The organism is Pseudotamlana agarivorans (assembly GCF_001642835.1).
Taxonomy (GTDB): Bacteria; Bacteroidota; Bacteroidia; order Flavobacteriales; family Flavobacteriaceae; genus Pseudotamlana; species Pseudotamlana agarivorans.
Genome location: NZ_LXEI01000001.1, coordinates 634,387 through 817,947, shown reverse-complemented (window position 1 = coordinate 817,947; position 183,561 = coordinate 634,387). Strand labels below are relative to the sequence as shown.

Sequence of the window (183,561 nt, the reverse complement as noted above, 5' to 3'; positions counted from 1 at the left end):
TTTTTAGGGAAGGCTACAGAACAAGCAAAATTTAAAGCTAGTAAAACTAGTACCAGCTTAATTTTAAGTATTTTAAAAATCATTAATCTTAGTATTTACCGCTTTTAGACTTTCATTTTAATGCGGAATCGGTTGATTCTGTCTCATTTTTTAAATATTTATCTAAAAACTTCAGAATTCGACTATTAGCTTCAATTTGATTTTCCTTTTTTCGAAAACCATGGCCTTCATCAGCAAATAAAACATAATCTACAGGCACATTATTATTACGCACCGCCTTAACAATTTCATCCGATTCAACTTGTAACACTCTAGGATCTTGTGAGCCTTGTAAAACAATTAAAGGTTTAGTTACTTTATCGGCGTGAAACAATGGTGAAATACGTTTTAAACGTACCGAATCGGCCGTAAATGGATCGCCTAATTCTGAGTATAACGACGTCCTATAAGCTTCCCAATAGGGCGGAATGCTTTTTAAAGTCCGTATCCAATTGGTAACCCCAAATAAATTAACACCAACTTTAAATTCTTCGGGCGTATAGGTTAGTGCTGCCATGGTCATGTAACCCCCATACGAACCACCTATAATTCCTATTTTACTACCATCTATTTCAGATTGATTTGCTAACCAATTTTTACCTTCAATACAATCTTGTAAATCTTTTTCACCATGGTTTTTATCATCCATTTTATAAAAGGTCTTTCCATAGCCACTACTTCCGCGATTATTAACCGCTAGAATGGCATAACCATGATTAACTAAATACTGAATTAAAGGTAAAAATTGCTGGCGACTTTGCCCTCCAGGACCACCATGAACCCAAACCATAGCTGGGACTTGATTATTTTTAGAAGCTTGATGCGGTAAATAATATATGGCTGGAATTTCGGTACCATCAAAAGACTTGTACCTAATAACTTTTGCTGTAACTAAATCGTCAATATTTATAGAGTCGTTTAATACGTTTGTTAATTTATGCTGTTCTTTAGTCTCCAAATTATAAGTATATAAATCGGAAGGTGTGTTAGAGCCACCCACGTACATACGCATCCATTTTTCATCCTTGCTAAAACGTATTTCTGTAATACTACTGTCTTTAAAATCTGGTAAATCTATTGGTTTCATGGTTTTAGAATCCAAAACTTCAACCGCATTTTTACCATCTTCATTAACATAAACAACCATATAAGTACCTTTGGAAGTAAAACTAATTCCTGAGATATCCCAAGGTTTCTCGATGACCTTCTTCTTTTCTTTTGACTCTAAATCATAAGCCATAAGATATGAAAACTCGCTACCATCATCGGTTGTATAATAAAACGTTGAATTATCTTCTGAAAAATCTTGAGCCGTATTAGCACTTAAATTGTCGTTGATTTTTATAATTTCCTTTGTTTTAACATTGTAAATAGATAAGTCGCTATCGTTTGTATTTATGGATTTTGATAAGGCTATAAAATTTTCATCGTTAGACATGCCACTAAACGATAAACCATCGTTATTTTGGTAAATCAATGTCGTAGAGTAATCATCAATCGATAATTTGTAAACATCAAAATAGCTTGGATCTCTTTTATTAGATCCGTAATAGAAATATTTTTCGTCTTCAGACCAGCCATAAAAACTAGATTTAGCGTTTTCACCTGGTGTTAAATCCTGAACAGATCCGTCCAATTCCTTCACATAAAGATGAGTAATTTCATTGCCATTTCCATCAGTAGCAAATAATATCCTGTTATCGTTTGGAAAATATGACGCATTGAAAATGGATGTACTGTCAGAACTTGTAACAGGCGTCATTTCACCACCAGTTACTGGAATAGCATACACATTAAAAATACCCGAACGGTTACTTGAAACAATTATATTGCTGTTATCTGAAGAAAAACTGCCTCCGTAAACAGATTCATTATCCATAAACTCCTCAATAGAATAGTGTTTAATCTCTTTTTGAACGACCTTAGTTTCCTTTTTACAAGAAAAAAACAGCGTTAAAATGGCTAGCCCTAAAATTTTAGTTTTCATAATAACAGATTTTTATAATTTCAAATGTGTTTAAATTTAAAACAAATTTCACAGGAACAATATATAAACTACTGTTTTTTAGTTTTTTACATAAAAAATAGGGAAGAAGACAAAAATGACTTTTACTAATTCAGGCTAAAAAAGTATGCTACAATAAAGAAAATAGCATTTTTAGAACCTATGAAACATGGCAATATGCGGAATGCCATCTTCCAAATAAGTTTCACCAACAGCTTTAAAACCTAAATTGGTATAAAAGGTTTTTAAATAATATTGCGCCGAAATTTTTATAACGCTTTCGCGGAAATGTGTTTTAATCGTTTCTATAGAAAACACCATAATCTGATTACCATACTGGTGTTTACGCTCGTTTTTTTTAACAACAACCCGGCCAATACTAGATTCTTCAAAATAAATACCAGGTTTAAAAATACGTGTATAAGCCACCAACTTGTCTCCCTTAAAACCTAAAACATGCCATGCCTTTTGATCTTTTCCATCAATATCTTGATATACACAGTCTTGTTCTACCACAAAAACTTCACTACGTAATTGAAGTATATCATAGAGTTCCTGTGTAGTTAATGCTTCAAAAGATTTTAGTTTGATATCTAAGGTCATGGGGTTGAAAAATATGGAAGTGTTTCTTAATTATCTGTGGTAAATAAACAATATTGTATTAATGGCTCTAAAAATTATGATTTAGATTGGAACTTACTGCCCCTTTATGAGGAGATTCCTGCCTACGCAGGAATTAATCTTGAACGATCACGTCTTTAGCATCATCTTTACTGTATTCAGGCTGAATGTTTACATGATTAATATCGTACTTTTTAAAGACCAAATCTTCAATATCATGTAAAATAGCATCAAATTCTGATAGTGTTATATCCTCACTAAAATCGATATGAGCTTCAAGATGCACTTCATCTTCATTTAATTGCCAAACATGAACGTGATGCACGTTTTTAATACTATCAAAAGCATTAATTTCAGCTACAATTTTTTCAATAGGCACCGAGGCTGGTGTGAAAAGCATTAAAACTTTGGTAGAATTGATAAGCAAATCAAAACCCATCCATATTAAGTATACAGCAATAGCAAAAGTAAGCACACTATCCACCCAAAAAAGCTGATAATATTTCATGAGCAATCCACCTATCAATACAGCAACACTAGCCATCATATCGGTTAAAAGATGGATGTAGGCACTTTTCATGTTCATATTGCTTTTAGAATCCTTTTTAAGTAAAAGCACACTAAAGCCATTGCCCAAAATAGCGACTAGGGATAACCAAATAACAAGATCAGACTCTATAGCTTGCGGATTTTGAAAGCGTTCTATAGCCTCAATAATCAATAAAACAGCCACAACAATTAAAGTGGCAGCGTTGATAAAAGCAGCTAAAATTTCAGCCCTTTTATAACCAAAAGTCCTTTGAAACGATGCCCTTTTCTTTGCTAATTTATTAGCGATATAACTAATAATTAAAGAAATAACATCGCTAAAATTATGTAAAGCATCACTTAAAAGTGATAAACTACCAGAAATAAGACCGCCAATAACTTGGGCAACCGTTATTACAATGTTTAAAAGTATGGATATAACAAGATTCCGACCTTTAAGATCGGGATGATCATGAGTATGATGATGCCCATGATGTGCCCCCATTTAGCAAGAAACAGGAATTTTATCTATTCTTTTTTGGTGACGACCGCCTTCAAATTCGGTATTTAAAAACACATCCACCATTTCTAAAGCTTGTGGAATGGCTGTAAATCTAGCTGGAATACATAAAATATTAGCGTTATTATGACTTCTTATTAAATGTACAATTTCTTTATTCCAACATAAGCCAGCACGAATTTTTTGATGTTTGTTTGCTGCCATAGCCACACCATTAGCGCTACCACAAATAAGAATACCAAAAGTAGAGGTCTCGTTAACAACATCGGTAGCTACCGGATGTACAAAATCGGCGTAATCAACGCTGTCATGTGCATCAGTTCCATGGTTATTTACAGTATAACCTTTAGCTTCAAGAAGTTCCTTGATAGCAAATTTATATTCTGTTCCTGCGTGATCGTTACCTATAGAAATTGTCATGATTTATATTCTAATTATTTTAAGTAGCAAAGTTACTAAATATATCATTGTTTTCTTATTAAGATTGGAGACTGCTTTGATAAAGGAATCAAGATTCTTGACTTTCTTATAAAGGACTTAAAATTGTCTATTAAAAAATATAGTTAAATAAGATAATTCAGAATAAATGATAGTATCAAATGATAGTATCATAAAATGAAACCATCTTTCAAATTATCTATTCGTTTTTTATTTGATAAATTTTGGTACCGAATCACACTTCAAATCATACAAGCGACTGTTATTTTTTATACTAAAAATAATCTTCAAAAAGACTTTTTACAAAGACTTTTCATCCTAAAAAACACAAGTAGTTCATAATCAAATTAATGGAATAAAATTATTTCAAAATCACCGCTATCCCTTATAAATGTTGATTACTTTAAACATCGCTTTTAACAACTTGTTAATAACTGTTAATAGTTTTTTAAAAGAAAAATATTGAATATCCATTTATTTTTCCAATCATGAACCGGAACTAAAAAACCAAATATTTAACTCACTTTTTTTTTCAATGTTATGAGCCTAAAAATTGATCGCTATAAACATAAAATGAAAAAAACTTATGAGTAAAAAGTGGTTAAATGGAGTTGTTAACAACTGTGTATATAAAATCGAAAATCATTCAAAATAAAGCTTTTAAAAAAATTTCTATTGTTAAGAACCTATTAACAAACTGTAAATTTAAAGCCATCAAAATAAAACTTAAAAAAGTTATACCACTTATTAACACCCTATAATAACCATCATTGTTTTTTTAAATTTTTAAAAGAAAAATAATAATATATAGATATATGTGGATAACTATAAAATGGAGTGATTTCTCAAAGAACTTATATAGTATACTCATTCTTTCCTAATTAAGTTAAGCTTATAATATAGATAAATTGAGCTTCAAATTGCTTTATATATTGTGAATTAATGTTTACAAAACATCGCTTTAAAATATAAACCGTAGCTTTGTAGAAAATAAATAGCGTATCTTCTCCCAAAACCATGCTATTTAATAACACAATTTCTAGTATCTTAGAAATTGTAAACGATCACAGAATTTAATGACTAGAAAAAGAAAAGGAAAATCCAAAAATAAAGGCATTTCCAACCTATCAAATACCATATTAAGTATTTTAAAAAAAGAACGTAACCAAACGTTTAACTACAAACAAATAGCAGCCAAACTTGGTGTAAATGATGCGAGTAGTCGTAATCAAATCATAAAAAAATTACGGGATTTACAGGGCAAACAAGAGATTGAAGAAGTAGATCGCGGTAAATTTAAGGCCATTGTTAATACCGAATACCATACCGGGATTCTTGATTTGGCTTCAAAAGGTAACGGCTATGTGATTTGCGACGATTTCGAAGATGATGTATTTATCGCTTCTAATAATATTAATAAAGCCTTACATAACGACGAAGTTGAATTTTATGTCTATAAACGTAGAAAGCGCGGTAAGCTTGAAGGCGAAATTACCAATATTATAAAACGTGCTAAATCGGAGTATGTTGGTGTGATCCAATTGCATGATAATTATGCCTTTGTTGTAGCCGATAGCAATAAAATGTACAAAGATATATTTGTACCTATCAATAAAACCTTTAAAGCTGAAGATGGCGATAAAGTATTAGTAAAACTCGAAGATTGGCCAGAAAAGGCCGATTCTCCTAACGGAAAAGTGGTTCAAGTTTTAGGAAAGCCAGGAGATCATAACACCGAAATTCATGCGATTTTAGCAGAATACGGTTTACCTCACGAATTTCCTTATGAAGTTGAACAGTTTGCTAATCAGTTAGATACTTCTATTACTGCTGAAGAAATTGCCAAACGTCGCGACATGCGTAAAGATTTAACCTTTACCATAGATCCGAAAGATGCTAAAGATTTTGATGATGCTCTATCTTTTGAAGTGTTAGATAATGGTTTATACGAAATAGGGATTCATATTGCAGATGTGTCGCATTATTTAGAAGAAGGCACTGTTTTAGATGATGAAGCTTACGAGCGTGCTACCTCGGTTTATTTAGTAGATCGTGTGGTGCCTATGCTTCCTGAAGTCCTTTCAAATAAAGCTTGTTCTTTACGTCCTCATGAAGAAAAATACACTTTTTCTGCAGTGTTTCAAATGAATGATAAAGCTGAGATTAAAAACCAATGGTTTGGAAGAACGGTAACCTATAGTGATGCCCGTTTTGCTTATGAAGAGGCACAAGCGATTTTAGAATCTAAAACAAATACCATTCCAGCTGAAGTGTCTTTAACAGGAAAAACGTATCAAACCGATCAAAAAATAGCCGATGCCGTGTTAAAAATGGATGAGTTAGCTAAAATTATGCGCGGTATTCGGATGCGTTCTGGAGCGCTTTCTTTTGATAAGGTTGAAGTTAAATTCAATTTAGATGAAGAGGCGAATCCTATTGGTGTATTTTTTAAAACCAGTCAAGATGCTAATAAACTCATTGAAGAGTTTATGCTTCTAGCGAATCGAAAAGTATCAGAATTTATAGGAAAACAAGACCCTAAAAAAACCTTTGTATATCGTGTTCATGACGAACCAGACGATAGTAAATTAGCTAATTTACAAGGTATTGTGTCTAAATTTGGTTACAAACTTAATTTTAAAGACCGTAAAACTACAGCAGCTTCATTAAATCATTTATTAAAAGAAGTACATGGTAAAAAGGAGCAAAATTTAGTAGATACACTTACGATAAGAAGTATGAGTAAAGCCGAATATACAACGCATAATATTGGGCATTACGGATTAGCTTTCGATTATTACAGCCATTTTACTTCACCTATACGTCGTTACCCCGATGTGATGGCGCATCGTTTATTACAACATTATTTAGATGGTGGAAAATCGGCTAATGAAGATGTTTACGAAGAAAAATGTCAGCATTCCAGTAATATGGAAAACCTAGCTACTAAAGCCGAACGTGATTCTATAAAATACATGCAAATTAAATTCATGCAAGATCATAAAGATGAGGCTTTTGTAGGTGTAATTTCTGGAGTTACCGATTGGGGTATATATGTCGAAATTATCTCAAATAAATGTGAAGGTATGGTGAGTGTTCGCGATATGACCGACGATCATTATGCATTCGACCAAGATCAATATGCTATGGTTGGTAGAAATTCGGGTGTTACTTATCAACTTGGTGATGAAGTGGTTGTTAAAGTTAAGAACACCGATTTAGTTAAAAAACATTTAGATTTTAACTTATTAGGTAAACCTGAAACAGCGATTTAAAATTATCACAAAGTGAATTCATCATGGAATAATTATTGATAATTTTGTCCGAAACAACTAAAACATACAAACTATGAAACGCATATTTTTCATTTTTACTTTAATTTCTTCAACGCTATTCGCTCAAGAAAAGGTCGAAAAATCGGTTGGTGAATTCACTGAACTTAAGATTTACGATTTAATTCAAATGGAATTGGTACAGGCTTCCGAAAATAAAATTGTTATCACAGGAGAAAACTCTAATAATGTGGTTATCAACAATAAAAATGGAAAGCTTAAAATAAAGATGAATATCGAAAAAATATTCAATGGTAACAGTACTAAAGTGACTTTGTATTATAAGCATATTGATATTATCGATGTTAATGAAGGTGCCCAAGTAACTTCTAACGATGTTATAAAACAATTTGAAATTGATTTAAGAGCTCAAGAGGGTGGAACTATATCTGTACCGGTAGAAGTGAAGCATACTTTAGTAAAAGCGGTTACAGGCGGTGTTATTACGGTTAAAGGAAACTCTAAAGACCAAAAAATAGATATTAATACTGGTGGAATTTTTAAAGGTGAAGAACTCATCACTGAAGATACCGATGTGTCGATTAAAGCGGCTGGTGAAGCTCATGTGAACGCTACTGAAGAAGTGAATGCAAAAATTCGCGCTGGTGGTAATGTTTACATTTATGGGAAACCTGAAGTTATTAACGAAAATACAGCTTTAGGCGGTACGGTAAAACGAATGAATTAAAACCGTATTTATTTTATTAAAAGGCTGAATGAAAATCAATTAAACTTGATTTTTATTCAGCCTTTTTCTTTTTATATACTTAAACTTAAACCCTTCAAAATAATTCAAGGTTTTTACAAACACTTATTTTTAGTACATTGGCGATACAACTAACTACCTTTTATTTTGAGACTATTATTCTTTGTTTTATTGTTATGCTTTCATGCTTCAACTACATTGTTAGCACAAGAGCGTTCTCCTATTCAAATTTTTTCTCCTAAAGATTACGGTGCCGAAAGTCAGAATTGGGCCATTTCACAATCCAGCGAAAAGTATATTTATGTAGCTAATAATAAAGGTTTATTAGAATATAATGGTGCAGAATGGGCATTATATTTATCGCCTAATAAAACTATTTTAAGGTCTGTAAATGTTATAGACTCACTAATATACACAGGAAGTTATCGCGATTTTGGTTATTGGAAACGCAATAATTTAGGGAAGTTAGAATATGCCTCTTTATCAGATGAATTAAATATTCCTTTTTTAGAAGATGAAGAAATATGGAACATTATTAATGTTAACGATTTTATATTATTTCAGTCTCTAAAACGAATTTACATCTACAACAAAAAGCTAGGTAATAATACGATTATCAATTCCGATTCGACCATTTACAAAACGTTTAAGGTGAATGAAAGTATTTATTTTCAAAGTGTAAAGGATGGTGTATATGAAATTGTTAATGGCAGTTCTAAATTGGTTTCAAAAGATGCTGTAGTTCAAGAAAATCTATTGGTAAACATCTTCAGCCATCAAGGAAAATTATTATTTCAAACTGAAGATTATGGTTTTTTCATCCTGAATGAAAACAAACTCGAAGGTTGGGATATTTCTGCTAATGATAAAATTTATAACAATAGAATTTATAGTAGTATCCAGCTAAAAGACAATAGTTTTATATTAGGAAGCATTTCCAATGGTATATTTCATATAGATGCCAACGGAAATTTATTATTGCAAATCGACCAAAGTCATGGTTTAGGTAATAATACCGTGCTTTCTGTTTTTGAAGATGTAGAAAACAATATTTGGCTTGGTTTAGAAAATGGTGTGAATTGTATTAATATTAAATCACCATATAAAATTTTTAATGATGATAACGGAAATATTGGCGCCGTTAATGCCTCTATTCTGTATGATGATTTTTTGTATTTAGGTACCAATCAAGGTTTATTTTATAAAAAGTATGGGACTAACAACGACTTTAAAAAAGTTGGAGGTACACAAGGCGCCACTTGGTGTTTAACTGAAATAAATAACACATTATTTTGCGGACATAATTCTGGAACCTTTGTTATTAAAAATAATAAAGCCCATAAAGTAGCTGATGTTTTAGGAACCTGGACTATAAAACCTATTGAAGGGGCTAATAATTTATTATTGCAAGGAAACTATACCGGTTTATATGTTTTAGAACATGTAAATGGGGTTTGGCAACTTAGAAATAAAATTGAAGGGTTTGATGCTTCCACAAGGTATTTTGAGTTTTTTAACGATCATGAAATTTTTGTAAGTCATGAATATAAAGGTGTTTTTAAAATTGAAGTGGATAAAGCTTTAACTAAAACCCTTCGTATCACAGAAGAAACAACTATTAATAAGGGTTTAAAAACCAGCCTTATTAAATACAAAGACAAAATACTTTATACCGAAAAGAAAGGTGTTTTTGCCTATCAACCTTCAATACAAAAGTTTGTTAAGGATACGATTTTAAGTGCTTTATTTAAGGAACAAGAATTTACTTCAGGGAAATTGGTTAATGATACAAAGACGAATAAATTATGGGCTTTTTCGGAGTATGGGCTAAGTTATTTAACTCCAGGAAAGCTAAGTAATACACCTACCTTAAATAAAATTCCTTTACCTGCTTTTGTTAGAAACGATGTTTCTGGCTATGAAAACATTTCCTATTTAAAGGATAATAAATATTTATATGGCACTTCGCATGGATATATTGTTATAGATACCCATATGTTTCAAGACAAGCCTTATCAAATCAATATTAACACCATTTCTAATAGTACTTATGATGAAGGTTATACTACCCATCTTCATAATAAACATGAGTTTGGTAAATTTAAAAACAACGAAAACAATATTAAGTTTAGCTATAATATCCCTGAATATGAACGGTATTTGGTATCAGAATATCAATATAAATTAGATGGCATTTACGACAAATGGAGTACATGGTCTACCAATTCTAGCGTTTTATTCGAGAATTTACCTTACGGCGATTATAAATTTAGTGTTAGAGCCAGACTAGGTAATCATTTAAGTGTAAATACGGCGTCTTACAGTTTTAATATAGAAAGACCATGGTATTTATCTAACATAGCAATAATAAGTTACCTTTTATTAGTCCTTATTTTTTCATTGTTTATGCATATGCTTTATACGCGTTATTATAAAAAACAGCGTTTAAAAATATTACTTGCTAAAGAACGCGAACTCGAATTAAAAGAGTTAGAAAATAAGCAACAACTTATGCGTTTTAATAATGACAATTTAAGACAGGACATTGAAAATAAAAACAGAGAATTAAGCATTTCTACTATGAGCTTAATTAAAAAGAATGAGTTTCTTAACAGTCTAAAAAATGATCTTCAGAAGATTACAGATGTAAAAAACATCAAACAAGTTATTAAGGTTATCGATAGAAATTTAAATAATGCAGACGATTGGAATGTGTTTCAAGAAGCCTTCAATAATGCGGATAAAGACTTCCTAAAAAAGATAAAAGCATTGCATCCGCAGCTTACTTCAAACGATTTACGTTTATGTGCTTATTTGCGTTTAAATTTATCCTCAAAAGAGATCGCGCCACTTTTAAATATTTCACCAAGAAGTGTAGAAGTTAAACGCTATCGATTAAGAAAAAAAATGGATTTACCGCATGAATCTAGCTTAACAGATTACATTTTGGAAATTTAAGTCCACAACATTCGGCATTTTCACCTATACAACACCACAACATTTCTACTTTTTAAGGTTTATTCATCATTTTCCCATTTATGAGAATTTGATATTAAACCTTTCTATTTGTTAACGTTTTCATAAAAACACGGGGTCTTTTTTATCATGTATATTTTTTGTTTGGGCATAAAATACCATGTCTGAGCTTTATACTACTATTTTTATATCAGACTAAAACTAAATATTTATGAAACACATGCTATTAAAAATTCTAGCTCTATGCTTTGTGGTTTATTCAGGCGCACAAAATATAAACGTGAGCGGAATTGTACAGGATCAAACAGGGTTACCCATTCCAGGAGCAAACATTATTGTAAAAAACACCACCCAGGGAGAAATCACAAATTTCGATGGAGGTTTTACATTAACCGATGTTAAACCTGGTGCCACCATTGTGGTGAGTTTTGTTGGATACATTACTAAGGAAGTAGTTATTAAAGATAACTCTAATTTAATTATTCAATTAATAGAAGATATTGCACAACTCAATGAAGTTGTTGTTATTGGTTATGGTGCCCAAAAGAAGCAAGATCTTACGGGTGCCGTATCAATAGTTAATGCAAAAACTATTGAAGATTTAAACCCTATTGATGCCGCACAAGCCTTACAGGGAACCTCTGCAGGGGTTTCGGTATCGACACCTTCAGGTTCTCCAGGAGGCGGATTTAACATATTAATTCGTGGTGTAAGTTCTAATATCGATAATGGTCCATTAGTGATTATTGATGGTTATAAAGGGGATTTAAACACCATTAATCCTAACGATATTGAAACGTTTTCGGTATTAAAAGATGCACAAGCGGCTATTTATGGTATTGAAGGTGCTAATGGTGTAGTATTAGTGACTACAAAAGGAGGTAAGCGTAATACTGCTGCAAAATTTAACTATAACGGTTATACCGGGATGCAGCAAACCACACGCCAATTACCTTTTATGAATGCTACAGAATATGCCATAACTCTAAATGAAAGTTATGCGGCTGACGGTAAAGCTTTACCATTTCCAGATATTAGTGGATTAGGTAAAGGTATAGACTGGCAAGACGAACTTTTTGAAACAGCTCCAATTACCAATCATAACGTATCTATTTCTGGTGGTGGTGAAAAAAGCACCTACTATTTTGGAGGTTCTATTTTAGAACAAGATGGTATTATTGCTAGCGATAAATCTAATTTTCAACGGGCTAACGTTAAAACTAAATTAAGTTTTGATATTACCGAGAAATTAAAATTTACAACCTCTGCCAATTATTTTAATTCTAACCGAAATAGAATAGGCGAGAATGCTTTAGGGGTACCTTTATTTAATGCCTTAAACTATTCGCCAACTTATAGTCTAGATCAAGAAGATGTTTCTGGATTTTTAGGGAACGAAGTGGTTAATCCTTTGTCGCAATTAGCGAATACTTACGATGAATTAAACGGGAATTCTATTGAAGGAACTTTTCAAATCGATTATAGTATTCTTGATAATTTAACCATCACTTCTCGTATTGGTATCAAGTCTTATAATGAAAAGGGAAAAAGCTTTTCGCCCATTGTTAATTATGGGGCTGGTAAAGTATTTAATACCGATAGAAGTAGTGTTTACCAATATCGAACTACCGATAACTCGTATACTTGGGAAACCTTTGCAACTTACAATCCTGTATTTGGTAAAAACCACAATACCACTTTTACTTTAGGAACCAGTGCATTAAGAAATTGGGGCGATCATTTAAATGCTACAGGCTTTGATGTTCCTAACAATTCTTGGGAGTTTGCCGATATTTCTTTAGCGAATGGTTTAAGTGAAGCAAAATCTACAGGCTCTTATATTTACGATAGTCGTTTGGCATCTTTCTTCGGAAGATTGCAGTATGACTATAAAGGGAAGTATTTACTTTCTGCCATGATTCGTCGCGATGGTTCTTCCGATTTTTCTCCTGATAATAGAATTGATTATTTCTCATCGGTTACTGCAGGTTGGAAAATTTCAGATGAAGCTTTCTTAAAAGATTCCAATGTGATAAACTTTCTAAAATTAAGAGGAAGTTACGGAACTTTAGGAAATAATGTTGGAAGCGATTTATACCGTGCCGGACTGAGTGGTGAGGCAACTTATGTTTTTAATAATGCCTTAGTTACAGGTACTGCGAATGGTAGAATTCCTAACCCAGATGCTAAATGGGAAGTTGCTGAAAAATTCGATGTGGGTTTAGATCTTAATTTATTTAATAATAAAATTGAAATCACCACTGATTATTTTATTGAAGATAGAAACGATTTATTAATTGAAGGTTTCCCGGTTTCAGGTATTTTGGGTGCTGGGGCACCAGGTGCCGGATTACCTACGGTAAATGCTGGAACAACAAGAAACAAAGGGGTTGAATTGTTTATTAATTACAAAGAAACACTTTCAGAAAACACCTCCTTTTCAATAGCCTATAATGTTACTAAAATTAATGGTGAAGTAACGGCTATTAATGGCGGAGTGATTCCAGAAGCTGGTAATTTTAGTGTGGGACAACCTGCTATTGCTAGGATGGAAGTCGGTCAGCCTTTAGGTTATTTCTACGGACTTAAAACAGACGGGATTTTTCAAAATCAAGCCGAAATTGATGCGGCACCATCACAATCAAGTTTAGGTGCAGTATCGGCTCCCGGCGATTTTAAATATGTAGATGTTAATGGTGATAACGAAATTACAATTGATGATAGAACCTATTTAGGCAAACCACAACCAGATTATATCATGGGCTTAAATTTAAGTTTTAACTATAGAAACTTAGATTTTGGTGCCTATATGTATGCCGAATTAGGTAAAGAAACCGTGCGTAACTACGAGCGTGATGAGCCTAATGTAAATAGGTTGAATATGTATTTAAACCGATGGACAGGAGAAGGCTCTACAAACAGTATGCCTAGAAATACTATTGGTGCGACTACCAACAAAGTGTTTTCAGATTTTTATGTTGAAGATTCTTCATTCTTAAGAATTCAAAATATCCAATTGGGGTATTCTTTATCTCAACCTGTGGTAGATAAGTTGGGTATTAGCAAATTCAGACTTTACTTTTCAGTAAACAATGCCTTCACTTTTACAAAGTATATGGGTTACGATCCGGCTGCTACAAATAACGCTGCAATTGGTGGTGGTATAGACTATGGTTTTTACCCTATTTCAAGACAGTTTATTGTTGGCTTAAACCTATCCATTTAAATTATTAGCACTATGAAAAAATATATAAATAAAACAATACAAAGCCTATTAACATTAAGCATCCTTTTAGGAGCAACCGCTTGTGGTGATGCGTATTTAGAAGATGTGGATAGGTATAATATAGATTCTGAAAGTTATTTTAATTCAGAAGAGGATTATTACAACGCCTTAGTGGGCGCTTACGATTTATTGCAGTCCTCTTACGTGAATGTGATGCTAGGTGAAATTGCTTCCGATAATACCCTTGCTGGTGGCGGTAGCGCTGTAGATGTACCTGGTTTTCAGCAAATAGACGATATGATTCACACCCCTGTAAACAGTAATTTAAGAGATATCTGGACTTGGATGTATGCTGGTGTTAATCGTGTAAATTTTATTTTAGAATTTCAAGATAATACCGATTTCCCTGGACGTGATATTATAATTGGTGAAGCCTATTTTTTACGCGCTTACTATTATTTCGAGTTGGTAAAATGGTTTGGCCCTGTGCCACTTAAACAAACACGTTTTGAACTTGGTGATGAAACAACCATTCCTAGATCGCCAGTTGCCGATGTGTATAAGTTAATTCAAGACGATTTAAAATACGCAGTTGAGCATTTAGAATATACAGCGCCCGAAGTTGGACGTGTTACCAAAGGTGCGGCTTTAGCTTTATTAGGGAAAGCGTATTTATACCAAAAACAATATGCCGAAGCAGCTTTAGTACTTGACAGAGTTATAAATGAAGGCCCTTATGATTTGGTTGCTGATTACGATTCTATTTTTGAGAATGATGGTGAAAACGGTATCGAATCTGTTTTTGAAGTACAATATACCGATGCTGAAGGTGCTGGTTTTGAATGTTTGCAATGTAGTGAAGGTAATGTTGCCGTTGGTTTTAATAGTATTAGAACGTATGATGGGCCTTTATTCGATTCTGGTTTTAGTTTCAATGTGCCTACACAAGAAGCTGTTGATGCTTTTGAAGATGGCGATTTACGAAAAGATGTAGCCATTTTAGATATTGAAAATTGGGCAGCTACAACTGGTGCTACTTATGGTACAGGATACGAGCATACAGGGTATTTTAATAGAAAATACTTAGCGCGTAAAGGCGATTTAAACACGGGCGATCAAAACTTAACAAACCCTAATAACTACAGATCAATTCGTTTTGCAGATGTGTTGTTAATGGCTGCTGAAGCTTATAATAGTGGCGGTATAGACGATACTAAAGCACAAACTTATTTAAACCGTGTGCGCGAAAGAGCTTTTGGCGATACGGCCCATAATGTAACTTCTACAGGTGCAGCACTTACTGATGCTATTGCACATGAAAGACGTGTGGAACTTGTTGGTGAAGGACATCGTTTTTTCGATTTGGTTAGAACAGGAAAAGCAGCCCAAGAAATTGATGGTTTTACTGCTGGTAAGAATGAGGTTTTCCCTATTCCTATTGAAGAAATTCAATTTTCAAACGGAAACTGGGAACAAAACCCTAACTATTAATTCTAAATAAATATACTATGAAAATCACTAAATATATATTACAAATTTTTCTGCTTACATGCCTGGTTATGGGATGTACCGAAGATGAAAATTTAGATTACGTAAACGACATTAAAGCGCCAACTAATGTTGCTGCTGCTGTAAGTGTAACTCAAGATAATACGGGGCTTGTTACTATTGCGCCTTTAGGTGAAGGTGTGGTTAGCTTTTTAGTTGATTATGGCGATGGATCGGAAGTTTCAGATCCTATAACTCCAGGGAAAACTACGCAACATACTTATTCCGAAGGGAGTTACGATGCTGTTGTTACAGCCATAGGTTTAAATGGTTTGGAAACAAAAGCGACTCAAAATATCATGGTTTCCTTTAAAGCACCAGAAAACTTAATGGTGACTATTGAAAATGATCCTGCTATTTCAAAGCAAGTTAATGTAACGGCTATGGCAGATTATGCACTTTCTTATGAAGTATATTTTGGCGAGGATGGAAACGATACCCCAGTTGCTGGAAATATTGGCGAAACGGTTTCTTACCAATATCAAAATGCAGGACTTTATACCATTAGAATTGTGGCCATGAGTGCCGCTATTGAAACCTTGGAATATATTGAAGAATTTGAGGTTACAGCTATTTTACAACCACTAGATCCAGCTCCTAAACCAACAAAGGCTGCTACCGATGTGATTTCTGTTTTTAGCGATAAATATGCGAATCCAGATCCGATTGATTATTATCCAAATTGGGGACAAACTACAACTTATGCACAAATTCAAGTTGCCGGAGATAATATCATTCAATATGGTGAATTAACGTATCAAGGTATCGATTTTAATACCGTACCAATTGATGCTTCCACTATGGAATTTATCCATGTTGATGTATGGTCTGCTGAAGATTATACCATTAATATTTCACCTATTAGCGGTGGTCCTAATGAAGCGGCTTACCCCATGGTACTTACTGCAAATCAATGGAACTCGGTAGATATTCCGGTATCACATTTTACAGATTTAAATCCTGCGGTAGATTTTAGTAACATCATCCAATTTAAATTCGATGGCGTGCCTTCTGGAGAAGGAACCATTTTTGTAGATAACCTTTATTTTTATAAAGAGTCTTCACCAGTTCAAACAGGAATTGTGGGTAACTGGAAATTAGCTTCTGTGGCTGGCGCTTTAGGTGTTGGTCCTAGCGTTGGCGATATTAGCTATTGGAATTGCGATGCAGATTGTGTTGTCCTTAGAGATTGTTATTATGATGATATTTACACTTTTGGTTCCGATGGGTCTTTTACTAACGATTTAGGTGCGCAAACTTGGACAGAAGCTTGGCAAGGTGGAGGCGATTCTTGCGGTACGCCAATTGCCCCACATGATGGATCTAACCCAGCAACTTATGTCTATAATGAAACGGATAATACCGTAGTTATTAATGGTGTAGGTGCTTATATAGGCTTATCTAAAGCGTACAACGGTGGCGAGCTTACAAACCCTGCCGATGCACCAACTTCTATTATTTACAATGTCACTTTTCAAGATCCTAATACCATGGCTGTTAATATTGATGTTGGTGGCGGTGTATTCTGGCAATTTATTTTGGTTAGAGAAGGTCAAGTAAATTCTCCGCTTACAGGAACTTGGCAAATGGCTCAAGAAGCTGGCGCTTTAGGCGTAGGTCCTAGTGTTGGTGATATTAGTTATTGGAACTGCGATGCCGACTGCGTAACCCTTAGAGATTGTTACTATGATGACACCTATATTTTTGGTTCCGATGGATCTTTTACTAACGATTTAGGTACTCAAACCTGGACCGAAGCTTGGCAAGGTGGAAGTGATTCTTGTGGCACGCCTGTTGCCCCTCATGACGGATCGAACGCAGCAACCTATACTTACGATGGTAGCGCAGGAACCGTCACCCTTAACGGTATTGGTGCTTTTATCGGATTAGCCAAACCTTACAATGGTGGCGAACTTGCAAGTCCTAGCGAGGCTCCAGAAGCCATAACTTACAATGTTTCATTTATCGATAATAACACGATTTCTGTAAGTATTGATATTGGTGGAGGTGTTTTTTGGCAATATAAATTAGTAAGAATATAAAAAGATATAAAATGAAAAACTTAAAATATTATATAGGAATTTTTGTTTCGCTGATGACTTTTGCTACCAGTTGTCAGGACGATGATGCTTCATTAGGAGCTATTATAGCACCAACCAACCTAAGTGTTTCCGCTGAAGTTGTTGGTCAAGATGCCGATAACCCCGATGGTGATGGTACCGGATTTGTGGATATTTCCGCGAAAGCGAGCAACTTTATTAGCTATAAATTTGATTTTGGCGATGGCACAAGCGAAGTGGTACCTTCAGGAACAACCAGACACCGTTTTACAAAAGTAGGGGTAAACACTTATACGGTTATTGTTAATGCCATAGGTACAGGTGGGGTTTCTTCTAGTACGTCTATTGAGGTGACCGTGCGTAGTGATTTTGACGATCCAGAAGCCAAACAATTTTTAACAGGCGGTAGTAGTAGAACGTGGTATTTAGCGGCTTCAGAACCTGCACATTTAGGCTTAGGGCCTGCAAATGCTGCTATTGATGGCGAAGGTTATTGGTACCCAAAATGGTATGCCGCGCAACCTTTTGAGAAGTGTGCTGAAGAGATTAGTGCTTGTTTTTGTGATGATGAATTAACCTTTACTTTAGAAGCTAATGGGCAATTAACTTATCAATTAAATAATAATGGTTCTACATTTTTTAATGGTGGTAACCAAGCTATTGTTGGTGGCGATGGTAGTGAAGATTCTTGTTTTGATTTTGATACTTCTGGAACGAGTTTAGTGTCTTTAGCGCCTTCATCAAACGATTGGAGTACGGTACCAGATACAGATTTTACGGCTAGAGGAACGGCTATGAGTTTTTCCGATGATGCATTTATGAGCTATTATTTAGGTACATCCGATTATGAAATTATTTCAGTATCAGATACAGAATTATATGTGAGAACTCTAGATATTAATGACTCGGCTATAGCATGGTATTTAAAATTTCAAACCAGTCCTGCTGAAGATGCTTTCGAATCGGTTTTTAACACCCTGGTTTGGTCTGATGAATTTGATACCGATGGTGCTCCCGATGCTACTAAATGGACCTACGATTTAGGTGCTGGTGGTTGGGGAAATCAAGAGTTGCAAACCTATACAGATACTCGTGAGAATTCATATATCTCTGATGGAACCCTTAAAATTGTAGCAAAAGCGAACGGTAATGGGTATACTTCAGCACGATTAAAATCGGAAAACTTAGAAGAGTTTACCTATGGTCGCGTTGAGGTTAGAGCTAAATTACCAGGATCGGAAGGTACATGGCCTGCCATTTGGATGTTAGGTGCTAATTTCGATACCGCCGGTTGGCCAGCCTGTGGCGAAATTGATATTATGGAACAAACAGGCTGGGATAAAGCTAAAACTTCAGGGGCTTTACATCTTCCTGGAAACTCTGCAGGTGAAGCAATAACAAATAGTACGGCTAATTTAACCGCTACTACAGAGTTTCATAACTATACAGTGGAATGGACTGCCAATGTTATTAAAATACTTGTTGATGATACCGTATTTCTGTCTTTTCCTAATACAGCAGATACCCCATTTAATAAAGACTTTTTTATGATTTTAAACGTGGCTATGGGCGGGACTTTAGGCGGCTCGATAGATCCAAATTTTGTTGAAGATATCATGGAAGTTGAATATGTAAGAGTCTATCAATAATATTATGAGAAACTATTTTTATACTACTATTTTCAGTGTCGCACTTGTATTAATTTCATGCGGTAAAGCAAATGAAAAAGATGCGATGGCGACCACTGAAAGTGGTTCAAATACGATAAACAAAAAAGTTGACAGTCTGCTTGCTATCATGACGATAGAAGAAAAAGTAGGCCAAATGAACCAATATAACGGGTTCTGGAATGTTACGGGCCCTACACCTTCTGAAGGTGGTGCGGCTAAAAAATACGAACATTTAAAAAAGGGCTATGTGGGTTCTATGCTTAATGTAAGAGGGGTTGAAGAGGTTCGTGCCGTACAGAAAATAGCGGTTGAAGAAACCCGTCTGGGCATTCCTTTAATCATTGGTTTTGATGTGATTCATGGTTATGAAACTTTAAGTCCGATTCCTTTGGCTGAAGCTGCGAGTTGGGATTTAGAAGCTATAAAAAAATCGGCAGCTATAGCTGCTAAAGAATCTGCTGCTGCAGGAATAAACTGGACTTTCGCTCCTATGGTTGATATCTCTAGAGATGCCCGTTGGGGACGTGTTATGGAAGGTGCTGGTGAAGATCCTTATTTAGGTTCTAAAATTGCTGTAGCACGCGTACAAGGGTTTCAGGGCGACGACTTAGCTTCTCCTAATACCATTGCAGCCTGTGCGAAGCATTTTGCTGGTTATGGGTTTGCTGAATCTGGCAGAGATTACAATACGGTCGATGTTGGTACATCAACTTTAAATAACATAATTTTTCCACCCTTTAAAGCTGCTGCCCAAGCTGGCGTTAAAACTTTTATGAATGCTTTTAACGAACTTAATGGCGTACCAGCAACAGGAAATGCTTATTTGCAACGTGATATTTTAAAAAGCAAATGGAACTATGATGGTTTTGTAGTATCAGATTGGGGCTCATTAAACGAAATGATTGCTCACGGTTTTGCAGCTAACAAAAAAGAAGTTGCAGAATTAGCCGTAAAAGCTGGATCTGATATGGATATGGAATCTTATGCTTATGTGGAAGAATTGGCCAATTTAGTTAAAGAAGACAAAGTAGATGAAGGCCTTATTAATGATGCGGTAAAGCGTATTTTAAGGGTAAAGTACGAGCTTGGTCTTTTTGATGATCCTTATAAATATTGTGATGAAAGTCGTGAAAAAGAAGTTATTGGTTCTCAGGAAATTAATGATGCAGTTTTAGATATTGCTAAAAAATCTATCGTGCTTCTTAAAAATGAAGGGAACTTATTACCATTAAAAAAAGAGGGTCAGAATATTGCTTTAATTGGAGCTTTGGCAAACGATAAAACCAGTCCATTAGGTAGTTGGCGTATTGCAGCCAAAGACAGTACAGCTATTTCTGTTTTGGAAGGACTTCAAAATTATAAAGGCAATACCATTTCGTATGCTAAAGGTGCCGATGTAACTATTGGAAAAGGCGAATTTGCTATTGAATTAAATATAAATACCACCGATAAAAGTGGTTTTTCAAAAGCCATTTCAACGGCAAAACGAGCAGATGTTGTGGTTATGGTTTTAGGTGAACATGGTTTTCAATCAGGGGAGGGTAGAAGCCGTTCGGAATTGGGTTTACCAGGAGTTCAGCAAGAATTATTAGAAGCCGTTTATAAGGTGAATAAAAACATTGTTTTAGTATTAAATAACGGCAGACCTTTAACCATAAACTGGGCCGATGCACATGTGCCAGCCATTCTTGAAGCTTGGCAATTAGGTACACAAAGTGGGCATGCTATTGCACAAGTTTTGTATGGCGATTATAACCCAAGCGGAAAATTGCCAATGACATTCCCTAAAAGTGTTGGACAAGTGCCTATTTATTACAATTACAAGAATACAGGACGTCCAAAACTGCCAGCTCCAAATGAGGTATTTTGGTCGCATTATACCGATCAAAGCAATGCGCCTTTGTATCCTTTTGGTTACGGTTTAAGCTATACCACTTTTGCTTACTCTAATTTAAATGTTCAAGTTGTTTCTAAAAATGAAGTGCAAGTTTCGGTCGATCTAAAAAACACAGGTAAAGTAACAGGAAAAGAAGTGGTGCAATTATACATTAGAGATTTGTTTGCAAGCGTAACACGCCCTGTAAAAGAGCTTAAAGGATTTGAACTGGTGGAATTGGATGCAGGAATATCCAAAACCATTCATTTTGTTTTAACCGAAAAAGAACTCGGGTTTTACGATAATGAAGGTCATTTTATTATCGAACCAGGCAAGTTTAATGTGTTTGTTGGCGGCAGTTCCAATACCAATCTAGAAGCCAATTTCGATTTAGAATAACTTTAAATGATTTAGTTAATAGTTTTTTTTAGAATTTTGTTTGTTTTAAAAGTGTGGCCTAAGTGTCACACTTTTTTTTTGTCATCTCAAACGGCATGCATTCAATAATTATGTAAACCCGTTGTTTTAAAAATATTTCTTTACTTTGTGTAAAGCTTTCCATATAGATGTTTGATGATATTTTAACAGCCGTTCCATTTGGAATCATATTAGCCTTTACCATTGGTCCTGTTTTTTTTGTGTTACTTGAAACCAGTGCTACTAAAGGGTTTAGAGCTGCCATAATTTTCGATTTAGGCGTTATCCTTGCTGATATTATCTTTATCCTAATTGCTTTTTATAGTACCAATAATTTAAGAGGTAAAATTGGAAACGATCCCAGTTTCTTGATTTTTGGAGGCGTTTTACTCATTGTTTATGGTATTATTTCCTTTATAAAAACCTCAAAATCCTTTAGAACCATTGTTAAAGAGTACTATAAAGTTGAAATTAATAAAGCTTATGGTAAACTTTTTATAAAAGGATTTTTACTTAATTTCATCAATATTGGGGTGCTATTAGGCTGGCTTGGTTTTATAGTTTTAGGCGATTCTTTAACGTCTTCAGAACATGGTGGGGCTATCTTTATAACTTCGATGTTGGCTTCTTACTTTCTTGCAGATTTAATAAAAATTCTTATAGCAAAACGCTTAAAAGCTAAGCTTACACCACGACTTATTTTTAAAACTAAAAAAGTGATTGCTATCGTTATTCTTGCTTTTGGTATTTTATTGTTAGTTCAAGGTGTATTTCCAAATGCTTATGAGAAAAATAAAGAAAAGTTAGAGCATCAGATATATCACGATTAACTATTGATTACAAAGAAAATAGTGATACACTGTAAAAATAGCTTTATATTTATTTCAGTTTAATAAAAATTTAAAAAGTATGAAAAATAAAGCTTTGGTTATTTGTGCCTCGGTATTATTTAGTGTGTTTGGTTGTGGTTCTAGTTCTAGTAGTTCAACCACTTCTACAAATAACGATACACTTGGGCCTCCAACAGATACTCAGTTGTTTAATACAACTCCAACGGCCCAATTAGTTAAGGACGATCCTGATATTAGTGATAATTTAGATTTAGAGGCCGTATCATCTGTATTTGGTGAATCTAAAGATTTAGAAGATTTTGAAAAAAGGCTTAATGATCCTAAAACACAAATTTCTAATCTTGATTTAAATAAAGATGGTGATGTCGATTATTTAAGAGTGGTTTGTAAAGATAACCAGGATGAAAAAGTTGTTATCATACAAGATATTATTGGTAAAGATAAATACCAGGACGTTGCCACTATAAACGTTAAAAAAGAAGATAAGTCTGTTCAAGTTGTTGGTAATGTGAATATTTATGGCCCTGATTATTATATTTACCCAGATTTTGCCATGACGCCACTTATTATGGATTGGTTTTGGGGACCTATGTTTAGACCATGGATATCACCGTTTTATTGGGGTTATTTTCCTCCTTTTTTCCGTCCTTGGCGACCATTCCCACCATACATTTACCATAATAACATAAATGTTCGTATTAATACACATAATGTTTATCATCATGGTAATTATAATCACTTCCATCCAAACCATAATAACCATCCTAATAACCCAAATCATAATTTAAAATCAAACACAAACCATCATGAGTTATCGAGAAATGACCATTTCGATAATCATCCAAAACAAACTTTTCAAGATCGTCGACCAAATTCGTATAATGCACATAATTTATACATGAATCGAGGTGGAACTTTTAACCGTTCTAGTTTTGGCGGTGGATTTGGCGGCGGATTCCGTGGTGGTGGTTTTAGAAGATAAAAATCTAATTTAATAAGTTTAAAAAAGGAGAAATTTCATAGGATTTCTCCTTTTTTATTGGATAAACTTTTCAATTAATTTAGGAAATTAAAGGTAAGTATTATGATAAAAAAAAGCTTCCAGAAAACTGAAAGCTTTTTTGAGGCGTCGAGCGGATTCGAACCGCTGTACAAGGTTTTGCAGACCTCTGCCTAGCCACTCGGCCACGACGCCATTTATATGTAAAATTTCAGGGTTTCTGAAATCTGCTGCAAATGTATAAAAAAATGTGACTTTTTTTTATATAAAATTACTTTTTACGCTTTTTGCGCATTTTTATAGTCACTTTCTCAACATCACCACCAATGGGAGGGTTTAATTTACTTACCCAAACAGTCGCTTTTTTAACCAAATCATCTTCTTTAAAAATACGATTCAATATGCGTTTTGCAACCGTTTCTAAAAGTTGAGAAGGTTTGTTCATTTCCTCTTTAATAACCCTATTTAAGAATACATAATCTACAGTATCACTTAGTTTATCAGACTTTGCCGATTTTTGTAAATCAGCTTCAACTTTTAAATTCACCGAATAATCACTACCAATTTTAGTTTCTTCTTTTAAACAACCATGGTGGGCAAAAATTCTAATGTTTTCAACGGTTATAATTCCCATATTTATGTAAATAGATCGAATACGTTACTTAACGCACTCGTTTTAGTTTTATAAAATTCTGTATAAGTGCAACGTTTACAGGTTACCGATGTAAATTTTTGATTCTGTACATCAAATATTTTAGATAATGTACCACCCGTTGCGCGCATTTGTCCGATGCTATAGGTTTTGTTTTCGCATTTCGGACAGGTATAATCTAAATTTTTCATAAAAATATTTCTTTTAGTATAACGTCGTTAGATGCTTTAATATACTGAAATAATTTTTATTACGCTTGATTAGATATAATGGACAAAAATAACTTGATTTTCCGTAATTTTGACCCTTATTTAGTTGAAAAAAATCAGAAAATGTCTGAAGAAAGAAAATCTCTCAATTTTATTGAGCAAATTATAGAAGAAGATCTAGCTAACGGGATGTCTAAAGATGACTTACGTTTTAGATTTCCTCCAGAACCAAATGGTTATTTACATATTGGTCATACCAAAGCCATCGGTATTAGTTTTGGTTTAGGTGAAAAATATAAGGCCCCTGTTAATTTAAGATTCGATGATACCAATCCGGCTAAAGAAGAGCAGGAGTATGTGGATGCGATTAAAAAAGATGTCGCTTGGTTGGGGTATACTTGGGATAAGGAGTTGTTTTCTTCCGATTATTTTCAACAACTTTACGATTGGGCCGTACAGTTAATTAAAGAGGATAAAGCTTATGTAGATTCCCAGTCTAGTGAGGCTATGGCCGAGCAAAAAGGGACGCCTACACAACCTGGTGTTGATGGGCCGTTTAGAAATAGAACTGTAGAAGAAAATCTCGACCTTTTTGAACGCATGAAAAATGGTGAATTCGACGAAGGTGAACATATTTTACGTGCTAAAATTGACATGCAGCATCCTAATATGCTTATGCGTGATCCTATCATTTACCGTGTTTTAAAGAAACATCATCACAGAACAGCTAACGATTGGTGTATCTATCCGATGTATGACTGGACGCATGGTGAGAGTGATTATTTAGAGCAAATTTCACATTCTTTATGTTCTTTGGAATTTAAACCACATAGAGAACTTTACGATTGGTTTTTAGACCAAGTTGTAGAAGACGATAAGCTTAGACCAAAACAACGCGAATTTGCACGTTTAAATTTAAGTTATACGATTATGAGTAAGCGAAAGCTGCTTAAATTGGTTGAAGATGGTATTGTTAATGGATGGGACGATCCAAGAATGCCTACCATTTCTGGTTTACGTCGTCGTGGATATACGCCTGCGGCCATTAGAAAATTTGTAGAAACGGTTGGTGTGGCTAAACGTGAAAACGTGATTGACGTATCGCTTTTAGAATTTTGTATTCGTGAAGATTTAAATAAAACAGCTCCACGTGTTATGGCTGTTTTAGATCCTGTAAAACTGGTTATTACTAATTACCCAGAAGATAAAGTAGAGTGGTTAGAGGCTGAAAATAATCAGGAAGATGAAAGTGCCGGATTTAGAAAGGTGCCTTTTTCTCGTGAATTATATATTGAAAAAGAAGATTTTAAAGAAGAAGCTGGTAACAAGTTTTTCCGTTTAAAATTAGGAGGTGAAGTCCGTTTAAAAAATGCTTATATCATTAAGGCGGAATCGGTTGTTAAAGATGACAAAGGTGAAGTAATTGAAATTCATTGTACCTATTCTGAAGATACCACCAAGCGTGTTAAAGGCACATTGCATTGGGTGTCTATTGGGCATGCGATTAAAGCTGAAGTTCGTGAGTACGATCGCTTGTTTAATGATGAAGCTCCAGATAGCCATCAAGACAAAGACTTTATGGAATTTATTAATCCGAATTCTTTAAAAATTATCAATGCTTTTGTAGAACCTAGTTTACAAGAAGCTAAAATTGGCGACCGTTTTCAATTTCAACGTTTAGGTTATTTTAATGTTGATGACGATAGCACTTCAGAAAAGTTAGTCTTTAATAAAACAGTTGGTTTACGCGATTCATGGGCTAAAGCGCAACCAAAACCACAAAATAAACCAGCTCAAAATAATACGCAAAACAGACCAGAACGTAAGGCTATAGATGTGATTCAGCAATTGGGTAAAAAATACACCAATTTACCTGAAGCTAAGCAAGAAAAGGTTAAAGCTGAAATATTAGAATTAGCTGAAAAAGTAAGTTATGAAGAGTTACAGCCTTTGTTTAATACTGCTGCTAAAAAGGTAGGAACGCGTATTGCTGTTGCTTTAACTTTAGGCGTATTATTAAAAAATGGTCAAACTAAAAATGATGATATTAATGCTTTTATAGATAAAGCTACCGAAGATAAAAATGACATATTAGTGGCTGTAGCCAACGCGATTTAGTAGATAAAAATTGGTGTTTTTAATAAACACCAATTTAATAAATAGGCTGCTTAAAAAGTTATAACAAGCGTCATGCTGTGCTCGACACAGTATCACCTCACATTATGAATCAATAATTGTGAGAATCTGAAATAAATTCAGATTGACGTAAAACCAACTTTTTAAGCAGCTTCTTTATTTTATGGACTGATAATCAGGTATTTTAATTATATTTAGAATTCTAACCACTAAACATTAAATAATGGAATCTTATTTTAATCTTCTAGCGATGCTTGTAGCTGCTATTTCGGCACTGGTTATCGGATTTATTTGGTATCACCCTAAAGTATTTGGAAATGCTTGGATGCGTGCTACTGGCCTAACTGAAGCCGATTTGAAAGACGGTAATATGGCTAAGATCTTTATTTTAGCACTCTTTTTTGCCTTTTTATTATCATCTGCACTTCCTGGTATTGTTATTCATCAAGTTGGCGCTTTAAGCTTGGTTGGTGGTGATCCTACTAACGCTTTGCCTTCCTATACCGCATTTCTCTCAGATTATGGAAATGCCTTTAGAACCTTTAAACATGGTGCCTTACATGGTACATTAACAGGAATATTTATTGCCTTACCCATTTTAGGTACTAATGCACTTTTTGAAAGAAAGGGCGCAAAATATATCTTTATAAACAGTGGTTATTGGATTGTCACTTTAGCTATTATGGGTGGCATTATTTGTGCTTGGTAATCCTATTATTTTTGTAAAGTTTTAACTAAAATAAAGACTGAGAATTGTAATTTTCAGTCTTTTTCATTTCTATTGAAAACCTATAAAATTTACGATGCTTCTGAAGTGCTTCCACAATCATGGGATGATTTAGTGGGACATGACATTTTTCTACAAAAAAAGTATTTACAAGCTTTAGAAACGGGTATTCCCACCAACATTCAGTTGTATTATGTTGTTGTTTTTATAGACGATCAATTGGTTGGGATAAGTATCGTTCAGCATGTGAAATTATATCTTAAAGATATGTTTCGGGAAACTGAGGTGTCCTGCGTTAAAGAGTTTTTTCAACGACATATTTCAAAAGTTTTAAAAGGCAATGTGTTAGTTGTTGGAAATCTTACACACACAGGTCAACATGGCATGTTTTACGATAAAAACACCATTTCTTTTAGTGAATACACGAGTTTAGTTTTTAATGCGTTAAAAACGCTTAAAATGCGTATTAAAGAGAGCCATGGTAAAACGGTGCGCTTAGTCATTTTTAAGGATTTTTTTAAAGATGATTTACTATATAACCAATCTCAGGTATATAAAAGCGAAGGCTTACATCAAGTGGCCGTGCAGCCTAATATGATTATGAACCTGCAGCCTAATTGGGTAAATTTTGGAGACTATACATCAGAACTAACTAAGAAATATAGAGACCGTTATAAACGCGCTAAAAAAAAGTTTGGAAAAATTATTAGCAAAGAACTGGATTTAGAGCTTGTTAAAATCCATCATGAGACGCTTCATAAATTATATTTGAACGTCTCCAATAACGCCAAGTTTAATTCTTTTGTATTACCCGGAAACCATTTTTTAAGCTTAAAACAACAACTAGGAACCAATTTTAAAGTATATGGTTACTTTTTAGATGGTACTTTAGTCGGCTTTTACACCCTTATTTTAAACGGTCAGCAATTAGAAACTTACTTTTTGGGTTATGACAAAGCCCATCAATTTACCAATCAGCTTTATTTAAATATGCTTTATGATATGCTGCAGTTTGGTATAGAAAATAACTTTAAAAATGTGGTTTACGCGAGAACAGCTATGGCGATTAAGAGTTCTGTAGGGGCTAAAGCAATACCTATGGAAATGTATATGAAGCACACCAATAAGTTCTGGAATTGGGTTTTAAAGCCGGTTTTTAAACTGATGAATCCCAAGCAAGAGTGGGAGGAAAGACACCCTTTTAAGTAGGGTTGTTTATTTGTTTAAGCGTTTAATGGTGTAGATGTTTTTTGAATAACCGCTGTTGATAGAAAAGTTACACGTCACCCTGAATTTATTTCAGGGTCACATTATAACATAAAGATTTGATATGTAATGAGATGCCGAAACACGTTCGGCATGACGAAAAACAAACAATTGTAACTTGTTTAAACTAAAATTCATAAAGAACAAATTAGTGTCTAATTAAATACAATTAGAATCTTCAATAAAAAAGCCTTACGTCGTTAAAACATAAGGCTTTTTTAGAATTTAGCAATCAGTTGCGTTTTGTTAACTAAACAAATCAATAAAGAACAAATTAATCATTATTCTCTTGAGCTTTCTTTTTATTCTCCTTCATCATTTCTCCAATTTGGTTACTTGCTGTAAAACTTGCTACCATATCGTTTAGCATATTACTTCCAGCCTGTGGTGCATTAGGTAATAAAATGAGGTTACTATTAGTTTCTTCTCCTAAAGATTGCAGTGTATCGTAGTGCTGTGTTACGACAATTAATGCCGAAGCTTCTTGACTGTTTATACCCACTCGATTTAATACTTCAACAGATTCTTCTAAACCACGTGCAATTTCACGACGTTGATCGGCAATACCTTGTCCTTGTAAACGTTTACTTTCGGCTTCTGCTTTTGCTTTTTCAACAATTAAAATACGTTGTGCATCACCTTCATATTGGGCTGCTGTTTTTTCCCTGTCGGCAGCATTAATACGGTTCATGGCTGCTTTTACTTGTGGATCTGGATCAATATCGGTGACTAAGGTTTTAATGATATCAAAACCATAATCAAGCATGGCATCATTTAATTCAGCTTTTACAGCTAATGCAATATCATCTTTTTTAACAAAGACATCGTCTAATTTCATTTTTGGAACTTCAGCACGAACGACATCAAAGACGTATGACGTAATTTGCTCATGCGGATAATCTAGTTTATAAAAGGCATCGTATACTTTTTCTTTTATCACTTTGTATTGTACAGATACTTTAAGTCTTACAAATACATCATCCAAAGTTTTAGTCTCAATGATAACGTCTAATTGTTGAATTTTTAAACTTAAACGCCCAGAAACACGATCAACCAACGGTATTTTTAGTTGTAATCCAGATTGGCGAATGCTTTGAAATTTACCAAAGCGTTCAATAATAGCTGCCGTTTGTTGTTTAACTGTAAATAAGCCTGTAATAATGATAATGAGGCCTAAAAAAATAATGGGAAATAAAATGAAAGACATAATTTTTTAGATTAAAAATTTATAGAAATTAATATACAAACTTTAATCTATATTGAAAGGTTAAAGTTTGATGTATGAAATATAAGTCATTTTTACTATTAGTCTTCTATACACTCATTTTTGTTACAAAATGATTTTTTTAAACGAATTAATTTCAAACACATTATGGATTTAAAAAGCTAAAATTTATGGAGTACTGTAACTGAAAGTAAAAAGGGAAGCATTTCTAATAAAATGCTTCCCTTTTTTATGATGTATATTTTTACTTTATTAAAGTAAGGTTATTACGTTTTCAATACGCTTTATGCTTTCATTTTTGCCAATCATGTACATGATATCAAAAACATCTGGACCTTGTAAAGCGCCAACCAAAGCCAAACGTAAAGGCATCATCACTTTTCCGAAACCAATTTCGTTGCTTGTAATCCATCCTTTTATCGCTGTTTGAATGTTATCAACAGTAAAATCTTCAATACCATTCACGATAGAAATAACTTCAGATAAAATAGCTTTTGTATCTTCTTTAAATGCTTTTTTCGAGGCTTTTTCATCGTATGATGTTGGTGCCGTGAAAAAATAATGGGTTAAATCCCAAAAATCTGATACAAATATGGCACGCTCTTTAACCAAACCAATGGCCATACCGATGTACTGACTATCGATGTCGGCATTTAATTTAGCGTCAACAATAGGTTTAAAAGTTTCCGCTAATACCTCGTCGTGTTGCTCTTGCATGTAATGGTGGTTAAACCATTTTGTTTTATCCGGATCGAAACGAGCTCCTGCTTTGTTCACACGTTTTAAATCGAAATCATTAATAAGCTGATCAAGACTAAAAATCTCTTGTTCTGTTCCAGGATTCCACCCTAAAAAGGCTAGGAAGTTTACCATGGCTTCTGGGAAATAACCATCTTCTTTATAACCTCTAGAAATTTCGTTTGTTTTTGGATCCTTCCATTCTAAAGGAAATACAGGAAAACCTAATTTATCGCCATCACGTTTGCTTAATTTTCCTTTACCAGTAGGTTTTAAAATTAAAGGTAAATGGGCAAATTCTGGAGCTTCCCATTCGAAGGCTTTATATAATTGATAGTGTAGGGCTAAAGAAGGTAACCATTCTTCACCACGAATCACATGGGTAATTTCCATCAAATGGTCGTCTACAATATTCGCTAAATGATAGGTTGGCATCCCATCACTTTTAAACAATACTTTATCATCTAAAATATTGGTGTCGATTTTAATATCACCACGGATAATATCTTTAAGATGTAAAGTTTCATCTTGTGGCGATTTAAAACGAATCACGTAATCTTCACCAGCATCAATTTTAGCCTGTGTTTCTTCCGCGCTAAGCGATAAAGAATTACTCAATTTTAAGCGGTTGTGCCAATTATAAATAAAAGTTTTTCCTTTAGCTTCATGATCTTTTCTGTGGAAATCTAAATTTTCAGCTGTATCAAAAGCATAATAGGCATTACCCGAAGCAATTAACTCATCGGCGTATTGTTTATATAAATCTTTACGCTCACTTTGTCGGTAAGGACCAAAGGCGCCTTCTTTACCAACACCTTCATCAATAGGCATTCCGCACCATTTTAGGGCATCAATAATGTATTGTTCAGCACCTTCAACATAGCGATTTTGATCGGTATCTTCAATACGTAGAATAAAATCGCCACCATGTTTCTTGGCAAATAAATAGTTGAATAAGGCGGTTCTTACGCCTCCAATATGTAAAGGTCCTGTCGGGCTAGGTGCAAAACGCACACGAACTTTTTTGGTCATGATATAATGTTTCTGTTGAAAATAGCCTCTTAAACAAGGTGTCAAGAAGCGCTGCAAAGATACAATTAACAGCTAATTTAGAACCTCGTAAAAAATAAAATTGTAGTTTAGTAAGTTAAAAGATTATCAACGAATAGGTTTAGAGGCGTGCATGAATCATTTTAAAATCATACAAGAAAAGTTAGAGGTATTTATCAGGCGATTTTATATTAATGAATTGCTTAGAGGTGCCCTATTATTTTTTACAATAGGCTTGCTGTATTTTCTTCTAACTCTTTTTATAGAATCTGTTTTATGGTTAAACCCTACATCTAGAACGGTACTGTTTTGGTTGTTCGTTATTGTGGAATTAGGCTTACTTATTAAATTTTTAGTCCTCCCATTAGCCAAACTATTTAAACTTCAAAAGGGTATTGATTACGAATTTGCTTCAAAAATTATTGGTAAACATTTTCCCGAAGTCAACGATAAATTGCTTAACGTTTTACAATTACATCAGAATAAAGAGCAATCGGAATTACTCTTGGCGAGTATTGAGCAAAAATCATTAGAGCTCCAACCAGTGCCTTTTAAATTAGCTGTTAATTTTAAATCGACGACAAAGTATTTAAAGTACGCAGCCATTCCTGTGCTTATTGTTTTATTGGTGTTTTTGTCTGGTCATATTAATGGATTTAGCGCGAGTTATAAACGGGTGGTCGATTATAAAACGGCTTACGAACCGCCTGCACCTTTCAAATTTTTTGTAATCAATAATGATTTAAACGCAGTAGAGAATAAGGATTTTACTTTGCGTGTAGAAACTGTTGGTGAAGTGGTTCCTGAATCTGTTCAAATTCTCTATAATGACGAGGTTTACTTTTTAGAAGAAAAGGGGGTAGGTACTTTTGAATATGTGTTTTCTCAACCTAAAGAAGCCATAGATTTCCGTTTGTCGGCAAACGATGTGTATTCTAAAAACTATCAAATAAATGTTATTCCTACGCCTTCTTTAGTGAGTTTTAATATGATTTTGGATTATCCAAATTATACTAAAAAAGTTAATGAAACTTTGAAAAGTACTGGTAATGCTTTGGTTCCTGAAGGCACGAAAATTACTTGGCAAGTTCAAACCAAGTCTACCAACGAAGTACAGTTTGTATCTAAAGACACCAGTCTTTTTATTTCTGATGGTGCTAATGCCTTTAAATATTCTAAGCAGGCGTTTAATCATTTTAATTACGGATTAAGTACCAGTAATACGAAACTTAAAAATTACGAAAATTTAGATTTTTCGATTGCTGTTGTTAAAGATGAGCATCCTGAAATGAACATCAAGGTTGAAAAGGATACGGTAGATTTACAATCGCTTTATTTTTATGGTCAGGTGAGTGACGATTATGGCTTTTCTAAATTACAAATGGTTTATTACCCTTCTAATGATGAATCAGCCAAACAGTTTGTTGCCTTGCCATTTTCTAATTCCAATGTTTCAGAATTTGTTACTGCTTTCCCTAATAATTTATATATTGAAGCAGGGATATCTTATGATTTATATTTTCAAGTTACTGATAATGATCTAGTTAACGGTTTAAAGTCGGTTAAAAGTCAGGTTTTTAACTATAGAAAGCGTACGAATGAAGAAGCTATTGAGAAAAACCTAAATGAACAGCAAGATGCGATTCAGGATTTGAATAAATCTCTAAATAAATTTGATACGCAACAAAAGTCCTTGGAGCAATTAACCAAAACGCAACGCGAAAAAAAGGTTTTAAATTTTAATGATAAAAAGAAGTTAGAATCTTTTCTGAAATATCAAAAGCAGCAGGATGCTATGATGAAACAGTTCAACAAAAAGCTTAATGATAATTTAGAAGAGTTTCAAAAAGAAAATGAGGATAAGGACGAATTTAAAGAAGATTTGAAAAAGCGTTTAAAGGACAACGAAGAACAGTTAAAAAAGGATGAAAAATTGCTGGAAGCGCTAGAACGTCTTCAAGAAAAAATTAATAAAGAAGAACTGATTAATAAACTTGAGGAGCTCTCAAAACAAAATAAAAACAAGAAACGTAGCTTGGAGCAGATGTTAGAATTAACCAAGCGTTTTTATGTTGAAAAGAAATTGGAGAAACTTCAGGAGGATTTGTTAAAACTTGCTGCGGAACAAGAAGCACTTTCCAACAAACCTAAATCTGAAAATCAATCTGAAAAACAAGATGCTTTAAATAAAAGTTTTGAAGCCTATAAAAAGGAGGTTGAAAAATTAGAAGAGGAAAGTAAATCTTTAAAAAAGCCTATTGAAATTCCGCGTGATAAACTTCACGAAAATGAAGTGCAGTCCGAACAAAAAAATGCGCTTGATGAACTTCAAAAATTAGAAGAAGATAAAGAAGGTAAACCTGAGGAACAAAATGAAAATTTAAAAAATGCTCAAAAGAGTCAGAAGAAAGCTGCTGAAAAAATGAAGCAGATGAGTGCTCAGATGAAATCTGCTATGCAAATGGGTGGTGCCGAATCGATGCAGGAAGACACCGAAATGTTGCGTCAGGTACTTGACAATTTAGTGCTGTTCTCTTTCGAACAAGAAGAACTTATGGACCGGTTTAGAAATATCCAAGGTGATCATAATAAGTTTGCCAACTACCTTAAAAAGCAAAATGATTTAAGGGTTTATTTCGAGCATGTAGATGATAGTCTTTTTGCTTTGTCTTTACGTCAGCCAAAATTATCGGAACAAGTTAATAAAGAAATCTCCGAGGTATATTACAACATTGATAAAGCGCTTGAGTTATTTGCAGAGAATCATGTGTTTCAAGGCATCTCTAATCAGCAATTCACCATTACAGCTACTAATAATCTTTCCGATTTTTTAAGTGATGTTTTAGACAACATGGAGGAGAGTTTGAGTATGTCTGCTGGAAAAGGTGGAGAAGGAGAGATGCAGCTTCCTGATATTATTATGGGGCAGGAGGAATTAAACAAGATGATGGAGGAAGGCATGTCTGAAGGTGAAAAGGGAAAGCCTAAAGAAGGAAAAGGGCAGCAGGAAGGTGAAGGCCAAGAAGGTTCTAAGGAAGGCGATAAAAATGGCGAAAAAGGTAAATCAGGTAAACCTGGTCAAGATGGTGAATCATCAGGACAAGAAGGCGACGGTAAATCGGGTTCTGGAAATGGTGATGGCGATTCGCAAGAAGCTTTATTATTTGAAATTTACAAACAGCAGCAAGCACTTCGTGAAGCTTTAGAAGAGAAACTAGCTAAGGAAGGTAAATCTGGAACAGGAGGTGCTTTGACGCGTCAAATGGAGCGTATTGAAATGGATTTGTTGAATGAAGGATTTACCAAACGAACCCTTCAGCGTATGATGAATTTGAAACATCAGTTAATGCGTTTAGAAAACGCGACTCTAGAACAAGGTGAAGAAGATAAACGGGAATCACAAACGCCTAATAATGATTTCAAAGGCACTTCTAGTGATCAAATTCCGAAGGCAAAACAATATTTTAAAACTACCGAAATATTAAACCGACAAGCTTTACCTTTGCAGCAAAATTACAAGGAACGTGTAAAGGAATATTTTAAGGAAGATCATGATTAACTTTAATTACGAAACGGAATTTGAACTCGCTTCTGAAGCGGGTATTTCTAAATGGATTGCTGACTCTATTAAGCATGAAGAATATAAGCTTGAAGAGATCAATTATATTTTTTGTGATGATGATTATTTATATAATTTGAATGTCGAGTTTCTTAAACATGATACCTTAACCGATATTATCAGCTTCGATTATTCTATAGGAAAATTAATTCAAGGAGATATTTATATTTCTGTTGATCGCGTTCGTGATAATGCTTTAGAATATGATGTTGACTTCGATGAAGAAATGTGTCGGGTCATCATTCATGGTGTTTTACATTACTGTGGTTATAAAGACAAAACAGATGATGAAGCTAAACAGATGCGTAGCAAGGAAAATTTCTATCTATCTCGACTTAAGTAGATTTCCTTATTTCAGTGTATATTTGCAAACTAAAAATTTTTAGTGTTCCACGTGGAACACTGTATTGAAACCAGATATTATGTTTAACGAAGTTTATGATGTTATCGTTGTTGGTGCTGGGCATGCAGGAAGTGAAGCTGCGGCCGCTGCGGCTAATATGGGAAGTAAAACCTTATTAGTTACCATGAACCTTCAAAACATCGCTCAGATGTCTTGTAATCCAGCGATGGGAGGTATTGCTAAAGGACAAATTGTTCGTGAGATTGATGCTTTAGGTGGTTACAGTGGTATTGTGTCTGATACATCGGCTATACAATTTAAAATGCTTAATAAATCTAAAGGACCTGCTATGTGGAGTCCGAGGGTTCAAAGTGACCGTATGCGATTTGCTGAAGATTGGCGTATGCTTTTAGAGGGTACTCCTAATTTAGATTTTTATCAGGAAATGGTTGCTGGTTTGTTAATTGAAAACGGACGTGTAGCCGGAGTAAAAACTTCGCTTGGTATTTCTATTAAAGCAAAATCTGTTGTGCTTACCAATGGAACTTTTTTAAATGGTTTAATCCATATTGGAGATAAAAATTTTGGTGGTGGTAGAGCAGGGGAAAAAGCTGCTACAGGTATTACCGAACAATTAGTAGATTTAGGTTTCGAATCTGGTAGAATGAAAACAGGTACGCCTCCAAGAGTTGATGGTCGTAGCTTAGATTATTCTAAAATGACCGAGCAGCCAGGAGATGATAATCCAGAAAAATTTTCATTTCTAGATATTACAAAACCGCTTGTTGAACAACGTTCTTGTTATATGACTTATACTAGCGAACAAGTTCATGATTTGTTGCGTGAGGGGTTTGATCGTTCGCCTATGTTCAACGGACGTATTAAAAGTTTAGGTCCGCGTTATTGTCCGTCTATAGAAGATAAAATAAATCGTTTTGCGGATAAAGACCGCCATCAATTATTTATCGAACCTGAAGGCTGGCATACCTGTGAAGTTTATGTGAATGGTTTTTCTACATCGCTTCCAGAAGATGTTCAATTTAAAGCGTTACGTTCTGTAGTAGGTTTTGAGAATGTGAAATTCTTCAGACCTGGATACGCTATTGAATATGATTATTTCCCACCTACACAATTGAAGCATACTTTAGAAACTAAGTTGGTTGAAGGGTTGTATTTCGCAGGGCAAATTAACGGAACAACAGGTTATGAAGAAGCCGCTTCTCAAGGTTTGATGGCTGGTATTAATGCGAGTTTAAAAGTTCAAGAACGAGATGCGTTTACCTTAAAAAGAGATGAGGCTTATATAGGAGTTTTAATAGATGATTTAATTACTAAGGGTACGGAAGAGCCTTATCGTATGTTTACGTCAAGAGCCGAATATCGTACTTTGTTGCGTCAAGATAATGCTGATTTACGATTAACACCAAAAGGTTTTGAGCTTGGTTTGGCTTCTGAAAAGCGTTTAAAACGTATGGAAGAAAAGCATGAAGCTGCCGAAAAGTTTGTTGACTTCTTTGAGAAAACAAGCGTTAAACCGGAGGTGATTAATCCTATTTTAGAGCGTAAATCTTCATCGCCTGTAAATCAATCAGGGAAGTTGTTTAAGGTTTTTGCACGTCCAAATATTGAAATGGATGATCTTAGAAAAGTGGATAGTGTAGAGGCTTATATTCAAGAAAACAACTTAGATCGTGAGATTATTGAGCAGGCAGAAATACAAGTAAAATATGCTGGGTATATTGCAAAGGAAAAGAATAACGCCGATAAATTAAGCCGTTTAGAGTACGTTAAAATACCAACTAATTTTGATTATTCTCAAATTAAATCTATGAGTTTTGAAGCTCGTGAAAAGCTTAAAAAAATACAACCTACTACCGTTTCTCAAGCTTCAAGAATTAGTGGTGTTTCTCCAAATGACATCTCTGTATTGCTTGTTTACATGGGTAGATAATGACGAAAAAAGCATTTTTTTTAAAACGTTCCACGTGGAACATGTGTTTTTTTAGAGTGTTTTTAAGATGATTTTGGGTCATTCTAAGCTTGTCGAAGCATCTGTTATAGTCAAATTTTGATAAAGAAATAGGTCTTTCATAAGCTTAAAATGACTCTTATTTATTTAAAATTGTCTTCAATTTTAATAAAAACTTCATTTCAAGTACTTGCGTTTTTATCCCTTTGAGAAGATTTTGGGTGTGTTTTAAACTAGTTTTTAGCCTAAATTCCGAGTCTAAGAATAATTAATATTCTACATTTTTACAATAAACTCCTCTTGTTTTAATCTTAATATTTATGTCACACTGAGTTTGTCAAAGTGTTTTTTAGTTAAATTTTGAAACAGAAATTGGTCTTCAACATGCTTAAATTGATGTCATATTTAGTTAAAATCGTATCAATTTGAATTAAACGCTATTAAAAATATCTGCGTTATTATCCCCTTAAGGGGATTACAGGGGTGTTTTAAAAGTGGTTTTTACCCTGAATTCCGAGTCTAAGAACAATTAATATTCTACATTTTTACTATAAATCCTTCTTGCTTTAACCTTAATTTTTATGTCACACTGAGCGTGTCGAAGTGTTTTTTGTTTAAATTTTGAAATAGAAATTGGTCTTCAACAGGCTTAAATTGACGTCGTATTTATGAGAAATCATCTCCAATTTTAGTTAAATCTCCATAATAAATACTTGCGTTATTATCTCTTTGAGATGATTACAGGGGTGTTTTTAAACTAGGTTTTAGCCTAGATTCCGAGGTCAAAAACAATCTATATACTTTTATTTTACGATAAATCCTCTTGTTTTAACCTTAATATTTATGTCACACTGAGTTTATCGAAGTGTCTTTTGTTTAAATTTTGATGCATAAAAGTGTCTTCGACAAGCTCAGACTGACACCAGATTTAGTTAAGAACGGATCAGTTTTTATTAAAAACGTATTTAAAAATCACTCCAGAATTATCCGATAGAGGAGCGTGAAGGAGTGTTTTAAATAGAATTTTTGTCTTAATTCAGAATGAAAACACAATCAAAAATGGTTTTTTATCAATAAATATCTCTTGGTTTAACCCTAATTTTTATGTCACACTGAGCTTGTCGAAGTGTTGTTTTATCTAAATTTTGTTACAAAACTTGGTCTTCGACAAGCTCAGACTGACACCGTATTTAGTTAAAAGCGTATCATTTTTTTTATTAAACGTCATTAAAAATATTTGCGTTATTATCCCCTTGAGGACTACCGAAATAGAAACATCGTTTTTATTGAAGGTACCTGGCGTAGCAAATAGGGGTGTTTTTAAAATAGTTTTTAGCTTAATTTCCGAGTTCAAAAACAATTAATATTCTTTCATTTTATCATAAATTCCTCTTGGAATAACACTTGTTTTCATGTCACACTGAGCGTGTAGAAGTGTTTTTTTGAATCAAATTTTGATATATAAATTGGTTTGAGCTAAGGGCATCTAGACACCGTATTAAGTAAAAACGGTACATTTTTCAGCTTAATTAATTTAAAAATACAATGTAGTGCCATTATTAAATGGGCTGAACTTATCCATATTGAATACTATTTCAAATCGTAGTTCTGTTTTTTTCGAACTTTTCTTTTAAACTGTTCTGTTTAAATATTACATTTAGTCCGTTTATTAGCTAAATAAAACTGTTATTTACACTTAATTATTTTAAACTGTGACAGACGAAAACGACTTAAAAGTTATAGATCATTCCGTTTCGGGAGAAGAATTTACACTGATTAAAAATTCAGAATTTGGATTTTTAGAAACCACTCCTAAGCCAGATATCGATAAATTACCTCATTATTATGAGAGTAAAGATTATATTTCTCATACCGATTCTAGAAGGAATTTAGTGGAGATTATATATCATATTGTACGAGGGGTATCCCTTAAAAAGAAGGTTCAGCTTATTGATGAGCATGCTACAGATGGTAAAATTTTGCTAGATATTGGCTGCGGAACAGGTGATTTTTTAAAGGTAGCTAAAGAAAATGGATGGTATGGTTATGGTATCGAACCCAATGCTCATGCTCGTGAGATTGCAAATAAGAAAACAAATCAAGGTGTTTTTGATACCGATGAGCTTCTTAAATTTAAAGAACATCGTTTTGATGTTATCACCCTTTGGCACGTTTTAGAGCATTTACCAGATTTAGAAGATCAAATCGAAATTTATAAAAAACTCCTAAAACCAAGTGGAACTTTAATTATTGCAGTCCCTAACCATAAGAGTTACGATGCGGCTTATTATCAAGAATTTTGGGCAGCTTATGATGTGCCAAGACACCTTTGGCATTTTTGTCAAGATTCTATGGCGGCATTATTATCAAAACATTTTTTAAAAGTTGCTGATGTGATTCCTATGAAGTACGATGCTTATTATGTGAGTCTGCTTTCAGAAAAATATAAAAAAGCAAGCTTCAAATTAATTCGAGCTTTTATCACTGGTTTTAAATCAAATTCGAAAGCAAAACGTTCAAAAGAGGCTTCTTCTTTGATTTTTGTGGTTAAAAATGAGTAAAAACTTATTTATTATTTATTTAAGAGGTTTAAAACACTCTAATCAGCCAATCACAAAGGCGTTTTTTAAAAGTGGCTTAAAAGGCTTTATTTGAAGTTGTTTTTGATAGTAATTTGTTATTATGGTTTTAATATCTATAATTTTTATTTATATGTTAAAATCATTTCAAATCATGATTTGATTCTACTTTACTTTCCTACATTTGTTTACATATAAAAATCAAATAATAATAAAAGAATGAAAAACATATTTTACCTCGTTTTAGTTGCTCTGGTTATAACATCTTGTAACCAACAAAAAATCGGTTACATTGATAATGGAATCGTTATAAACGATTTTCAAGAAAAGATCGATATCGAAACTAAGTTTCAAATTAAAGACGAGGCTTTTAAAAAACGTGCCGATAGTATCGGTCAAGCATTTCAAGCCGAAGTAAAAGAAGCACAAACTGTCGCTAGAAAAACACCTCAAAAAGCTCAAGAAATTATGGGTGGTTTACAACAAAAGCAACAAAGACTACAACAACAAATGCAAATTGAACAGCAAGCGCTTACTCAAGAGTTTCAAACACAAATTGATACTGTAATTGTGAAGGTTAAAGACTTCGTTAAAGATTACGGTAAGAAAAATGGTTATACTTTTATTTTAGGGACTAGTGATGCTGCAGCTTCAGTACTTTATGGTGCAGAAGAAAACGATTTAACGCAAACAGTATTAGATGCTTTAAATGCTGAATACAAAAAATAATAATTATTTTATAACATGATTTATAAAGCCAAATGTTTTCATTTGGCTTTTTTTGTACAATAGATTTATCTAACTTTAGTTTTATAGGTGTGATATACCATAAGTTAATCAAAAATGTTTCAAATTTATCAAGAGCATTCGGCTATTTATTTGGATTCCAAAGCCTTTAAATGGCTTTACCTATGGTGTACAATTGGTTTTACCGTCCTTTTCCTTGTGGTGTTTCAGCCCTTCGGTATATCGGAAGAACTGCATTATAATGCGAAGTCATATTTTGATTTTTTAGGGCTGCTTTTTGGAGTTTCAATTGCTGTATTTTTTGGATTATACCTGTCGCAATTTATCTTAAGACCACTTTTTAAAATGCACAATAAGCCATTAAAAACCTATTTACTTTGGTTTGTAACAGAACCTGTTATTTTGGTAGCGGTTTATTTTGTAGTGAGTCTTTTTATACCCGATTTAGGCGGCGCTTCACAAAGTGAGGAATGGACTTTTCAATTTCAGTTAAAAAACATTTTACAAACGTTAGCTATTCTAATTTTTCCGTTTATAATAACTTTATTAGTAACGATTTATAAATACCAAAATTTAAAACTTCATAAACTAGAGTCTGCGGTTCATGAACCTTCTGTTGATCAAGAAAAACTCTCAGAAATCATTCATATAAAAAATGAAAACGATCAGGTGGAATTAACGGTTGATATTCGAGATGTTGTGTTTTTAAAATCTGATAATCAATATGTTGAAGTTAATTATCTTAAAGATGAACAGTTGGAAACGCAATTAGTTCGTACCCGATTAAAATCCATTCTTGATGCCTATCCAAGCAAAGGTTTATTACGTACCCACCGGTCGTATATTGTCAACCAACATTTTGCAGAAAGATTAGAAAGAAGAGGTTCCAAACAATTTTTGACCTTACAGTTAAATCAATTGCGTGTACCTGTTTCTAACTCTTATTTGTCAGATATTAAAGCTGCTATTCTTTAGCATTTAAATAAATTCACTCCGTATTTCATTCGATTCACTCCAAAGTGCCTTATTTTAGTGTGTTTCTTATAAATATTTGCTTCTTTTACAACTCCATTTAAAACGAACCTATTTTTATGAAATTTAAATTAAGTGCCTGTTTTATATTATTTAGCCTCTTGGTCTTTTCTCAAGAAAACTTTACGATTAGTGGTACGGTGAAGGATTTTTCTAATGGCGAACTCGTGTTTGGGGCTTCGGTATTTTTAGAAAATACTTCTAACGGGAGTATTACAAATGCCTATGGTTTTTACTCTATTACAGCCCCTGAAGGGACCTATAACATTGTGGTGTCCTATTTAGGATATGTTACTGAAAAGCAAGAGGTGATTTTGGATAAAAACCAAAGTATAGCTTTTGAGCTTAAAGAAGATACCACATCTTTAGATGAAGTGGTAATTACAGCGGAAGAGTCTGAAAAAGCCAATATTAGAGACCCACAAATGAGTGTAGCCGTTATAAAAAGTACGACTATTAAACAAATTCCTGCGGTTTTGGGTGAAGTCGATTTGGTGAAATCCATTCAACTATTACCTGGTGTTACTAACAACGGTGAAGGTTCTAACGGGTTTAATGTTAGAGGTGGTGCGGTCGATCAAAATCTAGTGCTTCTTGATGAAGCCATTATTTTCAATGAATCCCACTTATTTGGTTTCTTCTCGGTTTTTAATGCCGATGTCGTTAAGGATATCAAATTATACAAAGGAAATATTCCTTCAAATTTTGGTGGTAGAGTGTCGTCTGTGCTCGATATCAGACAAAAAGATGGGAATAGTAAGGATTTTGAATTAAATGGAGGTATTGGTTTAATTTCGAGTAGATTGGCTGCCGAAGGGCCCATGTTTAATAACAAAGGGTCTTTTATTGTAGCTGGGCGCTCCTCTTATGCCCACTTATTTTTAAAATTAGCCAATGAAGATAATTCAGCTTATTTCTACGATTTTAATGCTAAAGCGAACTATGAGATTAATCAAAATAACCGCCTGTATTTATCGGGTTATTTTGGTAGAGATGTTTTAAATTTCGATGATTCTTTCACAAACTTATATGGAAATAGCACGTTTAACTTGCGTTGGAATCATATTTTTAATGATAAGCTTTTTTCTAATTTATCCTTCATTTATGGGAATTATAATTACCAATTGAAACTTGGGTTTATTGGATTGGACTGGACTTCTAGCATTAAAAACTTTAACGCGAAATACGATTTAAAATATTACCTCAATAATAAAACAACTATTGATTTCGGATTAAGTACCATTCATTATAATTTCAATCCTGGAGATGTGATACCTCTAGATGATGATTCCGCAATTAATGAAAATATTTTAGATAAAAAACGTGCCTTAGAATCTGGACTTTACGGACAAATAGAGCATAAGCTTACAGACAAATTGAATGTACAAGTTGGTCTACGATTGAGTATGTTTAATCGCTTAGGCGGGCAGCCCATTTCAACGTACTTAAATGATCAGCCTGTGATTTATAATGATGAATTGGGTATTTATGAAGAAGGGGAACGCATTGGAGAAATAGATTATGATAAAAATGAAAGCATTGCCGATTTTTATAATTTCGAACCCCGTTTAGGTTTAGCTTATCAGCTAAATGAAACCTCGTCGGTGAAATTAGGATTCTCAAGAATAGCTCAATATTTACATTTATTATCTAATACTGCCAATGCCACACCTTTAGATGTTTGGACACCAAGTGGTTCTTTTATCGATCCGCAAATGGCTAATCAATATTCTGCAGGGTATTTTAAAGACTTGCAAGGTGGTCGATTTTCCATAGAAACCGAAGTGTATTATAAAACGGTTGACAACCGAATCGATTATATCGATGGATCCAATTTAATTGCGAATAATAATATTGAAACTCAAATTTTACAAGGACAATCTCGAGCTTATGGTTTGGAGTTTTTATTCCGAAAAAATAAAGGAAAATTTACGGGCTGGTTAGCGTATACCTTATCGAAGTCTGAACAACAAACCCCTGGTGGTTCTGCTGGCGGACCAGGGATAAATAAAGGTGATTGGTACAATACTCCATTTGATAGAACACATGATATCTCGCTTACAGGAAGTTACTTATTGACCAAGAAATGGAGTTTAAGTGGTAATTTTATCTTTCAAACAGGGCGTCCCGTAACCTATCCGGTAGGGCAATATGAGTATGAAGGTTTGTCTATAGCAAATTACGATAGTAGAAATGCTAATCGTTTACCAGCCTATAACCGTTTGGATTTAGCGGCGACGTTTAAACCAAACCGTAAACCGGAAGGAAAATGGAAAGGGGAGTGGGTGTTTAGTCTTTATAACGTTTATAATCGAAAAAATGCAGCCTCTATTTCATTCGGTCAAAATCTTGAAACTGGCGTTAATGAAGCTACAAGAACAGCCATTTTTGGTATCGTACCATCGGTAACCTACAACTTTAAATTTTAAAACATCATGAAAAAGTATATATACACGAGTTTAATAGCGATTTTAGGGCTTTTCCTGTCCTGTACAGATGTTATTGAGGTGGAAGTCCCAACAGCCGATCCACGATTGGTTATAGAGGCTTCATTAGACTGGGAAAAAGGAACACCGGGAAATTCTCAAACGGTTAAATTGAGTACTACAACACCTTATTTTGATACCGATCAACCCAATGCGGTTAGCAATGCCGTGGTTTCTGTCACACGATTAAGCACGAATGATGTTTATAATTTTGTAAACCAAAATGATGGGACCTATACTACTAACGAATTTGTGCCAGTTTTTAATGAGGATTATACACTTACGGTGCAGTATGAAAATGAAACCTATACCTCTACAGAAACTTTGTTGCCTACAACGCCAATAACCTATATTACGCAGTCGCGAAGTGGAGGCCTTTTACCCGATGCTCTAGAGGTTAATGTGCATTTTGATGATCCTGAGGATGAAACTAATTTTTATATTTTGAGATTCCTACGTCAAGGTGATTTGTATCCAGAGTTAAGAGATGTTTCAGATGAATTTTTAAACGGCAATGAAATTAATATTTTTTATGAAAAACGTGGCGATGACGATGAAGACGAATTTCAGCCAGGTGATACCGTTGATATTAATTTGTATAATGTATCCGAGCGTTATTATAGATTTATTCAACTGTTAAATAGTCAATCAGGATCAGGAAACCCATTTGCACCTACCCCAGTTGAATTACGTGGAAACTGTATTAACCTTACAAACCCTGAGAACTACCCTTATGGCTATTTTCGTGTGACGGAAACCGATAAACAAGATTATACTTTTATAGAATAACTTGTAAACTGAATTTTTAAAACATAGCATGTCGTGCTGGATGACAACATATACAAGGGAAGCGCAAAAGCGAGATGTTTAGAATTGAATAAGTATGAATTTTGTTTTCACTGAAGCAAATACACTCCAAAAACAGCAACTATAAAATAAATCGTGATGTTCCTTGCGCCGTCGAAGTCTTTTGCGATGCGCTGGCCCAGTAAAAAGATTAAAAGTAGGATACACGACAGTATGCATGTTATATGTGCATATAGTTTGACTTGAAAGGCTATAAGTTGGTAAATACCCAAAACAGAAAACAGAGCGATTAAAGCTTCTAAAAGCACAACAAAAACTAAAATAGGAGGTATGAGATTGACTAAAAAGGTTTTTGAAAAATATTGTTTTAAGAATAAAATCTGACCTTTCCAATCGCTTACCTTATCGTAAAAACTCATGATAAAAGTGATGCTTAGAAAGCTTAAAATGAGGAGTTCAGCGCTATAGTTTAAAATGGTTTGCATCCTTAAAATTTAGGCCTTTTTAGTATGTAGTAACCGGGTGAGTTTTATAGATAAATCGGTTAGAATAATTTTAGAATTACCATTGCGCTCTATGTGGTAAATGGCATCTTGTAGTTCGTTACTAATGTCCATAATGTTGTTTCCGTGAACAAAAGGCGCGAAATTTTCAAGTTTAAATTTATCGGTTTTTGGTTCGAAAAACACCAAATCGGTGGCATTGTAATTTAATAGCAAGGCCTGACGGAAAAAATCGAGACAAAAGTTTAAAAATTGCTTTTGTGTTTCACGTCCCGTTTTAGCAATATCCTCACTCCAAGATATTAAATCGTGAATAGCAGCTTTGTTGCCCTTGGCTTTAAAGGCACTACGAATCCAGAAAATAAACCAAGTTTCAAACTGAATGTCCTCCGAATCGCGATAAATAAGGTCACAAGCCTTGTTGTAGTTTCCGTTAGATTGGTGGGCGATTTTGGTGGCCTGAGCAGGTTCTACCTCATAGTGTTTGATCAGGGCGTCTTTAATAACCTCTTCAGCTAGCGGTGGAAAATGTAAAATTTGACATCGCGAGCGAATGGTGTTTATAATCTGCTCTTCATCTTCGGCAATGAGAATAAAAACCGTGTCCTTTGGCGGTTCTTCAATCAGTTTTAAAAGTTTATTGGCACAGGCGGTATTCATTTTTTCGGCCATCCAAATAAGCATGACTTTATGACCACCTTCGTAAGATTTTAGGGTAAGTGATTTTACGATTTCAACAGCTTCATCAACACCTATTTGTCCTTGTTTGTTATCCACACCAAGGAGTTTATACCAATCGAAAAGGTTACCGTAAGGCTGTTCGTCTAAAAGTTGGCGCCATTCTTCCAAATAAAAGCTTGAAACGGGTTTGCTTTTTACCTTATCGCTAGTGGTTACAGGAAAGGCAAAATGCAAATCGGGATGCGAAAAGTTTTTAAACTTTAAGTTACACGACTCGTTACCTGTATTGTTTTCGCCGCCAGAGTTTGAACACAAAATATATTGGGCATAAGCCAAAGCCATGGGCAAGGTGCCACAGCCTTCTTTACCAACAAACAATTGCGCATGCGGAATGCGGTTGTTATCAACACTTTGTGTAAGGTGTTTTTTAATGTGTTCTTGGCCTAAAATATCGGAGAATAACATGAGACAAACTTACATAAAAAATTAATCTTTGATGTGGTTTATTTGGAGGACTGTAGTTTCACAGAGATACACTGAGCAAGCACGAAGATTCACAGAGAAAATTGTTTGAGACTGTTGGTTGAGATACGTTCAGTTGTTGATTTGAAGCTGATCTATTCCTATGAAAACGAAGGTTCCGCAAGAAGGATTGAGCAAGTTGTTTGAGCTCCTCGCAGAGAGCGAGCTGTGAAAGCCTGGTTGCCATTTTTCTTGGCAACTTGCCCAGAAGCTATTTATTTACCAAGGATTCTGTGATGCGTACCGAGGCGATTTTTGAGGCGATAACACCTAAAATGGAAATGGTAAAAAACACAATAAAAAAGTTTTCAACCTCTATGGCAATTGGGTAGGCCAGGGTTGGGGTAATCATGACCAAGCTGAATTTTTGCTGTAAAAGGGTCACGCCAAAAGCGATGAGGATACCAATAATTCCTCCAATAATACTCATTAAACTGCCTTGGAGGAAAAATATTTGTCGGATATCTTTTATGGTCACACCGATATTGAAAAGAGTAGAAAGGCTTTGTTTTTTATCTAACATCATCATGATTAAAGAGCCAATCACATTAAAAAAGGCAATAATTAAAACCAATGTAAATATTAAATACACCACTAAATTTTCGGTGTTGAGCATTTTATACAGCGAGTCGTTTAACTGGGCGCGGTTTTTTAAAATGACCTTATCGCCTAAACTGTTTTGAATTTGTAAGCGGGTTTGTTCCACATCGGCACCAGCTTTAAGTTTAAACTCTATGGTTGAGATTTGATGGGGTTTGTAATTTAAAAGTTTTCTGGCCAAAGCGAGCGATGAAAAGACATAGGTTTCATTGAGGCTTTCGTTGATAAAAAACACCCCAACATTAATAACTTTTACGGTATTAAAAGCTGTTTTAGCAGAAGTTATAGCGCCTTTTCCTGGTTTAGGAACGTATAGGTTGATGTTTTTTGTGAAGTTTAAAACGCCTAATGATAAATCGTTTGAAATGCCCCAACCTACAACAATTTGATTACTGTTTTGTTCCAGCCAATTACCATGGTCGATAACCGAATCGATACTAACAACGCTTTGAAAATTTTCGTCGACACCTTTAACAACGGCTAAAGCATTTTTGTCTTGAGATTCAATAATGATGCGCTCCTCAATGGTTTTTGAATAGGATGCGATGGCATCAATTTTATTAAGACTCTCAACATTTTCTGGGGTAAGAATGAACGATTTCCCGGTGGCAGCTTCGGCTTTAAGATCGGGATCGACCACGCTCGTAAACTGAAGGGTGAAATCTTTTAACCCCGAGAAACCAGAAAGCACAATAAATAGGGAGCCAGCACCTAAAATAACCCCTGCAATGGCGATATAGGTAATGAAATTGATGGCATTATTGGTGCTTTTGGAGCGTAAATAGCGCTTTGCGATGTATAATGAAACATTCATGAGGTTAATATTATGAAAAAATAATGACTAAACGAATGTTCAAAACCAGACTAAAAGAATTATGATTTTTTTCTTGAGTCTAACATCGAAGGATCTTTGATAGGATTTTCGTCACCTTTTAGTGATTTTTCAATTTTATCGATGTACTCTAGAGAATCGTCTATGAAAAATTCTAAATGAGGCATACGACGCAGTTGATTTCGTGTGCGTTGTGCCAATTCATGACGAATTAATGGGGTGTTGGATTTTATACCTTCAAGTAGGGTTTTAGCTTTGTCGTTAGGAAAAATGCTTAAATATACTTTGGCTACCGATAAATCTACGGTGACTTTAACTTTAGAAACAGAGATTAATACACCACGCATGCCGCCTTGAGTGGCTGCTTTTTGTAGTACATCGGCTAAATCGGTTTGTAAAACCGTTCCAATCTTTTTTTGTCTTTGACTTTCTTCTTCCACAGTATAAAAAATTATAACCCTTAGAGGTTTAGACTGCAAAAATACGGATATTTAGAGATTTTAAAGGCTTTAGTTGGTTATTTTCGTATTTTGATTGTTGTTTGGGTTCGTTTCATGATGTTTTTCTGGTTGTGTTTTAAATAAGTTCATGTCGTGTTTATTTAGATGGTGATTAATCAAATTGGAGAAGGAAAGTAAGTAACTCTATAAATAAAATAAAGGTTGATTGGTTTTATGAAGAAAATTGAACATATCGGTATTGCTGTTAAAAGTCTTGAAGATTCCAACGACTTATTCTCAAAGTTGTTGGGAAAACCGCATTATAAAACGGAAAAGGTAACGAGTGAAGGTGTAAACACGTCTTTTTTTCAAGTTGGTGAAAATAAAATTGAACTGCTCGAAGCGACCCGAAACGATAGTCCCATTGCAAAGTTTATTGATAAAAAAGGGGAGGGTGTGCATCATATTGCTTTTGATGTAGATGATATTTATGTTGAGGTTGAGCGCCTTAAAAAAGAAGGTTTCAGTATTATTAATGAATCGCCTAAAAGAGGTGCCGATAATAAGCTGGTGGTCTTTATACATCCAAAATCTTCTAACGGCGTATTAATTGAATTATGCCAAGAGATAAAGGAATAATTTTCTTGTGAAGTATTAAAATAAGTAGTAATATTGCACTCCAATTTCGGTCCTATAACTCAGTTGGTTAGAGTATCTGACTCATAATCAGAAAGTCCCTGGTTCGAGCCCAGGTGGGACCACCTTAAAGCCTAAATTACAAATGTAGTTTGGGCTTTTTTTGTGCTTATTCTATAGTAATCCTGCATTTTACACACTTATACCATTTTTCTTTTAAAGCCAAGTTGCCAAGTTTTTTTTCTAAAAAAGGCATCATAAAAGACACCCATTCCATTTTAAAAAGACACCCATTAATTTTAATCTAATTATTATGAAAATCAATATATTATTTGTTATAAATAGACAGAAACAAAATGCTCAAGGAGTTTGTGCTCTTATGTGTAGAATGACGTATAATAAAGCTAGAAAGACATTTTCTACGGGACTATTTGTTAACCCTAAAAACTGGAACTCAAAACAGCAAGTGGTTAAACCACCTGAACCTGATGGAAAAAGTATTAACACTCAATTAAGCCTGATTAAGACAAAACTTAGTCAGGCTTTTTTAATGCTTCAAGTTAAGGAGCAAAGCTTTACTGTTGAGGATATTTATCTTCAATATAAGGGTGAAAAAACGCAAAAGGATAAAGGTGTATTAGATGCTTTTAAACGTTATTTAGAATCTCTAAAAAAGCTTATAGGAATAGATATTCAAAGAGCTACTTGGGTAAAGTTCGATTATTCCTATAAACATGTTAAAGATTTCATTAAATATAAATATAAGCGAACAGATTATCCCCTAAATAAATTAAACCTTCAATTTTTAGCGGATTTAGAGTATTATTTAAAAACAGAAAAGAGTTTAGGTCAAGCTACAATAAATAAGATGATACAACGCTTTAGGAAACCTATTAGAATAGCTGTTGCCGAGGGTGATTTAGATAAAGATCCTTTTATGTTGTATAAAGCCAAAAGAACAAAAAATAGCATAGTCTTTTTGTCTCCTGAAGAACTTATTAAGTTAGAAAATCATGTGTTTTCACAACCTAGGCTAAAGCTAGTAAAGGACTTGTTTGTTTTCTGTTGTTACACAGGATTGGCTTATACTGAATTAATGGATTTAGAACCTAAAAATATCGTTGTTGGTTTTGATAAAAACAGATGGATTAAAATGAATAGAAAGAAAACATCTAAAGCATTATCAATTCCTTTACTTCCTAAGGCTGAAACTATTTTAGATAATTATGTTAGCAATGAAATGAAGGTTTTTCCAAGAATTAGTAATCAAAAATATAATTCTTATTTAAAGGAAATTGCTGCCATTTCTGGAATAGAAAAGAACCTTACAACCCATATGGCTAGACGTACATTTGCATCGACAGTTTTGCTTTATAATAATGTGTCTATGGAAATTGTTAGTGAATTATTAGGTCATTCCAGTATGAAAATAACCCAAGAAAGTTATGGTAAGGTGGTGCAGAAGAAAATTAGTATTGAGATAGAAAAGTTAAAGGGAAGCGGTTAGCTTCCCTTTATGTTTAACTTTCTATTGTAAATGCTGTAATTGTCGTCACTAAAACAAACAAATGTAATGGATTCAATTTTGGAAGAACTGTATTCGGTTATAGTTTTAATTGCTATTTCGGCAGCTTCTTCTAAAGGGTATCCATAAATGCCAGTACTAATGTTGGGGAAAGCAATAGTCTTAATTTTGTTTTCTTGAGCTAATTTTAATGAGTTGATATAGCAGTTTTTTAGTTTTTCAGCTTCATTGGAGTTGCCATTATTCCAGTTGGGACCAACGGTGTGAATCACAAATTTAGCTTTTAAGTTTCCGCTAGAAGTAATTACAGCTTCGCCTACGTTACAACCACCTTGTTTAGCTCTAATTTGTTTACACTCTTCTAATATTTGAATACCTCCTGCTCTATGAATTGCACCATCTACGCCACCACCTCCTAAGAGAGATGTGTTTGCTGCATTTACTATGGCATCAACATCAAGTTGCGTAATATCTCCTTTCAATAATTTTATCTCCATGTCTCCCTAAAGGTATGTCAATTTTGTTCTTTACTAAGGTAAGATTAAAAACCGAAGTGAAATTAAAAGTTGATAATAAGATTGAGAATGAAATTAACTACGAAGTAGCTGTTGATAACATTTAAGCTTTAAAAATAAAAAAGTCGGCTACTTTTACCTCAATGGCATCTGCTATTTTTTTTAAAGTTAAAGCAGTTACATTTTGCCTGCCATTTTCGATGGCGGAAAGGTTGGGCTTTTCCATTTCTATTATAGCACAGACATCAAGTTGACTAAGATTTTTTTGTCTTCTGATGGTAGAAATGTTTCTGCCAATTGATTGTAGATATGCCTTTTCTGTATCTGTCATAATTAGATACGGCAAGGTGATTATAAATCTTTTTTAGAGGGTTATGATACATCATAACTGTTTTATTTATATTTGAAAAGAAGATTTTTTATATTAATTCTATCTAATTGTTTTTGTTACAAAATGAAAACAATAAAACTATTTAATTGAACTTATTCATGTTTAATATACTATTGATAATAAACGGAATAATCTTAACCTAAATTCTTAAAATGAAAAAACAATTTTTAAAATTAAGCCTTGTATTGTTGGGCTTAGTATTAGTTTCTTGTAGTAGTGAAGAAACTTCAGATGAAAAAGAAAATAACACAGATGAAACCCAGAAATACATTACATCTATCACAAACCAAAACCCAAATGATTGGGATAAGCCGACACAGTTTATTTATGAAAATGATAAATTAAAATATACCTTTTTAAATGACTGTAGTGGAGAGTTAAATTATTACGAATACAATAGTAAAGGTAAAATATCAAAAAGTTATCGCGGCACTATCCAACTAACAGAGGAAACTTTTAACCCTGATGTATTTGACTTAGAAGCCTTTATTAATCATGATTATACACAGGTATTAAATTATTATTATGAGGATAATACACTTATTAGAATCCAGAAAGATGAGTCTTTTATAGATTATCAATTTACTTATAACGACGATGGAATGCTGCAAACTGCGGAATGGTTAGTCGATGGTGTAGGTTTATGGGAGAAAGTGACTTTCGAATACTCGGAAGGAAAGATTAGTAAAATGAATAAGAAAGAGTTTAATACCTCAGGAGGTACAGTTACTTCTAATTATGATTATACATTTGAGTTTGATGATAAACCAAATCCATTTTATAATCTGGTTGAAAGCTATAACTTATTGTTTCAATATACTTGTACTGGTATTGATTACATTTCATCGGAGGATATGGGGTTAAAACTTTTTAAGAATAATGTAAAGAAAGTACTTAGAGATGGAGAAGAGATATATTCAGCAACTTATCAATATGATGAAAATAATTACCCAAATAGAGTAAGTTTTACTAATACTCGAACCTCTGGTGTTTTATTGCTCACATACTTAAGATAAAAACAAGTGGGGGTTAAAGGGTTTATTTCTGTCTTTATTTTTTCATTATGTAGTGTTCTACAATCACAAGTAAATAGCAAAGCCCAGAAAGAATTAGAAAACAATATTGAGCTTAAAAATGAATTTAATGATTTCTTCAATCTTCATATTAAACAACCTGAAATTAATGAATTTGGAGAAATTGTTTATTACCAAATAGACCAGATTAACGCTGTAAATTATTTTGACTATAATTTTGATGGTAAAACTGATGCCTTAGTAGAGTTTTCGAGCTCTGCTTCAGATGGCGGTACGAGTTATTTTTTAACTGCGGCATTATTTGAGAGTGATTCAGTGAGTTATAACTATGTAGCTCATTTGTATCCAAAATTTACGATGTTTAATAAATTTAACCGAGGAGTGTTTTATTTTGATAACGCTATTTCTAAAATTAACGAAGAAGTACTTTCAAAAATGAAGTATACCTTAAGCATAGATTCAAGTGAGTTTCTGATTATTGATTAACAGTTAACAAAAAATAAAATGAAAACAAGTATAATATTAATGGTTCTCGTTACTATGCTGTCTTTTGCAGAAAAAAGGAGCTCAGAACAGATAAACTTCGAGGTTAAAGATTCAATTAAGGATAAAAAGGGTGAAGGAGTATTTCTGCAAGTTTCAAGTTGTAGTGCGTTAAAATATCGGATTAGTGATAATCATTGGTATACCAATGAAAGTGAGGATTTTGCCTTGCCTTTTAATGAATTCTGGGATGTTAAAAATGAAAACCTAGGATCTGTGCTTGTTCAGATTCAACAAAAAAGTAATGAGGCTACTTTTGGAGTAGCTTCTCAATCTAATGAGTATGGGGTAAAACATGTTTCAGACTTAACAGATTATAAAATAAAAAACATTCTATATAACTCAGGAATCGAGTTTTCTAATTTTAAAATATCTGATACTAAAATTAAAAATATACCAGCTAAACAAGTTGTTTATTATGCGAAAATCCAAAGTCTAGATCAAACTATAAGTGTTGCTGGTATTTGGCTTATTCTAATCAAGGAAAACAAAACTTATTTAATAATGTTGCAATCACTAAAAGAACTAAAGGATTGCTATATGACTTTTTTTTATAATTCCTTACAAAATAGTCATTTTGGACCTTGTTGGTATGGAAGAAATCCATAAATAATTCAACGAAAATTTTAAATAACTTAAAATTATGGAAATATCAACCATTCTCTTTATTGTAATGTTCTTATTTATCTTCTTTTATATGTTAGGGAAGGGAAACTCTAAAAAAAGTACAATTTTGGATGGAGCAAGTCGGGTAGCTGGATTTGCAGAAAAAACGACGGCAGGAGCAAGTGAGATATTAAAAATTAATGCTGTTGAAAGTGAAATCAAAAAAGTAAAGGTAGAAGGGGATTTTAATATAAGATATCAACCTTATAATCACTTACTTTTATTTTGGAATAATTTTTCACACCAAAGTTTTAGAATAGAGCAATTAGATGAGAGGTTAGAAGCTAAATTAATGGAAGAAGCGAAAGGTCTGGACTTAAAATTAATTCAGGCAGTAGAAAACAATAAAAGGTTACATGAAATTGCAATTAACCGTGGTATATCAAATGTTATCATTTTTGGATGTACTATAATCCCTTTTAATAGCACCAAATGGATAAAAGACAGTTCAACTATCGCAAAGTTTAAGGTAACACCATTTGGACTGCAAAGGGAAAACTAAGAAAATAATTGTCTTGCTATGTTGTTTAGGGTAAGAATGGTATGGGAGAAATTAATAATTTAAAAAATGAGAGATTATTTAAAACTATTATTCTTTGTAGTTCTAATGGTAGGGTTTATAACATATAATCTCGGTAAATTATGGATGACTAAAGATACCCATAATATTGTTAATAATATTGTTATTTTATCTCTTTTGGTAATTGTTGTTATATTGTTCTATACTCTTGAAAATAATAGTAAAAAGTAAAATCTTTTAGTATAAGAATGAATAGTAACTTGTCAAAATTTCTTATAAAAATTCAACTACAAATCCAAAAACAACAATGAAAACTGAAACCCTAAAAAACATAACCCTTCAAACGTTTAATAATATACCTCTTGAACAAATTATTTATACCGAAATAGCTGATTCTGGTGCCATGGGTAATGCAGGTGGTATTTTGCTTTACACACTTGAAAGTGAAAAACTCTGCTGTTACCAGACCAATATGTTTGAGGATGAAAAGTTATACTTAAAAATTAGAGAAGTTTTAACAAGACATCAAACAGCAATTAAAATTGAAGGTATTGAGATAGTTAAAGATATGTTTAATTATTACTATGCTGGATTTGGAAATCATGTTTTTATAAACAAATCATTCTCAGTGCGTAAAAAGGAAGACTATTTGATGGTTAATGGTATGTATAAAGTAACCAGCTCTGTAAAAGGTGTATTTGAAAGTATTTCAACTGAAATGGAACAATTCAAATCTTAATTATGAATTGTTATATTACTTTAATAATCCTATTTATTTCTCAATAAAAAAGTTGGCAAGTTGTCACGCCAACTTAATAAGTTTTTTCAAAAAAAATTTTTTTAAATTTTTAGAAAAATAATATGCTTCCATAAATGACTTATAAATAGCAAAACACCCCTCCCTAATCTTGAGGTGGGGGATAGTCTCCCGCCATGATTTTAATATAAACGTGTATCATGGTAACAATTAAAGATTACAAAAAGAGAGAATCAGAAAAAGGCGAGTTTTTCGTATTAGTACTTCAAGGTGAAATTGCTCCAGTAAAAAGTAAGTCAAATGACAGAATGTATTTTACTGCTAAGACCTGTACAGTGTCTTGTACTTTTGACGAAGAAAGTTGTAAGCAACTTATAGGTATGCAGTTTCCTGGGGAAATTGTTAAGGTAACAACTGAACCTTACGAATTTGCACTTCCAGAAACAGGAGAAATCATCACTTTAGAACATCGTTGGGAATATCGAGAAAATTCAGATAAAGCTGTAGCGGAGAATGTTGTTGAAGAATCTGATGTATTCTAATAAGTGTTGATTATAAAGAATAATCAAAGAGCCATTATTGGCTCTTTTGTTTTTTATATACATGTCTAATTAAGTGTTTGTTAAAATTTTAATGAAAATATATTATGGAATTACAAGTAGCAAAACGTCAAGAAGTAAAACTTAGAATTAGAATTTCGGGTGCTTCTGGTTTTGGAAAAACATATTCAGCCTTGCTTCTGGGCTTAGGTATAACAGGAGATTACAGTAAAATTGCTGTTATAGATACGGAAAATGGTTCTGCAAGCTTATATGCTAATATGGGGAATTTTAATGTGTTAAATCTAAATCCACCTTATTCGCCAGAAAACTATATTAAAGCAATTAAACTATGTGAAAATTCAGGGATGGAAGTTGTTATAATTGACAGTATTACTCATGAATGGAATGGAGCTGGAGGTTGTTTAGATATTCATGAGCAATTAGGGGGTAGATTTCAGGATTGGGCAAAAATTACTCCACGTCATCAAGCATTTATTGATGCTATATTACAATCTAAGGTTCATGTAATTACTACAGTTAGAAGAAAAATTGATTATTCAATGGATGTGAATTCTAACGGTAGAACTAGTGTTGTTAAGCATGGAACTAAAGAAATTACGCGTGAAGGCTTTGAATACGAGTTAACAGCTAATTTTGAAATTGTAAACGATAATCATTTGGCAAAAGCCTCTAAAGACAGAACAGGACTATTTATGAATAAACCTGAGTTTGTGATCAATTCTTCAACTGGAAAAAGATTGATGAATTGGTGTAATGAAAGTACAGACTTAAAAACGGCACAAAAAGAAATTCTTAATTGTGAAACGGTGGAAGGGCTTAAGCATATCTATAAAAAGTATCCAAGTCTTCAATCAACAATTTTGGAAGACGTGTTAAAACGGAAATCAGAAATAGAAAACTTAAAAGAAGAGATAGTTGCTGTCGACGACATTACAGAACCACAAAATAACCTTGAAGATGATACAGAATCAGATTAACAATAGTGAACAATTAATAGTTCCAGAAATAGAAGTAGTAAGTACTACTAAAAAACCATTTATTGAGGCTAATACCAAAGCTGTTAAACTTGTACATCTTAAAAAGGATTGTACTATTCCAGTATTCTCTAAGGATAATGAGTGTACTATTGCACACCAAGAGTTTATAGATATAGCCCAAGAATGTGCTTCAAATATTTTTAGTGGTCATAGTATATCAATTCCAGAAGTACGAGTAAGCCATGTTGTTAAAGGTAGAATTCCGAGTGCAATTGGTAAACCTGTAAAGGAGTTACTAGAACACGAAAAAACCATTTATTACGAGCGTATGATGTTTGCTATTGAAATACCAACAATTTCCGAAAATGTGTATGGACAGTCCTTAAAACTGACAATAGGAGGCGTTAGAGCTTACAATCAGGAAAATCTTTACAGTAAGAAGTCCATTGAAAAATTTAAATTTTTCATAGGTTTTAAAAATATGGTGTGCTGTAATTTATGTGTGTCAAGTGATGGGTATGTCGAAGAATTAAAGGTGTCTAGTGTTTTAGATCTTAAAAATAAAATCATGGAACTCATCGGTAATTACAGTATGCAAACCCATTTAAACGCTATGAGAGAGTTGCCAAATCATTCACTTACAGAGAAGCAATTCGCTCAGTTTTTAGGTAGGTGTAGGTTGTATAATTATTTGTCAAAAGAGGAAAAAGCAGCAATACCATTGTTGAGCTTAACAGATGGGCAGTTAAATATGGTAGCACGGGATTATTACCAAGATGAAAGTTTTTGTAAAGACCAGGAAGGCAATATAAATATGTGGAAGCTTTTTAATTTGTTAACAGGAGCTAATAAGAGTAGTTATATTGATTCCTTTTTAGGAAGAAATGTCAACGCTTTCGAGATAGTCCAATCGCTGGGGAATTCCATTAAAAATAAAGAGAGACATTGGTTTCTTAATTAATTTACCATAGCTAAAAGGCTCAGACATTAGTTTGAGCTTTTTTAATTTAAATGTTATATGAAAGAAAATTATGCGGCAGGATTATTTAAGTATTGTTCGCCTAAAAGTATATTGGTATTAACCTGGTATAATAAACTTGTAGAGATTCATTGTCCTTTTAAGGTTAATGTTAAAGGAGATATTGGTGGTTTGAGAAAAGGGCAAAAAGTAGATGTTAGTGCTGTTAAGGTATCTTCTAATGGTAGAACAGTATTTGAAATTGCGGGAAAACCATATTACTATTTCCATTTCGATATTATTGTAAATCCTGTTTAATATCATAGCTAAAATTTATAAACGCAAATCTATAGATTGGACTTTATGTTGTATTTTGTTCCTAATTCTTTTGAGACGTTTTAGTCCAAATAAATAAAAACACTGAAAACGAATTAGAATTTATTATATGATTGGATATACTTTTTTAGATTTTATTGATTCTCAAAGATATAAGGAGCTTAAATCATCATTTTATAATATTTATTCTAAACCGCAGCCAGATGTTCTTTTGAAATATGAAGAATCTGAAAGAGAGTTTGTTAGGTTGGCGTTTATTACTGTGCCAGATGAAAATGGAGAGGCAGGTGTTGATATGGTTCGTGAAATTACATTAAATGATTATTTCAAAGATATTATTGCAGACATAAAAAGAGATTATTTATATCAGGTACAGAAAGATGTTGAGGGTAAGTATAAATTCTCAAGAGAACATTTGTTCATGTATGTTAATTCGGAAATTGACTTATTAGAGGAGTATGACGACCGAATAAATAAGTCAGAAATATCTTATAGTGTTAAATCTTGTTTGATTGAAACAATTGCACAAATAATAGATGTTATAAAAGATGAATACTTGCCGAATGAATTTTTAAGTTTTGAAGAGGACAAGATAAAGTTTAAGTTGACTAAAAAAGAGGTTGCTTTATTGTTTAAAAAAATGTCCGAACAAGGTTTTATAAATTCAGAACAAGCTTCAGATATAGAATTAGGTAAGATGTTGGATATGCACTTTTGTTACTACGATAATAAATCAAAACAATTTGTTGAAATGAGTAACTCTTATAAAACGATTCAGAAACTTAAAAATGACATAAATCATCAAACTCCATCCGTAAAGCTCAGTAATTTTTTAAAATAAAAAAGCAAAATTTAAGCCCCATTTTATGGGGTTTTTTTATACCCCATCCAAATTGTTCAAATGCTTTAATACATGTGATTCATTTTAGAATTTTGTATCAATAATTAAGACAAATTGGCGCCGATTTGTCTATTAAAACAAATAAGATGCAAAAATTAAAAGATGACACCTTAGAAGAAGAAAGCAAAAACAAAGGTGTTAAATTAAAAAATGAAGAAACTCCAAAACACATAAAGTTTTGGGAAACATCTACCTCCAAGGACGGGAAAGAGGGTGCGCCAAGTATTGTCGAATCCAAATTAATTCAATTTTTAAATCAGTCAGGTTTTGGTAAAACCGAAATTTCTGAAACAGATTACGTATTAGTAGAGGATAGAGATAATATTGTTCGTGAAATCTCAGATTATGTAATTGTAGACTACGTAAAGAAGTACCTAGAAAAGCTTGAAGAACATGAAGTGTTGGAGGAATTTGTTCGCAAAGTTTCAACCTACGTTAGTAAACCTAAACTAAGGTTATTACAAACCTTTAAACTCATTAACGACCGTGATACAGAAGAAAGCAGTTGGTTCTTTTTTAAGAATATTTGTTGTCAAGTTGACAAGAATACAATTAAGGAGGTTGATTATAAGGATTTCCAAGGTAAAATTTGGAGTGCCCGAGTAATTAACAATAGTTTTAGTCTTAAGAAAGGCATTGATATTTCAATGTTTGAGAAGTTCTGTAAACGTTTAGCTAATCAAGATGAAGACCGTTTTTTAGCATTGCAAACCAATTTGGGATATGTGTTGCACAGATATCATGACCCAGCTAATCCCAAAGCGTGGATTCTCGTTGATGAAAAAATCAATTTTGATGGAACGGCAAACGGTGGGACTGGAAAAAGTTTGTTATTAAAAGCGGTTTCTAAGGTTCGTGAGGTAGTCGTAATAGATGGCAAAAACATTAAAGGTAAGAGTTGGTATAAAAATCAGCGTATTAACAGAACTACGGACGTTGTATTATATGATGATGTGACTAGAGATTTTAATATGGAAACTATTTACTCTATGTTAACCTCTGGAATTCCTATTGAGAAAAAGTACAAAGCGGAAGAATATTTATCTCCTGAAAATTCACCAAAAATTACAATTTCTAGTAATTATATGGTGCAGGGAACAGGTGGAAATACAGATGTACGTCGACGTGCGGAATTTGAGGTTCATAATTACTATAATTTGAAAATAACGCCTGAGAGTGAATTTAAATGTTTGTTTTTTACAGGTTGGGAAAACGATGAATGGAGTCGCTTTTATCATTTTATGATGACTTGTGTTCAAAAGTATTTAGAGTATGGTCTTATTATAGCAGAGCCGATAAATTTAAAAAGCAATCGTTTAATAGCAGCTACCTCGCCAGAATTTATTGCTTTTATGAGTGTTATGGAAGAGACTGATGCATGGATAGATAAACGTACGTTTTTAGACTTATTCATTAAAGAATATGTGATATACAAAACATTGTCTTCACATCAATTTACCAAATGGTTAAAGGAATATGCTAAACAAAAAGGCTTTAAATATTCTGATAGGTCCACTGGCGGTAAGTACGAATTCATGCTTGAAACACTAAAAGTAGGAAAGGAGGCTACCAATGAAGAAGAATAATGGGAGTTCGTTAGGTGTAATTTACACGGTTAAATGTGAAATTACAGGAGAAATGTATGTTGGTGCTACTACAGATTCAGTTCAACAGAGAAAGTTAAATCATAATAATCTGGCAATGAGGGGTGAGAACCACCCCTTTGCTCAAGCCATTGCTACTTACGGAGCTAACGCCTTTACTTGGAATCAGACAGATACAGCATCCAGTATAGATGAACTCGCTAAAAAGGAGGTTGAAACTATTAAAAAACTTAAGGAAAATCATAAATTATATAATGCAGATAGAGGCGGAGGTTTTAAGAAAACTATATATCAGTATTCTAAAAATGATGGTAGTTTAATAGCTTCATATGATAGTTTAGAAGAAGCTGCTAAATCTGTTAATGCATCAAATACCTCTATAAGTAATGCGTGTTTAGGGTATAACAAATCTTGTTTAGGTTATTTCTGGAGTTATAATCTTTATGATACCTATAAGGGTGAAGATAGACGTTTAAAAAAAGTGCAGCAATTTGCTATTCCTTCTGGACTTCTGCTAAATACATTTAATTCTGTAGCAGAAGCATCTAGGCAAACAGGAGTATCTAAAACCTGTATTAGCCGTGTATGTCGCGGCGAGCGTGAAAAAAGCGGCGGATTTCTTTGGAAATACAAATCCTAAATTAAAAACAATAAAGGGCAGTTTAACAGCTGCCTTTTTTTATTTTTATAACCTTATTAGAAAAGTGATATGTTCGAACAAATATTTAAAAATATAGATGATCTTTTATATAAAGATTCTGGTGCAGATAGTGAGTTAGATTACATAGGGCAAACCTCTTGGGTGATGTTCTTAAGATATTTAGACGAATTAGAGCAAGATAAAGCAGACGAGGCAGAATTAAAAGGGCAAGATTATCAATTTATTCTAGCGGAAGAATACCGTTGGAACACTTGGGCAATGCCTAAAGATACAGCAGGTAATCTAGATAACCATGCAGCCCTAACTGGGCCAGACTTAGTGCAATTTGTAGATGGCAAATTATTCCCTTATTTGGCAGGCTTTAAACAAACTGCTGATAGTCCTCAAACCATAGAATATAAAATTGGTGAAATCTTTTCAGAGCTTAAAAATAAAATTCAGAGTGGTTATAACTTACGAGAAATTTTAGGCTATGCAGATGAGTTGCCATTTCGTAGCACAAAAGACAAGCACGAGCTTAGTCATTTATACGAAAGTAAAATTAAAAACATGGGCAATGCTGGTCGTAATGGAGGGCAATACTATACCCCTAGACCGCTAATTAGAGCCATGATTCAAGTAGTAAACCCACAAATGGGAGAAACTATTTATGACGGTGCAGCAGGCTCTTGTGGCTTCTTATGTGAAGCCTACGAGTACATGTTCGAGCGTATGGATAAAACCACAGGTAACCTTAAAACCTTACAAGAAAACACCTTTTATGGTAAGGAGAAAAAGAACCTTGCCTACGTTATTGGTATTATGAACATGATACTTCACGGTATAGAAGCTCCTAATATTATACACACAAATACATTAGGAGAAAATATACGAGACATTCAAGAAAAGGATCGTTATCATGTTATTCTTGCTAATCCACCATTTGGAGGTAAAGAACGTAAAGAAGTACAGCAAAACTTCGATATAAAAACAGGAGAAACCGCATTCTTGTTTATGCAGCACTTTTTAAAGAGCTTAAAAACAGGAGGTCGTGCTGCTATAGTTATTAAAAATACGGTATTAAGTAATACAGATAATGCTTCGGTTGCTTTACGTAAGCTTATTTTAGAAGGCTGTAACCTACACACTATTCTAGATATGCCAGGAGGTACATTTTTAGGGGCTGGTGTAAAAACTGTGGTGTTGTTTTTAACTAAAGGAGAGCCAACTAAAAACATTTGGTATTACCAGCTAGACCCTGGGCGTAATATGGGAAAAACAAACCCTCTAAACGATAAAGATTTAGAGGAATTTGTAAGCCTACAACAAGCCAAGCCAGAGACAGAGCGGTCTTGGAACTTGCGTATGGTAGATGTAGACGATACTACCTTTGATTTGAGTGTGAAAAACCCCAACACGCCAGAAGAAGCACCCTTACGAACACCAGATGTTATTTTAGCAGAGATGGAGCGATTGGATGTTGAGACGAATAATATTTTGAAAACTATTAAGGAGTTGCTATGAGAGAGGGATGGAAATTAAAGGCGCTTTCAGAAGTCTATGACGTAAGAGATGGAACTCACGATTCACCTAAATATATAGAAAAGGGATATGCATTAATTACCTCCAAAAACTTGAAAGATGGAGTTGTTACTTTTGATAAAGTTAAGTTTATTTCAGAAGAGGATTATAATAACATTAATAAAAGAAGTAAGGTAAATGTAGGAGATATTTTGTTTGCTATGATTGGAACTATAGGTAATCCTACGGTAATCATGGATGAACCAAACTTTGCGATTAAAAATGTTGCTTTATTCAAACTAAATAACACACAAAACAGCTATTTTTTAAAGTATTACTTAGAGTCAGAGTATGTGATTAATAAAATGCTTAGTGAAGCAAAAGGAACTACTCAAAGATTTGTTGGTTTAGGTTATCTAAGGAAATTCCCAATATATATCCCACCACTCCAAGAACAACAACAAATCGTTGCCATACTAGATAAAGCCTTTAAAGTCATAGACCAAGCCAAAGCCAATGTTGAGAAAAATATAGAGAATGCTAAGGAATTGTTTCAGTCTAAATTGAATGCTATTTTTAGTCAGAAAGGTGATGGTTGGGAGGAGAAGACTTTGGGGGAATTGTGTGAAATTAAGCCACCGAAAAGACTTGTGAAGAAAAAAATAAAAGAATCAGATTTGGTTTCATTTGTTCCAATGAAATATTTGGAAGTTAACCGAATGTATTTTAATTCTGAAGAGACCAAAACATTAAAGCAGGCTTATTCTGGATATGTTTATTTTGAAGAAGGTGATGTAGTTCTTGCTAAAATCACACCTTGTTTTGAAAATGGGAAATTAGGTATAGCAAAAGACTTAAAAAATGGAATAGGGTTTGGTTCAAGTGAATATGTAGTTTATAGAACTAATAGTGAATTACTTCCTGAATTTTTATATTTCTTTTTAAATAGAGAATCGTTCAGAATTAAAGGGAAATCTTTAATGGCAGGAGCAGTTGGACATAAAAGAATTCAGGCAGATTTTTATGAGAATGAGGTTATTAGTTATCCAAGTTTGCAAGTGCAAGAAGTGATTTGTGCTGAAATTACTGATTTACAAGATAATTTGAACATTTTGGTTGAAAATTATAATCAAAGACTAACCAACCTAGAAGAGCTCAAAAAATCAATATTACAAAAAGCTTTTGCAGGAGAGTTAACCAATAAGGAGTATGCGGTATGAAGATAAAACACAAAGACCCTATTATACCTCCTGAAGAAGGAACAGATCCATTTGAAAATTGTAAACTAGGAAGAAAACCTTATGCAGAAGTTTTAACTAGTATAGTAGAAAGTTATGCAGATGGTTTTGTGTTAGCTATTAATAATCCTTGGGGAGAAGGGAAGTCTACATTTGTAAAAATGTGGAGACAGCATTTAATAAACGATAAATTTCAAACATTATATTTTAATGCTTGGGAGAACGATTTTCAGGAGAATGTGTTAATAACTTTATTAGCTGAATTAGAAGTTTTAAAAGATTCGGTAGACGAGAAGAATTTTAAAAAGGTTCTAGAGAAGGCAACACCTTTAATTAAAAATGTTGGATTAGGTTTGTTAAAGGGTTTGTCTAAAAAAGCAGGATTAGAAGAGGTTGTACAGGCTATGATTGATGGAACCATAGATGCAACTTTAGATGGTCTTGAAAATGAAATAGAATCTTATACTAAGCGTAAAAAAGGTATTGAAGAATTTAAAAAATCATTAAAGGCCTATGTTGAGACTGTAGATAAAGATAAACCTGTAGTGTTTTTTATAGATGAACTGGATAGATGCCGACCTAATTATGCTGTAAAAGTTTTAGAACAGATTAAGCATTTGTTTGCAGTGCCAGGAATTGTATTTGTGTTATCTATAGATAAGGTTCAATTAGGGCATGCAGTAAGAGGTGTATATGGGAGTGATTTAATTGATGCGAATGAGTATTTGAGACGATTTATAGATATTGAATTTGCGTTGCCCAAATCAAGTACAAGCGATGTTGTTAAACATTTTTATGAGTATTTTGATTTTGAAAGTTATTTTAGTAATTCAGATCGCAGGAGAAATGATTTCGCATCTGAAAGGGATGATTTTATCAAATTTTCTGAGTTATTATTTAAAACAGAAGGTATTGCTTTAAGGGAGATTGAAAAGATTTTTGTTCACGCTAGATTAAGCTTAAGAACTCATCCTCATCAAAGTTATGTGTTTCCTGGGATGCTTTTATTTCTTATTTATATAAAATCAAATAACTCTAATTTTTTCAATGCTATATTGGCAAAAAAACATACTACTCAGGATCTAATTATTGAACTAGAAAAGATGTTTCCCTCTAGTATTATTTCCGATGTAGAAAGGAATGTCGTTATTTTAATGTTAATACAAATGGCGTTATCTTATAATGATTATTACTTTCAAGAAAATAGATTCAACAATAAAATTTATGTGGAGCCTCAAAGAGGGGATTATCAATTAACAATTACTATAAATCTTGATAATTCAGATAATAAAGAGCAATCTAATAGAATGCTAAAACATTTTGATTCAATGTTTGGTTTTCAAACTGCTGATTTTAATTATATAATTAAAAAAATTCAGTTGTTAGATAATTTAATTACTTAGAATGAATGAAGCACAAACCAGAATAGACTTAATAGATCCAGCTTTAAGAGCTGCGGGTTGGAATGTTGTACCAGAAAGCAAAATTAAGGTTGAAGTTATTACCATTGGTAGAATAATTGGTAAAACGGCTAAAGGAGAAAACCGTAGAAAACAACCCTTGGCTTGCGATTATGTATTAGAATATAAAGGGAGACGTCTAGCGGTTATAGAAGCTAAAGCAAGAGATAAGTATTATACCTCTGGTTTGGGGCAAGCAAAAGATTATGCAGATAAATTAAATACACGTTTTGCTTATTGTACTAATGGTTTGTTCATTTATGGTGTAGATACTCACGAAGGTACAGAGGGAGATGTTGCAAAGTTTCCTACACCAGACGAGCTTTGGGAGATGACCTATCCTAAGCCAAAAGAAGCATATAAGATAGAAATAGCGAATTGGAAGGAGCGTTTTGCAAACGTGCCCTATGCCTTATTTAAAGGGCAGTATTTACCAAGATATTATCAGCGTAACGCTGTAGAGAAGTCTTTAGCAGCCATAGCCGAGAAAAAAGATAGAATTTTGCTTACTATGGCAACAGGTACAGGTAAAACTGCTACAGCTTTTCAGTTATGTTGGAAGCTGTTTCATGCCAAGTGGAACCTAAAAAGAGATGGGTCTAGGAGTCCCAGAATTCTATTTTTAGCAGATAGGAATATATTGGCAGACCAGGCTTTTAATGCGTTTAACGATTTTGATGTTATAGACGAAAATATAAAGAAACGTATTAGTCCAGGTGAGATACGTAAAACAGGGAGAATGCCTAAAAACGGTAGTATCTTTTTTACGATATTTCAAACGTTTATGACAACGTCTTTAGATGAGGAAACTATTGAAGATACAGAAGAAGCGCTTTCTATGGCAGCCGAGCCACCACAAGTTTATGAAAGTCCTTCTTTTAATTTTGGTCAATATCCAAAAGACTTTTTTGACTTTATTATTATAGATGAATGTCATAGAGGTGGAGCAAACGACGAGAGTTCGTGGCGTGCTATTTTAGAGTACTTTAGCCCTGCGGTACAGTTAGGGTTAACGGCTACACCAAAACGTGATGTAAACGGAGATACATACGATTATTTTGGAGAACCTATTTATACCTACGCTCTTAAAGAGGGTATAAACGATGGATTTTTAACACCATTTAGAGTAAAGCAAGTACGTACCAATTACGATGAGTACACGGTTACCTCAGACGACACTATTATTAGTGGAGAGGCTGAAGTTGGTGATACTTTTACTTATAAAGATTATGGACGAAAAATTATAATTGATGAGATTGAGCGTTTTCGTGTAAAGAAGTTTTTAAGTGAAATTAATCAAAACCATAAAACCTTAGTTTTTTGTGCCACACAAATACACGCTGCTGCAATACGTGATATTATTAACCAAGAAAGTGATAGCAGAAATATAGATTATTGCCAACGTGTTACTGCCGAGGATGGTTCGATGGGAGAACAAGCATTAAAATATTTTCAAGATAACGAACGCATTATACCAACCATACTTACAACTTCACAAAAGTTGAGTACCGGTGTAGATGCACCAGAAATAAGAAATATTGTCTTGTTGCGCCCTGTGAATTCTATGGTAGAATTTAAACAAATTGTTGGTAGAGGAACACGCTTATTTGATGGTAAAGATTATTTTACTGTTTACGATTTTGTAGAAGCTCATCAACATTTCCAAGATCCCGCTTGGGATGGTGAAGCAGAGCCACCAGAACCACCAACAGGAGGTGGGGGGTCAAGAATTTGTAAGGCTTGTGGTGCAAAACCATGTCAATGTGCAGTAGACCCGCCAGAACCTTGTGCTGAATGTGATAACATACCTTGTATTTGTGAGCAACCACCGCAGCAAATAATAAAAATTAAACTATCAGATGGTAAGGCAAGAGAAATTGATGCTACGATACGTACAACCTTTTGGGGATCTGATGGTAAGCAAATAGGGATGGAGGAATTTATGAATCAGTTGTTTGGCGATTTACCATCACTATTTAAAAACGAAGATGAATTAAGGGAAATATGGAGTTTACCAAGTACAAGAAAGAAGTTATTAGAAGAGTTGTCTGAAAAAGGATATACATCTTCTCAATTAGATGAATTAAGAAAGTTGGTTCATGGAGAAGATAGCGATTTATACGATGTATTATCTTTTGTTGCTTATAGTAAAGATTTAATGCCTAGACTGGATAGAGCAGAACGTGCTAAAATTCATTTCCAAGACTATAATCCTGCACAGCAGGAGTTCTTAAACTTTGTATTAGACCAATACGTAAAAGTTGGTGTAGAAGAATTAGACGACGATAAGCTAGGAGATTTGTTAATATTAAAATACAAAGGAATAGCAGATGCAAAAACACATTTAGGAGACATATCAACCATCAGAAATACGTTTATAGGCTTTCAGGAGCATTTATATCAACGTGGGGCTGTATAATAAATAACTATGACCAATTCAGAATTACAAAGCTTTATTATTAATAAAATTAAAACTGATGTTATCAATCTATCTGACAAAGATTTTGAAGGATTATATAATAGGTGGTTTAATAATAATCCCTCTATTAAATATGATTTCAAGAAAGATTTAATTAGTAAAAAGCAGGGAGTGCCTAATGGGGCTTACTTGCTTGGTGTAGATTTACCATATTGGTTTGGTGATTTAAATGCATCCAATAAAAAAATAATGGTTATAGGTATTGATCCTTTGAGAGCTGAAAGTGCATTTAACAAGATTAATGCAAATAAGAAGGACGATGTGTTGATAAGTACTCCCTATGCTCTGCATTCAGAGGGCAATCGTAATGAAGAAAAGAATGCATATTGGGCTTTTATTAATGAATTGAAGTCAAAACACTTTGTTTACCTTACTGATATATATAAAACATTCTTTTATATAAATGAACCGAAGAGAAAAAGAAGCTATGTGTACAACTCTAACAAAGACAATGTCAAAGATGTTTTAAGGCAAACACTTTATAGTGAAATAGAGTTTATTAAACCTGATGTAATTATTACATTTGGAGGAATAGCGTATTCACAGTTAATGGGAAAAAGGTGTCCTAAATTATCTCAGAAGTTAGAAAAAACAAAAACACATTTGAAAGTAACTGATGACTATTCAGTTGCGGTATTACCATTTATGCATCTGTCAGGAAGTACAAGGAGTAAAAATTTAGATAATTTTTTAGAGGAAAATAATGTTACTAAAGAAGGTACGGGAAGAGTAGGTTATGGAAAGGCGTATGCAAAGCTGTTAAAACTATTTTTATGAAAATTAAAGTAAAAAGGCATACAAAAAGGTTGCTACTAAAGTTGGTAAGTTGTCAAACGTTTAAAAATAAGTAGATTACTGTCCCTGGTTCGAGCCCAGGTGGGACCACATCTAGAAATTGTAAAGCCTTACAGAAATGTGAGGCTTTTTTTTGTTTATTCCGGTATATCTGCGTTATATGCATTTGTTGTATTTTTTTACATGTCAACCAAATAAGCTCATTTTAAGAAAAAAGGAGTCTTTTAAGGTGTCCCAATTAAATGTAGAATTATATTAAATAAAATGCACAAGGAGTGAAACCACCTGAGCCTGATGGAAAAGTATTAACACACATTTAAGCCTATGATACCACTCTTCTTTTGGTTGAAATTGATTTTTATGTAGTCTTTAACTGAAAAATAAAGAAAATAAAAAAGAGACTACAAATAGCTGTAGCCTCTTTATAAAATTATAAATATTAGTATATTATGTTAGAATCCTAAGGATTGAAACGTTCGTTAAAATCTGTAAGTTCAATGGTAAAACTATCTAAAGCGTGGAATTCGCTATCTGTAACTTCTGGATTTTCTCCTGCTTTGTACCAGCTTGCATATTCTGAAACATCATCAGAATAATTATTGTAATGACTAGAATAAGTTTTAACTTCTATTTGAGGTGTTTCGTTCTCGAAGTTGAAATTCATTAAACGAAACCAACCATCTCCAATGCCATATTTTCTTCCATGAGCCGTTCTGAAAGTAGGATCCGCATCTAACACAGTTTGTCCACGATCTTGGTAATCTGCCAAAATTTGAACCACTTGATTTCCGCTATTATTGTTGTCTACTCTCATTGCTTTTCCATGATGGTGACCACATAGAATTAAGAATATTTGGTCGTTAGGTTTAACAAAATCCTGAAATACTTCTTCTGAAGAATTATGGTTATCCGGATCTATTCTGGTAGGATCTATAATTGGATTCGCTTCTCTTAGTCCGTTTTCTTTTAAGAAATCGTGGGTAGTGATCATGGTTGGAATACCAGGATTTGCATCAATCACAGATTGCGCCCATTCCAATACGTCGTCGCTTGGGTGCATTTCAAAACTAATGTTCATGAAAGTATAGCCAGCCGCTTCAAATGTTTGAGCAGAGTTAGCGCCACCATTAAAACTAGAGATATACCAAGATTTATTGCTAAAGAAAGAAGAATTTTCTCCAAACACAGAGTTGAAATTATCGTGTCCGCCAATGTGAAGCATACCAACAATTTCTGGAATTAATCCTACCGTATAAATTTCATCTAATCTCGAAGGATCAGACGCAAAAGAAGCTTCAGACCACATGGCATCTGCATCGTGGTTTCCTGGAGCCACACCAAAAGGGATGCCTGTTTGTGCAATTAATTGATAACCTTCTCTAGCTAAAGGCATCTCAAAGTTAACGGTTTCTTCTGAAGGGAAAACTTCTCCAGAATTGGCAATAATGGAATAAGGATCATGAGAAAAACCGCGTGCAGCATGTTCATCATCTAAAATCTCTGTTTGGTGTTGCCAAATGTCTCCAACAGAAGTAACAAATGCAATCTCACCACCTCTGGTAATGGTGTTGTCTGCAATGTAAGACATCATATCATAGAACTGCGTAGAAGCATCTATTGGGAAGTTTACACCTTCGCTCACTTGATAAGAAGTTTGATGTGTAAAATCTGTCATGTTTTGCGTGTCTGGAATCACGGCAATTGTGAAAGTTTTGTCTACAGTTTCTCTTTGTAAACCAGAATCATTGTCGTCACTATCACATGAAATAATGATTGTTGAGGCTAAAACAAGGCCTAAAATAAGTTTAAAATTTCTTTTCATTGTTATTGCATTTTTATGGAATGCAAAAGTAGAGCAGCAATTAAGAGAGGAGTTAAGTCAAGATTAAGTTGAAATTAAGGTTAAGTAAAAACCTTTTGAATCTGATAAATTGGAGCTTCAGACATCTAACACATTGTTTGTGTGGAAAATAGTTATGCTATTATGAGAACAATTACCTAATATGTTAATGGTTCATATTAAATAAAGGTAAATACCATAATGGTTACACCTATTTCTATTGAAGAAGCTCCCAAGCAACGACAAAAACGTGCCTAAGGAACATAGAGCTTCATAAGCTATATGATATTGATTTAATCGGTTATTTTCTAAACAATATTTGACAGTTAAGTTTTATTTTTATGATTTACTTCTCGTAGTATTATCTCTGGATTTAAAAATATTCATTGAGAATACTTTTGATATTATTTGGATACCAAGTTTTATTTTATGCTTTTAATTGGTTGTTGTTTAGTTTGTTTTTGCGTATACCAAGCGGGACCACATCTAGAAATTGTAAAGCCTCACAGAAATGTGAGGCTTTTTTTTATAAATTTATTTTTTATAAACCAGTACTTTTTTAAAATCAAAGGATTAAGTTTGCTCCGGATAAAAGTTTAGAGTATTAATTTATAGGTTCATAAGATGATGAAAACTATAAATGTACCCTAATTCAAAAATAATTTTATGTTAATATTGTTTAATAACTTTTTTTTATAAATTTGTTCTTGTATGAAAAACAACCAAACTACAAGAACCATTATTTTAGCTTTACTTTTATTAGTAAGTTTTACTAGTATGGCTTTGGTTCAAGGTTTACCTGATCCGGGACCACCGCCACCGCCACCGCCACCAGGACTTCCTATAGATGGTGGTGTTTTTATGGGTATAGTTGTCGCTATAGCCTATGGGGCTAAAAAGACACTTTTTAATAAAGAGAAGTAGTTTTTATTCCTTACTTAGAGCGTTTAAGCGCGCCACATACTTCCCTAATACATCAAATTCTAAATTTACAACACTACCTTTTTTAAAGGTTTTAAAATTAGTGTGCTCGTAGGTATAGGGTATTATAGCTACACTAAATTGGTCTTTTTGTGAGTTTACAACGGTTAAACTCGTGCCGTTTACAGTTATTGAGCCTTTTTCAATAGTGATGTTGTTTAAAGCTGCATCATATTTAAAAGTAAATATCCAACTACCATTTTCTTCTTTCACTTCAGTACACACAGCGGTTTGGTCTACGTGACCCTGTACGATATGACCATCGAGTCGGTCGCCAAGTTTCATAGCGCGCTCTAAATTGACGGCATCATCAATTTTTAAAGTAGCTAGGTTTGTTTTGTTTAAAGTTTCTTTAATGGCTGTTACAGTATATGCGTCTTCATCAATCTTCACCACAGTTAAACAAACGCCATTATGTGCTACACTTTGATCGATTTTTAATTCGGAAGTGATGCTGCTTTTTATAGTGATATGTAGGTTGTCAAGTTCATTTTCTAAATGAGAAACCGTACCAATCGTTTCAATAATTCCAGTAAACATAATATTGTGGGTTTATTTAATTAAATTTGCAGCATCAAAATTACAAACAAAAGTTATCATTATTTAATGACGGAGACAGAAAATATAGTAGTAGGAATATCCATAGGTGATTTAAACGGTATTGGAGGGGAAATTGTTTTAAAAACATTTGAAGATGCAAGAATTTTAGATTTTTGTACTCCCGTAATTTTTGCTTCGTTTAAAGTTATGACTTTTTATAAAACGCATTTTAAATCGGATATAAATTTTAATAGTATAAAAGATTTAGATCAGATTGCTGCTGGAAAGGTTAATGTTTTTAATTGTTGGAATGATCCTGTTAAAATTGAATTTGGTAAAGAAGATGTTACTATAGGTACCTTTGCTATAAAATCGCTAGAGGCAGCTACAAAAGCTCTAAAGGAAGGATTTATTAATGTGTTAGTGACAGCACCTATAAATAAACATAATATTCAATCGGAAGCTTTTAAATTCCCTGGGCATACCGATTATTTGGCTCAAGAATTAGAAGGAGAAAGTTTAATGTTTATGATTAATGACGGATTACGAGTTGGTTTACTTACCGATCATGTTCCTGTTAAAGATGTAGCCAACCACATAACACCAAAACGAATCGAGCAAAAAATAAATACGGTTTACGAATCCCTTAAAAAGGATTTTAAAATACAAAAACCAAAAATTGCTGTTTTAGGGATTAATCCACATACAGGCGACAATGGTGTTATTGGTCATGAAGATGATGATGTTTTAAGACCAACTTTGCAAAAAATAAAAGAAAGTGGTAAATTGGTGTATGGGCCATATGCGGCCGATAGTTTTTTTGGTTCTAATAATTATAAAAACTTTGATGCTATTATCGCTTCATACCACGACCAAGGGTTAATTCCTTTTAAAACTTTATCTTTTGGTCAAGGTGTAAACTTTACGGCGGGCTTAAATAAAGTGAGAACGTCTCCCGACCACGGGACCGCCTATGAAATCGCTGGAAAAGGTATAGCCGATGAAAATTCTTTTAAAGAAGCGGTCTACAGTGCGATGCAAATATTTAAAAATAGAACCGATTATGAAGAACTCACTGCAAATCCCCTAAAAAAGGCATCGCGTAGTGAGCGTCGTTAACCCCTTGATTGCTAGTTTTTTTGGGTAAAACCAAAATAAATTGAGATATAAACAAAAAAATGTTAATAAGTAATGCTCCGTAAATAAAAATTTATATATTTGCGGGCTCAAAATAGATGTGATTATGAAGTCGTTAAAAGAGTTTACAATTCCATTTGTAGGGTTAAAAATTGGCAAGCATCATTTTGAGTATGAAATTGAGCAATCGTTCTTTGAACATTTTGAGTATGAAGATTTTAATGATGTTAAGGTTCATGTTGATTTAGTTTTAGAAAAAAAATCAACATTACTAGAATTACATTTTAAAATTTCTGGGTGGGTTAATGTCCATTGTGATCTCACTAACGAGCCTTATAATCAAGATATCGAAAACGATTTTGATTTGGTAGTCAAGTTTGGTGATGAATTTAACGATGAAAACATTGACTTATTAATTCTTCCTCATGGAAGTTATGAAGTAAATATTCAGCAGTATATTTACGAGTTAATTATTCTTGCTGTCCCTATTAAACGTATACATCCAGGTGTTGAAGATGGCACCTTAGATTCGGAAATACTCAAAAAATTAGAAGAATTAAGCCCTAAGCTTAAGGAAGACGAAACGAAAGTGGAGTTAGAGGATATTGATCCTCGCTGGAATACATTAAAGAAATTATTAACGGATAAATAGAAACTTAAAATGGCACATCCTAAGAGAAAAATCTCGAAAACAAGAAGAGATAAAAGAAGAACACATTATAAAGCAACTGCGCCACAGATTGCTACATGCCCTACAACAGGTGAGGCACACCTATATCATAGAGCTCACTGGCATGAAGGAAAATTATACTACAGAGGTCAAGTATTGATTGATAATTCTGCAGAAATAGAAAATGTGGCATAATTAGTTATGCACGCATATTAAAAAACGCTCATTTATGAGCGTTTTTTTTATGAATTAATTTTTATGATTAACAAAAACGCGTAATTTGCGGAATATTATTTCAGAATTTAGTAGTTTTCGCCAAATTTTGAACGTTTTTGTCCATTTTTAATAAATTTTTGGTCAAATTAACTATAAAGTTATGAGTAAAGTCTCAGCGGCAATCACAGCTGTAGGTGCATATGTGCCAGAATACGTATTAACCAATCAAATTCTTGAAACGATGGTTGATACCAATGACGAATGGATTACATCCAGAACCGGTATTAAAGAACGCCGTATTCTTAAAGATGACGGTAAAGGTACATCTTACCTAGCTATAAAAGCCGCCCAAAATCTCATTGAGAAGAACAATTTAGATCCCAAATCTATCGAGTTGGTTATTGTTGCAACAGCAACACCAGACATGAAAGCAGCCTCAACGGCTTCTTATACAGCAACTGAAATTGGTGCAACCAATGCATTTTCATTTGATATGGATGCCGCTTGCTCTAGTTTCTTATTTGGAATGTCGGTTGCAGCCAGTTATATTGAATCTGGAAGGTATAAAAATGTATTACTTATTGGGGCCGATAAAATGTCGTCAATAATTAATTATAAAGATAGAGCCACGTGTATCATTTTTGGTGATGGCGCCGGAGCCGTTTTATTTGAAGCTAACGATGAAGGTTACGGTCTTAAAGATGAATACTTAAGAAGTGATGGTACTGGTCGTGAGTTTTTACAAGCCACTTATGGTGGTTCATCCCATGCTTTAACAGCTGAAGTTCTTGAAAAAGGAGGACACTATGCTTTCCAAGAAGGGCGTACCGTATTTAAGAATGCCGTTTTTAACATGGCTGATGCAGCAGTAAAAATATTAGAACGAAATAATTTAACTAAAGATACCGTTGATTGGTTAGCAGCTCATCAAGCGAATAAACGTATTATCGATGCTACAGCCCAACGTATTGAGTTAGACGAAGAAAAGGTGATGATTAATATTCACAAATATGGGAATACTACATCAGCAACTTTACCTTTATTAATAAATGATTATGAATCGCAATTAAAAAAGGGAGATAATGTTATATTTGCCGCTTTTGGAGGCGGATTCAATTGGGGGTCTATTTATTTAAAATGGGCGTACGACTCTAAAAACTAACCACTAAATAATTAGCAATATTATGGATATAAAAGAAATTCAGAACTTAATTAAGTTTGTTGCCAAGTCTGGTGCAAGCGAAGTTAAACTAGAAATGGATGATATTAAAATCACCATTAGAACTGGGTCTGAGTCAGACACAACTATTGTTCACCAAGTACCTGCGCCACAAATAGCGCAACCAGTTGCTGCTGCTGCTCCAGTTGTAGAAGCAACCGTTCCAGCTGCTGCCCCTGCCGCCGCTGCTCCTGCCGATGAGGATTCAAAATATATAACTATCAAATCTCCAATTATTGGAACTTTCTATAGAAAACCATCTCCAGATAAACCATTATTTGTTGAGGTTGGACAAACTATAGCCGAAGGTGATGTACTTTGTATTATTGAAGCGATGAAACTCTTCAATGAAATTGAGTCTGAAGTTTCAGGAAAAATCGTTAAAATATTAGTTGATGATTCTTCACCAGTTGAATTTGATCAACCATTATTTTTAGTAGACCCATCTTAATTTTAGATTATTAGGGCGCCAATTTTTAAAGGGATAACCTTTTAAATTTTCGAAGGACCCAATGATCTGTATAATCTAATTCTAACAAGATGTTTAAAAAAATATTAATAGCCAATAGAGGGGAAATAGCACTACGTGTTATTAGAACCTGTAAAGAAATGGGCATTAAAACCGTGGCTGTATATTCTACAGTCGACGAAGAAAGTCTACATGTCAAGTTCGCAGACGAAGCTGTATGTATTGGACCAGCAGCGAGTAGCGAGTCTTATTTAAAGATGTCAAATATTATATCTGCTGCAGAAATTACTAACGCAGATGCCATTCATCCAGGTTACGGATTTTTATCTGAAAACGCAAAATTCTCAAGAATTTGTGAAGAGCACGGTATTAAATTTATCGGAGCTTCTCCAGAAATGATTGACCGAATGGGAGATAAAGCGAATGCTAAAGCAACTATGAAAGCTGCTGGTGTTCCTTGTGTTCCAGGTAGTGATGGGGTTATTGAATCTTATGAAGATTGCGAAAGAATTGCTGAAGAAACAGGTTACCCAGTCATGCTTAAAGCTTCTGCCGGTGGTGGAGGAAAAGGGATGCGTGGTGTCTTCAAAAAAGAAGATTTAAAAGCGGCTTGGGACTCAGCAAGACAAGAATCGAAAGCTGCCTTTGGAAATGACGATATGTACATGGAAAAACTTATTGAAGAGCCAAGACATATCGAAATACAAGTTGTAGGTGATTCTACTGGAAAAGCCTGTCACTTATCTGAAAGAGACTGCTCGGTACAACGTCGTCATCAAAAATTGACAGAGGAAGTACCTTCACCATTTATGACGCCTGCATTGCGTAAAAAAATGGGTGAAGCGGCTGTAAAAGCGGCAGAGTACATCAAATATGAAGGTGCTGGAACTATTGAGTTTTTAGTAGATAAGCACAGAAACTTCTATTTCATGGAAATGAATACGCGTATTCAAGTAGAGCACCCTATTACAGAACAAGTGATCGATTTTGATTTAATTCGTGAGCAAATTTTAGTAGCTGCAGGTGTGCCAATTTCTGGTAAAAACTATTTACCAAAATTACACTCTATAGAATGTCGTATTAATGCTGAAGATCCTTTTAATGGTTTTAGACCATCACCAGGAATGATTACTACGTTACATGCTCCAGGAGGTCACGGTGTGCGTTTGGATACTCACGTGTATGCTGGTTATGCCATTCCGCCAAACTACGATTCTATGATTGCTAAGTTAATTACAACAGCGCAAACTAGAGAAGAGGCGATTAATAAAATGAAGCGTGCTTTAGATGAGTTCGTGATTGAAGGTATTAAAACTACCATTCCATTCCACAGACAATTAATGGATCACCCAGATTACTTGGCTGGTAATTATACCACTAAGTTTATGGAAGATTTCGTTATGAAAAAGGAATAGTAAAACCATATAGAATAAAACTCCGAAATTGCTTTCGGAGTTTTTTTATGCCTTATTTTTACAGTCAAATATCTAGTATTTACTTATGCGTTTTTTTAGATTTCTGTTTAAAATTTGCTTTTGGTTTGTTGTGTTTACATTGGCTTTAGTGCTTCTGTTTAAATTTGTGCCAGTGCCATTCACCCCATTAATGGCTATTCGTTATTTTGAAGACGATTCATCAAAAGTCTTAAAGCATGATTGGGTGCCTATAGATGACATTTCTACTAATTTACAACGTGCAGTCATTTGTAGTGAAGATCAAAATTTTTTAAAACATGCTGGTTTTGATTATAAAGCTATAGAAAAAGCGATTTCTTCTAACCAAAAAGGAAAACGTATGCGTGGCGGAAGTACTATAAGTCAGCAAACGGCTAAAAATGTATTTCTTTGGCCAGAACGGAGCTGGGTTAGAAAAGGTTTTGAAGCCTATTTCACTTTTCTAATAGAGTTATGCTGGTCTAAACAGCGCATTTTAGAAGTGTATTTGAACAGTATTGAAATGGGTAAAGGTATTTATGGAGCCGAAGCAGCTTCGAAGTATTGGTTTAAAAAACCGGCTAAAAACCTATCACAATATGAAGCGGCTGCCATTGCGGCTATTTTACCAAATCCGAGGAAATATAGAGCTTCTCCAGCCACAGCTTACATTGAGTCTAGAAAAGCTTGGATTATGAAGCAAATGCGCTATTTTGGCCCTTTAAAGTTTAAAGAAAAGGATCATGACAAGCGCTAAAATTAAGGAGGCATTATACCGTTTATGTTGCGATTTTATTGATGATCGCTTTAAAACCATTCAGAAAACCATCTCCGAAATTCAAGACTCTTTAACTTCAGAAACTAAAAGTAGTGCAGGCGATAAACATGAAACGGGCAGAGCCATGCTTCAGTTGGAACGCGAAAAAGCAGGAAATCAATGGTCTGAAATTCAAAAAACCAAAGAAATCCTGGATAAGGTCAATGTGGGTAAAGTTTCTAAGCAGATTGGTTTAGGGAGTGTGGTTTATACCAGTCAAGCCAACTATTTTATTGCTATTAGTGCAGGTGTCCTAAAAGTAGAACAAGAGCATTTTTACGCGATTTCTTCAAACACACCTATTGGGCAATTATTAATGGGGCATTCTGTAAATGATGTCATCACCTTTAGAGATCAAAACTTCACCATCACAGGTGTCTTTTAAGGGTTTTATTTTTATATGCCGAATATAGGTTGCAAGCAGGAAGTTCTGTTAATACCCCCTCTTATTTTGATTATACGTCTATCTCTATAGCAAGTTTAGCTTTCTAAACATTATTTTTAGAGTTAACTTTTTATGTTTTTCCACCAATCTCCGTGGTATTGATTCCATAATTTTATAGTTATACGCTCGTCATCTATTTATGAGGACTGCTTTTAAACTATTAAAAATCAATATTATGAAAATTAAGAAACTATTGGTTATTGCTATATGCATCATAGGTATGATGTCTTGCAATAACAAAAAGAAGGAAAACAATTCGATGTCAGATCCTAACTATTCATCAGAGGTTGAAAACGATATGGAACATAATAAACCAGCTACTAAAGCAGAGGTGCCACAGATTAAGGTTGATATAGCCTCTAAAAGTGGTAGTCAGGTGTCAGGTACTATAGTTTTTACAGAAATTAATAATACTGTAAAGATGATGGCAGAATTTGAAGGTTTAAAACCAAACACCGTTCATGCACTACATTTACATGAGACTTCCGATTGTTCTGCTCATGATGCCAAATCCACAGGAGGGCATTGGAATCCAACAAATACAAAGCACGGTAAATGGGGAGATGTTCAAGGATATCATCGCGGTGACATTGGTAATTTTACAGCCGATGAAAATGGAAAAGCTACCATTAATTTTGAAACAGACGAATGGTGTATTTCTTGTCAAGACACAACGAGAACCATTAATGGTCGTGGAATCATAATTCACGAAGGTAAGGATGATTATAAAACACAACCCACAGGAGATGCAGGTGCTAGAATTGCATGTGGTGCTGTTATGTAATAAGGTGTTCGTATATGGTGTTGTAGCACCCCGTAGGATGCTATGCACTATATACATTTTAAGTTTACCATTTATTAAATAATCAGAATGAACAAAAGAGATAATTAAGATTAGTATGCACGATGAAGCTTTAGACTTCGACCAATTGATAATCCTCTCTCTTTATCTATTATAAGTTTGTTCAGTTCTGTGAGGCCTAGATCTCAATGTTGTGTTTTCGTGCTTTATTTTCAAGTGTTATTCCAACTCTAGTTGATTTCATTTACAGCCCAATTTTTTTTGGTGGATATTTTTTAAATGTTGCTGCATGTGATTTTAACTGTGCACCTAGTGAAGCTAACCATGCGTTCCTGCGGTGGCCTACGGGCATTTCTTCTTTTGGGTCTATGTATAAATTGAATAGCCAAGGTGCTAGGCCAACATCCTGAATAGTTGCATAGTCAATCCACATGTGTGGTGCTTGTGGGATAATGACTTTAATGTGTTCTTTGTATTCTCTCATCCGAATGCCCGCTTCGAAGTTTTCTTTGGCTTTTCTAGACCGGTTAAAATTTTGAGTCTAAATATCATCTGTCGTTACAAAAGATATAATACTAAGTAATAAAAGTGAGTTTGTAATTTTTATTTTATTAAAAGTTTTATTTAGTTTAAAATCATATATTTAGGAGCAACTCCTGTAACACCTGTTGGTCTCCATAGTGTATCCCCATCACCTTGTGCAAATGAAAGTTGTAAACTAAACAACAAAATAACAGTTGCAATAATAATTGTTTACATTTACAATAATTTGATATGAACAGAATTGATTATTCCATTAAATTTAAATGGTGCTCTTTCAATATAATCGAAAGAAACAGACGACCCTAAATCAACACCAATATCTAATGTTTCACTCGCCGAAAATGCAAGAGGTGCTGTACCCAAAGTGGTCATTACACCAATTTCCTTACCATCTACTTTTAAAGTGATCGTGGCTGGTTGTCCTGGCTTATTATCTTTAATCTTTGTGGTAATTTCAAATTGATGCTTACCCTTGCCAATTTTATTTTTGCTGCTCAGTTTGAATTGATGGATAATCATCAAATTGTATTCGTATTTTAAATAGCCATTATCCATATAACAAGTTAATCCACCACCACTACCACCAAGTGCATATAATACACCACTTTGGTTTTCTTTTATCTCTAAGTCGATTACCACGGTATTACTTTTTTTACCAAGACCTGGAGCCGCAAATTCGGGCATTCGGGTGGTGTTTTGGTTGAATGTCCATTCCGTATAAGGTGACGTAATTACATCTTCAGGATGCAGTCTTAACCAAATACCCGCACCAATAGGGAAATCTTTATTGGCCTTTGCTTCTTTTAAAAATAGTTCTTTTAGTTCAGCTAGTTTTTCTGGGTATTTGGTTGAAAGATCATGTGCTTGTGAGAAATCTTTAGTCAAATCATATAATTGCCAAACATCATTATCTGAGTTCCACTTATCCAATCCTTTTTGGGCGGAAACCCAAGGATATAGTGGGCCAAAGGTGCTAGCAAACCACCCTTCATGATAGATTCCACGACTACCATTATTGTCAAAAAATTGTGTCTTTTTTAAATTTTCTGCATTAGAGTCAGAAAATGTTTTCGCAAAACTTTTTCCATCCATTTGGTCTTGTTCAAATCCGTTAACCACTTTAGGGTGTGGTATACCAATAACATCATAAAGTGTAGGAACAATGTCATTTACGTGTAAAAATTGGTTACGAATGGCCTTGTCAGGTTTAATTCCTTTTGGCCAGGAAATCACCATTGGGTTTCGTGTTCCTCCAAAATGTGCAGCAACCAACTTTGTGCTCCTAAACGGCGTGCTTCCTGCCCATGCCCAGCCGGAGTGGTACATGTTTTCTGTCTTCTTGGTTCCCAAAGCATCTAGTCCGCCAATTTTGTCTAAAGCAGCTATTTGTTGTTGAACTGTATTAGGTATCTGATTTTGGGCAAGCACCTCACTGATACTCCCGTTTTGTCCTTCGGCACTAGAACCGTTATCACCAAAAATATAAATTACGATGGTGTTATCTTTGTAACCCATAGCATCCATACCATCTATTAGCTTACCAACTTGTACATCCGTATGTTCTACAAAACCAGCAAAAACTTCCATTAAGCGCAATTGAAACTCTTTTTCGTCTTCAGGAATATCATCCCATGCCGTTATTGTGGGATCCCTTTGTGTTAACTCGGTCCCTTCAGGTATTATCCCCTTTGCTAATTGACGTTCAAAAACTTTTTTTCTGTATTCATCCCACCCGCCATTAAACTTATTTTTGTATTTCTCCGACCATTCTTTAAATATGTGATGCGGGCCATGAGCAGCTCCTGGAGCCCAGTACATGAAGAATGGTTTATCTGGCGAATAGGCTTTGAGCTCTCCCAACCACTTAAGACCTTGCTCTGCCATATCTTCTGTTAAATGATAAGTAGGGTCATGGGGAGGTTCAATGGCATTATAATTCTCGAATAAACGTGGTTCATATTGGGAGGTCTCTCCCGCTAAGAACCCATAGAAATATTCAAATCCATAGCCATTTGGCCAAAAGTCTTTTGGTCCCATAGATGTAGTTTGGTTGGCTGGTGAATTATGCCATTTTCCAAAGGCAGCAGTATGATAACCATAGTTTTTAAGTACTTCGGCTACGGTAGCTGAAGTTTTTGGGATTACGCCTGTATACCCATCAAAATTAACAGCCCGTTCTGCAATAGTGCCAGATGATACTCTTGTATGGTTTCTTCCTGTTAGCAAAGCGGCTCGAGTAGGCGAACAGATTGAAGTAGTATGGAATCGGTTATACATAATTCCTTCGTTTGCCAGTTTTGTAAGCGTAGGTGTGGCTACCTCCCCGCCAAATGTTTCTGAAACTCCAAAACCAACATCATCTATCAAAACAATAAGAACGTTAGGAGCATCATCAGCCAGATGTTTGTTTTCTGGCCATGGAGCTAATTTGCTTTCCGCCAAGGTTTGGCTTGTTTTGCTTTCGGAAGCAATTCTTGGAAAAGGGAGAATACTCCCATCTTGCTTATGCTGGTTTTCTGAAAGTTCAGGATTTTTTTGAGGATTACATCCTGTTATCACTATTCCTAAACTAAGAATAGCTATTAAGTGGTTTTTAAATTTCATACTAGTCCATATTAAGTATTTCCAATTTCTAAAGTTAAGGAAAAAATAGCACTGTTGTTTTTCAGTGTTTGTCTGTTTGTCGACAAAAACCATAAATGCTATTTATTCGGTCGGCTTTTTCAGCATGAAACATAACATTAGCCTATTATCTAAATAATTTTAAAGACAGGGTCAGGTTAACAATAACTTGACCCTATTTTTGTGTTATTAATTTAAAATTTTAATACACTAGCCTTATTTTATTTTAACTTGTCGTTTTTTTAAAGTTATCTATGTTTTACGCTATTTCATTTTTATGCTTGATTGCTATAGTCATTTTTGCTTTCCGTTTGTTAAAATCAAAAAAGCCTGACACTTTTCCAGAGGGATGGAAACAGCTTTTAATGGAGCATGTTGCTTTTTATAAGGCCTTAACACCTAAACAGCAAAAGGTTTTCGAAAATCGCATCATGATTTTTCTAAATGAAGTTAATGTTGAGGCTGTTGAATTTGAGTTAGAGGACTTAGATCGATTGTTAGTAGGGGCAAGTGCTGTTATTCCTGTATTCGGATTTCCAGAATGGCATTATACCAATTTGAGTGGTGTTATTTTATATCCGGATAATTTTAATGCCGATTACGAATTTGGGCATAAAAACGAGCACCGAAATATTATGGGCATGGTTGGTACAGGCCGATTAGAAAAGCAAATGATACTTTCTAGGAAGGCTTTACATCACGGATTTTCTAATGCGAATGATAAGAGTAATACTGCTATACATGAGTTTGTACATCTCATAGATAAAATGGATGGTGCTACCGATGGTGTTCCAGAGTATATTATGAAACACAGTTACAGTATTCCTTGGCTTAATCTTATTCATAAAGAAATGGAAGCCATACATAAAAACAAATCGGATATAAGAAGTTATGGAGGAACAAATCAAGCGGAATTTTTTGCCGTAGCTTCCGAGTATTTCTTTGAAAATCCTAAGCTCATGGAAAAGAAGCATCCCGAATTATACCGTATGCTTCAAATGTGTTTTCATACTAAAAATTGAAACTAGGTGCTTTCAGTTACCTTTCGTTTTTTCTTTAGATAATCTTATTTATTCACCACAAGATATACCTCATCAGAAGCCATTAAGGCCTTATGATGCTCAAAAAATATAGTTTGACCTTTTAAATCGGCTTCCACCAAATAGAAATGTCCCTTGTAATAGGCGCGTTTAACAGTAGCTTTTAGATTGGAATGATTTACCACTTGCAATTGATGGGCATAGACTAAATCACCTTCAATAGTATTAAATTCCCCAAAAAAAGAGGCAATTAAGGGTGTTTTAGGGCTTTTATATAATTTTTCAGGGGTATTGTGCTCTAAGATTTTATGATCGCTTAAAACGATCATTTGATCGGCAAAACCTAGCACGTCTTCTTTGTCATGAGTGGCTACAATGCAGCTGATGTTTTTTTTCTTTAGATATTCAAAAACATTCCGTCTTAAACTTTGCTTTTTGAAATTATCAATATGGCTAAAAGGTTCATCTAAAAGCATGATTTCGGGCTGTTTTGCTAAAGCCCGCGCTATGGCTACCCGCTGTTTTTGTCCGCCACTTAATAGTTTTACTTTGGTTTTTGCGAAGGCTGTAAGTTCTACCACTTCAAGAAGTTCGGCAGTGCGTTCTTTTTTTTCTTCAGGAAAGAAATTAGATAAGAATTTACCAATATTTTCGGCTACCGAGGTAAAGGGCATCAAATCGAATTCTTGTGCCACATATTTCATGAAATCGTAGCCAACTACCAAGTTGAATTTGGGTCCTAGAATTTCGTCTTCCTTCCAAAAAATATGTCCGCCATCCAAATCATATTCGCCATACAACAGTTTTAAAAGAGTGCTTTTTCCGCAACCACTTTCTCCAATAATGGCTAAGTTTTCACCCGGTTTTACCTGAAAAGATATATTGGTTAATACAGGTTTTTTATGATAAGAAAAAGTAAGTTGATCAACGCGTAGCATATGGAAGAAGTCCTAATAATTAAGACGATAAAAATCGTTTTAGGTTTTAAAATTATACAAGGATAGTTAAAATAAATGAGCCAAATCCTCTAATTTAGAATTTGGCTCAAAGGTATTATTTATATAAACATGTTTATATTTTATTCGGTAAGCTTTTAAATTTCATATTGTCTAATGTAAAGCCAAAAATATCGGCATATTGCTCAATAGTTTTACTAATAGGTGTTCCAGCACCATGGCCCGCATCGGTTTCAATACGAATTAAAACGGGATGTTTTCCAACTTGTTTGGCTTGTAAAGCAGCAGCAAATTTAAAACTATGTGAAGGAACAACGCGGTCGTCATGATCGCCAGTTGTAATTAGAGTTGCAGGATATTCAAAGCCTTTTTTCACGTTGTGAACAGGTGAATATTTTTTAAGGTATTCGAACATCTCTTTACTGTCTTCTGCAGTCCCATAATCATAGGCCCAACCGGCACCAGCTGTAAAGGTGTGGTATCTTAGCATATCTAAAACACCAACTGCTGGTAACGCGACTTGCATAAGATCTGGGCGTTGTGTTAGGGTCGCTCCAACAAGTAAACCACCATTTGATCCACCTCTTACTGCTAAGAACTTTGAAGACGTGTAGTTGTTTTTAATTAAGTATTCGCCAGCAGCTATAAAATCGTCAAATACATTTTGTTTTTGCATTTTTGTTCCAGCATCGTGCCATACTTTTCCGTATTCGCCTCCACCACGTAGGTTAGGTACGGCATAGATACCACCTTGCTCCATCCATACAACATTAGGAACACTAAAGGTTGGAGTTAAACTGATGTTGAAACCACCATAAGCATAAAGCATCGTTGGGTTTTTACCGTTTAACTCTAAGCCTTTCTTATAGGTAATCATCATTGGAATTTTAGTACCATCCTTTGAGGTATAAAATACTTGGTGACTTTCGTAATCGTTGCTATTAAAATCGATAGCAGGTTTCCAGTATAATGCGGTTTCACCAGTTTCAAGGTCTAAGGTGTAGATGCTTGATGGTGTGTTATAGTTTGTAAATGAAAAGTAATCGATTTTTTCATTTTTTTTACTACCAAATCCACTTGCGGTTCCTAATCCAGGTAACTTAATTTCCCTTATTAATTCGCCTTTAAAATTGTACTGTTTTACCTTGGATAGCGCATCTACCATATAGTGTGCTAAAATGTATTTCCCACTCGTAGAAGGTGATAACACGTGCTCTGTTTCAGGAATTAAATCTACCCAGTATTCTGGTGAAGGATTTGAGGCATCAACAGTTACAATTTTTTTGTTTGGTGCGTTTAAATTCGTTGCTAAGAATAATGTACTCCCATTGTTTTTCAAAACATCTGTATCGCTATCAGTATGATTTAAAATGGTAACATAAGGGCTGTTAGGTTTGGTTAAATCTTTAATAAAAAGTTTGTTTCCTGAGGTAGAAATACTCGCCGAAATAATTAGATATTTGTTATCTTCAGTAACATCCGCCATGATATAACGGTGTTTTTCTTCAGGAGTGCCACCAAATATTAAAAGGTCCTCTTTTTGAGGGGTGCCTAATTTATGATAATATACTTTGTGCTGATCGGTTTTAGCTGAAAGCTCACTACCTTTTGGTTTATCGTAACTGGAATAGTAAAAACCTTCATTTTTGAACCATGACATTCCAGAAAATTTAATATCTACAAGTGTGTCTTCAATGATTTCTTTGTTTTCAGTATTCATTAAAATGACTTTTCTCCAGTCGCTTCCGCCTTCAGAAATAGAGTAAGCCAAAATTTTTCCATTTTCAGAAAAACTAAGTCCGCCAAGGGAAGTTGTACCATCTTTAGAGAAGGTGTTGGGGTCTAAAAAAACTTCAGCTTCATCATTGCCTTTTTTTCTGTAAATCACATTTTGGTTTTGTAAACCATTGTTTTTAGAAAAATAGGTATAATCACCTTCCTTAAACGGGGCGCCTACTTTTTCGTAGTTCCATAATTCTGAGAGTCTTTGTTTTAAGGTGTCTCTGTACGGAATTTTATTTAGATAATCGAAAGTAGCCTTGTTTTCTGCCACCACCCAGGCTTCGGTTTCGGGACTTCTATCGTCCTCTAGCCAGCGATAAGGATCTTTAACTTTCACACCAAAGTAGGTGTCTACGGTATCAACTTTTTTTGTTTCAGGGTACTCAGCAATTATAATGTGAGATTTTTTTGCTTCTTGTTTACAGGCCATAAATAGAATTAGAAATAAGACGGAACATGCGAATTTATACATAATTTTCTGCTTTTTTTAAGTTGTCAAAAATATAGAAAACTTAAAAGAATCAAGGAGTTATAACTAGCAAAAAGGCTTAAGGAAAAGTTAAAACTGCAGTGAGTTCGCGTACTTGAAATTTACGTTTTACTAATGAAAATGTTTGTGGAAAAGCGATGTAATTATTCGATACAAAAAAACTCCTACAGGTGTTGCAGGAGTTTTTTAAAAGTATAAAGTTATTGGTATTAAACCAATCCGTTTTTAATTAAGTATTCAGCAATCTGAATGGTGTTAGTCGCCGCACCTTTTCTAAGGTTATCGGCTACAATCCACATATTAAGGGTGTTTTCTTGTGATTCGTCACGTCTAATACGACCTACAAAAACCTCATCTTTATCATGCGCATAAATTGGCATTGGGTAGGTGTTTGTGCTGGTATTATCTTGAACTACGACACCTGGAGTTTCACTTAACAGTTTACGAACATCAGCTAAATCGAAATCCTTCTCGAATTGTACGTTAACTGATTCTGAATGTCCGCCAGCTGTTGGTATTCTAACGGCTGTTGCAGAAACTGCAAAGCTGTTATCACTCAATATTTTTTGAGGTTCTTTAGCTAATTTCATTTCCTCTTTGGTGTACCCATTTTCTAAGAAAACATCACAATGTGGCAAGGCGTTTCTTCCAATAGGGTAAGGGTAAGCCATTTCACCATCGATACCTGCAATTTCGTTTTCTAGTTGTTTAACAGCTTTTACACCTGTTCCAGAAACCGATTGGTAAGTGGATATTACAACACGTTTCATGTTGTAGGCTTTATGTAAAGGTGCCAGAGCCATTACTAATTGAATTGTAGAACAATTTGGATTGGCAATAATTTTATCTTCTTTAGTTAATTCACCTGCATTAATTTCTGGTACTACCAATTTTTTAGTAGGATCCATACGCCAAGCAGAAGAATTATCAACTACTGTGGTTCCTGCTTCAGCAAATTTAGGAGCCCATTCTAAAGACGTGTCGCCTCCTGCCGAAAACAAGGCAATATCTGGGCGCATTGAAACCGCGGTTTCTAATCCAACAACTTTATAATCGTTTCCTTTGTAGCTTATTGTTTTACCTACCGAACGTTCTGAGGCAACAGGAATTAATTCTGTTACTGGAAAATTACGTTCTGCAAGAACTTTTAACATCACTTCGCCTACCATACCAGTGGCACCAACTACTGCAACTTTCATAATAAATAAATTTTCTATTTATATTAAATTTCTGAGAGGCAAAACTAAGTATTAATTCTATTTATAATTCTAAAAAAAGCCCTCATTTTCTGAAAATGAGGGCTTTTTAACAAGAAATAACACAATGTTATATATTTAACAAATAATTATTTTTTTAACAAATCTCTAATTTGGACAAGTAATTCTTCTTGAGTTGGTCCTTTTGGTGGTTCTGGAGCTGGCCCTTCTTTTCTCTTCATTTTATTAACCGCTTTTACAACCATAAACATCACGAAAGCCACAATGATAAAGTCAATAACATTGGTTAAAAATGCACCCCAAAGTACAGATACTTCGCCTTCTACAACGCCTTCAGCATTAGTAACGCCTTCAGTAATTACGTATTTGAGATCTTTGAAATCCGATTGGAAAATTAATCCGATTAATGGAGAAACAATGCCTCCTGTAAAAGAGGTGACCACTTCTTTAAAGGCGGCACCCATAACGAAACCAACAGCAATGTCGACCAAATTGCCTTTCATGGCAAATTCTTTAAATTCTTTTAGCATATTTTTAAATTTTGGTTAAGCGAACTGATTTAGACTTTTACCATTTGCTAAAAAATAATTTTCGTTTAAACGTAAAAGTTTACATCAGTTCAGTTCTAAAAATAGTAAAAAGAATGTAACTAATTGGTTTAATGGTTGGTAAAAATACGCATAACCCGTTGCGAGATGTGTGTAATTAACTCGTAGGAAATGGTGTTGGCTGCTTCGGCAAGATTTTCGGCAGTCGGCGATTCTCCAAAAACAATCACTTCATCACCTTCGTGACAATCAATATGGGTAACGTCTACCATAATCATGTCCATACAAACATTTCCAATTATGGGAGCTTTTTGGCCATGTATGGTTACAAAACCTTTACCATGTCCATAATGCCTACCAATGCCATCGGCGTGACCAATAGGCAGGGTTGCCGATCTTAAGGTTTCGGTAGCTTTGAAGCCGCGATTGTAGCCAATGGATTCGCCTTCAATAATATTATGAATTTGAGAAATAACCGTTTTTAAAGTACCAATGGGTCTAAAATTAGGATTTTCCTTTTCGGAATTTCCAAAACCATACAATCCGATTCCAGATCGTACCATGTCGAAATGCGCCTCGGGATAGTTTAAAATGCCCGACGTATTGCAAATATGTTTTAATGGTTTTAGGCCGGTTTCTTTAGTGAAATTTTCAGCGATGTTATTAAAATCTTCAATTTGGTTTAGGGTGAAGGTTTTTTCGTTTAAATCTTCACTGGCTGCCAAATGAGAAAGTATAGAAACCGCTTCTAAAGTTTTGGTTTCACTCAAGGTTTTTGCAATCATTTTAACATCGGTATGCCAAAACCCTAATCGGTTTAAACCCGTATTAAACTTGAGATGAACGGGATATTTTTCAATATTTTTTTCAGAAAGTGCGGCAACAAATTCTTTTAATATTTTTTCGTTGTACAAACTCGGTTCTAAACGGTTTTCAACTAACATATCAAAATTTACAATTTGTGGATGCAAGACTAAAATAGGTGCTTTTACTCCAGCTTTTCGAAGGGCTACACCTTCTTCAATATAGGCCACTGCAAAATAATCAACCTGTAATTTTTCTAAAAAAAGGGCTATTTCGCAAGAGTCATTTCCGTAGGCATAAGCCTTCACTACGGCTATAAATTTCGTTTGAGGTTTTAATTTCGATTTTAAGTAGTCAAAATTATGCTGAAGTGCTTTAAGGTTTATTTCGAGCACAGTCTCTTGTGCTTTAGGCATCGTCTTGATTTTTTTTATTGTTTAATTCTTCAGCATCATTCACCTTCATATTTCTTACTTTATCACGCATCATGGCTTTGTAGTATGCCGCACGACTTAAAGGTTCGTATTCATTAACTTCGCCTAATAAAACCAAGCTATCATTTTTGTTTTTTCGGTAACTGTACTGGGCTAAATTGCCTGTTTTTGTACAAACCGCATGTACTTTAGTGACGTATTCGGCAGTAGCCATTAAATTGGGCATCGGTCCAAAAGGATTGCCTTTAAAATCCATGTCCAAACCAGCTACAATAACGCGCACGCCTTTGTTAGCGAGATCATTGCAAATGCGTACAATTTCATCATCAAAAAATTGAGCTTCATCGATACCAACCACATCACAACCGTCGGCTAAAATGGGAATGTTGGCAGCAGCAGGAACAGGGGTTGATCGAATTTCGTTAGCATCATGAGAAACGACCTTATCTTCATCATAACGAATATCTAAAGCAGGTTTAAAAATTTCTACTTTTTGTCTGGCAATTTGAGCGCGTTTTAATCGGCGTATAAGTTCTTCGGTCTTTCCGGAAAACATGGAACCACAGATCACTTCAATCCAGCCAAATTGTTCTTTATGATTTACTGTATTTTCGAGAAACATTTTGTAATTTTAACACTAAAACAAAGGAAATATTCATTTGCATAAAGGTGGCGCAAATTTATTAAAAATCAAAAGCCCTCAGGGTAATAATTAAAAAATTATAAACAATGAAGAAGAAGTTAGAATCGGATCTTGTTAGCATTGCACATAGAATTCTTAAACTGAAAGGGAAAGAGGATGTGGTTAAATTACAAGCTGAAGCAGGGGCTTTGTATGAAGCACTAACCGTACTAAAATTTGCTGAGGAAAATTTTGATGGTGAATTACCTAAAATTGGTAGCGATTCTTCCTTTTTTGGAATGTTAGACAGTGCGTTTAATAATAAGGTGAGTGATAATATTGAAGTTGAAGATAAGATATACGTTAATTTTGACGATGCTAATCGTGACGTTATCACCGAGCCCGCCATGGCTAAAATAAAGGATATGTTACAGCATATGCCTGAAACTCCAGATCCTGTAGAGCCGGTTTTTGAGAGGCCTACCCCTGAAGAACCCGTTCAGCCCATAGAACCTGATAAGCCCGTAGAATCTGTTAAACCTGTTGAGCCACCGGTTAGAAAAGATGATTTCGACGATTTGACAGCTGGTTTTAAAGACATGCCTATTTTTGAACCTGTTTCTAAAGCTTCAAACGGGATGTCTCATGGAAAAAAATCTTTGAATGACCGATTAAAAGTTGGTGGGTTTAAAATTGGTTTAAACGAAAAAATTGGTTTTATAAAACATTTGTTTGACGGTAAACATGAAGATTACGATCGTGTGATTTCGCAATTAAATACGATCGACTCTTGGGATAATGCTATGAATTTTATTCAGAATATGGTGAAGCCTGACTACAACAACTGGGAGGGGAAAGAAGAATTTGAAGAACGTTTTATAGAAATTATCGAAGCTAAGTTTAATTAAGTTTACTTTTAAAAGTTACAATTTCTACCTTTGCGTATGAGTAAACTTTACCTTGTACCTACACCCATTGGGAATTTAAAGGATATGACTTTTAGAGCTGTTGAGGTTTTAAAAGATGTCGATTTAATTTTAGCTGAAGACACGCGTACTTCGGGAAAACTCCTAAAACATTTTGAAATTTCAACCCACATGCAGTCGCATCACATGCATAACGAGCATAAAACGGTTGAAAATATCATTCAAAAATTAAAAGCCGGTACTACGGTTGCGTTAATTAGTGATGCCGGTACACCAGCCATTTCAGATCCTGGGTTTTTATTGTCAAGAGCTTGTATTGAAAACGGTATTGCTGTAGAATGTTTACCAGGAGCAACTGCCTTTGTTCCAGCGTTAGTAAACTCTGGTTTGCCTAATGATAAATTTGTTTTTGAAGGTTTTTTACCGGTTAAAAAAGGGCGCCAAACACGGTTATTGCTTTTAGCTGAAGAATCCAGAACCTTAATTTTTTACGAGAGTCCGCATAAATTGGTCAAAACGCTTGCTCATTTTTGCGAATATTTTGGAGAAGATCGTATCGTTTCGGTTTCAAGAGAGTTAACCAAAATGTTTGAAGAAACCGTTAGAGGGACGGCCAAAGAAGTTTTAGAACATTATACCAATAAACCACCAAAAGGCGAAATTGTTATTGTTGTGGATGGGAAAAAATAAAATCAGCTAGACGATATAAATAAAAAATTACAAAATGAACATAGAAACATTTAAAGAAAAATTACAAAATAATCCAAAGTCTATTGTGTTTGCAGATACCATGAGTGTAATTGAAGAGCTTTATGATTTTACACCCACAGCTTTTATAAATGGTGCTTTAAAAAATGCTGAAGGCGAAAATTCTGGATCTTGCAAACTGTTTGCTTTTGCTCAAAAACAAGGCTTTACAAAAGAAGAAACTTTAGCTTGTTTTGGTCAGTTTTACTTTGAAGATGTTCTTGAAGACCCAAACGGAACAGGGCACCAAAACATTAGAAACTTTATGAAAACCGGTTTTGAAGGTTTAATTTTTGACGGTGTCGCTTTAGTCGCTAAATAGAATGTTTTTACTTCAATGATGAGAATTATTTGTAAATAATTTGAATTATCATTGTTATTATTACTCAGAGATTCACAGAGGCACACAGAGCATCACGGAGTCCTTTATCACGGGTAAATGTTGTCCGAAAGCAATTTGTGTAAATTCGTGAAATTTGTGTGAATGCTATTTTATTTAATTTTATAGTGCGTTTGTTACTCTGTGCCTCTCTGTGAAACTTCGTGTATCTCAGTGTAAAAATTACTTGGCAGATATTTACTTTCCATTATCAGGAGAGTGGTCTTGTGTCCGTAAGATTAAGAAAGCGTCCAATAAAAATATTACTCAGAGATTCACAGAGACACACAGAGCTTCTCGGAGTCTTTCATCACGGATAATTTAGTTATTTTTATAATGCGTTTGTTACTCTGTGCCTCTCAGTGAAACTTTGTGTATCTCAGTGTAAAAAAATAACATGGAACTTATTCGCGTCCCGCAATCGCGACCCTAAGTGTAAGAAGCTAATAACAATCGAATGGAACAACTCCTTCAAAACATAAAACAATGCAGGATTTGTGAAGCCCATTTACCACTTGGAGCGCGGCCCGTTGTATCTGCGCACCCAGATGCTAAAATCGTGATTATAGGACAAGCTCCAGGAACCAAAGTACATGATTCGGGAATTCCTTGGGATGACGCGAGCGGAAATCAGCTACGAAAATGGTTAGATGTTTCGGTTGAAGATTTCTACGATGCCACTAAATTTGCCATCATCCCCATGGGTTTTTGCTACCCCGGAAAAGGCAAGTCGGGCGATTTACCGCCGCGGAAAGAATGCGCTCCAGAATGGCATGAATTGCTTTTTGATGAACTTAAACAGGTAGAGCTCATCTTGTTAATTGGAGCCTATGCTCAAAAGTATTACCTCGGCAAATCAGCAAAGAAAACCCTCACCGAAACGGTTAAAAATTATAACGACTATTTGCCTAGATTTTTACCTCTACCACATCCATCGCCACGAAACCGGTTTTGGCTTATAAAAAATAAATGGTTTGATGTGGAGGTGTTGCCAACACTTCAAGCTCGTATAAAGGAGCTTATCTAAGCTTCTTCAATATCAAATAAATACTCTACAGTCACCTTAAAAAAACGCGCCATTTTAATAGCTAAAGTTACCGAAGGATTAAATTTATTGTTTTCAATAGCATGAATAGTTTGTCTGGAAACACCTAGTTTTTCTGCTAGATCAGCTTGCGTTAAATCGTGTCTTGCTCTTTCTACTTTAATCAGGTTTTTCATTAATAAATACGTTTTTTAATGAAAAATATAATTAAGAATAACATCATAAAACCAGATATAAAATAATCTATAGATAGTTTTAAGTCTTTAAAAAACGCATATATCATAATTGAAAATACTAAAAATATCACGATAGTAAGCTGGTAAGACTCTAATCGTAACATGCTAATATAATCATCTTCAATTTTTTCTTTTGATAGCATATAAATAAGTAATCCTATAATATTTAATACATTAAATAGGTGAAGGGTATTTTGTTCGAAATAGTTTGTAATTATTTCAGGTTTGGTCATACCGGGTTGGATATCCTGATAGGTTTTGGTCGCTTCTATCCGGCAGTTTATGCTGTCATTTAAGCCATCAATAAATCCTTCAACGGCACTTGGGATTGCAAATATTAGGAAAACAAGAACACCTACTTTTTTACACCAATTTGGTAATATTTGTATATTCATATTCTATTATTTTTATACAAATGTATATAATACTTTACATTATATCAAAAATAAATTACTTTTTGTTCATTGTCTTTAAAAGTTATGGAGCTTGTTTTAAAGGTGTTATAACTTAAGCCGCATTTTTCTTGTTGTGCGATTTTAAAGGAATAATAGCTTTTTTAATGGTTTTTGGCAGTTTACTTTTAGCAGGGTATTGCCTTTTAGCGTCTAGGTTATTAATTAAAAAAGCGACAAAAAGCAGTATGATGATACCCGATAAAACTGGAGAAAATAGGTATAAATACCCTAAAGATTTTATTTTTTCTGTGCCAATAACCGCTATTAAAGCTGTAGCACCACCTGGAGGGTGAAGGGTTTTAGTGTATTGCATCACCATAATAGATAAGGCGACTGCTAAAGGCGCACTAAACCATATGGGGTCGGGACACAGCTTATAAACCGTTACCCCAATAAATGCACTAATTAAATGTCCGCCAATTAAATTTCTGGGTTGTGCAAGCGGACTGTCGATTGCGCCATATAGTAAAACACAGGTTGCACCAAAGGAGCCTATTAATGAAATGTTCTCTATAGGCAATAAGTATTTACTTTGAATAAATCCTATTGCAGAAATTCCAATAAACGACCCTAAAAAAGACCACAGTGATTCTCTATAATCTACTAGTGTTTCTTTGTGTAATATGTATTTTATAATTCTATAATAACGCTTTAATTTTTGTTTAAACATTAAATATACTTTTGCGTTGCAAAGATATAAATTGAAATCTAAGTGATATCAAAAAATATTTTTAACACACTGTGCTATTGTTTCTTGAACACGAACTTGTTTATGTTTATTTAATAGTGAACTGATTTATACATTTTTCATTTGCTAAAAAATTGCCTTTTTCTACCCATTTTTCACCTTTTTTTCTTCCGTAGCTCGGCTATGGAACTCAAAAAATCTTTCAAATGGTCAAAAGATGTCTAATTTTCGCTTAAACGCAAAAAGTTCAAATGAGTTCAGTATTTTTGGAGATTCATACTAATTATAACATTTACACTATGGGAGTTCAAGTTTCTACCAAATGGTTAGGGGAGATGCGATTTGAAAGCACAAACCCTTCCGGACATAATTTATTTATTGATGCAGGCGAAGAAAATGGCGGTAAAGGCGAAGGTTACAGACCAAAAGCTTTAATGCTTTCTGGTTTAGCAGGATGTTCTGGTCTGGACGTGGCTTCACTCATTAAAAAAATGAAGTTACAGGTGGATGATTTTAAAGTGGATATTGATGCGAATCTTACCGATACCGACCCTAAAATTTACGATAAGGTCACTATGGCGTTTCACTTTTATGGTGCCGAGCTCAATGAAAAAAAATTACAAAGAGCGGTTGATTTATCTATTGAAAAATATTGCGGTGTTATGGAAATGTTTCGCCAATTCGCCGAGCTTGATGTGCAAACGCATTTTCATAAAAAATAAGGTTTAATTCACCCGTTTTGTGCTTTTTTTTTGAAGACATGAAAATTCGCATCATCTTCAATTGAAGATGATGTGGAGGATTAACATTCTTCAGATGGTACCATAGAGTTGAATGAGAACTCAATACCTATTAACTTGTAATTTTCAAACCAAAATATGCGTTGGACTTTAAAGCCAATTCCACCCTCAGAAAAGGTTAAATCCTTAGCAAATACCCTTCAAATCGATCCTGTTTTGGCCAGTTTATTGGTTCAGCGTGGGATTGAAACCTACGATCAGGCCAAACAATTTTTTCGTCCGAGTTTTAAAGATCTTCATGATCCGTTTTTAATGAAAGACATGGATAAGGCTGTGGCACGAATAGAAAAGGCCTTTGAAAATAATGAGAATATATTGGTTTATGGCGATTATGATGTCGATGGTACTACCTCGGTAGCCTTAATGGCGTCGTACTTAAAAACCAAACACGAACAGGTTTATACCTATATCCCCGATCGCTACGACGAAGGTTATGGCGTGTCGTATAAAGGGATTGAGTTTGCGCATGAAAACGATTTCACTTTAATCATTGCTTTAGACTGTGGTATAAAGGCCATAGAAAAGGTGGCGCATGCCAAATCATTAGGGGTCGATTTCATTATTTGTGATCACCACAGACCTGGTGATGAAATTCCAGATGCTGTCGCCGTTTTAGATCCAAAACGCGAAGATTGCAACTACCCGTATAAGGAATTATGTGGTTGTGGTGTGGGTTTTAAACTCATTCAAGCTTTAGCGTCTCAGGAAGGAAAAACAGCAGAAGATTTAACCGAGTATTTAGACCTTGTAGCCACGGCTATAGGAGCCGATATTGTCCCTATTGACGGGGAAAACAGAGCGCTTGCCTATTTTGGTTTGCAGGTGGTAAATAACACCCCTAGACCAGGTATCCAAGCCATTTTAAAACAGGTTCATAAAACCGAATTTACCATAACGGATGTGGTCTTTATTGTAGCGCCTAGAATTAATGCCGCTGGCCGAATGAAACACGGTAATTATGCCGTGACTTTGTTAATGGAAACCGATAAAAAAGCAGCCGAAGCTTACGCTGAAGACATTAATAATTACAATTTAGACCGTCGTGAGACCGATAAGCAAATTACCCAGGAAGCGCTTCAACAAATCGAGGATCACAATGAGCAAGATCGTCTAACTACCGTAGTATATCACGAAAGTTGGCATAAAGGGGTTATTGGTATTGTGGCTTCGCGATTAACCGAAACCTATTACCGACCTACTTTAGTGTTTACCAAAAGTGGCGATAAATTAGCAGCATCAGCACGGTCGGTTAAAGGATTTGATGTTTACAATGCCTTGGAAGCCTGCCAGGAACACATCGAACAGTTTGGAGGACATAAATATGCAGCGGGTTTAACTTTAGCTGAAGAAAATTATGAGGCTTTTAAACAGGCTTTTGAAGTTGAGGTTTCTAAAACCATCGACAGAAACCTTTTAACGCCCGAAATTCAAATTGATGCACAAATTAATTTGGAACAGATTACCCCAAAATTTTACCGCATTTTAAAGCAGTTCGCGCCTTACGGACCCAGTAATATGTCGCCCGTATTTATGACTGAAAACCTTGTAGACACAGGCTACGGAAAATGTGTTGGCACCGATGAAACCCATTTACGATTAACGGTAAAACAACCGCCATCGCCATCTCAAATGGTGTGTATTGGTTTTGGTTTGGGTGAAAAATTAGCCTTAACAACCGAAGGAAAACTATTTTCGGCCATTTATTCTATTGATGAAAATGAGTGGCAAGGGAATGTTTCGTTACAGTTGAAATTGCGGGATGTTAAATAGTGTTGTTTGATAGAAAAGATTATTCATTGTTTTTGAGTATACAGAAAGATAGCTTCGCTTTTAATGTATTTGCTTAAACTTTTGTAGTTGAAAGATGGTCTTGTTTTCAAAATGTGGACATGGCCTATCGAAGGTTTATCGTAAAATTTGAAGTGAAAACACCTTAAAAATTTTAGGCTGTTTGAGCTTAATGAATTTTCTCGCTAACTATAAACTTTCAAAGCGAGTTCCTAAAATTTAGGTGTCGAGCGATAAATTTAGATAAAGCTTCGTAAGTCTAGATTTTTTTGGTTCGTTTTTTTATCAATGAAAAAAATGAACATCATTATGTTTTAGAATGATAACGTTTATAACTTATAAAACAACCAGGCTTTTTAGATTTCACCAAAAAACTTAAATAAGCCAATTTGTTATTTTAAATTTGAATCGAAAACTAAAATTATCTACTACAACATTTTAAAATCTTGTAGGTGTAACTAAAAGATTCCTGCTTTCGCAGGAATGAAAATTATGGCAAAAAAAGACCCCTACGCAGCACTCCGAATCAAAGAATTCAACATTTTTTTATTGGTGCGTTTCGCTTTAGTGTTTGGATGGACCATGCAATTTATTGTTATTGAGTGGGAAGTATATAGTTTAACTAAAGATCCGTTGTCCTTAGGTGTTATCGGGCTTATGGAAATTATTCCAGCATTTACAATGGCGCTTTTTGCTGGGCATATTGTAGATCAGAAAGAAAAACGAAATCTTTTGGCGCTTTGTATTGCAGCGTTTTCATTAATTAGTTTAGGACTCTTTTTACTCACCTGGGATGTGGTGGTTGCAGGCTGGGAAAACAAAACCATTCTATATGCTATATATGCCTTGGTGTTTTTTGGAGGCTTTTTACGCTCGTTTTTCGGACCCACCATTTTCTCGTTAGTCGCCTTAATTGTGCCTAAAAAAATATATCCAAATGCGGCCACTTGGAATAGTTCAACATGGCAAATGGCTGCTGTATTAGGGCCAGCCTTTGGAGGCTTCGCTATTGGTTGGATGGGCGTGCATTGGGCCTTATGTATCGTTTTCGGATTAATCATGTTATCCTTTTTTATTTTGTTGTTTATAGAAAAAAAACCGGTTTTAAATCCGAAAATAGGCGAGCCTGTTGTGGAGAGTTTAAAAGAAGGCGTGCGTTTTGTGTTTAAAACCAAAGCTATTTTAGGAGCGATGACTTTAGATATGGTAGCTGTTTTATTTGGTGGTGCTATTGCGCTTTTACCTGTTTTTGCTCAAGATATTTTAAAGGTGGGTAGTGAAGGTTTTGGTGTATTAAGAGCGGCGCCGGCAGTTGGCGCTTTTATCACCATGCTGGTTACCGCGTATATCCCCATTAGTAAAAATGCCGGAATGAAGTTGTTGGTGGCTATTTTTGGTTTCGGATTGAGTATTGTGGTTTTCGGATTGTCCTCGGTGTTTTGGATTTCATTACTAGCCTTGTTTTTTAGTGGCATTACCGATGGGGTTTCTATGGTAATTAGGCAAACTATTTTGCAAATTAAAACGCCCGATCATATGCGTGGTCGCGTGTCGTCGGTAAATTCGATGTTTGTAGGCTCTTCTAACGAGCTTGGGGCTTTTGAAAGTGGTGTGACAGCCAAACTTATGGGCGCAGCCACTGCGGTTGTTTTTGGAGGCACGATGACTTTAATTACGGTTATTACCACAGCGATTGTATCACCAACGTTTAGGAAGCTGGATTTAACCAAGGATTTAGAAGCCCACGAAAAGGCAGAATAAACAATTACTGCTAATTATTCACGCCTTACATCCATGATTTTCCCATCTTTAAACATTTGCCTTAATTCGGACTTAGAAACCGAAAAAATGGCATTGGTATAGTTTTCGGGCTTGTTAATCTTATACAATTTAAACACACTAGACGATTCGAGTTTGTTAGGCGCAAAAGAGATACTATCTGAAGTGATTTTGGTGATTTTTAAGGTGGTATACTGTCCTGTTTTTATCACATATTCGTAAACATCTCCAGGCTTTGGGTTGGTGTATTGTTCGTGTTTCTCTTTTCTGTAGTTTTCACTATTTAGCTTTCCATAAGTGATGAATGCACTAATGAGTAGCACCAGTATGGCTAAGCCAGAAAACTGCCAAAGCGGCCCTTTGGTTTTTGCTTTAAGGTTCTGGTAATCTAGTTTTGTGTTTTCAGGAGCCTTTCGCATTTTCATGTGGTGGTTGCATAAACTACAAGTAAGACGCCCTATTTTTCCAATAGGAAACATAGGAATCCAAAAAATATGAAAATGCCTTCTGTAAATACTAATAGTTAATCCGCCTTTTTCATGACAATTAGGGCAGGGACGTGAAGGGGTTTTAGAGGTTTTTAAAAGAACAGGTTTTAATCCGTAAATAAACATGAGGGGTTAATTTTTATAAGTCTCCAATGCCATGGTTTCTCCATCAAAAACACCATAGGTAAAATATTGAATCCAGTCGCCTAAATTAATGTATTTGGAGTTGTCATTTAAATCGATGTTAAGCGGTAAATGTCTGTGGCCAAAAACAAAAAAGTCACGGTGTTTATCTTCTAATTTGCGTTTACAGTATTGTACAAGCCATTCGTTATCTTCACCTAAAAACTTGGCATCATCGTCACCAGAAATCAGTTTGTTTTTTACAGAAAGGTGCTGTGCCAATCGAACCCCTAAATCGGGATGTAACCAACGAAATAACCATTGGCAAAAGGGATTGGTAAACACTTTTTTCATGCGTTTATAACCTTTGTCGCCAGGGCCTAAACCATCGCCATGACCTATAAAAAAGGTTTTGTTGTTGAAGGTGAACTCTTTAGGTTTATGATACACAGGAATATTCAATTCTTCTTCAAAATATCCATTCATCCACAGGTCATGGTTCCCAACAAAATAGTAAATAGGAATTCCCGAGTCGCTAATTTCGGCCAGTTTCCCTAAGGTTCTGGTAAAGCCTTTTGGGACTACGGTTTTAAATTCGATCCAGAAATCGAACATATCGCCCAATAGAAAAATAGCCGCTGCATCCTGTTTAATGGTGTCTAACCAAGCTACAAATTTCTTTTCACGCGGACGTGACGCTTCAGCGGTTGGGGCGCCCAAATGGTTATCGGACGCAAAGTATATTTTTTTTCCTTCAGGGATTTGCATGCTGTAAATATAGTAATTCCTACTAAGTCAACATTCTTGTCATCGTAGGAAACATATCTTAAAAAAATCATATAGTTTTTAATGCGATTGGATAGTTGTTTTGAAAGTGTTACTTTTGTGATTGACCAACTGGTTAACCAGTTGATTTCGTATATGAAAGATAGGTTGTCTTAATTAAAATATTGCATTTTAACTTATAGAAAAACAATCAACTAAACTTATTTTTCTGGTAATCGGAATTATTTATAAACTATTATAAAATATTAAAACAATGAAAAGATTAAGTGAAAAGTACGTCATCACAAAGGACATGGAATGGGAACAGCTAGGTGGTGGAGTTTCAAGAAAATTTTTAGGTTATGATAACCAAATTATGATGGTAAGCGTGAAATTTGAAAAAGGCGCTTTAGGAGCACCTCACCAACATTTTCACACACAAGCTACTTACGTTGTTTCAGGTAAATTCGAATTTGAAATTGATGGCGTAAAACAAATCGTTGAAGCTGGAGATGGTGTTTACATCGAGCCTAACTTATTACATAGTGCCGTTTGTTTAGAAGAAGGTCAGTTAATTGATACTTTTAGCCCAGTAAGAGAAGATTTCTTAACAGGTGAAGGTCCTTCTTATTTTAGCGATAAGGAATAAGTAAAATAAATAAATCGTTTCTTAAACGAAAACGATTTAAAGAGGCTGTCTGAAAAGTCAAATTTACTTTTTTAGACAGCCTCTTTTTTTTTAAAATTGAAGGAACTTAATCAAATAATGCTACTTGACAACGGTAACTTCTAGTTCTACCTTCAAAGTTTCAAAAAGGCCTTTTACTTCTAACACGGTACTAGCTTGTTTTATTTGGTGTTTAGTTACCCATTTTTGGAAAACATCAAAACAAGAAAATAGCTCATCTGATGAAGTGGTATAGATATTTAATCTAACAATGTTTTTGCATTCGTATCCAGCCTCTTGAATTACCTGTTCTAAATTTTTTATAGCCTCAACTAGCTGAGTTTTCATGTCGCCAGAACTTGATTTTCCTTGTGAGTCGATCGCAGTTTGTCCTGAAACATATAAAGTACCTTCAGGGTTTGTGATTTCAATTGCTTGCGCATAGCTTCTTTCATTTTGCCATTTCCATGGGTTAATTATTCGTTTTTCCATTTGATTATTCTTTTCTTTTTGTGCAAAAGTTGACACAGTAGTTAATAAAATGATTACCACTAATTTTACTTTAATTCTCATAATCATAGCTTTGTATTTACACTACAAATATTTGAATTAAAGGCTCGATTGAGCGTGACAAACATCACAATTTTAAAGAAGTGAATACTTATGAAGAAAACCTACTTAGCGTCTCACGTGAGACTCCTAAATAAGACGCTAAAAGCGTTTTTGGTACGCGTTGAAGTAATGAAGGATACTGATTGAGCAATTGCTCATATCTTTCCTTAGCATTTGAATTTAGAAAAGATAAGATTCTTTGTTGTGAAGCAATATGTCCTGAGTGTGATTTCAAAAGAAAAAAACGCTCCATTTTTGGTAATTCGGTTGACAGTTTTTGATAGTTTTTAAAGCTTATGGAATAGACACAGGTGTCTTCAATACATTGTAATGACATGTTAGATTTAGTTTGCTTAAAATAAGCCGAGAAATCACTTTCCCACCAATCCTCCATGGCAAATGATACAATATGTTGTTTGCCATTTTTGTCGTTAAATATGAGTTTTAAGAGTCCAGAAATAACATAATAACAGTGATTTACATGTTCTCCCTCCTGAATAAGAAAATCATTCTTTTTATAATTTTCAAACGTAAAATGTGATACAATAAAAGTAAACTCGTCATCTGAAATGGAAATTGTTTTCTCTATATGTTCTTTTAATTTTTCTTTCATTTAATAACGTATTTTAATTTCTGAAGCATTAGTAATTATGGTTTAGCGGATCAGTTTAACATTGTTTGAAGTTATGTGTAAGCCCAAAATATGCCATTATTTAAAGTCGCTATTTTGTTTATTTTTTTTGTTCATTAAAATTCTAATTAGATATACGATTGGCAATCCCGTAAACAGGATTGGAAAATAGGGGTATAAGTATTGGTCAAAATCGATGTCATGACCTAATCCGTTTAATATGGAAGCTAATGTCATTAAAAAACACATTATACCAATAAGAAGACCCAAGACCCGTAACATTTGAGTTGACATTTTATAATTGTATTCGACATTTCTTGTATTAATTTCAGTGGGATAATTAAAAATCCAAGGGTATTGATTCAACTTATATAGTCCTAATACAATGATTCCAAAAAGTATTGGGGTTGCCCATAAAAGGTCTTTAGTACCGAAACCGTTTTTGTCTTTTGATGGCCAGTTAAAGTAGATAGGTAGTTTTTCTGGTAGTTGTTTGTAATAAATTCCGATTAATATTACTGAAATAAATATCAGAGAAAACGTTAGAATTTCTATGCCTTTGTCAATGTTGTTTTTCGTTATTTTAACTTTCGGTCGATTCATTTCTTGAATTGTAGCTAAGTTGGTTTGTTGTTTTTTAATTCGGGTTCAAACTTTATTATTAGTAAAATATAAACACTGCTTTTAAAACCCCACCAGTAGACACATTTAGTCTTTTAACTAAATTAACAAGCTGCTCGATTCTCGCTCGTTTCTTCTTTCCCCTCTTTAATTAATATTTCTGTTTCAACTTTTTCTTCTTGAGTTAGGGGTTCTTCGGTGTTTTTGGGGGTGGTGGATGTGTTATTTATACTAAAAATGCAGCAAATAGGAAAGTGATCGGAACCTATGTGTTCTAATAGGCTGAGGTCTCTAAGTACAAGATCTGTACTGTGATACACCAAATCTAGCGGTGCTCTAAAAAACCAATATTTGGTGTGGTAGGTGGCCAAAATGCCTCGGCCGGTGCGTCCGTCGATTAAGCCGCTATTTTTACGAAATAAACGGGATATTTTAGACCACGCTACGGTGTTAAAATCGCCAATAACTAGGGTTGGTTTCTTTAGGGTTTTACTGTGCTTGGCAATGCACAATAAATCGCCATCACGTTCTTTAGATGTATCTTCTTCAGTAGGGCTAGGTGGCGGTGGGTGCACCGAAAATAGGACGAACGAAGCGCCATTGGGCGATTTAAAATGGGCTTCGATACTTGGGATATCGTCGGCAACAAAAAAGTGTGTTTGTACTTTATCGAAAGGAATTTTGGCATACATGTGCATGCCGTAAGTGTTTTCTAAGGTTATTTTTTGGCTGTACGGGTAGGCTGTTTCCATATCGCGCATGGCCATTTCCCAGTCGCTATTGCTTTCTATGGTGATAAAAATATCGGGGTTTTCTTTACGGATGAGGTTTTTAAAACGTTCGAAATCGGTGTTGAATTGGTAAATATTTGCCGAAATGACTTTTAGTGTATTGGCATCATCTTTTGGCAATCTATGGCGTTTTTTATAAATACTGGTGTAGCGTATTAAAATGGTAATGTGGTAAATAATTAGTAGACTTTGAATGGCTAAAACAATCCAGAACCATGCGTTTTTATCACTTAAAAAACAGAGTCCGATTAAAGCGATAACCTGTAGTACCAGCAGTTGTATTTTCATGAATTCGGGTACACGAAAAAGCCAATGCTGATTATTAAAAAACGGCAGCAAACTTAAAACAATGAGTAATACCGAAAACCCTATAAAAAAAGTACCCATTTGAAATGTTTATAATGTACTATCCAAATATAAAAATTCTAATGCACAAGTGTTGACGGTATTGGAAATTAGTATAAAAGTCTGTTGGAAAGTATGCGTTAGGGATTGCAGCGGCATCCTTTTTTATGTTGAATACCGCACGTTTTAGGGATGAGGTAGCTTTAAATTTAGCTATTTGATTGAATGGGCCATAGCCTTATAAAAAAGATATAGCGGAAAGCCCGACCCTTGGGGAACGCCCTAAATATTATCGTAGGCATACCATTCGGCAAACGAACTATCGGTTTCTTGAAGTCTTAGCGAATGTAATTTGATATGCTGCGGAAGGCGTTTGGCAATTTTACTGGCAAAGTCTAAAACCATCATCTCACTGGTGGGTTGATAATCTACTAGTAGTACGTTGTGATCGCGATCTTGTAGCTCTTTAGCCAACTCGACATGGGGTGTGTTTTTATTGAAAACTGTGGCATGGTCGAACACATCGACAACCTCTTCTTTTACAATCTTTTTTAGGTCTCCAAAATCGATTACCATGCCGTATTTTACGTTGCTTTTATCGGCAATGGGTTTCCCTATAACGGTTACCGAAAGCTTGTAGCTGTGGCCATGTACGTTTTTACATTTTCCGTCGTAGCCATAAAGGGCATGACCGGTTTCAAAAGAGAATTGTTTGGTGATGCGAATGTTATTTCCCATGTTCTTTTTTGTGTTGGTTGTACAAAGATATTCATTTTGTTTTACCAATCGTTTTTTAGTTTACATTTGCGCGCTTTTATCTACATAAGGATAGGCTTTTTATTTGAAATATATGAGTCACTTATTTGAGGCTATTGATTTTGTTGAAAATCCCATTTACGAACAGATTATTTCTGATTTGGGCAAGCAACAGTTTAGTGTGATTGAAAATTTCTTTTCTGCTGAAGAAGTTGAAGAGTTAAGAGAAGCACTTATTGAAAGGCATGAGGAGGATACCTTTAAAAAAGCTGCTATTGGTAATCGTATAAATGAAACGATTGTAAAATCTATTCGTGGCGATTTAATTTTATGGATGGACGAATCTAAAGCCACCGCCAAAGAGGCTTTCTTTTTTAAGAAAATTAACGATATGGTGGCTTATTTAAACCGTACTTGCTTTTTGGGGATTCTTTATAAGGAATTTCATTATGCGATTTACCCTATAAACACCTTTTACAAACGCCATATTGATACGTTTCAAAATGACGACCGACGAAAATTATCCTTTGTTTGCTATTTAAATGAAGATGGCTGGTTGCCAGAAAATGGTGGTGAATTGGTGTTATACCTTGATGAAAATGGCGAAGAAGTTGAAAAAGTCATTTATCCGTTTCCCGGACGTATTGTGGTTTTCGAGAGCCAAATTATCGAACACGAAGTACGCCCCGTTAAACAAGAACGCTTGAGTATAACGGGTTGGTTGAAGACGCGGTAAATGGTTTAAACACCCCTATAATCCCCTCCAGGGGATATTAGCTACTTACGGGTGATTACGGTAATGTTGAGGTTTGGAGTTTCTATTTAATACTGTGTTGATCTAAAAACGTGCGTCATTTCCCCCTTGAGGGGGTTAGGGGTGTTACGATTGCAGCTCCTTCAGTGTACCTCCTTCTGGATGACAGATGAAGTTCTTGAAGTCTAATGTTTCGATTTGGCTACGTAATTATACGATTCAACAATTTACGTAGTAGATTGTAAAAACCCCCCTATAATCCCCTTGTTAGGGGATATTAGCTACTTATGGGCAATTGTGGTAACATGGAAGGTGGAGTTTCTATTTAATACTATGTTGAACTAAAAACGAGCATCATTTCCCCCTTGAGGGGGTTGGGGGTGTTACGGCTTGTAGCCCCTTCATTCGTACCTCCTCCTTGATGACAGATGAAGATCTTGAGGATGTTAAGGTCTACGCTTACGATTTACAATGTAAACAATGATTAATACTAGAGCAAGAACGAGGAACAATCCGTTTCCGCTTAAAAATGACATGATATCCATAACTATTGATTCTTTTTTTTGTTGAAATAATATATTAAATAAGCCATGGCAACAAGAACAACAAAGGGAAGCATGGAACCAATAAATACGCCTATTTCATAGGCATTATTTGGGGCGGTTTTTATTTTCTCTTCTATGTTAACCTCTTGAAGCAGGTTTATGAATAAATTCATAGGGGGCTTAATTGCTTTTCACTGCAAAACTAAGGCTTTTGTGCAAGAGGGATAAAGGTTTTTCTAAATTTTATAATGAGAGGAACACCTCTGGCGATTATCCAAAAAGTAAGGGCTATAAAAATGCCGTGAAGTTTATAGTTTAAGGCATCGAGCCAAAAGACGATGGGTACAAAAACAATAAAGGTTGAAAAAAGTAATACGTTTCTAAGGTATTTCATTTTACCAAGGCCTTTAAAAATACCATCAAAAATAAAGGCTAAAGTACAAAGGGGTTGCATGGCTAGAACGATCCAAAAAACTTGGTAGAACGCTTCTAGAACTTCGGGTTCTTTGGTGAAAATACGTCCGATAGGATAGTAGAATAGCGCACCTGTTAAACCCAGAATAATACCCACTACCAGTCCGTATTTAATAAGTTTATTGCTCAAGTTTAGTAGCGTGTCGTAAGCTTTGGCGCCAAATAATTTTCCTGATAAGATATTACCAGCGCTGGCATAACCATCAACAATAAAAGCTCCCAGAAACCACAAATTTATAGCAATCGTATATGCGGCAATATATTGTGCCCCGTAACTTGTGGCTTTAGCACTAGCAAAATACAAGGTAACATTTAGGGCTATGGTTCTTATAAACAGATTAAGAATCATGAATATAAAGCGTTTAATTTCTGGATTAAACGGAAAGGTTGGACGTAATGGAATATCTGTTTTTTTAAGAATGAAATAAGCGGATAGTCCTGCCATTAAAATTTGAGCAATCACACTGGCGTAGGCAGCGCCTTCGATATGCATAGGTGGTATATAACCTGAAACACCATAAACGAAAACCACATCTAGAATGATATTAGAAAAGGCACCAATAATAGCGATAACCATAGGGTAGTAGGTGTTTTGTAATCCGCGAAAAACGCCAAAAACAGCTATGGTAAAAAGGGTAAAGGGAAAACCTAAAACGCGAATTTTATAATAGGCTACGGTGTAATCTAGAATCAGATTGGTGGCGTTATAGAGTTTAAATATTTGCGGCGCTAAAGGGTAAGTACTTAAAATAATTAAGATACTTAACGAGGTAATTATAAATATAGCTTGGGCTGGCAGGTTTTTTATTTGTTCGACTTTATTCGCGCCCACATATTGCGATACAATAGATGAAATGGCACTTCGTGTTTGTCCTAACACCCAAATAAGCATGGAAATAAACGTGGTTACAATACCAACGGCAGCAAGTGATTCGGTAGCATTTTGCGGAACGTTACCTACAATAGCTGCATCTGTTAAAGATAATATAGGCTCGGAAACCCCGGCGATTAAAGCGGGTATAGCCAGTTTATTTATGTGTTTTAGACTGATGTTGGTTTGCATGTAGCGACGTGAAAAACTTAATTGAGGGATTGCAAATTTACTATTCTTGTTATAACTATTTTTAAATCAAGTTAAAATGAGTTTTATAGTATAAAAAAAGCCTTTTAGTTGAGTAAAAGGCTTTTTAAATGATATGGTTAAATGTTAAATATTGAAACTCACACCAATATTCATTGAAAACTGATTGTAAAGCTCTTCAGCAGGTGTCAAGTCGTTATTGTACTTGGCAATTGGGAACCGAGCTTCTGTAAAAATCCCGAAACCAGAGGTAAAGAAATAACGAGCCCCAACGTGGCCACCGAAGTTTTTAAGGCTTAAACTAAGTCCTGGATATAAATCGAAATTGTCATCGATATTTATAACGTTACCAATATTGGCATTAAAACGCGCTTTCACATCAAAACGATCTTTAAAAGCTGGGTCGTCTACAATTTCTAATTCATCCGAAATACCTAAGGCATAACTAGAACTTAAACCAATAGAGATATTTTCTCCCAGGCCATAATCATAACTAACATTAATGCCAGTAGCATGAGATTGAAGGTTAACACCTACTTGAAATTTTTGATCACCTTGTCCCGAAAACGCTTGAGCATTTACAAATGAGACTGCTAAAAGGGCTGCAATAACTAATATATTTTTCATCAAATAATATGTTTTAGGTTTAAAAAAACAGAGGCAAAGATATTAATAATATTAAGGGTGATGGAAGGGAATCCATTTAAAAATAGGGCTTGTTTTTATTATTTATGATGACTAGTTTTTGATTATATGGGTTATTTAATATCTAGAGTGTTCCAAGTTAAATTAATGAGACTTTTTCCTGCCGAATTTTCTAAGTTCTCCATTAACATTTATTATTCTATAAGTAACCTTTTGTTTTTAGGATATTTTACAGCGTATTTCAGATCAATTTTTTTACTTGTGCTAGGTTCTAACTTAAATTCCCATCGTATTTCTCCTGTGTTTATATCTTGTTTACCGTTTGTTAATTCGAAAGCTTCAACTTTTATTTCATCATTATTAGAAACAGGAATTTGATCCATAACGAGCATGTTTATGGTTTGTGATTTGTTGTTTTTTACAGTGATTCTCCAATCTCTATTTTCTTCTTTTTTACTTCCAATGAGTTTTTTGGATGAATAATCGGAGATTTTCTCTCGGTTAACAACAACATTTTTATCGCGACCTAATGAAATTTGCAAAGTATCTGAAGCGAATCTTACATCCAGCAGTGTTTTTCCCACGTAAGTGCCTTCAAAAAATATGTTTGCTTCACCCTCCAATAAGTTACATTGTTCCCAATTTTTAATGCTAGCAATTAAAAAGGCTTCATTTTCTATTTTAGGAATACTGTAATATTGATAGTCTGCAGGAAGATTATAGGTTACCATATCAACCGAGTAACTTTTGTTATCGGAAAGAATAGAATATGGTAAGTCAATTTCAAAATTTACGGTAGTTTGGTTTTCCTTTTGAACAACTGGAATAGCATTATTGACAGGTTTTCTTTTTGGTTTTTCATTGACACTTCGTGAGATAGATTTTCTATTCCTAGAGCCATATCCAATGACTACAACTTCTTCTAAGGCTTCTAAAGATTCTACGAGCCTAACATTATGAATGGCATCCGTAATGTTTATAATTTTATTTTCGTAACCAATATATGTGAACTCTAATTGTGTTGATGTTTCAGGGACTGTAATAGTGTAATTGCCATCGAAATCTGTAGTTGTGCCTATAGTAGTGCCTTTTATAATGACATTAACTCCAGGTATTGGGAGATTGCCCTCATCAAGTACTTGACCTGAAACTTGATTTATGGCACGGTTATATGTTGGGGGAGCAGTATTGTAATTAAGGTAATAGGTTTTTAATTCTGGTGCCACACCCGATAAGTTAGGATTGGCTGATGATAAGCGTAGTTTTACATTTTTCCAATCTATTTTTGTGTCTTGCTTAACATTAGCTTTGTATACAAGCTCGATGGGTTCGTTAATGTTTTTTGCTCTAATATCGTAAGTTGGTAACCAGCCAGCATTACTTACTACATAGGTCATTTCAAATTTTGCTTTTAAACTGTTCTTGCTCTTAACTTTTACTAAAATTTCACCATTGGCATACGCTTTTTCGCTGGTTATGCTATTAATTTCATTTTTAAATTCAAGCTCTTTTTCTTTAAGTTGAGAAATGGTTTTAAGCCGATCAATTTCTTTAAGTTTTAAAGCCGTGAGTTTAGAGCTGTAGAAGCTAGAAGCCTCTTTAAGATTTGAAACACTTAGCTCTTCGTTTTTTCCTCCTATTTGCCTGTTTTCTTGGAGAAAGTTAAGTTCTTCTTTTAGAATTTCAAGGTGTGTTTCTTCTAAGGTTAAAAGACTTTGTGTTTTATCAAGCTGAGCTTCTAAATCAATTAATTTTTTAGGCTTCTCTAATTTGTCTATAAAATTTTGTTGATGGTTAACAGATAGTACCGTTACATCACCATAGGCTTTTACCTGCACACTTTTGGAATTTATAAATGGTGACAGGTTAATGAATTTAATCAGAGTCGTTCCAGAATTTAAATCTACAGATTTTTTTCTCGTGATTTGAGCTCCGCTAATGAAAACGGTAACATCTTCTATTTCTGAATTTATTTTTTTTTCGGGAATGTCTTGGGAAAATGATAGGCTAAAGACTAGGCATAGCGCGATTGTAGTAATGCTTTTCATGGTGATTAATGGTTGGGTTTCATTGGGCTATTTTATTCTTCTTAAGAAAACACAAAGGTGTTCAGTTTGTGAATATAATACTACGTGTCTTATAATACAAAAACATATGGTCATTATACTTAATATCCTGCTAAATGGATAACTGAAAATGAAATCACGGTCAGTGGTTATTTTCTATTTATAAGTTGGATTAATGCATACCCCCTTTAAACGTATATTGATATGAGTTTTAGGAAATCATTGTGTTAGTTAATTGTTGCCATTTATTTAATGATTTTTCCAATAAACTCATTCTCGTGTTTCACTAAATAAACCCCAGTAGTTAAATGTTCTAAATCCGTTATTACTGAATTTTCTATTTTTTGAGATGTGATGAGTTGACCTTGAATATTATAAATATTAATGAGATCGCCTTCATTTAATCCTGTAATAAATACTTGATTTTCGAATGGATTCGGGTATAGCTTCAGGTTTTTAGATTTATCTTTTAGTGAATTCAAGCCTAAAGTAGGGCAGGAGTTATTCGTGGTTATGTACTTTTCTAAAATGGCCATTTGAGGTTTGTCTGTATTCGCTTCGGGTTCTACAGATAGGATATAGTTTCCCCACCAAGGTCCGCCAGCCCAATAAGTACCATTAATACAATTTTGGTTGAGGTAGCTTAAAAAATTATCAAGCACGGTAAGCCATCGACTGTCGTTTGCAGGAATACCATATTCACCAATAAAACCTTTTAAATTATTGGCCTGTAACCAGTTTACAAAAGGAGTAACGCGGTCTATGCCAATGTTCGGATAGGCACCATCGGCATCGTAATTATTAGGGTATGTTCCCGAAGCATCCTTGTCGAAATAAACATGTGCTTCGTAAATTAACTTATTGGAGGGATCAGAAAGGTTTTTTAGGTTATCGCTATAAGTCATCCAACGTTCTGCCGAACTCCAACTGTCACCGCCAACAATTATCGTAGTCTTAGTATCAGTAGAACGAATACCATTAATGATTTCTTGGGCAATGTCAAACCACGGTGTACTGTTTAATAAATCATGGGGTTCGTTCATGATGCCATAACCATATAAATTGGTGCTGTCCTTTAAAGCAGCGGCAAGTTTGGTCCACAGATCTTTTACATGTGCAATACTTAGGTTGCTGGAGCCAATAATTTGCTCGCTCCCATTTAATTTGTAGCGGCAATAATTATGTAAATCGAGAATGACTTGCATGTCACTTGCTGCTGCGGCTTGTAAAAACGTTTGAATACGTGATAACTCATCCGTATTTAAATTACCGTTTAGTGTGTGCTGAATACGTTCCCATTTAAAGGGCAATCGAACGAGTTTTAAACCCTTGGTTTTGTAATAATCCAGTTCGCTTTCGGTAGGGTACGTGTAATCGACATTATAGGTTCCTGGCATATTGGAACCAAAATCGGCTCCAGCTAGATTAATGCCAAAGGGAGTTTGGGAAAAGGCATTTAAGGTTATAAAGGTTGAAATAATACATAGTAAGAGGTGTTTTTTTAGGGACATAGGATTAGTTTTTGTTTTTTATTTAAAATGTAAATATAGTACTACGTTGTGAGTGTGCCATAAAAAAAAATTAATCACCCCTGTTTACAGGGGGGTATATTAAAAATAATACCCCCATTTATGGTGGTTTATAGCAGTGTAGGGATAAATAGTTTTGCGAAAACTATTTATTTATTCAAATATGGGTCGTTTACATCGTCATATTCAGGTATTAAAACTTACCGTACTCCTTGTTGTATGTCATTTCATTTCTATTGTAGCATGGTCTCAGCAGCTCTACCCTGAAAATTTCAATGTCAATACATTAAATGGTACTAATGGATTTGTTATACCTGGACCTGGATTGGAATTCGGAACAGATTTAGGTATTGAGGTACAATTTATTGGAGATATTAATAATGATGGCCTAGAAGATATATGTCTCGGTAATGGTAACGAAGCAGTGAACGGTCTAGACTTGTCTGGTAGAGCATATATCATATTTGGATCTTCAATAGGATTTGTTGCTTCTTTCGATTTAAGCTCTTTAAATGGCACTAATGGTTTTGTTGTAGAAGGTATTGGATATGATGAAAGGAGAGGTTCTACAGTGGCTGGGCCTGGAGATATTAATGGCGATGGTTTTGATGATTTAATCATAGGAACTAGTAATACTTTGGCCGACGAAATGGTTATTTATGGAGCTTCCACTTTTCCTTCTAAAATGACTGTTAACGATATTAATGGTACCAATGGCTTTTTAATAGATACCCCAGGAAGTAACCATATAGCTGCTTTGGGCGATGTAAATAATGATGGTATTAATGATTTTATCATTGGTACCCCACATTGGTCGGGGGAATCATGGATAGTATTTGGACGTACCACTAATTTTCCATCAAATGTAAATGTAACCTGGTTAGATGGTATTAATGGATTTAGAACGAGCGGTTTTGCAAGTAGTAGAGACTCTTATAAGGTAGGAGGTGCAGGTGATATTAACAACGATGGTATAAATGATATTCTTATTGGGAGTTGGAATAGTTTAACAGATCCATGGAGTTATGCTTTATTTGGGAAAAGCACACCTTTTGATGCTTTGGTTGATATTGAAGCGGTAGATGGAACCGATGGTTTTCAGATTGATAATACAGGAAATGGTTTTTTAACATTTGTAGGACCCATTGGCGATGTAAATAATGATGGTATAGACGATTGTTTTTCCGAAAACAATATCATTTTTGGATCAACTAGTCCCTTTTCTGCTAAACTAGCCATTAGCGACCTGAATGGTACTAACGGATTTGTATTAGAAAATTATGTTTTATGTGCAGCTCCAACGGGCGATATAAATAATGATGGTATAGATGATTTTATTGTAGCCGGGTCTGGTGATTATGTTGTATTTGGTACCAATGCAGGCTTTCCTTCATCTTTTAATCCAACGACATTGGATGGTACTAATGGATTTAAAATACCCCTTAGCAATTCAAATGTAGGAAGACCTATTGATGGCGGTAGAGATATGAATGGCGATGGTATCATGGATTTTATTTTTGGAGATAGAGCCGCTACCAGTGGTGATGGGGCTGCCTATGTGGTTTTTGGAGGCGATCATTATGCAAACCCTTTAATCACTCATGTGGTTAGAAATTTGACTACTTCAGGTTTTACTTTTGTAGTTAATGGACCAGAAACAGGCAGCATTCATTACGCTATTTTTCCAGGAACAACGGCTCCGGTAAATAACTACAACACGATACTTTCTGGAACTGGAGCTGTAGCGCATGGTAGTTTTTTAATGGATACTGCAAATACCGATATTTCAGAAGTTATTTCATCCTTATCTCCAGATACCACTTATGATGTGTATTTGTTTTTGGAAGATGCTGCAGGAAACCAAGGCGAAATTTTTAGTGGTGATAATGTAACAACCTTAGCAGAACCAACAGCGCCCTTCATCACCACTTGGGAAACCACTACAGCAAATGAATCTATAACGGTACCTACCACAGGAACTGGTTATAATTATACGATTGATTGGGGAGACGGTACGGTAGAAACCAATCAAACTGGAGATGCAACCCATATATACACCACTGCAGGTACGCACACCGTAAGTATTTCAGGTGATTTTCCTAGAATTTATTTTAATAACACAGGTGATAAAGACAAAATACAAAGCATAGAGCAATGGGGAGATATCGCCTGGACCTCCATGGATAGTGCTTTTTACGGGTGTTCGAATATTAATATTACCAATACAAGTATTGATGTTCCAGATTTGTCACAGGTTACAGGTATGAGCTCTATGTTTAATCAGGCGTTTAATTTTAATTATGGTATTGGTAACTGGGATGTTTCAAAAGTTTCCTTTATGGCTAATATGTTTAAAGAGGCAATTCAATTTAATCAAGATTTGAGTCAATGGAATGTTTCTAGTGTAGTTAATATGGGGAGCATGTTTGCTTATGCGACATCTTTTAATCAAGATTTAAGCAATTGGGATGTATCTAGTGTAACTTCGATGAGAAATATGTTTAACGGGGCAGAGGTATTTAATCAAGATATAAGCAGTTGGGATGTATCCAATGTTATTAGTACCGAGTACATGTTTTCTCAAGCAAAAGTTTTTAATCAAGATATAGGTTCATGGGATGTTTCAAGTGTTACTAACATGAGGTTTATGTTCGGAGAAGCGACGTCTTTTAATCAGGATATAGGTTTATGGAATGTATCCAATGTTACCAATATGTCATATATGTTCAATAAGGCAGCAGCTTTTAACCAAGATATAAGCTCTTGGGATGTTTCAAGTGTTACCAACATGAGTTATATGTTTTCCCAAGCATTAGCTTTTAATCAAAATCTAAATCTTTGGGATGTCTCCAATGTTATTACGACCAAGAGTATGTTTTTCAATGCGCTAGCATTTAATGAGGAAATAGGTTCCTGGGATGTTTCAAGTGTTATTAATATGAGTGCTATGTTTACTCTCGCAGAAGCTTTTGATCAAAACCTAGGAAATTGGAATGTAGAAAATGTAACCGACATGTCTCATATGTTTTCTAGCGCAGAAGCTTTTAACCAAGATATAGGTTCTTGGGATGTTTCGAGCGTTATTAATATGGATAGGATGTTTTATGCGGTGACTTCTTTTGATCAAAACTTAGGAAATTGGAATGTAGAGCTTGTAACCGATATGAGTGAAATGTTGGCAGGTGCTACCTTATCTGTAGCTAATTACGATGCCCTTTTAAAAGGCTGGAGTGCTCAAAATTTACAATCGGGTGTCGCATTTGATGGCGGAAATAGTCAATACTGTACGGCTGAAACTGAACGTCAAGATATAATGGATACATTTGGTTGGACCATTACCGATGGTGGCAAAGTAGTATCACCATTAATAACAGCCATTAGCGATGCTAACGTGGCCGATAGTTATACGTTGCCAAGCATAGTTGGGGCAAATTTATCTGGAAACGAAAAATATTATACGCAAACCGGCGGTGCAGGAACGACATACGAAATAGGCGATGTACTAAGTTACTCCGATTTTCCGAGCTACCCCGTAACCTTATATGCTTACGATCCAGGCACGGGTTGTGGTGTATCCGAGGAAAGTTTTAATGTTACTATTACTTTAACAGATACCACAAATCCAACGGCCAGTAACCCAGCAGCCGTAAACGTACAATGTTTAGGGGATGTTCCTGTGGCAGACATTAACGTAGTCACCGATGAAGCCGATGATAGTGGCGTAGCACCTACAGTTGCTTTTGTAAGCGATGTAAGCGATGGCAATAGCAATCCAGAAACCATCACCAGAACTTATCGTGTTGAGGATGCAGCAGGAAATTTTATAGATGTTGAGCAAATCATTACTATAAACGATACCACTAATCCAACGGCAAGCACGCCCGCTTCAATTCATGTAGAATGTTCTGGCGATGTACCTTCAGTAGATATTTCCGTAATTAATGATGCTTCCGATAATTGTAGTACCCCAATTGTGACCTTCATCAGTGATGTTAGCGATGGCAACAGTAATCCAGAAACCATCACCAGGACCTATCGTGTTACAGACGTTGCAGGAAATTCAATAAATGTAGAACAAATCATCAGCATCAACGACACCACTACTCCAACGGCAAGTACGCCCGCTTCAATTCATGTAGAATGTTCTGGCGATGTGTCTTCAGTAGATATTTCCGTAATTGATGATGCTTCCGATAATTGTAGTACTCCAATTGTAACTTTCATTAGTGATGTGAGTGATGGCAATACCAATCCAGAAACCATCACCAGAACCTATCGTGTTACAGACGCTGCAGGAAATTTTATAGATGTTGGACAAATCATTACTATAAACGATATCACTAATCCAACGGCAAGTACGCCCGCTTCAATTAATGTAGAATGTTCGGGCGATGTGCCTTCAGCAGATATTTCAGTAATTAATGATGCTTCCGATAATTGTAGTACTCCAATTGTAACCTTCATCAGTGATCTTAGTGATGGCAATACCAATCCAGAAACTATCACCAGAACCTATCGTGTTACAGACGCTGCAGGAAATTTTATAGATGTTGTACAAACTATTACGGTTAACGATACCACCAACCCAGGAATTACTTGTCCATCAGATATCATCCAAACCGTGGATTCAGGGTTATCAACTGCTGTAGTAACCTTCGCAACACCTGTTGGAACCGATAATTGTGACCTTGGAACCATAACTCAAGTTGCAGGTTTAGCATCAGGTTCAGCTTTCCCAGTAGGTAGCACTACAGTAACTTTTGAAGTTAGTGATGCGGCAGGAAACAAGGCAACATGTAGTTTTAATGTGGATATCGAAGAAGAAGTTATCACAGATTGTAGCCTAAGCGATACTACCAACCCAACGGCAAGTGCCCCTTCTGCAATTCATGTGCAATGTGCTAACGATGTGCCTTCCGAAGATATTAAGGTAATTACCGATGCTTCCGATGATTGTACCCCATTACCAATAGTAACTTTTGTAGGCGATATAAGTGATGGCAATACCAGCCCAGAAATCATTACCAGAATCTATCGGGTGACTGATCAAGCAGGTAATTCTATTGATGTCGAACAAATTATTACGGTACACGATACCACCAACCCAACAGTAAATTGTGGGTCTCATATAACGCAACAAATTGCACATGGTACCTCTTTTGGAGTGATAAACTACAGCGTTCCAACGGGAGCTGATAATTGTTCGGCAACTACAACCACCCAAATTGCTGGACTAGCATCGGGTGCAGAATTTCCAATAGGAACAACTACAAATACTTTTGAAATTAGTGATGCTGCTGGAAATACGACGACCTGTAGTTTTGACGTGACTATTATTGAAGAAGCTCCTATTGTTCCGTGTGTTGTAGAAGCAGGAGACGATGTAGAAATAGACGAGGGTGATGAGGTTCAGCTTGAAGCCGTAGTTTCAGGAGTTGGGACAATAAGCTGGTCGCCGGTTACAGGATTGAATAATTCTAAAATTGTCAACCCGATAGCGACCCCAACAGAAACCACATCATACACGATAAGCTATACCAATACTCAAGGTTGTCATGTTGAGGATACGGTTACGGTTTATGTAAATGAGCAAGAAGACGATGAAACCAAATATGGTTTCTCTCCTAACGGAGATGGGGTAAATGATTACTGGAAAATTCATGAGATTGAAAAGTATCCGAGAAACACGGTTTCCATATATAACCGTTGGGGTGATGTAGTTTTCGAAGTTAGAGGCTATAACAACAGAACCACTGTTTTTAGAGGCATAGCTAATAGAAAGCGACAATTAGGAGCAGATGAATTGCCAGAAGGCACTTATTTCTTCAGTATAAACATAGAAGGTAATCACAATTTGAAAAAAGAAACAGGCTTCCTTGTTTTAAAGCGTTAATTTATGAGAAAATTATTAATAGGGATAGCACTCATGTTATCTAGCGGGATGGTATGTACTGTTTTTGGACAACAAACACCGGTATTTGCTAATTATAATTATAATACGGTGGTGATTAATCCTGCCCATGCCGGTTATTATCCCGATGCCGATTTAACCTTAACGAATTTAGGGTACTTTAATCAATTTGAAGGTAGTCCAAAGAATATCGGTTTAACTTTTAATACGCCTTTAAAATCGGAGCGTTTTGGACTTGGAGCAGGCGTATATAGCGATAAAATAGGGGTAAGTCGTACCTCCAGTGCATTTGTGTCATATGCCTATAAAATATTTTTTAAAAACCCGAATAGAGGTGGTCGTTGGTGGACTTATAACCCTAATGTACTGTCTTTTGGAATTACCGCAGGTATGGCTATTTATAATGAAAACTTATCGGAATTAAATATTTCAAATGATATAGAATTCGCTAATAATGTAGGTGCTACCATTCCAACTTTAGGAATAGGGGTGCTTTATAATCGCGAACATTTTTATCTGGGTTTATCGGCACCAAACCTTTTAAGTGATCACTTATCATCTGATGATAGCGTAAATATCGAAGTGAGTAATCCGTTTTATGCTTATGCGGGATATCGTTTTTATGTAACTCGTGCGAAGCGTTTCTTGGTAAAGCCTAGCGTACTAACAAAATATGAACCTGGCGCTCCAGCTCAAATTGAATTGAATACTATAGTTAACTATGAAAATAACTTAGAGCTAGGGGTTGGGTATAAAACCAATGAGTCCCTCAATGTTCTTGTTGGATTTCGAATCACCAACCATTTAAAGTTTGTTTATAATTATAATCAAACGTTAAGAAATATGCCTGTTAATAACACCCATGGTATTGTTTTAAGCTACCGCTTTGGTGAAGGTTTTCGTAGGTATGATAAATACTATTAGTTCGTGACTAGTGCTTTATTTTAAATCGTAATTAGTGTACCCCTTTTTTAGTGCATATTTGGTTAAACCTGCAAGGTTTTTAACCTGAAGTTTAGACATGATATTTTTTCGGTAACTTTCAATAGTATGCTTGCTTAAAAAGAGTTTATCTGCAATTTCCTGACTTGTACATTCTTCCGCGATGAGCGTAATCACATCGATTTCTCTTTGCGTAAGTGTAATGGCTTCTTGCTGTTTTTGGGAAAATTTATTGTCTAAATAAATAGCTTTTATGGCTTCAGGGAAATATTTTTCTCCGTTTACAATGGTTTTTATAGCTTTTAGAAAAACTTCTTTTTCGGCATTTTTGGGTACGTATCCATCAACATCTTGATCGATAAGGGTATTAATCATGTGCGCATCGTTATGCATGCTTACCACTAATGTTTTAATCGAGTTATGACGTTGTTTTATAATATGGTTAAGTTCTATACCATTTAATTCTGGCATCGAAATATCAGTGATAATTAAATCTATCTTCTCATTCGGGTTTACTTCTAGATATTTTACAATGTGCCTACCGTCTTGTGCGGTAAGTAAAATATGGTAATCTTTTTCATGACTAAGAATACTAAGTAGACCATCCAGGAACATTTTATGGTCGTCTACAATAATGAGGTTATAGGTCATTTTGGGCTAAGGTTTGGGTTGGGATTTCAATATTTATTATAGTGCCACGATTTATTCTAGAATCGATACTCAGGCTGCCTTTTATTTTTTTTAATCTGCTTTTTATGTTTCTAAAACCAATGCCATCGGTGGCGTTTTTAGTTTCAAAGCCTAAACCGTTATCTTCAAATAGCATACTAAGATGATCTTCAAATACATTTAATTCGAGGGTAATGGTTGATGCTTTTGCGTGCTTAATGGTATTAGCGATAAGTTCTTGAATAATTTTAAATATTTCAATTTGTATGGTCTCCATTAAAGCATCAATTTCTGCTCTAGGGTACACCGAAATAGTTGTTGTTAGGTTGCTACTGTTACCAATATTGTTAAAGTATTCCTCTAAAATGTTACTAAATTTTTGCTCTTTAAATTTTTTAGGCATTAAATTATGAGAAAGGTTTCTAACCTGCTCGTAAGTATCGTCTAGTTGTGTGCTAATCGTTTTAAATAGGGGAGCATTATCTAGATTTGATGAGTTGTTAAGCTGTAATTTTATGGCGGCTAAATTCCCGCCAATACTATCATGGAGTTCTTGTGCAATACGTTTACGTTCTTTGTCTTTTCCTTCAACAGCTGCGTTAATTAGTTTTAGTTTTTGATCTTTAATTAAAGCCGCTATTTTTTGTGCGCTAATTTCTTCACGTTGTTTGTTGAGTTCGTGTTTTGTTTGTTGTTTTTGATAATAGATGATAAGCAAGCCAATAACGAGAAGCAGCATGATTATAAACGAATAGATTATAATATTCCGAATGGTTTTTTGTCGGTTAGCTTCAGCCTGTTGAAGTTCGCTATCCTTTTTTAATATGATATTTTCGTTTTGTATTCTTTCTTTGGTATTGGTGATTTCCAGAAGCATGTTTTCATTTTCCTGCTGCTTGATTTGTTGTTTTAAGCGTAGGTTTTTTATGGCTTCTTCTTGATGTTTTAGTTCTAAATCGCGGTTGGCATTTTCAACGGTTAACAGTCTAATTTCTTTTTCTTTTTTTAGAGTTTGGTATTTAACTTCCAGAATATTGATGTCTTCATCTTTTTGGAGCTGATGAATAGAGTCTTTAAGCTGTGATGATTTGTTAGAAAAATCAAGGGCACTTTTATAATTTTCTTTCTTTGCCGCAAGGAATTTTAAGGCATTGTAAATATCCATTTCATCGGCAAGAAGCCCTAAAGTTATAGCGTCGTGTAGGGCAGATGAGAGGATGAGTTCGGCATCTTGATATTGGCCTAAATATGTGAAAATACCACCTAAGTTATTTTTTGCGGTTAGGGAGATGGTATGTAAATTAAATTCTTCTGCGATTGTATTGGCACTGGTGTATTGAGTTATAGCCTCTTCGTATTTACTTAATTTTTCATAGTTAATACCTAAATTAAGGGCAATAACGGCATGAGCTTGACTAGACTGGCTTTTATCGGCTAATTTCTTGGCTTTTTCTAGATATGAAATGGCGGTATCAAATTTGTTAAGCTGCGTATATATGTCCGACATGTTAATGTAGCTGCCCATAATAAGTTCGGGGTCGTTATTGTACTTTAGGCATTCTTTAAAATGTATTAGGGCCTCCTCGTAGTTTTCAAGAGTGCTATAGGTTAATGCTAATCCATGGATATGTGTATAATACAAATCAATTTCTTCGAATTTTTGCGTTTCAGAAATACCTTTTTGATGCCATTTTTTACTTTCATCTAGCAGTCCTTTATTCTTGTAATTTATGGCGAGAATGTTGTATGCAATGGCGTTACCACGGGCCCTTAAAGAATCGCTACTTTGTGTATTATACTTTAAGGATTGGTTTACATAGTAAATAGAAGAATCGATAGCCGTTTTATTCTTGTAATAATACGCTAAGAGTAAATTGGCCGCTGTTTTTGCGTAGCTTGTTTTGCTAGTTGCTAATAAGTGGTTGGCTGTTTTTACAATATGGGGATCACCGTTATTAAAATCTTGAAAGGCTTTTAAAACACGGGCTTTCTCCTGATCTATTATAGGAATGGTTTTCTTTGAAGCTGTTCCATCGATATCGGTATCTTGGGCAACTCCAGTTTGCGATAGACTCAGTGTCAATAATAGAATAAAGTGACTTAATAATTTAGGCATTTTTGATTTGGCTGGGGCGTTTAAAAATTCCTAAAATTAGTTGTGTTTTATCATAAACTAGTTTTCTTTAATCTTTTTATAATAAGTGTGAGGGGGCGAAATTACATGATCAAAAATAGAGTTTTTTAAATTAATGGTTTTTCGTAAGAACCAAAACCAGTTGTTTTACATTTATAACTTGGGTGTTTGAACGTAAATAGTTAATTGTATTGATAAGATAGACTGTTTTTAATGTGGTGTATGAAGGCGCTTAGGGTATAAACAAAAAGAGCCAGTTAACAAACTGGCTCTTTTTTTGAATTTTTTAAATTACTTTTCCCATGCAAATGATTGGAAGGGTTCATCAACAGGTGTTTCGGCAATACTGTTGGTATAGTTGCTTATTACCTTTTGAGATAAACCTAAAATGATTTCTAATAAATGTCTTTCATTATAACCAGCATCGTAAAAGGTTTTAATGGCGTCTTTTGACACTTTACCTCTGTTCTTAGTTACCAAAAGAGTCATATTATGCAACGCTTGAAGTTTTTCGCTAGGTAATGCTGTTTGGTTTCTTAATGCTTCAGTAATGGCATCGTCCACTTTCATTTGTTTGGCGATACCTGTATGTGCAGGCACACAGTAGTGACAACCGTGTTCTACGTTAATGGTTTGCCATACTACGGTAAGCTCGTCTTTATTAAATGAAGATTTTGAAAACAGTTCGTGAAGTATTTGGTAGCCTTCTAATAAACCTGGAGCTCCTGCTAAAACCCCGTGTAGATTTGGAATAAATCCGTAGGCGTCTAATGATTTCTGAAGTAAAGCTTTGCTACCTTCTGGCGCTGTTTCAATACTATGATTTGTTAAGGTGGTACTTTTTTCTTTTGTGCTCATAATCTTTGTTTTTAAAATTTTATTATTGTTTTATTTCTAAACAATCGTTTAGAAATAGGTTAAAAAAATATTACAGCCTTTTAAAGGTGTGTTCTATATAGTTTTCCAGTTGTGTTGGGGTAAAAACTTTCGTGGCAGAGGCGAGTCCGAACATTGCAATAATTAAAAAATCGGCTTGTTGCTCGATGGTTGCTTCGTTATTTGAGGCATCTTGTTTTAAAACATCTGCAAAAACTTGTTTGACTTCACCTGTAAAGGTTGATAGGACATTTTTTATTGCATCGTTGGCACCATCTTGTAATTCGTTGGCGGTATTGGTTACCAAACAGCCTTTGCCAAATTCGTTTTCTTTAGCAAATTCAATAAAGTCATAGAAATATTGTTTGATGCCTAGAACCCCGTTTTTCGATTGCTTTAATGTGTCAATTAAGATGTTTAACTTCTGCTTGTAGCATTTCAAACTCTCTAAAAACACGCCGTTTTTATTTCCAAAACTGGCATAAATGGAAAACTTATTAATGCCCATTTCCTTTTCAAGCATTTGCATAGACGTGGTTTCATAACCGTTTCGCCAGAATAAATTCATGGCTTTTTCGATTACCTCTTCTTCTCTATATGCTTTTTGTCTGGCCATACTTTTTTAAATACAGGACAAAACTAAACAATCGTTTAGAAATAAAAAAATATTTAACGTTTTGTTTGGTTTGTGGGGTAAAGGTGTTGCTATTCTATGAGTTTTATTTTACCAAAATGTCCATGTTTTGTTGAGGTTTTTGGAAGTTTAATAAACAAACAATACCGCTAGATACTCTTTTTAATCTCATCCTTTAGATTAGGATTTCATTATTTTAAAATTCACAATATACCTATATCATGGCTTTGGAATTAACTTTTTTGTTTCTGTGTATTAAGTTGTTGCGTTTTTTTTTTTTGTGTATATTTATTACATTAATTAATAAAATTCAATGTTTATGAAAAAAATTAAACTTTTATCCATCCTGCTTGGTTGTGGTATGGTATTTAGTGTGTATGCACAAAAAAAACCTAATATCCTTGTTATTTGGGGCGATGATATTGGCTGGAGTAATGTAGGTTTTAATAACAACGGTATGATGGGATACAAAACGCCTAATATTGACCGTATTGCTAAAGAAGGCGCCTTGTTTACCGATTGGTATGCACAACAATCTTGTACAGCTGGTCGTGCTGCTTTCGTTTTAGGGCAACACCCATTTAGAACAGGATTACTTACTATTGGAATGCCTGGTGCGAAGCAAGGGATACAAGATAATCAAGCGACTATTGCCGAAGTTTTGAAGCCACATGGTTATGTGTCTGGACAATTTGGTAAAAATCACTTGGGTGATCGTGATGAGCATTTACCAACGCAACATGGTTTTGATGAATTCTTTGGAAACTTATATCATTTAAATGCAGAAGAGGAGCCAGAAGGTTATTACTATCCAAAAGATCCAGAATTTAAAAAGAAATATGGACCTCGTGGAGTGCTACATAGTACGGCAGATGGTAAAGTTGAAGATACAGGTCCATTAAACAAAAAACGAATGGAAACTGTAGATAAGGAATTTGAAGCTGCAGCCATTAAATTTATAGAAAAAGCGCATGCCGATGGTAAGCCGTTTTTTGTATGGTTAAATTCTACTAGAATGCACGTATGGACGCACTTGTCGGATGAAAGTTATGGAAAATCTGGAATTAGTATTTATGGCGATGGGATGTTAGAGCATGATGCTGCTGTAGGACGTGTTCTAGACAAATTAGAAGAATTAGGTATTATAGATAATACGATTATCATGTATTCTACCGATAATGGTGCAGAAAAATTTAGCTGGCCTGACGGTGGTTCTACACCTTTTGCAGGTGAAAAAGGAACGACTTGGGAAGGTGGTTTCCGTGTACCATGTGCTATCCGTTGGCCTGGTGTTATCGAACCAGGAAGCGTTTATAATGACATCTTTTCTCATGAAGACATGATGCCAACATTAGCTGCTGCTGCAGGTGAACCTAATTTAAAAAAGAAAATGTTAAGCGGGTATAGTGCAAATGGTAAAACCTTTAAATCTCACTTAGATGGGTATAACTTACTACCATATTTTAAAGGTGAAGTTAAAGAAGCACCGCGTAAAGAAATTTTTTATTTCGATGCTGCAGGTAACTTAAACGCGATACGTTATAAAGACTTTAAATTGCACTTTACAATTATGGAAGGTGCCATTAATGAAGCTTATCGTAAAACGCCTAGCTGGCCGGTTGTTATTAATTTAAGAGCAGATCCCTATGAGGTTTCATATACGTCTGGATTATACTTAAAATGGTATGCCGAAAATATGTGGATGTTTGTGCCAGCACAACAATTGGCTACAAATTTCCTTTCTACATTTAAAGAATACCCTCCGGTTAAAGGTTCTTCATTGTCTATTGATGAGGTTGTACAAACAATGACATCAAAACCACAAAATTAAAATAAATTCTAGTTAATATTTTTTAATTTAAAGAATGTAAAAGGGTAGTCGTCCAATAGGTTGACTGCCCTTTTTTACAAAAAATGCTAAAGCTTAGTGCGAACCAAGGTAAATGTCACTTGATTTTAATCCTCATTTTTAAAAACCTGTATCAACATGATGAAAAAAAGTATCTACATAATTATTTGTTTATTATTTATACAAATAGGTACAGCTCAAGATGCTAATAACCCTATAGACCCAAGTCCTACTTTTGGAATCTGGAATCGTTTTTATGGCGACGATTATTCGCGATTACAGATACTAGGAAACATAACCTTAAACAAATGGTTTGTTAGAGTTACGGCAGAACAGCAGTTTAATTATAATTCGGATAATGAATTTAATGGCGCCAATTTATTAGTAGCCAGGTTATTTCAATCTAAAAATGGAAAGCATCAATATGGTGTTGGTGGTGTGGTTAGTTATATCCACAACAGTGGTATGGCCGGAGGTGTTAATTTCGTTTCTGTAAGTAAATTTGGAGCTTGGAAAGCGATTACTTTAACAACCCTTCAAGGTGGCGACGATATATTTACTATGGAATTTCAGCCAGGTTTGTATAAGGATTTCGATAAAGGTTGGTATTTTAGAAGTCATCCGCGTATGTTATTCAATTTTGTTAACGGACAGCATGAAGTGCCTTTAGGTGCTGGTATAGGTAAAATATTTAAGCCTTCAAATACGGTTTTTAACCTCTTTTTTGAGCCTCAATACGATGTGGTAAATGGCAGGTGGATGCTCTATACAGGGCTTAAAACATTGTTTTAATTTGTTAATATCCGCTGAATTGCTAGAGGTTGTTTAAATCTATTTACAAGAGCGAATTTTTGTCATAAAAAAATGTGATGTAATTACAGATAATTGTATACTTTTACAAGGTTGTTTTAAACAACATATTAGTATTGGGGATGTAGCTCAGTTGGCTAGAGTGCTTGACTGGCAGTCAAGAGGTCACGGGTTCGAATCCCGTCTTCTCCACTAGTAATAATAAGGCTTCATAGGGTTTTACTCTTTTGAAGCCTTTTTTATTTGCCCACAATTTGCCCGTTTTTTTTTGAGTTAATTTGTTTTTTTCGTCAAAATTGGCGTAAAGTCTAAGTCTTCTTTAAATCCAAACTCAAACATTCTTTTACGGGAATCTGTAAAATCCAATCCAACTACGGAATTAACTAAATTTTTTAACGGTTCGAAGCGCATCTATATTTTACATTGTTACTAAGTAAAACATTTTAAAAGATCAACTATTATGTTATTAGGAAACGATATTAACAGAACTAAAATTCAGGCACACAAATTTGAAGATATAACTGAATGCAACACTTTCATGCAAAATCAAAGTAGCCGTATTATTCAATTTGAAACTTTTTATAATCCAACCTTAGACAAATGTGTTTATGTGATTTTGCTTAAGGTAAATATTGATAGTTAAAAATGGCTGGATTAAAACCATTATTTAACAGATCTCAGGTTCAAGGGATTGTCGATCAGTTTAAAATTGACACTAATAATAAGTTCATTCTCGCTTTGAAATACATGGGAGAAGAGTTTGTTAGTGAAGCAAGATTGAAAGGGAATTACAAAGACAAAAGCGGAAACCTTAGAAGCTCTATTGGTTATATCATTTTGGACCATGGAGAAGTAGTTGAAAGTGTTTTTAATGGAAAGAATAAAATAGGACGTGACAAAGGGGAGGCGTTTGCTACTGAAGTTGCATCTAGTTATCATACGGATTTAGTTCTTATTGGTGTAGCTGCCATGAGTTATGCCGCTTATGTAGAAGCTAAAAACTACGATGTAATTAGTAGTGCTGCTGCAATAACCCGTAAGAGTGATTTGCTAGCCTTCGTATTTAAAGATTTTTAATGTAGTATAATAAATTTTGATTTTAATATGCCTATAGTAAGCGGAGATAACTCGTTGTATTTTGCAACAGGAATTGATACAAAGGGACTTGAGTCTGATTCAAAAGATGTTGTTAACATAGTTCAAAGTCTATCTAGTAGTATCGCTAAAATAAATCCTTTTGCAGCTTTGGCTGTTGGGGCAACCGTGGCATTCTCTAAAATTGCCGCCGATGCTTATCAGTTAGCCAAGGGATTTGAAAACGCGATGAAGGAAGTTGAAACAATTTCTGAGGCTACACAAAAGAACTTTAAAGGCATTTCCGATCAGGTATTCAATCTCTCTAGAATTAGTCCAGACGGACCAGAGAAACTGGCCAAAGCATACTACCAAATTGTTAGTGCTGGTTATGATGGTGCCAAAGGTTTAAAACTATTAGAAACAGCTACCAAGGCAGCTACAGCGGGTGTAACCGATACCATCACGGCAGCCGACGGAATAACAACCGTTTTAAATGCTTTTAAACTAGATGCAGAAGAGGCCGAGAATGTTGCCGATATTCTATTTAAAACCGTTCAATTAGGTAAAACTACTTTTTCAGAATTAGCTTCAAGCATGTCTACCGTAGCGCCAATTGCGGCATCTGCGAACATCGATTTCAATCAAGTAAGTGCTGCTATTGCTACATTAACAAAACAAGGGGTACCAACCGCCCAGGCAATGACTCAAATTAGAGCTGCAATTGTGGGAGTAAATAAAGTTTTAGGTGACGGGTGGAGCGAAACACTAACACTACAAGAAGCTTTTGGTGTACTATCTGATGAAGCAAATGGAAGTCAAGTAGAGCTACAAAAAATGGTTGGTACCATTGAAGCTGTTGGGGCTATTTTAGGTACAACGGGGAAAAATGCTAAAGGGGCGGCCGAAGATTTAAAAGCGGTTTCAAACGCTACCGGAGCGGCGTCCGATGCAACAGATAGAATGTTGTCCTCAAACACGAATCAATTACAAATTCTACAAAATAGAATTAAAGCATCTACAAAAGGCATTGGTGAAGTTGTTTTAACCATGAGCAACACTATTGCAAAAGGGCTAAATAAAGCTTTAGAAGAGGGCAATAAATTAGAGAAAAGCTACAACCAACAGCGTGAAGAGTTATTCAGACTTAGAATCGCTTTACAGTCTGTAAACGAAGATAGTGCCGAGCGTGCAAAAATTGTAAGAGAAATTATTAACTCTTATCCTGATTACCTTAAAGGCATAGATTCTGAAACAGTTTCTAATGAACAGCTTTTAACAGTTCTAGACCAGATTAATAATGCTTATAAATTACGATACAAATACGAAAAGAGGCAAAACGAATTAAGAGAAGCGCTTAATCTTCAAGGAGATATTGAGTTTAGTATCGAAAACTCTCAAACTAAATTTGATAAACATTTAGCTAGGTTGCAAGTTATTGCAAAAGATAGAGGCATCACTTTCGACCTTAACTACGAAGAGTCAGACACAAACATCTTAGCTGCTGTAAAAGAACAACTGCAAGGTGTAGAAGGAGCTTTCGATCAAGTTCTAAATTCTGGTGACAAAGTAAAAAACACAATTAAAGGGTTTGCTCAGGAATCAGTAAATAATCTTGAATCTCAAGTAAACGCTCAATTTGGCTTAAATAAACAGCTTCAAGTACAAAGTGATATTGTTCAAGAGTTAACTCAAAGAAATGAAAAGCTAAACACCGCGCAATGGAATAATGCGAACAATCAAGTTGAAGCCTTAAAGCGTATTAGAGAAGCTTCAGATGTTTCAGAATTATTAGAGTTTAGTAATTCCACATTAAAAGTAGTTCAAGATGCATACAAGGCACGTAAGGATGTTTTAGAGCAGTTAACCAATATTGGCAGTATAAATGATTCCGAAGGACTAGCAAGTTATTTAGAGTCCGAAAATGAAGAAATTAGGAAAGCAGCAGAGAAACGAAAAGCTATTCTAGAATTCAAGCCAAATATAAAACCTGAAAATGATTTAAAGTCTGAAAACGACACCTATCAAGATATACTAGACAGCCGAAGAAAACAATATGAAGGCTATCAAAACTATATCGATCAATTAGGAAAAGAAGCGGCTGATGCAGAATATAAAACCTTATTAAAACAAGGTGATAATTTTGCCGAATTCCTAAGAAATCAATTAGATAAGTTTAAAGACAACGAGGCCAAAAAGAAGCAAATTATAAATACTGCTGCGAGTAGTGATGTTGATTTGATTCCGAAAACCCCTTTGGATTTATCGGCTATTGAAGCTATCGAGGAGAAAATAAATCTGATTAGAGAAGAAATTGAGAAGCCAATTTTCCTTCCAGAATTTAACCTTGAAAAAATTGCAGACGACAGAAATGATAAGCTTAAAAAGGCTGATGAAATAAGAAAATTACAGCTTGAAAAACTTTCTAAATACACTCAAGAGCTTGACGAAAAAACCATAAAAAAACGTGCTCAAAGCATCAATAAAGAGTACGAAAAGCAAAAGAAGGATATCCTTGCAGATACAGCCACTTTATTAAAAAACATTCCAGAAGATGTTCTAGATTCTGCATTGCTTAAAACAGATTTAAACTTCCAAAACTTAAACGCTGCTACTTTAGGTCAGTTGAGCCAAATTGAAGATAAAATACAGCAAATAGCATTAGATTCTAAGGAGCTTATAGAATTAGGTTTTGATGAAAGTCAGGTAAATCAACTTCTAGAGGTTTTTGATGAGTTGAAGAATAATAACCTAGCAAAGATAAATACCCAGGAAGCTCAGAAAATAGGTGATTATTTTTACGAAGTTGGAAGTGTAATGTCTCAAGCAGGTGATGACATTACGGCCGCAGTTGGTAATATGGCAGTTCAATTAGGTAATGCTATTGCCGTGATGGGAGATTCAAGTGCAGGAAGTCTTGAGAAAGCTTCAGGCTTAGTGGGTCTAATCATTCAAGCCGGGGGCCTAATGCAAGAGATCGGCACCCAAGATTTCAATAAGGAATTGAATGCCCAAAAACAAAATAACATAGCCTTAGCCGATCAACTAAGTATGGAGGCTAAAATTAATGAAATAAGAAGGGAACGCCTTGATATAGAAAAAAACTCTAGTGCATTCTTAGATTCTTATTACAAAACTGATTTTAGTGATGCTTTACAACGCCAATTCGAAAGCGAAAAGCAATTAGTTAAAACCATGGAAACGTTGTCTAAAGAGGGCATATTTTCGGCAGAGGGCGTTGGTGACAGATTGTTGTTTGGTACTAAAACCGAAAACAGGGATTTCTCTATTGAAGATATTTTAGGCGATGTTTTTATACCTGATTTCTTTACAACAGACCCTTTTAAGGATGGTAACGTTGCAGCTTCAAGATTTTTCGACCCGCTTTCAATCTTTGGAGGTTATTCAGATTTAAATGTTTCACAAGATGCATTGAAAAAGCTTCAAAAATCATTTGAGAGCACATTGTCTGCTATGGGTAAAACTTCGGCTGATATGGCTAATTTTTCAACTGAAGAGTGGCTAGATTTCTTTGTAGTAATGGATGAAGCTGGCCATATTACAGATGAAGGAACACGTCGCATGCTTGAAAATGCAAAAGAAGCATTAAACGAATATAACGATGCTGTAGATGAAATGAAAAACATCATTTCTGATTTTGCGGGGCAGTTAGGGGATGATCTTTCTGATGCGTTAGTTTCTGCATTCCAAGAAGGTGGTGATGCTGCCGAAAACTTTATGAGTTCGTTAAACGATGTGATGAATAGACTATTCCTAGAAGAATTAAAGAATAGTTTTTTTAAGCAGTATTTTGATGATTTACAAGAAGATATGGCGGCGTCTTTTGAAAATGGTGGAGATCAAAGTTGGATAGATGATATTCAAAGATTTTCGGAGGCAATTAATCCCGCTATCAATCCTGCTATTGAAGCTATGGAAGCGTTTAATAAAGAAATGAAAGCTTTAGGTTTTGAAGGGTTTGAAAGTTCGGAAAGTACACCCGCAGGACTTCAAGGGGCCATACGAAGAGAGCTAACCGAAGAAACGGGTAGTGAATTAACAGGGCTTTTTAGAGCACAACATGACATTACTAAATATCATTTTGAATTAGCACAACAGCAATTAGGTATTATGAGGCAGGATTTTTCTGTTCAGCAAAGTATTGAAGTGAACACTGCAAATACGGTAGTAGAGCTTATTAGAATTTCAGCAAAATTAGATGTGATATCGATTAACACAACCCCAGACCAAACCTCAAGAGATTTAGGCCTAGGAGGAGGATAATCAAATTGAAATAAATGTTTTTTAGATTATTAAATCTAAGTATTTAATAAGTGCGTAAAATCAAGTTTTATGAATGTTGTTGGCATCTCCTTTAATAAGGTCATTTTGAATCGTTCTTGTTGAGATAAAAATCATTTCGGATAGGTCGATAAGGATTTCTTTAACCATTTTATTGTTTTGGTGTTTTAATTGGTACCATTCAATAAATAGCCTCCTTTTCTCTAACATTCTTTTACTTCTTTGCATTATTTCAAGTTCTTGGTTAATGTTATGCTCTCTTAAATAGGTTTCAAATTCTCTATGCAATTCAATTATAATTTCAAATTGAGCAATTAAAGCACTTGGAGATGTTTTTATCTCATGCTTATCTATGTAGCTCTGTACGTGTTTTAAAATACTCATTTTTTTAAATTAAAATAATCTCATTTACTAAAAATTCATCTACATTAAACATACTTGTCTGTTACATGATTAGTTTTTAAATAATGATTACAAATCAAGGCCTTTCTGGATTTCTTCATCATGGTCAGTCACTGGATAAATAATATCCTCATACATCATAATCATGCTGAAATCATATTCATACTCGACCTCATCAAAGTTTATTTTAGCCTCCATTTCAAAGATCGATTTTCTAACTACGGACCATTTTTTACCTAGATTATAAATCAGGGTTTCTTTTAAAAGTTTGCTGTATTTGTCATCAAACTCATTTAATCGCTTAATGAGGTACTCAGAGCATGATTTGGTGTGCTGCTGTAATGAAACAACCTCTCCATTATTAAGGGTTAAGGTTGCTTTGTCTAAAAGATTTTCTATTGTTGTTACCATGATTTTTAATTTAAAAATTGTGTATTTGTGTTTTGCGATGAGGTTGTAAAGTCATAATTGTAAAATTTTACTTTTTAAATATTGTGTTGCTTAGAGAATCTATTTTGGTTGAAATAAATTCTAGCTTTTTTATTATTTCATCGATAGAGTTGCATTGCTTTGTGTCCAGGTCGACATACTTTCTTAAAAGCTGTTTAATATCTGGATAGAACCATCTATCTTCAAATACAAAAGGCCTTAATTTTGAGGTCTTTTTATTCTTCTTTTCTCTAGTTTCTGAAAAAACTAAAATCCATGAGTATTGATCTTTTTCAATTCTGTAATTCTCAGATAATTGTATTGGTGCCATATTTATAAAGTATTAAAGTGTTACGCATCCAGTTGCAGCAGCTGCAGATAGGTTAAATGTTTTCCATGGCTTAATTTCAAAATCGTTTATACTTTCTTTAGGCCCGAAAAGCTTTAATGCTTTCTGAAGCTTATAAACCCCCCAAGCTTTTTTTAAACAAGTTGAAAATGATTCTCCTGTTCTTTTCTTTGCTGCGTGTGCTGCCTTAAAAATTTTACTTCTAAATGATTTTAATGTGTTTTCCATAATTATTATACTTATATATTTAACTTATTGATGCAAATATAACTCATAAATATAATAATAAACAAATTTTATTCTACTTTTTTGTTTAATAGACTGTATTTAATTAAACTATTATGTTTAACTTTGGCGAAAATTAAAGTAGTATGCTAAGAATAAAACAGATTTTAAAAGAGCAAGGTAAATCACAAATAGACCTAGCTAATGAGTTGAAAATGTCAACCATAGGGGTAAACAAACTTATAAATGGTAATCCAACTTTAGAAACATTGCAGAAAATCGCTAAAGCTTTAAATGTTGAGGTTATTGATTTATTTGAAGCTAAACCAGGAAATGAGGCGCGCGAACTTTACATAAAAGAAAATGATAAGTATAAGCCTATAGGATGGATTAAGGATCTTTAAAAATAAATTGAACGTATGGACAAAGTAAATTTATTTGTAATTAAACACTTAATTGAAATTACTCAGGCTTATAAACTATCTAAAATTGGTATGCTGGGAGACCTTGAGATTGATAATAATAAATTCCCTTGTTACAACACTCTATATCATAGTTTAATGTTTATAGATACCTCTAAACAAGATGAAGGAATTTTGGAATTGTTGGTCTCAAACGGTTTTGAGTTAGATAGATATAAAAAAGCATTTGCAGAAGGGTTTTCAGAAGGTGTTGATTCTTTCAATAATGAAACATTAAAAAAATCATGTTCAGTAAAGCCGATACTTACTGAGGAGGCATTTGTTGATAGTAAATTAAAGAATGATCAGCTTGTTTTAAGTGCTGAGGTGTTTAAGTATTACGGCCAGTTAAGCGGAATTAAAAATGCTATAATCAAATATAAGACAGAAAAGAAAGGACTGTTTTTAGAGGCTGAAATTGAAGAAACGGATTCAGGTAAACAACTTTTGCCAGCTGTAAATGTGGATTCTAAAACAGCACTTAAACAAAAATTAAAATTAAGTGACTTGATAACACATGAAAAAAGTACCGAAATTGTTGAAGGTGTAAAAGTTCAGTATAAGAATATCAAAGGAAAGGGATTGAAAATATTGCTATTAGCATTACAAAAATTAAATTTATTGCCTGAGGAACGGATTGCTAAGAAGTTTCATGATTGTTGTAAGGTTGAATTTGACTGGGATATAGCTAGTTATAACGCGATGAATGGGCATAAATTTAATGACCTTACGGATTTTGAGGAATTAGAAAAAAAGAAACAATACATTAAATCTATAATAAAATAGGCATGTTGTACAAACTTGTATTTTCTTGTTTGCAAGTTTATACAAGTGAATATCAGCAAGTTACAATATAAAAACTCCATAATTTAGCATCAGATTATTATTAACACCAAATAAATCTGATATAATTATGGAATATGAATTCTCTCACAATGATTTACCTGCAGCCGTTACACTTTTAAACAAGAAGGTTGACAAATTAACTAGCATGTTATTTGCTAGACAGGAATCACAACCAGCTACTCAAGCTGTTGAATCATGGAAAGATCTAAATTGGCTTTTAGATTACGATCCGGAAAAACGCGCTAAATCTACATGGTATTCTAAAATATCACGTAATGAAGTGCCGTACTACAAACGAGGTAAAAAAATCTATTTCTTAAAATCTGAGATAGATGAGTGGTTAAAAGGCGGAAAGGTAAAAACAAACGCTAATATCAAAACCGATGTAGATAATCTTCTATCTAAATAAAAAAGGTCTGAGATATGAAAGACCATAATAACAGACCAGATTTTAACCACTGGCAAGATACAAATAATCTTCCAGTCACTTCACAAATAAAACGCGTCTATAGTTCTTTTTATGAAGCACCTAAGACTATGTTAATGGTGTCTATGGAAACTAGAATTTATAGGGCCTCAATATGCAGATATGTTGCACAATTGAAAGATGAAAATCTAATTGTTGAGGTTAGAAAGGGGTTTTGTGAAATTTCTAAAGCTCCAGCAAATTATTACAGTACAAATCCGAAGTATTTTGAAGATGATGATGAGTCTCTAAAGGAAGTAGCTAATGAATAACTCATTAGAAGCATTAAAGGCTCTCAAATACGCTAATTTAAAGGCTAAACATCCTTGTAATGCCTGAACACGCTATACCTAAACCAAAGTACACCTTAAATATGGTCTTGATTGGTATGTGGAATTTATAAAACAGTAGAAATGGCTAAAAAAAATAAAGATTTAAAAGCGGTGTATTTCAGTCATGATTGTAACGCTAGAAATGACGAAAAAATAATTTTGTTACGAATGAAACACGGTGCCTTGGGGTATGGTGTGTATTTTATGCTTTTAGAGCGTTTAGGATCATGTACAAACTATGCTGCTAAATTAGATTATGATTTAATTGCTTATGAGCTTAGAGAAGATTCTGAGGTGATTAAAAGTGTTATAGAAAATTTTGGTCTATTTGAGATTTATAAGGATAAAACATACTTCTATTCTAAGAGCTTTATTTCTAGGATGGCATTTAAAGACAGGGATTCAGTAAACGGAATAATAGGGAATCTTATAAGATATGGTCACGCTACTAAGGAACAGTTATACCAGCTGTCAAATGATGAAATTATAGCACTAAATAACAGAATAAAAAGCAATAAGTCGGGGGCGAACTCGGGGGCGAACTCGGGGGGCGATCGCAATAAAGTAAAGGAAGTAAAGGAAGTAAAGGAAAATAAAGAGAGTGAATTAAAGGAAGTAGCTGAAACCCCTAAAAGTGATGTAGACAAAATTCCCGCTCCCGTTTCTGATGATTTAAATTTTGAAAAAGAACTAACGGCTTTACAAATCCTCAAAAAAGAAAAACAACAAGAGCTGGACATCCTTTGGTCTCAAAACCACAAAAACATCAAGGACAAAAAAAAGCTGGTGGACACCTTCAACAACAAAATGGAAATTGAATTAAGCCAAGGCAAAATTGATTTTGTAGCAGCTCAACTCATGCCCAGATTTAAAAATTTTGTGATTCAGTGGACCTCAAATAGCCAAAGGGAATTAAACAACCAAAAAAACGGCTCAAATGAAGCCGATAGGATGTATAGCAAAATGAAAAGGCTTTAAAATCAATCCTAACACCAAAATAAGCCCTTTGATGAGGTTTTTATGAAAATGAACTACTAACTAGTTAATAAATTATTTTAATGGATTTAAATAAGCTTAAAAAAAAGGTAAACGTTTTAAAAGAAAATATTTATAGAGACCGAATACTTAATGATATAAATGATTTTGTTTCTAAAATAGAAGAGGTTAGAAAAAACCCTGTAAGCAGGGCAATTGTAGATATTCCAGAAGAGCAAATTGAGAACCTTGAAAACATTTTTACTCTTTTAAATGATGGCAGAAAGGGAGTTGTAAGAAGCTTTATAGCAAGACATAAAAAAAATAGGGCTGAGAAATATCATAAAGTCCTGAATACAAACATTAGTAAATCTTTAAATTAAATAACAATTAGAAACCATGAGTACAAAACAGAACGAAGCACAAACACTTTTAAACAATTCAAAGTTGATTCCAGAACCACTTAAAGCAAAATGGATATCACGAATTAATTTTGAAAGTGAAATATCAATCGAAGACCAGGTTAAAGCCTTAGAAACCGAAGCGGCCGAAATCCATCACAGTATTACTGGTGGTTATCCGGAAGGTTATGGAGCCGAAACAAATGAAGATGAGGTTTCATCTGATGATGTTGCAAATGCAGTTGTTAACAATTTAATTTAATATACTAATGTAATGGCAGTAACAAAAGAATTTAAAAGAATCCTATTAGATGAGGATAAAAAACATCTTTCAAAAATTGTAAATCAAATAGAGAAATTTCGACCTCTTTTGCAAAAATTAAAGGAAAAATTTGAGGGTTTAGACTTAGGTATGTTAACCGATGAAGTGTATCAGGAGTTAGTATCTCAAGGCAGTAAAAGATTAGCTCAAGAACATTTAAAAAACCTAAATGCACAATGTGAAAAAGCTGGTATAACTTCTCAAATAATTAAAGAAGGGTTTTATAAAACGAGTCAGGATCAAATTAATCAATTAAATGATGTTTTAGGGAAACTGAAAAACCTTAGACCGATTGATATTAGTTCGGCAACTAATTTTAATGTACCAGCATTACGTCCAACTGATATTTATTATAGCCAAAAAAGAGATTTGTTTATGGTGGGACCAGAACAAAAGGAAAAATTATTAGAGAAGTATTGTAGGGTTTATATTGAAACTGAAAAGGAAAAAACAGCGGTAACAGCTTTAGAGAATCTAGTAAAAGCTTATAACGAATTTACAAGTATTACAGATGGATCTTTATTGAGATTCTACGGCTTAAAAAGTTTAAGTAGTTTCGTTGTTGATCATATTGAAATAAATGCAGGAAACAGAGCTGCAAACAATAAGGTTGAAGTCTTAAAAGAAGCTAAAGTCAAATCAAAAGATTTAGTTTTAGCTATGGTGTAATGATTAGATATTTATAAATAATACCAATGCTTAAAAAAAGATTCCTACACCTATAAAACTTCCTAGGGTATTTTAAACTTTCCGACGTATTTAAAACAAGAGCCCAACGAGCTGCTAGGGGGTTATTTATCAAAGATGTTAGTGCAAACTAGCATCTTTTTTTTGTTGATAATTGTTGATTTTATTTTGAACTTTATTTGATGGCTATTTGATAGCTCAACAAAATATTGATTCTCAAGTTTGGGAAGCGATTGTGATCCGTTAAAAATGTTTAAATTGTTCAAAATTTTTGAGCTATGAGAATTGGTGTATTGTATTTTGTAACCTTGCTATTCATTTGTTGTTCTTGTCAGAGATTTGAAGAAGATCATTTGATAAAAGATTTAGTGAGGAATCATTTAGAAAGAACCTTGTATAACCCTGAAAGCTTTGATGAGGTAGAATGGAGTATTATGAGAAATTATCAATTTGGGTATAAAGATACACTCAATGAGGGCACTCCGTTATTTGTAGATTTCAAAGCCACTGAGGGAGCTGAAAAAGAAAATGGAGTTGTTAAGTTAATAGAATTAACCTATAGGGCTAAAAATGATTTTGGCTTATTAATTTATGGTAAATTATACGCGATATATTACGATCAGATTCAGGTAATTAATTTTGAAGATGCCTCTTATTCTGTAGAACTTCAAGACTATTTACCTCAGAAAAAAATAACATCTAAAGCTAATCCTAAAAAACAGTTTTTAAGCAATGAATATTACATGTTGAATAACGGGAAGGGTACTTATAAAGGGTTTTTGAAAGTGTACCCAGAGTTTGCCTTAGATTAATTTGAGCTCTTATTGATGAGCTTGTTTTTCTGGTAATAGATTATATTACTTTTAAAATTCCAGTAATGATTTGGCAAATTCTTTTTTAGCATCATCTTCAAAACCTGCAAAATAATTTTTGGTTACGTTGAGGTCGCTATGGTTTAAAGCTTCACTAATAAATTCTAAACTTGCGCCTTTTCGAATTGAATTAGTAGCAAACGAATGGCGTGCCCAATAGGTTGAAATATCTCCAGGTAAATTATTAGCCTTTGCAATTCGTTTAATATGATCATTTATAATTCGAGTAAAGTTTTTAATTTTCTTGTATTGCGTTTCTATAGAATCATCTTCATTTATAATATCGAAGATGTAAGAGTGTTTATTTTTGGTTCCATACTTCTGTATTAATCCGCCTGTAAACTCTGTTAAATAGATGGTTATTTGTTTTTTTTCGGATGTTTTATCAAACGTTTTTGCTCGGTAATATGAAAAGCTATCATCTTTAATATCTGAGTATTTTAATAATGCTATATCTTTTATATTCATACCGTTGCATGCATAACTGAAGAACCAAAAATCGCGTGCCTTTTCTTCATTTATATTTAAGTTTTTAGCATTAAATAGAATCCTTAATTGTTCAGAAGTAAGGGCCTTTTTGACCTTATTAGCGCTAGGTATTTTGTATTTATTTTTGCCAAATGGATAAATAGATTCGCTTATATCCTCATTCTCAATAGCCATGTTAAAAACGGCTTTTAAGGTCCTGGTATAAATACCTATAGTTGTAAAGCTTTTGCCTTTGCCGATCATGTATTTTTGATACTTATCAAGCCATTCAATATTAATATCATTAAAGGTTAATTTGTCGATGGGTTTTTTGTTTTCATTTACTGAAAACTCTTTAAATGAGTTGAGGGTGTATTTATAACTTTCGGAGGTTCCTATTTTATCATTTTTGAGGTGTTTATCAATGATCAAATTGAAGTAATATAATATATTACTTTTGCTAGATGACTTTCTGAAATACTTAAATTCAAAAGTTTCAAATTTAAAAGGGGTTAGTTCCTTTGCAATATCATGAGCACGATTTTCTACACCTTGAAGTAATAATTTTAAGTCTTTATTATTACCTCTTAAACTCTTGTTTTCTGGGTTAATCCAAATTGTTTTAAATTCTAATGCTGTTAAGTCGATATTCAATTTATATCGTTTATCCTTTTTAGTTGAGCTATTAAATACTCTTAGTTTAACCGGAAACTTACCATTCTCTTTGGATCTTCTTTTGTCTAAAACTATTGAAATTTTATAACTCATAATTTATAAGGTTTAGGCAAATTTAATCATTTGCCCACAATTTGCCCAAAGTTTTAGCATAATAACACAAAACAAACTAATATTAAATCTAACAAAAAAGACTTACATTAGCTGTGTTTATTGGGTTTTTCAAATAATTCTATGATTATAAAATAATAAAGCAAAGTTTAAATTCTTGACTGGCAGTCAAGAGGTCACGGGTTCGAATCCCGTCTTCTCCACTATAAAAAAAAGCTTCCAAGTTATTGGAAGCTTTTTTCATTTATATCTTATTCCCGTTTGTCTATCACCAAAACAGGTTTTCTACTCATTTTAGGGAATTGCAGTTTCTGAAGTTCTTTTTTATCACAAAATTCGATTTTAGGAAGCACGCGAAGTTTGGCTCTAAAATGGTCTTTTATTTTTTGTAGAAATTCTTCTGTAGCATTGTTTGTAGCGATTTTAAGCAGGATTTCATCGGTGCCTATGTTGTTGTGTGAAATCTCGATAACATAAGAATCAATGGCATTAAAATCGTTTAATATATTGTGCATGGCTGGCGGATACAGTGTGGTGCCCTTATATTTTATCATTTGTTTTTTTCTGCCTATCACAGGACCTAGCCTCGTGGTGTTTCTTCCGCAGGAGCAAGCTTCGGTATGTGCCGTTACAATATCACCTGTTTTAAAACGCAGTAAAGGCATGCCTTCCACGCCCAAAGTGCTAATAGTAAGTTCTCCAGGTTCACCAGCCTTAACGGGCGCATTGTTTTCGTCTAGAATTTCAATAATGATTAATTCCGGGTGATGGTGGCCACCCTTTTGTGCTTCACACTCGGTAAAAGCAGTATTCATTTCTGTAGAAGCGTAAGTAGAAAACAAATCAATATCCCATTTGTCTTTTATTTTTTTGGATAAAATATTCAATGAAAAGTCTTGCTCTCGAAGCGACTCGCCTATGCAAATGGCTCCTTTTACACCAGAGTTATTCAAATCGATATTATGCTGCTCGGCATATTCGATGAGTTTTAGTAAGAACGACGGTACCGCAATGATGTATGTGGGTTTAAATTTTTTAATAGAATCCCATTGCAGTTCAGGAATGCCATTGCCCACACGAATAATGCCTGCCCCCAGTTCGCGAGCGCCTAAAAAATAAGCTAGTCCAGCCATAAAGCGGCGGTCTATGGTGGTCATGAGTTGAATAACATCGGCTTTTTTTACGCCTGCACAAGCAAAAGAAATGGCTTCGTTATGCGCCAAACGCTTAAGGTCGTTATCGGTTAAAGCGAAGGTAACGGGTTCGCCAAGGGTGCCCGAGGTAGTCACATAATCGATAATATCATGTCTTGGTACACAAATAAAATCGTCGTTATAACGCTGAAGATCTTCCTTAGTTGTGGTTGGAATTTGAGCTAAATCTTCTAGTGTATTGATGCTATTCAGGTTTATGTTTTCTGATGTAAACAGACGTTTATAATAGCTAGAATGTGTATTTAAATACTGAAGCAGTTTTTTTAATTCAGCCTCTTGGTATGCTTTGATGGTTGCGGTTGAGGCTTTTTCTATTTCTGGAATCATAAACCTAATTTTCTGTTTAATTTTTTGATATAGCTATTCATGTTTTCAAGGTCGGGAACCGTAGTTACTTCCTTGGTTTTGGCCTTTTCGAAGGCCTGTAATGCGGCCATATCAAAATCGTTTTTATAATAATAAAGTCCAACAATATAATGTGCTTCCCAAAAGTCTGGGTTAGCCGATTCTAATTCATGAAGCACCGAGAAATCTAAAGTTTCATGATTATTAATGGCTTTTAAAACCTGTGCTTTTAGGACTCTAAAGCGTTCGTAATTTTTGTAAGCTTCGGTATACTGAAACGGATCTTTTTCAATGTTTAAACTGGGAATGGCATAACCTTGTTTTTCAGGGTGGTTAAATACATCGTTTAAATTATAAGCGACAAATTCACCTAATTGATAAGGATTAGACGACACCCAAACAAGTCTTTCCTTGGGTTTAAATACCACACCATGATGGGCTAAAAGTTGGTTAAGGGCTTTTTCGTTACCATAACCTATGGATTTTCCGTTTAGACCTTCTTTGTTTCTTAAAATGGCCACCGCTTTTTGTGGGGTTATTTTATCTTCAGCATTTAAAAGTTCCTCCATACGTTGGTAGCGGTACAACGAATGACTTTCAACCATGTGTTTTTGGTTTATTTTGTCTTCCGCGTAAGCGTCACTTTGAAAATGGTTAGAACAAATAATTTGATTGCTATTAGGGACTTCATAAACGCCGAAATTATCGGGAGAAACCTCTATAACAATGGCCTTATTATCGATCGCGCTGCCTACAAAAATAGATTCTGATACGAAAACCTCTCGTTTTTTAGCTATGGCAATGGCTTCTTCTATGTTGGTGGCGTATTGCAATATCTCGCGGTTTACTATAGAAATTGGGGTTTTGGCGATTAGTGGTACTTTCGATTTTCCGGCGTTTATGGTTACGGTAAGTCCGTGCTCGTTCATGCCTGAAACGACACCTATCATACCACCCCAAGAAATGGACATGAATTTATAACCTGTTGTGGGGTTTATAAAGGTGATAATTTTGTCTTTGGCAAAGTCGTCGCCAGCATAAAAGTCGAAATTTCTACCTATAATGAGGTTGCCGTCTTCTGTTTTGTCGCCCCAAGCTGCAAATGAAGAACAACCAACCAAGGCGAGATCTTGTAGGGCATGACCAACATCGTGAGCACCATGAAAATAAAGACCTCTTAAGTAGGGTGAAGCAAAAGGTGTGCGATCGTTTATGGCGTATTTGGAAAGCCCGTAAATTTCAGATTTGTATTCGTTATTAACATGTAAATACATTTTACGGTTGTACCAAGCTACAAATCGTTGCAAGAATTTTTGATTGGTTTCCGAAGGGACTAAGTCTTCTATTTTAGAAAGGAAATATCGCTCTTGATTTTGAAACAATTCTCTGGTTAGACTTCCTGTAATTAGTCCTCTTTCGTAGGGGTCGCCTTCAACATATAGCTCCCATAAGCCTTGTTTGTTTTTGTTTAAAGTATTATTTCCTAAAACAAAGGAAGAGTCATTTATTTCAATACGTTTAGGTATGGAATCGTTAAAATCGCTAACATAGGGAATATCCTGCAACGAGCTAGATACACCACAGGATACTAAAACCAACATGATACAAGCCAAGCATAAAATCTTATGTGTAATCCCAAATTTGTTATTCATATTAGGCCTGTTTTTTTAAGATTTTTTCGGCTTTTTTGATACTGAGCTTTTCTTTATAGTCCAACCATTTTTGTCCGTAAAAACGACGCATTAAATTGTCGAAATGACGCATTATAAAAACGTTGTAAAGCATGGTTGCAAACTTTTTTGGACGTTTTGGTAAGGCTCTTAATGTCATTGAAAATCCGCCATCAAGGTATTTGATGTAGTGCCAATAACCACTGGGCATATAAAGGGCATCGCCATGTTTCATATCGGCTTGAATCCCTTCAGCGTATTGTAGTGCCGGATAGGTTGTAAAATCTGGGTTGTCCATATCAATTTTGTCAATATTATGAATGGAAAATGGCACCTGATATAGGTATTTAGATTGTTCTTGCGAAAAAAGGGTAACACTTTTATTACCATGAAAATGGAAGTGCATACTGTCTGGTAAATCAATATCGTAATGCATAAACACTTTTGATTTACCGCCTCCAAAAAATAATGCCGGCAAGCGTTTAAAGAATTTTAGTCCGATGTCGGGATATTTAAAATCCTTTAGTAATTCGGGCATGCTGTCTAAAATATTATAAAAGAAAATACGTAAATCGGTAGGTTCTGTTTTTAAGATTTCGATGTACTCCTTTAATTTAATTTCCTTTACAGGGGCATAAACGCTTTGTTTGCCTTTTGCAGGTTTGTTGTTGTAAAGCGGCACCACTTGATCTCCCGCACGTTCTTGGATGTAGTCTAAGCTCCATTTCTCATAAGCAGGCCAGTCAGCAGTAAGATTTTCAATTAATACGGGGCGTTGAGGTTTGTAGTAGTGTTCAATAAAATCTGCCTTACTAATACTCTTAACTCTCGTAATAGGGGTTGTTTTAAATTTTCCCATGCCTTTAATTTTCCGTGTTATCTTCTATATTATTTGCTTTACGTATTTTGTTTAATATGGGGTCCATACCAACAATTTCAGAGCTTGTTAGAACGGCCCCTATAGTAACGCCTAATATGCCATGCATATTTAAACTTTGACCGGTTAATAGGAGGTTTTGAATTTTTGTTCGTGGCGATACAAACGATTTTAGAGGGCTGTTGGCATCTTTTACATAGCCATACATCGAACCGTTATTAGAGCCAATATAATCACGATAGGATAGTGGGGTAGAGGTATAGATCTCTTCTATGCAATCTCTAATATTTGGAAATTTTTTCTCTAACTCTTTAATGAGGATTTCGGCTTTTTCGGCTTTAAATTCTTCGTAAGTTTGGCCTCTTTCATTTTTGTTAACTACCGTGTTAACTGTGTTTTCCCAAGGTTTAACTTCCTCGTATCGCATGTAAGTTAAAACCGTGAGACTATCGCCGTATTCGGCTGTGTTTTTGCCTATCCCCATCGATACCATATAACCCTCAGGCCAACTTTCGTTTGTGTAATCCTGGCTAGTCCAAACCGTTTCTCGGTTTTTAAAATGGTAGTAATTCCGATTATGATATTTAAAAGAATTTGGTTTTAAAACGATATATAAGCTAAAACCAGCAATAATACTTTCAATGTTTTTAATTCTATTGGAGTAAACTTTTCTGAATTTATCTTCTCCAACCAGCTGAATGGTTAATTTAGGTTCGATATTAGAAATAAATACATCACCTTTAATTTCATCACCTTTTTTGGTGAATACCGACGTTATTTTTTTGTCCTTATAACCAAACTTTACAACTTCTTGATGTTTATAGGCTTCGCCATGATTTTCTTTAAGTCTTCGAATTAAAAGTTTAGAGATTTGGCTGCCCCCATTTATACACCTGTAAGCGCTTTCGATATACGAGTTTACCGTTAAAGCATGCACATAAAAAGGTGTGCGGTCTGGGTCTCCTGCGTATAAAAAGTTGGTGCCTGCGAGCACAGCGCGTAAAGATTCATTGGTTGTTAAAGAATCGATGAAGTCTTTAGCTTTTAAACTAAAAATATCAGAGTTTTTATAATATGGTTTTCCGTGTTTTAAACGGTACAGAGGAAATTTACCGCAAAACTCTTTCAGTTTATCACAGTAGGCTATAATGGCCTTTTCTTCGTCTGGAAACTGAGAGACCATTTGTTGAATAAACTTTTCATAACCTTGAGCGTGTTTGTATTCGGTGTTATCGTCGCCAAAGGAAACCACATCAAAAGCATCTTCATCTAATTTCTTCAGCTTTAATTCATCCATAATGCCTAGATAATTAAAATACTGATATAAGTTTTGACCTTCACTTAAACCACCAATATAATGTACGCCAGTATCGAAAATGGTTTTATCTCTAACAAAGGTTTGTAAATTGCCTCCGTATTGGTTATTTTTCTCTAAAACACAAACACTATAGCCTTCTTTAGCTAAAATATTGGCTGAGACTAAACCGCCTAGTCCACTTCCTATAATGACAACATCGTAATGTGATTTCATTCTTAAATGGCTGTTTTAGTTAAAACTTTAATGTTTTCATTTTGATAGCTCGTTTGAAATCCTAAACCAGTTAAATTAGGTGTCTCCAGATGCCTACTGCTGTTCAATAGAATAATCTGATCTAGATTATTAAGAAAAGGTTTCAGCATATTTTCATGAGTTATTTGACTAGAGTTTAAAATTAAAACTTTTGCTTGATAATCCACCAAGGCTTCAACGCTATTTGTACAGGTTATTTGTCGTGTTTTGGTGATATAACTATTTTGAATAATACACCTAGTTTTAGCATTTTCAATATAGGAAAAGATCTTTCGATCTCCCGAATGTAAGGCTAAAAGGAGGCTTAGTTGTGCTGCATCGTTTGTAATATGCGCAATCGAGGTCTTTAGTTCTACACGATTTAAAATCTCGTAGTAATCGTTTTGATGTGTCTTTAAGTCTAAACGCACTTTTTTATAAAGTGCCTGTCCTTTATAACGATAATCGTCTAAAAGCATTTTATGAAAGTAGGTTGGCCCTTCTTTTTCTTTCCTAAATGTATTGAACTCACTTCTAAAATAGGCCCCAATTTGTTTGGCATGTTGTGAATAATTTTTTCCAAACGGGTTGTTATTTGCTGGAATGCGATCTAATATTTTAAGATCAAGTTGGCCATCACGAATAACCGATTCACCTTTAGGGATAATTTCGGAATTACCATGAATTAGCACTGGAATAATATCTAAATTGAACTCCTGAGCAAGATAAAAAGCACCTTTATGAAAGCGTTTAATTTTATGAGTTGTAGAGCGTGTTCCTTCGGGGAAAGCCATTAGAGTGTAGCCTTGATCTACTTTTTCTTTTAAATGATCAAGACCGTTGTCTATACCATTCGATACGGGGTAAAAACCGGCCAACTTTACGGCTTTTCCAAAAATGGGCGAGTTGTAAACCCAATCGTTTACTAAAAATATAATTTTAGGATGCAATTTACCAATAGCCAAAATGTCCAAAAACGAACTGTGATTGGCGATAATGATACCTGTTTTTTTGAAATCTTCTTGTGGTTCGTTACTAATGGTTTTGATAAGAAATGGATTGGAGTCTAATACCGATTTCATAAATTTTGAAATGCATTTATGAAACCAGTTCATCTTGGTTTCTTTAGGTAAAGGGATAATCTTCATAAATGTCACACTAAAAAGTGAGAGCAAAAATCCTCCTAATCCAAAGTAAGTGAACGATAGTATAGAATGTACCAATACCCTTAAAGAAACAGGTCGTTTATTAGGGCCACCAATAAACAGTTTAAACAAAATAGGTTGTATGGTGAACGCCACAAGCAGGGCAGACAAAATACCTATTAAACAAACCAATGAAATGGAGTGTAAGGCAGGGTGTTTGGCGAATATTAAAACGCCAACACCTAAAATAGTCGTGATTACCGAAAGTAAAATAGAAGTTTTATGCGTGGGCAACGCTTTGACCCCCGTGCGACATTCCTGAAGCAAACCATTGGTTATAAAAATGCAATAATCTATACCTAAACCAAAAATAAAGGTTGAAATGATGATATTGAAAATATTAAATTCAATATTAAAAAAGCCCATAATGCCAATGGTTAATAACCAGGTTAAACAAATGGGGATGGCAGTTACTAAGGTTAATGAAAAGCTTTTGTATGATACCAATAAAATGATTAAAATCACGATAAGCGAGTAGCCTATAAGTTTATTGAAATCACTTTTAAGATGTCCTAAAAGGCTTTCATTCATTTGCCTTCTGTCTATAATAACAATGTGCTCTTGGTTTTTAAAGCGGTTTAAAACAGGAGCGTCATCTTTCACTTTCACCAAAGTTGTAATGGTCGTAAAATGGTCTTCTGTGGCTAAATAATCATCTACAGAAAAAGCTTTTAAAGTTTTATAATCGGCGCTCTCTAATGGTTTGAAATCTTTATGTAATAAATTATAGAAGGCTTGAAAGGTTGAAGGTTTAAATCCTAAGGCATTACCGCTTTCAATAATATCACTTTTGGTGCTGTTTATGGTTTGTTCATCCCAAAAGGCATGCCAACGGGCAATTTGCTTTTGTTGTTGTTTCTCCGAATGCACTAAGGTGCTTAACGAGCTGTAGTTGATGAGGTCCTTACTGCTTTTTAAATCTTCCAGTTCGTTTAAAACGGCTTCATTGACTTGTAAAGTGTTTTCTTCGGAAGTGCCATAAGCGGCAATATACAGTGATTTGGAACTGCTGTTAATGAGTTTGTCTAACCGGGCTTCGGAAGCTTTTAAATGCTCAGGCTGATAATTAAGTTGGGTGAGGTCGTTGTTAAACTTCACCGTGTTGTAGGTAAAAAGGCTTGCTATACACAGTAAAATTACGGTGATTACAGCCCATTTTTTTTTGTGTAGGTTATAAGAGGCGATTTTATCCAATAAGGTATTCCTTTTCGATTTGGTAGCCGATTCCCGATAGACATGCGGAATAAATAGCAAAGCAAAAACCGACGATCCCAAAACACTAATGGCAGCAAAAACGCCTAAATCTTGTAAGGCTTGAGAGTTGATAAAAAGCAGACATAAAAAGGCTAAAGCCGTGGTTAAGCTGCTCATTAAAATAGGTTTGGAAATCTCTGTGTAGAGGTTTTTTACATCGTTTTTGTTTCTAAGATGTGTTAGGATATGCAAGGAATAATCTAAAGTCACACCTAATAATACAGAGCCAATACCTAAGGAAATGGCCGAAATTTTTTCACGGATGATAAACAATAACACAATGGCCAATAAGCCTCCAAAAATAGTGGGCACAAATAGAATGATAGGCACACTAAGTTTCCTGTAAAATATGATGAAAATAAGCAGCAATACCGTTAGGGCTATACCAATGGTTAGCTGGATATCTTTTTTAATTTGGTTGGCATTGGCAACAGCTATTAAAAGTCCTCCAAAATACTCGCTCTGGACTTGGCCCTTAAAAGCCTCATTTAATTGGCTATTGGTTTGATATAAATTTTCTGCAAACAAGGTGTTTTTTGAGGTTTCGTTTGCGTCTAAAACCGGTGTGATAAATAATAAAATGTGTGATTGATCTTCACTGACTAAAAAACCATTTTGTAAGGTGAAATCGCCGCCAAAGCTTAAATCCTGTAATTTTTTTAAGGCGGTTAGCGAAAGACCTAAGGGGTCCTTTAAAATTAAATCCTTGGCAATAAAACCCGAAGGTGAAATTAAGGTTTTATAATTTTGAATGGTAGCAGCCTTTATGCTGTCTTCATTTATTTTTTGTGCTAAAAGCGTATAGTCGTTCTCGTCTAAAAACAGCGGCAGGTTGTTGTAAACAAAATCCATAGTATTTTGCATGTCGGCATTGTCAAACCGACCCTGAATGTTTTTAATATAGGGTTCCGAATTTTTAGTAACACTGTCTATAAATTGGGACGCATATTGGGTGAGTTCATCTACCGAAGCTTCTGGCGTTTTGCTAATGTGAACGATAATTTTATCGGTGAAATTAACTTGATCTAAAACCTTGTGTAAATCGGAATTGGCTTCCGTGGTTGGAATGAGTTTGCTTATGTCTTCTTCAAATTCAATTTTTGAAGCGGTGTAAATTAAAGCAGCAAAGAATACGATTAATAGCCCGAAACCTAATGCTTTTCTAGCATGAATGTAGGTATATATGTTGTAAAACAGCTTATGCATTAACTACCGATCCTTTTTTCTTTTGAAATCCAGAAAAAAGCAAATAACTTAAAGGTCCAACAATAATAGCCGCAATCGTAGCTAAACTGAAACTTCCTACTATATATGTTTTAAGGTGTTTTAAGACTTCAATATTTAAAGTGATTTCATTAAGGTTAAAAGTTTCGTTTTGGCCTAGAATAAAATTTCCTAATACAAAACTCACAAACACAATAAAAGGAATGAATGGCGGTAAGCTTACATTCGAAAAGGTAAAGGCAATGGCCTTATTCAGTTTGAAAATTACCGATAAAAAAATCACCAAAGCCGAATGTAATCCCCATAAAGGTGTTAGCCCGATAAACACGCCTAAAGTTAGTGATAAGGCCTTTTTTTTAGGAGAGTCGTTCTGACTGATAAAGTCTTCAATAACGAAGCGTTTAATCCCTTTTTTTTTTAATTTTCTGAAGAAATCTCTAGGTTTGATATACAGAAAGGTGAGTATCACAAACCATGTGTTTAAGATGCTGATGCGGGTAAAATCTTTAAAAGGGCGAAAATGCGATACACGTTCTGCCTCATCATATAAAATATTTATAGGTATGTTTTTTACCACAGTGCCTTTCCACGCAGCCCTTACAATAATTTCAATTTCAAATTCGAATTTTGAAGTATAAAATTTCAAGTTTTTCAAATGGCCAATTGGATAAAGGCGGAAGCCCGATTGGGTGTCTTGTAACTCAATTCCTGTTTCTAACTTATACCAAAAGTTTGAAAATTTATTTCCGAAACTGCTTTTCTTCGGAACACCTTCTTGGTTCATGTTACGGGAACCAATTAACAGCAGGTTTTTGTTTTCACTTGCTTTTAAAGTGTCTAGAAAAACAGGTATATCTTCTGGGAAATGTTGCCCGTCAGAATCTATGGTGATGGCATAATCGTAGCCTAAACGTAAGGCTTCTTTGAAACCGGCTCGCAACGCTTGACCTTTACCTTTGTTTTCGGGAAAGTGAATTTGGTTTAAATTCGGGTACTGCTTAATAATATTTGGAGTATTATCGGTAGCGCCGTCGTTTACGATAATAATATGATTGGTGTGTTCTAAAACCCCATCAATGACCTTCTGCAATGTTTTTTGGTTATTATAGGTTGGTATAATAACGCAACACGGCAATTCATTTGGGTTAGTTTGTGCTACAGTCTCTTTCATTGTTGGTTAGCATTTGATTGGTATAATCAAATGGGTATTTTTTACAAATATACTATAACTTAAAATATGCTTTGTATTTCGTAGACATAATCATGAAAATGATCATCGGCATAAACTTGGCTCACTTTGTTAATTTTCGATTTCAAAGCTTATTAAAGCATGCTAATTTAATAGTAATGTAAGATACTGAAGGCGTATAGTGTGGCCAAACAAGGTGTTGTGATTAAAAGAGAAGTATCTCAAAACAAAAAAGCACCTATTGAATGAATAGATGCTTTTTGTTATGGTGTTTTTTAAAGTCTTTACTTTAATTTGTTTTCAATAAGATCGTAAAAATCTTGAAGTGTTGTTACATTTATAAAATCATCACTTACTAATTTTACACCAAAATTTGATTCGATAGCCACTACTAAATCAACAAAATCTAAGCTATCAAGTTCTAGTGTTTCTTTTAAATTTGCTCCTGGCTCGATATCTTCCGATTCCACTTCAAACTCATCAACAAGAAAGTTGTTTATTTTTTCAATAATAACTTCTTTTTCCATCTCTGTCTTATAATTTTTTTATTATTAATGCTGAATTTGTTCCTCCAAATCCAAAAGAATTGGACAAAAATACATCAATTTTTTTATCTAGCGTTTTGCTTACTAAATTTAATTTGCTTGCATCTTCATCGGGGTTTTCCAAATTGATATTTGGTGCAATAAATGAATTTTGCATCATCAGCATGGAATAGATCACTTCACTAGCTCCTGCCATCCAACATTCATGGCCAGTCATCGATTTGGTAGAACTTACATGCGGACCATTTTCTCCAAAAACATCAAATATGGCTTTAGCTTCATTGCTATCACCAATGGGAGTAGAGGTTGCGTGTGCATTAACATAGTCAATTTGGTTGGTTGGTATATTAGCCTGTTCAATGGCTTTTTTCATGGCGCGCGACGGGCCTTCTACATTAGGTGTCGAAATATGTTCGCCGTTAGATGAAAAACCATAACCAACAATTTCTGCTAAAATTGGAGCGCCGCGTTTTACCGCCGACTCGTAACTTTCTACAATTAAAGTAGCGCCACCACCACTGGGTACTAAGCCGTCACGGTTTTTATCAAAAGGTCTCGAGGCTTTTCCAGGCGTGTCTGTTTGCACAGAAAAAACACCTAAACCATCAAAACTTCCCATGGCAAGTTCGTTTATTTCTTGAGCACCACCACAAATAATACAGTCTTGAAGTTCGCTTTTTATAAGCTGATAGGCCATTCCAATGGCATGAGAGCCACTGGCACAAGCAGCACTTACTGTAAAATTGATGCCTGTTAATTTGAATATGGTTGCCAAATTCATGGTAATGGAGGAGTTCATTCCTTTAAAAATCGCTCCTGAACCAACCAAATTCGTGTCTTTCTTTTCACGAATAACATCCGTAGATTCTACAATAGATTTTGCGGTACTATCATTACCGTACAGAATACCTACCTCATGCGTGTTTATATAATCTTGCGTGATTTTTGCATTTTCTAGGGCTTCCATGGTGGCTACATAGGCATAAGCACCTTCTTCACCTAAGCTAATACGCTGTCTTCTGCTAAGTTGTTTTTTTAAATCGGGGGTGTCAACCATTCCCGTTAGGCAAGAACGAAATCCGAATGGTTTTCTTTTGTCATCAAAAATAATTCCCGAAGTTCCGTTATACAAGGACTGTTTGACTTCTTCTAAATTTTTGCCAATGCAGGAATAAATGCCCATGCCCGTAATTACAACTCTTCTCATTTTTTGATTATTTAGGAATAAATGCCACCATTAATATTGATAACTTCTCCGGTAATATAAGAAGCTTTTTTGGAAGCTAAAAATGATACAAGATGTGCAACCTCCTCAGGGTCACCAAAACGGTTTGCTGGTACTAATTTTTTTAGTTCCTTTTCATTTAAGTCTCCTGTCATATCGGTTTTAATAAACCCAGGAGCAACAGCGTTTACCGTAATATTTCTTTTGGCAATTTCTTGAGCCAAGGCTTTTGTTGCCGAAATTACAGCCCCTTTTGCAGCCGAATAATTGGTTTGTCCTGGAGTTCCTTTTAGTCCAGAAACAGAAACCAAGTTAATGATACGACCATATTTGTTAACCAATAACTTTTGGATGAGGTGGTTGGTTACATTAAAGAATCCGTTAAGACTGGTGTTTATAACATCGCTCCAATCTTCAGGTTTCATCCACATGAATAAACCATCTTTCGTGATGCCGGCGTTGTTTACAATCACTTCAATAATATTCTCTTTGTGAGCTTCTTGCCAGGTGTCTAAAGCCTGAGCGACTTCCTCTAGGTTTGAAACATTAAAAGGCAGTAATTCGCCTTGTCCGCCAGCTTCTTCAACAGCTTTTAAGGTGTCTAAAGCGGCTTCTTTATTACTATTATAATTTATAATGATATGATAATCAGAATCTTTAGCCAATTGTATGCAAATGGCTTTTCCAATACCTCGTGATCCTCCTGTTACTAATGCATATTTTGTCATTACCCAATTGTGCTTAAATTATACAATATTATTCTCATGATTCATCAAAAAGGCCTTAACCTCATTGACATAAGGATACATAACGACATCCTCCTTAAATACAGGGACTAATTTTCTAATAGCATCGTAGGCTTTTTTTGTCTTAGATGAAATTTTATCTTGAAAACCTAAATATTCTATAGCCTGTACAATGGTTATTAATTCAATGGCCATCACTTCATAAGCGTTTTCTACAACCCTTTTGGTAATAAGTGCTGCATTGGTACCCATACTAACGATATCTTGATTATCGTTGTTATTTGGGATACTATGCACATACATTGGGTTTGAAAGCATTTGATTTTCTGCTGTTGTAGAGGTTGCTGTAAATTGAACACCTTGCATTCCAAAATTAAGTCCTAAAGTCCCTAAGTTAACAAAAGCTGGCAGTGTATTGTTCAGGTTTGGGTTTAATAAATAGTTAAGTTGACGTTCGGCCAGCATACTCATTTTGGTAACCACTAGTTTTAGCTTGTCCATTTCTAAAGAGACGTAGTCGCCATGGAAATTTCCACCGTGATATACATGCTGCTTTTCAACGCTCACAATAGGGTTGTCGTTTGCCGAGTTCACTTCTTCCATTAATATACGCTCCACATCATTTAGGGTGTCTAAAACAGGACCTAAAATTTGAGGAACACAACGAATAGAATAATATTCTTGTACTTTTTCTTCAAAAACCCTAACATCTGGATTTTTGTTGTATAGGAATTCCTCACGTTTTCTAGTGAGTTGACTATCTTCTAAATGTTCGCGCATGCGTTTAGCAATGTCACGCTGACCTTTATGTTTTTTACTTTGATTAAGCTCTGAAGATAAATGATCGTCATAGGCCTGCATGATCTCATTGATGGCTGAAGCACATAAAATACCCCAGTTTAGTAAACGACGCGTATTAATGGTGTTTACAATACCAATACCTGTCATTACGGAAGTCCCATTCATTAAAGCTAAACCTTCACGCAGCACCACAGAAATAGGCTTTAAATTTTCAATTTCGAAAACCTCTTTTGTCGAACGGAATTCGCCTTTATAAATAACTTCGCCTTCACCAATTAAAACAAGCGCTAAATGTGCTAACTGAACTAAATCGCCACTGGCACCAACGCCACCATGCTCGTAAATTAAGGGTGTTATGTTTCTGTTTATAAGCTCTGTCATTAACTCGATAACCGATTTATGAACTCCAGAGTGCCCTAAAGACAGGGTGTTTAATCTGGCTAGCATAGCCGCTTTCACGTATTGCGGATCTATAACTTTTCCAGTTCCAGATGCGTGACTTCTAATTAAATTATATTGAAGCTTAATACGATCTTCATCGTTGATTTTGTACTGAGCCATGGGACCAAAGCCCGTATTAACTCCATAGATGGTTTTATTTTGAGAAAAGTCCTTTAAAAAGTTAAAACTGTTTTCTATGGTTTGATATACGCTGGGATCAATTTCTAAAGGGTTGTTTTCAAAAATAATTTTATAAAATTCTTCAATCCTAAGAGTTCCATCTAGTTTTAGCATCTATATCGTTTTGGTGTATAAATAAGTGTTTTAATAACGGCTTGTAAAGTAGTTATTTTGGAGTGCAAATTTAGAATAATAAATGAGTTTTTTATAAGAAGATGTTTGTAGTTTCTAATATAGTACGCGGTTATTCTAGTTTTTTCATAAAAATGCATGCATTTTCACTTTTTAGTATTAAAAAAAATGATGTTTGAATCTGGCTTTAAATCACCCCTCTGAATTTTTAAATTTTAATATCACCTTATGACATGGCATGTCATCATAAAATCAGCTTAGAGGTTTTAAATTTGAAGTATCATTTAACGCTTAGTTGCCTAGTGTTAGTAAAACTAAATATTGGTTGTTGCTAATGATTTCGGTAATTAATTTAAAACCTTATTATCATGAATACTTTAGAATTAGATATCGTAGAAGAAAGCTTAGGATACAATTTGTTTAAATATAGCTACTTGACTTTGTTTGTTTTTAGTTTGGGAGGGTTGCTAACAAATTTAGTTGTTAACGGTTTTTAAAAAGCAATAGTTAGAAAAAGAAAAATTTAATAATTAAAAAAGCTCTTGAATTTAATTCAAGAGCTTTTTTTGTTTTAATAAGGCTATTAAATCGTGTGAAATTATATTTTGAATTAGGCTTTTTGAGAACTTTTAGTAAAGTATTTTTTACGTAACCAAAAAGATACGCGTACGAGTAATATAAGGGCTGGTACTTCAACCAGAGGACCAATAACGCCTGTAAAAGCTTGGCCAGAGTTTAATCCGAAAACGGCAATGGCAACTGCTATGGCGAGCTCAAAATTATTTCCGGCAGCTGTAAAAGCGACTGCTGCTGTTTTGTCATATTCGGCACCCATAGCCTTTGTAAAGAAAAATCCAATGATGAACATGAGGGCAAAATAAATAAGTAATGGTACCGCGATGATGAGGACATCCATAGGAATTTCAACAATCAACTCGCCCTTAAGAGAAAACATAACGATGATTGTAAAGAGTAAGGCAATCAGTGTTAAAGGTGAAATGGCAGGTATGAATTTGGTATTATACCAATGCTCGCCCTTTAATTTCACTAGTATAAGTCTGCTTAATATGCCTAATAAAAACGGAATACCAAGGTAAATAGCCACGCTTTCAGCTATAGTAGCTATGGAAATATCCACTATAGCACCTTCAAAACCAAAATAAGGCGGTAAAATGGTGATGAATATCCAAGTGTAAAAGCTATAAGCGAAAACTTGAAATATACTGTTCAAGGCTACAAGGCCAGCGCCATACTCTGCATTACCTTCGGCAAGATCATTCCATACCAAAACCATCGCAATACAGCGTGCTAAACCTATTAATATCAATCCTACCATGTATTCCGGGTAATCCCTTAAAAAGGTAATGGCTAGAATAAACATAAGTACGGGACCCACGATCCAGTTTAAAATGAGTGAAATGGATAGGATTTTAGTGTTTTTAAAAACCTTAGGAAGTAAGGCATAATTCACTTTGGCTAGAGGCGGATACATCATTAATATCAGTCCAATAGCGATTGGGATATTAGTGGTTCCAACGCTAAATGAGTCAATGATCTCTGGAAACGAAGGCACAAAATATCCGATACCTACCCCAATAGCCATGGCTATAAAAATCCAAAGGGTCAGGTACGAGTCTAAAAAGCTTAATTTTTTATTTGATGCCATCTTATGCGTTTATTTGTGAGTACACATAGTATAACTCGGTAGCGATTTGTATGCTTCTTTCGTTATATTTTTCGGCTTGTTGCGGCGTACCGTCAAAAGCCTTTGGGTCTTCAAACGTAATTGGAATACGCTTTTCTGCTCCGGCTATAAACGGACAGCCACCGTCAGCTTGAGAACAAGTCATTATTGCTGCAAACTCTGAAGTTGGATTAAACGGGGCATCTAATTTTTTAGAAAACCCAATAATAGGATGGGCGTTATTAGTATATTTTATACTGTACACAGGGTTTTTGTTTTCAGAAAGGGTTTCAATCTCAAATCCTGTGTTTTTTAGAGTTTCCGCTACAACAGGAAAAAGAGCTGTAGCTTCGGTTCCTCCAGAATAGCAAAATACTTTTTCAATATTAAAATGATAAGCAAGCGTTTGTGCCCATACTTGCGACAAATGACTACGTCGAGAATTATGGGTACAAATAAAGTTGATGCGTATGTCTTGTTTAGCATTTACTTTGGCTTGAATAAAATCGATTAAGGGTTGAAGGGTTTCTTTGCGTTCCTGTGAAATACTTTCAACATTGAAGGTTGAAATGGTGGTTTCAATATTTTTAAAAAGGCTCATTCTTTTGTTCTTTACAATTTTAATTATGATTTAGCAACAGCCACTATTTGGTGAGCAACTTGAAGCAGTTGGTTTTTGAATTTCAGAAAGTTTCATTTTTGGCTTTTCTTGAGGAATACCACAGTTGTCCTTAGCAAGGCAATCGGTTTGTTTTGTAGCTAGAAGAAAATGTTCGCCATCGAATTCCAATCCGTATTTGCCAATAGTAGCACCTTGATATTCCACTTCAATTTCTAAATCACCAAGCTCCAGGACCTTTTCTGATAGCTCTATGATGTTTAGTAATTTCTCAGGATGTAATCTGTGATCGTAATCGTTGGCATTCCACAATTGAAAATTGGCCACTTCTTCATGACGTACCGTGCCACCACAGTCTATAAAGTGTTTGGTTATTTTTCCAACTTCGGTAACGTGAAAATGACTAGGTACCAATTCGCCATTTGGCAATTCAAAAGCTATTTTGTCTAAGGTGGTGAGTTTGTTTTTTACTTCAGATAGTGTCATAATTATTCTTTTTTATTGTAATAATACGATTAATACGTTTAAATTTTTTTAACAACAGTCTTGTTTAGTAGGGAGGTCTTGATCTAGAAATTCGGACATAACCGTTTTCATTTGTGCCCATTTTTCGTGGTTAATGCAGTAGCATACGCTAGTTCCTTCAACAGTCCCTTTTATTAAGCCAAGTTGTTTTAACTCCTTTAAATGTTGAGAGATTGTGGGTTGGGCTAAACCTATTTCGTTAACCAAATCTCCACAAACACAGCTATCTATTTTAAATAGGTATTGTAAAATGGTTACACGTGCAGGGTGACTAAAGGCTTTTGAAATTAAAGAAATTTCATTTTGTAAGTCGTTAAACATTTCGGTTTTAGCTAATCCCATAATCTTATTATTTATACATTGCAATATTACGATAAATAAATGAAAGCAGAGCTGTTTTTAGTTTATTTTTAAAAGGAACTTGTTTTAAGATGTTGATTATTAGTGTGTAAACAGAGTGTATTGATGTGTTAGCATTTTATTCATAGAAACAAAAAAGCTGCTACTGAATAATTTCAATAGCAGCTTTTTCATTGATTTTGATAATTATCTTACCATTTTCTATTCCCAAAAAGCTTGTTAATAATAAGCTTTGTTGAGTATGTAGTCGCTAACCACCTTAGTTTTTCAGGTATCCAGTTAATAGGATTCAAGCTTTCAGTATAATCATGCTTAAGCATTTTTATTTCTTCCAAGGCAATTTTACGTTCTAAATCTAAAATCTTTAAATCGCGTTCAATGCTTTTTGTGTTTTTATATGATTTCATACTAATTAAAAAACTTTTCAGACAGTTTACTGATTATAAAATTGCTCATATATTTTCTTAACATAAATGCAATTATAGACAGTAAAACAAATCCTCCGCCTACAATTAAGAATCCTTGAGTGTAGTTTCCTAAAGATTTACCAATTAGAAAAGCCAAAGCAATAGCTAGAAAAGTTAAACCAATAATTAACAAACTTCCAATGAATAAAGTTTTAAAAACGATACCAAAGGAGGTTGTTAATTGTTGAAATATCTTGAGTTTATAGTACTCATAAGAAGTATGAAAAAACTTCTCACTAACTTGTTTTGCTTTTTGATTAGTGTTGGCCAAGGAGTCGTTTAAACTCATATGTATTTATGATTTTTGTAAATTTTTGCTTTTTTCTTTAAGATCTTTTAATTTCTTCTCAAGCGTTGAAATGATATCTTCTGCTTTATAACTAACATCAGAAACCAAGGCTTCAACATGCTCGTCCAAACTCTGCTTTTTTGTTGAAGCAGTACTTATTGCTTGCTCTTTTAAATCGTGTGCTAAATTAGTTAATTTATCCTTAGCAGTATCTGCTTCGTCACTAATACGTTGTCTAGTATTTACGCCTTTATCTGGAGCAAATAAAATTCCTAAAACTGCACCAATAGCTGTTCCTGCTAGAAGTCCTAAAAATGTGTTACCATTATCATTCATAATTTTTGTTTTTAATTATTAATGCTATACAAGTATACAATATACAAAATGATTTATTCTCTGAAAAGAATTTAAGGACTAAAGTAAAATACTTCTTACACCCTTAAAAAGTATGTATTTTATTGATACTTGATTATTTAAAGTAAAGGTATATCTAGAATATAGACCTCTAGCCGACACTTAATGTCGTCTGTTTTATAGGGCTTTCAAACTAGCTTTGTGTGGAAACAAAACTGTAAGCAAGTGATTAATTTATTAGGTAGTAAGAAAAAAATACTTGGATTTCATGAAAATCCAAATATTAAAACGTTTAGTGAAACTTTAAACACCGATCAGTTAGAAGCCATGGTGCATGTCTTTTTTTTAGTTGTTATGGCCGATGAGACTGCTTTAAATCTTAAAATGTACAATTTTATTCATGAACAATTTAAAGGTGTGGGCTTTGATATTAAGAAAGCTTATGTGCATAAATATGCTTCAAGAGCGGATGCTGAAGCTTATGACATTCTAGCTGATTTAAATTTTGAGCAAAAAAAGTGGTTTGAAACAGCCTTACGTGCTATGCTTTATGATATTCATGTTAGGCCTACTTCCAAACAAATAGAACAGTATAATATTATTTGTGAAAAGACGTTGAATATGTATACTAGAGAAGCTATTCACTAATATTTTTATGAAAATTAAGGCCTTATCAGCATTTCACAACCTACAAAAAAACGAGCTTTTTACTTTTAATGACGTTCAGAAATGGCTGTTGGATTTTGAATCTGAATTTAAAGATATCAAGTATAACTGGTCTTGCCCAAATTTGAAATGTCGTTATAAATTCACTGGGAGTTGCTCCTGTACGACTAAAGATGATGCTTTTCTTTTTTTAACGCTATATGAAAGGTTATTGGAGTTTTCATTTTATCACAAAAACGAAGCGTATGCTCGAAATGAATTGCTAGTTTATGAACAGGTTAAAAACGATGTTTTTGAATGCAAACAATGGGTTGTAAGAAACGAAAAAATTGCTGGCCATGATTGTTTCGAGTTTTTAATGAGTTATTTCAGCTATTCCAATGACCCTAAACATTTACTAGTCGTTGATGAACGTTTATTGGGCTACAATATTTTTGTTGATACTAAAGATTTTAAACATCTCATTTCATTTCTACAAATTTTTGATGAACTGTTCTGGATTCAAAAAATATATCCAGAAAGTGAAATGTTATACGCTTTCGAGTGAGGAGGATTTGGTTAGTTTAGTCATCAAATAGAAAATGGTCAAAATCACCTTCAATAAATCGTGGAGGATATTCTAAACCTAAGGTCTCTTGTAAGGCTTTGTCTTCCCAAACATTTTTTAATCCAATTTCCAAGTTTAAGTGGTAATTATCATCACGTTCGGTATAGCCACAAAGCAGATATTTTTTGTTTAATTTTTTAAAATATCTAAAAAATTCGGCCATCACATAAAAAATGGTTTCATTACAATCTCCTGTAATTTCATATCGGTAATAAATGGGGCGTTCTAATTGTTTCGGACTAATTAAATCGGTTGCTCTCAGGTTTTTGTTATCTATTTCTCGGTTTCTAAGTTTTATATAGGTCGCTTCCTTAATAGGTAAAACGATACAATGTCCTGCATAATACCCTGTTCTTCCTGTAAATACAAAGTTAAGTTCCGGCAGTAATTTAACGGCCTCTCGAATCAATTCATCGTTTACGTAACTGTCGTCTTTATGCTGAGAGTCTATGTAATTATCGATATGCTTGATGTCCAAATCGTAGTCAATGGTTCTTATGTTTGGTGTTGTAAGTTCGAGTTGATCTTTGTACCAAGATAAATTTGGAAGTTTGCTGTTTTGCTCGGAAAGTGAGTACTTTCTGGTTTTAAAGCTGTAGAAAGTAGGAATTGGAACCGCAGCATTAAGGTTGTGTATGAGTTGGTAAGGCATTAATGTTGCCAAAACAATATCTTCTTCTTTTTCAGATTTCACTAGGGTTAAATCTTTTTCCCAGCGCTGTATGGTTCGTAAATCGACTTTAATACTTGCGGCAAAATCGATTTGAGACAAGTTATTGTATTCTCGATAATCCTTAAATAACTCGCCTATGGAATGATATCTTTTCATCTATGTGTTAAAATAGTCAATAAATATAATTAAAAATAGCCTCATGACATTTAATGTCGTAAGAATTACGGTTAGGCACTCTTAAATTTGCAACATGTAACTGGAAACCTTGTGGTTTTTTAATTCCAATACCATGTGTCAACGTACAGAAAATGAAAACCATAGACCGATTACTTCCTTGGAGTATCGTGTTTTCATCTATTTGCATATGCTTTCTAAGTATAGAAAAGAAGACATGTTTGGTATGGCTCCTGCTGTGGCTAATTTATTTATGTTGCCTTTAGATAAAGCAGAAAATTTATTGGTGCAATGGTTAATTAATTTCAGAGAAGATGGGCAATATGCTTCGGTGTATGTTCCAAAAAGTTTGGACCTTTAATTTTTTTGATTTATCCATTAGAAGTTATAAATGTCACATTTCCAGTATACTAGAAAAATAATTATAGGATGCTTCTACATAAATTAAAAGAAATAGAAATTGCGATAGATGATCGCAAAAATTCTAGTTTGGAACAAATACAAACGGCTTCAACACTAAAGGATTTATTGCTTCAAATCGATTATAAATCTGAGCATATCACGGATTTGTCTTTAGATAGAACCTTGGATCTTTTAATTCATTTAAAGGGTGATGATTTGTCTTTAGAAGAAGAAAATCTGGTGAGAACAATATTTGTAACTATATAACTGTCTAGGACACAGCATGTCGTATAAGGTTAGTCAGGCTTGTCGTAAATTTGTAGAGCTAAGAATTACAAAAGTATTTTAAGTTTAAGGATTAATTAATGTATTAAAAATTAGAACGGATTAATAGCAATTTGAAGTTTGATTTTTAAGTTTGGGAGGGTAGCAGAATTTATTTTTGTTGCCCTCTTTTTTTAAACTTTAATCTATAACATTTCTTCATCGTAAAATGTTGTGGCATCCTGAATAGCTAGATCTAAATTTTTATTTTCCTGTTCAATTTTAGGGGCTTTCCAATCTAAATAGATGCTGAAATCTGCCAAAACAATCTCTCGGTATTGGTGAACACTTTGGATGTCAAAATATAAACGCCCCGTACGTCTAACAAAAAAATCAGTTAAACTGGTGGTCATTTCGTAGGTGATACTAAACCAAAGTTCTGCTCTTATGAGGCGTTCTAATGGTGATTGATTTTCAAACTCATTTGTTTTGGTTAAAATTTCAAGGGCCTTTTTACCATAATTGGTACATAAATACCACGCATGATAATCGTTTGAAACTTCTATTTTATTTAGTTTTAATTCGAGTTCCTTTTGAAACGTTTTTACTTCATTAGTTGAATTAAAATAGGGTTCAACTAATCGGATCTTTTCTGTTTGAGAGTTTTTTAATTTTGATTTTTCTTCGGAAGACATGCGGTCTAAAACAACCTCCAAGACACGCTGGGCCATTTTTCGGTAGCCTGTAAGTTTACCTCCAGCTATGGTAATTAATCCGGTTGGTGATTCAAAAATTTCATCTTTTCTAGATAATTCTGATGGACCTTTGTCGTTCTCATGAATTAAAGGGCGTAAGCCGGCCCAACTAGACTCTACGTCATTTTCAGTTAAATGAATGTCAGGAAATGTGGCATTTATAGCTTCAAGTATGTATTGTAAATCATTTTTGGTACTCACAACACGATTTTTATTCCCTGTATAATTGGTATCTGTGGTGCCAACATAAGTTACACGACCGCGCGGAATGGCAAAAATCATACGTCCGTCTTTTACATCAAAGTAAAGTGCCTGTTTTATAGGTAATTTATCTCGCGGAATTACGATGTGTATTCCTTTTGTTAAATGGAGGTGCTTATGATTAATCGAATGGTCGGTTCGGCGTATAACATCGGCCCAAGGACCAGTTGCGGAGATGTAATGTTTTGCTGTGATGTTTAGGGTTTGTTTTCCAAGTTGATCTTCACAGTTTAAACTCTTTATTTGCGAGTCTGTATGATAATTGAAAGTTTTAAGTTCGCAGTAGTTCAAAATGGTGGCACCAAATGAAGCTGCTTTTTTTAGTATTTCAATAGTGAGTCTGGCATCATCGGTACGGTATTCAGCATACAAACCACCACCTGTTGTGGTATTAGGATTAAGTAGGGGTTCTTTTGCTAGGGTTTCTTGTTTGTTCAGCATGATTCTTCCGTCCTCACCATGTACATCAGCTAAAAAATCATAGACTTTTAATCCTATAGAGGTCATTAATGGACCATAAGTGCCGCCTTCGCTTAAGGGCAACAGCATTTTTTCCGGAAGGACTAAATGGGGTGCAAGATTATGAACAATTGCACGTTCGGATCCAGATTCCCTTACTAGGCCCACTTCAAATTGTTTGAGGTAACGCAAACCGCCATGTATGAGCTTGGTAGATTTATTACTTGTGCCAGAAGCAAAGTCAGTTTTTTCAATTAGGCAAACACGTAATCCGCGGGAAGCTGCATCTAAAGCAATGCCAGCTCCAGTAATGCCACCGCCAATAATAGCAAGGTCGAAAGTGCTTGTTTTTAGCTTTTCGAGAATTTCTTCTCTTTCATATATTGAAAAATGATCCGCAGAGTTAAGCATATAGGCAAGTCTATATTAAACGTGTTATTTAGCAAAGTTATTAACCAATTGAATAACCTCTTCTAGGTGTTCTGGTAGGGTGTCATGTTTCCATGGGTGTGATGCTCCAAAAACATGATCGGCGCCTTCAACTATTTTAAAAGTGCTTTCGGGGTTCCATTTATGAAGATTTTCTGCTTCTTCAATTAATACGCTAGTATCCTTATCGCCATGAATAATTAGAAAAGGTTGTTTGAGGTTTGAAACCGCTCGTTTAATATTAAGGCGTTCTTGGTGCTTTGTGAAATCTTCAAAGAACTGATAAAAGTGTGGCATTTGTTGTTTTGTTCTGCCGTTTACTACATATTTTACGCCTTCTTTTTTCCACTGTTCCGCATCACCAGAAATAGGGTAGCGGTTGGCATAATTGCTAACACCTGCTAGACTTATTACTTGTTTTACACGATGGTCCTCTTGAGCTTTTATACTTACAATGCCACCAGCTCTGCTATGTCCTAAAAGGATGATGTTATTAGCATCCAATTCGTTTTTATACGTTTGATTTTCAGTTACCCAATCTATAATGGTTTCTAAATCATCTAACTCTTTACTGTAGTTGTTATTGCCAAACGCTTCTAAGTCGGGGAAATCTATGGGGTCTTCAACCGTTCCTCCATTATAAGCAAAATTGAATTTTATAAAGAAGTAATCTAATTCAGCGAAATCTTGAGCCATCAAATCCCAAGCGCCCCAGTCTTTAAAACCTTTGTATCCATGACAAAATATAAGCACTGGTTTAGGGTTTTGGTTGCCTTTAAAAAAGACATCCGTTAGAATCGGTTTGTTGTGTTTACCTGGAATACTATTATTCTTTTCTATGATCATATTACACTTCTTTTTCGGTGAAATCAATTTTAGGATCGCATATTTCTAAAATGAAACCTTTTAGTTCTTTTTCAAAGGCGGCTAACGTATCTTCAGTAATTAAAGCGTTTTTAGAACGGCTTCCTGCTTCCTTTTTTGAAAATTTTAAAAAGCCCGCACCCATATTTTTAAATGAAATGATACCGGCTTCCATAGGATATTTTAGTATGCCTTGCTGTTGCATCATATAGGCATAAGCGAGTATTTGAAAGCTTTTGCTATATTTTTTATAATCAGTAGTAATGTCCTCCCAGTTGGTGATTTCTACTTGATTTTGGTCTACTTTCCCTGTTTTATAATCAATGATTCTAATCACACCGTTGCATTCGTCAACACGATCTACGATACCTCTTAAACGCACTGGGAAGTCTAACTCGGGAATATTTATAACGATATCATTTTGGGCTTCAATAGCAAGAATTTTGATCTGGTCTCCCGCTTTTAAACTTTTAATTTCTAAATCTAAAAAATTAGAAACGTAGCGTTTTGCAATTTCAGAAATAATGAGGTTCTTCCCTTTGGTTATATCACCTTCTTTATATTCTGTTTTAAAATGATGCGTAACACGCTCTTCGATATTCCCTTTTAAACTTTTAATCACTTCCAAGTCGATAAAACGGTTTATTAATGGTTTGTAAAGGTCTTCTAAGGTGTTATGTACAACGGTTCCTAGGGTATTTGCTGCAACAGTTTCTTCCACATCGTTATGATCGCGTATTTTTAAAATATTTTGATAATAGAAATCAATGGGGTTACGCATGTAATTGGTTAGCGAAGAAGGCGAAAAGCCTCCACTTGCCAATTTAGCGATAGCATCATTCAATGCAGCGTTCTTTTTTACAACGGTTAATTGTTGTTCCAATATGGGTACTTGAGGAGCAATAATTTGATGTTTAATATCATGAATACCTTCAAGTTCTAATTGGGTTATAAATCTGCTTTTCTCACCACCTGTAAGTACATCTGCTTCTGTATTATATAGAATAATGACACGTTTTGCTCGTTGTAATAAACGGTAGAAATGATAGGTATAAACGGCATCCTTTTCTTTATACGTTGGAAGTTTATTTTCAATTTTAACGTCGTATGGAATAAAGGAATTGTTGCTTTTTCCAGAAGGTAAAACCCCTTCATTAACAGATGAAATTATAACCGTCTCAAAATCCAATACACGCGATTCTAACATACCCATAATTTGGAGGCCTTGAAGAGGTTCACCTTGAAAGTCTAAGGATTCGGAGCTCAATAACTCATTATAGACGCTGTATAAGGTTGAAATGTCTTTAATATGTTCATGCGTATTGTTTAATTGTGTTAACCCATTAAAAAGTTCGTTAAAACGGAAAAGGTACTCTAAGGACAGAATATCAGATTTACTGTTTTTATCTAAACGGTCTTTGATAGCTAGAATTAAATCTGTGCAATTTTTTAAAGCTTGATCAATGGATTTATGCCAATTTGAAAAAAGTAAATCGATAACCGTAGCGCAATGAGGTGCCAATTGTTTTAAGCGTTTTACCGAGAGATAAACCATATTGTTGCTGTCTATGGTCTCTATGAGTAACGACGCATAATCAATATCTTCTACATTAAAAATAGGACGTATGAATTGATGAGAAACAAGCTTGATGATGTCTTTGTAGTAAAAGGATTTTGAATGTGTTTTATGAATATTAAAAAGTGTATCAAAAAAAGAAGCTAGCGGGATTGATTTTAGAGGAAATCCCATAGTGATGTTTAAATCTTTAATAGCATTTGGAATGGAATTTAATACGGGTATGAGTAAGTTTTCATCACCTAAAATAACCGCCGTATTTTCTAAGGTGGCGTGCTCTTGGTGTAACTCTTGAAGAATGGTTCCAATATATTTAGCTTGACCTATGTTTTTTGGAATTCCGAATAAGGTGATGTCTTTTGATCCGGAATAGTTATTTGTAATCCACTCAAAGGGGTGGGTATTAAAAATGTTCCAGTTTTTTTTATGCTGTCTCGTAAATAAGGCAGCATCATGTAATGGGTTTTCGAAAAAGACCTGATCTATATCCCAATAAATTTGTCCAAGTCCATGTTCTAATATGTCTTGAATGATAATTTCTTCGGCGGTGTTTAAGGCATTAAATCCTAGAAATATATACTGGCTATCAGGATGTGTTGAAATGTATCCTTTTATTTGTTTAGCTGCTTCTCGATATATGAGACCTTGATAGCCTATGCCTTGGCTTATAAGATGTTTGGTGAAATGCTTGTAATAATCAAAAAGCTTATTCCAAAAGGCTAAATAATTTTTAACAAATTCTGTTTTAGGCTCTTCTAGAGACCAATGTTTTAAATCTTCAATGGCAGCAAGATATTCAAAGATATGTTCTTGCGGAATGAGGTAGCGATCAATTTCATTAAAATCTTGAAGTAGGATTTGCGCCCATTTCGAGAAGGTTTCGAAACTGTCGATCTCATCGCCTTTTGAAATTTGAAGGTAACTGTTGTAAAATTCAAAAAGTAATTCGGTATTAGAACTGCTTTCTAGGTTCGCTACTTCTTCTACAAACTCTTCAATACTTATAATTTTTGGAGCAAATAATGTATGGTCTAAAACCTTTGGGAGTTGGTTTTTTAAAAACACACCAGCACGTTTGCTGGGTAAAACAAAGGTAACTTCAGAGAAGTTTGTTTGTTTGTTTTTTAAATCTTGTAATACATCAAATATGAATGTTGTCATGTTATAAAAATAAAAAACGCTTCGGATACCCGAAGCGTTTTTCTTAATCTATTTATAACTTTTTAAAATATAGTCTTATTTTACTAAGTTAATTTCAACACGTCTGTTGTTTCTTCTACCAGCACTAGTTTTGTTAGTATCGATAGGTTTAGTTTCTCCATATCCTTTAGCAGATAATCTGAAGTCTTCAACACCGTTTTTAGTTAAGTAATCTTTTACAGAAAGTGCTCTAGCATCAGATAACTTAAGGTTAGAAGAAGCAGAACCTACACTATCAGTGTGACCTTCAACTGTAAACTTAGCGTGAGGGTACTCTTTTAAGATATCGATAATGTTTTGTAATACTTCTGCAGAGTGAGATTTAATCGTTGCTTTACCAGTATCAAATAAGATAGTTTTAGCGTAAGCATTTAAAGATTTTTGTACAGCTTCTGATAATTCTGGACATCCGTTGTTAGCAACAGTACCAGGAGTATCTGGACATTTATCATCTTTATCTAATACACCGTCACCATCAGTATCTGGCCAAGGACATCCACTGTTTGCAGCTGGACCAGCTTCGTTAGGACATTTATCATCACCGTCAGCAACACCGTCACCGTCAGCATCTGGACATCCGTTTAATGCAGCAATACCTGCAACAGTAGGACAAGCATCATCTTTATCAGAGATTCCGTCACCGTCAGTATCAGGACATCCGTTAAACTCAGCTAAACCAGCTTCGTTAGGACAATCGTCTTTGCTATCTTGGATTCCGTCACCGTCAGTATCAGGACATCCGTTAAATTCTTTTAAACCTGGCTCATGTGGACAAGCGTCATCTTTGTCATATACACCATCACCGTCAGTATCAGCACCACCAAATCTGATAGAGATACCAGCAGTGTGTTGGAAGTGAGAGTATAAGTAATCTTCGAAAGAATGTTTGTAAGCAACTTGAAGAGTTAAACCGATGTTTTCAGTAAACCAAACGTTTGTACCAACAGTTCCGTTTACAGTACCAGCACCAATTTCGTCAACCCAAGTGTAACCACCACCAACACCAATAAATGGATCGATTGTAGTTCCTTGTAAAAAGTTGTACTTAATAGTACCATCAACTCCATAGTAAGAAGCATCGCTGTACATTCCATCTTCGTCATCTCCAAATTTGGAAATTTTGTTTAAAGAACCAGCAACACCAAAAGTAAGTCCGCTACCTACATATTTCGATACAGAAATAGTTGATAGAGAAGGTAATATGTTCCAGTGATCAGTTGCATTGAAGAATTCATCAAACCATTCACCTTGTGGGTAATCTTCACCAACTGGGTAAAAGTCTACTGCGTTTGCTCCAATGGTAATCTGCCATGGATTGTTTTTGTCTTGCGCATTTACGTTGCTACAAACAAGTACAAGCAACATAGCGAACAATAATCTGCTAAGATTTTTCATATTCAAAAGTTTAAATTTTAAGTGTTAATTGTAAACAAAAGTAAGTTGTTAATTCTTATTAACAAAGACAAATATATAAAAATATTGTAGATATAAGTATGGCCAACCTAAGTTTGCATGGGCATAATCCGTATTTCAGACTGAGTTTAAATAACGTTTAATGTCTTCCCAACCTTAGTAAAAGCGCTAATTGCCTTGTCTAAATGGGCCTTAGTATGTGCTGCTGAGAGTTGTACACGGATTCTTGCTTTTTCTCTAGGAACCACCGGAAAAAAGAATCCGATGACATAAATGCCTTCTTTTAGCAGTTCTTTAGACATGCTTTGAGCTAGATTAGCATCGTACAGCATAACTGGGACTATGGCAGAATCACCATCTATAATGTCAAAACCTGCCTCCTTCATACCTTTTTTAAAGTAACTGGTGTTCCATTCTAGAGTATCTCTAAGCTCGGTATTGTTAGCAAGCATGTCAAAAACTTTAATGGAGGCGCCAACAATTGCAGGGGCTAAGGAATTAGAAAATAAATAAGGTCTAGACAGTTGACGCAGCAAATCAATAATTTCTTTTTTGCCTGTGGTATAACCTCCCATAGCGCCACCCAAGGCTTTACCTAAAGTTCCGGTAATGATATCAATGCGGTCTAATACGTTTTTTTCTTCTAAAGTACCACGGCCTGTTTTACCTATGAATCCTGCGGCGTGGCATTCATCTATCATAACCAAAGCATCATATTTATCGGCTAAATCACAAATTTTATCTAAGGGCGCTACGAGTCCGTCCATAGAAAACACACCATCTGTTACAATAATTTTAAAACGTGCGCCTTTAGAGTTCGCAGTGATAAGCTGTTCTTCTAAATCGGCCATGTCGTTATTTTGATATCGATATCTCGCGGCTTTACATAACCGTACCCCATCAATAATGGATGCGTGGTTTAAAGAATCTGAAATTATGGCATCTTCAGCACCAAGTAATGGCTCAAATACGCCACCGTTAGCATCAAAGGCTGCGGCATATAATATGGTGTCTTCAGTTTGGTAAAAATCGGCAATTTTTTGTTCTAGTTCTTTATGAATATCTTGTGTTCCGCAAATAAAGCGTACCGAACTCATGCCAAAACCATGGCTGTCCATAGTATCTTTGGCGGCTTGAATAACTTCGGGATGCGACGAGAGTCCTAAATAATTGTTGGCACAAAAGTTTAAAACCGTTTCGCCTGTATTTAATGTGATCTCAGCACCTTGCGCCGAAGTAATAATACGTTCCTCCTTATAAAGTCCGTTATCTTTGATGTCTTGAATTTTTTCAAGAAGATGATTTTTCAGTTTTCCGTACATTTTATTAAATTTTATGCAAAATTAAACAACTTTTACGGTAATGTCATTATTTGTGTATATAAGAATCTTCTTTTTAACCGTAAATAACATCTCTTCTAAAACATCCTGATACAACTGTAATTGTTGGGCGTGGTGTTTGTCGATTTGTCCGGTTTTATAATCAATAATGGTAGCGTTATTTTCACTATCGATTACCACGCGATCTGGACGGTACACCATGCCTGTTTTTGTAATAATATCCCGTTCATTATATATGGTGTGTTCGGGGTTGTTGTAGTATTTTAATAATTCTGGGTGTTGTACAATTTGTGTAACCAAATTTTTGAGCGTATCGGCTTGTTTGGGATTGATGATGGCGGATTTCAGATACTGATTAAAAACAGGGTCGATGTCTTTTTCTGTTTTAATGCCTGCCATGATATCGTGGATGAGATTTCCTTTTTCTATGGCTGCCTCCTGATTCGTGTCCCACAATAGTCCAGATTTGGTAACCACCTTAATGTTGTGAGTTTCTTTAGCTGTTGAAATAAAAGCCTGTTGAAATTCAGTTTCTTGTTGTTTTGTTGCAACTTTTGATGTTTTATTTGGCGAACCAAAAGCGTAAAGACCTTGAGCATCTTGCCACAATCCTAAATGCTGTAGGTATAAAATTAAAAGTCCAGAATATTTTTTGGAATTGGCTTCCCCTTTAGCCGAAGTGTCTTTGGTTGAAATGATATATAATTGTTCTACCGCTCGGGTAAGCGCCACGTAAAGTAAGTTTATATTGTCTAAAGCTTGTTCCGATTCATGGCGGTTAAAAATGTTTAAACCTTCATCACCAAAATATTCAAAATCTTTAGTGTAATTCAAAAGGGTGTACGATAAACCTTGGTATTGGGCTTCATCTATTTTAAACCATTCCTTAGGATCGACATCGCGAGCCATATCTAAATCGGCATACGGGAAAATAACCACTGGAAATTCTAAGCCTTTAGATTTATGGATGGTCATGATCTGTACAGCATCTTGTCCTTTAGGTGAAATAATGCTTAAATTGTCTTTCTTCTTATTAAAAAATTCAAGGAAACCAGAAATGTCAGATCCTTTTTTCTGAGCAAAATCATGAATGATATCTAAGAAAAACTGAATATAGGCATTAGAGTTTTTAACAAGTCCGAAGGTTCTAACAATCGTTTCGGCCATGTCGTAAAGTGGAAGCTGAAGTAACTCGGAGCTTGAAATAGATATATTAAATTCTTTAAAGCTCTCAAAGAGTTCTTCTATAGAAAGATGAATATGATTGATGAAATAGTCGTGCTTGTTTTCAATTTGAAAATGTTCGGTTTGAAAATGCAAGACCTTGATTTTTATTTCATTATTTTTTGGCTGAAGCAGTAGTGTTAATAAATGGGTTATGAAACCAACTTCAGGTGCATTGTTTATCAATAAGGTTTCCGATGAAATGATTGGGATGTTATGCTGACTTAAATAATTGGCCACAGCCACACCTTCCTTCTTTTTTCTTACCAGAACGCAAATGTCTTTCAGTTGAAAACCGTTATTCAGACTGTTTTTAATCTTTTCTAAGGTGATTTCTGGAAATATGTCGTTTCTATCGTCTTCTTTATTGATGTCTAAAAATGAAAGTTCCACATAACCATTTTCATCTTTAGTGATTTGTTGTGACGCGTCATTATATAGCTTTTGGTAGGCCTCATGATGAAATACCTGATTGGCTAAAAACTGAAACAAACCGTTATTAAATTCAACGACTTCTTTAAAACTCCTGAAGTTAGCGGGCAGGTTTGCAACATCTTTTTGTATGTGAAACGGATTAACCTCGTTAAACAGTCCAATAAATTGTTCGGCTTTTCCTCCGCGCCAACGGTAAATAGCTTGTTTGGCATCACCTACTAGCATGGTGCTTCCGCCTTGAGCGGAAAGAGAGTTTTCTAATAAAGGAATGAGATTTTCCCATTGCAATACCGAGGTGTCTTGAAATTCATCAATAAAATAATGTTTAAACTTTTCGCCAATACGCTCATATATAAAAGGTGTAGGTTGTGCTTTAATCTCGGTACTAATAATGGCATTAAATTCGGAGATTAGCATTTTGTTTTGCGCTTCTTTTAAAGAGATTAATTCATTATTAATGGCATTTAATACGGATAAAGGCGTGATGTTTTTATAAAAGTTCTTTAAAAATTTAAGATGATAGACTTCTTCTTTAATACTATTGTAAGATTCCTCAATTTCTGGTAAGAGGCTATCGATGGCACTAGCTAAGTCGGCGTTTAAGGATTTTGTGTATATGCCTTTTCTTTCGCTTATGTTTTCTCCCAGTTTATTGTCATATAGTCTTAGGAAGTCTAAGTTTAATGCTTTTAAAAAATGATTCGGAAGTGTTTTTCTAGAAAAATTGGAATGTTCTAAACCTTTATCCTTAATGGTGTCTAATACATGTTGTGCTTTAGTTTGAATCTTGCTTTCTGACCTTGCAATTTCCTGTTTCAGCTGAACTTTTAAGTTTTTAAAATCTTGTAAACTTTTATCTTTTAAGGTTTCAATGAAAGGAATGTCATTTTCGTTGGTAAGCAGTTTGGCTATTTTGTTAAAATCATAGGAGAGGTCCCAACTTTTATCATCATCGGCCTTTTCTAAAGCAAAATCAATAAGTGTCTTGGTAAGTTCGGTATCTGTTCCTGCTTTGGTAATTAAACTGTCTACGGCCTCAAAAAGCAAGGACTCTTGGTCGAGTTCCACTTCAAAATTTAAGGGTAGTTTTAAATCGTGCGCAAAAGTTCTAATGAGTCTGTGCGTAAATCCATCGATAGTCGAAATATCAAAAGCTGCGTAATTATGTATGATGTAGTTTAATAGGTTTTCCGATTTTTTGTGTAGCGCTTCCGGAGTCATCTCTAAAGCCTCACAAATGTCGTTAAACATGCTATCGTTAGCGGTTAATATAGAAGGTTGTGCAAAGTTTTTTAGGGTTTCAATAATGCGATCCTTCATTTCGGCAACCGCCTTATTGGTAAAGGTAATGGCTAAAATGCGCTTAAATTGATCTTTTGAATGCGAACCAAATAGTATTTTTAAGTAGGCTTTAACCAGTGTGTATGTTTTACCGCTTCCAGCCGAAGCATTGTAAATGGTAAAGGGTGCTGTGGATTGCATAAAAGGAAATTTGCATACAAGATAAAAACTATCGATGATTTGATAACAATTAATTATTTTTAATTGCCCGCTTTTATGTGTAAATTTGGACAAATCAAATATTATTAATTAAAAACTAAAATTATGGCTTTCGAATTACCGAAATTAGGATATGCATACGATGCTTTAGAACCACACATTGACGCAAAAACAATGGAGATTCACCACTCTAAGCATCACCAAGGTTACACAAACAACTTAAATGCTGCTATTGAAGGAACTGATTTAGAAGGAAAATCTATAGAAGATATTCTTACGAATTTAGATATGAGTAATGGTGCTGTTAGAAATAATGGTGGTGGTTTTTATAACCACTCTTTATTTTGGGACGTTATTAGCCCAGAAGATAAAGGTCGTTTATCTGGAGATTTAAAAGATGCTATTGAAGCTGCTTACGGATCAAAAGAAGCGTTTGTTGAAGCATTCTCTAAAGCTGCAGCAACACGTTTTGGGTCAGGATGGGCATGGTTATGTGTACATAAAGGTGGTAAAGTTGAAATTTGCTCAACACCAAACCAAGACAACCCATTAATGCCAGGAACTGGATGTGGTGGAACACCTATTTTAGGTCTTGACGTATGGGAGCATGCTTACTACTTAAACTATCAAAACCGTCGTCCAGATTATATTTCTGCATTTTTTAATGTAGTAAACTGGAACGAAGTTGAAAAACGTTACGCAGCAGCGAAATAATAAGCTTACATAGCTTTTAAAAACACTGAATCGTCTGGAGCTTTTTGCTTTAGGCGATTTTTTTGTTTAAAAAAGTAAGAAAAAACCTTGTTTTGTTGTTTTTGCTTTACGTAATTAGCTTTATTTATCCTTAATAAGTTACGAATATAGACCATATGCACACGGTATATACATCAATTAAAATAGGAACGGTATTAGCCATGATTATTTCTTGGAGTCAGAATAAATCAATTCTGATGGCTCTTGTACACGGCGTTTTTGGGTGGCTTTATTTAATATATTATTACTTAGGGAATGAAGTTGACAAGAAATAGTTTTTTGTTAGTTGATTTCCTACTGTGTTATAGCTTGGTTTAATTTTAGAAAGTCATGGGGAAATATTTTAGGTTGCTTGCTGTTCTGCTGTTCATGATTGCGTATCTACTGGTCGTAAAAAGAATTCGACCATTTTATTATACCTCCCCAGATCACTTTTCATTTTTTAAATTTCTTTTAGGTATTCTACCAAATTTTCTTGGAGCTGTAATGGTTTTTTGGTCGTATAGAACTATTAATAGTTCGGTTAAATCCGCTATGATTTTATCAATATTACTACCTGTTTTTATGGAATTTGAAAGGTTTTATGTAAACCATTTACCTTTCGATATTTATGATATCCTTGCTTCAATATTTGGAGTTCTTGTAGCTTATGTTTTGGATAGAAATTATTTTAATGAAAATTTTACGATTAAATGGCTTTCTAGGGTATTGTAAGTCTGGTTATATCAAAAAGTAAATATGTTTGCGCTATCGGCTAAACTGGAACGAAGTTGAAAAACGTTGTGTAGCAGCGAAATAATGAGCTTACATAGCTTCTAAAAATACGGAATCGTCTAGAGCATTTTTGATTTAGGCGATTTTTTTGTTTTACTTTAAGTTATTGATTTTTTAATTAAAAGGTTTAATGTTATTTTTGTATTTAAGATTTTTCTCTTGTAAAAGTAGGAAAAAACATTGTGTGCTTGTTTTTTTTTTCGTTTGGGGAGAAGATAGTTACATCTGCTATTATTTACTCTCTCTCTTTACTTATTGGGATTATTTAATGATGAATTGTTGTAAAATAGTTTATTATGAAAGATATATTTCCAAAAGATTTTTTAAGTGGTACTACCGAAGTTCATCCGTTTATGCCTGGCAAAAAAAGTCAAATTAACTATGGAGGAGTAGTCATCCAAATAAGATAAAAAATAAGGTAAAGAAATTGCTATCGCCATTCATAATTTCGGAGCCTAATTTTTAACCTAGAATGGCATAATTTAAAATTATTTTAATATGAAAAATTTAGAATTAGATCACATGGAAAAATTACAAGGAGTTGGTTGGAGAGAAGGAATACAATGTGCTTCTTTGGGTGTGTTTATTTATAATACACCCAATTTTACCCTATAAAATGAATAAAAGAAATAATTTAAAAATGGCAGCCCTTTTTTTTATAGGGGTGGTTATAATATTAGGAAGAAGGTTTATTGTAAGTGATAGCAATCTGGACGAACTTTTAATTTTACTTATTTTATTGTTCTTTGCTGCTTTAGGAAATTACTTTTTTAATAAGACTTAACCCGATAGCGCGGACTTGTAGTCCGTGCCATAATTAAATTCTAAAAATTTATAGTATGATAATACCGTTCCTATCTTTTATTAAACATAAACAAGAAAGGCTACAAAATATTAAAACAGAAGGATGTTACCATATTATTATATTGACAACAGTGAGTTAAATATCTTTACTAGGTTTCGGTAAACGTATGTTTTAATAAATACATTATAATACTGTAAACAACATAAAGGTTTAGCGATTTATGCTTAGGGTATAATGAGCAGTCCTATTTAGTTATTCGTGTTGCACGGACTACAAGTCCGCGCTATCGGGTTAAACCGAGGCGTTTTTTTTGTTTTCGATTTTACTAATTACTCATTCGAGTCGCATATATAGCTTTTATTTTATGATTTAACTCGTTTGTATAGTTCATGTCGAGTTTAAATTCGAGGCGAGGCTAAGGTTTTAATATAGTTTTACTGTTTAAAACCAAATCGTATGAAACTTTTTAATTACCTACTTATACTTTGCTGTGCATTTCAACTCACGGCACAAAACTATTCAGGGACCATTACCGATAAATCTACAGGTGCTTTTATTGAAGGCGCCTTAGTGACTTTGGTTGAAACTAACCAACAAATTACAACAACAAGCAACGGACAGTTTTCATTCTCGGTAACCGATAATTCGCCTAGAGCTCTTCAAATTAACAAGGCAGGCTATGTTTTTGAAGATTTAAGAAGTATTACACCAACCACTAATATCGATATCCAACTAAGAGCTAAAATAAAAAGTTCTGCAACGTCGCGTTGGGTGAATTATTTATCAAGTTGTACGGCTTATAATAATCCAAATATCCCAGACGATGCCGATTGGAATGTCACCTTTACCGAAACGAATTTAACAGGCGATTTTGCTCCCGATGTGACTTATACCCGTCGAGATCCTAGTGCGGTTATTCAGCATAATGGCTTGTATTATGTGTGGTACACTTATAAATTATCGGAAACCTCAACCTATTTTGGAACCAACGATGTTAACGATAATGTTTTTCCCTGGGATTATTGTGATATTTATTTCGCTACCTCTGCAGATGGCTATAATTGGGATGAACAGGGGGTTGCTGTGGCTAGGGGAGCTTCCGGTCGATTCGACGATCGCTCTGTTTTTACACCAGAAATCTTTGAGCATCAAAATAAATTTTATTTAATATATCAGGCGGTTCAACATCCCTATATCGAGCGGGTTAAGAATACCGTAGCTATGGCGGTAGCCGATTCGCCTAATGGTCCATGGACTAAACTAGATTCGCCTATTTTAAGAGCCACCGATAATGGTATTTGGGCAACAAATTCTACAAGTCGCCTTGATGTTATTGAGAAAGGCGATTTTGATAGTCATAAGGTGCATGATCCTTGTTTAACGTATTACAATAATAAATTCTACCTATACTATAAAGGCGAGCGTATGGGCGAGGAGCGATATTGTGGCGAGCGTGAAATTCGCTGGGGTGTTGCTATAGCAGATCAACCAACGGGCCCTTATATTAAATCGGAATATAACCCTATAACAACTTCGGGGCATGAAGTAAGTGTTTGGCAATATAATAATGGTATTGCTATCATTCAAAAATTGGACGGTCCCGAAAGAGGCTCGGTACAGTTCTCTAACGATGGAGTAAATTTTGAAATGAAAGGTACGGCAACGCATGTACCTGATGCTTTAGGTGTTTTTCGTTCAAACACGGAAGGAACAACACCTACATCTGGGGTTACTTGGGGATTGGCACATCAACTTAATTGGGATCAGGTGCAAGGCGGTTGGATGCATTTAAAACGTTTTGATTTGGTACAAGAAGTCAGCGAACCCTCAAGTGATGCCATTATTATAGAAGCTGAACATTTTGAAGCTACTAAAAATGAAGTGGGATATGCCCCAAATGGTTATGATGGTGTGCATGCCAACGCCACAGGAGTTGACCACGTTAACCGCCAGGATTGGATGGAGTTTACAGTACATATTCTTGAAACTGGTATGTATGAGCTCACGTATCTTATTAGTACACCTTCAGATAACGCTGCTGTTCAAATGCAAATAGATGGGCAAATTGTTGCTAATACGACCGTGCCTAATAATGGTAGTTGGTCGAATTACGAGCTTTTAAAGCATCAATCGCTTATTCATATTGAATCTGGTGTTCATGTTATTCGCATTTTAGCAAATGGAAGCAACGATTGGCAATGGAATATGGATAAGTTTTACTTAGAGAAACAATCGGCATTAGGCGTTTATCCGCAGGGCAGTGATGTTTTAGATGACTTATATGTGTATCCAAACCCTTCGAAATCATTTTTGTATATCGGTAATCTTAAGCAATCGGTAAATTATAAGGTTTATGATCTTTTAGGAAGACATGTATCACAGGGCATAGTAGGTCCAAATCAGTCGGTTGAAATTACAAATTTTGAAGAAGGACAATACGTGTTGATGCTGGAATATAAAAAGGCTAAGCAATCTTTGATGTTTATAAAGGAATAGGCTATTAAAAGGGTAAAATTTATTGAAGTATATAAATTGAAAAAGGTGAACAACCTAATGTTCACCTTTTTGCCCCAAATCTACCATGAACTTAACCTACTTATGTTATGGTGCCCCAAATATAAAGTTGAATAACCAACTGCTAAAATATATTAGCTGAACTACATAAATATTGGCTTAAAAGAAATGTTTTGATTGAAGTGTGTGCGTGTAACCTTCAGTAAGTCAGAATTGTAAGTGTTATACTGCGACAAATAGGGAAATAAAAAAGGTGAACAGATGTCCACCTTTTTTGCCCCAAATCTACCATGAACTTAACCTACTTATGTTATGGTATTACCAAGTTATAGGTAATTCCTCTAACTAGAGTATTTATTAGATAAACGGTAGATTTATAAGATTAAATGTTTTTATGTGCGACGAAACGTTTAAAAGTAGGTTTTATACTACAAATTTATTTCGTCGTTTTTACTAGTATGCGCGCTCTCGATTACCTTCAAAAAAGTTAATAAAAGCTCTGTTTACCACTCGGTTACCCCCAACGGTTGGATAGTTTCCTGTAAAGTACCAATCACCTAGGTGTTCTGGACATGCTTTATGTAGATTTTCTACCGGTTGGAAAATGATTTTAACTTCAGCTTTTACGCTTTCATCACTTAATAATTCTGAAATTTTATCTGAAATCTGCTCGTCCGTAAACGGATCGTAAATTTCTTTTACAAAATTTTGGACGTATTTATCGGCAAGTTCTGTTTGCGTGATACATTTTTCGTACACTTCCTTAACAATATCATATTTACCTTGGTCTTTAAGAAGCTCTAAAGCGGCTCTAAAAGCAATTAAATCTTCAAGACGGGCCATATCAATACCGTAGCAATCTGGGTAACGAATTTGAGGTGCCGACGATACCACGATGATTTTCTTAGGATTTAAACGGTCGAGCATTTTAAGGATACTTTTCTTTAAAGTGGTTCCTCTAACAATACTATCGTCGATGATTACTAAATTATCATTAGGTTTTATAACGCCATAAGTTACATCGTAAACATGCGCTACTAAATCATCTCTACTGCTATCTTCGGTAATGAAGGTTCTTAGTTTTACATCTTTAATTGCGATTTTTTCAACACGGGCACGCTCCGATAAAATTTCGGTCACTTTCGCAGCCGATAAGGAACGTTGGCCATTCAATATGGCTTCAGTTTTCTTCTCGTTGATGTAGGCTTCAGCCGTTTCAATCATACCAAAAAACGACGTTTCAGCCGTGTTAGGAATGTATGAGAACACCGTGTTTTTAGTGTCGTTATCTATGGCTTCTAATACCTTCGGCATTAGTAATTTACCTAGTTTTTTGCGCTCTTGATAAATTTCGGCATCACTACCTCTAGAGAAATAAATACGCTCAAAAGAACAAGATTTTCTTTCTAAAGGTTCTAATATCTTTTTAAATCGAACTTCGCCAGATTTTTTAACAATAATAGCTTGTCCTGGATCTAATTCTTTTACTTTATCAAAGTCAACATTAAAAACGGTTTGAATTACAGGGCGTTCAGAGGCTACTACAACCACTTCATCATCTTGGTAATAATATGCCGGACGAATACCTGCTGGGTCTCTTAATACGAAGGCATCACCGTGACCAATAAGTCCCGCCATGGCATAGCCACCATCCCAGTTTTTAGCAGCACGTTTTAATATTTTAGCCACTTTTAAACGCTCTGCAATTAGCGGAGACGCTTGTTGTTTATTGTAGCCTTCCTTTTTTAAATCTCTGTAAACCTTGCTTACTTCATCATCTAAGAAATGACCAATTTTTTCCATAATGGTTATGGTATCGGTATATTCCTTTGGATGTTGTCCTAATTCGATAAGATTTCCGAATAATTCTTTAACATTAGTCATATTAAAGTTACCAGCCATAATCAAATTACGGTGCATCCAGTTATTTTGTCTTAAAAAAGGGTGTACGCTTTCTACGCTATTTTTTCCGAAGGTTCCATAACGTACGTGACCTAGAAAAACTTCGCCTATATAAGGGATGTTCTTTTTTTGTGCCGCTACATCATCCATATATTCTGGATGCTCTTTAAATTCCTTATTAACACGATCGTTAATTTGGGCAAAAATATCTTGAATAGGCTGTTGGGCAATCGAACGTACTCTACTAATGTAGCGCTCTCCAGGTTTTGTATCTAATTTAATACTTGCTAATCCAGCACCATCTTGACCACGATTGTGCTGTTTTTCCATCATTAAATACATTTTATTTACCCCATAAAATGCACTGCCATACTTCTCTTTATAATATTCTAAAGGTTTTAATAGGCGTATAACAGCTATTCCACATTCGTGTTTTAAGGCATCACTCATAATATTCTTGTTTTCGCTTTTTTAAAAATTCGATATGTTAAAATGAATTTTTAATTTTTGCTGAATTCTAAAAGGTTTATAATTAAAAACGCACTCTTTTACGAGCGCGTTGTGTTATGCTAATTCTATATCAAATTGCGTTAAATCTTTAAACTGCAATAAGCGTTGATGTACTTCTTGATCTGATAAATTTTGGGTGCGTTCTGTTCCAAATTTTTCTACACAAAAGGAGGCTAGGGTAGAACCGTAAATCACGGCCTTTTTCATGTTTTCGAATGAAAAATCGTTTGTTTTAGCTAGGTAACCTGCAAATCCTCCGGCAAAAGTATCACCAGCACCTGTTGGGTCAAACACTTCCTTTAACGGTAATGCAGGAGCGTAGAAAGCTTGGTCTTTATGAAATAATAAAGCACCGTGTTCCCCTTTTTTAATTACCACGTATTTAGGTCCCATGGTTTGAATTTTTTGGGCGGCCACTAACAGCGAATATTCTCCTGTTAGTTGTCTAGCTTCTTCATCGTTAATTGTAATCACATCCACACGCTTAATCACATTTAATAGATCTTCTAATGCGCAATCCATCCAAAAATTCATGGTATCTAAAATGGCCATTTTTGGTTTTGCAGACATTTGATCTAAAACACTAGCTTGGACGAGAGGATGTAGATTTCCTAACATCACGACTTCAGCATCTTTGTAGTTTTCAGGAACTACAGGGTTAAAATCTGCCAAGGTGTTTAGCTCCGTAACTAAGGTATCTCGAGAATTCATGTCGTTGTGATAGCGTCCGCTCCAAAAGAATGTTTTACCATCTTTAACGATTTCAATTCCTGAAATATCAATGTTTTTATTGGATAATAAGTCTAAATATTCCTGCGGAAAATCGCCTCCTACTACAGAAACAGCAGCAGTATCGATATTAAAATAAGAAGCCGCAAGACCGATAAAAGTTGCAGCGCCCCCAAGAATTTTATCGGTTTTCCCGAAAGGCGTTTCAATAGCGTCAAAAGCTACTGTGCCAACTATTACTAATTTACTCATAAAAGAGAATGGATAATTTTTGTGCAAATATAAGCCTTTTTACAGATTAGGCCGATTATATTTATTTCAAATTGATTGAAGTTTGATACCTTGGAGGTTAAAGATTAAGATGTTGATTGGTACTGATGATGAGGTTGTTGGGGTTATTTTCTTCCAAAATCAGCAGGAATTTCCCCCCACGCTTTGGTTTCCCATTTTACGATGGTGGTTTGGTACGTATTATTTTTTAACCAGTCTAAAGCGCGATCAACCAAGTCAAAAACAGCCTTGTTTTTTGCATTGCGTTTTAATTTGGTATTGCAGGTTTTCTTCTTTACCCAACTCATAGCAATTTTAGAATCGGTGTACATGATGCGGTCGCTATTGTTTTTTTTCAGTAAGGCCAAACCGTGTACTAGAGCTAAAAACTCTCCTATATTATTGGTGCCTTCTTCAAAAGGGCCTTGAATAAAAAGTTGTTTTTTGGTTTTTGTGTCGACCCCGCGGTATTCCATGATTCCCGGGTTTCCGCTAGAGGCTGCATCAACCGAAATAGAATGGTAATTAGGTTTTCCTATTTTTTTTAGTTGTTCGGTGCTTAAGGCGCTTTCAAAAGATTTGTTTTTTCCGACGTAGTCGAAATAATTACCATCCAAAGCTTTTTTTGCAGCTTCCAAAGTTGGAAAGGATTTGTATTGGGCACCAGGATAATCTTTAATTAAAGATTTACAAGTGTTCCATGAGTCAAAAACCCCAGTTTTGTGACCTTTCCAAATGGTATAGTATTTCTTTTTAGGTTTCGACATTTTTGTTATTGCCTCGAAGGAGGGAATCTCATAAATTTTAGTTGTGTTCTAGACACAGATTTCACAGATTTTCACCGATTAATAAAGTATGCTACATGTAATAAGCTGAGAACACCTTATATAATGTTGTAAATATACAAATGATCTGCAGGTTGAATTTTAATAACAATTACGTATGGAGTAGTTTTTCTACCACCTTAGGAAAGTGCTCCATTTCTAAGGTATGAATTTTTGCAGCAACATCATCGGCTGTGTCGGTTGGATCAACTTCACAAGTAGCTTGGAAAATAATGGCGCCTTCATCGTAATGTTCATTCACATAGTGTATGGTGATGCCTGTTTGTGTTTCTTTGTTGGCAACCACCGCATTATGAACATGCATACCATACATGCCTTTTCCTCCATAATTAGGTAGTAAAGCAGGATGTACATTAATAACTTTATTAGGAAAGGCATTCAAAATATTATCAGGGAATTTCCAAAGATATCCTGCAAGTACTATTAAGTCTGGTTTAGAGGCTTTTAATATATTAAGGACGTCTTCCGTTTTTGAGATGGCTACCCTATTAAAAGATAAAGCACTAACGTTAAGTTTTTTTGCTCGATCCAATACTTTTGCTTGTGGATTGTTTGTAAGCACCTGTACCACCGATGCGGTTTGGCTATTTTCGAAAAAACGAATTAAATTTTCGGCATTTGAGCCGCTTCCTGAAGCAAAAATCACAATGCGTTTCATCTATTTTGAAGAGTTTTGTTAGGTGTTGTAAAAGATTTTATACAAATTTAATTGTATAATGTCGTATTCTTAATTTGAATTATTTTTTGTTCAGATAAAATAGAAAATCCAAGCATAGCCTTAGCCACGGTTTTATTTTATATTGAAATATGGGCGAAAAAGAAACAAATTATATGCGACATTTATATGGTTAAAATGGTATTAACGCTAAATAAGGAGAATTCTTGTTAAAAACCTCCTAGGTTACGTTTTTATACAGACTTATAGACTTATATTTGTACCGGCAAAAAAAAGAATAATTATTAACAATTAGAAGCAATTATATAAATACTTAAAAGTAATTTTAGTAAATTACAGACACATTTTTAAAGTAAAGACGTGTTTTAAAAATAAAGTTTTTTATTTTTGCAGCCTAAATTAAAATTTTAAAATTAAAAGTTATGTCAGACATTGCATCAAGAGTAAAAGCGATTATCGTAGACAAATTAGGAGTAGATGAGAACGAAGTTGTTACTGAAGCTAGCTTCACAAATGATTTAGGAGCAGACTCTTTAGATACTGTAGAATTAATTATGGAGTTCGAAAAAGAATTCGATATTCAAATACCAGATGATCAAGCTGAAAATATCGCAACAGTTGGTCAAGCTATTTCTTACATAGAAGCAGCAAAATAAGTAAAAACAAGCAAAATACTTTATGGAATTAAAGCGAGTTGTAGTCACAGGATTAGGAGCTTTAACACCAATAGGCAATACCAAAGATGAATATTGGGACGGCTTAGTTAGTGGAAAAAGTGGGGCTGCGCCTATAACGTATTATGATACCGACAAGTTCAAAACAAAATTTGCCTGCGAATTAAAGAACTTTAACGTAACCGATTTTATCGATAGAAAAGAGGCTCGAAAAATGGATAAGTTTGCCCAGTATGCTATGGTAGCTGCAGACGAAGCCATTGAAGATGCTAAATTGAATCTTGATGAGGTTGATAAATTACGTGTTGGTGTGATATGGGGTGCAGGAATAGGTGGATTAGAAACTTTCCAG

General features: G+C 34.5%; 162 protein-coding genes and 3 tRNA genes (1 of these 165 only partly in view). 88 read left to right on the top strand and 77 right to left on the bottom strand.

Annotation, left to right across the window (positions count from 1 at the left end):
• Nucleotides 1-112 precede the first annotated feature (112 nt).
• From A6I66_RS03425 to A6I66_RS03410, 4 genes are all read right to left on the bottom strand, one after another.
• Complete coding sequence (locus A6I66_RS03425; RefSeq protein WP_067145544.1) at nucleotides 113-2,026, bottom strand: S9 family peptidase; 1,914 nt, start codon at nucleotides 2,024-2,026, stop codon at nucleotides 113-115.
• A gap of 171 nt (nucleotides 2,027-2,197) precedes the next feature.
• Complete coding sequence (locus tag A6I66_RS03420) at nucleotides 2,198-2,647, bottom strand: GNAT family N-acetyltransferase (RefSeq protein ID WP_067145543.1); 450 nt, start codon at nucleotides 2,645-2,647, stop codon at nucleotides 2,198-2,200.
• A gap of 133 nt (nucleotides 2,648-2,780) precedes the next feature.
• Nucleotides 2,781-3,698, bottom strand: a complete 918-nt coding sequence (locus A6I66_RS03415) for a cation diffusion facilitator family transporter (protein WP_067145537.1) — start codon at nucleotides 3,696-3,698, stop codon at nucleotides 2,781-2,783.
• Nucleotides 3,699-4,133 carry an RpiB/LacA/LacB family sugar-phosphate isomerase gene (locus A6I66_RS03410; RefSeq protein ID WP_067145535.1) on the bottom strand — a complete coding sequence of 145 codons (435 nt, stop codon included), beginning with the start codon at nucleotides 4,131-4,133 and terminating at the stop codon, nucleotides 3,699-3,701. It abuts the gene before it with no gap.
• A 1,094-nt stretch (nucleotides 4,134-5,227) separates the two neighbouring features.
• On the opposite strand from A6I66_RS03410, the gene rnr reads away from it, so the two are divergent.
• The 10 genes from rnr to A6I66_RS03360 all read left to right on the top strand — a co-directional run bounded on the left by rnr (nucleotide 5,228) and on the right by A6I66_RS03360 (nucleotide 23,795).
• A complete protein-coding gene (gene rnr / locus A6I66_RS03405) occupies nucleotides 5,228-7,426 on the top strand; it encodes a ribonuclease R (RefSeq protein WP_067145534.1) in 2,199 nt (732 codons plus the stop codon).
• 73 nt (nucleotides 7,427-7,499) lie between these two features.
• A complete protein-coding gene (locus A6I66_RS03400) occupies nucleotides 7,500-8,171 on the top strand; it encodes a head GIN domain-containing protein (RefSeq protein WP_067145532.1) in 672 nt (223 codons plus the stop codon).
• A gap of 165 nt (nucleotides 8,172-8,336) precedes the next feature.
• A complete protein-coding gene (locus A6I66_RS03395; protein ID WP_157614048.1) occupies nucleotides 8,337-11,147 on the top strand; it encodes a helix-turn-helix and ligand-binding sensor domain-containing protein in 2,811 nt (936 codons plus the stop codon).
• Nucleotides 11,148-11,376: 229 nt separating this feature from the next.
• Entirely contained in the window at nucleotides 11,377-14,391 is a 3,015-nt protein-coding gene (locus A6I66_RS03390) for a SusC/RagA family TonB-linked outer membrane protein (RefSeq protein WP_067145528.1), read from the top strand.
• A 12-nt stretch (nucleotides 14,392-14,403) separates the two neighbouring features.
• Nucleotides 14,404-15,882, top strand: coding sequence for a RagB/SusD family nutrient uptake outer membrane protein (locus tag A6I66_RS03385; protein ID WP_067145526.1), 1,479 nt, complete (start codon nucleotides 14,404-14,406; stop codon nucleotides 15,880-15,882).
• Between the two features lie 17 nt (nucleotides 15,883-15,899).
• Nucleotides 15,900-17,981, top strand: a complete 2,082-nt coding sequence (locus tag A6I66_RS03380; RefSeq protein ID WP_157614046.1) for a hypothetical protein — start codon at nucleotides 15,900-15,902, stop codon at nucleotides 17,979-17,981.
• 11 nt (nucleotides 17,982-17,992) lie between these two features.
• Nucleotides 17,993-19,648: a family 16 glycosylhydrolase gene (locus tag A6I66_RS03375; protein WP_067145522.1), complete on the top strand. Its 1,656-nt coding sequence runs from the start codon at nucleotides 17,993-17,995 to the stop codon at nucleotides 19,646-19,648.
• A 4-nt stretch (nucleotides 19,649-19,652) separates the two neighbouring features.
• Nucleotides 19,653-21,944, top strand: coding sequence for a beta-glucosidase BglX (gene bglX, locus A6I66_RS03370; RefSeq protein ID WP_067145521.1), 2,292 nt, complete (start codon nucleotides 19,653-19,655; stop codon nucleotides 21,942-21,944).
• A 167-nt stretch (nucleotides 21,945-22,111) separates the two neighbouring features.
• Nucleotides 22,112-22,792 carry a LysE family translocator gene (locus A6I66_RS03365; protein WP_067145519.1) on the top strand — a complete coding sequence of 227 codons (681 nt, stop codon included), beginning with the start codon at nucleotides 22,112-22,114 and terminating at the stop codon, nucleotides 22,790-22,792.
• A gap of 79 nt (nucleotides 22,793-22,871) precedes the next feature.
• Nucleotides 22,872-23,795: a hypothetical protein gene (locus A6I66_RS03360; RefSeq protein WP_067145517.1), complete on the top strand. Its 924-nt coding sequence runs from the start codon at nucleotides 22,872-22,874 to the stop codon at nucleotides 23,793-23,795.
• 142 nt (nucleotides 23,796-23,937) lie between these two features.
• Here A6I66_RS03360 and A6I66_RS03355 read toward each other — a convergent pair.
• The 3 genes from A6I66_RS03355 to A6I66_RS03345 form a co-directional block, all read right to left on the bottom strand.
• Nucleotides 23,938-24,008: transfer RNA gene (locus A6I66_RS03355), tRNA-Cys, on the bottom strand.
• Nucleotides 24,009-24,084: 76 nt separating this feature from the next.
• Entirely contained in the window at nucleotides 24,085-24,447 is a 363-nt protein-coding gene (gene folB / locus A6I66_RS03350) for a dihydroneopterin aldolase (RefSeq protein WP_067145515.1), read from the bottom strand.
• A 2-nt stretch (nucleotides 24,448-24,449) separates the two neighbouring features.
• Nucleotides 24,450-24,656, bottom strand: coding sequence for a zinc ribbon domain-containing protein (locus A6I66_RS03345; RefSeq protein ID WP_067145513.1), 207 nt, complete (start codon nucleotides 24,654-24,656; stop codon nucleotides 24,450-24,452).
• Nucleotides 24,657-24,797: 141 nt separating this feature from the next.
• Here A6I66_RS03345 and A6I66_RS03340 point away from each other — a divergent pair, with 141 nt between their 5' ends.
• The 3 genes from A6I66_RS03340 to A6I66_RS03330 all read left to right on the top strand — a co-directional run bounded on the left by A6I66_RS03340 (nucleotide 24,798) and on the right by A6I66_RS03330 (nucleotide 28,746).
• Entirely contained in the window at nucleotides 24,798-26,792 is a 1,995-nt protein-coding gene (locus A6I66_RS03340; protein WP_067145635.1) for a glutamine--tRNA ligase/YqeY domain fusion protein, read from the top strand.
• A 241-nt stretch (nucleotides 26,793-27,033) separates the two neighbouring features.
• The gene (locus A6I66_RS03335; protein ID WP_067145511.1) at nucleotides 27,034-27,519 is read left to right on the top strand and encodes a DUF1761 domain-containing protein; all 486 of its coding nucleotides are present in this window, start codon (nucleotides 27,034-27,036) and stop codon (nucleotides 27,517-27,519) included.
• Between the two features lie 72 nt (nucleotides 27,520-27,591).
• Nucleotides 27,592-28,746, top strand: coding sequence for a hypothetical protein (locus A6I66_RS03330; RefSeq protein ID WP_067145509.1), 1,155 nt, complete (start codon nucleotides 27,592-27,594; stop codon nucleotides 28,744-28,746).
• A gap of 331 nt (nucleotides 28,747-29,077) precedes the next feature.
• On the opposite strand, the gene A6I66_RS03325 is transcribed toward A6I66_RS03330, so the two are convergent.
• Nucleotides 29,078-30,010, bottom strand: coding sequence for an SPFH domain-containing protein (locus tag A6I66_RS03325; RefSeq protein ID WP_067145507.1), 933 nt, complete (start codon nucleotides 30,008-30,010; stop codon nucleotides 29,078-29,080).
• Nucleotides 30,011-30,280: 270 nt separating this feature from the next.
• Complete coding sequence (gltX, locus tag A6I66_RS03320) at nucleotides 30,281-31,798, bottom strand: glutamate--tRNA ligase (RefSeq protein WP_067145506.1); 1,518 nt, start codon at nucleotides 31,796-31,798, stop codon at nucleotides 30,281-30,283.
• A gap of 151 nt (nucleotides 31,799-31,949) precedes the next feature.
• On the opposite strand from gltX, the gene A6I66_RS03315 reads away from it, so the two are divergent.
• From A6I66_RS03315 to A6I66_RS03280, 8 genes are all read left to right on the top strand, one after another.
• Nucleotides 31,950-35,375, top strand: a complete 3,426-nt coding sequence (locus A6I66_RS03315) for a DUF4175 family protein (RefSeq protein WP_067145504.1) — start codon at nucleotides 31,950-31,952, stop codon at nucleotides 35,373-35,375.
• Nucleotides 35,368-35,778, top strand: coding sequence for an rRNA maturation RNase YbeY (gene ybeY / locus A6I66_RS03310; RefSeq protein WP_067145502.1), 411 nt, complete (start codon nucleotides 35,368-35,370; stop codon nucleotides 35,776-35,778). Before A6I66_RS03315 ends, ybeY begins: the two co-directional genes overlap by 8 nt.
• Before the next feature lie 79 nt (nucleotides 35,779-35,857).
• Nucleotides 35,858-37,729, top strand: coding sequence for a tRNA uridine-5-carboxymethylaminomethyl(34) synthesis enzyme MnmG (gene mnmG / locus A6I66_RS03305; RefSeq protein ID WP_067145634.1), 1,872 nt, complete (start codon nucleotides 35,858-35,860; stop codon nucleotides 37,727-37,729).
• Between the two features lie 1,730 nt (nucleotides 37,730-39,459).
• Nucleotides 39,460-40,308: a class I SAM-dependent methyltransferase gene (locus tag A6I66_RS03300; RefSeq protein WP_067145500.1), complete on the top strand. Its 849-nt coding sequence runs from the start codon at nucleotides 39,460-39,462 to the stop codon at nucleotides 40,306-40,308.
• A gap of 237 nt (nucleotides 40,309-40,545) precedes the next feature.
• Entirely contained in the window at nucleotides 40,546-41,055 is a 510-nt protein-coding gene (locus A6I66_RS03295; protein ID WP_067145498.1) for an OmpH family outer membrane protein, read from the top strand.
• 114 nt (nucleotides 41,056-41,169) lie between these two features.
• Nucleotides 41,170-42,048 (top strand): LytTR family DNA-binding domain-containing protein, encoded by an 879-nt coding sequence (locus tag A6I66_RS03290; RefSeq protein WP_067145495.1) that lies wholly within the window; start codon nucleotides 41,170-41,172, stop codon nucleotides 42,046-42,048.
• Nucleotides 42,049-42,164: 116 nt separating this feature from the next.
• Nucleotides 42,165-44,534, top strand: coding sequence for a TonB-dependent receptor (locus A6I66_RS03285; RefSeq protein ID WP_067145493.1), 2,370 nt, complete (start codon nucleotides 42,165-42,167; stop codon nucleotides 44,532-44,534).
• 6 nt (nucleotides 44,535-44,540) lie between these two features.
• Entirely contained in the window at nucleotides 44,541-45,380 is an 840-nt protein-coding gene (locus A6I66_RS03280; RefSeq protein ID WP_067145491.1) for a DUF4249 domain-containing protein, read from the top strand.
• Nucleotides 45,381-45,487: 107 nt separating this feature from the next.
• Here the strand turns inward: A6I66_RS03280 and A6I66_RS03275 are convergent, their stop codons facing one another.
• The 4 genes from A6I66_RS03275 to rbfA form a co-directional block, all read right to left on the bottom strand.
• The gene (locus A6I66_RS03275) at nucleotides 45,488-45,883 is read right to left on the bottom strand and encodes a hypothetical protein (RefSeq protein WP_067145489.1); all 396 of its coding nucleotides are present in this window, start codon (nucleotides 45,881-45,883) and stop codon (nucleotides 45,488-45,490) included.
• A 9-nt stretch (nucleotides 45,884-45,892) separates the two neighbouring features.
• Nucleotides 45,893-47,047 (bottom strand): DNA polymerase III subunit, encoded by a 1,155-nt coding sequence (locus tag A6I66_RS03270; RefSeq protein WP_067145487.1) that lies wholly within the window; start codon nucleotides 47,045-47,047, stop codon nucleotides 45,893-45,895.
• A 268-nt stretch (nucleotides 47,048-47,315) separates the two neighbouring features.
• On the bottom strand, nucleotides 47,316-48,518 hold the full coding sequence (locus A6I66_RS03265; RefSeq protein WP_067145485.1) for an ABC transporter permease: 1,203 nt from the start codon (nucleotides 48,516-48,518) through the stop codon (nucleotides 47,316-47,318).
• Nucleotides 48,519-48,577: 59 nt separating this feature from the next.
• Entirely contained in the window at nucleotides 48,578-48,976 is a 399-nt protein-coding gene (gene rbfA, locus A6I66_RS03260; protein ID WP_067145483.1) for a 30S ribosome-binding factor RbfA, read from the bottom strand.
• A gap of 234 nt (nucleotides 48,977-49,210) precedes the next feature.
• On the opposite strand from rbfA, the gene mce reads away from it, so the two are divergent.
• The 3 genes from mce to A6I66_RS03245 all read left to right on the top strand — a co-directional run bounded on the left by mce (nucleotide 49,211) and on the right by A6I66_RS03245 (nucleotide 51,119).
• Nucleotides 49,211-49,615: a methylmalonyl-CoA epimerase gene (mce, locus tag A6I66_RS03255; RefSeq protein WP_067145481.1), complete on the top strand. Its 405-nt coding sequence runs from the start codon at nucleotides 49,211-49,213 to the stop codon at nucleotides 49,613-49,615.
• A 48-nt stretch (nucleotides 49,616-49,663) separates the two neighbouring features.
• Nucleotides 49,664-49,737, top strand: a tRNA-Ile gene (locus A6I66_RS03250).
• Between the two features lie 188 nt (nucleotides 49,738-49,925).
• Entirely contained in the window at nucleotides 49,926-51,119 is a 1,194-nt protein-coding gene (locus tag A6I66_RS03245; protein ID WP_067145479.1) for a site-specific integrase, read from the top strand.
• Here A6I66_RS03245 and A6I66_RS03240 read toward each other — a convergent pair.
• Both A6I66_RS03240 and A6I66_RS03235 read right to left on the bottom strand, forming a co-directional pair.
• Nucleotides 51,116-51,634, bottom strand: a complete 519-nt coding sequence (locus tag A6I66_RS03240) for an O-acetyl-ADP-ribose deacetylase (protein WP_067145477.1) — start codon at nucleotides 51,632-51,634, stop codon at nucleotides 51,116-51,118. The two genes, A6I66_RS03245 and A6I66_RS03240, sit on opposite strands and share 4 nt — an antisense overlap.
• A 121-nt stretch (nucleotides 51,635-51,755) precedes the next feature.
• The gene (locus tag A6I66_RS03235) at nucleotides 51,756-51,983 is read right to left on the bottom strand and encodes a helix-turn-helix domain-containing protein (RefSeq protein ID WP_067145475.1); all 228 of its coding nucleotides are present in this window, start codon (nucleotides 51,981-51,983) and stop codon (nucleotides 51,756-51,758) included.
• 212 nt (nucleotides 51,984-52,195) lie between these two features.
• On the opposite strand from A6I66_RS03235, the gene A6I66_RS03230 reads away from it, so the two are divergent.
• The 17 genes from A6I66_RS03230 to A6I66_RS03145 all read left to right on the top strand — a co-directional run bounded on the left by A6I66_RS03230 (nucleotide 52,196) and on the right by A6I66_RS03145 (nucleotide 69,017).
• Nucleotides 52,196-53,059, top strand: a complete 864-nt coding sequence (locus tag A6I66_RS03230) for a hypothetical protein (RefSeq protein WP_067145472.1) — start codon at nucleotides 52,196-52,198, stop codon at nucleotides 53,057-53,059.
• A 6-nt stretch (nucleotides 53,060-53,065) separates the two neighbouring features.
• Nucleotides 53,066-53,563: a hypothetical protein gene (locus A6I66_RS03225; RefSeq protein ID WP_067145470.1), complete on the top strand. Its 498-nt coding sequence runs from the start codon at nucleotides 53,066-53,068 to the stop codon at nucleotides 53,561-53,563.
• 18 nt (nucleotides 53,564-53,581) lie between these two features.
• Complete coding sequence (locus A6I66_RS03220) at nucleotides 53,582-54,229, top strand: hypothetical protein (RefSeq protein WP_067145468.1); 648 nt, start codon at nucleotides 53,582-53,584, stop codon at nucleotides 54,227-54,229.
• A gap of 34 nt (nucleotides 54,230-54,263) precedes the next feature.
• Nucleotides 54,264-54,788 (top strand): hypothetical protein, encoded by a 525-nt coding sequence (locus A6I66_RS03215; RefSeq protein WP_067145466.1) that lies wholly within the window; start codon nucleotides 54,264-54,266, stop codon nucleotides 54,786-54,788.
• A 325-nt stretch (nucleotides 54,789-55,113) separates the two neighbouring features.
• Nucleotides 55,114-55,545, top strand: coding sequence for a hypothetical protein (locus A6I66_RS03205; protein ID WP_067145462.1), 432 nt, complete (start codon nucleotides 55,114-55,116; stop codon nucleotides 55,543-55,545).
• A gap of 218 nt (nucleotides 55,546-55,763) precedes the next feature.
• Complete coding sequence (locus tag A6I66_RS03200) at nucleotides 55,764-56,105, top strand: hypothetical protein (protein WP_067145460.1); 342 nt, start codon at nucleotides 55,764-55,766, stop codon at nucleotides 56,103-56,105.
• Nucleotides 56,106-56,209: 104 nt separating this feature from the next.
• Complete coding sequence (locus tag A6I66_RS03195) at nucleotides 56,210-57,103, top strand: AAA family ATPase (protein WP_067145459.1); 894 nt, start codon at nucleotides 56,210-56,212, stop codon at nucleotides 57,101-57,103.
• A complete protein-coding gene (locus A6I66_RS03190) occupies nucleotides 57,084-58,064 on the top strand; it encodes a DUF3871 family protein (RefSeq protein WP_067145457.1) in 981 nt (326 codons plus the stop codon). The genes A6I66_RS03195 and A6I66_RS03190 overlap by 20 nt, the downstream gene beginning before the upstream one ends.
• A 57-nt stretch (nucleotides 58,065-58,121) precedes the next feature.
• Nucleotides 58,122-58,379, top strand: coding sequence for a hypothetical protein (locus tag A6I66_RS03185; protein ID WP_067145455.1), 258 nt, complete (start codon nucleotides 58,122-58,124; stop codon nucleotides 58,377-58,379).
• 127 nt (nucleotides 58,380-58,506) lie between these two features.
• The gene (locus A6I66_RS03180) at nucleotides 58,507-59,238 is read left to right on the top strand and encodes a hypothetical protein (RefSeq protein WP_067145453.1); all 732 of its coding nucleotides are present in this window, start codon (nucleotides 58,507-58,509) and stop codon (nucleotides 59,236-59,238) included.
• A 146-nt stretch (nucleotides 59,239-59,384) separates the two neighbouring features.
• Nucleotides 59,385-60,884: a hypothetical protein gene (locus tag A6I66_RS03175; RefSeq protein ID WP_067145451.1), complete on the top strand. Its 1,500-nt coding sequence runs from the start codon at nucleotides 59,385-59,387 to the stop codon at nucleotides 60,882-60,884.
• Complete coding sequence (locus A6I66_RS03170) at nucleotides 60,871-61,542, top strand: NUMOD1 domain-containing DNA-binding protein (protein WP_067145449.1); 672 nt, start codon at nucleotides 60,871-60,873, stop codon at nucleotides 61,540-61,542. Before A6I66_RS03175 ends, A6I66_RS03170 begins: the two co-directional genes overlap by 14 nt.
• 69 nt (nucleotides 61,543-61,611) lie before the next feature.
• Nucleotides 61,612-63,066, top strand: coding sequence for a class I SAM-dependent DNA methyltransferase (locus A6I66_RS03165; RefSeq protein WP_067145447.1), 1,455 nt, complete (start codon nucleotides 61,612-61,614; stop codon nucleotides 63,064-63,066).
• A complete protein-coding gene (locus A6I66_RS03160) occupies nucleotides 63,063-64,283 on the top strand; it encodes a restriction endonuclease subunit S (RefSeq protein ID WP_067145445.1) in 1,221 nt (406 codons plus the stop codon). Before A6I66_RS03165 ends, A6I66_RS03160 begins: the two co-directional genes overlap by 4 nt.
• Nucleotides 64,280-65,704 (top strand): KAP family P-loop NTPase fold protein, encoded by a 1,425-nt coding sequence (locus tag A6I66_RS03155; RefSeq protein WP_067145443.1) that lies wholly within the window; start codon nucleotides 64,280-64,282, stop codon nucleotides 65,702-65,704. The genes A6I66_RS03160 and A6I66_RS03155 overlap by 4 nt, the downstream gene beginning before the upstream one ends.
• A 1-nt stretch (nucleotide 65,705) precedes the next feature.
• Nucleotides 65,706-68,180: an EcoAI/FtnUII family type I restriction enzme subunit R gene (gene hsdR, locus A6I66_RS03150; protein ID WP_067145441.1), complete on the top strand. Its 2,475-nt coding sequence runs from the start codon at nucleotides 65,706-65,708 to the stop codon at nucleotides 68,178-68,180.
• Nucleotides 68,181-68,189: 9 nt separating this feature from the next.
• Entirely contained in the window at nucleotides 68,190-69,017 is an 828-nt protein-coding gene (locus A6I66_RS03145; protein WP_067145438.1) for a uracil-DNA glycosylase family protein, read from the top strand.
• Between the two features lie 478 nt (nucleotides 69,018-69,495).
• On the opposite strand, the gene A6I66_RS03140 is transcribed toward A6I66_RS03145, so the two are convergent.
• Nucleotides 69,496-70,857 carry a metallophosphoesterase family protein gene (locus tag A6I66_RS03140; RefSeq protein WP_067145436.1) on the bottom strand — a complete coding sequence of 454 codons (1,362 nt, stop codon included), beginning with the start codon at nucleotides 70,855-70,857 and terminating at the stop codon, nucleotides 69,496-69,498.
• Between the two features lie 729 nt (nucleotides 70,858-71,586).
• On the opposite strand from A6I66_RS03140, the gene A6I66_RS03135 reads away from it, so the two are divergent.
• The gene (locus A6I66_RS03135; RefSeq protein WP_067145434.1) at nucleotides 71,587-71,799 is read left to right on the top strand and encodes a PID-CTERM protein-sorting domain-containing protein; all 213 of its coding nucleotides are present in this window, start codon (nucleotides 71,587-71,589) and stop codon (nucleotides 71,797-71,799) included.
• Nucleotides 71,800-71,802: 3 nt separating this feature from the next.
• Here the strand turns inward: A6I66_RS03135 and A6I66_RS03130 are convergent, their stop codons facing one another.
• The gene (locus tag A6I66_RS03130; protein ID WP_067145433.1) at nucleotides 71,803-72,396 is read right to left on the bottom strand and encodes a riboflavin synthase; all 594 of its coding nucleotides are present in this window, start codon (nucleotides 72,394-72,396) and stop codon (nucleotides 71,803-71,805) included.
• Between the two features lie 66 nt (nucleotides 72,397-72,462).
• Between A6I66_RS03130 and pdxA the strand changes: the two genes are divergently transcribed.
• From pdxA to A6I66_RS03085, 9 genes are all read left to right on the top strand, one after another.
• Nucleotides 72,463-73,515 (top strand): 4-hydroxythreonine-4-phosphate dehydrogenase PdxA, encoded by a 1,053-nt coding sequence (gene pdxA, locus A6I66_RS03125; protein WP_067145431.1) that lies wholly within the window; start codon nucleotides 72,463-72,465, stop codon nucleotides 73,513-73,515.
• Between the two features lie 124 nt (nucleotides 73,516-73,639).
• A complete protein-coding gene (locus A6I66_RS03120) occupies nucleotides 73,640-74,185 on the top strand; it encodes a YceD family protein (RefSeq protein WP_067145429.1) in 546 nt (181 codons plus the stop codon).
• A gap of 9 nt (nucleotides 74,186-74,194) precedes the next feature.
• Nucleotides 74,195-74,398: a 50S ribosomal protein L32 gene (rpmF, locus tag A6I66_RS03115; protein WP_067145427.1), complete on the top strand. Its 204-nt coding sequence runs from the start codon at nucleotides 74,195-74,197 to the stop codon at nucleotides 74,396-74,398.
• A gap of 181 nt (nucleotides 74,399-74,579) precedes the next feature.
• Nucleotides 74,580-75,581, top strand: a complete 1,002-nt coding sequence (locus tag A6I66_RS03110; RefSeq protein ID WP_067145425.1) for a beta-ketoacyl-ACP synthase III — start codon at nucleotides 74,580-74,582, stop codon at nucleotides 75,579-75,581.
• 22 nt (nucleotides 75,582-75,603) lie between these two features.
• A complete protein-coding gene (gene accB, locus A6I66_RS03105; RefSeq protein WP_067145423.1) occupies nucleotides 75,604-76,089 on the top strand; it encodes an acetyl-CoA carboxylase biotin carboxyl carrier protein in 486 nt (161 codons plus the stop codon).
• Nucleotides 76,090-76,178: 89 nt separating this feature from the next.
• Nucleotides 76,179-77,522, top strand: a complete 1,344-nt coding sequence (gene accC / locus A6I66_RS03100; protein ID WP_067145421.1) for an acetyl-CoA carboxylase biotin carboxylase subunit — start codon at nucleotides 76,179-76,181, stop codon at nucleotides 77,520-77,522.
• Nucleotides 77,523-77,607: 85 nt separating this feature from the next.
• On the top strand, nucleotides 77,608-78,297 hold the full coding sequence (mtgA, locus tag A6I66_RS03095; protein ID WP_067145419.1) for a monofunctional biosynthetic peptidoglycan transglycosylase: 690 nt from the start codon (nucleotides 77,608-77,610) through the stop codon (nucleotides 78,295-78,297).
• A complete protein-coding gene (locus A6I66_RS03090) occupies nucleotides 78,284-78,742 on the top strand; it encodes a 3-oxoacyl-ACP synthase (protein WP_067145417.1) in 459 nt (152 codons plus the stop codon). The genes mtgA and A6I66_RS03090 overlap by 14 nt, the downstream gene beginning before the upstream one ends.
• A gap of 235 nt (nucleotides 78,743-78,977) precedes the next feature.
• Entirely contained in the window at nucleotides 78,978-79,586 is a 609-nt protein-coding gene (locus tag A6I66_RS03085; RefSeq protein WP_067145633.1) for a superoxide dismutase family protein, read from the top strand.
• Between the two features lie 262 nt (nucleotides 79,587-79,848).
• Here A6I66_RS03085 and A6I66_RS03080 read toward each other — a convergent pair whose 3' ends face one another.
• On the bottom strand, nucleotides 79,849-80,088 hold the full coding sequence (locus A6I66_RS03080; RefSeq protein WP_067145416.1) for a hypothetical protein: 240 nt from the start codon (nucleotides 80,086-80,088) through the stop codon (nucleotides 79,849-79,851).
• Between the two features lie 275 nt (nucleotides 80,089-80,363).
• Nucleotides 80,364-82,751 carry an arylsulfatase gene (locus A6I66_RS03075; protein ID WP_067145414.1) on the bottom strand — a complete coding sequence of 796 codons (2,388 nt, stop codon included), beginning with the start codon at nucleotides 82,749-82,751 and terminating at the stop codon, nucleotides 80,364-80,366.
• Nucleotides 82,752-83,023: 272 nt separating this feature from the next.
• On the opposite strand from A6I66_RS03075, the gene A6I66_RS03070 reads away from it, so the two are divergent.
• On the top strand, nucleotides 83,024-83,791 hold the full coding sequence (locus A6I66_RS03070) for a M90 family metallopeptidase (RefSeq protein WP_067145412.1): 768 nt from the start codon (nucleotides 83,024-83,026) through the stop codon (nucleotides 83,789-83,791).
• 44 nt (nucleotides 83,792-83,835) lie between these two features.
• Here A6I66_RS03070 and A6I66_RS03065 read toward each other — a convergent pair whose 3' ends face one another.
• From A6I66_RS03065 to A6I66_RS03040, 6 genes are all read right to left on the bottom strand, one after another.
• Complete coding sequence (locus A6I66_RS03065; RefSeq protein WP_067145410.1) at nucleotides 83,836-84,747, bottom strand: ABC transporter ATP-binding protein; 912 nt, start codon at nucleotides 84,745-84,747, stop codon at nucleotides 83,836-83,838.
• Between the two features lie 133 nt (nucleotides 84,748-84,880).
• Complete coding sequence (locus A6I66_RS03060; protein WP_245683418.1) at nucleotides 84,881-86,977, bottom strand: prolyl oligopeptidase family serine peptidase; 2,097 nt, start codon at nucleotides 86,975-86,977, stop codon at nucleotides 84,881-84,883.
• 269 nt (nucleotides 86,978-87,246) lie between these two features.
• A complete protein-coding gene (locus A6I66_RS03055; RefSeq protein WP_067145406.1) occupies nucleotides 87,247-88,236 on the bottom strand; it encodes an aspartate-semialdehyde dehydrogenase in 990 nt (329 codons plus the stop codon).
• Nucleotides 88,237-88,382: 146 nt separating this feature from the next.
• Nucleotides 88,383-88,784 (bottom strand): large conductance mechanosensitive channel protein MscL, encoded by a 402-nt coding sequence (mscL, locus tag A6I66_RS03050; protein WP_067145404.1) that lies wholly within the window; start codon nucleotides 88,782-88,784, stop codon nucleotides 88,383-88,385.
• Nucleotides 88,785-88,912: 128 nt separating this feature from the next.
• On the bottom strand, nucleotides 88,913-90,022 hold the full coding sequence (alr, locus tag A6I66_RS03045) for an alanine racemase (protein ID WP_067145402.1): 1,110 nt from the start codon (nucleotides 90,020-90,022) through the stop codon (nucleotides 88,913-88,915).
• Nucleotides 90,015-90,662 carry a thymidine kinase gene (locus tag A6I66_RS03040; RefSeq protein WP_067145400.1) on the bottom strand — a complete coding sequence of 216 codons (648 nt, stop codon included), beginning with the start codon at nucleotides 90,660-90,662 and terminating at the stop codon, nucleotides 90,015-90,017. The genes alr and A6I66_RS03040 overlap by 8 nt, the downstream gene beginning before the upstream one ends.
• Before the next feature lie 107 nt (nucleotides 90,663-90,769).
• Here A6I66_RS03040 and A6I66_RS03035 point away from each other — a divergent pair, with 107 nt between their 5' ends.
• The 4 genes from A6I66_RS03035 to A6I66_RS03020 all read left to right on the top strand — a co-directional run bounded on the left by A6I66_RS03035 (nucleotide 90,770) and on the right by A6I66_RS03020 (nucleotide 93,741).
• Entirely contained in the window at nucleotides 90,770-91,570 is an 801-nt protein-coding gene (locus tag A6I66_RS03035; RefSeq protein ID WP_067145397.1) for a hypothetical protein, read from the top strand.
• Between the two features lie 36 nt (nucleotides 91,571-91,606).
• The gene (gene rsmI / locus A6I66_RS03030; protein WP_067145396.1) at nucleotides 91,607-92,278 is read left to right on the top strand and encodes a 16S rRNA (cytidine(1402)-2'-O)-methyltransferase; all 672 of its coding nucleotides are present in this window, start codon (nucleotides 91,607-91,609) and stop codon (nucleotides 92,276-92,278) included.
• 34 nt (nucleotides 92,279-92,312) lie between these two features.
• Nucleotides 92,313-92,657: a HopJ type III effector protein gene (locus tag A6I66_RS03025; RefSeq protein ID WP_067145394.1), complete on the top strand. Its 345-nt coding sequence runs from the start codon at nucleotides 92,313-92,315 to the stop codon at nucleotides 92,655-92,657.
• Nucleotides 92,658-93,171: 514 nt separating this feature from the next.
• Entirely contained in the window at nucleotides 93,172-93,741 is a 570-nt protein-coding gene (locus tag A6I66_RS03020; RefSeq protein WP_067145392.1) for a uracil-DNA glycosylase family protein, read from the top strand.
• Here the strand turns inward: A6I66_RS03020 and A6I66_RS03015 are convergent.
• The 3 genes from A6I66_RS03015 to A6I66_RS03005 form a co-directional block, all read right to left on the bottom strand.
• Nucleotides 93,738-93,935, bottom strand: coding sequence for a helix-turn-helix transcriptional regulator (locus A6I66_RS03015; protein ID WP_067145390.1), 198 nt, complete (start codon nucleotides 93,933-93,935; stop codon nucleotides 93,738-93,740). The genes A6I66_RS03020 and A6I66_RS03015 overlap by 4 nt on opposite strands.
• Entirely contained in the window at nucleotides 93,935-94,390 is a 456-nt protein-coding gene (locus A6I66_RS03010; RefSeq protein WP_067145388.1) for a hypothetical protein, read from the bottom strand. Before A6I66_RS03010 ends, A6I66_RS03015 begins: the two co-directional genes overlap by 1 nt.
• Before the next feature lie 112 nt (nucleotides 94,391-94,502).
• Nucleotides 94,503-95,120 carry an HPP family protein gene (locus tag A6I66_RS03005; RefSeq protein ID WP_067145386.1) on the bottom strand — a complete coding sequence of 206 codons (618 nt, stop codon included), beginning with the start codon at nucleotides 95,118-95,120 and terminating at the stop codon, nucleotides 94,503-94,505.
• Nucleotides 95,121-95,437: 317 nt separating this feature from the next.
• Between A6I66_RS03005 and A6I66_RS03000 the strand changes: the two genes are divergently transcribed.
• The 3 genes from A6I66_RS03000 (at nucleotide 95,438) to A6I66_RS02990 (ending at nucleotide 99,487) form a co-directional block, all read left to right on the top strand.
• Nucleotides 95,438-95,860 carry an OsmC family protein gene (locus A6I66_RS03000; RefSeq protein WP_067145384.1) on the top strand — a complete coding sequence of 141 codons (423 nt, stop codon included), beginning with the start codon at nucleotides 95,438-95,440 and terminating at the stop codon, nucleotides 95,858-95,860.
• Between the two features lie 156 nt (nucleotides 95,861-96,016).
• Nucleotides 96,017-97,708 (top strand): single-stranded-DNA-specific exonuclease RecJ, encoded by a 1,692-nt coding sequence (gene recJ, locus A6I66_RS02995; protein ID WP_067145382.1) that lies wholly within the window; start codon nucleotides 96,017-96,019, stop codon nucleotides 97,706-97,708.
• Nucleotides 97,709-98,218: 510 nt separating this feature from the next.
• Nucleotides 98,219-99,487, top strand: a complete 1,269-nt coding sequence (locus tag A6I66_RS02990) for an MFS transporter (RefSeq protein WP_067145632.1) — start codon at nucleotides 98,219-98,221, stop codon at nucleotides 99,485-99,487.
• 14 nt (nucleotides 99,488-99,501) lie between these two features.
• On the opposite strand, the gene A6I66_RS02985 is transcribed toward A6I66_RS02990, so the two are convergent.
• Nucleotides 99,502-100,119 carry a zinc ribbon domain-containing protein gene (locus A6I66_RS02985; RefSeq protein WP_067145379.1) on the bottom strand — a complete coding sequence of 206 codons (618 nt, stop codon included), beginning with the start codon at nucleotides 100,117-100,119 and terminating at the stop codon, nucleotides 99,502-99,504.
• A 6-nt stretch (nucleotides 100,120-100,125) separates the two neighbouring features.
• Nucleotides 100,126-100,884 carry a UDP-2,3-diacylglucosamine diphosphatase gene (locus A6I66_RS02980; protein ID WP_067145377.1) on the bottom strand — a complete coding sequence of 253 codons (759 nt, stop codon included), beginning with the start codon at nucleotides 100,882-100,884 and terminating at the stop codon, nucleotides 100,126-100,128.
• 271 nt (nucleotides 100,885-101,155) lie between these two features.
• Here A6I66_RS02980 and A6I66_RS02975 point away from each other — a divergent pair, with 271 nt between their 5' ends.
• On the top strand, nucleotides 101,156-101,530 hold the full coding sequence (locus A6I66_RS02975) for a cupin domain-containing protein (RefSeq protein WP_067145375.1): 375 nt from the start codon (nucleotides 101,156-101,158) through the stop codon (nucleotides 101,528-101,530).
• 120 nt (nucleotides 101,531-101,650) lie between these two features.
• Here A6I66_RS02975 and A6I66_RS02970 read toward each other — a convergent pair whose 3' ends face one another.
• The 5 genes from A6I66_RS02970 to A6I66_RS02950 all read right to left on the bottom strand — a co-directional run bounded on the left by A6I66_RS02970 (nucleotide 101,651) and on the right by A6I66_RS02950 (nucleotide 105,286).
• Nucleotides 101,651-102,040 carry a RidA family protein gene (locus A6I66_RS02970; RefSeq protein WP_067145630.1) on the bottom strand — a complete coding sequence of 130 codons (390 nt, stop codon included), beginning with the start codon at nucleotides 102,038-102,040 and terminating at the stop codon, nucleotides 101,651-101,653.
• A 169-nt stretch (nucleotides 102,041-102,209) separates the two neighbouring features.
• The gene (locus A6I66_RS02965; protein ID WP_067145373.1) at nucleotides 102,210-102,773 is read right to left on the bottom strand and encodes a Crp/Fnr family transcriptional regulator; all 564 of its coding nucleotides are present in this window, start codon (nucleotides 102,771-102,773) and stop codon (nucleotides 102,210-102,212) included.
• Nucleotides 102,774-102,869: 96 nt separating this feature from the next.
• Nucleotides 102,870-103,394, bottom strand: a complete 525-nt coding sequence (locus tag A6I66_RS02960) for a DUF1648 domain-containing protein (RefSeq protein WP_067145371.1) — start codon at nucleotides 103,392-103,394, stop codon at nucleotides 102,870-102,872.
• A gap of 122 nt (nucleotides 103,395-103,516) precedes the next feature.
• Nucleotides 103,517-104,590 (bottom strand): endonuclease/exonuclease/phosphatase family protein, encoded by a 1,074-nt coding sequence (locus A6I66_RS02955; protein WP_067145369.1) that lies wholly within the window; start codon nucleotides 104,588-104,590, stop codon nucleotides 103,517-103,519.
• Nucleotides 104,591-104,830: 240 nt separating this feature from the next.
• Nucleotides 104,831-105,286, bottom strand: a complete 456-nt coding sequence (locus A6I66_RS02950; RefSeq protein ID WP_067145367.1) for a 6-pyruvoyl trahydropterin synthase family protein — start codon at nucleotides 105,284-105,286, stop codon at nucleotides 104,831-104,833.
• 112 nt (nucleotides 105,287-105,398) lie between these two features.
• On the opposite strand from A6I66_RS02950, the gene A6I66_RS02945 reads away from it, so the two are divergent.
• The gene (locus A6I66_RS02945) at nucleotides 105,399-106,040 is read left to right on the top strand and encodes a 2OG-Fe(II) oxygenase (RefSeq protein ID WP_067145365.1); all 642 of its coding nucleotides are present in this window, start codon (nucleotides 105,399-105,401) and stop codon (nucleotides 106,038-106,040) included.
• A 565-nt stretch (nucleotides 106,041-106,605) separates the two neighbouring features.
• Here A6I66_RS02945 and A6I66_RS16715 read toward each other — a convergent pair.
• From A6I66_RS16715 to A6I66_RS02925, 5 genes are all read right to left on the bottom strand, one after another.
• The gene (locus tag A6I66_RS16715; RefSeq protein ID WP_169815703.1) at nucleotides 106,606-106,776 is read right to left on the bottom strand and encodes a hypothetical protein; all 171 of its coding nucleotides are present in this window, start codon (nucleotides 106,774-106,776) and stop codon (nucleotides 106,606-106,608) included.
• A 29-nt stretch (nucleotides 106,777-106,805) separates the two neighbouring features.
• On the bottom strand, nucleotides 106,806-108,140 hold the full coding sequence (locus A6I66_RS02940; RefSeq protein WP_067145364.1) for an MATE family efflux transporter: 1,335 nt from the start codon (nucleotides 108,138-108,140) through the stop codon (nucleotides 106,806-106,808).
• Between the two features lie 144 nt (nucleotides 108,141-108,284).
• On the bottom strand, nucleotides 108,285-108,785 hold the full coding sequence (locus A6I66_RS02935; RefSeq protein WP_067145362.1) for a DUF6646 family protein: 501 nt from the start codon (nucleotides 108,783-108,785) through the stop codon (nucleotides 108,285-108,287).
• Nucleotides 108,786-108,997: 212 nt separating this feature from the next.
• Nucleotides 108,998-110,851: a DUF4139 domain-containing protein gene (locus tag A6I66_RS02930; protein ID WP_084399423.1), complete on the bottom strand. Its 1,854-nt coding sequence runs from the start codon at nucleotides 110,849-110,851 to the stop codon at nucleotides 108,998-109,000.
• 263 nt (nucleotides 110,852-111,114) lie between these two features.
• The gene (locus A6I66_RS02925) at nucleotides 111,115-112,380 is read right to left on the bottom strand and encodes a cellulase family glycosylhydrolase (protein ID WP_067145360.1); all 1,266 of its coding nucleotides are present in this window, start codon (nucleotides 112,378-112,380) and stop codon (nucleotides 111,115-111,117) included.
• Between the two features lie 181 nt (nucleotides 112,381-112,561).
• Between A6I66_RS02925 and A6I66_RS02920 the strand changes: the two genes are divergently transcribed.
• Together A6I66_RS02920 and A6I66_RS02915 are read left to right on the top strand one after the other, a co-directional pair.
• A complete protein-coding gene (locus tag A6I66_RS02920) occupies nucleotides 112,562-118,291 on the top strand; it encodes a BspA family leucine-rich repeat surface protein (RefSeq protein WP_067145358.1) in 5,730 nt (1,909 codons plus the stop codon).
• Nucleotides 118,292-118,294: 3 nt separating this feature from the next.
• Nucleotides 118,295-119,233, top strand: coding sequence for a PorP/SprF family type IX secretion system membrane protein (locus A6I66_RS02915; protein WP_067145356.1), 939 nt, complete (start codon nucleotides 118,295-118,297; stop codon nucleotides 119,231-119,233).
• Nucleotides 119,234-119,248: 15 nt separating this feature from the next.
• Here A6I66_RS02915 and A6I66_RS02910 read toward each other — a convergent pair whose 3' ends face one another.
• The 4 genes from A6I66_RS02910 to A6I66_RS02895 all read right to left on the bottom strand — a co-directional run bounded on the left by A6I66_RS02910 (nucleotide 119,249) and on the right by A6I66_RS02895 (nucleotide 123,546).
• The gene (locus A6I66_RS02910) at nucleotides 119,249-119,902 is read right to left on the bottom strand and encodes a response regulator (RefSeq protein ID WP_067145354.1); all 654 of its coding nucleotides are present in this window, start codon (nucleotides 119,900-119,902) and stop codon (nucleotides 119,249-119,251) included.
• On the bottom strand, nucleotides 119,892-122,036 hold the full coding sequence (locus A6I66_RS02905; protein ID WP_067145353.1) for a tetratricopeptide repeat-containing sensor histidine kinase: 2,145 nt from the start codon (nucleotides 122,034-122,036) through the stop codon (nucleotides 119,892-119,894). The genes A6I66_RS02910 and A6I66_RS02905 overlap by 11 nt, the downstream gene beginning before the upstream one ends.
• 309 nt (nucleotides 122,037-122,345) lie before the next feature.
• Nucleotides 122,346-122,912 carry a carboxymuconolactone decarboxylase family protein gene (locus A6I66_RS02900; protein WP_067145352.1) on the bottom strand — a complete coding sequence of 189 codons (567 nt, stop codon included), beginning with the start codon at nucleotides 122,910-122,912 and terminating at the stop codon, nucleotides 122,346-122,348.
• A 70-nt stretch (nucleotides 122,913-122,982) separates the two neighbouring features.
• Nucleotides 122,983-123,546, bottom strand: a complete 564-nt coding sequence (locus tag A6I66_RS02895) for a TetR/AcrR family transcriptional regulator (protein ID WP_067145348.1) — start codon at nucleotides 123,544-123,546, stop codon at nucleotides 122,983-122,985.
• A 337-nt stretch (nucleotides 123,547-123,883) separates the two neighbouring features.
• On the opposite strand from A6I66_RS02895, the gene A6I66_RS02890 reads away from it, so the two are divergent.
• The 5 genes from A6I66_RS02890 (at nucleotide 123,884) to A6I66_RS02865 (ending at nucleotide 131,581) form a co-directional block, all read left to right on the top strand.
• Nucleotides 123,884-125,395 carry an arylsulfatase gene (locus A6I66_RS02890; RefSeq protein ID WP_084399435.1) on the top strand — a complete coding sequence of 504 codons (1,512 nt, stop codon included), beginning with the start codon at nucleotides 123,884-123,886 and terminating at the stop codon, nucleotides 125,393-125,395.
• 156 nt (nucleotides 125,396-125,551) lie between these two features.
• Complete coding sequence (locus A6I66_RS02885; protein ID WP_157614041.1) at nucleotides 125,552-126,205, top strand: hypothetical protein; 654 nt, start codon at nucleotides 125,552-125,554, stop codon at nucleotides 126,203-126,205.
• Between the two features lie 136 nt (nucleotides 126,206-126,341).
• Nucleotides 126,342-126,415: transfer RNA gene (locus A6I66_RS02880), tRNA-Ala, on the top strand.
• A gap of 453 nt (nucleotides 126,416-126,868) precedes the next feature.
• A complete protein-coding gene (locus A6I66_RS02870) occupies nucleotides 126,869-127,300 on the top strand; it encodes a hypothetical protein (RefSeq protein WP_067145342.1) in 432 nt (143 codons plus the stop codon).
• A gap of 27 nt (nucleotides 127,301-127,327) precedes the next feature.
• The gene (locus tag A6I66_RS02865; protein ID WP_067145340.1) at nucleotides 127,328-131,581 is read left to right on the top strand and encodes a phage tail tape measure protein; all 4,254 of its coding nucleotides are present in this window, start codon (nucleotides 127,328-127,330) and stop codon (nucleotides 131,579-131,581) included.
• A 60-nt stretch (nucleotides 131,582-131,641) separates the two neighbouring features.
• Here the strand turns inward: A6I66_RS02865 and A6I66_RS02860 are convergent, their stop codons facing one another.
• From A6I66_RS02860 to A6I66_RS02845, 4 genes are all read right to left on the bottom strand, one after another.
• Nucleotides 131,642-131,983: a hypothetical protein gene (locus A6I66_RS02860; protein ID WP_067145338.1), complete on the bottom strand. Its 342-nt coding sequence runs from the start codon at nucleotides 131,981-131,983 to the stop codon at nucleotides 131,642-131,644.
• A gap of 87 nt (nucleotides 131,984-132,070) precedes the next feature.
• Nucleotides 132,071-132,412 carry a hypothetical protein gene (locus tag A6I66_RS02855; RefSeq protein ID WP_067145336.1) on the bottom strand — a complete coding sequence of 114 codons (342 nt, stop codon included), beginning with the start codon at nucleotides 132,410-132,412 and terminating at the stop codon, nucleotides 132,071-132,073.
• 67 nt (nucleotides 132,413-132,479) lie between these two features.
• Entirely contained in the window at nucleotides 132,480-132,761 is a 282-nt protein-coding gene (locus tag A6I66_RS02850; protein ID WP_067145334.1) for a hypothetical protein, read from the bottom strand.
• A 12-nt stretch (nucleotides 132,762-132,773) separates the two neighbouring features.
• Nucleotides 132,774-133,007, bottom strand: a complete 234-nt coding sequence (locus A6I66_RS02845) for a hypothetical protein (RefSeq protein WP_067145332.1) — start codon at nucleotides 133,005-133,007, stop codon at nucleotides 132,774-132,776.
• A 143-nt stretch (nucleotides 133,008-133,150) separates the two neighbouring features.
• Between A6I66_RS02845 and A6I66_RS02840 the strand changes: the two genes are divergently transcribed.
• The 9 genes from A6I66_RS02840 (at nucleotide 133,151) to A6I66_RS02800 (ending at nucleotide 138,306) form a co-directional block, all read left to right on the top strand.
• A complete protein-coding gene (locus tag A6I66_RS02840; RefSeq protein WP_067145329.1) occupies nucleotides 133,151-133,408 on the top strand; it encodes a helix-turn-helix domain-containing protein in 258 nt (85 codons plus the stop codon).
• A gap of 15 nt (nucleotides 133,409-133,423) precedes the next feature.
• Nucleotides 133,424-134,251: a hypothetical protein gene (locus tag A6I66_RS02835; protein WP_067145327.1), complete on the top strand. Its 828-nt coding sequence runs from the start codon at nucleotides 133,424-133,426 to the stop codon at nucleotides 134,249-134,251.
• Between the two features lie 127 nt (nucleotides 134,252-134,378).
• Entirely contained in the window at nucleotides 134,379-134,720 is a 342-nt protein-coding gene (locus tag A6I66_RS02830; RefSeq protein ID WP_067145325.1) for a helix-turn-helix domain-containing protein, read from the top strand.
• A gap of 14 nt (nucleotides 134,721-134,734) precedes the next feature.
• Nucleotides 134,735-135,049, top strand: a complete 315-nt coding sequence (locus A6I66_RS02825; RefSeq protein ID WP_067145323.1) for a hypothetical protein — start codon at nucleotides 134,735-134,737, stop codon at nucleotides 135,047-135,049.
• 141 nt (nucleotides 135,050-135,190) lie between these two features.
• Entirely contained in the window at nucleotides 135,191-136,087 is an 897-nt protein-coding gene (locus A6I66_RS02820; RefSeq protein ID WP_067145321.1) for a Lin1244/Lin1753 domain-containing protein, read from the top strand.
• A gap of 80 nt (nucleotides 136,088-136,167) precedes the next feature.
• Nucleotides 136,168-136,467 (top strand): hypothetical protein, encoded by a 300-nt coding sequence (locus A6I66_RS02815; RefSeq protein WP_067145319.1) that lies wholly within the window; start codon nucleotides 136,168-136,170, stop codon nucleotides 136,465-136,467.
• A gap of 16 nt (nucleotides 136,468-136,483) precedes the next feature.
• On the top strand, nucleotides 136,484-136,747 hold the full coding sequence (locus tag A6I66_RS02810) for a hypothetical protein (RefSeq protein WP_067145317.1): 264 nt from the start codon (nucleotides 136,484-136,486) through the stop codon (nucleotides 136,745-136,747).
• Nucleotides 136,748-136,759: 12 nt separating this feature from the next.
• On the top strand, nucleotides 136,760-137,476 hold the full coding sequence (locus A6I66_RS02805) for a hypothetical protein (RefSeq protein ID WP_067145315.1): 717 nt from the start codon (nucleotides 136,760-136,762) through the stop codon (nucleotides 137,474-137,476).
• A 296-nt stretch (nucleotides 137,477-137,772) separates the two neighbouring features.
• Nucleotides 137,773-138,306, top strand: coding sequence for a hypothetical protein (locus A6I66_RS02800; protein ID WP_067145313.1), 534 nt, complete (start codon nucleotides 137,773-137,775; stop codon nucleotides 138,304-138,306).
• A gap of 51 nt (nucleotides 138,307-138,357) precedes the next feature.
• Here A6I66_RS02800 and A6I66_RS02795 read toward each other — a convergent pair whose 3' ends face one another.
• The 18 genes from A6I66_RS02795 to A6I66_RS02710 form a co-directional block, all read right to left on the bottom strand.
• Entirely contained in the window at nucleotides 138,358-139,602 is a 1,245-nt protein-coding gene (locus A6I66_RS02795; protein ID WP_067145311.1) for a tyrosine-type recombinase/integrase, read from the bottom strand.
• Between the two features lie 269 nt (nucleotides 139,603-139,871).
• Nucleotides 139,872-141,161, bottom strand: a complete 1,290-nt coding sequence (locus A6I66_RS02790; RefSeq protein WP_067145309.1) for a phenylacetate--CoA ligase family protein — start codon at nucleotides 141,159-141,161, stop codon at nucleotides 139,872-139,874.
• Nucleotides 141,158-142,831, bottom strand: coding sequence for a C45 family peptidase (locus tag A6I66_RS02785; protein WP_067145307.1), 1,674 nt, complete (start codon nucleotides 142,829-142,831; stop codon nucleotides 141,158-141,160). The genes A6I66_RS02790 and A6I66_RS02785 overlap by 4 nt, the downstream gene beginning before the upstream one ends.
• A 1-nt stretch (nucleotide 142,832) precedes the next feature.
• Nucleotides 142,833-143,708 (bottom strand): cupin-like domain-containing protein, encoded by an 876-nt coding sequence (locus A6I66_RS02780; protein WP_067145305.1) that lies wholly within the window; start codon nucleotides 143,706-143,708, stop codon nucleotides 142,833-142,835.
• A 4-nt stretch (nucleotides 143,709-143,712) separates the two neighbouring features.
• Complete coding sequence (locus A6I66_RS02775; protein ID WP_067145303.1) at nucleotides 143,713-145,257, bottom strand: phytoene desaturase family protein; 1,545 nt, start codon at nucleotides 145,255-145,257, stop codon at nucleotides 143,713-143,715.
• 2 nt (nucleotides 145,258-145,259) lie between these two features.
• Entirely contained in the window at nucleotides 145,260-148,940 is a 3,681-nt protein-coding gene (locus tag A6I66_RS02770; protein ID WP_067145301.1) for an MMPL family transporter, read from the bottom strand.
• Nucleotides 148,933-150,129: a DUF2062 domain-containing protein gene (locus tag A6I66_RS02765; protein ID WP_067145299.1), complete on the bottom strand. Its 1,197-nt coding sequence runs from the start codon at nucleotides 150,127-150,129 to the stop codon at nucleotides 148,933-148,935. Before A6I66_RS02765 ends, A6I66_RS02770 begins: the two co-directional genes overlap by 8 nt.
• A 302-nt stretch (nucleotides 150,130-150,431) precedes the next feature.
• Entirely contained in the window at nucleotides 150,432-150,674 is a 243-nt protein-coding gene (locus A6I66_RS02760) for an acyl carrier protein (protein WP_067145297.1), read from the bottom strand.
• A 7-nt stretch (nucleotides 150,675-150,681) separates the two neighbouring features.
• Entirely contained in the window at nucleotides 150,682-151,899 is a 1,218-nt protein-coding gene (locus A6I66_RS02755) for a beta-ketoacyl-[acyl-carrier-protein] synthase family protein (RefSeq protein WP_067145296.1), read from the bottom strand.
• A gap of 11 nt (nucleotides 151,900-151,910) precedes the next feature.
• A complete protein-coding gene (gene fabG, locus A6I66_RS02750) occupies nucleotides 151,911-152,645 on the bottom strand; it encodes a 3-oxoacyl-ACP reductase FabG (RefSeq protein WP_067145294.1) in 735 nt (244 codons plus the stop codon).
• A gap of 18 nt (nucleotides 152,646-152,663) precedes the next feature.
• Nucleotides 152,664-154,199 carry an HAL/PAL/TAL family ammonia-lyase gene (locus A6I66_RS02745; RefSeq protein WP_067145291.1) on the bottom strand — a complete coding sequence of 512 codons (1,536 nt, stop codon included), beginning with the start codon at nucleotides 154,197-154,199 and terminating at the stop codon, nucleotides 152,664-152,666.
• 628 nt (nucleotides 154,200-154,827) lie between these two features.
• Nucleotides 154,828-155,883 (bottom strand): ACR3 family arsenite efflux transporter, encoded by a 1,056-nt coding sequence (arsB, locus tag A6I66_RS02740; RefSeq protein WP_067145289.1) that lies wholly within the window; start codon nucleotides 155,881-155,883, stop codon nucleotides 154,828-154,830.
• A 1-nt stretch (nucleotide 155,884) separates the two neighbouring features.
• On the bottom strand, nucleotides 155,885-156,502 hold the full coding sequence (locus tag A6I66_RS02735) for an arsenate-mycothiol transferase ArsC (RefSeq protein ID WP_067145287.1): 618 nt from the start codon (nucleotides 156,500-156,502) through the stop codon (nucleotides 155,885-155,887).
• A gap of 30 nt (nucleotides 156,503-156,532) precedes the next feature.
• Complete coding sequence (locus A6I66_RS02730; RefSeq protein ID WP_067145285.1) at nucleotides 156,533-157,006, bottom strand: DUF6428 family protein; 474 nt, start codon at nucleotides 157,004-157,006, stop codon at nucleotides 156,533-156,535.
• A gap of 48 nt (nucleotides 157,007-157,054) precedes the next feature.
• Nucleotides 157,055-157,387 carry an ArsR/SmtB family transcription factor gene (locus A6I66_RS02725; protein WP_067145283.1) on the bottom strand — a complete coding sequence of 111 codons (333 nt, stop codon included), beginning with the start codon at nucleotides 157,385-157,387 and terminating at the stop codon, nucleotides 157,055-157,057.
• A 209-nt stretch (nucleotides 157,388-157,596) separates the two neighbouring features.
• Entirely contained in the window at nucleotides 157,597-157,812 is a 216-nt protein-coding gene (locus A6I66_RS02720; protein ID WP_067145281.1) for a hypothetical protein, read from the bottom strand.
• A gap of 1 nt (nucleotide 157,813) precedes the next feature.
• Entirely contained in the window at nucleotides 157,814-158,161 is a 348-nt protein-coding gene (locus tag A6I66_RS02715; RefSeq protein WP_067145279.1) for a hypothetical protein, read from the bottom strand.
• A 6-nt stretch (nucleotides 158,162-158,167) separates the two neighbouring features.
• On the bottom strand, nucleotides 158,168-158,497 hold the full coding sequence (locus A6I66_RS02710; RefSeq protein ID WP_067145277.1) for a YtxH domain-containing protein: 330 nt from the start codon (nucleotides 158,495-158,497) through the stop codon (nucleotides 158,168-158,170).
• Nucleotides 158,498-158,740: 243 nt separating this feature from the next.
• On the opposite strand from A6I66_RS02710, the gene A6I66_RS02705 reads away from it, so the two are divergent.
• Both A6I66_RS02705 and A6I66_RS02700 read left to right on the top strand, forming a co-directional pair.
• Nucleotides 158,741-159,163 carry a hypothetical protein gene (locus A6I66_RS02705; protein ID WP_067145275.1) on the top strand — a complete coding sequence of 141 codons (423 nt, stop codon included), beginning with the start codon at nucleotides 158,741-158,743 and terminating at the stop codon, nucleotides 159,161-159,163.
• Nucleotides 159,164-159,170: 7 nt separating this feature from the next.
• Nucleotides 159,171-159,728 carry a hypothetical protein gene (locus A6I66_RS02700; protein WP_067145273.1) on the top strand — a complete coding sequence of 186 codons (558 nt, stop codon included), beginning with the start codon at nucleotides 159,171-159,173 and terminating at the stop codon, nucleotides 159,726-159,728.
• A 16-nt stretch (nucleotides 159,729-159,744) separates the two neighbouring features.
• On the opposite strand, the gene A6I66_RS02695 is transcribed toward A6I66_RS02700, so the two are convergent.
• Nucleotides 159,745-160,617 carry a helix-turn-helix domain-containing protein gene (locus tag A6I66_RS02695; RefSeq protein WP_067145271.1) on the bottom strand — a complete coding sequence of 291 codons (873 nt, stop codon included), beginning with the start codon at nucleotides 160,615-160,617 and terminating at the stop codon, nucleotides 159,745-159,747.
• A gap of 133 nt (nucleotides 160,618-160,750) precedes the next feature.
• Here A6I66_RS02695 and A6I66_RS16590 point away from each other — a divergent pair, with 133 nt between their 5' ends.
• Together A6I66_RS16590 and A6I66_RS02685 are read left to right on the top strand one after the other, a co-directional pair.
• A complete protein-coding gene (locus tag A6I66_RS16590; RefSeq protein WP_157614039.1) occupies nucleotides 160,751-160,996 on the top strand; it encodes a hypothetical protein in 246 nt (81 codons plus the stop codon).
• 68 nt (nucleotides 160,997-161,064) lie between these two features.
• Nucleotides 161,065-161,304, top strand: coding sequence for a hypothetical protein (locus A6I66_RS02685; protein ID WP_067145267.1), 240 nt, complete (start codon nucleotides 161,065-161,067; stop codon nucleotides 161,302-161,304).
• 203 nt (nucleotides 161,305-161,507) lie between these two features.
• Here A6I66_RS02685 and A6I66_RS02680 read toward each other — a convergent pair whose 3' ends face one another.
• From A6I66_RS02680 to A6I66_RS02655, 6 genes are all read right to left on the bottom strand, one after another.
• Nucleotides 161,508-163,187: a glycerol-3-phosphate dehydrogenase/oxidase gene (locus tag A6I66_RS02680; RefSeq protein ID WP_067145264.1), complete on the bottom strand. Its 1,680-nt coding sequence runs from the start codon at nucleotides 163,185-163,187 to the stop codon at nucleotides 161,508-161,510.
• Between the two features lie 24 nt (nucleotides 163,188-163,211).
• A complete protein-coding gene (locus tag A6I66_RS02675; protein ID WP_067145262.1) occupies nucleotides 163,212-164,051 on the bottom strand; it encodes an alpha/beta hydrolase family protein in 840 nt (279 codons plus the stop codon).
• 1 nt (nucleotide 164,052) lies between these two features.
• On the bottom strand, nucleotides 164,053-166,806 hold the full coding sequence (locus tag A6I66_RS02670) for a PD-(D/E)XK nuclease family protein (RefSeq protein WP_067145260.1): 2,754 nt from the start codon (nucleotides 166,804-166,806) through the stop codon (nucleotides 164,053-164,055).
• 75 nt (nucleotides 166,807-166,881) lie between these two features.
• Entirely contained in the window at nucleotides 166,882-168,240 is a 1,359-nt protein-coding gene (locus A6I66_RS02665; protein WP_067145258.1) for an OmpA family protein, read from the bottom strand.
• A 146-nt stretch (nucleotides 168,241-168,386) separates the two neighbouring features.
• Nucleotides 168,387-169,580, bottom strand: coding sequence for a glycine C-acetyltransferase (gene kbl, locus A6I66_RS02660; RefSeq protein ID WP_067145256.1), 1,194 nt, complete (start codon nucleotides 169,578-169,580; stop codon nucleotides 168,387-168,389).
• Nucleotides 169,581-169,601: 21 nt separating this feature from the next.
• Nucleotides 169,602-172,739 (bottom strand): UvrD-helicase domain-containing protein, encoded by a 3,138-nt coding sequence (locus A6I66_RS02655; protein WP_067145254.1) that lies wholly within the window; start codon nucleotides 172,737-172,739, stop codon nucleotides 169,602-169,604.
• Between the two features lie 123 nt (nucleotides 172,740-172,862).
• Between A6I66_RS02655 and A6I66_RS02650 the strand changes: the two genes are divergently transcribed.
• The 5 genes from A6I66_RS02650 (at nucleotide 172,863) to A6I66_RS02640 (ending at nucleotide 177,585) form a co-directional block, all read left to right on the top strand.
• Nucleotides 172,863-173,471 carry a superoxide dismutase gene (locus A6I66_RS02650; RefSeq protein WP_067145251.1) on the top strand — a complete coding sequence of 203 codons (609 nt, stop codon included), beginning with the start codon at nucleotides 172,863-172,865 and terminating at the stop codon, nucleotides 173,469-173,471.
• 155 nt (nucleotides 173,472-173,626) lie between these two features.
• Nucleotides 173,627-173,785: a hypothetical protein gene (locus A6I66_RS16710; protein WP_169815702.1), complete on the top strand. Its 159-nt coding sequence runs from the start codon at nucleotides 173,627-173,629 to the stop codon at nucleotides 173,783-173,785.
• Between the two features lie 259 nt (nucleotides 173,786-174,044).
• Nucleotides 174,045-174,224, top strand: a complete 180-nt coding sequence (locus tag A6I66_RS16585) for a hypothetical protein (protein WP_157614037.1) — start codon at nucleotides 174,045-174,047, stop codon at nucleotides 174,222-174,224.
• Between the two features lie 700 nt (nucleotides 174,225-174,924).
• A complete protein-coding gene (locus A6I66_RS16580; RefSeq protein WP_157614035.1) occupies nucleotides 174,925-175,068 on the top strand; it encodes a hypothetical protein in 144 nt (47 codons plus the stop codon).
• Between the two features lie 477 nt (nucleotides 175,069-175,545).
• Nucleotides 175,546-177,585 (top strand): carbohydrate-binding protein, encoded by a 2,040-nt coding sequence (locus A6I66_RS02640; RefSeq protein WP_067145247.1) that lies wholly within the window; start codon nucleotides 175,546-175,548, stop codon nucleotides 177,583-177,585.
• 471 nt (nucleotides 177,586-178,056) lie between these two features.
• Here A6I66_RS02640 and A6I66_RS02635 read toward each other — a convergent pair whose 3' ends face one another.
• The 4 genes from A6I66_RS02635 to purN all read right to left on the bottom strand — a co-directional run bounded on the left by A6I66_RS02635 (nucleotide 178,057) and on the right by purN (nucleotide 182,517).
• Nucleotides 178,057-179,955 carry an amidophosphoribosyltransferase gene (locus tag A6I66_RS02635; RefSeq protein WP_067145245.1) on the bottom strand — a complete coding sequence of 633 codons (1,899 nt, stop codon included), beginning with the start codon at nucleotides 179,953-179,955 and terminating at the stop codon, nucleotides 178,057-178,059.
• Nucleotides 179,956-180,069: 114 nt separating this feature from the next.
• Nucleotides 180,070-180,996 (bottom strand): PfkB family carbohydrate kinase, encoded by a 927-nt coding sequence (locus A6I66_RS02630; protein ID WP_067145243.1) that lies wholly within the window; start codon nucleotides 180,994-180,996, stop codon nucleotides 180,070-180,072.
• Between the two features lie 143 nt (nucleotides 180,997-181,139).
• Nucleotides 181,140-181,781, bottom strand: a complete 642-nt coding sequence (locus A6I66_RS02625) for a ribonuclease H1 domain-containing protein (protein ID WP_067145241.1) — start codon at nucleotides 181,779-181,781, stop codon at nucleotides 181,140-181,142.
• A gap of 169 nt (nucleotides 181,782-181,950) precedes the next feature.
• A complete protein-coding gene (gene purN / locus A6I66_RS02620) occupies nucleotides 181,951-182,517 on the bottom strand; it encodes a phosphoribosylglycinamide formyltransferase (protein WP_067145239.1) in 567 nt (188 codons plus the stop codon).
• Nucleotides 182,518-182,957: 440 nt separating this feature from the next.
• Between purN and A6I66_RS02615 the strand changes: the two genes are divergently transcribed.
• A complete protein-coding gene (locus A6I66_RS02615; protein WP_007647141.1) occupies nucleotides 182,958-183,191 on the top strand; it encodes an acyl carrier protein in 234 nt (77 codons plus the stop codon).
• A 22-nt stretch (nucleotides 183,192-183,213) separates the two neighbouring features.
• A protein-coding gene (gene fabF / locus A6I66_RS02610) for a beta-ketoacyl-ACP synthase II (RefSeq protein ID WP_067145237.1) crosses the window boundary here: on the top strand, nucleotides 183,214-183,561 show its 5' portion. It continues 903 nt past the right edge of the window; the window shows 348 of its 1,251 coding nt (coding positions 1-348); its start codon is at nucleotides 183,214-183,216; the stop codon falls past the right edge of the window.

Bases quoted from the DNA above. Each gene is read 5' to 3' on its own strand.
- A6I66_RS03290 (WP_067145495.1), top strand. From the start codon at position 41,170: ATGTTTCAAATTTATCAAGAGCATTCGGCTATTTATTTGGATTCCAAA.
- A6I66_RS03090 (WP_067145417.1), top strand. From the start codon at position 78,284: ATGACAAGCGCTAAAATTAAGGAGGCATTATACCGTTTATGTTGCGAT.
- A6I66_RS03410 (WP_067145535.1), bottom strand. From the start codon at position 4,133: ATGACAATTTCTATAGGTAACGATCACGCAGGAACAGAATATAAATTT.
- A6I66_RS02680 (WP_067145264.1), bottom strand. From the start codon at position 163,187: ATGCTTAACTCTGCGGATCATTTTTCAATATATGAAAGAGAAGAAATT.
- pdxA (WP_067145431.1), top strand. From the start codon at position 72,463: ATGACGGAGACAGAAAATATAGTAGTAGGAATATCCATAGGTGATTTA.
- A6I66_RS02650 (WP_067145251.1), top strand. From the start codon at position 172,863: ATGGCTTTCGAATTACCGAAATTAGGATATGCATACGATGCTTTAGAA.
- bglX (WP_067145521.1), top strand. From the start codon at position 19,653: ATGAGAAACTATTTTTATACTACTATTTTCAGTGTCGCACTTGTATTA.
- A6I66_RS02810 (WP_067145317.1), top strand. From the start codon at position 136,484: ATGAGTACAAAACAGAACGAAGCACAAACACTTTTAAACAATTCAAAG.
- A6I66_RS03190 (WP_067145457.1), top strand. From the start codon at position 57,084: ATGATACAGAATCAGATTAACAATAGTGAACAATTAATAGTTCCAGAA.
- A6I66_RS02975 (WP_067145375.1), top strand. From the start codon at position 101,156: ATGAAAAGATTAAGTGAAAAGTACGTCATCACAAAGGACATGGAATGG.
- alr (WP_067145402.1), bottom strand. From the start codon at position 90,022: ATGCCTAAAGCACAAGAGACTGTGCTCGAAATAAACCTTAAAGCACTT.
- A6I66_RS03365 (WP_067145519.1), top strand. From the start codon at position 22,112: ATGTTTGATGATATTTTAACAGCCGTTCCATTTGGAATCATATTAGCC.
- arsB (WP_067145289.1), bottom strand. From the start codon at position 155,883: ATGGCATCAAATAAAAAATTAAGCTTTTTAGACTCGTACCTGACCCTT.
- A6I66_RS03340 (WP_067145635.1), top strand. From the start codon at position 24,798: ATGTCTGAAGAAAGAAAATCTCTCAATTTTATTGAGCAAATTATAGAA.
- A6I66_RS02895 (WP_067145348.1), bottom strand. From the start codon at position 123,546: ATGGCCAGACAAAAAGCATATAGAGAAGAAGAGGTAATCGAAAAAGCC.
- A6I66_RS03200 (WP_067145460.1), top strand. From the start codon at position 55,764: ATGGTAACAATTAAAGATTACAAAAAGAGAGAATCAGAAAAAGGCGAG.
- A6I66_RS03080 (WP_067145416.1), bottom strand. From the start codon at position 80,088: ATGAGAGAATACAAAGAACACATTAAAGTCATTATCCCACAAGCACCA.
- mscL (WP_067145404.1), bottom strand. From the start codon at position 88,784: ATGCTAAAAGAATTTAAAGAATTTGCCATGAAAGGCAATTTGGTCGAC.
- A6I66_RS03375 (WP_067145522.1), top strand. From the start codon at position 17,993: ATGAAAAACTTAAAATATTATATAGGAATTTTTGTTTCGCTGATGACT.
- A6I66_RS03175 (WP_067145451.1), top strand. From the start codon at position 59,385: ATGCAAAAATTAAAAGATGACACCTTAGAAGAAGAAAGCAAAAACAAA.
- A6I66_RS02820 (WP_067145321.1), top strand. From the start codon at position 135,191: ATGGCTAAAAAAAATAAAGATTTAAAAGCGGTGTATTTCAGTCATGAT.
- A6I66_RS03035 (WP_067145397.1), top strand. From the start codon at position 90,770: ATGAAGAAGAAGTTAGAATCGGATCTTGTTAGCATTGCACATAGAATT.
- A6I66_RS02965 (WP_067145373.1), bottom strand. From the start codon at position 102,773: ATGAAAGAAAAATTAAAAGAACATATAGAGAAAACAATTTCCATTTCA.
- A6I66_RS02960 (WP_067145371.1), bottom strand. From the start codon at position 103,394: ATGAATCGACCGAAAGTTAAAATAACGAAAAACAACATTGACAAAGGC.
- A6I66_RS02695 (WP_067145271.1), bottom strand. From the start codon at position 160,617: ATGAAAAGATATCATTCCATAGGCGAGTTATTTAAGGATTATCGAGAA.
- A6I66_RS02760 (WP_067145297.1), bottom strand. From the start codon at position 150,674: ATGGAAAAAGAAGTTATTATTGAAAAAATAAACAACTTTCTTGTTGAT.
- A6I66_RS02800 (WP_067145313.1), top strand. From the start codon at position 137,773: ATGAGAATTGGTGTATTGTATTTTGTAACCTTGCTATTCATTTGTTGT.
- A6I66_RS03425 (WP_067145544.1), bottom strand. From the start codon at position 2,026: ATGAAAACTAAAATTTTAGGGCTAGCCATTTTAACGCTGTTTTTTTCT.
- A6I66_RS03400 (WP_067145532.1), top strand. From the start codon at position 7,500: ATGAAACGCATATTTTTCATTTTTACTTTAATTTCTTCAACGCTATTC.
- A6I66_RS02755 (WP_067145296.1), bottom strand. From the start codon at position 151,899: ATGAGAAGAGTTGTAATTACGGGCATGGGCATTTATTCCTGCATTGGC.
- A6I66_RS02745 (WP_067145291.1), bottom strand. From the start codon at position 154,199: ATGCTAAAACTAGATGGAACTCTTAGGATTGAAGAATTTTATAAAATT.
- A6I66_RS02955 (WP_067145369.1), bottom strand. From the start codon at position 104,590: ATGGGTACTTTTTTTATAGGGTTTTCGGTATTACTCATTGTTTTAAGT.
- A6I66_RS02920 (WP_067145358.1), top strand. From the start codon at position 112,562: ATGGGTCGTTTACATCGTCATATTCAGGTATTAAAACTTACCGTACTC.
- A6I66_RS02830 (WP_067145325.1), top strand. From the start codon at position 134,379: ATGGAATATGAATTCTCTCACAATGATTTACCTGCAGCCGTTACACTT.
- A6I66_RS02970 (WP_067145630.1), bottom strand. From the start codon at position 102,040: ATGGAAAAACGAATAATTAACCCATGGAAATGGCAAAATGAAAGAAGC.
- A6I66_RS02870 (WP_067145342.1), top strand. From the start codon at position 126,869: ATGGCTGGATTAAAACCATTATTTAACAGATCTCAGGTTCAAGGGATT.
- A6I66_RS02940 (WP_067145364.1), bottom strand. From the start codon at position 108,140: ATGCAAACCAACATCAGTCTAAAACACATAAATAAACTGGCTATACCC.
- A6I66_RS02795 (WP_067145311.1), bottom strand. From the start codon at position 139,602: ATGAGTTATAAAATTTCAATAGTTTTAGACAAAAGAAGATCCAAAGAG.
- A6I66_RS03240 (WP_067145477.1), bottom strand. From the start codon at position 51,634: ATGGAGATAAAATTATTGAAAGGAGATATTACGCAACTTGATGTTGAT.
- A6I66_RS03145 (WP_067145438.1), top strand. From the start codon at position 68,190: ATGACCAATTCAGAATTACAAAGCTTTATTATTAATAAAATTAAAACT.
- A6I66_RS03205 (WP_067145462.1), top strand. From the start codon at position 55,114: ATGAAAACTGAAACCCTAAAAAACATAACCCTTCAAACGTTTAATAAT.
- A6I66_RS03025 (WP_067145394.1), top strand. From the start codon at position 92,313: ATGAACATAGAAACATTTAAAGAAAAATTACAAAATAATCCAAAGTCT.
- A6I66_RS02910 (WP_067145354.1), bottom strand. From the start codon at position 119,902: ATGACCTATAACCTCATTATTGTAGACGACCATAAAATGTTCCTGGAT.
- A6I66_RS03275 (WP_067145489.1), bottom strand. From the start codon at position 45,883: ATGCAAACCATTTTAAACTATAGCGCTGAACTCCTCATTTTAAGCTTT.
- A6I66_RS02850 (WP_067145334.1), bottom strand. From the start codon at position 132,761: ATGGCACCAATACAATTATCTGAGAATTACAGAATTGAAAAAGATCAA.
- A6I66_RS02805 (WP_067145315.1), top strand. From the start codon at position 136,760: ATGGCAGTAACAAAAGAATTTAAAAGAATCCTATTAGATGAGGATAAA.
- accB (WP_067145423.1), top strand. From the start codon at position 75,604: ATGGATATAAAAGAAATTCAGAACTTAATTAAGTTTGTTGCCAAGTCT.
- A6I66_RS03295 (WP_067145498.1), top strand. From the start codon at position 40,546: ATGAAAAACATATTTTACCTCGTTTTAGTTGCTCTGGTTATAACATCT.
- A6I66_RS02640 (WP_067145247.1), top strand. From the start codon at position 175,546: ATGAAACTTTTTAATTACCTACTTATACTTTGCTGTGCATTTCAACTC.
- A6I66_RS02980 (WP_067145377.1), bottom strand. From the start codon at position 100,884: ATGCAAATCCCTGAAGGAAAAAAAATATACTTTGCGTCCGATAACCAT.
- A6I66_RS02985 (WP_067145379.1), bottom strand. From the start codon at position 100,119: ATGTTTATTTACGGATTAAAACCTGTTCTTTTAAAAACCTCTAAAACC.
- rpmF (WP_067145427.1), top strand. From the start codon at position 74,195: ATGGCACATCCTAAGAGAAAAATCTCGAAAACAAGAAGAGATAAAAGA.
- A6I66_RS02775 (WP_067145303.1), bottom strand. From the start codon at position 145,257: ATGAAATCACATTACGATGTTGTCATTATAGGAAGTGGACTAGGCGGT.
- A6I66_RS02670 (WP_067145260.1), bottom strand. From the start codon at position 166,806: ATGACAACATTCATATTTGATGTATTACAAGATTTAAAAAACAAACAA.
- A6I66_RS03000 (WP_067145384.1), top strand. From the start codon at position 95,438: ATGGGAGTTCAAGTTTCTACCAAATGGTTAGGGGAGATGCGATTTGAA.
- A6I66_RS03420 (WP_067145543.1), bottom strand. From the start codon at position 2,647: ATGACCTTAGATATCAAACTAAAATCTTTTGAAGCATTAACTACACAG.
- A6I66_RS03160 (WP_067145445.1), top strand. From the start codon at position 63,063: ATGAGAGAGGGATGGAAATTAAAGGCGCTTTCAGAAGTCTATGACGTA.
- A6I66_RS02815 (WP_067145319.1), top strand. From the start codon at position 136,168: ATGGATTTAAATAAGCTTAAAAAAAAGGTAAACGTTTTAAAAGAAAAT.
- A6I66_RS02730 (WP_067145285.1), bottom strand. From the start codon at position 157,006: ATGACACTATCTGAAGTAAAAAACAAACTCACCACCTTAGACAAAATA.
- A6I66_RS03380 (WP_157614046.1), top strand. From the start codon at position 15,900: ATGAAAATCACTAAATATATATTACAAATTTTTCTGCTTACATGCCTG.
- A6I66_RS02780 (WP_067145305.1), bottom strand. From the start codon at position 143,708: ATGGGAAAATTTAAAACAACCCCTATTACGAGAGTTAAGAGTATTAGT.
- A6I66_RS03280 (WP_067145491.1), top strand. From the start codon at position 44,541: ATGAAAAAGTATATATACACGAGTTTAATAGCGATTTTAGGGCTTTTC.
- A6I66_RS03185 (WP_067145455.1), top strand. From the start codon at position 58,122: ATGAAAGAAAATTATGCGGCAGGATTATTTAAGTATTGTTCGCCTAAA.
- A6I66_RS02925 (WP_067145360.1), bottom strand. From the start codon at position 112,380: ATGTCCCTAAAAAAACACCTCTTACTATGTATTATTTCAACCTTTATA.
- A6I66_RS03070 (WP_067145412.1), top strand. From the start codon at position 83,024: ATGTTTTACGCTATTTCATTTTTATGCTTGATTGCTATAGTCATTTTT.
- A6I66_RS03110 (WP_067145425.1), top strand. From the start codon at position 74,580: ATGAGTAAAGTCTCAGCGGCAATCACAGCTGTAGGTGCATATGTGCCA.
- A6I66_RS03005 (WP_067145386.1), bottom strand. From the start codon at position 95,120: ATGTTTAAACAAAAATTAAAGCGTTATTATAGAATTATAAAATACATA.
- A6I66_RS02945 (WP_067145365.1), top strand. From the start codon at position 105,399: ATGAGTCACTTATTTGAGGCTATTGATTTTGTTGAAAATCCCATTTAC.
- A6I66_RS02935 (WP_067145362.1), bottom strand. From the start codon at position 108,785: ATGAAAAATATATTAGTTATTGCAGCCCTTTTAGCAGTCTCATTTGTA.
- A6I66_RS03265 (WP_067145485.1), bottom strand. From the start codon at position 48,518: ATGAATGTTTCATTATACATCGCAAAGCGCTATTTACGCTCCAAAAGC.
- A6I66_RS02625 (WP_067145241.1), bottom strand. From the start codon at position 181,781: ATGTCGAAACCTAAAAAGAAATACTATACCATTTGGAAAGGTCACAAA.
- A6I66_RS16590 (WP_157614039.1), top strand. From the start codon at position 160,751: ATGTGTCAACGTACAGAAAATGAAAACCATAGACCGATTACTTCCTTG.
- A6I66_RS03325 (WP_067145507.1), bottom strand. From the start codon at position 30,010: ATGTCTTTCATTTTATTTCCCATTATTTTTTTAGGCCTCATTATCATT.
- kbl (WP_067145256.1), bottom strand. From the start codon at position 169,580: ATGTACGGAAAACTGAAAAATCATCTTCTTGAAAAAATTCAAGACATC.
- ybeY (WP_067145502.1), top strand. From the start codon at position 35,368: ATGATTAACTTTAATTACGAAACGGAATTTGAACTCGCTTCTGAAGCG.
- A6I66_RS02885 (WP_157614041.1), top strand. From the start codon at position 125,552: ATGATGAAAAAAAGTATCTACATAATTATTTGTTTATTATTTATACAA.
- A6I66_RS03170 (WP_067145449.1), top strand. From the start codon at position 60,871: ATGAAGAAGAATAATGGGAGTTCGTTAGGTGTAATTTACACGGTTAAA.
- A6I66_RS03195 (WP_067145459.1), top strand. From the start codon at position 56,210: ATGGAATTACAAGTAGCAAAACGTCAAGAAGTAAAACTTAGAATTAGA.
- A6I66_RS02665 (WP_067145258.1), bottom strand. From the start codon at position 168,240: ATGAAAAATCTTAGCAGATTATTGTTCGCTATGTTGCTTGTACTTGTT.
- A6I66_RS03215 (WP_067145466.1), top strand. From the start codon at position 54,264: ATGGAAATATCAACCATTCTCTTTATTGTAATGTTCTTATTTATCTTC.
- A6I66_RS03085 (WP_067145633.1), top strand. From the start codon at position 78,978: ATGAAAATTAAGAAACTATTGGTTATTGCTATATGCATCATAGGTATG.
- A6I66_RS02630 (WP_067145243.1), bottom strand. From the start codon at position 180,996: ATGAGTAAATTAGTAATAGTTGGCACAGTAGCTTTTGACGCTATTGAA.
- A6I66_RS02840 (WP_067145329.1), top strand. From the start codon at position 133,151: ATGCTAAGAATAAAACAGATTTTAAAAGAGCAAGGTAAATCACAAATA.
- A6I66_RS03075 (WP_067145414.1), bottom strand. From the start codon at position 82,751: ATGAAATTTAAAAACCACTTAATAGCTATTCTTAGTTTAGGAATAGTG.
- A6I66_RS03010 (WP_067145388.1), bottom strand. From the start codon at position 94,390: ATGAATATACAAATATTACCAAATTGGTGTAAAAAAGTAGGTGTTCTT.
- A6I66_RS16580 (WP_157614035.1), top strand. From the start codon at position 174,925: ATGGCAGCCCTTTTTTTTATAGGGGTGGTTATAATATTAGGAAGAAGG.
- A6I66_RS02930 (WP_084399423.1), bottom strand. From the start codon at position 110,851: ATGAAAAGCATTACTACAATCGCGCTATGCCTAGTCTTTAGCCTATCA.
- A6I66_RS03135 (WP_067145434.1), top strand. From the start codon at position 71,587: ATGAAAAACAACCAAACTACAAGAACCATTATTTTAGCTTTACTTTTA.
- A6I66_RS03020 (WP_067145392.1), top strand. From the start codon at position 93,172: ATGGAACAACTCCTTCAAAACATAAAACAATGCAGGATTTGTGAAGCC.
- mtgA (WP_067145419.1), top strand. From the start codon at position 77,608: ATGCGTTTTTTTAGATTTCTGTTTAAAATTTGCTTTTGGTTTGTTGTG.
- rsmI (WP_067145396.1), top strand. From the start codon at position 91,607: ATGAGTAAACTTTACCTTGTACCTACACCCATTGGGAATTTAAAGGAT.
- mce (WP_067145481.1), top strand. From the start codon at position 49,211: ATGAAGAAAATTGAACATATCGGTATTGCTGTTAAAAGTCTTGAAGAT.
- A6I66_RS02890 (WP_084399435.1), top strand. From the start codon at position 123,884: ATGAAAAAAATTAAACTTTTATCCATCCTGCTTGGTTGTGGTATGGTA.
- accC (WP_067145421.1), top strand. From the start codon at position 76,179: ATGTTTAAAAAAATATTAATAGCCAATAGAGGGGAAATAGCACTACGT.
- A6I66_RS03040 (WP_067145400.1), bottom strand. From the start codon at position 90,662: ATGTTTCTCGAAAATACAGTAAATCATAAAGAACAATTTGGCTGGATT.
- A6I66_RS03245 (WP_067145479.1), top strand. From the start codon at position 49,926: ATGAAAATCAATATATTATTTGTTATAAATAGACAGAAACAAAATGCT.
- A6I66_RS03060 (WP_245683418.1), bottom strand. From the start codon at position 86,977: ATGGCCTGTAAACAAGAAGCAAAAAAATCTCACATTATAATTGCTGAG.
- A6I66_RS02715 (WP_067145279.1), bottom strand. From the start codon at position 158,161: ATGAGTTTAAACGACTCCTTGGCCAACACTAATCAAAAAGCAAAACAA.
- A6I66_RS02685 (WP_067145267.1), top strand. From the start codon at position 161,065: ATGCTTCTACATAAATTAAAAGAAATAGAAATTGCGATAGATGATCGC.
- A6I66_RS03015 (WP_067145390.1), bottom strand. From the start codon at position 93,935: ATGAAAAACCTGATTAAAGTAGAAAGAGCAAGACACGATTTAACGCAA.
- A6I66_RS16710 (WP_169815702.1), top strand. From the start codon at position 173,627: ATGCACACGGTATATACATCAATTAAAATAGGAACGGTATTAGCCATG.
- A6I66_RS02785 (WP_067145307.1), bottom strand. From the start codon at position 142,831: ATGAATAACAAATTTGGGATTACACATAAGATTTTATGCTTGGCTTGT.
- A6I66_RS16585 (WP_157614037.1), top strand. From the start codon at position 174,045: ATGATTTTATCAATATTACTACCTGTTTTTATGGAATTTGAAAGGTTT.
- A6I66_RS02700 (WP_067145273.1), top strand. From the start codon at position 159,171: ATGAAAATTAAGGCCTTATCAGCATTTCACAACCTACAAAAAAACGAG.
- A6I66_RS03120 (WP_067145429.1), top strand. From the start codon at position 73,640: ATGAAGTCGTTAAAAGAGTTTACAATTCCATTTGTAGGGTTAAAAATT.
- A6I66_RS02655 (WP_067145254.1), bottom strand. From the start codon at position 172,739: ATGCAATCCACAGCACCCTTTACCATTTACAATGCTTCGGCTGGAAGC.
- A6I66_RS03390 (WP_067145528.1), top strand. From the start codon at position 11,377: ATGAAACACATGCTATTAAAAATTCTAGCTCTATGCTTTGTGGTTTAT.
- rnr (WP_067145534.1), top strand. From the start codon at position 5,228: ATGACTAGAAAAAGAAAAGGAAAATCCAAAAATAAAGGCATTTCCAAC.
- A6I66_RS02710 (WP_067145277.1), bottom strand. From the start codon at position 158,497: ATGAATGATAATGGTAACACATTTTTAGGACTTCTAGCAGGAACAGCT.
- hsdR (WP_067145441.1), top strand. From the start codon at position 65,706: ATGAATGAAGCACAAACCAGAATAGACTTAATAGATCCAGCTTTAAGA.
- A6I66_RS03155 (WP_067145443.1), top strand. From the start codon at position 64,280: ATGAAGATAAAACACAAAGACCCTATTATACCTCCTGAAGAAGGAACA.
- A6I66_RS03140 (WP_067145436.1), bottom strand. From the start codon at position 70,857: ATGAAAAGAAATTTTAAACTTATTTTAGGCCTTGTTTTAGCCTCAACA.
- A6I66_RS02675 (WP_067145262.1), bottom strand. From the start codon at position 164,051: ATGATCATAGAAAAGAATAATAGTATTCCAGGTAAACACAACAAACCG.
- fabG (WP_067145294.1), bottom strand. From the start codon at position 152,645: ATGACAAAATATGCATTAGTAACAGGAGGATCACGAGGTATTGGAAAA.
- A6I66_RS02825 (WP_067145323.1), top strand. From the start codon at position 134,735: ATGAAAGACCATAATAACAGACCAGATTTTAACCACTGGCAAGATACA.
- A6I66_RS03130 (WP_067145433.1), bottom strand. From the start codon at position 72,396: ATGTTTACTGGAATTATTGAAACGATTGGTACGGTTTCTCATTTAGAA.
- A6I66_RS02725 (WP_067145283.1), bottom strand. From the start codon at position 157,387: ATGGGATTAGCTAAAACCGAAATGTTTAACGACTTACAAAATGAAATT.
- A6I66_RS03230 (WP_067145472.1), top strand. From the start codon at position 52,196: ATGAAAAAACAATTTTTAAAATTAAGCCTTGTATTGTTGGGCTTAGTA.
- mnmG (WP_067145634.1), top strand. From the start codon at position 35,858: ATGTTTAACGAAGTTTATGATGTTATCGTTGTTGGTGCTGGGCATGCA.
- A6I66_RS02735 (WP_067145287.1), bottom strand. From the start codon at position 156,502: ATGAGCCTTTTTAAAAATATTGAAACCACCATTTCAACCTTCAATGTT.
- gltX (WP_067145506.1), bottom strand. From the start codon at position 31,798: ATGACCAAAAAAGTTCGTGTGCGTTTTGCACCTAGCCCGACAGGACCT.
- purN (WP_067145239.1), bottom strand. From the start codon at position 182,517: ATGAAACGCATTGTGATTTTTGCTTCAGGAAGCGGCTCAAATGCCGAA.
- A6I66_RS03345 (WP_067145513.1), bottom strand. From the start codon at position 24,656: ATGAAAAATTTAGATTATACCTGTCCGAAATGCGAAAACAAAACCTAT.
- A6I66_RS02835 (WP_067145327.1), top strand. From the start codon at position 133,424: ATGGACAAAGTAAATTTATTTGTAATTAAACACTTAATTGAAATTACT.
- A6I66_RS03165 (WP_067145447.1), top strand. From the start codon at position 61,612: ATGTTCGAACAAATATTTAAAAATATAGATGATCTTTTATATAAAGAT.
- A6I66_RS02770 (WP_067145301.1), bottom strand. From the start codon at position 148,940: ATGCATAAGCTGTTTTACAACATATATACCTACATTCATGCTAGAAAA.
- A6I66_RS03065 (WP_067145410.1), bottom strand. From the start codon at position 84,747: ATGCTACGCGTTGATCAACTTACTTTTTCTTATCATAAAAAACCTGTA.
- A6I66_RS03180 (WP_067145453.1), top strand. From the start codon at position 58,507: ATGATTGGATATACTTTTTTAGATTTTATTGATTCTCAAAGATATAAG.
- A6I66_RS02905 (WP_067145353.1), bottom strand. From the start codon at position 122,036: ATGCCTAAATTATTAAGTCACTTTATTCTATTATTGACACTGAGTCTA.
- A6I66_RS16715 (WP_169815703.1), bottom strand. From the start codon at position 106,776: ATGAATTTATTCATAAACCTGCTTCAAGAGGTTAACATAGAAGAGAAA.
- recJ (WP_067145382.1), top strand. From the start codon at position 96,017: ATGCGTTGGACTTTAAAGCCAATTCCACCCTCAGAAAAGGTTAAATCC.
- A6I66_RS02790 (WP_067145309.1), bottom strand. From the start codon at position 141,161: ATGATTCCAGAAATAGAAAAAGCCTCAACCGCAACCATCAAAGCATAC.
- A6I66_RS03415 (WP_067145537.1), bottom strand. From the start codon at position 3,698: ATGGGGGCACATCATGGGCATCATCATACTCATGATCATCCCGATCTT.
- A6I66_RS02855 (WP_067145336.1), bottom strand. From the start codon at position 132,412: ATGGTAACAACAATAGAAAATCTTTTAGACAAAGCAACCTTAACCCTT.
- A6I66_RS02845 (WP_067145332.1), bottom strand. From the start codon at position 133,007: ATGGAAAACACATTAAAATCATTTAGAAGTAAAATTTTTAAGGCAGCA.
- A6I66_RS02990 (WP_067145632.1), top strand. From the start codon at position 98,219: ATGGCAAAAAAAGACCCCTACGCAGCACTCCGAATCAAAGAATTCAAC.
- folB (WP_067145515.1), bottom strand. From the start codon at position 24,447: ATGGGAATTATAACCGTTGAAAACATTAGAATTTTTGCCCACCATGGT.
- A6I66_RS02900 (WP_067145352.1), bottom strand. From the start codon at position 122,912: ATGAGCACAAAAGAAAAAAGTACCACCTTAACAAATCATAGTATTGAA.
- A6I66_RS02950 (WP_067145367.1), bottom strand. From the start codon at position 105,286: ATGGGAAATAACATTCGCATCACCAAACAATTCTCTTTTGAAACCGGT.
- A6I66_RS03285 (WP_067145493.1), top strand. From the start codon at position 42,165: ATGAAATTTAAATTAAGTGCCTGTTTTATATTATTTAGCCTCTTGGTC.
- A6I66_RS02635 (WP_067145245.1), bottom strand. From the start codon at position 179,955: ATGAGTGATGCCTTAAAACACGAATGTGGAATAGCTGTTATACGCCTA.
- A6I66_RS03315 (WP_067145504.1), top strand. From the start codon at position 31,950: ATGAATCATTTTAAAATCATACAAGAAAAGTTAGAGGTATTTATCAGG.
- A6I66_RS03360 (WP_067145517.1), top strand. From the start codon at position 22,872: ATGAAAAATAAAGCTTTGGTTATTTGTGCCTCGGTATTATTTAGTGTG.
- A6I66_RS02865 (WP_067145340.1), top strand. From the start codon at position 127,328: ATGCCTATAGTAAGCGGAGATAACTCGTTGTATTTTGCAACAGGAATT.
- A6I66_RS02615 (WP_007647141.1), top strand. From the start codon at position 182,958: ATGTCAGACATTGCATCAAGAGTAAAAGCGATTATCGTAGACAAATTA.
- A6I66_RS03220 (WP_067145468.1), top strand. From the start codon at position 53,582: ATGAAAACAAGTATAATATTAATGGTTCTCGTTACTATGCTGTCTTTT.
- A6I66_RS03055 (WP_067145406.1), bottom strand. From the start codon at position 88,236: ATGAAAGTTGCAGTAGTTGGTGCCACTGGTATGGTAGGCGAAGTGATG.
- A6I66_RS03335 (WP_067145511.1), top strand. From the start codon at position 27,034: ATGGAATCTTATTTTAATCTTCTAGCGATGCTTGTAGCTGCTATTTCG.
- A6I66_RS03235 (WP_067145475.1), bottom strand. From the start codon at position 51,983: ATGACAGATACAGAAAAGGCATATCTACAATCAATTGGCAGAAACATT.
- A6I66_RS02915 (WP_067145356.1), top strand. From the start codon at position 118,295: ATGAGAAAATTATTAATAGGGATAGCACTCATGTTATCTAGCGGGATG.
- A6I66_RS02860 (WP_067145338.1), bottom strand. From the start codon at position 131,983: ATGAGTATTTTAAAACACGTACAGAGCTACATAGATAAGCATGAGATA.
- A6I66_RS03270 (WP_067145487.1), bottom strand. From the start codon at position 47,047: ATGTTATTCTCCGATATTTTAGGCCAAGAACACATTAAAAAACACCTT.
- A6I66_RS02765 (WP_067145299.1), bottom strand. From the start codon at position 150,129: ATGAAAGAGACTGTAGCACAAACTAACCCAAATGAATTGCCGTGTTGC.
- A6I66_RS03385 (WP_067145526.1), top strand. From the start codon at position 14,404: ATGAAAAAATATATAAATAAAACAATACAAAGCCTATTAACATTAAGC.
- A6I66_RS02720 (WP_067145281.1), bottom strand. From the start codon at position 157,812: ATGAAATCATATAAAAACACAAAAAGCATTGAACGCGATTTAAAGATT.